This window comes from Methylobacterium aquaticum (assembly GCF_016804325.1).
Lineage (GTDB): Bacteria > Pseudomonadota > Alphaproteobacteria > Rhizobiales > Beijerinckiaceae > Methylobacterium > Methylobacterium aquaticum_C.
Genome location: NZ_CP043627.1, coordinates 5005001 through 5235080, shown reverse-complemented (window position 1 = coordinate 5235080; position 230080 = coordinate 5005001). Strand labels below are relative to the sequence as shown.

At 69.8% G+C, this 230080-nt stretch carries 204 protein-coding genes, 6 tRNA genes and 8 pseudogenes (2 of these 218 cut by a window edge); 113 read left to right on the top strand and 105 right to left on the bottom strand.

Annotated features, from left to right (window positions below):
* On the bottom strand, positions 1-1324 hold the 5' portion of the coding sequence (locus tag F1D61_RS23905; protein WP_203154561.1) for a peptidylprolyl isomerase. It extends 581 nt beyond the left edge of the window; 1324 of the gene's 1905 nt are visible here — the first part of the coding sequence; the start codon lies at positions 1322-1324; the stop codon falls past the left edge of the window.
* Positions 1325-1490: 166 nt separating this feature from the next.
* On the opposite strand from F1D61_RS23905, the gene tpiA reads away from it, so the two are divergent.
* A complete protein-coding gene (gene tpiA / locus F1D61_RS23900; protein ID WP_203154560.1) occupies positions 1491-2252 on the top strand; it encodes a triose-phosphate isomerase in 762 nt (253 codons plus the stop codon).
* 404 nt (positions 2253-2656) lie between these two features.
* Here the strand turns inward: tpiA and F1D61_RS23895 are convergent, their stop codons facing one another.
* Positions 2657-2929, bottom strand: a complete 273-nt coding sequence (locus tag F1D61_RS23895) for a hypothetical protein (protein ID WP_203154559.1) — start codon at positions 2927-2929, stop codon at positions 2657-2659.
* A 2112-nt stretch (positions 2930-5041) separates the two neighbouring features.
* Between F1D61_RS23895 and F1D61_RS34415 the strand changes: the two genes are divergently transcribed.
* The 4 genes from F1D61_RS34415 (at position 5042) to F1D61_RS23875 (ending at position 7422) form a co-directional block, all read left to right on the top strand.
* Positions 5042-5998 carry a calcium-binding protein gene (locus F1D61_RS34415; RefSeq protein WP_281437020.1) on the top strand — a complete coding sequence of 319 codons (957 nt, stop codon included), beginning with the start codon at positions 5042-5044 and terminating at the stop codon, positions 5996-5998.
* Positions 5999-6089: 91 nt separating this feature from the next.
* The gene (locus F1D61_RS23885; protein WP_246775496.1) at positions 6090-6410 is read left to right on the top strand and encodes a hypothetical protein; all 321 of its coding nucleotides are present in this window, start codon (positions 6090-6092) and stop codon (positions 6408-6410) included.
* A 294-nt stretch (positions 6411-6704) separates the two neighbouring features.
* Complete coding sequence (locus F1D61_RS23880; protein WP_203154557.1) at positions 6705-6908, top strand: hypothetical protein; 204 nt, start codon at positions 6705-6707, stop codon at positions 6906-6908.
* Positions 6909-7017: 109 nt separating this feature from the next.
* The gene (locus F1D61_RS23875) at positions 7018-7422 is read left to right on the top strand and encodes a hypothetical protein (RefSeq protein ID WP_203154556.1); all 405 of its coding nucleotides are present in this window, start codon (positions 7018-7020) and stop codon (positions 7420-7422) included.
* Here the strand turns inward: F1D61_RS23875 and F1D61_RS23870 are convergent.
* Positions 7360-8706 (bottom strand): calcium-binding protein, encoded by a 1347-nt coding sequence (locus F1D61_RS23870; RefSeq protein ID WP_203154555.1) that lies wholly within the window; start codon positions 8704-8706, stop codon positions 7360-7362. The genes F1D61_RS23875 and F1D61_RS23870 overlap by 63 nt on opposite strands.
* Positions 8707-9014: 308 nt before the next feature.
* On the opposite strand from F1D61_RS23870, the pseudogene tnpC reads away from it, so the two are divergent.
* Positions 9015-10370, top strand: a pseudogene (tnpC, locus tag F1D61_RS23865) (IS66 family transposase).
* 155 nt (positions 10371-10525) lie between these two features.
* On the opposite strand, the gene F1D61_RS23860 reads toward tnpC, so the two are convergent.
* The 13 genes from F1D61_RS23860 to F1D61_RS23800 all read right to left on the bottom strand — a co-directional run bounded on the left by F1D61_RS23860 (position 10526) and on the right by F1D61_RS23800 (position 23782).
* A complete protein-coding gene (locus F1D61_RS23860) occupies positions 10526-10879 on the bottom strand; it encodes a hypothetical protein (protein WP_203154554.1) in 354 nt (117 codons plus the stop codon).
* Position 10880: 1 nt separating this feature from the next.
* Positions 10881-11387: a hypothetical protein gene (locus F1D61_RS23855; RefSeq protein ID WP_203154553.1), complete on the bottom strand. Its 507-nt coding sequence runs from the start codon at positions 11385-11387 to the stop codon at positions 10881-10883.
* A gap of 6 nt (positions 11388-11393) precedes the next feature.
* The gene (locus tag F1D61_RS23850) at positions 11394-11906 is read right to left on the bottom strand and encodes a hypothetical protein (protein WP_203154552.1); all 513 of its coding nucleotides are present in this window, start codon (positions 11904-11906) and stop codon (positions 11394-11396) included.
* A 480-nt stretch (positions 11907-12386) separates the two neighbouring features.
* Positions 12387-12968: a glycoside hydrolase family 108 protein gene (locus F1D61_RS23845; protein WP_203154551.1), complete on the bottom strand. Its 582-nt coding sequence runs from the start codon at positions 12966-12968 to the stop codon at positions 12387-12389.
* A gap of 40 nt (positions 12969-13008) precedes the next feature.
* Positions 13009-14445: a hypothetical protein gene (locus F1D61_RS23840; protein ID WP_203154550.1), complete on the bottom strand. Its 1437-nt coding sequence runs from the start codon at positions 14443-14445 to the stop codon at positions 13009-13011.
* A gap of 61 nt (positions 14446-14506) precedes the next feature.
* The gene (locus tag F1D61_RS23835) at positions 14507-15046 is read right to left on the bottom strand and encodes a hypothetical protein (protein ID WP_203154549.1); all 540 of its coding nucleotides are present in this window, start codon (positions 15044-15046) and stop codon (positions 14507-14509) included.
* Between the two features lie 2 nt (positions 15047-15048).
* Positions 15049-17331, bottom strand: coding sequence for an SGNH/GDSL hydrolase family protein (locus F1D61_RS23830; RefSeq protein WP_203154548.1), 2283 nt, complete (start codon positions 17329-17331; stop codon positions 15049-15051).
* A gap of 87 nt (positions 17332-17418) precedes the next feature.
* Positions 17419-19911: a TipJ family phage tail tip protein gene (gene gpJ, locus F1D61_RS23825; protein WP_203154547.1), complete on the bottom strand. Its 2493-nt coding sequence runs from the start codon at positions 19909-19911 to the stop codon at positions 17419-17421.
* Entirely contained in the window at positions 19835-21481 is a 1647-nt protein-coding gene (locus F1D61_RS23820) for a phage tail length tape measure family protein (RefSeq protein WP_246775495.1), read from the bottom strand. Before F1D61_RS23820 ends, gpJ begins: the two co-directional genes overlap by 77 nt.
* Before the next feature lie 213 nt (positions 21482-21694).
* A complete protein-coding gene (locus tag F1D61_RS23815) occupies positions 21695-21844 on the bottom strand; it encodes a DUF7697 family protein (RefSeq protein WP_203154546.1) in 150 nt (49 codons plus the stop codon).
* 101 nt (positions 21845-21945) lie between these two features.
* Positions 21946-22362, bottom strand: a complete 417-nt coding sequence (locus tag F1D61_RS23810) for a hypothetical protein (RefSeq protein WP_203154545.1) — start codon at positions 22360-22362, stop codon at positions 21946-21948.
* A gap of 242 nt (positions 22363-22604) precedes the next feature.
* The gene (locus F1D61_RS23805; protein ID WP_203154544.1) at positions 22605-23546 is read right to left on the bottom strand and encodes a phage tail tube protein; all 942 of its coding nucleotides are present in this window, start codon (positions 23544-23546) and stop codon (positions 22605-22607) included.
* A gap of 17 nt (positions 23547-23563) precedes the next feature.
* The gene (locus tag F1D61_RS23800) at positions 23564-23782 is read right to left on the bottom strand and encodes a hypothetical protein (RefSeq protein WP_203159386.1); all 219 of its coding nucleotides are present in this window, start codon (positions 23780-23782) and stop codon (positions 23564-23566) included.
* A 237-nt stretch (positions 23783-24019) separates the two neighbouring features.
* Here F1D61_RS23800 and F1D61_RS23795 point away from each other — a divergent pair, with 237 nt between their 5' ends.
* The 3 genes from F1D61_RS23795 (at position 24020) to F1D61_RS23785 (ending at position 26511) form a co-directional block, all read left to right on the top strand.
* Positions 24020-24286 (top strand): hypothetical protein, encoded by a 267-nt coding sequence (locus F1D61_RS23795; protein WP_203154543.1) that lies wholly within the window; start codon positions 24020-24022, stop codon positions 24284-24286.
* Positions 24283-24996 (top strand): hypothetical protein, encoded by a 714-nt coding sequence (locus tag F1D61_RS23790; RefSeq protein WP_203154542.1) that lies wholly within the window; start codon positions 24283-24285, stop codon positions 24994-24996. Before F1D61_RS23795 ends, F1D61_RS23790 begins: the two co-directional genes overlap by 4 nt.
* Before the next feature lie 360 nt (positions 24997-25356).
* The gene (locus F1D61_RS23785) at positions 25357-26511 is read left to right on the top strand and encodes a site-specific integrase (RefSeq protein ID WP_203154541.1); all 1155 of its coding nucleotides are present in this window, start codon (positions 25357-25359) and stop codon (positions 26509-26511) included.
* Positions 26512-26958: 447 nt separating this feature from the next.
* Here the strand turns inward: F1D61_RS23785 and F1D61_RS23780 are convergent.
* A tRNA-Val gene (locus tag F1D61_RS23780) sits at positions 26959-27034 on the bottom strand.
* A gap of 229 nt (positions 27035-27263) precedes the next feature.
* Here F1D61_RS23780 and F1D61_RS23775 point away from each other — a divergent pair.
* The 29 genes and pseudogenes from F1D61_RS23775 (at position 27264) to F1D61_RS23635 (ending at position 59673) form a co-directional block, all read left to right on the top strand.
* Positions 27264-27340 (top strand) — tRNA-Asp (locus tag F1D61_RS23775).
* A gap of 46 nt (positions 27341-27386) precedes the next feature.
* Positions 27387-27463, top strand: a tRNA-Asp gene (locus tag F1D61_RS23770).
* A 53-nt stretch (positions 27464-27516) separates the two neighbouring features.
* A tRNA-Asp gene (locus F1D61_RS23765) sits at positions 27517-27593 on the top strand.
* 173 nt (positions 27594-27766) lie between these two features.
* Positions 27767-29407, top strand: coding sequence for a methyl-accepting chemotaxis protein (locus F1D61_RS23760; protein ID WP_203154540.1), 1641 nt, complete (start codon positions 27767-27769; stop codon positions 29405-29407).
* Positions 29408-29497: 90 nt separating this feature from the next.
* Positions 29498-30052 (top strand): CAP domain-containing protein, encoded by a 555-nt coding sequence (locus F1D61_RS23755; RefSeq protein WP_203154539.1) that lies wholly within the window; start codon positions 29498-29500, stop codon positions 30050-30052.
* Positions 30053-30370: 318 nt separating this feature from the next.
* A complete protein-coding gene (locus F1D61_RS23750; protein WP_048453080.1) occupies positions 30371-30736 on the top strand; it encodes an NADH-quinone oxidoreductase subunit A in 366 nt (121 codons plus the stop codon).
* 51 nt (positions 30737-30787) lie between these two features.
* Complete coding sequence (locus F1D61_RS23745) at positions 30788-31369, top strand: NuoB/complex I 20 kDa subunit family protein (protein ID WP_203154538.1); 582 nt, start codon at positions 30788-30790, stop codon at positions 31367-31369.
* Between the two features lie 12 nt (positions 31370-31381).
* Entirely contained in the window at positions 31382-32044 is a 663-nt protein-coding gene (locus F1D61_RS23740; RefSeq protein WP_203154537.1) for an NADH-quinone oxidoreductase subunit C, read from the top strand.
* Positions 32045-32050: 6 nt separating this feature from the next.
* Positions 32051-33241, top strand: a complete 1191-nt coding sequence (locus tag F1D61_RS23735; protein WP_203154536.1) for an NADH-quinone oxidoreductase subunit D — start codon at positions 32051-32053, stop codon at positions 33239-33241.
* A 38-nt stretch (positions 33242-33279) separates the two neighbouring features.
* A pseudogene (nuoE, locus tag F1D61_RS23730) lies at positions 33280-34128 on the top strand (NADH-quinone oxidoreductase subunit NuoE); the annotation flags it as partial.
* 51 nt (positions 34129-34179) lie between these two features.
* A complete protein-coding gene (nuoF, locus tag F1D61_RS23725; protein ID WP_048425441.1) occupies positions 34180-35481 on the top strand; it encodes an NADH-quinone oxidoreductase subunit NuoF in 1302 nt (433 codons plus the stop codon).
* A gap of 99 nt (positions 35482-35580) precedes the next feature.
* The gene (gene nuoG / locus F1D61_RS23720) at positions 35581-37662 is read left to right on the top strand and encodes an NADH-quinone oxidoreductase subunit NuoG (protein ID WP_203154535.1); all 2082 of its coding nucleotides are present in this window, start codon (positions 35581-35583) and stop codon (positions 37660-37662) included.
* A gap of 13 nt (positions 37663-37675) precedes the next feature.
* A complete protein-coding gene (gene nuoH, locus F1D61_RS23715; RefSeq protein WP_203154534.1) occupies positions 37676-38698 on the top strand; it encodes an NADH-quinone oxidoreductase subunit NuoH in 1023 nt (340 codons plus the stop codon).
* A gap of 23 nt (positions 38699-38721) precedes the next feature.
* Positions 38722-39210 (top strand): NADH-quinone oxidoreductase subunit NuoI, encoded by a 489-nt coding sequence (nuoI, locus tag F1D61_RS23710; protein ID WP_048425444.1) that lies wholly within the window; start codon positions 38722-38724, stop codon positions 39208-39210.
* Positions 39211-39397: 187 nt separating this feature from the next.
* Positions 39398-40018, top strand: a complete 621-nt coding sequence (locus F1D61_RS23705) for an NADH-quinone oxidoreductase subunit J (RefSeq protein ID WP_203154533.1) — start codon at positions 39398-39400, stop codon at positions 40016-40018.
* A 139-nt stretch (positions 40019-40157) separates the two neighbouring features.
* On the top strand, positions 40158-40463 hold the full coding sequence (nuoK, locus tag F1D61_RS23700) for an NADH-quinone oxidoreductase subunit NuoK (protein WP_048425446.1): 306 nt from the start codon (positions 40158-40160) through the stop codon (positions 40461-40463).
* Between the two features lie 79 nt (positions 40464-40542).
* Entirely contained in the window at positions 40543-42663 is a 2121-nt protein-coding gene (gene nuoL / locus F1D61_RS23695; protein ID WP_203154532.1) for an NADH-quinone oxidoreductase subunit L, read from the top strand.
* 22 nt (positions 42664-42685) lie between these two features.
* Complete coding sequence (locus tag F1D61_RS23690) at positions 42686-44206, top strand: NADH-quinone oxidoreductase subunit M (protein ID WP_203154531.1); 1521 nt, start codon at positions 42686-42688, stop codon at positions 44204-44206.
* Positions 44207-44216: 10 nt separating this feature from the next.
* Positions 44217-45662, top strand: a complete 1446-nt coding sequence (gene nuoN / locus F1D61_RS23685) for an NADH-quinone oxidoreductase subunit NuoN (RefSeq protein WP_203154530.1) — start codon at positions 44217-44219, stop codon at positions 45660-45662.
* Between the two features lie 4 nt (positions 45663-45666).
* Positions 45667-46466, top strand: a pseudogene (locus F1D61_RS23680) (biotin--[acetyl-CoA-carboxylase] ligase).
* Positions 46467-46670: 204 nt separating this feature from the next.
* A complete protein-coding gene (locus F1D61_RS23675) occupies positions 46671-48344 on the top strand; it encodes a ribonuclease J (RefSeq protein WP_203154529.1) in 1674 nt (557 codons plus the stop codon).
* 321 nt (positions 48345-48665) lie between these two features.
* Positions 48666-49070: a methylmalonyl-CoA epimerase gene (gene mce / locus F1D61_RS23670; RefSeq protein WP_203154528.1), complete on the top strand. Its 405-nt coding sequence runs from the start codon at positions 48666-48668 to the stop codon at positions 49068-49070.
* Positions 49067-49405, top strand: a complete 339-nt coding sequence (locus F1D61_RS23665) for a DUF1467 family protein (protein ID WP_246775494.1) — start codon at positions 49067-49069, stop codon at positions 49403-49405. Before mce ends, F1D61_RS23665 begins: the two co-directional genes overlap by 4 nt.
* A gap of 493 nt (positions 49406-49898) precedes the next feature.
* Positions 49899-51233 carry a proline--tRNA ligase gene (gene proS / locus F1D61_RS23660; RefSeq protein ID WP_203154527.1) on the top strand — a complete coding sequence of 445 codons (1335 nt, stop codon included), beginning with the start codon at positions 49899-49901 and terminating at the stop codon, positions 51231-51233.
* A gap of 4 nt (positions 51234-51237) precedes the next feature.
* Positions 51238-52542, top strand: a complete 1305-nt coding sequence (locus F1D61_RS23655) for a lipoprotein-releasing ABC transporter permease subunit (protein ID WP_203154526.1) — start codon at positions 51238-51240, stop codon at positions 52540-52542.
* A gap of 240 nt (positions 52543-52782) precedes the next feature.
* Entirely contained in the window at positions 52783-53484 is a 702-nt protein-coding gene (locus F1D61_RS23650; protein ID WP_203154525.1) for an ABC transporter ATP-binding protein, read from the top strand.
* A 212-nt stretch (positions 53485-53696) separates the two neighbouring features.
* Positions 53697-56375 carry a pyruvate, phosphate dikinase gene (gene ppdK, locus F1D61_RS23645; protein WP_203154524.1) on the top strand — a complete coding sequence of 893 codons (2679 nt, stop codon included), beginning with the start codon at positions 53697-53699 and terminating at the stop codon, positions 56373-56375.
* Between the two features lie 205 nt (positions 56376-56580).
* Positions 56581-58317, top strand: a complete 1737-nt coding sequence (locus F1D61_RS23640; protein ID WP_203154523.1) for an adenylate/guanylate cyclase domain-containing protein — start codon at positions 56581-56583, stop codon at positions 58315-58317.
* A gap of 144 nt (positions 58318-58461) precedes the next feature.
* Positions 58462-59673, top strand: coding sequence for a cell wall hydrolase (locus F1D61_RS23635; protein WP_203159237.1), 1212 nt, complete (start codon positions 58462-58464; stop codon positions 59671-59673).
* Between the two features lie 160 nt (positions 59674-59833).
* On the opposite strand, the gene F1D61_RS23630 is transcribed toward F1D61_RS23635, so the two are convergent.
* The 12 genes and pseudogenes from F1D61_RS23630 to istA form a co-directional block, all read right to left on the bottom strand.
* The gene (locus F1D61_RS23630; RefSeq protein WP_203154522.1) at positions 59834-60280 is read right to left on the bottom strand and encodes a hypothetical protein; all 447 of its coding nucleotides are present in this window, start codon (positions 60278-60280) and stop codon (positions 59834-59836) included.
* Positions 60281-60297: 17 nt separating this feature from the next.
* Positions 60298-61263 carry a hypothetical protein gene (locus F1D61_RS23625; RefSeq protein WP_203154521.1) on the bottom strand — a complete coding sequence of 322 codons (966 nt, stop codon included), beginning with the start codon at positions 61261-61263 and terminating at the stop codon, positions 60298-60300.
* A gap of 179 nt (positions 61264-61442) precedes the next feature.
* On the bottom strand, positions 61443-63083 hold the full coding sequence (locus tag F1D61_RS23620; protein ID WP_203154520.1) for a hypothetical protein: 1641 nt from the start codon (positions 63081-63083) through the stop codon (positions 61443-61445).
* Positions 63084-63092: 9 nt separating this feature from the next.
* Complete coding sequence (locus tag F1D61_RS23615) at positions 63093-63749, bottom strand: hypothetical protein (RefSeq protein ID WP_203154519.1); 657 nt, start codon at positions 63747-63749, stop codon at positions 63093-63095.
* 2 nt (positions 63750-63751) lie between these two features.
* Positions 63752-63964: a tail protein X gene (locus tag F1D61_RS23610; RefSeq protein ID WP_203154518.1), complete on the bottom strand. Its 213-nt coding sequence runs from the start codon at positions 63962-63964 to the stop codon at positions 63752-63754.
* Positions 63964-64353: a hypothetical protein gene (locus F1D61_RS23605; RefSeq protein ID WP_203154517.1), complete on the bottom strand. Its 390-nt coding sequence runs from the start codon at positions 64351-64353 to the stop codon at positions 63964-63966. The genes F1D61_RS23610 and F1D61_RS23605 overlap by 1 nt, the downstream gene beginning before the upstream one ends.
* Before the next feature lie 7 nt (positions 64354-64360).
* A complete protein-coding gene (locus F1D61_RS23600; protein WP_203154516.1) occupies positions 64361-64849 on the bottom strand; it encodes a hypothetical protein in 489 nt (162 codons plus the stop codon).
* Positions 64819-65868 carry an integrase catalytic domain-containing protein gene (locus F1D61_RS23595; protein ID WP_203154515.1) on the bottom strand — a complete coding sequence of 350 codons (1050 nt, stop codon included), beginning with the start codon at positions 65866-65868 and terminating at the stop codon, positions 64819-64821. Before F1D61_RS23595 ends, F1D61_RS23600 begins: the two co-directional genes overlap by 31 nt.
* A 39-nt stretch (positions 65869-65907) precedes the next feature.
* A complete protein-coding gene (locus F1D61_RS23590) occupies positions 65908-66099 on the bottom strand; it encodes a DNA-binding protein (RefSeq protein WP_203154514.1) in 192 nt (63 codons plus the stop codon).
* Complete coding sequence (locus F1D61_RS23585; RefSeq protein ID WP_203154513.1) at positions 66096-66293, bottom strand: hypothetical protein; 198 nt, start codon at positions 66291-66293, stop codon at positions 66096-66098. The genes F1D61_RS23590 and F1D61_RS23585 overlap by 4 nt, the downstream gene beginning before the upstream one ends.
* A gap of 172 nt (positions 66294-66465) precedes the next feature.
* On the bottom strand, positions 66466-67197 hold the full coding sequence (gene istB, locus F1D61_RS23580) for an IS21-like element helper ATPase IstB (RefSeq protein ID WP_203159236.1): 732 nt from the start codon (positions 67195-67197) through the stop codon (positions 66466-66468).
* A 5-nt stretch (positions 67198-67202) separates the two neighbouring features.
* Positions 67203-68696: pseudogene (gene istA, locus F1D61_RS23575) on the bottom strand (IS21 family transposase); the annotation flags it as partial.
* 123 nt (positions 68697-68819) lie between these two features.
* Here istA and F1D61_RS35440 point away from each other — a divergent pair.
* Positions 68820-69008 (top strand): ribbon-helix-helix protein, CopG family, encoded by a 189-nt coding sequence (locus tag F1D61_RS35440; protein ID WP_432443172.1) that lies wholly within the window; start codon positions 68820-68822, stop codon positions 69006-69008.
* 46 nt (positions 69009-69054) lie between these two features.
* Positions 69055-69591, top strand: coding sequence for a hypothetical protein (locus F1D61_RS23570; RefSeq protein WP_203154511.1), 537 nt, complete (start codon positions 69055-69057; stop codon positions 69589-69591).
* 22 nt (positions 69592-69613) lie between these two features.
* Here F1D61_RS23570 and F1D61_RS23565 read toward each other — a convergent pair whose 3' ends face one another.
* The 4 genes and pseudogenes from F1D61_RS23565 to F1D61_RS23550 form a co-directional block, all read right to left on the bottom strand.
* Positions 69614-70159, bottom strand: coding sequence for a recombinase family protein (locus tag F1D61_RS23565; protein ID WP_203154510.1), 546 nt, complete (start codon positions 70157-70159; stop codon positions 69614-69616).
* A gap of 516 nt (positions 70160-70675) precedes the next feature.
* Positions 70676-71302 (bottom strand): diaminopimelate epimerase, encoded by a 627-nt coding sequence (gene dapF, locus F1D61_RS23560; RefSeq protein ID WP_203154509.1) that lies wholly within the window; start codon positions 71300-71302, stop codon positions 70676-70678.
* A 31-nt stretch (positions 71303-71333) separates the two neighbouring features.
* Positions 71334-71846, bottom strand: a complete 513-nt coding sequence (locus tag F1D61_RS23555; RefSeq protein WP_203154508.1) for a GNAT family N-acetyltransferase — start codon at positions 71844-71846, stop codon at positions 71334-71336.
* A 145-nt stretch (positions 71847-71991) separates the two neighbouring features.
* Positions 71992-72306 (bottom strand): annotated as a pseudogene (locus F1D61_RS23550) (VOC family protein); the annotation flags it as partial.
* Between the two features lie 850 nt (positions 72307-73156).
* On the opposite strand from F1D61_RS23550, the gene F1D61_RS23545 reads away from it, so the two are divergent.
* The 3 genes from F1D61_RS23545 to F1D61_RS23535 all read left to right on the top strand — a co-directional run bounded on the left by F1D61_RS23545 (position 73157) and on the right by F1D61_RS23535 (position 74643).
* Positions 73157-73516 (top strand): type II toxin-antitoxin system RelE/ParE family toxin, encoded by a 360-nt coding sequence (locus F1D61_RS23545; protein WP_203154506.1) that lies wholly within the window; start codon positions 73157-73159, stop codon positions 73514-73516.
* A gap of 31 nt (positions 73517-73547) precedes the next feature.
* Complete coding sequence (locus F1D61_RS23540; protein ID WP_203154505.1) at positions 73548-73844, top strand: helix-turn-helix domain-containing protein; 297 nt, start codon at positions 73548-73550, stop codon at positions 73842-73844.
* 304 nt (positions 73845-74148) lie between these two features.
* A complete protein-coding gene (locus tag F1D61_RS23535) occupies positions 74149-74643 on the top strand; it encodes a ParA family protein (protein WP_203154504.1) in 495 nt (164 codons plus the stop codon).
* Here F1D61_RS23535 and F1D61_RS23530 read toward each other — a convergent pair.
* Together F1D61_RS23530 and F1D61_RS23525 are read right to left on the bottom strand one after the other, a co-directional pair.
* On the bottom strand, positions 74598-75578 hold the full coding sequence (locus F1D61_RS23530) for an IS110 family transposase (RefSeq protein WP_203153548.1): 981 nt from the start codon (positions 75576-75578) through the stop codon (positions 74598-74600). The genes F1D61_RS23535 and F1D61_RS23530 overlap by 46 nt on opposite strands.
* A gap of 402 nt (positions 75579-75980) precedes the next feature.
* Complete coding sequence (locus tag F1D61_RS23525; protein WP_203154503.1) at positions 75981-77084, bottom strand: asparaginase; 1104 nt, start codon at positions 77082-77084, stop codon at positions 75981-75983.
* Positions 77085-77284: 200 nt separating this feature from the next.
* On the opposite strand from F1D61_RS23525, the gene F1D61_RS23520 reads away from it, so the two are divergent.
* Entirely contained in the window at positions 77285-77470 is a 186-nt protein-coding gene (locus tag F1D61_RS23520) for a DUF3606 domain-containing protein (RefSeq protein WP_203154502.1), read from the top strand.
* Positions 77471-77913: 443 nt separating this feature from the next.
* Here the strand turns inward: F1D61_RS23520 and F1D61_RS23515 are convergent, their stop codons facing one another.
* The 4 genes and pseudogenes from F1D61_RS23515 to F1D61_RS23500 all read right to left on the bottom strand — a co-directional run bounded on the left by F1D61_RS23515 (position 77914) and on the right by F1D61_RS23500 (position 82426).
* Positions 77914-79203 (bottom strand): amidase, encoded by a 1290-nt coding sequence (locus F1D61_RS23515; protein ID WP_203154501.1) that lies wholly within the window; start codon positions 79201-79203, stop codon positions 77914-77916.
* 3 nt (positions 79204-79206) lie between these two features.
* The gene (locus F1D61_RS23510) at positions 79207-80043 is read right to left on the bottom strand and encodes a hypothetical protein (RefSeq protein ID WP_246775493.1); all 837 of its coding nucleotides are present in this window, start codon (positions 80041-80043) and stop codon (positions 79207-79209) included.
* A gap of 16 nt (positions 80044-80059) precedes the next feature.
* Positions 80060-80739: pseudogene (locus tag F1D61_RS23505) on the bottom strand (DUF2848 domain-containing protein).
* A gap of 352 nt (positions 80740-81091) precedes the next feature.
* Entirely contained in the window at positions 81092-82426 is a 1335-nt protein-coding gene (locus F1D61_RS23500) for an MFS transporter (RefSeq protein WP_203154500.1), read from the bottom strand.
* Positions 82427-82563: 137 nt separating this feature from the next.
* Here F1D61_RS23500 and F1D61_RS23495 point away from each other — a divergent pair, with 137 nt between their 5' ends.
* The 5 genes from F1D61_RS23495 to F1D61_RS23475 all read left to right on the top strand — a co-directional run bounded on the left by F1D61_RS23495 (position 82564) and on the right by F1D61_RS23475 (position 86331).
* Complete coding sequence (locus F1D61_RS23495) at positions 82564-83211, top strand: GntR family transcriptional regulator (protein ID WP_203154499.1); 648 nt, start codon at positions 82564-82566, stop codon at positions 83209-83211.
* Between the two features lie 55 nt (positions 83212-83266).
* Positions 83267-84142, top strand: a complete 876-nt coding sequence (locus tag F1D61_RS23490) for an aldolase/citrate lyase family protein (RefSeq protein ID WP_203154498.1) — start codon at positions 83267-83269, stop codon at positions 84140-84142.
* Positions 84139-84618, top strand: coding sequence for a dUTP diphosphatase (dut, locus tag F1D61_RS23485; protein ID WP_203154497.1), 480 nt, complete (start codon positions 84139-84141; stop codon positions 84616-84618). The genes F1D61_RS23490 and dut overlap by 4 nt, the downstream gene beginning before the upstream one ends.
* An 8-nt stretch (positions 84619-84626) precedes the next feature.
* The gene (locus F1D61_RS23480) at positions 84627-85109 is read left to right on the top strand and encodes an RrF2 family transcriptional regulator (RefSeq protein ID WP_432443171.1); all 483 of its coding nucleotides are present in this window, start codon (positions 84627-84629) and stop codon (positions 85107-85109) included.
* Between the two features lie 172 nt (positions 85110-85281).
* Positions 85282-86331 carry an HD-GYP domain-containing protein gene (locus F1D61_RS23475; protein WP_203154496.1) on the top strand — a complete coding sequence of 350 codons (1050 nt, stop codon included), beginning with the start codon at positions 85282-85284 and terminating at the stop codon, positions 86329-86331.
* A 253-nt stretch (positions 86332-86584) separates the two neighbouring features.
* On the opposite strand, the gene F1D61_RS23470 is transcribed toward F1D61_RS23475, so the two are convergent.
* From F1D61_RS23470 to fabA, 6 genes are all read right to left on the bottom strand, one after another.
* Positions 86585-87088 (bottom strand): DUF427 domain-containing protein, encoded by a 504-nt coding sequence (locus F1D61_RS23470; RefSeq protein ID WP_203154495.1) that lies wholly within the window; start codon positions 87086-87088, stop codon positions 86585-86587.
* A 49-nt stretch (positions 87089-87137) separates the two neighbouring features.
* Positions 87138-87488, bottom strand: a complete 351-nt coding sequence (locus F1D61_RS23465) for a pYEATS domain-containing protein (RefSeq protein WP_203154494.1) — start codon at positions 87486-87488, stop codon at positions 87138-87140.
* Entirely contained in the window at positions 87485-88180 is a 696-nt protein-coding gene (locus F1D61_RS23460; protein WP_203154493.1) for an FRG domain-containing protein, read from the bottom strand. The genes F1D61_RS23465 and F1D61_RS23460 overlap by 4 nt, the downstream gene beginning before the upstream one ends.
* A 638-nt stretch (positions 88181-88818) precedes the next feature.
* The gene (gene fabI, locus F1D61_RS23455; protein ID WP_281437019.1) at positions 88819-89646 is read right to left on the bottom strand and encodes an enoyl-ACP reductase FabI; all 828 of its coding nucleotides are present in this window, start codon (positions 89644-89646) and stop codon (positions 88819-88821) included.
* Between the two features lie 73 nt (positions 89647-89719).
* Positions 89720-90946, bottom strand: coding sequence for a beta-ketoacyl-ACP synthase I (gene fabB / locus F1D61_RS23450; RefSeq protein ID WP_203154492.1), 1227 nt, complete (start codon positions 90944-90946; stop codon positions 89720-89722).
* A gap of 169 nt (positions 90947-91115) precedes the next feature.
* A complete protein-coding gene (gene fabA / locus F1D61_RS23445; RefSeq protein ID WP_203154491.1) occupies positions 91116-91673 on the bottom strand; it encodes a 3-hydroxyacyl-[acyl-carrier-protein] dehydratase FabA in 558 nt (185 codons plus the stop codon).
* Positions 91674-91931: 258 nt separating this feature from the next.
* Between fabA and irrA the strand changes: the two genes are divergently transcribed.
* From irrA to F1D61_RS23415, 6 genes are all read left to right on the top strand, one after another.
* On the top strand, positions 91932-92432 hold the full coding sequence (irrA, locus tag F1D61_RS23440; protein WP_165086928.1) for an iron response transcriptional regulator IrrA: 501 nt from the start codon (positions 91932-91934) through the stop codon (positions 92430-92432).
* Between the two features lie 640 nt (positions 92433-93072).
* A complete protein-coding gene (locus F1D61_RS23435; RefSeq protein ID WP_246775492.1) occupies positions 93073-93663 on the top strand; it encodes a PilZ domain-containing protein in 591 nt (196 codons plus the stop codon).
* A 124-nt stretch (positions 93664-93787) separates the two neighbouring features.
* On the top strand, positions 93788-94147 hold the full coding sequence (locus tag F1D61_RS23430) for a hypothetical protein (protein ID WP_203154490.1): 360 nt from the start codon (positions 93788-93790) through the stop codon (positions 94145-94147).
* A 160-nt stretch (positions 94148-94307) separates the two neighbouring features.
* Complete coding sequence (locus F1D61_RS23425; RefSeq protein ID WP_203154489.1) at positions 94308-95741, top strand: NAD-dependent succinate-semialdehyde dehydrogenase; 1434 nt, start codon at positions 94308-94310, stop codon at positions 95739-95741.
* Positions 95742-95884: 143 nt separating this feature from the next.
* A tRNA-Arg gene (locus tag F1D61_RS23420) sits at positions 95885-95961 on the top strand.
* Between the two features lie 80 nt (positions 95962-96041).
* A tRNA-Arg gene (locus F1D61_RS23415) sits at positions 96042-96118 on the top strand.
* A 500-nt stretch (positions 96119-96618) separates the two neighbouring features.
* Here the strand turns inward: F1D61_RS23415 and F1D61_RS23410 are convergent.
* The 10 genes from F1D61_RS23410 to F1D61_RS23365 form a co-directional block, all read right to left on the bottom strand.
* Entirely contained in the window at positions 96619-97407 is a 789-nt protein-coding gene (locus F1D61_RS23410) for a crotonase/enoyl-CoA hydratase family protein (RefSeq protein WP_203154488.1), read from the bottom strand.
* A 13-nt stretch (positions 97408-97420) separates the two neighbouring features.
* Positions 97421-98572, bottom strand: coding sequence for an acyl-CoA dehydrogenase family protein (locus F1D61_RS23405; RefSeq protein WP_203154487.1), 1152 nt, complete (start codon positions 98570-98572; stop codon positions 97421-97423).
* An 11-nt stretch (positions 98573-98583) separates the two neighbouring features.
* A complete protein-coding gene (locus F1D61_RS23400; RefSeq protein ID WP_203154486.1) occupies positions 98584-99651 on the bottom strand; it encodes an acyl-CoA dehydrogenase family protein in 1068 nt (355 codons plus the stop codon).
* 1 nt (position 99652) lies between these two features.
* Positions 99653-100438: an enoyl-CoA hydratase/isomerase family protein gene (locus F1D61_RS23395; protein ID WP_203154485.1), complete on the bottom strand. Its 786-nt coding sequence runs from the start codon at positions 100436-100438 to the stop codon at positions 99653-99655.
* A gap of 106 nt (positions 100439-100544) precedes the next feature.
* Positions 100545-101819, bottom strand: coding sequence for a CaiB/BaiF CoA transferase family protein (locus F1D61_RS23390; RefSeq protein WP_246775491.1), 1275 nt, complete (start codon positions 101817-101819; stop codon positions 100545-100547).
* Between the two features lie 447 nt (positions 101820-102266).
* Entirely contained in the window at positions 102267-103328 is a 1062-nt protein-coding gene (locus F1D61_RS23385) for an alcohol dehydrogenase (RefSeq protein ID WP_203154483.1), read from the bottom strand.
* Between the two features lie 58 nt (positions 103329-103386).
* Positions 103387-104607 carry an ABC transporter substrate-binding protein gene (locus tag F1D61_RS23380; RefSeq protein WP_203154482.1) on the bottom strand — a complete coding sequence of 407 codons (1221 nt, stop codon included), beginning with the start codon at positions 104605-104607 and terminating at the stop codon, positions 103387-103389.
* 65 nt (positions 104608-104672) lie between these two features.
* Positions 104673-105908 carry a CaiB/BaiF CoA transferase family protein gene (locus tag F1D61_RS23375; RefSeq protein ID WP_203154481.1) on the bottom strand — a complete coding sequence of 412 codons (1236 nt, stop codon included), beginning with the start codon at positions 105906-105908 and terminating at the stop codon, positions 104673-104675.
* Positions 105905-106774 carry an FAS1-like dehydratase domain-containing protein gene (locus tag F1D61_RS23370; RefSeq protein ID WP_203154480.1) on the bottom strand — a complete coding sequence of 290 codons (870 nt, stop codon included), beginning with the start codon at positions 106772-106774 and terminating at the stop codon, positions 105905-105907. The genes F1D61_RS23375 and F1D61_RS23370 overlap by 4 nt, the downstream gene beginning before the upstream one ends.
* Complete coding sequence (locus F1D61_RS23365; RefSeq protein ID WP_203154479.1) at positions 106771-107601, bottom strand: IclR family transcriptional regulator; 831 nt, start codon at positions 107599-107601, stop codon at positions 106771-106773. Before F1D61_RS23365 ends, F1D61_RS23370 begins: the two co-directional genes overlap by 4 nt.
* Positions 107602-107878: 277 nt before the next feature.
* On the opposite strand from F1D61_RS23365, the gene F1D61_RS23360 reads away from it, so the two are divergent.
* From F1D61_RS23360 to F1D61_RS23330, 7 genes are all read left to right on the top strand, one after another.
* Positions 107879-109108 (top strand): ABC transporter substrate-binding protein, encoded by a 1230-nt coding sequence (locus F1D61_RS23360; protein WP_246775490.1) that lies wholly within the window; start codon positions 107879-107881, stop codon positions 109106-109108.
* Complete coding sequence (locus tag F1D61_RS23355; RefSeq protein WP_203154477.1) at positions 109095-111191, top strand: acetate--CoA ligase family protein; 2097 nt, start codon at positions 109095-109097, stop codon at positions 111189-111191. Before F1D61_RS23360 ends, F1D61_RS23355 begins: the two co-directional genes overlap by 14 nt.
* Positions 111188-112711: an acetyl-CoA acetyltransferase gene (locus F1D61_RS23350; RefSeq protein ID WP_203154476.1), complete on the top strand. Its 1524-nt coding sequence runs from the start codon at positions 111188-111190 to the stop codon at positions 112709-112711. The genes F1D61_RS23355 and F1D61_RS23350 overlap by 4 nt, the downstream gene beginning before the upstream one ends.
* Positions 112711-113490, top strand: a complete 780-nt coding sequence (locus F1D61_RS23345) for an enoyl-CoA hydratase-related protein (RefSeq protein WP_203154475.1) — start codon at positions 112711-112713, stop codon at positions 113488-113490. The genes F1D61_RS23350 and F1D61_RS23345 overlap by 1 nt, the downstream gene beginning before the upstream one ends.
* Before the next feature lie 85 nt (positions 113491-113575).
* A complete protein-coding gene (locus F1D61_RS23340; protein ID WP_246775489.1) occupies positions 113576-114484 on the top strand; it encodes an SDR family NAD(P)-dependent oxidoreductase in 909 nt (302 codons plus the stop codon).
* Between the two features lie 2 nt (positions 114485-114486).
* The gene (locus F1D61_RS23335) at positions 114487-115653 is read left to right on the top strand and encodes a thiolase domain-containing protein (RefSeq protein ID WP_203154473.1); all 1167 of its coding nucleotides are present in this window, start codon (positions 114487-114489) and stop codon (positions 115651-115653) included.
* 2 nt (positions 115654-115655) lie between these two features.
* Complete coding sequence (locus F1D61_RS23330) at positions 115656-116057, top strand: Zn-ribbon domain-containing OB-fold protein (protein WP_203154472.1); 402 nt, start codon at positions 115656-115658, stop codon at positions 116055-116057.
* Positions 116058-116237: 180 nt separating this feature from the next.
* Here F1D61_RS23330 and F1D61_RS23325 read toward each other — a convergent pair whose 3' ends face one another.
* From F1D61_RS23325 to F1D61_RS23300, 6 genes are all read right to left on the bottom strand, one after another.
* The gene (locus tag F1D61_RS23325; protein WP_203154471.1) at positions 116238-117101 is read right to left on the bottom strand and encodes a MurR/RpiR family transcriptional regulator; all 864 of its coding nucleotides are present in this window, start codon (positions 117099-117101) and stop codon (positions 116238-116240) included.
* Between the two features lie 188 nt (positions 117102-117289).
* Complete coding sequence (locus F1D61_RS23320; protein WP_203154470.1) at positions 117290-117730, bottom strand: RbsD/FucU family protein; 441 nt, start codon at positions 117728-117730, stop codon at positions 117290-117292.
* A 25-nt stretch (positions 117731-117755) separates the two neighbouring features.
* Positions 117756-118787, bottom strand: coding sequence for an ABC transporter permease (locus F1D61_RS23315; protein ID WP_203154469.1), 1032 nt, complete (start codon positions 118785-118787; stop codon positions 117756-117758).
* The gene (locus F1D61_RS23310) at positions 118787-119782 is read right to left on the bottom strand and encodes an ABC transporter permease (protein ID WP_203154468.1); all 996 of its coding nucleotides are present in this window, start codon (positions 119780-119782) and stop codon (positions 118787-118789) included. Before F1D61_RS23310 ends, F1D61_RS23315 begins: the two co-directional genes overlap by 1 nt.
* The gene (locus F1D61_RS23305; RefSeq protein ID WP_246775488.1) at positions 119775-121256 is read right to left on the bottom strand and encodes a sugar ABC transporter ATP-binding protein; all 1482 of its coding nucleotides are present in this window, start codon (positions 121254-121256) and stop codon (positions 119775-119777) included. The genes F1D61_RS23310 and F1D61_RS23305 overlap by 8 nt, the downstream gene beginning before the upstream one ends.
* Before the next feature lie 351 nt (positions 121257-121607).
* Positions 121608-122606, bottom strand: a complete 999-nt coding sequence (locus F1D61_RS23300) for a substrate-binding domain-containing protein (protein ID WP_203154467.1) — start codon at positions 122604-122606, stop codon at positions 121608-121610.
* A 250-nt stretch (positions 122607-122856) separates the two neighbouring features.
* Here F1D61_RS23300 and F1D61_RS23295 point away from each other — a divergent pair, with 250 nt between their 5' ends.
* The 6 genes from F1D61_RS23295 to F1D61_RS23270 all read left to right on the top strand — a co-directional run bounded on the left by F1D61_RS23295 (position 122857) and on the right by F1D61_RS23270 (position 129717).
* On the top strand, positions 122857-123831 hold the full coding sequence (locus F1D61_RS23295; RefSeq protein ID WP_246775997.1) for a sugar phosphate isomerase/epimerase family protein: 975 nt from the start codon (positions 122857-122859) through the stop codon (positions 123829-123831).
* Between the two features lie 50 nt (positions 123832-123881).
* Complete coding sequence (locus F1D61_RS23290) at positions 123882-124952, top strand: sugar ABC transporter substrate-binding protein (protein ID WP_203154465.1); 1071 nt, start codon at positions 123882-123884, stop codon at positions 124950-124952.
* A 427-nt stretch (positions 124953-125379) separates the two neighbouring features.
* The gene (locus tag F1D61_RS23285) at positions 125380-126888 is read left to right on the top strand and encodes a sugar ABC transporter ATP-binding protein (protein ID WP_203154464.1); all 1509 of its coding nucleotides are present in this window, start codon (positions 125380-125382) and stop codon (positions 126886-126888) included.
* Between the two features lie 34 nt (positions 126889-126922).
* Complete coding sequence (locus F1D61_RS23280) at positions 126923-127900, top strand: ABC transporter permease (protein ID WP_203154463.1); 978 nt, start codon at positions 126923-126925, stop codon at positions 127898-127900.
* Positions 127897-128817 (top strand): PfkB family carbohydrate kinase, encoded by a 921-nt coding sequence (locus F1D61_RS23275; protein WP_203154462.1) that lies wholly within the window; start codon positions 127897-127899, stop codon positions 128815-128817. The genes F1D61_RS23280 and F1D61_RS23275 overlap by 4 nt, the downstream gene beginning before the upstream one ends.
* Before the next feature lie 219 nt (positions 128818-129036).
* Complete coding sequence (locus F1D61_RS23270; protein WP_203154461.1) at positions 129037-129717, top strand: nitroreductase; 681 nt, start codon at positions 129037-129039, stop codon at positions 129715-129717.
* Positions 129718-130055: 338 nt separating this feature from the next.
* On the opposite strand, the gene F1D61_RS23265 is transcribed toward F1D61_RS23270, so the two are convergent.
* The 4 genes from F1D61_RS23265 to F1D61_RS23250 are packed head-to-tail and all read right to left on the bottom strand — an operon-like array spanning position 130056 to position 133967.
* Positions 130056-131258 (bottom strand): FAD-dependent monooxygenase, encoded by a 1203-nt coding sequence (locus F1D61_RS23265; protein ID WP_203154460.1) that lies wholly within the window; start codon positions 131256-131258, stop codon positions 130056-130058.
* A gap of 3 nt (positions 131259-131261) precedes the next feature.
* On the bottom strand, positions 131262-132137 hold the full coding sequence (locus F1D61_RS23260) for an SMP-30/gluconolactonase/LRE family protein (protein WP_203154459.1): 876 nt from the start codon (positions 132135-132137) through the stop codon (positions 131262-131264).
* Positions 132134-133144 (bottom strand): aldose epimerase family protein, encoded by a 1011-nt coding sequence (locus F1D61_RS23255; protein ID WP_203154458.1) that lies wholly within the window; start codon positions 133142-133144, stop codon positions 132134-132136. The genes F1D61_RS23260 and F1D61_RS23255 overlap by 4 nt, the downstream gene beginning before the upstream one ends.
* A gap of 10 nt (positions 133145-133154) precedes the next feature.
* Positions 133155-133967, bottom strand: a complete 813-nt coding sequence (locus tag F1D61_RS23250; protein ID WP_348649387.1) for a FadR/GntR family transcriptional regulator — start codon at positions 133965-133967, stop codon at positions 133155-133157.
* A 135-nt stretch (positions 133968-134102) separates the two neighbouring features.
* Here F1D61_RS23250 and F1D61_RS23245 point away from each other — a divergent pair, with 135 nt between their 5' ends.
* From F1D61_RS23245 to mmsB, 4 genes are all read left to right on the top strand, one after another.
* On the top strand, positions 134103-134861 hold the full coding sequence (locus F1D61_RS23245; protein ID WP_203154456.1) for an SDR family NAD(P)-dependent oxidoreductase: 759 nt from the start codon (positions 134103-134105) through the stop codon (positions 134859-134861).
* A gap of 386 nt (positions 134862-135247) precedes the next feature.
* Entirely contained in the window at positions 135248-136312 is a 1065-nt protein-coding gene (chvE, locus tag F1D61_RS23240) for a multiple monosaccharide ABC transporter substrate-binding protein (RefSeq protein WP_203154455.1), read from the top strand.
* The gene (gene mmsA / locus F1D61_RS23235) at positions 136312-137895 is read left to right on the top strand and encodes a multiple monosaccharide ABC transporter ATP-binding protein (RefSeq protein ID WP_246775487.1); all 1584 of its coding nucleotides are present in this window, start codon (positions 136312-136314) and stop codon (positions 137893-137895) included. Before chvE ends, mmsA begins: the two co-directional genes overlap by 1 nt.
* Before the next feature lie 4 nt (positions 137896-137899).
* Positions 137900-139120: a multiple monosaccharide ABC transporter permease gene (gene mmsB, locus F1D61_RS23230; protein WP_203154454.1), complete on the top strand. Its 1221-nt coding sequence runs from the start codon at positions 137900-137902 to the stop codon at positions 139118-139120.
* A 105-nt stretch (positions 139121-139225) separates the two neighbouring features.
* Here mmsB and F1D61_RS23225 read toward each other — a convergent pair whose 3' ends face one another.
* Both F1D61_RS23225 and F1D61_RS23220 read right to left on the bottom strand, forming a co-directional pair.
* Positions 139226-140158, bottom strand: coding sequence for a LysR family transcriptional regulator (locus tag F1D61_RS23225; RefSeq protein WP_203154453.1), 933 nt, complete (start codon positions 140156-140158; stop codon positions 139226-139228).
* A gap of 100 nt (positions 140159-140258) precedes the next feature.
* The gene (locus F1D61_RS23220) at positions 140259-140516 is read right to left on the bottom strand and encodes a hypothetical protein (protein ID WP_203154452.1); all 258 of its coding nucleotides are present in this window, start codon (positions 140514-140516) and stop codon (positions 140259-140261) included.
* Between the two features lie 190 nt (positions 140517-140706).
* Here F1D61_RS23220 and aroQ point away from each other — a divergent pair, with 190 nt between their 5' ends.
* Positions 140707-141153 carry a type II 3-dehydroquinate dehydratase gene (gene aroQ / locus F1D61_RS23215; protein ID WP_203154451.1) on the top strand — a complete coding sequence of 149 codons (447 nt, stop codon included), beginning with the start codon at positions 140707-140709 and terminating at the stop codon, positions 141151-141153.
* Positions 141154-141286: 133 nt separating this feature from the next.
* A complete protein-coding gene (locus F1D61_RS23210; protein WP_203154450.1) occupies positions 141287-141568 on the top strand; it encodes a CsbD family protein in 282 nt (93 codons plus the stop codon).
* A 194-nt stretch (positions 141569-141762) separates the two neighbouring features.
* On the opposite strand, the gene F1D61_RS23205 is transcribed toward F1D61_RS23210, so the two are convergent.
* The 3 genes from F1D61_RS23205 to F1D61_RS23195 form a co-directional block, all read right to left on the bottom strand.
* Positions 141763-142521: an outer membrane protein gene (locus tag F1D61_RS23205; protein WP_203154449.1), complete on the bottom strand. Its 759-nt coding sequence runs from the start codon at positions 142519-142521 to the stop codon at positions 141763-141765.
* A 106-nt stretch (positions 142522-142627) separates the two neighbouring features.
* Positions 142628-142843 carry a hypothetical protein gene (locus F1D61_RS23200; RefSeq protein WP_203154448.1) on the bottom strand — a complete coding sequence of 72 codons (216 nt, stop codon included), beginning with the start codon at positions 142841-142843 and terminating at the stop codon, positions 142628-142630.
* A gap of 53 nt (positions 142844-142896) precedes the next feature.
* Positions 142897-143100, bottom strand: coding sequence for a hypothetical protein (locus F1D61_RS23195; RefSeq protein ID WP_203154447.1), 204 nt, complete (start codon positions 143098-143100; stop codon positions 142897-142899).
* Between the two features lie 147 nt (positions 143101-143247).
* Between F1D61_RS23195 and F1D61_RS23190 the strand changes: the two genes are divergently transcribed.
* The 3 genes from F1D61_RS23190 to F1D61_RS23180 all read left to right on the top strand — a co-directional run bounded on the left by F1D61_RS23190 (position 143248) and on the right by F1D61_RS23180 (position 146765).
* A complete protein-coding gene (locus F1D61_RS23190; protein ID WP_203154446.1) occupies positions 143248-144096 on the top strand; it encodes a DUF6502 family protein in 849 nt (282 codons plus the stop codon).
* Positions 144097-144107: 11 nt separating this feature from the next.
* Positions 144108-145475 carry a DUF5666 domain-containing protein gene (locus F1D61_RS23185; RefSeq protein WP_203154445.1) on the top strand — a complete coding sequence of 456 codons (1368 nt, stop codon included), beginning with the start codon at positions 144108-144110 and terminating at the stop codon, positions 145473-145475.
* 234 nt (positions 145476-145709) lie between these two features.
* Positions 145710-146765, top strand: a complete 1056-nt coding sequence (locus F1D61_RS23180; RefSeq protein ID WP_203154444.1) for a transglycosylase SLT domain-containing protein — start codon at positions 145710-145712, stop codon at positions 146763-146765.
* 133 nt (positions 146766-146898) lie between these two features.
* On the opposite strand, the gene F1D61_RS23175 is transcribed toward F1D61_RS23180, so the two are convergent.
* Together F1D61_RS23175 and F1D61_RS23170 are read right to left on the bottom strand one after the other, a co-directional pair.
* On the bottom strand, positions 146899-147786 hold the full coding sequence (locus tag F1D61_RS23175; protein WP_203154443.1) for a 4-(cytidine 5'-diphospho)-2-C-methyl-D-erythritol kinase: 888 nt from the start codon (positions 147784-147786) through the stop codon (positions 146899-146901).
* A 90-nt stretch (positions 147787-147876) separates the two neighbouring features.
* The gene (locus F1D61_RS23170) at positions 147877-149745 is read right to left on the bottom strand and encodes a tetratricopeptide repeat protein (RefSeq protein ID WP_432443169.1); all 1869 of its coding nucleotides are present in this window, start codon (positions 149743-149745) and stop codon (positions 147877-147879) included.
* Between the two features lie 368 nt (positions 149746-150113).
* Between F1D61_RS23170 and F1D61_RS23165 the strand changes: the two genes are divergently transcribed.
* Positions 150114-152066, top strand: a complete 1953-nt coding sequence (locus tag F1D61_RS23165; RefSeq protein ID WP_203154442.1) for a methyl-accepting chemotaxis protein — start codon at positions 150114-150116, stop codon at positions 152064-152066.
* A 222-nt stretch (positions 152067-152288) separates the two neighbouring features.
* Here the strand turns inward: F1D61_RS23165 and F1D61_RS23160 are convergent, their stop codons facing one another.
* Positions 152289-153953: an electron transfer flavoprotein-ubiquinone oxidoreductase gene (locus F1D61_RS23160; RefSeq protein WP_203154441.1), complete on the bottom strand. Its 1665-nt coding sequence runs from the start codon at positions 153951-153953 to the stop codon at positions 152289-152291.
* A gap of 193 nt (positions 153954-154146) precedes the next feature.
* Between F1D61_RS23160 and F1D61_RS23155 the strand changes: the two genes are divergently transcribed.
* The 3 genes from F1D61_RS23155 (at position 154147) to moaB (ending at position 156720) form a co-directional block, all read left to right on the top strand.
* Entirely contained in the window at positions 154147-155124 is a 978-nt protein-coding gene (locus F1D61_RS23155) for a uracil-DNA glycosylase (RefSeq protein ID WP_203154440.1), read from the top strand.
* 115 nt (positions 155125-155239) lie between these two features.
* Positions 155240-156142, top strand: coding sequence for a KPN_02809 family neutral zinc metallopeptidase (ypfJ, locus tag F1D61_RS23150; protein ID WP_203154439.1), 903 nt, complete (start codon positions 155240-155242; stop codon positions 156140-156142).
* On the top strand, positions 156142-156720 hold the full coding sequence (moaB, locus tag F1D61_RS23145) for a molybdenum cofactor biosynthesis protein B (protein WP_203154438.1): 579 nt from the start codon (positions 156142-156144) through the stop codon (positions 156718-156720). Before ypfJ ends, moaB begins: the two co-directional genes overlap by 1 nt.
* Here moaB and F1D61_RS23140 read toward each other — a convergent pair.
* Entirely contained in the window at positions 156686-157201 is a 516-nt protein-coding gene (locus F1D61_RS23140; RefSeq protein ID WP_203154437.1) for a hypothetical protein, read from the bottom strand. The genes moaB and F1D61_RS23140 overlap by 35 nt on opposite strands.
* 119 nt (positions 157202-157320) lie before the next feature.
* Between F1D61_RS23140 and F1D61_RS23135 the strand changes: the two genes are divergently transcribed.
* Entirely contained in the window at positions 157321-158433 is a 1113-nt protein-coding gene (locus tag F1D61_RS23135; protein WP_203154436.1) for a PA0069 family radical SAM protein, read from the top strand.
* Between the two features lie 156 nt (positions 158434-158589).
* Positions 158590-159141: a GNAT family N-acetyltransferase gene (locus F1D61_RS23130; RefSeq protein ID WP_203154435.1), complete on the top strand. Its 552-nt coding sequence runs from the start codon at positions 158590-158592 to the stop codon at positions 159139-159141.
* Here the strand turns inward: F1D61_RS23130 and F1D61_RS23125 are convergent.
* From F1D61_RS23125 to cdd, 8 genes are all read right to left on the bottom strand, one after another.
* Positions 159128-159982 carry a PCC domain-containing protein gene (locus F1D61_RS23125; RefSeq protein WP_203154434.1) on the bottom strand — a complete coding sequence of 285 codons (855 nt, stop codon included), beginning with the start codon at positions 159980-159982 and terminating at the stop codon, positions 159128-159130. The two genes, F1D61_RS23130 and F1D61_RS23125, sit on opposite strands and share 14 nt — an antisense overlap.
* Positions 159979-161577: an acyl-CoA synthetase gene (locus tag F1D61_RS23120; protein ID WP_203159227.1), complete on the bottom strand. Its 1599-nt coding sequence runs from the start codon at positions 161575-161577 to the stop codon at positions 159979-159981. The genes F1D61_RS23125 and F1D61_RS23120 overlap by 4 nt, the downstream gene beginning before the upstream one ends.
* A gap of 409 nt (positions 161578-161986) precedes the next feature.
* A complete protein-coding gene (locus F1D61_RS23115) occupies positions 161987-162592 on the bottom strand; it encodes a GNAT family N-acetyltransferase (protein WP_203154433.1) in 606 nt (201 codons plus the stop codon).
* The gene (locus F1D61_RS23110) at positions 162592-164937 is read right to left on the bottom strand and encodes an Orn/Lys/Arg decarboxylase N-terminal domain-containing protein (protein WP_203154432.1); all 2346 of its coding nucleotides are present in this window, start codon (positions 164935-164937) and stop codon (positions 162592-162594) included. Before F1D61_RS23110 ends, F1D61_RS23115 begins: the two co-directional genes overlap by 1 nt.
* Before the next feature lie 86 nt (positions 164938-165023).
* Entirely contained in the window at positions 165024-165638 is a 615-nt protein-coding gene (locus tag F1D61_RS23105) for an SGNH/GDSL hydrolase family protein (protein ID WP_246775486.1), read from the bottom strand.
* 250 nt (positions 165639-165888) lie between these two features.
* Positions 165889-167202 (bottom strand): thymidine phosphorylase, encoded by a 1314-nt coding sequence (deoA, locus tag F1D61_RS23100; RefSeq protein ID WP_203154431.1) that lies wholly within the window; start codon positions 167200-167202, stop codon positions 165889-165891.
* A 232-nt stretch (positions 167203-167434) separates the two neighbouring features.
* Complete coding sequence (locus F1D61_RS23095; protein WP_203159225.1) at positions 167435-168244, bottom strand: purine-nucleoside phosphorylase; 810 nt, start codon at positions 168242-168244, stop codon at positions 167435-167437.
* A gap of 23 nt (positions 168245-168267) precedes the next feature.
* Entirely contained in the window at positions 168268-168666 is a 399-nt protein-coding gene (gene cdd, locus F1D61_RS23090; protein ID WP_203154430.1) for a cytidine deaminase, read from the bottom strand.
* Between the two features lie 122 nt (positions 168667-168788).
* On the opposite strand from cdd, the gene F1D61_RS23085 reads away from it, so the two are divergent.
* Positions 168789-169025 (top strand): DUF2093 domain-containing protein, encoded by a 237-nt coding sequence (locus F1D61_RS23085; protein ID WP_203154429.1) that lies wholly within the window; start codon positions 168789-168791, stop codon positions 169023-169025.
* On the opposite strand, the gene lpxK is transcribed toward F1D61_RS23085, so the two are convergent.
* The 4 genes from lpxK to F1D61_RS23065 form a co-directional block, all read right to left on the bottom strand.
* A complete protein-coding gene (gene lpxK / locus F1D61_RS23080) occupies positions 169011-169982 on the bottom strand; it encodes a tetraacyldisaccharide 4'-kinase (protein WP_203159224.1) in 972 nt (323 codons plus the stop codon). The two genes, F1D61_RS23085 and lpxK, sit on opposite strands and share 15 nt — an antisense overlap.
* Positions 169982-171286, bottom strand: coding sequence for a 3-deoxy-D-manno-octulosonic acid transferase (locus tag F1D61_RS23075; protein ID WP_203154428.1), 1305 nt, complete (start codon positions 171284-171286; stop codon positions 169982-169984). The genes lpxK and F1D61_RS23075 overlap by 1 nt, the downstream gene beginning before the upstream one ends.
* A complete protein-coding gene (locus tag F1D61_RS23070) occupies positions 171283-172014 on the bottom strand; it encodes a lysophospholipid acyltransferase family protein (RefSeq protein ID WP_203154427.1) in 732 nt (243 codons plus the stop codon). The genes F1D61_RS23075 and F1D61_RS23070 overlap by 4 nt, the downstream gene beginning before the upstream one ends.
* A 265-nt stretch (positions 172015-172279) precedes the next feature.
* Positions 172280-172504 (bottom strand): hypothetical protein, encoded by a 225-nt coding sequence (locus F1D61_RS23065; RefSeq protein ID WP_203154426.1) that lies wholly within the window; start codon positions 172502-172504, stop codon positions 172280-172282.
* Between the two features lie 193 nt (positions 172505-172697).
* On the opposite strand from F1D61_RS23065, the gene mbfA reads away from it, so the two are divergent.
* Positions 172698-173666: an iron exporter MbfA gene (gene mbfA, locus F1D61_RS23060; RefSeq protein WP_203154425.1), complete on the top strand. Its 969-nt coding sequence runs from the start codon at positions 172698-172700 to the stop codon at positions 173664-173666.
* 128 nt (positions 173667-173794) lie between these two features.
* A complete protein-coding gene (glcF, locus tag F1D61_RS23055) occupies positions 173795-175138 on the top strand; it encodes a glycolate oxidase subunit GlcF (RefSeq protein WP_203154424.1) in 1344 nt (447 codons plus the stop codon).
* Positions 175139-175315: 177 nt separating this feature from the next.
* Here glcF and F1D61_RS23050 read toward each other — a convergent pair whose 3' ends face one another.
* Together F1D61_RS23050 and F1D61_RS23045 are read right to left on the bottom strand one after the other, a co-directional pair.
* The gene (locus tag F1D61_RS23050) at positions 175316-176065 is read right to left on the bottom strand and encodes an SDR family oxidoreductase (RefSeq protein WP_203154423.1); all 750 of its coding nucleotides are present in this window, start codon (positions 176063-176065) and stop codon (positions 175316-175318) included.
* Between the two features lie 5 nt (positions 176066-176070).
* Positions 176071-176928, bottom strand: coding sequence for a fumarylacetoacetate hydrolase family protein (locus F1D61_RS23045; protein WP_203154422.1), 858 nt, complete (start codon positions 176926-176928; stop codon positions 176071-176073).
* Between the two features lie 172 nt (positions 176929-177100).
* On the opposite strand from F1D61_RS23045, the gene F1D61_RS23040 reads away from it, so the two are divergent.
* The 6 genes from F1D61_RS23040 to F1D61_RS23015 all read left to right on the top strand — a co-directional run bounded on the left by F1D61_RS23040 (position 177101) and on the right by F1D61_RS23015 (position 184487).
* The gene (locus tag F1D61_RS23040; RefSeq protein ID WP_246775485.1) at positions 177101-177877 is read left to right on the top strand and encodes an IclR family transcriptional regulator; all 777 of its coding nucleotides are present in this window, start codon (positions 177101-177103) and stop codon (positions 177875-177877) included.
* 191 nt (positions 177878-178068) lie between these two features.
* Positions 178069-178353 (top strand): hypothetical protein, encoded by a 285-nt coding sequence (locus F1D61_RS23035; protein WP_203154420.1) that lies wholly within the window; start codon positions 178069-178071, stop codon positions 178351-178353.
* Positions 178354-178549: 196 nt separating this feature from the next.
* Positions 178550-179098 carry a protein phosphatase CheZ gene (locus F1D61_RS23030; RefSeq protein WP_203154419.1) on the top strand — a complete coding sequence of 183 codons (549 nt, stop codon included), beginning with the start codon at positions 178550-178552 and terminating at the stop codon, positions 179096-179098.
* 123 nt (positions 179099-179221) lie between these two features.
* The gene (locus F1D61_RS23025) at positions 179222-181129 is read left to right on the top strand and encodes a sigma-54-dependent Fis family transcriptional regulator (RefSeq protein ID WP_203154418.1); all 1908 of its coding nucleotides are present in this window, start codon (positions 179222-179224) and stop codon (positions 181127-181129) included.
* A gap of 401 nt (positions 181130-181530) precedes the next feature.
* Positions 181531-183348, top strand: a complete 1818-nt coding sequence (locus tag F1D61_RS23020; protein ID WP_203154417.1) for an NAD(P)/FAD-dependent oxidoreductase — start codon at positions 181531-181533, stop codon at positions 183346-183348.
* Between the two features lie 65 nt (positions 183349-183413).
* Complete coding sequence (locus F1D61_RS23015; RefSeq protein ID WP_203154416.1) at positions 183414-184487, top strand: 2,3-butanediol dehydrogenase; 1074 nt, start codon at positions 183414-183416, stop codon at positions 184485-184487.
* Between the two features lie 235 nt (positions 184488-184722).
* Here the strand turns inward: F1D61_RS23015 and F1D61_RS23010 are convergent, their stop codons facing one another.
* From F1D61_RS23010 to coxB, 10 genes and pseudogenes are all read right to left on the bottom strand, one after another.
* Complete coding sequence (locus tag F1D61_RS23010; RefSeq protein WP_246775484.1) at positions 184723-185772, bottom strand: hypothetical protein; 1050 nt, start codon at positions 185770-185772, stop codon at positions 184723-184725.
* Positions 185773-185796: 24 nt separating this feature from the next.
* Positions 185797-188779, bottom strand: a pseudogene (locus tag F1D61_RS23005) (transglycosylase domain-containing protein).
* Positions 188780-188868: 89 nt separating this feature from the next.
* Positions 188869-189660 carry an SURF1 family protein gene (locus F1D61_RS23000; RefSeq protein WP_203154415.1) on the bottom strand — a complete coding sequence of 264 codons (792 nt, stop codon included), beginning with the start codon at positions 189658-189660 and terminating at the stop codon, positions 188869-188871.
* A gap of 5 nt (positions 189661-189665) precedes the next feature.
* Positions 189666-190034 carry a DUF983 domain-containing protein gene (locus F1D61_RS22995; protein WP_203154414.1) on the bottom strand — a complete coding sequence of 123 codons (369 nt, stop codon included), beginning with the start codon at positions 190032-190034 and terminating at the stop codon, positions 189666-189668.
* Positions 190035-190146: 112 nt separating this feature from the next.
* Complete coding sequence (locus tag F1D61_RS22990; protein ID WP_203154413.1) at positions 190147-191007, bottom strand: cytochrome c oxidase subunit 3; 861 nt, start codon at positions 191005-191007, stop codon at positions 190147-190149.
* A 160-nt stretch (positions 191008-191167) separates the two neighbouring features.
* The gene (locus F1D61_RS22985) at positions 191168-191800 is read right to left on the bottom strand and encodes a cytochrome c oxidase assembly protein (RefSeq protein WP_203154412.1); all 633 of its coding nucleotides are present in this window, start codon (positions 191798-191800) and stop codon (positions 191168-191170) included.
* Positions 191801-191822: 22 nt separating this feature from the next.
* Positions 191823-191978 (bottom strand): hypothetical protein, encoded by a 156-nt coding sequence (locus F1D61_RS22980; protein WP_203154411.1) that lies wholly within the window; start codon positions 191976-191978, stop codon positions 191823-191825.
* A gap of 28 nt (positions 191979-192006) precedes the next feature.
* Positions 192007-192957 (bottom strand): heme o synthase, encoded by a 951-nt coding sequence (locus F1D61_RS22975; protein WP_203159222.1) that lies wholly within the window; start codon positions 192955-192957, stop codon positions 192007-192009.
* Between the two features lie 138 nt (positions 192958-193095).
* Positions 193096-194724, bottom strand: a complete 1629-nt coding sequence (gene ctaD / locus F1D61_RS22970) for a cytochrome c oxidase subunit I (RefSeq protein WP_203154410.1) — start codon at positions 194722-194724, stop codon at positions 193096-193098.
* Between the two features lie 106 nt (positions 194725-194830).
* Positions 194831-195703 carry a cytochrome c oxidase subunit II gene (gene coxB / locus F1D61_RS22965; RefSeq protein ID WP_246775483.1) on the bottom strand — a complete coding sequence of 291 codons (873 nt, stop codon included), beginning with the start codon at positions 195701-195703 and terminating at the stop codon, positions 194831-194833.
* Between the two features lie 301 nt (positions 195704-196004).
* Here coxB and F1D61_RS22960 point away from each other — a divergent pair, with 301 nt between their 5' ends.
* The 6 genes from F1D61_RS22960 (at position 196005) to F1D61_RS22935 (ending at position 203384) form a co-directional block, all read left to right on the top strand.
* Positions 196005-196913, top strand: coding sequence for a LysR family transcriptional regulator (locus F1D61_RS22960; protein ID WP_203154409.1), 909 nt, complete (start codon positions 196005-196007; stop codon positions 196911-196913).
* 432 nt (positions 196914-197345) lie between these two features.
* Entirely contained in the window at positions 197346-197843 is a 498-nt protein-coding gene (locus tag F1D61_RS22955) for a formate dehydrogenase subunit gamma (RefSeq protein ID WP_432443168.1), read from the top strand.
* Positions 197840-199402, top strand: coding sequence for a formate dehydrogenase beta subunit (locus tag F1D61_RS22950; RefSeq protein WP_203154407.1), 1563 nt, complete (start codon positions 197840-197842; stop codon positions 199400-199402). Before F1D61_RS22955 ends, F1D61_RS22950 begins: the two co-directional genes overlap by 4 nt.
* Positions 199403-199413: 11 nt before the next feature.
* The gene (gene fdhF, locus F1D61_RS22945) at positions 199414-202275 is read left to right on the top strand and encodes a formate dehydrogenase subunit alpha (RefSeq protein ID WP_203154406.1); all 2862 of its coding nucleotides are present in this window, start codon (positions 199414-199416) and stop codon (positions 202273-202275) included.
* Positions 202262-203083: a formate dehydrogenase accessory sulfurtransferase FdhD gene (gene fdhD / locus F1D61_RS22940; protein ID WP_246775482.1), complete on the top strand. Its 822-nt coding sequence runs from the start codon at positions 202262-202264 to the stop codon at positions 203081-203083. Before fdhF ends, fdhD begins: the two co-directional genes overlap by 14 nt.
* A gap of 10 nt (positions 203084-203093) precedes the next feature.
* The gene (locus F1D61_RS22935) at positions 203094-203384 is read left to right on the top strand and encodes a formate dehydrogenase subunit delta (RefSeq protein WP_203154404.1); all 291 of its coding nucleotides are present in this window, start codon (positions 203094-203096) and stop codon (positions 203382-203384) included.
* A 24-nt stretch (positions 203385-203408) separates the two neighbouring features.
* Here F1D61_RS22935 and F1D61_RS22930 read toward each other — a convergent pair whose 3' ends face one another.
* The 3 genes from F1D61_RS22930 to F1D61_RS22920 all read right to left on the bottom strand — a co-directional run bounded on the left by F1D61_RS22930 (position 203409) and on the right by F1D61_RS22920 (position 207615).
* Complete coding sequence (locus F1D61_RS22930; RefSeq protein ID WP_203154403.1) at positions 203409-205037, bottom strand: pilus assembly protein TadG-related protein; 1629 nt, start codon at positions 205035-205037, stop codon at positions 203409-203411.
* Positions 205034-205591, bottom strand: a complete 558-nt coding sequence (locus F1D61_RS22925) for a TadE/TadG family type IV pilus assembly protein (RefSeq protein WP_203154402.1) — start codon at positions 205589-205591, stop codon at positions 205034-205036. Before F1D61_RS22925 ends, F1D61_RS22930 begins: the two co-directional genes overlap by 4 nt.
* Positions 205592-205869: 278 nt before the next feature.
* Positions 205870-207615 (bottom strand): ATP-binding response regulator, encoded by a 1746-nt coding sequence (locus F1D61_RS22920; protein ID WP_203154401.1) that lies wholly within the window; start codon positions 207613-207615, stop codon positions 205870-205872.
* A gap of 290 nt (positions 207616-207905) precedes the next feature.
* On the opposite strand from F1D61_RS22920, the gene F1D61_RS22915 reads away from it, so the two are divergent.
* The 4 genes from F1D61_RS22915 (at position 207906) to F1D61_RS22900 (ending at position 210579) form a co-directional block, all read left to right on the top strand.
* Positions 207906-208133 carry a hypothetical protein gene (locus F1D61_RS22915; protein ID WP_203154400.1) on the top strand — a complete coding sequence of 76 codons (228 nt, stop codon included), beginning with the start codon at positions 207906-207908 and terminating at the stop codon, positions 208131-208133.
* A 252-nt stretch (positions 208134-208385) separates the two neighbouring features.
* Positions 208386-209138, top strand: a complete 753-nt coding sequence (locus F1D61_RS22910; protein WP_203154399.1) for a response regulator — start codon at positions 208386-208388, stop codon at positions 209136-209138.
* Between the two features lie 135 nt (positions 209139-209273).
* A complete protein-coding gene (cysE, locus tag F1D61_RS22905; protein WP_203154398.1) occupies positions 209274-210113 on the top strand; it encodes a serine O-acetyltransferase in 840 nt (279 codons plus the stop codon).
* Positions 210114-210381: 268 nt separating this feature from the next.
* Complete coding sequence (locus F1D61_RS22900; protein WP_206289771.1) at positions 210382-210579, top strand: DUF3126 family protein; 198 nt, start codon at positions 210382-210384, stop codon at positions 210577-210579.
* Between the two features lie 136 nt (positions 210580-210715).
* Here the strand turns inward: F1D61_RS22900 and F1D61_RS22895 are convergent, their stop codons facing one another.
* Positions 210716-211423, bottom strand: coding sequence for a hypothetical protein (locus F1D61_RS22895; RefSeq protein ID WP_246775481.1), 708 nt, complete (start codon positions 211421-211423; stop codon positions 210716-210718).
* A 253-nt stretch (positions 211424-211676) separates the two neighbouring features.
* Between F1D61_RS22895 and F1D61_RS22890 the strand changes: the two genes are divergently transcribed.
* The gene (locus F1D61_RS22890) at positions 211677-212006 is read left to right on the top strand and encodes a DUF6949 family protein (protein WP_203154397.1); all 330 of its coding nucleotides are present in this window, start codon (positions 211677-211679) and stop codon (positions 212004-212006) included.
* A gap of 239 nt (positions 212007-212245) precedes the next feature.
* Here the strand turns inward: F1D61_RS22890 and F1D61_RS22885 are convergent, their stop codons facing one another.
* The 3 genes from F1D61_RS22885 to rpoZ form a co-directional block, all read right to left on the bottom strand.
* The gene (locus F1D61_RS22885; protein ID WP_203154396.1) at positions 212246-214858 is read right to left on the bottom strand and encodes a DNA translocase FtsK; all 2613 of its coding nucleotides are present in this window, start codon (positions 214856-214858) and stop codon (positions 212246-212248) included.
* A gap of 439 nt (positions 214859-215297) precedes the next feature.
* The gene (locus F1D61_RS22880) at positions 215298-217541 is read right to left on the bottom strand and encodes a RelA/SpoT family protein (protein WP_203154395.1); all 2244 of its coding nucleotides are present in this window, start codon (positions 217539-217541) and stop codon (positions 215298-215300) included.
* Positions 217542-217810: 269 nt separating this feature from the next.
* The gene (gene rpoZ / locus F1D61_RS22875) at positions 217811-218221 is read right to left on the bottom strand and encodes a DNA-directed RNA polymerase subunit omega (protein ID WP_203154394.1); all 411 of its coding nucleotides are present in this window, start codon (positions 218219-218221) and stop codon (positions 217811-217813) included.
* Positions 218222-218738: 517 nt separating this feature from the next.
* Here rpoZ and fabD point away from each other — a divergent pair.
* From fabD to F1D61_RS22825, 10 genes and pseudogenes are all read left to right on the top strand, one after another.
* Positions 218739-219674, top strand: coding sequence for an ACP S-malonyltransferase (fabD, locus tag F1D61_RS22870; RefSeq protein WP_203154393.1), 936 nt, complete (start codon positions 218739-218741; stop codon positions 219672-219674).
* Between the two features lie 14 nt (positions 219675-219688).
* Positions 219689-220426 carry a 3-oxoacyl-[acyl-carrier-protein] reductase gene (gene fabG / locus F1D61_RS22865; protein ID WP_109970857.1) on the top strand — a complete coding sequence of 246 codons (738 nt, stop codon included), beginning with the start codon at positions 219689-219691 and terminating at the stop codon, positions 220424-220426.
* 247 nt (positions 220427-220673) lie between these two features.
* Positions 220674-220910 carry an acyl carrier protein gene (locus tag F1D61_RS22860; protein ID WP_048430877.1) on the top strand — a complete coding sequence of 79 codons (237 nt, stop codon included), beginning with the start codon at positions 220674-220676 and terminating at the stop codon, positions 220908-220910.
* Positions 220911-220973: 63 nt separating this feature from the next.
* Positions 220974-222230 (top strand): beta-ketoacyl-ACP synthase II, encoded by a 1257-nt coding sequence (gene fabF / locus F1D61_RS22855; protein WP_203154392.1) that lies wholly within the window; start codon positions 220974-220976, stop codon positions 222228-222230.
* A gap of 418 nt (positions 222231-222648) precedes the next feature.
* Positions 222649-224058 (top strand): endolytic transglycosylase MltG, encoded by a 1410-nt coding sequence (mltG, locus tag F1D61_RS22850; protein ID WP_203154391.1) that lies wholly within the window; start codon positions 222649-222651, stop codon positions 224056-224058.
* Between the two features lie 112 nt (positions 224059-224170).
* A complete protein-coding gene (locus F1D61_RS22845) occupies positions 224171-225046 on the top strand; it encodes a YicC/YloC family endoribonuclease (RefSeq protein WP_203154390.1) in 876 nt (291 codons plus the stop codon).
* A gap of 178 nt (positions 225047-225224) precedes the next feature.
* Positions 225225-225862, top strand: a pseudogene (gene gmk, locus F1D61_RS22840) (guanylate kinase).
* Between the two features lie 96 nt (positions 225863-225958).
* The gene (locus tag F1D61_RS22835) at positions 225959-227350 is read left to right on the top strand and encodes a dihydrolipoyl dehydrogenase (protein ID WP_203154389.1); all 1392 of its coding nucleotides are present in this window, start codon (positions 225959-225961) and stop codon (positions 227348-227350) included.
* 125 nt (positions 227351-227475) lie between these two features.
* The gene (locus tag F1D61_RS22830; protein WP_432443167.1) at positions 227476-230070 is read left to right on the top strand and encodes a histidine kinase dimerization/phosphoacceptor domain -containing protein; all 2595 of its coding nucleotides are present in this window, start codon (positions 227476-227478) and stop codon (positions 230068-230070) included.
* A protein-coding gene (locus tag F1D61_RS22825) for a biliverdin-producing heme oxygenase (protein ID WP_203154388.1) crosses the window boundary here: on the top strand, positions 230067-230080 show its 5' end (the start). Its footprint extends 610 nt past the window's final position; 14 of the gene's 624 nt are visible here — the first part of the coding sequence; the start codon lies at positions 230067-230069; its stop codon lies off the right edge, out of view. The genes F1D61_RS22830 and F1D61_RS22825 overlap by 4 nt, the downstream gene beginning before the upstream one ends.

The following is a 230080-nucleotide window of genomic DNA, read 5'->3' as shown; positions in this document are numbered from 1 at the left end:
TCGTGTCCTTGTCGGGGATCGCGTCGACCGCCTTGCCCTGGGGATCGCGCCCCTGCGCATCCACCGCCGGGACGGCGACGAGGGGCAGGCCCTGCTCGCGGGCGATGTCGGCCAGCGGCTTGGCGCCCGCGCGCTGGTCCTCGATCGCGTCGTGGACCTTTTCCAGCCCATCCCGGGCCTTGTCGAGGGCGACCTCCTGGCGGACCTCGCCGGCCACCTCGTCGAAGGGCTTGCGGGCCTCGGGCTGGACCGCGGTGACCCGCAGCAGCACCGTGCCGAAGCGGCCCTTGACCGGCTCGCTGACGGCGTTCGGCTCGGCCGCGAAGGCGGCATCCGCCACCGCCGGATCGAACAGCTCGGACTTGGTGAAGGTGCCGAGATCCAGCGCCTTGGCGTCGAGCCCGCGCTCGGTCGCGATCTGGTCGAAGGTGGCAGCATTGCTGCGGATGCGGGCCAGCGCCGCCGCCGCGTCGGCATCGTTCGGGAACACGATCTGCTGGATCGCGCGCTTCTCGGGGGTGCCGAAGCGGGTCTTCTCGGAATCGTAGCGGGCGCGGGCTTCCGCGTCGGTCACGGCGTCGGGCTTGGCCAGCGTCGCCGGATCGAGGACGAGCAGGTTCACGCTGCGGACTTCCGGCGCCCGGAACGCGCTCTTGCGGTCGTTGTAGAAGGTCTTCACCTCCTCCTCGGTCGGCGCCGGGATCTCGCCCGCGGCCGAATCCGGCAGGGTGAAGTAGGCGGCGGCGCGGCGCTCGGCGGTGTAGCGATGGATCGCCTCGCGGGCGGCCAGCGGCACCGGCAGCTCGGCGGTGATCGCGTCGGCGAGCTGGAGGCGGGCGGCGACCGCGCGCTGCTCCTGCACGAAGCCCTGCTCGGTCAGGCCGGCCTGGCGCAGGGTATCCCGGAAGGTGTTGACGTCGAAGGCGCCGTTCGGGCCCTTGAAGGCCGGCTCCTCCTGGATCAGCCGCACCACCGCGGCATCGGGGATGCGCAGCCCCAGATCCTTGGTCTTCTGGTCGAGGGAGGCCTCGGTGATGAGCTGGGACAGGACCTGCCGGTCGAGGCCGAGCGCCCGCGCCTGGTCCGGCGTGATCGGCCGCCGGGTCTGGCGCGACAGGCGCTGGATCTGGTTCTGGTAGGCGGTGCGCAGGGCCTCGGCGGGAATCTGCGTGCTGCCGACCGTGGCGACCGCGTTGCTGCCGCCACCCCGGAAGATGTCGCCGATGCCGAAGATGGCGAGGCCCGCGATCAGGAGGCCGAACACCACCGTCACCACGATCTTGCCGAGCCAGCTCTGGCTGGCGGCGCGGAACCCCTGGAGCATCGCGATCCTCGAAAGCATGGGGGCGCCTGCCGCGAGGGGACGCCCGGATCGGGCCGCGATACCGCATAAGCGCCGCAAGGCAAAGAGCGGGCCTGCCCCGGACGTTTGCCGCCCGGCGGCGGACCTGTTACCCGGCGACGCTTGATCGAGGATCGGGGGAGACACGATGACGACCGAACGGCCGCGCCCGCTGGTGGCGGGAAACTGGAAGATGAACGGCCTCACGGCCTCGCTGAAGGTGGCCGAGGCGGTCCGCGACGGCCTCGATGCCGGCCTGGCGCAGCGGATCGACGTGCTGGTCTGCCCGCCCGCGACGCTGGTCGGCGCGACGGCCGCCGCCCTGAAGGGCTCGCCCGTCGGGGTCGGCGGGCAGGACGTGCATGCGGAGGTAAGCGGCGCCTATACCGGCAACGTCTCGGCCGAGATGCTGGCGGATCTCGGCGCCACCGCGACCATCGTCGGTCATTCCGAGCGCCGGGCCTACCACCACGAGAGCGACGCCGACATCCGCGCCAAGGCGCTCGCCGCCCGCCGGGCCGGGCTCGTCGCAATCATCTGCGTCGGCGAGACCCGCGAGGAGCGCGAGGCCGGCCGGACCCTCGAGATCGTGCGCGGCCAGCTCGCCGGCTCCCTCCCCGACGGCGCCACGGCGGCCGACACGGTGATCGCCTACGAGCCGGTCTGGGCGATCGGCACCGGGCTCACCCCGACGGTGGACGACGTGGCGGAGGTCCATGCGCTGATCCGCAAGGAACTGGAAGCCCGCCTCGGCGCCGAGGGGGCGACGGTGCGGATCCTCTACGGCGGCTCGGTCAAGCCGTCGAACGCCGCCGAGCTGATGGGCGTCGCCAATGTCGACGGCGCGCTCGTGGGTGGGGCGAGCCTGAAGGCGGAGGACTTCTTGGGGATCGCGGCGGCGTATCGCTGAAGCGCGCGCCTTGATCTGTCGTCCCGGGGCCGTGCGTCGGAGTCCCGGGCCGCCTGACCGCGTGACGGTCACCTGCTCAGAGCCGTCAGGGGCGGTCTGACCTGAGAGCCTGTTTGAGCAGGATTTTCTATCCAACACTTGAGGCAGGCGGGATCATCCTACCCTCTAACCTCATCCTGAGGTGTCAGCCGATTGAAAATCGGCTGACCTCGAAGGAGGGCTCCAGAAGTCTCCGCGATCCCTGGAGCCCTCCTTCGAGGTCAGTTCATCAATGATGAACTGACACCTCAGGATGAGGTGGAGGGTAGGATGATCCCTCTCGGTTTTTGTCGAATCCCTCTGCTCAAACAGGCTCCGAAGCGGCCTCCCAGCCAGCATCGTCGCCACCTCGGCCGGAGCCGTGGTCACGGCCTTCGGCAAGGCTCGCATTCCTCTCGGTCATCCTCGTCGAACAGATGCTCGACGACACCGTAGGGCGGCCCGTCGAACCATCCCATCGCGTCGGCCTCTTCCCCCGAGATCGTTCGCGTCGTCACCGGCCCGCCGTCGATTTGCGTGGAGATCTGCGCCTCGTCCACGCGGATCGCGACGACCGTGCGTGTGCCGATATCCGTGCAGCGCCAGCGGGCACCTTGGGCCAGGAACTCGGCGCCGATCGCGAATTCCGGCAGGTCCATTCGAGGCTCCTCGCATTGATGCGGTGGTGGCAGTGGCTGCTCCGCCGCGTGGGCGGGCCCGCCCCGAAGGGCGCGAAGGCTCCACAGCCCGGTCATTCCGGTGAATGCCGCTCAAGGTCGACCGCCGCTCCGCGGCGCGGATCATCTGTCAGGACGTGGTGTGGATGCGCCCGACCAACTGCGCGGCGTCGTCGAGGACGTTTCGGGCCGGCGGCACGGCTGACACCCCATGGTGCGATGCACGGCATCGAGGTGTTCGGGGACGATGCCCATGCAGTCTCTGCGCCTGCACGACATCATCGAAGCTCCTGGTGGGCGGTGACGGGCTCGAACCGCCGACCCTCTCGGTGTAAACGGGTGGTGCGCCCAGAGCTTCCCCGTGCAGCCCTCGGCGTGCGATGGCTCTCGCCCACCTTTGTTCTCGTTTGGTCCCCGGGTTTCTGGGGGATTTCCGGGGGCTCCCCCGGTTTGAGGGAGGGCAGCCCGTTCAGGTCTAACGCATGTCCGTGTTCGATATCCCTTCCATCCCCGACACCGTCCTCTCCTGGTCCCGCGGCCTCGCCAGCCTTTATCCTATGCCAACGCCTTTTCAGCAGCGAAATTTGTGCATGAATTGAGCGCTTCATATTTCTAGCTCTCGGGCGTTTAATTCAATAAAATCATCTTAAACACATTTAGATATAAAAACTTTGCACACGATTGGGATTATTGCTCCTTACTTCGTGTTCAAAAAATGCAATTACAAGTGCATTCCAGTATATAAAATCCTATTTTATTGATTTATGTTTCATGTATTATACACAAATGCTCTTATAATGACAAAATATCGCAGTAATATCTAATCAAACATTTATATATATATTAATGTATGCAATGTTGCTATTCATAAAATGTTATTTATAAGCAAAATCTTGGATAAATGAAGTATAATATGTGTACGATTATTTATATAACAAATTCATCTATACAGAAAACAATCATAACTAGCGACAACTCAAAATATTTTTTTTGTCCCTAAATAATTCATGGACCAAGAGTTTTTTTCCGCCAGTCGATTTCCATTGATTTACACCGCACATCAAGGTATAGACGCTGGCAGATCTTCTCGAGCCGTGTCGACTATGAGACGGCAAGCGTTGTTATCAATATAAAACAATAGGGTGATGGGAGAAGTTCAATATGACAAGCTATGGCACAATTACAATCAAGGGAACATACACCAGCCCGACCGTTACTATTGGAGGTGTTACTGGAAATGTGTCCGGTGCTAATATTCTTTTTTATAACTCGCTTAACAGTACGTCTTTTGGAAATTATTTAGGCACAACGACTTCATCATTTATCTTAGGCAGTAGCTCAACAAATCAATTCTCTTTCACCACTTCGGTACCCGTAGGAACTTATAGCGGATCGACAAGCATTGTTGCTTACGTGTTACAGCCGAACACGGCACAGTCTTGGTCTACTAGCCTATTTACCAGCGATCAATCAAACGATCAGATCTTCGCTCAAGATGGCGCAACATCAACTCAGGGTCTTATTGCGGTTACAACAGGTACATATGCTGGAAGTGGAGTGTCATCGGGAACTGCTAACGCTTCGACGCCATATTACAAGTTGCAGTACAATGCTGTTACGGTTTCCGCAGGCAGTGCAGGAGCCACTGGGCCCGCGGGACCGACCGGGGCAACGGGTGCCCAAGGGGTGGCAGGAGCCACTGGGTCACAGGGCGCGACAGGCGCACAAGGAGCTACGGGCGCAACCGGAGCCCAGGGCGCGACAGGTGCCACTGGAGCAGTCGGCGCTACAGGTGCAACGGGTGCTACGGGGGCAGCTGGAGTTCAAGGAGCGACGGGTGCCACAGGAGATACGGGTCTGCAAGGCGCGACCGGCGCGACAGGCGCTCAGGGAGCTGCCGGCGCGACCGGACAGGCCGGCGCTACGGGTGCAACTGGTTCGATTGGTGCAACCGGGGCTACGGGCGCACAAGGAGCGACAGGCGCAACCGGAGCCCAGGGGTCAACCGGCGCGACGGGAGCCATAGGAGCAACAGGAGCTGTTGGCGCAACGGGCGCGACCGGACTCCAGGGGGCGACTGGTGAAACCGGCGCCATGGGTGAAACAGGTGCCACCGGCGCGCAGGGCATCCCAGGCGCCACCGGACCTCAAGGTGTGACCGGCGACACGGGAGCGGTCGGTGCGACCGGTGCTCAAGGTGCAACTGGTCCTATCACCTCAGTGTTCTACGGTACGCCCGGCAACGACACCATTATCGGTGACAGCAACCTCGAGAACATCTTCTATGGCAACGGTGGCATCGACACCTTAATCGGTGGTGCCGGCAACGACTTCTACGTGCTTAACTCGATCGACGATCGTATCATCGAGCGTCCCGGCGAGGGCACCGACACGGCTTACGTCAACTTCAGCTACTATACGCTTCCGGACAACGTTGAACAGCTCGTCATGACCGGCAATGCCGATCTCGCAGCTTACGGCAACGCCAGCAACAACATGTTCTACGGCAATGCCGGCAACAACACCTTCATCGGCGGCGGTGGCGTCGACACCTTCGTCGGCGGAGCCGGCGATGACTACTACGTGCTAAGCAGTGTCAACGACACCGTCGTTGAGAATACTAACGAGGGACGTGACACCGTCTACGCAGCGTTCGACTACGTCTTAGGTGCGAACATCGAGCAACTCGTCTTGACTGGGGCGGGCAACACGCAAGGCACCGGCAACGACGGAGACAACGCGCTGTTCGGCAACGATCAGGTCAACACGCTGAACGGTGCGGGTGGTAACGACTACCTCTGGGGCGGCGGTGGGCGCGACGTGTTCGTGTTTACCGGCAACTTCGGCCAGGACACCGTGGGCGATTTCGTGAGCGGCACGGACACGATAGCCGTGGATCAGGCGGCCTTTGCGGACTTCAACGCCGTGCTGGCAAGCAGCCGTCAGGACGGAATGGATACTGTCATCACGTCGGATGCTGGCAACAGCATCCGGCTTCAGAGCGTAAGCGCATCTAGCCTGCGCAGCAGCGACTTCTTTTTCGCCGCGTAGCGCCCCGACAAGCGGCCGGCGCGGGGGGGACCCTGTGCCGGCAGTTCACCGCCTCGACCCCTCCCTCGTATTCGTCTCCGAGCGGTAGTATGTGGCGTACGTCACCGCGACGAGCTTGAGCGTCGCTGGAGACGTCCGCGATGATCCCGATCTGGGGGACGAAGCGATGATTGGCGGCGAGGCCTACCGAGCAAAGCTCCTGACCGACGACGCGCTCGACACAGCGATCTCGGCCTATCTCGCGGACCCATCGAAGCCGGTAGTGGTCGAGGTCGGCAAGGGCCGCCTCGACGTCGCCGCGACCGTCCTGGCGAACGCCTACAGCACGGAGGTTCTGGCCCGGGAGGGTGCGACCGGGCCGCAGCAGCGGAACGCGGTCAAGACGGCGGTGCTTCTGGCGCCGGTGGGGTGAGCGGCCTCAGCTAAACCCTGTGACAGTATGCGCAAGTATCGCGTGCGCAACCCGCTCACCTCCGATAGGCTTATGTCGCCTACCTCAAGATGAGGGGTGCGCCCACGCCATTCATCTCCACCACGGTCACAACCTAGGCGTGGGCGCCTTCTTTTTCCAGCCTTTAACGGCTACCCGATCCGTCCCGATGAATTTCGACGCTTGTGCTGCTATCATCTCTAGTAGGGTGACGGCGTGTACCTGGGGTCTGGTAACGTGTTCGAGCCGAGTGGCAACGCGGCTGGATGAGCGGATGTGCCGGTGACCCACCCTCTCGCCAACCCCGAACTCATCGATGTGATCGCCGAATGGCTCCACGAGCGCGCCAAGGAGCGGGTGACGTGGTGGCCGGCATGGGAAGACCTCGACATGACGGACCCGTTCAAGGCGGGTCTGATCCGGTCGGCCTATGATCGGGCTCGGGCCTTCGTGGAGATGAACGGCGGCGGCGAGGAATGAGCGCGGATCCGATCGCCTGGGTCCACACTTGGCCCGAGCGCGGCCCGGATTTGGCCTCGTAATCACTGGCGGCTCGTTCGGGCGGATCTATCGGACCTACGATGACGGCATGCGGCAGGGCGATTGGGTGTCGAACCTGACTTACCCAGCGGCGACACGCCTGACGAAGCAGGGACGGGCGACGGACAAGCAAGGCGCAGCCGAGGCCGTGCGCACCGGCTTGGAAGCTGCCCTGCACTGGCACATCGAGCGCGACCAGCCGCTCCGGCTATGTCGGCACGATGCGCCGGACCGGGCGACCGACTGGCGCCAGCGATTGCCTCTGTTCCTCGTCGCCGGTCGGGACGTACCGTGGCCGAAGGGGTGGGGCCAGACGCAGAAAGCCCGCCGTGGGGTGACCCGGGCGGGCATTCTGGTGTTGATGCGCTTGTCCGATCAGGCGCTTGCTAAATCAAACGAAGAGGAAGTCACTTTCCCTAAGGGAGCTTGCAACCACATTGCTCAATGTTATTGAATTGCTCTGGTTTAGCTGTATCAGGGTGTCTGAGCCTACCTGTGATATGCGCCCTTGTATGGCAGCAAAATCTCCGTAAGATCGTTGATCTATCGCCAGCTTATCTTCGCCGCGAAGAAAGTCGGCGACAGTATCTCGCCCTCCGTTGTTCAAAAATACGAAGTAGTCGGCTCCCTTGCCGCCAACAAGATAATCGTTACCTCCCGCCCCATTGAATGTATTAACCCCATCATTTCCGTAAAACACATTATCTAGATCGTTGCCAGTCAAGCTAACAACACTTCCACTTGATACTACAGCTTGTTCGATATTGGCACCGAGAGCATAGTCAGACGATACATATACTGTATCTCTCCCCTCCCCTGCAAATTCGATAATAACATCAGCGAAGCTATTGACTACATAATAATCATCTCCGATCCCTCCCAGGAGGGTATTTGAACCCTCTTCTCCATACAAGATATCACTGCCAGCGCCGCCAGAGATGTAATCATCACCTTTTCCGCCGTGAAAAATATCATTGCCATCGCCGCCATATAGCGCATTATCGAGACCGTTTCCATTGATCGATACGCCAATATTTCCCAGAACAACAGCTTGTTCGACATTTTGACTCAAGTTGTAATCAAATGAAACATAAACTGTATCTCTGCCCTGATTTTCTAATTCTACCACGGTATCTGCGGCAGAATTAAGCACATAAAAATCGTCATCCATACCGCCACTCAAAATATTAACGCCTCCCTCGCCGTATAGTATATCATTGCCGGAATCGCCAAAAATCGTATCGTCGCCAGATCCTCCGTAAAGGACATCGTTACCGCCATTTCCTATCAAGCGCTCGGAGGCACTATTGCCATATATAGTATCAGAGCGACTATAGGCTCCTTCAAAATTATAATATACTGTATTTCCAATCCTATATTGAAATCCGGAAAACAATTGATATGGTGAAATAGTAAATGAGTCACTGCGAGGGACAGAGGATCCGATGTTGTCAATAGTCTGGTACAGCTCTGTAGCGCTTGAATTAAGCAATTCTATTCTATTTATGATGCCGCCATTGATGTTTGAGCCTCTGTAACTAAGATCCACGCCTGATACTCGCATGACATAGGAGTCAGACCCAACTGTTAATCTGTAATATATCTCGGTTGAGGTTGCTGGAATGGTTGTAATTTGACTATAGCTACCGCGGGTATTTGCCCATCCATCTTGATCTAGCGGACCCGCGAAATGACGATAAACAGCCATCTTTGCCACCTTGTTAATGATCGTTTCCATGGTGACACAGTGGCACATCATAGGTCAAGGCAAATGCTATATAGCGTCGAAATGCTGATTTATGCCAAAATACTATAGTAATCATTCTTATAAACTAAATATCATATTGACAGCCTGGTATCAAATACAACATGATAAGATATGCTTATGTAACTTGGCACCTAATAATTATGAAAAGTAAGAGTTTATCTTGCAATATAGCTTGTTGGGTAATTACCCAAGGGGTGCTGCGACGGGCGGCTCGGTCGCGGCTTAGGTGTCATGTCACCCCCCTTGCCGTCTGATGGTTTGGCTGATTCCCTGTCGGGATGAGCCGCGGCGATCTGGAGCGCCTGAGCAAGGAGGAACTGATCGAGCTGGTGCTGCGCTTGCACCGGCCGGAGAATACCTCGCGCACCTCGTCCAAGCCGCCGGCCACGGATCGCAAGGAGCGGCGCGAGAAGTCCCGTCCCGGCGGGGCCAAAACCGGGCATGAGGGCCACAAGCGGGCGCTGACGCCGGATCCGGATCAGGTGGTGGAGCATCGGCCCTACGTCTGCTCGTCGGGCAGCGAACCACTGCCGGCCGACCTTACGGCCGAGGTCGTCAGCGTGCATGAGCGGATCGACCTGCCACTGGTTCGTCCGGGCGTGGAGCAGCACCGGCGCCTGTGCGTGACCTGCCCGACCTGCCGGACCCGGGTCGCCGCCCCACGCCCTGCGGGAGCCGACGCAACACCTTCGGGCCGCGGCTGCACGCGGTGGCGACCTACCTGAAGACCTTCCAGGTGCTGTCCTACGAACCGTTGCAGGCGGCGTTGTCGGACCTGTTCGGGCTGAAGCTCAGCCAGGTCGGGCTGATGAACGTGCTGCGGCGCGCCCAAGGCTGCTTTGCCGGGGGGGCCGGGACGCGGCGCGGGCGCGGTTGCGGCAGGCCCCTGTCGTGGCATCGGACGAGACCGGGGTGCGGATCGAGGGCACCAACAGCTGGCACTGGGCGTTCCGCTGCGAGGAGGTGGTGGTGCACCACGCCGCCCCGAGCCGGTCTGCCGCTGTCGTCGGCGAGGTGCTGGCCGCGGGCACCAGCCTTTGGTGCAGCTTTCCGATCGGTACTCGGCCCAGCAGGGACATGGCGAGCACCAGCAAACCTGCCTGGCGCACCTCGCCCGCGACATGGCCTACGCGGTCGAAGCCAGCGACGACCTGCTCGCCCTGCGGCTCCAGTAGTGGCTCGACAACGCCTTCGAGCTCGCCCGCCGGCTGACCGCGTTGGCCACCTCGACCCTGGCGCGCAAGCGGCGCGAGTTGGGACAGGACCTCGACGCCCTCCTGAAGGCGCCCACCACCTGCGACCTCACCCGAGCGCTCCAGACCCGGATGCAGCGGGCGCGCGACCAGCTCCTGACCTTCGTGGCCTTCTTGGGGAAGGTGGACGTGACCAACAACGCCTGCTAGCGCGGCCTGCGACCGGCCGTGGTCCAGCGCAATGTGACAAACGGCTATAGGGCGATGTGGGCGGCCAAGGGCGAAGCAGACGTGCGCACCGTCGTCGCCACCGCCGCCCTCCAGACCAAGGCCACGCCCTTCACCACCCTGCTCGCGACTATCACCGCCAGATCAAGACCCCGCCTCCAAGTGCAAGAGGCAAGGTGGAAAACGCGCCTGTCGAAAAATACTCCTTGGTAATTACCTTGTTATTTCAAGACTTGAAAGCACACAAACAAACTGCCTTCAAAGCAAAGGAGCCCCGCTCGGCGGCTGCCGGCGGGGCTGAAAGCGGGGTCTCGGGTCCACTGAAGATCCACTTGGCCAACGGGTAGGCGGCGGGACCGGTTCCGAGGTCAGTCGTGGCCGTGGTGGCGAACCTGCTCCCGGTCGATGCTGCGCAGGAGATCGGTCTGCGCCGTCAGCTGTTCTCGCGCGGCTCGCTGGCATTCAGCTATCCGGGCCAGGTGCTCGACCTGCTGACGGCCGATTTCCCGCAGGTCGCGCAGGATGGTCAGCACCTCGGCCGGCCCTTGCAGGTGCACCATGGCGTCCCCCACCGTGCCGGGCGCCGGTGGCGGAACCTCGTGTTTGTCCTTGTTCGCCCGCAGCACCATGGCGACGCACGTCACGGCCACGGCGCCACCGACGAAGACCTGGAGCGCCGGCATCGACGACAGAAGGGGGAGCAGTGCGATCAGGTGCTCCATGCTATTTCATCCGCTCCAGCGCCGCGAGGGCCTGGCCCAGCCGGGTTCGGCGATCGACCGCATCGAGGCGTGCCACGTAGCACGAGATCGCCTCGAACACGGTCAGGGTCCCGAAGACCGGGATGACGAAGGACGGTGCCTCGGCGGTGAAGGCGTCGACCGCCAGGGCGAGGGTTAGCTGCCCCATCACCAGGGCGCCGAGCGCCGAGCACACGGCCCGGACGTTGGCACCGTTCGGCTTGGTGATGCCGTTGTTGATGTGGCCGTTGAGCCAGAGGGCGGTGACCCGCAGCACGCCCACGGCCCCGAAGAAGAACGCCATGTTGCCCTCGTTGAAGCCGATTTCAGCGATCGGCTTCAGCGCGGCGCGCTCCATCGTGTCGCCCGGCATCGCGAGCGTCACGGCGATCAGCAGCATCATAACTGCCATGGCCCATTCGAATAGGCGGTTGAAGCTGTAGGCGCCCGCCGGGTGGGCGGGCGTGCTCGGGCCGGCGGGGAACAGCATGGCGCCCTACCGCGCCGTCGCTGGCAGGGAGGCGATGACCGGCGCGAGGGTGTTGTGCTCGTTGGCGTCATCCTCGAGATTGAGCTTGCGGAACACGATCTCGGCGAGACCGGCCTGCCCACCGGCCGCTTCGATCGCCTTGGCCGGCGCCGCGTCAACCGCCCGCTGCACCGCCTTAGCGATGACCTGCGAGCCGACGTTGATCGACAGCTTGCCCTCCTTCACCGCGCCCGGCACCGCGTTGATGGCGTACTCGGTCACGGCGTTCGCCATCTGCTCGACCCGGCTCTGGGTGAGGAAGAGCGCGGCCCAGGGGTAGACCTTGCGGATGGCCTGGATCGCGTAGGCGGCAACCGCCGGGATGACGGCGGTGATGACGATCTCCTGAAGCAGAGCGATCCAGGGCGCGGCCGATAGGGTCACGCTAGTGGTGTCGGCGGGTGCGGTGGCCACGGCCTGGGCCACGGCGGGAAAGCAGACGCAGGCGAGCGCCAGCGCCGCGAGGAAGATGCGGGGCATGAGGGTGTCCTTGATGAGGAGCTTAGGAGGTAAGCTCGGGGGCAAAAGAGGGGAGCTCGCCGCGTAATGAGGGGAGCTCTGCTCGGCTGGCCCGGCCGGCGCGGGATGTGGTAAGCCAAACGCGGAGGCGCACTCCGTGTCCGGGCGTCGTTATGTGTCGGGATGGCTACCCGGCTCGCTTTCGCGACTACGCCAGTCGAGCCGCGCCGCTGGGCGGAGGCGCCTCCACCTCATTTTACCCGCCACCCACCGAGCGCCTGGCACCGGTCCAGCGCCTCGCTGATCGCCGCAGCGACGAGGATCTGGATGCGGGCCGCGCGAACGGCGCCGGGCTGGAGCGTGCAGAGGTCGCCGATCTCCCGCGCGGCTGCGAGCGCAGGGCGTCCACCGGCGGGTCCTGCGCGTCGCCGAGCGGCATCCGGCCAGAGACCCGGGCCGGCAGGACCGGCTCGTTCGGCGCAGTGAGGCGGCGGGCGCGCATCATGCCGCCAGCGGCTTGCCGCAGGTCGGGCACTTCGCCGGATCGACCGCATGCGCCATCATCGCCTGCGCCATTATCTCAAGCGCATCATTCCGCACCCCGGCGACGCGGCTCGACCAGCCCTTGCCGAAGGTCGGCCAGTTCGACAGCGCCTTGAGGAAGCCCATCCGGGCGTCGCAGAGCGAGCCGATCAGTTGCTGCCGGTCGTGGCCTGCCACCGCCTGCAGGGTGACCGGGCCGATGTGGCCGTCATCCGCCACGCCGACGAGGCGCTGCAGGGCGATGGCGGCCCGCGCCGGCCCGCTGTTCACGGCCCAGTCGAACACCGCATAGTCGAGGCCTGCGGGCAGGTCGTCAGCCTCGACCGCGTCCCAGTACCGCTGCCGGTAGACGGGGGCGACCTTAGCGGGCGTCAGCGCCTTCACGTCGGCCTTCGTCGCCGGCCGACCTAGAACGGCCGACAGCGTGCCGATCGTGACGCCCAGGTTGGTCGGCCCGCCAGGATCCTGCGGATGGTCCGACCACCCCCCTTCATGTTTGAGGACGAGTGAAAGCGCCCGCTCGAATGTGTTCGCGGTCATCAGGGTCTCCAGATTGCTGCGAAAAGATGCGCGCGAGGCGCTAAAGCGGTGAGAGCGAGGCCGCCGCGCCGCCGGTGCAGCGCGCCTGCGCGTCGAAACTCGTGCCGGAGCTGCCCGATCCCGACGGGAACACCGTGTTGACCGTCACGACGCTGCCGCTCGCGCTTGCAGAGACATCAAATCCGGTCGACGGTAGCCGCTCGGGCGTGCCGACTGTGGCCGAGACCGTGCCACCCGCGTTGAACAGGGCGACCGTTGCCCGGGTGACGCTCGGGCCTACGTTGGGGATTACGCCGGTTGCCACCACCTCACAAAATAGACTCGCGAAGTTGAGCCCGTCCATTGCCTTGCCGACGCTGATCCTGAATACCGGCACAGCGAGATTAGGCGAGGCCGAAACCTGTTTGAAAATGCCGTCACGCAAATCGTTGGCGAGCACGCCCGTGACAGTCGAGGCAATCATCTGGGCGTTGTTCTTGTTGACGACGATGCCGTTTGCGATGTTGGTGCCGATCAGCCGGACCCCGAAATACGGCACCCCATCGGGGGAGAAGTCGAACACCGCCCCCATGCCGCTATCCATCTGCGAATTCACGACGCTGATGGAGCTGCGATAGACGGTCCCCGGGCCGATCGAGATCAGCGAGGCGCCGACGGCGTTGGTGTTGCCGGCGCAGTGGCACTGATTGATCAGGATGTCGCCGACGACGGCACCTGTCCCTTCGTAGCGGAAGATGGCCGAGTCTGCGTCCGACATCCCGGTCTTGATATTGGTGTAGGTGTTGCCCGTGCCCGAGCCGGCCGGGTAGTACCAGCCGTAATGCGCGCCCCGCGCGCCGGACAGGATCGTGATGCGATCCCATGATGTCCAGGCGGTGAGATTTTCCTGGCCGTAATCCGTCGTCTGCGTTCCCGTGGCTACCTCGAACGCGGCGTAGAAGCCTTGCGTCGTGAGATTGGAGAACCTGGCGTAAGAGACGTAGTTGCCACCGGTGATCTTGATTGCGCGTGTAGCGTTGTAGGCAGCCGGAGCCGCGCTCTGGTGCCGGAACGTGCAGCCCGAGACCTCGACCTGCGAGGGCGCCGCGGCATTCGCGGCGATCTGGAGGATCGGGCCGTTGTGGAGACCGACCAGCGTGCAGACCGCCTCGCCGTCGCCGCGCAGCGGGATCGGCTTCGAGAGCGTGACCGGTGCGGTGGTGATGCACAGACCCGCCCCACCGAGATGCAGGGCGCGGCCGAACAGCACCGCGACGTTGGCCGCGGCCTGGTATGCGGCCGTGTCGTTCGAGCCGCCCGCGCCCCCGTTGCAGACCGCGCCGAACGATTGCGGGTAGACCGGGAGATCACGAAACACCGCCGCGAGCGAGCGCCGCAGGGCGCCGCTGTCGGTCGGCGCCAGGGTCAGATCGTCCGCCGGTCCAGTGCTCCCCTTAGGGAGCCGGATCGGAGCAGGGGCGCCTTGAGCGAGCGCCAAGGACGGCGCGAGCGCCAGCAGCGCCGCGATGAGCAGACGGGGGTACGCAAGAGAGACCTCATCACTGCGCGATGACGACCGGCCCGCCAGGGCCGAGTTTGTAGAACTGGCCGGTTGGGACCGGAGCAGGATCGTCGGGATTGCTGGACGCGACAGGCAGGCTGTTCATCCAAGCAAGATAGCTCGACGTGAATGCCGCGCTGTCGCCCACGGTCATGACCACGGTGCGGTCTACCGCCAGCCCGTCCGGGGCCTGCTTAAGGCCGCCGGTTGACGACAGGGGCACGCTGGTTGGATCGCCCGTATCAGGAAACCGCCCGAGGATGGCGGCGATCCGCTGGCCTGCGCGACCGCGGTACTCGACGGGCTGTCCAGGTCCCACGATCATCGCATCAGGCGATGCATCCGGGGCCGGTGATGCCGCCATATCGACCCGGGCCCAGACATCCGAGCGGATCGATGTGACCAGGAGCCCGGAAGGCGACGGCGCGACCGGCTGAGATCCGGTTGGGGTGGGGACCGAAGTGACCGCTAGGACGGTGCCGCCCAGGGGGGTGGCGACCCCAGACGGCGCCAGGGAGACATACGTGATTTCGAGCATCGTCAGAGCCCCCGCACGACACTGGCGAGCAGATTGCCGTACTGACGAAGCATGTACGGGCCGTCGTGGTTGATGCCGTTGGTGGTGCTGACCGCGCGCCGCGACATCCCGCCGAGCGGGACCGGGCTGTCGGGATCGACGTAGGCGGCGACCGGGATGTAGGCGGCATCCTCGTCGAGGGCTGCCTGCTCGACTTGGCGATTGGTCTCGCGCCACTCGTCGACCGAGTTGACGCTGTTCGAGGTCGCGATCAGCGGGACGCCCATCACGATCACCTCGGCGCCTCCTGCTCGGAGGGTCTGGATCATGGCCCGGATGCGCAAGTAGGTGAAAACACCGCCCAGCTCATTCATGCCGAAGCAGATGACCACGACATCCGGATTGCTGGCGATCAGGGCGTTGATACGTGGCGGGTAGTTGCCGTTCGGCTCGGTCTGGCTGGCGTCCGTCCCGCCGACACCCCAGTTATCGTGGATGACGGTACAGGCAGATGCCGCCTCGATCGCCTCCTTGAGGCGCCACCCCCACCCAACCCGGATGTGCCGGGAATTGCCGTCGCCCTGGTCGTAGGCCGGCAAGGCATTGACCACGTCGGCGCCGATGCGGCCGGTCCAGTAATAGCCGCCCTGGCTCTGGAGTGCCGTGTCCCGGTAGGTACCGTTGGGCACGGTGTAATAGCTCGGTCCCGACCCGCCGCCGCCCTGCTCCGTGATGCTGTCGCCGTAGACGGCCAGACGGATTGTGCGACCGGTCCGCATGGCCTGGATCAGTCCGGGAAGGCGCTGCCGGCTGTATTCGCGCCACGGCAGTCCCTTGAGCCGGACATCAACCTTACTCTGGAGCGGAACGAGATCGACGCCGTCGCTCCGGGTCACGAAGGCGCCGTAGAGCGGGACCAGACCAAGCGGGACATCTGGTACGAATTCTCCGGCATCCGCGGGCCTTTGCGTGCCGGCCGCCACTGAAACGGCGCCTGATTTTGGATCGACGCAGACGATGTCGAAGCGCGTGGCGCGTCCAGTGTAGGACACATTGCAGAATACAACGCCGCTTTTGAGGCCGAGGATCGACGCGCGACGATAGTTGATGGTGTAATCTACGCCATCGACTAGGAGGGCGTTGTTATCCTGTCGGCGCACCTGCACCCCGGAGACGTACTGGTGGCTGAGAGGGATCTCGAACGGCTGCACGCCAATGGTGTCGGTAACAGGCCCCTCCGCCGGCCGGGCAAATACGACGAGCTGCCGCGAGATGTGGGCCGTCTGCCCAGCGTGCTCGATCACGCTTTCCGGGATCACGACCTGGGCTACGGGGGTGCCGGTATAGGGCCAGAAGCGCTGCAATTGCTCGGCGGGCGTCGTCGTGAGCACCAAGGGCCGAGCGGCTTCGTCCGGCTCGGCGCCGACCGCCTCGTGCATCACGAAGGGCCAAGCATTGGGATCGCCCAACGGGAACCAGGCGCCTCCAGGCTGGCGGGCCCAGCCACGGTACCGGGCCGTGGCATTGGCCGGTGGCACTTGACCGCGGGCGATGCCGAGATAGGCGGGTCCATCGCCCGATGTGCGACCCTCGAGGGTCACCATGTAGCCGTAAGCAGGATAGGCCGCCGGCATGTCGGGCACGCCTGCGATGCCTCGCAGCGGCATCGTGGCGATCTGGGCATGGGCCAGCAGCGGGTCGGCCAACAGGTCGCCGATCGCGTAGAACGTCTGGAACACGACCGCGTCGTCCGTAGCCGTGCCCGGCGCGGTGTTATCGAGGCTCGCCCCGACCGCGCGACGGTAGACCGTGAGCCGCACAGTCGCGACGTTGGGAGCGGCGAGGAGATAGGTCTGGATCGCGGCCGGGTGGAGCACGGCCCGCTCGGGAACCCAGACCAGGGTAAGGCCATCGAAGGTGTCGGCCCCAAACCAGTCGCCGTTAGAGGACAACCGCGGGCGGCTGAACACGGATCGCGGACGCGTGAAGCGGCCAATGATCGGGGTTTCTGCCGCCATGGCCCGCACGCGCTCGGCGACGAGATCCGCGTCGGCTTGGGTCAGGTGAAGATTGCCGTCGGCGCCAAGGGTGAACCCCCGCGCCAAGAGAACGGCGAGAACCGCGGGTGCGCTTGGAGTGCCAGCACCCGCCAACGCCAGGATCTGCGCGACGAAGATACCGAGCGTCTGCCGCCTCAGCAGTCGCTGCCCACCCACGTCAGCGTGAATGAGCACCTCGACGGCCGGGTTGGCATCGTCCAGCGAAAGGTTCGTCGAGCGGATGCCAGAGGTGATGCCACCAGCCATTCAGGGATTTCCCAGCACTGGAGAGGGCGCCGGCAACGGCACCCTGTCGGGATGGATCGGAAGAGAGACGGCCCGGCGGGCCGCGGATCAGGAGAGCGTGACGGAGACCGGCCCGAACGGGATGCTCTCGACAGGCGGACTGTTGCCGTCGAGCGCCGTCGCCCAGAGGCGATAGGTGCCGGCAGCGAGCGCCGTACCGTTCGGCAGAGTGGTCAGGTCGCGGGGAGGAAGAGTCGTATTCGGGCCGCTCGCCTGGTCAGCGGTGTAGGCGGTCGCCGCTGAGAATGGAGTGCTGGCGCCGGCAGCGATGTAGAGGCGGGTGGCGGTGCTGTTCGGGTCGGCGCTTGAGGTGGCGGTCGCGCGGATGGTGAGCGAAGGGGCGCCGGCGACTTGCACCGCCGTGAGGGACTGGGGCGCCGAGGGCGCGGCCGGATCTGTAGCGGCAACCTGATGCGTCAGGCTCGGGGTTGACCAGTCGCCGGGCGTGCCGAGGGTCGAGATCGCCCGGGCCTGCAACTCGATACTGTCGCCACGTTGGTAGCCGGGCAGGACCACCGCTCCGGCAGCCGCTGCGCCTGGCGCCGACATCCATGTGCCGGACCCGATCTTGCGGTGGCGCATCTCGAACGACGCGATGGTGAGCGTCTCGAGCGGGGGCGACCGGACCAGCACAACCACAGGGACCGGATTCGTCGGGGTCGCTGCATCGGAGGCGAGCACGCCCGAGACCACGTTATCAATGATCGGCGCCAGGGGCGTTCCGGCCTGCTGTTGCGCCGGGCCGCCGGCTCGACCGCTCCACGGCGGCGGCACCTCGGCGTCCACCAGCGCCTCGATCTCCGCGGCGTGGTCGATCAGGGTCAAGCGGGCGGCGAAGTCCTCCATCGCCTCGAATCCCTTCACCGTCACCGGGAAGCTCTCGCGCAGGGCTGGTCCGAACATCGCGAGTTCGCCCGACGGATCATCCTCGCTTGGCCCTGACGGCACATCGCCAACGCCGGTCAGCATCACCGCGTGGGTCGCGCCTGGCACTGTGGCGATGGTCCTCAGCAGCGTCGCCCCGTCGGCGCGCCGGAAGCGGACGGCATAGGCCTGCCCCGCCTCCATAGTCACAGGCTCGTCGAGGTAGACCATGACGCTGCTGCCCACCGACGTGACCGCCGTCACGCGGCCGGAGATCATCGTGCTCTCCAGCACGTCGTGGCTCAGCTGCGCGCGGTCGCCACGGCGGATGGTCAGCGCCTCCCAGTCGAGGTTGGTCGTGTGGGTGTCCGGTCGGTGGATCAGCTCGTACTGGCGCTTGCGCGCCTCACGCCACACCATGTCCGGGTTAGTGACACCCGGCATCTCCAGTTTCTCGGTAACGCGGATGTCGCCGCTATGCCCCGGCCAGGGCACCAGTCTCTCGGCCTTCGCGAACCTGTTGGTTTCGTCCAAGAATGACACCCGGAAGGCGTCCGGGAACACGGCGTAGGGCCGCTTCCCCTGGTAGCTCCAGGAGTTGCGCGGGCTGATGTGGGCCGAGACCACCGACAGCGCCCGGTCAATCACGACCTGCCACACCTCGCCGGTGTCGTGCGGGCTGGCCCGGCCGGCGGCGGCGATGTCGCCCAGAACCTCGAGGACGCTGGCTTCGTAGTCGTGGACCCGGTTGTAGGTCAGGCCCTTGGCGACACAGAACCGGTGCCACTCCTCCAGGGCGCCGACCTCAGCGAGGGTCAGCGGATAGGCGATAGCCGGGCCGGTCAGCACGTAGCGGAACAGGCTGGCCGGATTGTTGGTCTCGCGCCCGATCCAGGTGCCGCTCGCCTCGTCCCAGTCCGGGCAGATAGAGGCCATGTCGGCGTTCAGCGCGTCGAGCGTGCCGTTGAGCTGCCCGGTCGCACGGATCCGGCATGCGGCCAGCGCCAAAGGCTGGGGGAAGTCGATCGGGTACTCGGGGCGGAATGAGCGCAGCACGGACCAGACCGTCGTGCCGTGGCGCTGGATCGTCTTCGAGGACTGGTCCGCCTCGTCCCAATCCGTCGTGGTGCGGGTCAACTCAATGTCGTAGCGACCGCGCTCCGGGAAGGTGATCGGCGTCGTGCGCGTAAGCGCTTTCGCCTTGTTCGACGTGATGCTGATAAGCGGGCCGGGCTGCCAGTCGTTCGTGCCGGACTTGCAGTAACGGACGCCGATATTGACCGTGAAATTCTGGTAGGCCCCATCCTTGTTGACTTGATAGATGCCTGTGCTGGTGATGTCGATCTCGCAACCGGTGCAGTCCGAGGCGGTGGTGCGGATCTGCGGGCCGCCGGTCGGAAGCTGCGCGGTCTTGAGCGCGACGGACAGCGCCTCCTCGAGCACCTGCTGCGGGTAGAGCGTCAACCGCTCGTCGTCCGCTCCGCCGAGGCGCGTTTCGAGGGTGATGTCGCTGTACCGCTCGATGGGTGTCTCGCCGATGCGCCAGTTGCGCACCGCGACCGGGCCGTAGCCGATCAGGAACGCGGCGACCACGTAGCGCTCATCGCCCACCGCCTGGGTGTAGGGCGTGGCCGCGTAGGGCGGCGCGAACCGGATCTTGCCCAGGATCAGCGGCACCGGGGCGTCGGGCGTCAGCTGGTTCTGGAGGCCCTGGATGGAATAGCTGGGTTTCTCCTTGGCGTCGGCGCGGGGTGGGATCAGCGCGTTGATGAGCAGCGTCCCGGCGAGCAGCGTCGTGCCCGTGATGCCGGCGGAGATGAGCGAGGCGATCCTTGATCCGCTCGTCCAGCGAGCCGCCGGTCAGCGCCTTGTCCAGCTTCTCGCCGACCATGTCCCAGACGTTGCCGAACACGCGGCCGAACGCCGAGGTCTTGTCGCCGAAGGCCCCGGTCAGCTCGATCGCCTTGGTCAGGGCCGCCGCGTAGGCGTCGAACCCCACCCGCTGGGCGGCGAGCCGGTCGCCGTGCTCGGCGAGCCGACGGACCGTCTCGCGGGTGCGATCGTCGAGGAAGCCTAGCTTCTCGTTCAGGGCATCGAGCCCGCGGACGAGGTCCGGGTTGCCGAAGGCCTTGGCGAGATCGCCGTTGGCGTCGGCTACGTCCTGGTTGGTACTGGCGGCGTAGTCCCGCACGGTCCGGGCGAGGCTGGCGTACATCTCGACGCCGACACGTCCGGTGCTGGCATATTCGGCCGAGAACTGCCGCGCCTGCCGGACCGACACCTCGCCCGAAGCCGCTGCCGCCTGGGCTGCCACATTGATCAGCACCGCGTTGGCGCCCGACGCGCGACCGGCACCGGCCAATGCGCGCTCGGTCTCGCGCATCGAGTTCTGGTAGGACAGCACCGCGGCGGTGCCGGCAACCGCGGCGGTCGTCACCACGCCGATCGCGCCACCCACCAGGCCGATGCGGGACACGAAGCCGGTCACCGCCTCGGTGGCCTGGCCGACTGCACCCTTGATGCTCGCCGAGCCGGGCCCGGCGAAGACGGGCGCGATCTGGCCGCCCTGCTGCAACAGGATAGTGAGCGGGGACATGCCGCTCGCCGCCGAGGCGACGATGTCGGTGCCCTGATAGAGCAAGTTCTGCGCCTGGCTGCCGGTGAGCCGGCCATCGCCGCGGGCGCGCTGATCAACCACCTGCCGTGCGAAGGCGTCCTTGGTGGCCTGGATCGCCGCCGCACCCTCGGCCTGCGTCAGGGCACCGGTCCGCACCGCCTGCCGGATCTCGGCGAGCTGCCCCAGGTACTCGCGCTGGGCGGCGAACAACGGGCTGTACTTGGCCCGCAGCCGGTCGAGCTCGTCGCCATAGGCCGCGACGTCCGCGCCCCGGTTCGGCACGATCAGCTGGCCGTTGACCGCTGCCTGCACACTGGCCTTCTGAGCGAGGCCGGCGCGCTCCAGGCGCTGGGTGCTGTCCTCGAACGAGCGCACCGCTGCGAGGCGCGCCGCCGCCGCCTTGTTGGCCGATAGGGCACCGATCTCCTCCGCCCGGGCGATGTCCGCCAGCGCGGCCGAGTAGCGGGCGCCGGCCGCCGCCATCGGGTCGAACCGGCTCTGCAGCGTCGCGACCTCGCGCGACAGCACCTCGGTCCGGAGCGCCGCCTCCTCGGCCGCCCGCGCCTGCAGCTCGAATACGGAGGCCGAATCGCGCGCGGCCCCGCTCGAACCCTGGCTGACGCCGAGCACGGCGTTGATGTTGGCCTGCGCCCGGGCCTGCGTCTCCGCCTCGCGAGCCGCTGCCGCCAGCCGCTGGAACTTGGCGGTCTGCCGATCGACAGCCGCGCCGGCCGCGTCGCTGGCGGCGGCGATCTTCTGGAAGGCGGCTTGGCCATCCTGACCGGTCTCGGTAAGGACGCGCTTGACCTCGGCCCCCCCTCGACGCCGAGGCGGATGGCGACGCTAGTCGGCATTCTCGCTCTGCTCCTGGTAGGCCTTCACGATGACGGGCTCGACGTGCGGCAGGACGTCGGCGAGGAGCGCGGAGGTCGCGCCCATGGCGTCGGCCAGCGCCAGCACGGCGCCGAAGTCGAGGGCGTAGGGGGCGCCCATGCCGGCCCGAACCTGCCCACCGCAACGCCGGATGACCGCCCAGGCGGTCAGGCCGTCATCCGTGGCGGGTGCGTGCTCGCGGTACGGGCAGGCCTCGCACTCTACGCCGCAGGCGTCGCAGTATCCGGCGCCGCCACCGAAGTGCCAGCGGACGAGCTCGACGATGCGTTTTTTTCCGCGTCCCTCGCGAGGGCCGGCGCGACGTATAGGTTGTCGATTGCGTCGTAGGCCGGCCAGTTCTCCATCAGTAGATCGACGGCCTCGCGCGTGACCGGAATCGGCCGCCCCTCGGTATCGCCGATGCCCTCCCACTCCACGATGCCGCGGCGGGCGAGCTCGCGCACGAGGGCGATGTTGGCGCGCGCGCCGACGTCGTCCTGGTCCTCGCCGCGGAACACCTTGCCGACCGCCTCCCGGGCGACCAGCATCGAGGCGACGGTGATCGGCCGGAAGCGGACACGGACGCCGGGCAGGACGTCGAGCCAGAACGGCTCGCCGGGCTGAGAAAGCTTGAGCATTATTCCTCGCGGAGAAAGAAATGATCGGGCGCCGCCCTGCGATCATCTTGCCTGTCGGCAATCTCGCCACGATCCCCAGGCCCGCGGGGGATTTCGCTCAGCGTAGCGAGCAAAGCTAACGCACGGCAGGTGCGGACACCTTCCATGCTCTCATCCCCGCAATCGCGGAGGCATGCCGTTCTACCGAGGGCCGACCCCGGAGGGCAAGGGATTTGCTACCCGAGGCGCGGCCCGTACCGCGCTCAGTATGTCGCGACGTTGTTGATGAGCGTGGCGGTGACGGTCTTGTTGAGCGTCATGTCCTTCGCCGCCTGCCACGCGAAGGTGGCCTGCACCCCGTTCGGGCCAGTCACCGGCGTCTTGGCGCGCGGCAGGTAGACGGCGTGTGCCGTGAACACGAGCGAGCGCGCCGCGTCGGTGACCCAACCGAAGGTGAGTTCCACCGGCGTGCCGGCGGTGGCCTGGTCGAGGAGGACGGTGTTGGCAAACCGGACTGTCACGTTGCCGGACATCATGACCATGCCGGGGTCGGCATCCTCGATGCGGCCATCGCCCCGGATCACCTCGACCTTGTCGAGATTGTTCGAGTAGGTGAAGTCGGCTGAGACGACGGATCCGAGCGGCTGGCCGCCCCGGGTGATGGCGCCCTGGAACGGGCTGAACCGCTCCACGCTGGCCTCCGCCAGCGTGCCGGCGGCCGACGCCCCCAGCTTGTTCTCGCCCTGGGCGATCAGGCCGAGCGTCGCGGTGAGCAGGCCGGAGCGCTGCATCTGCACCCGCATGGTGTTGCCGCGCACGCCGAAGTTCTGACCGTAGCTCGGCACCTCCGGCAGGCCGACCTCCACCGTCATCGACGGCAGCGCAACGGCGCCGGAGGTGAAGACGTGAGTTCGCACGCCGGTGGCATCGGTGCTCGACGGCGCGCCCATGAACAGCTTCAGCCAGTTGCCGAAATTGCGCAGGTCGATCGGCACGACCACGTCGCCGTCGTTGTTGACGACGTCGCGGGTCGGTGGCAGCGGCTCCCGGCCGTAGCCGAGCAGATCGCTGGCGATCAGGCCCTGCTCCTCGCCGAGGTTCGACGAGACGAAGGGCAGCTTTCGGAAGCCGCTGACCGGCGGGACGCCATAGGTGGTCTCGAAGGCAGCCGCCATGATGGCGTTCGCTCCGCGGGCGCGAGCCATGGTTCTCTCCTCAGGGTTCAGTTCAGGGGGTCGGTGGTGCCGTAGACGGCGACGATCTCTACGAGCGCCAGGCGCGAGACGGCCGCGCCCTCTGCCGTCAGCGGCTCGGTGGTGGCGGCCCGAACCATCAGGTAGTCGCAGAGGCCACCGAGGGTCGAGGACCAACTGTCCGCCGCCGATCTGCGCGGCGCAGACCCGGAGTGGCGCCGACGCGCCACCACCGCGCACAAGCGCAAGCGCCGGATCCGCCCTCGGCTGCAAGAGCGGATCGGCATCCTCCGCCGGGCCGAGCGGGACCAGGCGCACGCGGCCGACACCCTGGCCGCCACCTCCGCCAAGGACGGCCGGCGGCGAGCTTTCATCCTCGCCGCCCAGCAACTGCTCGGCCACGAGGTCGTAACGGAAGTCTGGGCCCGTGCGGCCGAGCTGAAGCCCGAGGTGTTCACCACCGGCATTCCGGATGGAGGGCTGGCGTGACCACGGCCATGGACTGCCTCGGCCGGCAATGGCAGCTCGCGAAGCTGGACGCCCTGCTGGCGGATCCTGAGGTTCGGACGACCGTCCTGGCTGCCGCGAGCCACGGGTTGCGCCCTGACCACACTTGGCGCCCCGGCGCCGTCCTTGCCCTCGCTCGCTCGCATTACGGCCGCAAGACCACGGCCGCGCTGCTCCTGCTGCTGGTCGCTCGCTACTTCGACACGGCCGGTGCCCACTACCTCAACCGCAGGAGCGTGGCATGACGGCGCCCGATCCCATCCTCGCGGCGATCACCACCCACCGCGCCGCCTACGATGCCTTCCAGGTCGCCGAGGAGGGTGAGGCCGCCATCCTCGCCGAAGAGGCCTATCGCGAGGCCGGCGATGCCCTGGTGTCGACGGCCTGCACCACGCCCGCCGGTGCGGTGAAGCTCCTCGAGCATCTGCGCTGGTGGCTCGCCGAGGAGGCCGCGTTCGCCGAGGCCCATCAGCCGACCTACGGCGCCGCCCAGGTCCGCGTCGCCGATCTCACGGTGCTGGCGTGCACCTGCTGGCCGGTCGAGGCGTTCGAGGCGGACCCGGTCTTCCCGGCCATCGCCGCGGCGGAGGGCGCCGAGGCGGCTCACTCTGCAGCGCTCTCGGGCCTCGACGAGGACGACGATGCGCAGGTGCGCCGTGCCAACGCCGCTGCCGACGCGAGTTCGGCAGCCTTCCAGGCGCTGACCACGGTCACGCCCACCACTCGGGCGGGGCTTTTCGCTCTGGCTGAGTTCTACGCCCGGGAAAGCGAGGAATTCGAGCTGATGTGCGCAGGTGGTCAGTACCTCCAGCACCTCGCGGCCGCCTTGAAGGGGAGTGATTCCACAGGCCTGATTTCAGGCCTCTCTCTGGCAAAAGCTGCGTCAGATCAGCGATTTGTCTGCATGATTCCGCGATCCGCTGCACACGCCTCTTCATTGGCGAGAGCACAGTGACGAACCGCCGCCTGATCGCCGCTCTGATCCTCGCCCAGGTCCATCCAGGCCACCCGATGGCGCGCGGCCACAGGCGTGTGCCGCTCGGGATACCGCTGGTCGAGTGGCGGGCGGCTCGCGGCCCGGTCTCTGCTGCTGAAAGGGAGAGGTGAGGATGCCGCGCCCCGTCCGCACCGAACCCGAGATCACCGACGATACCCCGCTGCGCCTCGACATCGCGGCGGCCCAGTGCTTCCCGGCCAGTTCGGGGATCACCGCGGCCAGCTTGCGCCGGGAGAGCGCCCGTGGTCGGCTCCGAGTCTTCAAAATCGCCGGCAAGCAGTTCACCACGCGGGCCGATATCAGGCGGATGATCGACGCATGCCTCGTCCCAGCAAGGGTGCCCGCCTCTACTACCGCAAGCGAGAGGACCGCTGGTGCATCCGCGACGGCTCCGACGAGCACAGCACGGGCTGCGGCTATGGAGAGCGTGAAGCGGCTGAAAGAGCGCTGCAAGAATACCTCGCCCGGAAGCACAAGCCTGATTTCGGGGGAGGTGATCCCGCTCGCGTCCTCATCACGGACATCCTGAGCCTCTACGCCGACGAGCGCGCGGCCGACACGAAGCGGCCTGACGTGGTCTGGAGCGCGCTGCCCCACCTCATCAACTTCTTCGACGGGAAGATGGTCGCGCACGCGACGCCGAACGTCTGCTCGGCGTATGTCCGCTGGCGGATCGCCATGCCCCAGGCCCGCTACAAGGACCCGGAGACGGCACCGCGGGTCGGGACCCAGACCGCCAGGCGCGAGCTTGAGGTCATGAGCGCTGCGTTCGGCTACGCGCACAAGGAGCACAAGCTCCTCTACCCGGTGGTGGTGAAGCTGCCGGACAAGGCGCCGCCGCGCGACCGCTGGCTGACCCGGTCCGAGGCCGCGCGCCTGCTATGGGCTGCGCTCGGCTTCCGTTTGGTCGATCGCCACCCGGTCACCGGTCGCGAGATCTGGCGGCGGACCGGCGAGGCGCAGGGCAAGACCCGGCACGTCGCTCGGTTCGTCCTGGTAGGACTCTACACCGGCACCCGGCACGACGCGATCCTGCAGCTGAAGTGGCTGCCGAGCCCGTCGGCGGGTTGGGTCGACCTGCGCGCTGGCATCCTCTACCGGCGCGGCACGGGGGAGGGGGAGAGCTCGAAACGGAGGACGCCGATCCCGCTATCGCGGCGGCTACAGGCCCATCTGAGGCGGTGGCAGCGCGAGAGCGTCGCGAACGTCGTCGAGTTCGAGGGGCTGCCAATCGACCGCATGCGGCGGTCCTGGCACACGGCTCGGGAGGCGGCCGGGCTCGGCCCGGAGGTCACGCCGCACATCCTGCGCCATACCTTCGCGACCTGGGCGGTGCAGTCCGGGGCGCGGTTCAGCCTGATCGCGGGCGCGCTTGGGACAACGGAGAAGATTGTCGAGGGGGTCTATGGCCACCACGCTCCCGAGCATCTTCGCGGCGTGGTCGAGGGGGTGTCAGGCCGGCGGAGGATTTGATGACAGCGCAACGCTTCGATGAGGTGGTTCCGGTCACGCCTGGTGAGGCCAGCAGGTTCTGGCGGCGCGTCAGGAACCGGGGCGCAGGGGGCGAGTGCTGGCCTTGGTCTGGCGCTACGTACGGTGATAGCTACGGTCGGATGAGGATCGGCGGGCGCCTCGAAGGGACGCACAGGATCGCCTTCTCCCTTGCGAGCGGAAGCGTGGTGGTGCGTGGCGCCCTCCGCCTGGTCCTTCACTCCTGCGACAATCCAATTTGCTGCAACCCGGCACATCTGCGGCTCGGCAGCTTCATGCAGAACAACGCTGACATGCTCGCTCGCGGGCGATATCGCACCTTTGTGCGCCGCACAAAATAGGTCAATCTGGGGGATATCTGGGGGAAGACCAGATAATGGCCTTCCTTCACGGCGTCGAAAAACGCCAAAAAAATGAAGCGAATCAATATGGTGGGCGGTGACGGGCTCGAACCGCCGACCCTCTCGGTGTAAACGAGATGCTCTACCAACTGAGCTAACCGCCCGGGTGTCGGCATCGTTAAGGGGCCTGAGGCGCGAGTGCAAGACTGCGCAGCGAGGCTTCGCATGCAGGGTGTCTCCTGCGCGACGCAGGCGCAGGGGATGGGCAGGGGCGGGGGCAGATGCCTCGCCCGAGGCGTCGGCCGACCCCCTTCCGACTTTCCTGAGCCGGCGGCTTGACAGGGTAGGGGGCTCCCCATAAACCGCAGCCATCGCAGCACTGCGAGACGCCGGGCGGACGTAGCTCAGTCGGTTAGAGTGCCGGCCTGTCACGCCGGAGGTCGCGGGTTCGAGCCCCGTCGTCCGCGCCAATTCTCTTCAAGGGAAAAGGCGTTTCTGTAGTGCAAAGCGCCATGTGCGGACGTAGCTCAGTCGGTTAGAGTGCCGGCCTGTCACGCCGGAGGTCGCGGGTTCGAGCCCCGTCGTCCGCGCCATTCTCTTCGTTGAGAATGTCAGCGCAAGCTGCATGGTGAAGCGAGCACGCCGCGCGGGCGTAGCTCAGTTGGTTAGAGTGCCGGCCTGTCACGCCGGAGGTCGCGGGTTCGAGCCCCGTCGCCCGCGCCACTCACCACACGGGCCGTTCCGGTTTCCAATCAGCCGCTGACACCTGACTTTGTGCTGCGGTGCGGAACTGACGCTAAGGCAATATCAAGCATCGCTGCCCCAAGGTCCCCCCGAAAGGTCGGGGATCGACGATGTCTTGGTCGAACATGAGCGTAAGCCGGAAATTCGCCGTCATGATGATGGCAGCGGTGATCGGCTTCGGTGCGGTGGTGGCCTATGCCCTGCGGGCCAACCACGACAGCCTGATGGCCGAGCGGGTGGCGAAGATGCGCGCCCTCTCCGACGTGGCGCTCGCGGCGGCCACGAGCCTCGAGGCGCAGGTGAAGGCCGGCACGCTGACGCGGGACGCGGCGATGGCGCAGTTCTCCGCCCGCGCCAACGACATGCGCTACGAGGGCGACAACTACCTCGCGGTCTACGACTTTTCCGGCACCGCCCTGGTGATGCCGCCGAAGCCCGACTGGATCGGCAAGGACATGAGCGGCCTGAAGGACGCGGGCGGCATGCTCCTCGTCAAGGCCATCACCGACATCGCCCGGTCCGGCACGCCCGGCACCCTGCGCTACCTGTTCACCCGCCCGGGCGGCACCGCCCACGTCGCGAAGCTGAGCTACATCCAGGGCTTCGCGCCGTGGAAGCTCGCGATCTTCACCGGCGTCTACATCGACGACATCGACGCGGCGTTCTGGCGCCACGCCCTGTGGCTCTGCGCCATCGCGGGCGCCGCCCTCGTCGGCGTCGGCCTGTTCGGCGTGCTCGGCTGGCGCTCGATCGTCGGCGGGCTCGAAGGCCTGACCGGGGCGACTGCGGCGCTCGCCGCGTCCCGCTACGACGTCGCGGTGCCCGGCACCGCGCGGCGCGACGAGATCGGGCGAATCGCCCGCGCCATCGACGGCTTCCGGGTCGTGCTGAGGGAGCGCGAGGCGCTCGCGGCCGAGCGTGACGCCAGCGAGGCGCAGGCCCGCCGCGCCGCGCAGATGAGCCAGGAGGTCCGGGCGTTCGAGACCGCGGTGGCGGACGTGCTGGCGCAGGTCGACGATGCGGCCCGCGACCTCGACGCGACCGCTCGCGCCATGTCCGGCACCGCCGCCGAGGCCGCCGCCCGGGCCGGCACCGCCGCGGCGTCCGCCGCCGCCGCCTCCCGCGAGGCCGGAGGACTGGCGGAGGCCGCCGAAGGCCTCGGCCGGTCGATCGCGGAGGTCGGCGCCGGAATGCGCGAGGCCGCCGCGATGGCAAAGGACGCGGTGACCGGGACCGACCGCACGGCGCTCGTGATGCAGAGCCTCGGCGAGGCCGCGTCGCGCATCGGCGACGTGGTCTCCGTCATCGCCGGGGTCGCCGCGCAGACGAACCTGCTGGCGTTGAACGCGACGATCGAGGCGGCCCGGGCGGGCGAGGCCGGCCGCGGCTTCGCGGTCGTCGCGGCGGAGGTCAAGCAGCTCGCCGGCCAGACCGACCGGGCGACGCAGGAGATCTCGGCCCAGGTCGCGGCGATCCAGGACACCACCCGCCGGGCGAGTGCCGCCATGGGCGACGTGGCGGCGCAGGCCCGCGCCATCAGCGGCGTCTCGGCCCGGGTCGCCACGGCGGTCGAGGCGCAGGTCGGGGCGACGCAGGCGATCGTGTCGAGCGTGGCGCAGGCCGCCGCCGGCACCGCCGAGGTGAGCGGATCGGTCGAGGGCTTGGCCCTTGACGCCGAGGCCACCGGCGAGGCCGCCCGGCACGTGCTGGAAGCCGCCGACACCGTCGCGCGGCAATCGGCCAGCATCGGCGCCGAGGTCCACCGCTTCCTCGCGACTTTACGGGCGGCGTGAGGCTGGCCCTCGCCCCGAAAATCTCCACAATCGCCCGACAGGTGGCGCCGTCGCGCAGGGCGCCGCTTGTCCAGGGCTTGAGTGAAGACGATGTCGCATCCGTTCCGTTCGACGGTTCCCGCCTCTCACGTGGCAGGTGTCCCGCGGCGCGGCCTCGCGACGACGTTCCTCGCCGGGGGCCTGGCCGCCGGAGCCCTGGCGCTCGCCGGATGCAGCGGCACGGCGATCCTGCCGGCGCCCGACCTGCCGACCACGCCGGTGATCCTCGACGAGGCCGCCGCCGCCGCCGCGATCTCGCGCTACCGCGCCAGCCACGGCCTCGGGCCGGTGGTGGTCGATTCCTCGCTGATCCGCGCCGCCTCCTACCAGGCCGGGGCCAATGCCCGGGCGGGCCAGCTCTCGCACGAGGTCGGCGGCACCTTCGATGCGCGCCTCAAGCGCGCCGGCTTCGGCGGCCGCTACGCCGCAGAGAATCTCAGCGCCGGCTCGGCCACCTTCGACGAGGTGCTGAAGCGCTGGCAGGTCTCGCCCGAGCACAACCGCAACATGCTGATGCCGCAGGTCAAGCGCGTCGGCATCGCCCGCGTCGATGCGCCCGGGAGCCGCTACAAGCGGTTCTGGGCCTTGATCCTCTCCGACGGCTGACGTCCCATACTGCACCGCAGCACGGCCACCGCATCCGGAAAACCGCCCGGGCGGCGGCAAACGCCCCGGAAGGGGAGGGGCCTGCGACGATACTCCCCGGCGGACCCGGGCTTCCCGGCGTTGTGCGCTCGGGACGCCACCCTATGTGTCGGATTGACGTTCGCGCTTTGTGCGGTGCGAACGCCCCTTGTTTCGTCATACTCGCTCGTTTAAGCCTCGCGCACCTTCCGGGCTTTGGAACCGTTCCGAGAACGGCCCCGGCGGCCCCCGCGGCGCGGGCCCGCACCAAGGCCTCGCGCCAACCCTTGAGGATGCTCGATGAACGGCCTCCTGTCGGATTACCTGCCGCTGGTGATCTTCATCGGCGTCTCCCTCTTCATCGCGGCGGCGCTCCTCGTGGCCCCGTTCCTGGTGGCCTACAACAGCCCGGACCCGGAGAAGCTCTCGGCCTACGAGTGCGGGTTCAACGCCTTCGACGACGCGCGCATGAAGTTCGACGTGCGCTTCTACCTCGTCGCCATCCTGTTCATCATCTTCGATCTCGAAGTGGCCTTCCTGTTCCCGTGGGCGATCACGTTCGGGGATCTCGGCTGGTTCGGCTTCTGGTCGATGATGCTCTTCCTCGGCGTGCTGACCGTCGGCTTCGTCTACGAGTGGCGCAAGGGCGCCCTCGAGTGGGACTAGAAGCCTAGACCGTCGCAGCCGCCCCCGAGACGAGAAGCACCGGACCCCGCCATGTCCCTCACCACCGTCCGCGCCCCCGCGATCGCGCCGCAGCCGAAGGGCATCCTCGATCCCGCCACCGGCAAGCCGATCGGCGCCAACGACCCGACCTTCCTGACGATCAGCGACGAGCTCGCCGATCGCGGCTTCCTCCTGACCACCACCGACGACCTCATCACCTGGGCCCGCACCGGCTCGCTGATGTGGATGACCTTCGGTCTGGCCTGCTGCGCCGTCGAGATGATGCAGATGTCGATGCCGCGCTACGATTGCGAGCGCTTCGGCTTCGCTCCCCGCGGCTCGCCGCGCCAGTCCGACGTGATGATCGTCGCCGGCACGCTGACCAACAAGATGGCGCCCGCGCTGCGCAAGGTCTACGACCAGATGCCGGAGCCGCGCTACGTCATCTCGATGGGGTCCTGCGCCAACGGCGGCGGCTACTACCACTATTCCTACTCGGTGGTCCGCGGCTGCGACCGGGTGGTGCCGGTTGACATCTACGTCCCGGGCTGCCCGCCGACCGCCGAGGCCCTGCTCTACGGCGTTCTGCTGCTGCAGAAGAAGATCCGCCGCACCGGCACCATCGAGCGCTGAGGCGGGGATCCCATGAGCAACGGCATCACCATCCGCGCCCATACCCAGAGCGAGCAGGGCGACGCGGCCCTCCAGGCCCTGTCCGACACGCTTGCCGCCACCTTGGGCGCCGCCATCACCGACCGGGCGATCGCCTTCGGCGAGCTGACCCTGATCGTCGAGGGATCCGAGATCCTGCGGGTGCTCACGCATCTGCGGGACGATCCCGCTTGCGCCTTCTCGACCTTCATCGACATCTGCGGCGCCGACTACCCGGCGCGGGCCAAGCGCTTCGACGTCGTCTACCACCTGCTGTCGATGCGCCATAACCGGCGCATCCGCGTGAAGGTGCAGACCGACGAGCGCACGCCGGTCCCGTCCGCGATCCCGGTCTTCCCGGCCGCGAACTGGTTCGAGCGCGAGACCTACGACCTCTACGGCATCCTGTTCTCGGGCCATCCGGACCTGCGCCGGCTGCTCACCGATTACGGCTTCGAGGGCCACCCCCTCCGCAAGGACTTCCCGCTCACCGGCTTCGTCGAGGTCCGCTACGACCAGGACGAGGCGCGGGTCGTCTACGAGCCCGTGCGACTGACGCAGGAATTCCGCAACTTCGACTTCCTGTCCCCGTGGGAGGGCACCGACTACGTGCTCCCGGGCGACGAGAAGGCCGACAAGGCACCGGCGAAAGGCTGAGCCGACATGGGCGAGCACAGCATCCGCAACTTCTCGATCAATTTCGGCCCGCAACACCCGGCGGCGCACGGCGTGCTGCGCCTCGTGCTGGAGCTGGACGGCGAGGTGGTCGAGCGCGTCGATCCGCATATCGGCCTGCTCCACCGCGGCACCGAGAAGCTGATCGAGGTCAAGACCTACCTCCAGGCGACGCCCTATTTCGACCGGCTCGACTACGTCGCGCCGATGAACCAGGAGCACGCCTTCTGCCTCGGCATCGAGCGCCTGCTCGGCATCCAGGTGCCGCGCCGCGCCCAGCTGATCCGCACGCTCTACTGCGAGATCGGCCGGCTGCTGTCGCACCTCCTCAACGTCACCACGCAGGCGATGGATGTCGGCGCCCTCACGCCCCCGCTCTGGGGCTTCGAGGAGCGCGAGAAGCTGATGATCTTCTACGAGCGTGCCTCGGGCGCTCGTCTCCACGCCAACTACTTCCGGCCGGGCGGCGTCCACCAGGACCTGCCGCCGAGCCTGATCGACGACATCGAGGCCTTCTGCGAGACCTTCCCGCAGATCGTCGACGACCTCGACGACCTCGTGATGGCCAACCGCATCTTCAAGCAGCGCAACGTCGATATCGGCATCGTGTCGGTCGAGGAGGCGCTGGCCTGGGGCTTCTCGGGCGTGATGGTGCGCGGCTCCGGCATCCCGTGGGACCTGCGCAAGTCGCAGCCCTACGAGGCCTATGCCGAGATGGAGTTCGACATCCCGGTGGGGAAGAACGGCGACACCTACGATCGCCAGGTCATCCGCATGGAGGAGATGCGCCAGTCGGTGCGCATCATGAAGCAGTGCATCGCCAAGCTGCGCGAGCCGGCCGGCCAGGGGCCGATCGCCACGCAGGACGGCAAGGTCGCGCCGCCGCCGCGGCGCGAGATGAAGCGCTCGATGGAAGCGCTCATCCACCACTTCAAGCTCTACACCGAGGGCTTCCACGTCCCGGCCGGCGAGGTCTACGCCGCGGTCGAGGCGCCCAAGGGCGAGTTCGGCGTCTACCTGGTCGCCGACGGCACCAACAAGCCGTATCGCTGCAAGATCCGCGCTCCGGGCTTCGCCCACCTCCAGGCGATGGACTGGATGTGCCGCGGCCACATGCTGGCGGACGTGTCGTGCATCCTCGGCACGCTCGACATCGTGTTCGGTGAGGTGGACCGGTGAGGGGGCTCGCGCCCGCGCCAGTCGGAGACGTTTGAGATATGGCCAACCGCAGACTCGCCCCCGTATCCGAGCAGCCCGAGAGCTTCGCGTTCACGCCTGAGAACGCCGAGTGGGCCAAGGGGCAGATCGCCAAGTACCCGGAGGGGCGCCAGGCCTCGGCCGTGATCCCGCTCCTGTGGAAGGCGCAGGAGCAGAATGGCGGCTGGCTGCCGCAGAAGGCGATCGAGGCGGTGGCCGACCAGCTCGGCATGCCGCATATCCGGGTGCTGGAGGTCGCGACCTTCTACACCATGTTCGCCCTCGAGCCGGTCGGCCGCTACTGGATCCAGGTCTGCGGCACGGCTCCCTGCGATGTCTGCGGCGCCCGCGAGCTGAAGCAGTACCTGCACGAGCGGCTCGGCCCCTCGGGCCATGTCAGCCCGGACGGCAACTTCTCCTGGCTCGAGGTCGAGTGCCTGGGCGCGTGCTGCAACGCCCCGATGGCGCAGATCAACCACGACTATTTCGAGGATCTCACGCCTGAGTCCCTCGGCAAGCTGATGGACGACCTCGCGGCCGGCCGCCCGGTGAAGATCGGGTCGCAGATCGGCCGGACCTCCTCCGAGCCCAAGGACGCGGTCACGACGCTCCAGGACGAGACGCTGTTCGACGGCTCGCGCGTCGGCGCCTGGCGCAAGCGCTTCGAGGAAGAGGGGCTGAAGGAGCAGGGCGCCGACACGACCGGCGAGAAGACCCGCACCGAGGCCGCGGCGGCCACGAACCCGAAGGCGGCCCGCCCGGACGCCGGCCGCGCCACCGAGAGCAAGGCCGCCGCGGCGCCCGCGCAGGCTGCCGCGGACGGCAAGCCCACCGACGGCAAGGATGCGCCGGCGCCGACGGCGAAGTCCTGACAATGATGACGTACTTTCCCTTCACAGCAGGCCTGTAGGACGATCGCCATGCTCGCCGATCAGGATCGGATCTTCACCAACCTCTATGGTCTCCACTCTCCCGGTCTCGAGGCCGCGAAGAAACGCGGCGCGTGGGACGGGACCAAGTTCCTGCTCCAGCAGGGCCGGGACTGGATCATCGAGGAGATGAAGAAATCGGGCCTGCGCGGCCGCGGCGGCGCCGGCTTCCCCACCGGCCTGAAGTGGTCCTTCATGCCGAAGAAGTCGGATGGCCGGCCCCACTACCTCGTGGTCAACGCCGACGAGTCCGAGCCGGGCACCTGCAAGGACCGGGAGATCATGCGGCACGACCCGCATCTCCTGATCGAGGGTTGCATGCTGGCCTGCTTCGCCATGGGTGCGCATGCCTGCTACATCTACATCCGCGGCGAGTACGTCGCCGAGAAGCACGCACTCCAGCGCGCGGTGGACGAGGCCTATGCCGCCCGCCTCGTCGGCGAGAGCAACGTCCACGACTACCCCTTCGACATCTACGTCCACCACGGCGCCGGTGCCTACATCTGCGGCGAGGAGACGGCGCTGATCGAGAGCCTGGAGGGCAAGAAGGGGATGCCGCGGCTCAAGCCGCCGTTCCCGGCCAATATGGGCCTCTATGGCTGCCCGACGACGGTGAACAACGTCGAGTCGATCGCGGTGGCGGGCACCATCCTGCGCCGCGGCGGCGCCTGGTTCGCGGGCCTCGGCCGCCCGGGCAACACCGGCACCAAGCTGTTCTGCGTCTCGGGCCACGTCAACAAGCCGTGCAACGTCGAGGAAGAGCTCGGCATCACCTTCCGCGAACTGATCGACCGGCATTGCGGCGGCATGCGCGGCGGCTGGGACAACCTGCTCTGCTCGATCCCCGGCGGCTCCTCGGTGCCGCTGGTGCCGGCCGCCGAGATCATCGACGCGCCGATGGACTTCGACACGCTGAAGAACCTGAAGTCGGGTCTCGGCACCGCCGCCGTGATGGTGTTCGACAAGTCGACCGACATGGTCGCGACGATCGCCCGCATCGCGTACTTCTACAAGCACGAGTCCTGCGGCCAGTGCACCCCGTGCCGCGAGGGTACCGGCTGGATGTGGCGCGTGATGCTGCGCATGGCCGAGGGCCGGGCGCAGAAGCGCGAGATCGACATGCTGCTCGACGTGACGAAGCAGATCGAGGGCCACACGATCTGCGCGCTCGGCGACGCCGCCGCCTGGCCGATCCAGGGCCTGATCCGGCATTTCCGCCCCGAGATCGAGAAGCGCATCGACCGCTACACCGCCAACCCGCACCCGACCCCGGTGCCGATGGCGGCGGAGTGAGGCGGTGCCCCGTCTCGCCCACCCTCCCTCGCATCCCCGGTTCGCCGGCCTGACGCGCGGACACGCGCGCGCCGCGGGCCTCGCCCGAGAGTTGACCGCATGACCAAGATCCTCGTCGACGGCATCGAGGTCGATGTCCCGCCGGACTACACCCTGCTCCAGGCCTGCGAGGTCGCGGGCGCCGAGATCCCGCGCTTCTGCTTCCACGAGCGCCTGTCGATCGCCGGCAATTGCCGCATGTGCCTGGTCGAGCTGAAGGGCGCGCCCAAGCCCGTCGCCTCCTGCGCCTGGGCCGTGCGCGATTGCCGCCCGGGCCCGAACGGCGAGCCGCCGGCGGTGTCGACCAAGTCGGCCCTGACCAAGAAGGCCCGCGAGGGGGTGATGGAGTTCCTCCTCATCAACCACCCGCTCGATTGCCCGATCTGCGACCAGGGCGGCCATTGCGACCTGCAGGACCAGGCGATGGCCTACGGCGTCGACTCGACCCGCTACGGCGAGAACAAGCGCGCCGTCGAGGAGAAGTATATCGGCCCGCTGGTGCGGACCGCGATGAACCGCTGCATCCACTGCACCCGCTGCGTCCGCTTCCTGGCGGAAGTCGCCGGCGTGCCGGATCTCGGCGCCATCGGCCGCGGCGAGGACATGGAGATCACTTCCTACCTCGAGCGCGCGATGGAATCGGAGCTGCAGGGCAACGTCGCCGACCTGTGCCCGGTCGGCGCGCTGGTCCACAAGCCGCAATCCTACAACGTCCGCCCCTGGGAGCTGAACAAGACCGAATCCGTCGACGTGATGGATGCGGTCGGCTCGGCGATCCGCGTCGACACCCGCGGCCGCGAGGTGATGCAGATCGAGCCGCGGGTGAACGAGGCGATCAACGAGGAGTGGATCTCCGACAAGACCCGCCACGTCGTCGACGGCCTGCGCCTCCAGCGCCTCGACCGGCCGTACCTGCGCGAGAACGGCCGCCTGCGCCCGGCCTCCTGGGCCGAGGCCTTCGGGGCGATTGCCGCGAAGCTGAAGGGCGCCGATCCGAAGCGCGTCGGCGCGATCGTGGGTGACCTCGCCGGCGTGGAGGAGATCTTCGCGCTCAAGACCCTGATGGGCGCGCTCAAGGTCCAGAACCTCGATTGCCGCCAGGACGGCGCGATGATCGATCCGGCCTGGGGCCGGGCCGCCTACACCTTCGGTCCCGGCATCGCCGGCATCGAGCAGGCGGACGCCATCCTGATCGTCGGCGCCAACCCGCGCACCGAGGCCTCGCTCCTCAACGCCCGCATCCGCAAGCGCTGGCGGATGTCGCCGATCCAGATCGGCGTGATCGGCGAGGATGCGGACCTGACCTATCCCCACACCTATCTCGGTGCCGGCCCCGAGACCCTGGCCGAGATCGCCTCCGGTCGTCACAGCTTCGCCGAGGCGCTGAAGGGCGCCGAGCGTCCGCTGGTCATCGTCGGTCAGGCGGCGCTCACCCGTCCGGATGGGGCGGCCCTCCTCGCTGCGGTCGCCAAGCTGGTCCAGGGCCTGGGTGCGAAGGCCGAGGGCTGGAACGGCCTCGGCGTGCTCCAGAACGCCGCCGCCCGCGTCGGGGCCTTCGATCTCGGCTTCGTGCCGGGGGAGGGCGGCCTGACCTTCGCCGAGATGGTGCAGGGCGGCGCGCTCGACGTGCTGTTCAACCTCGGTGCCGACGAGGTCGAGGTCGGTCCGGGCGCCTTCGTGGTGTACCAGGGCACCCACGGCGACAAGGGCGCCCACCGCGCCGACGTGATCCTGCCGGGCGCGGCCTACACCGAGAAGTCGGCGACCTACGTCAACCTCGAAGGCCGGGTCCAGCTCGCCAACCGCGCCGCCTTCCCGCCGGGCGATGCCCGCGAGGACTGGGCGATCCTGCGCGCCCTGTCGGATGTGCTCGGTCAGCGCCTGCCGTTCGACTCGCTCACCGCTCTGCGCAAGGCGCTCTACACCGCGCATCCGCACTTCGCCGGCATCGACCAGGTCGCCCCGAGCGACGGCGTCGCCGTGCTGACGACGCTGGCGGGTCTCTCGGGCGAGCCCGGCCGCGAGCCGTTCCGCCCGGCGGTGGCGGACTTCTATCTCACCAACCCGATCGCCCGCGCCTCGCGGGTGCTCGCCGAGTGCTCGGGTCTCGCCCGCGGGCGGGCCCTCGAAGCGGCGGAATGAGGAGCACCGACCGATGACCGTCTGGGAGGTGCTGGGCACCGTCCTCCTCGTGGCCCTGAAGAGCGTGGCGCTGTTGGTCGCGCTGCTCGTCTTCATCGCCTACGCGCTCTTGGCCGACCGCAAGATCTGGGCGGCGGTGCAGCTGCGCCGCGGCCCGAACGTGGTCGGGCCCTGGGGCCTGTTCCAATCCTTCGCCGACCTGCTGAAGTTCGTGCTGAAGGAGCCGGTGATCCCGGCGGGCGCCAACAAGAGCCTGTTCCTCCTGGCGCCGCTGATCTTCGCCACCCTGGCGCTCGCCGCCTGGGCGGTGATCCCGCTCGCCGACGGCTGGCCGATCGCCGACATCAATGTCGGCATCATCTACATCTTCGCGATCTCGTCGCTCGGCGTCTACGGCGTCATCATGGGCGGCTGGGCTTCGAACTCGAAATACGCCTTCCTCGGCGCGCTCCGCTCGGCTGCCCAGATGGTGTCCTACGAGGTCTCGCTCGGCTTCGTGATCGTGACGGTGCTGATGTGCGCCGGCTCGCTCAACCTGTCGCAGATCGTGCGGGCGCAGGACACCTCGCTCGGCATCCTCGGCTGGTACTGGCTCTGGCTCTTCCCGATGTTCGTGGTGTTCTTCATCTCGGCGCTCGCCGAGACGAACCGCCCGCCCTTCGACCTGCCCGAGGCTGAGTCCGAGCTCGTCGCCGGCTACATGGTAGAATACTCCTCCACCCCGTACCTGCTGTTTATGCTCGGCGAGTACGTCGCCATCGTCACGATGTGCGCGCTCGGCACGATCCTGTTCCTCGGCGGCTGGCTCTCGCCGATCCCGTTCGCGCCCTTCACCTGGGTGCCCGGCCTGATCTGGTTCGCCCTCAAGGCCAGCTTCCTGTTCTTCATGATCGCCATGGTGAAGGCCATGGTGCCGCGCTACCGCTACGACCAGCTCATGCGGCTGGGCTGGAAGGTCTTCCTTCCGCTCTCGCTGGTCATGGTCTTCGTCGTCGCCTTCGTCCTGAAGCTGACCGGCCTCGCGCCGGTCTCCTGAACCCAACCGTCGGAGAACGAGCCATGAAGCTCGACCAGGTCGCCCGCGGCCTGCTGTTGAAGGAGTTCGTCACCGGGTTCGCCCTGGCGATGCGCTACTTCTTCAAGCCCAAGGCGACGATCAACTACCCCTTCGAGATGGGCCATCGCGGCCCGCGCTTCCGCGGCGAGCACGCCCTGCGGCGCTACCCCAACGGGGAAGAGCGCTGCATCGCCTGCAAGCTGTGCGAGGCGGTGTGCCCGGCCCAGGCCATCACCATCGAGGCGGGTCCGCGCCGCAACGACGGCACGCGGCGCACGACGCGCTACGACATCGACATGGTGAAGTGCATCTATTGTGGCATGTGCCAGGAGGCCTGCCCGGTGGACGCCATCGTCGAGGGGCCGAACTTCGAGTTCTCGGTCGAGACCCGCGAGGAGCTGCTCTACGACAAGGAGAAGCTGCTCGCGAACGGCGACCGCTGGGAGCGCGAGATCGCCCGCAACATCGCGGCTGACGCGCCCTACCGCTGATCGCCTGCGGGGGAGGGCGGTTCCTCCCTCGGTTCGAAAACAGGGGAGGGCGGTGATCCTCCCCACATCGACGACACATTCGCCGCTCCCCCGGTTGTGCGCCGCGGGAGCGGGTTCTATAGACGGGCCGCCGGGACGCTCCGGGGGTCGGGCAGGAGGCCGCCGCCAGGCGGCATGAATTCAGCGCATGACCGCAGCCGCCGCCTTCTTCTATCTATTCGCCGCGATCACCGTCGCCTCCGGCTTCATGGTGATCGCCTCGCGCAACCCCGTCACCTCGGTGCTCTTCCTCATCCTCGCCTTCGTGAACGCCTCCGGGCTGTTCATGCTGATGGGGGCGGAGTTCCTGGCCATGATCCTGGTCGTGGTCTATGTCGGCGCCGTCGCGGTGCTGTTCCTGTTCGTCGTGATGATGCTCGACGTCGACTTCGCCGAGCTGCGCCAGGGCTTCCAGGACTACCTGCCGGTCGGCGGCCTGATCGGTGCGGTGTTCCTGATCGAGCTGCTCCTCGTGGTCGGCTCCTGGGCGATCGATCCCGGCCTGGTGCATGGGCCGCTGGCGGTCTCGCCCGGATCCGAGACGGTGACCAACACGCAGGCCCTGGGTCTCGTTCTCTACACCAACTACTTTTTGTTCTTCCAGGTCGCCGGCCTGATCCTGCTGGTCGCGATGATCGGCGCGATCGTGCTCACCCTGCGCGACCGGCCCGGCGTCAAGCGCCAGGACATCGCGATCCAGAACGCCCGCACCCAGGCCGATGCGGTCGAGGTGCGCCACGTCCCGACCGGGCAGGGCGTCGAGGTCTGATCGGCGTCGAGGTCTGATCCTCGCGGCGGTTCGAAGAAGTCGTGCGGGGCCGGACGGGCCCCGCGATGCTGATGGCACGAGCGGCGGGGCGGGATGCGCCTCGCGACACGAAGGCGGCCGCCCGCGGTCGAGAGGCACGATGATCGGTTTGAGCCATTACCTGACGGTCGCGGCGATCCTGTTCACCCTCGGGGTGCTCGGCATCTTCATCAACCGCAAGAACATCATCGTCATCCTGATGTCGGTCGAGCTGATCCTGCTTGCCGTGAACATCAACCTGGTGGCGTTCTCGACCCATCTCGGCGACATCGTCGGCCAGGTCTTCGCCCTGTTCGTGCTGACGGTCGCCGCCGCCGAGGCCGCCATCGGCCTTGCCATCCTGGTGGTGTTCTTCCGCAACCGCGGGTCGATCGCCGTCGAGGACGTCAACATGATGAAGGGCTGACGAAGGCCTCCCGCCCTCAGTCCTTTACCCCTGAACCAGTGCCGCAGCGGCAAGAGCCACGCGAGGCCGGACCCCGAGCATGTACCACGCGATCGTCTTCCTGCCCCTGATCGGCTTCCTCATCGCCGGTCTGTTCGGGCGCCGCATCGGCCCGCGGGCCAGCGAGGTGGTGACCACCGGCATCCTCGTCTTCGTGGCGCTCCTGTCCTGGGTCGCCTTCTTCGAGGTGACCGGCGGCCACGGCCACGGCGCCACCACGCATCACGTCGCGACGTGGTTCACCGCCGGCGGCCTGACGGTCGACTGGGCGTTCCGGGCCGACACGCTCACCGCGGTGATGCTGGTGGTGGTCAACAGCGTCTCGGCGCTCGTCCACCTCTACTCGATGGGCTACATGCACGAGGACCCGCACCGGCCGCGGTTCTTCGCCTACCTGTCGCTCTTCACCTTCGCCATGCTGATGCTGGTGACGTCCGACAACCTCGTCCAGATGTTCTTCGGCTGGGAGGGCGTCGGCCTCGCCTCGTACCTGCTGATCGGCTTCTGGTACGAGAAGCCCTCGGCCAACGCCGCGGCGATGAAGGCGTTCATCGTCAACCGCGTCGGCGATTTCGGCTTCTCGCTGGGCATCTTCCTCTGCTTCGTGCTGTTCGGCGCGGTCTCCTACGACGCCATCTTCGCCAAGGTGCCGGAGCTCAAGGACGCGACGTTCCACCTGCTCGGCTACGACTGGAACGCGCTGACCATCTGCTGCCTGCTGCTGTTCATGGGCGCCATGGGCAAGTCGGCGCAGTTCCTGCTGCACACCTGGCTGCCGGACGCGATGGAGGGCCCGACCCCGGTCTCGGCGCTGATCCACGCCGCCACCATGGTGACCGCCGGCGTGTTCATGGTCGCCCGCCTGTCGCCGCTCTTCGATGCCGCGCCCAACGCGCTGATCGTCGTGACGGTGATCGGCGGCATCACCGCCTTCTTCGCCGCCACCGTCGGCCTCGTCCAGAACGACATCAAGCGGGTCATTGCCTACTCGACCTGCTCGCAGCTCGGCTACATGTTCGTCGCGCTCGGCGTCGGCGCCTACGCGGCGGGCGTGTTCCACCTCTTCACCCACGCCTTCTTCAAGGCGCTGCTGTTCCTCGGCGCCGGCTCGGTCATCCACGCGATGCACCACGAGCAGGACATGCGGAACATGGGCGCCCTGCGCCGCTACATCCCCTTCACCACCGCCATGATGGCGATCGGGACCCTGGCGCTGATCGGCTTCCCGTTCACCGCGGGCTTCTACTCGAAGGACGCGATCATCGAGGCGGCCTACATGTCGACCCGGCCGGGTCACGTGCTGGCCTTCCTGGCGACCGTCATCGCGGCCTTCATGACGTCGTTCTACTCCTGGCGCCTGTTCTTCATGACCTTCGAGGGGCCTGCCCGCTGGCAGAACGCCCATGCTCACGGTCACGAAGACCACCATGCCGACGCGCACGGCCATCACGCGGTCGCCCACGCCTCGGCGCAGGCGGATGGTGCCCCGGGCCACCACGAGGGCGTCGCCCACGACGACAAGGGCCACGACATCGAGCCCGCCTCGCACTCGGCGATCGAGCACCACGACCACCACGCCCATACCCCGCACGAGAGCCCGCGGGTGATGACGATCCCGCTCGCGGTCCTGGCGCTCGGCGCGCTCTTCGCCGGCCTGGTGTTCAAGAACCGCTTCATCGGCGAGGGCATGGACGAGTTCTGGAAGGGCGCGCTCGCGCACGGCCCCGACAACCACATCATGCACGACATCCACAATTCGCCGGCCTGGGTGCAGCACTCGCCCTTCGTGATGCTGGTACTCGGCTTCCTGCTCGCCTACTGGATGTATATCCGCCGGCCCGGCACGGCCCACCGGCTCGCCGAGAGCCAGCCGCTGCTGTACCGCTTCCTGCTCAACAAGTGGTACGTCGACGAGATCTACGACCGGGTCTTCGTCCGCCCGGCCAAGGGCTTCGGCGAGTTCCTGTGGAAGGTCGGCGACGGCCGCATCATCGATGGCATGGGCCCCAACGGCATCGCCGCCCGCGTCGTCGACATCACCCGCGGCGTGGTCCGTTTCCAGACCGGCTACGTCTACCATTACGCCTTCGTGATGCTGGTCGGCGTCGCGGCCCTGGTGAGCTGGTACCTGATCACCGGCGTCTCCGCGGCCACCCACTGACCTGACCGGAGAACAGAGAATCATGCTCGGCCTCGGGATCCTCTCCGGCCTCATCATCCTGCCGCTCGTCGGCGCCGCGTTCATCCTCACGCTCCGCGGCGACGACGAATCGGTCCGGCGCAACGCCCGCTGGGCGGCGCTCATCGCGACGCTCGCCACCTTCCTGCTGTCCCTGGTCGCCTGGGGCCGCTACGACACCTCGACGGCGCAGTTCCAGCTCGTCGAGAGCCATGCCTGGCTGACGGAGACGATCCGGTTCAAGCTCGGCGTCGACGGCTTCTCGATGCCGCTCGTCCTGCTCACCACCTTCCTGATGCCGTTCTGCGTCGGCGCCTCCTGGCTGTCGATCGAGCACCGGGTGAAGGAGTACTTCGTCGCGTTCCTGGTCCTCGAGGCCACGATGATCGGCGTGTTCTGCGCCCTCGACCTGGTGCTCTTCTACCTGTTCTTCGAGGCCGGCCTGATCCCGATGTTCCTCATCATCGGCATCTGGGGCGGCAAGCGCCGGATCTATGCGTCGTTCAAGTTCTTCCTCTACACCCTGCTCGGCTCGGTGCTGATGCTGCTCGCCATCATGGCGATGTACTGGCAGGCCGGCACGACCGACATCCCGACCCTGCTGCAGACCCGCTTCCCGGCGAACATGCAGATCTGGCTCTGGCTCGCCTTCTTCGCCTCCTTCGCGGTGAAGATGCCGATGTGGCCGGTCCATACCTGGCTCCCCGACGCCCACGTCGAGGCGCCGACCGCCGGCTCGGTCATCCTGGCGGGCATCCTGCTGAAGATGGGCGGCTACGGCTTCATTCGGGTCTCGCTGCCGATGTTCCCGGACGCGTCCCACTACTTCGCCCCGATGGTCTACACGCTGTCGGTGGTGGCGATCATCTACACGTCGCTGGTCGCGTTGGTGCAGACCGACATCAAGAAGCTGATCGCCTATTCGTCGGTGGCCCATATGGGCTTCGTGACGCTCGGCCTGTTCACGCTCAACGAGCAGGGCATCCAGGGCGCCCTGTTCCTGATGATCTCGCACGGCATCGTGTCGGGCGCGCTCTTCCTCTGCGTCGGGGTGATCTACGACCGGATGCATACCCGCGAGATCTCGGCCTATGGCGGCCTGGTGAAGCGGATGCCGCTCTACGCCGTCGCCATGATGGTGTTCACCATGGCCAATGTCGGCCTGCCGGGCACCTCGGGCTTCGTCGGCGAGTTCCTGGCGATGATGGGCGCCTTCCGGGCCAACCCGATGGTGTCGTTCTTCTCGGTCTTCGGTATCATCCTGTCGGCGGCCTACGCCCTGTGGCTGTTCGCCCGGGTGGTCTACGGCAAGCTCGAGAAGCCGAGCCTGCAGGGGATCACCGACCTCGACCGCCGCGAGATGCTGATCCTCGCCCCGCTCGTGGTGCTGACGATCTATTACGGCGTCCATCCCGGCCCGATCCTCGACGTCTTCGCGCCCTCGACCGACGCGCTGATGCAAGGCATGCGCGCCGCCCTCTCCACGACCCAGACCGCTGCCGCGGCGCTGCCGGTCCCGCACTGAGTTCTTCGCGATGAACGCCGCTCAGATCGTCATGCCCGCCATCGGGCCCGCCTTGCCGGAGCTGATCCTCTCGGTCGGCGTCCTGGTGCTCATCCTCTACGGCGCCTTCAAGGGCGAGCGCTCCACCGAGGGCGTCAGCGTCGGCGCCCTCATGCTGCTGATCCTCGCCCTGTTCGCGGTGGTCAGCCAGCCCTTCGGCACCAAGGTCACCACCTTCAACGGCTCCTTCATCGTCGACGGGTTCGCCCGGGTGATGAAGGCCCTGACCCTGATCGGGTCGGCCGCCGCCATCCTGCTCGCCAAGGAGCATTTCGAGCGCGAGCGCATCGCCCGCTTCGAGTACCCGATCCTGGTCGTCCTCGCGACGATCGGCATGATGATCATGGCCTCGGCCAACGATCTGATCGCGCTCTACATGGGCCTGGAGCTGCAGAGCCTGGCGGCCTACGTCATCGCCTCGTTCCACCGCGACGACGTGCGCTCGACCGAGGCCGGCCTGAAGTACTTCGTGCTCGGCGCGCTCTCCTCGGGCATGCTGCTCTACGGCGCCTCGCTGGTCTACGGCTTCACCGGCACCGTGTCGTTCCCGCACATCGTCACCGCGCTCCGCGAGGGCTCGGGCCTCGGCGTCGTGCTGGGCGTGGTGTTCGTCGCCGCCGGCGTGTCGTTCAAGCTCGCCGCCGTGCCGTTCCACATGTGGACGCCGGACGTCTACGAGGGCGCCCCGACCCCGGTCACCGCCTTCTTCGCGTCGGCTCCCAAGATGGCCGCGATGGCGATGGCCGTGCGCGTCTTCATCGGCGCCTTCCCGGTCATCACGCCGGAATGGCAGCAGATCATCGTCTTCGTGTCGATCGCCTCGATGGCGCTCGGCTCCTTCGCGGCGATCGGCCAGCGCAGCCTCAAGCGCCTGATGGCCTATTCCTCGATCGCGAATGTCGGCTACGCGCTCATCGGGCTCGCCGCCGGCACGCAGGAGGGGGTGCGCGGCGTCGTGATCTACATGGCGATCTACCTCGCCATGACGCTGGGCGCCTTCGCGGTGATCCTGTCGCTGCGCCGCGGCCGCAAGATGTACGAGACCATCGACGACCTGTCGGGCCTGTCGCGCACCCATCCCCTGGTGGCGTTCCTGCTCGCCATGATGATGTTCTCGCTTGCCGGCATCCCGCCGCTCGCCGGGTTCTTCGCCAAGTTCTACGTCTTCGCCGCCGCCATCAAGGCGAACCTCGTGACCCTGGCGGTGATCGGCGTGGTGACCAGCGTGGTCGGCGCCTATTACTACCTGCGCCTCGTCAAGGTGATGTATTTCGACGAGCCGGCCGAGGCCTACGAGCCGATGGGCCCAGGGCTCCGTATCGTGCTCGGCCTGTCGAGCGTGGTGGTGCTGCTGTTCTGGCTCATGCCGGCCCCGCTGGTCGGCATTGCCGGGGCTGCCGCGAAGTCGCTGTTCTAGCCGCATGACCTTCGTGCTCGACCCCGCGGCCAAGGCCGCGGGATACCGTCTCGAGGTCCATGACAGCCTCGGCTCGACGAGCACGCAGGCCATGGAGATGGCGCGGGCCGGCGAGACGGGACCGCTCTGGGTCGTCGCCCGCGAGCAGACCGGCGGCCGCGGCCGGCGCGGCAAGGGCTGGGGCTGGATCGACGGCAACCACGCCGCGAGCCTGCTCTGGCCGGTGCCCGCAGGGCTAGCCCCCGACCGGGTCGCGACCCTCGGCTTCGTCGCCGGCCTCGCCGTGGAGCGGGCCTTGCGCCGGGCCTGCGGCCGGGGCCGGACCGGCGAACCCCCGATTTCCGGCTGAAATGGCCGAACGACGTTCTCCTCGACGGCGCCAAGCTCGTCGGCATCCTGCTCGAGATGGAAACCCTGCCCGAGCGCGGTGCCGTCGTGACGATCGGCATCGGCATCAACGTGACCGGCGCGCCCGAGGGATTGCCCTACGCGGCGACATCCCTGGCCCAGGCCGGTTGCGCCGTCGATGCGCCGGGCTTGTTTCGCCTGCTCAGCGGCGCCTGGATCGAGGTCGCGCGGCTGTGGGACGAGGGCCGGGGCTTCTCGCGCATCCGCGACCAGTGGCTCGGCCTCGCGATGGGACTCGGCGGCCCCGTGACCGCACAGGTCGGCGGGGGCGCGGTGTCCGGGACCTTCGAGACCATCGACGAGAGCGGCCGGCTGATCGTGCGGCAGGCGGGCGGGACGCGCGTCCCGGTCTCCGCCGGCGAGGTGCATTTCGGAGCGGCCGCCAGCGCGGCCTGACGGGGAGGCGGCCCGGCGCCCGCGCGGCGACGACGCTCTCCCCCGATACGTTCGAAGTCTTTTCGGCGGGGCGCCTTACGGCGCCGCCGCCGCGCGGCCGTTCCAGGCCGCACACGCAACATGACGGCGCCGTGACCGTGACGGCAGACGAGGCCGTTCCTCGAGTGGGACCGCGACGGCGGTTCGTTCAGTGGTAGGTTGGACATGTCGAACAAGGGAGATGAGCTGATCTTCGTGCCCCTCGGCGGGGTGGGCGAGATCGGCATGAATGCCGCGCTCTACGGCTTCGGGCCTCCGAAGCACCGCAAGTGGATCATGGTCGATCTCGGCATGGGCTTTGCCAGCGAGGAGCACATGCCGGGCGTCGACCTGATGTACCCGGATCTCAGCTTCGCCGAGGAGAACCGCGAGAACCTGCTCGGCATCCTGATCACCCACGGCCACGAGGACCATATCGGGGCGATCGGCGAGCTGTGGCCCAAGCTCAAGGTGCCGATCTACGCCACCCGCTTCACCAAGAACCTGATCGAGGCCCGGCGCCTCGGCGAGCCGGGCGCGCCCAAGGTCGACATGCGCCAGGTCCCGGACGACGGTCGCCTCCAGCTCGGGCCGTTCTCGATCGAGTACGTGCCGGTGGCCCACTCGATCCCGGAGGCCAACGCGCTCGCCATCCGCACGCCGCTCGGCATGGTGCTGCATACCGGCGACTGGAAGCTCGACGACACGCCGGTGGCCGGCAACTCGACCTCCGAGGAGACCTTCACCCGTCTCGGCGAAGAGGGCGTGCTGGCGCTGGTCTGCGATTCGACCAACGTCACCCGCGAGGGCCGCTCGCCGAGTGAGTCCGAGGTCGCCGACCATCTCGCCGAGCTGATCCGCAACTCGCCGCATCGCGTCGCTGTCACGACCTTCGCGTCGAACGTCGCCCGCATGCGTGCCGTGTGCCTGGCCGCGCAGGCCTGCGGGCGCGACGTGGTGGCGGTGGGCCGTGCCATGGACCGGGTGATCGACGTCGCCCGCGAATGCGGCTACCTCGACGGGCTGCCCGAGATCCGCGGCGCCGAGGCCTATGGCTACCTGCCGCGCGAGAAGGTGGTGGCGCTGCTCACCGGCTCCCAGGGCGAAGCGCGGGCGGCCTTGGCCCGCGTCTCGCGCGAGGAGCATCCCGAGATCTCGCTGGCCCCCGGCGACCGGGTGATCTTCTCCTCGCGCGCCATCCCCGGCAACGAGCGGGCGGTCGGCGCGATCATCAACGACCTGATCGAGGCCGGCATCCAGGTCATCACCGACCGCACCGAGCTCGTCCACGTCTCGGGCCACCCGCGCCGCGACGAGATGGCGGCGATGTATCGCTGGACCAAGCCCCGCATCGCGGTACCGGTCCACGGCGAGGCGCTGCATCTCGCCGAGCATGCCACCTTCGCCCGCAAGCAGGGCGTCGAGCAGGTGGTCAAGGCCCGCAACGGCACCCTGATCCGCCTCGCTCCCGGCGAGCCCGAGATCGTCACCCACGTCAAGAGCGGGCGGATCTACAAGGACGGCAACGTGCTCGTCGATTCCAACGACCGCGCGATCCCGGAGCGGCGCAAGCTCGCCTTCACGGGCATCGTCTCGGTGGCGATCGCCCTCGACAAGAACGGCGAGGTCAAGGGCGAGCCCTCGATCGACCTGATGGGCCTGCCGAGCTACGGCCGCAAGGGCGAGGTCATCATCGACATCATCGGCGATGCGGTCGAGCGGACGGTCAACGGGCTGTCGCGGGTGAAGCGGCGGGATTCGGAAGCCGTCGAGAACGCCGTCGACCGGGCGATCCGCTCCGCCGTCAACGAGGTGTGGGGCAAGAAGCCGGCCTGCCACGTGATGGTGGTGGAGGTCTGAGGGCAGGGGGCGTCGGCGGAAGCCGACGTTCTTCCAGGATGGCGCGAGAAACCCTCCCCCCTCTGCGGGGGAGGGTGCCCGGCGGAGCCGGGGCAGCGGGACGAAGTCCCGCCGAGAGGGGCAGCGCGACGCTGCTCCAGGTGGCGCCCGTCAGAACGGTTCCGCCCAATCCGGAAGCGTGGTTCCCCTCTCCCGGCCTGCTCCGCAGGCCACCCTCCCCCGCAGAGGGGGGAGGGTTGAGTGCGGATCCTGAAGTATCTTCTTGGATGCGGACCTCGTCACAACGAATATCCCTCAACGACCCACCGGAGGAACACCCCCATGATCGGCCGGCTCAACCACGTCGCCATCGCGGTGAAGGATCTCGACGCCGCGGCGAAGGTTTATCGCGATACCCTCGGCGCGACGCTGTCGGCGCCGCTGCCGCAGCCGGAGCACGGCGTGACGGTGATCTTCGTCGAATTGCCCAACAGCAAGATCGAGCTGCTCGAGCCGCTGGGCGCGGATTCGCCGATCAACGCCTTCCTGGAGCGCAACCCGGGCGGCGGCATCCATCACGTCTGCTACGAGGTCGACGACATCCTGGCGGCCCGCGACAAGATGAAGGCGCAGGGTGCGCGCATCCTCGGCACCGGCGAGCCGAAGATCGGCGCCCACGGCAAGCCGGTGCTGTTCCTGCACCCGAAGGATTTCCTCGGCACCCTGGTCGAGCTGGAGCAGGCGTGAGCGTGGACGCCCTCCTCGACCGTGCCACCGCCACCATCCCCCGCACCCTCGCGGTCTGCATCGGGCTGATGCTGCCGGTGCTGGCGCTGGCGGTCTGGGGCTTTCGCCTCAGCGGCTTCGGGGCGGGCGCCCTCTATTTCGTGGTGTGGTGGATCGCGCTGTTCGGGGTGCTGCCGTTCCGGACCGCACCCGACGGCACCGAGGTGGTCGTGCCGGGTCAGGATCTCGGCGCGCCGCACAAGCCGCAGATGCGCCGCAAGGCGGTGTGGACCACGCTGGTGTCGGACGTGGTGTTCATCCTGGCCGTCGCGGCCTTCCCGCTCGCCGGATTGTAACCGGTCGCGACCTTTCACGGTCGCGATCGACCCCCGTGCTATCAAAACCCGTATCGCCAGGGCCCAAAATAAAAAAGCAAGGCTCGGAAGCCTTGCTTGTAAGCTTTCTGAATGTTTTTGCCAGCCTGATTTCTGTTATTCACCCCGATGGGCGTTGAGGCTGGCTTTTCCTCCCGAGACTCGGACCTTGCGCGGCGCCGTTCGGCCTGCCTGCGCATCATCGCGAGGCCGCTTATAGGAAGAAGAATTCGCATTGTCACCTACCCCGCAGCAGGTTGATGCGTTTTTTTGCATGGGCTGCGCATTTTTCTCCTCCGCCCCGCGCCGGACGCGTACCGCCCGGGGCCAAGCAGAGTGACGAGGGCGCCCGGGACCGCGTTTCATGTTTTGCGAACGGCGCCGGAAGCGTGCAAAAGGGCGTGCCCCGGGGAGAGACTCCCGGGCGGGGCTTTGCCCCGCGACACGCCACCCGCCTGCCACGCCAAGGTCCGACATGCGTCTCAGCCGCTACTTCCTGCCCATCCTGCGCGAGACGCCCAAGGAAGCGGAGATCGTCTCGCACCGGCTGATGCTGCGCGCCGGCATGATCCGCCAGGAATCGGCCGGCATCTATGCCTGGCTGCCGCTGGGCCTGCGGGTACTCAACCGCGTCGCCGACATCATCCGGGCCGAGCAGGACCGCTCCGGCGCGGTCGAGCTGCTGATGCCGGTGATCCAGTCGGCCGATCTGTGGCGCGAGTCGGGCCGTTACGATGCGTACGGCAAGGAGATGCTGCGGATCAAGGACCGGCACGAGCGCGACATGCTGTTCGGGCCGACCAACGAGGAGATGATCACCGCGATCTTCCGCTCGGCGGTGCGCTCCTACAAGGACCTGCCGAAGAACCTCTACCACATCCAGTGGAAGTTCCGCGACGAGGTGCGGCCGCGCTTCGGCACGATGCGCTCGCGCGAGTTCCTGATGAAGGACGCCTACTCGTTCGACCTCGACCAGGCGAGCGCGCGGCACTCGTACAACAAGATGTTCGTCGCCTACCTGCGCACCTTCGCGCGGCTCGGCCTCAAGGCGATCCCGATGCGGGCCGAGACCGGGCCGATCGGCGGCGACCTGTCCCACGAATTCATCATCCTGGCTCAGACCGGCGAGAGCGAGGTCTTCTGCGACCGCGCCTATCTCGACTTCCCGACCCCCGACGCGACGATCGACTTCGACGACGTCGCCGGGCTCCAGGCCACCGTCGACCACTGGACCTCGCGCTACGCCGCGACCTCCGAGATGCACGATGCCGACGCCTTCGCACAGGTGCCGGCGCCCGAGCAGATGGCTGCCCGCGGCATCGAGGTCGGCCACATCTTCTATTTCGGCACCAAGTACTCGGAGCCGATGGGCGCCAAGGTGACCGGTCCGGACGGGCAGGAGCGTCCGGTCCATATGGGCTCCTACGGCATCGGCCCGAGCCGGCTGGTGGCGGCGATCATCGAGGCGGGTCACGACGAATCCGGCATCGTGTGGCCGGATGCCGTGGCGCCGTTCGACGTCGCGCTGCTCAACCTCAAGGTCGGGGATGCCGGCACGGATGCCGCCTGCGCTAAGCTCCAGGGCGAGCTGGAGGCCGCCGGCCTCACCGTGCTCTACGACGACCGCGACGAGCGCCCGGGCGGAAAGTTCGCCACCGCCGACCTGATCGGCCTGCCCTGGCAGGTCATCGTCGGACCGAAGGGGCTGGCCGAGGGCAAGGTCGAGGTGAAGCGTCGCGCCACCGGCGCCCGCGAGACCGTGGCCCCCGACGCCGTGCCGGCCTTCCTGCGCCAGAACCGGACGGTCTGACCCGATGCCTCTCGCCGCCATCCGCGCGCGCCTGCCGAAATTCGGCGGGCTACGCCCGAGCGGGGGCGGCACCCTGCCGTTCGCGCCGTTCGAATGGACGATCGCCGGGCGCTACCTGCGCACCCGGCGGAAAGAAGGCTTCGTCTCGGTCATCGCCCTGTTCTCGTTCCTCGGGATCATGCTGGGCGTGGCCACCCTCATCATCGTGCTCTCGGTGATGAACGGCTTCCGCAAGGAGCTGTTGAGCAAGATCGTCGGCATCAACGGCCACATCTTCGTGGCGCCGATCGACCGGCCGCTGACCGACTTCGCCGACCTGTCGGACCGGCTCGGCAAGGTGGCGGGCGTCCATCTCGCCCTGCCGATGGTCGAGGGCCAGGCCTTCGCCTCGTCGCAATTCGGCGGCTCGGGCGTGCTGGTGCGCGGGGTGCGGGCCGACGACCTGAAGAAGATCCCCTCCGTCGCGGGCACCATCCGGGGCGGGACGCTGGAGAATTTCGACGCCGGCGGCGGCGTCGCCATCGGCAAGAGGCTCGCCGAATCCCTCGGGCTGCAAGCCGGCGACACCATCACCCTGGCGACTCCGAAGGGGGCTACGACGCCGTTCGGGACCGCGCCGCGGATCAAGAGCTACAACGTCGCGGCGGTGTTCGAGGTCGGCATGTCCGAGTTCGACGGCACCTTCGTGTACATGCCGCTCACCGAGGCCCAGGCCTTCTTCAACCGCGACGGCGACGTCTCGGTGATCGAGGTCTTCCTCGACAACGCCGATTCGGTCGGCGAGGCGCGGAGCGAACTGGAGCTCGCCGCCGAGCGGCCAGTGCTGATCACCGACTGGCGCCAGCGCAACCGCACCTTCTTCTCCGCCCTCGAGGTGGAGCGCAACGTGATGTTCATCATCCTCACGCTGATCGTGCTGGTGGCGGCGCTCAACATCGTCTCGGGCCTCATCATGCTGGTGAAGGACAAGTCGAGCGACATCGCGATCCTGCGCACCATGGGGGCGACGCGGGGCGCGATCATGCGGGTGTTCCTCATCACCGGCGCCTCGATCGGCATCCTCGGCACGCTGGCCGGCTTCGTGCTCGGCCTCGTCTTCTCGGCCAACCTCACGGTGATCCAGCGCACGCTCTTCCCCGGCGCCTGGGACCCGACGGTGCGGTTCCTGTCCGAGATCCCGTCCGAGACCAATGCCAGCGAGGTCGTGGCGGTGGTGGCGATGTCGATGGTGCTGTCCCTGCTCGCCACGCTGTACCCGTCCTGGCGCGCCGCCCGGCTCGACCCGGTGCAGGCCCTGCGCTACGGCTGATGCGAATGCCGGACGCTTGCTTCCGGAATTCGCATCAGCAGACTGCGCGGCGCTTGAGCGAAGCCGACTTCCGCCTTGCGAAAGCGATTGCGCAGCAATCGCCGAGCAATCAATCGGACGTCGTATGAGCCTTTCCGGCCCGCGCCCCCCGATCCTGTTCCCGAGTACCCACCGGATGCCGCGACCCGTCGATTCCCCGATCCCCGCCCCGCGCCCCAGAGCGAGGGGCGCCTGACGCCGATGGACGACACCCCGCATCAGCCGGTCCCGGCGCTCTTCCTCGCCCAGGTCGAGCGCCGCTACACCCAAGGCGACGGCCATCTGGAGATCCTGCGCGGCGCCGATCTCGCGATCTGGCCCGGCGAGATCGTGGCGCTGGTCGCGCCCTCCGGCACCGGCAAGTCGACCCTGCTCCACGTCGCCGGCCTGCTCGAGCGGCCCGATGCCGGCGAGGTCTATATCGGCGGCCAGCCGAGCGCCCGGATGGACGATGCCGCCCGCACCCGGATGCGGCGCGAGGAGATGGGCTTCGTCTACCAGTCGCATCACCTGCTGCCGGAATTCTCGGCGCTGGAGAACGTCGTGCTGCCGCAGCTGATCCGCGGCCTCTCGGCCGGCGAGGCGCGATCCCGCGCGTCGGAACTCCTGTCGTTCCTCGGCCTCAAGGAGCGCCTGAGCCACCGCCCGGCGGAACTGTCGGGCGGCGAGCAGCAGCGCGTCGCCATCGCCCGGGCGCTCGCCAACGGCCCGCGGCTGCTGCTCGCCGACGAGCCGACCGGCAACCTCGACCCGCAGACCGCCGGCCACGTCTTCGCGATCCTGGTCTCGCTGGTGCGGGCCTCGGGCGTCGCGGCGCTGATCGCGACCCACAACCTGGAGCTCGCCGCCCGGATGGACCGGCGGGTGACGATCCAGAACGGGCTCATCGTCCAGCTCGCCTGACCCGCCGCCGGCTCGCCGGGCGCTAGATCTGGTATCGGGATCGGGCCCGGCCGGGCGAGGCACGCAAGTCCTCCCCGTCCGGTACGGCCCGCACCTAAGACTTTTGGATGACCCTGCCGTTCAGCTTGCGTTGGGCCGGGGAATGGTCCAACCCGGCGGGAACGTCAGGCGGCAGCCGCTACGAACGGACAAGTGACATGGCCGGAAGTGACATGGCAAAGTGGGTCTACACCTTCGGCGACGGCAAGGCCGAGGGCAAGTCGGCGATGCGCGACCTGCTCGGGGGCAAGGGCGCGAACCTCGCCGAGATGTCGAATCTCGGTCTCCCGGTGCCGCCGGGCTTCACCATCACCACCGAGGTCTGCACCTACTATTACGACCACGGCCGGCAATACCCGCCGGAACTGGAGGGTCAGGTCGCGGGTGCGCTTGAGGCCGTCGGCAAGCTGACCGGCCGCCGCTTCGGCGATGCCGAGTCGCCGCTCCTCGTGTCGGTGCGCTCCGGCGCCCGGGCCTCGATGCCCGGCATGATGGACACGGTGCTCAATCTCGGCCTCAACGACACCACCGTCGAGGCGCTGGCCCGCGGCGCCGGCGACGAGCGCTTCGCCTATGACAGCTACCGCCGCTTCATCACCATGTACTCGAACGTGGTGCTCGGCGTGGAGCACCATTCCTTCGAGGAGGTGCTGGAGCGCTACAAGGACGAGAAGGGCCTGACCCTCGATACCGAGCTGGGTGCCGCCGACTGGAAGCACCTGATCGGCGAGTACAAGGCGCTGGTGAAGCGCGAGCTCGGCCAGGACTTCCCGCAGGATCCGCAGGCCCAGCTCTGGGGCGCGATCGGCGCGGTGTTCGGCTCGTGGATGAACCCGCGCGCCAACAAGTACCGCGAGCTGCATAGCATCCCGGCGAGCTGGGGCACCGCGGTCAACGTCCAGGCCATGGTCTTCGGCAACATGGGCGAGACCTCGGCCACCGGTGTGGCCTTCACCCGCAACCCCTCCACCGGCGAGAAGGCGCTCTACGGCGAGTTCCTGATCAACGCCCAGGGCGAGGACGTGGTGGCGGGCATCCGCACGCCGCAGGACATCACCGAGGTCGCCCGCATCGAATCCGGCTCCGACAAGCCGTCGATGGAGCGGGCGATGCCGGAGGCCTATGCCGAGCTGGTGCGCATCTACGGGATGCTCGAGCACCATTACCGCGACATGCAGGACCTGGAATTCACGGTCGAGACCGGGAAGCTCTGGATGCTGCAGACCCGCAACGGCAAGCGCACGGCGAAGGCCGCGCTCCGCATCGCCGTTGAACTGGCGGCCGAAGGCCTGATCACCCACCAGGAGGCGGTCGGCCGCGTCGAGCCGGCCTCCCTCGACCAGCTGCTGCACCCGACCATCGACCCGAAGGCCGAGCGCAAGGTCATCGCCACCGGCCTGCCGGCCTCGCCGGGCGCCGCCTCGGGCGAGATCGTGTTCAATTCCGAGGAGGCCGAGGCGGCCAAGAAGGCCGAGCGCAAGGTCATCCTGGTCCGCATCGAGACCTCGCCGGAGGACATCCACGGCATGCATGCCGCGGAAGGGATTCTCACCACCCGCGGCGGCATGACCTCGCACGCGGCGGTGGTCGCCCGCGGCATGGGCAAGCCCTGCGTGTCGGGTGCCGGCCAGATCCGGGTCGATTACGCCGCCCGCACCCTGTCGGTCGGCGGCGTGACGCTGAAGGCCGGCGACCGCATCACCATCGACGGCTCGAACGGCCAGGTGATGCAGGGTTCGGTCGAGATGATCGAGCCCGAGCTGTCCGGCGACTTCGCGGCGCTGATGGAATGGGCCGATGCCGTGCGCACCATGAAGGTCCGGACCAACGCCGAGACCCCGCTCGATGCCCGCACCGCCCGCAAGTACGGCGCGGAAGGGATCGGCCTGTGCCGCACCGAGCACATGTTCTTCCAGGAGGAGCGCATCGTGGCGATGCGCGAGATGATCCTGGCCGACGACGCGGAAGGCCGGCGCACGGCGCTCGCCAAGCTCCTGCCGTACCAGCGCCAGGACTTCGTCGAGCTGTTCACCATCATGTCGGGCCTGCCGGTCACCATCCGGCTCCTCGACCCGCCGCTGCACGAGTTCCTGCCGCACTCCGACAAGGAAATCGGCGAGGTCGCCGCCGCCACCGGCGTCCAGGAGGACAAGGTGCGGCGCCGGATGAACGAGCTGCACGAGTTCAACCCGATGCTCGGCTTCCGCGGCTGCCGTCTGGCGATCCTCTATCCGGAGATCGCCGAGATGCAGGCCCGCGCCATTTTCGAGGCCGCCGTCGAGGCCGCCAAGCAAACCGGCACGCCGATCATCGCCGAGGTGATGGTGCCGCTGGTCTTCACTCGCACCGAGTTCGACCTGGTGAAGGCCCGCATCGACGCCATGGCCGAGGCCGTGGCCTCCGAGACCGGCACCAAGGTCGAGTACCAGGTCGGCACGATGATCGAGCTGCCGCGCGCCGCTCTGCGGGCCGGCGACATCGCCCAGACCGCGGAGTTCTTCTCCTTCGGCACCAACGACCTGACCCAGACCACGCTCGGCATCAGCCGCGACGATGCGGGCCGCTTCCTCGGCCCGTATACGCAGCGCGGCATCCTGGCCTCCGACCCCTTCGTGTCGATCGACCAGGAGGGCGTGGGCGAGCTCGTGAAGCTCGCCGCCGAGCGCGGCCGGGCGGTGCGGGACAAGCTGAAGCTCGGCATCTGCGGCGAGCATGGCGGCGACCCGGCCTCGATCGCCTTCTGCCAGGAAACCGGCCTCGACTACGTCTCCTGCTCGCCCTTCCGCGTGCCGATCGCCCGGCTCGCGGCGGCGCAGGCGGCGCTCAAGGTGAAGGGCCGCGGCGAGGCGTGAGCCAGCGCTGCGCCTCCTCATAAGAGCACTTTCCCCTCCCCCTTGTGGGGAGGGGCTAGGGGGGTGCCGGAGAGGTCTCGCGCTCTACGCGGCACCACCCCCACCCCCTTACCCCTCCCCACAAGGGGGAGGGGAGGCGCCCCAATTTATGCGCAGGCGTAAGCGGATAGCGTCGTAAGCGCCGGCTGTCCCAAGAGAGGACCCCATGCGCGAGCCGCCGCCCGCCGGCCGTCCCGATCCGCAGGCCGGCGCCCGCCTGTGGCGCGGCTCGCTCGCGCAGCGCCTGCGGCTGGTCTCGGGCCTCGTCCTGTTCGCCTTCGCGGCCACCCATTTCGCCAACCACGCCCTCGGCCTGATCGGCCTCGAGACGATGATGGAGGCGGCGCGCTGGCGGGTCGCGGTCACGCGCTCGCTGCCCGGCAGCCTGATCCTCGGCCTCGCGCTGCTGGCCCACGTCGCCTTTTCCCTGGTGCGGCTCGCCGAGCGCCGGACGCTCCGGATGCCGCCCTGGGAGGCGATGCAGACGCTGCTCGGCTTCGCGATCCCGTTCCTGCTGGTGCCGCACGTCATGGGCACGCGGATCGCCAACCTGGTGGACGGCACGCGCACCACCTACGCCTACGTGATCGCCCGCATCTGGCCCGACGGCATGGGCTTCCAGACCGCGCTGCTGGTGGTGGTCTGGCTGCATGGCTGCCTGGGCCTGCATGCCTGGCTGCGCCTGTCGCCGCTCTACCGGCGGGTGGCGCCGCTGCTCGCCGTTCCGGCCTTCGGCCTGCCCGCCGCGGCGCTCGCCGGCATCGTCACGGAAGGCCGGCTGATGGACCGCGACCTGGCGCTGGCGCGCCGCTTCGATGCGCCGGATCTCGGCGCCCGCTGGCAGGTGCCGCCCGTCGATTCCGCGGTCGGGGCCTGGGGCGACGCCGTCACCGGTGCGATCTACGCCGCCGTCGCCCTGGCCCTCGGGATCGTGCTGGTGCGGGCCGCCGCGACCCTGCGGGCGAGACGCTTCAGCGTCACCTATGTCGACGGGCCGACCGTGAGGAGCCTGGAGGGGCCGACGCTCCTCGAGATCAGCCGGGCGAACCGGGTGCCGCACGTCTCGGTCTGCGGCGGGCGCGGGCGCTGCTCGACCTGCCGGGTGCTGGTGGTCGCCGGGGAGGACCGCCTGTCGGCGCCCGGGCCCCAGGAGGCCGCGGCGCTCAGGGCGATCGGCGCCCCCGGCAACGTGCGCCTCGCCTGCCAGGCCAGGCCCGGCGGCGACGTGGCGCTGGTGCGCATCCTCGACCCGCGCCGCGAGAGCGCGGACCAGCACCTCGCGAATACGGACGTCGCCGGGATCGAGCGCGAGGTGGCGATCCTGTTCATCGACATCCGCGGCTTCACCCCGCTCGCCGAGCGCAAGCTGCCCTTCGACGTGGTGTTCATCCTCAATCACTTCTTCGAGGCGGCCGGCCGCGAGATCGAGGCGGCGGGGGGCTGGATCGGCGGCTATGCCGGCGACGGGCTGCTCGCCCTGTTCACCCATCCGGACGGGATCGGCCCCGCCTGCCGGGCCGCCTTCACCGCCGCCGGCACCGTCGACCGGGCGGTGACCGACCTCAACCGGCGTCTCGCCGCGGAGCTTCCTGCGGCCTTGCGGATGGCGATGGGCCTGCATGCCGGCCCCCTGGTGCTCGGCCGCCTCGGCTACGGCGAGAGCCGCGGCATGTCGGTGATCGGCCCGGCGGTGAACCTGGCGAGCCGGCTCGAATCCCTCGCCAAGGCCGCCGACGTGCAGCTCGTCGCCTCGGCGGAAGCCGCGGAGCGCGCAGGGCTCGCCCTCGACGGGTTGCGGGTCGAGACCGTGGCGGTGCGGGGCGTGCGGGCGGAACTGCCCGTGATCTACGCGCCACGGGCCGCCGACCTCGCCGGGCGGTTGCGTTCTCCGGCATCGGCTTAACCAACGCTCAACCATACCCCGTAACACTCCGTGTCGAGATGTCGGTCCCGCGCGGGCCGGTGGTGGAGCGGGGACGGGACTGTGGGCAGGCGGTACTTGCGCAGGCGCGACCTGCGCAGACGGCAGGTGCGACGGGCGAAGGGGATGCGCTGGCTCGCCGCGGCCGTCGCGCCCTGGGCCGTCGGCCTCGGCGTCCTGGTCTCGTTCACGGCGTCCGCGGGTTACGAAGCCTCGCTGGGATCGAGCGCGGTCGCCCGCCTCGTGCCCCGCGCCACGCCGCCGCTGCCGGAGCGCGGCCTGATCACGCCGGTCGCTCTCTCGTCCATGAGCCTGACCGGGCCGTTGCGCCTCGTCCTCGATTCCGAGTCCCTGCGCCCGGACCTGAAGGCGGATGCCCGCACCCGGCCCCTGGCGGAGCGCACGCACAAGGGCGACGCCCTGGTGCCGGCCCGGGTGACCGGCGCCGTCCGCCCGGCCTCCCTGGCGGCCGGCTGGCTCGGCAGCGACCGGCCGAGCGTCGCCTCGACCTTCACGCCGGGCTCCGCGACCTGGAACCCGGAGCTCGAGCCGCAGGACGGCTTCGTGCCCCTGCCCGAACCCGATGCCGGCGAGGCGGGCGCCAGTTCGCCTGCAGCCGGCGCCTCGGCGCCGACCCGCGGCGCCGCGGCCGGCGGGCAGACCGCCATGGGCAAGCCCCGCGATCCCGATGCGCGTGAGGCGAGCCGGGGCGGCAGCACCCCGGCGGTGCCCCGCGCCGTCGCCCTGTCCTCGACCACCCCGGCGCCTGCCGATGCGACGCCGGTCGAGATCGCCGCCGGCGGCCAGATCTCGCCCCGCCTCGACCGCGACCCGAAATCCGCCGTCACGACCGCCGCCCGCATCAATCCGGAGGTCCCGCCGAGCGAGGACGACCGGCGCCGCTACGCCGACCTGATCACCCCGGAGAATGCCGAGAAGGAGCAGCGCTGCCTCGCCGAAGCGGTGTATTTCGAGGCCCGCGGCGAGCCCGAACAGGGCCAGGCCGCAGTCGCCCAGGTGGTGCTCAACCGCGCCAAGAGCGGCCTGTATCCTGCCAACATCTGCGGCGTCGTCTACCAGAACCGCCACCGCTACATGGGCTGCCAGTTCTCCTTCGCCTGCGAGGGCAAGTCGCTGCGCATCACCGACGACGCCTCCTGGCAGACCGCCACCCGCGTCGCCCACGCGGTGGTGGAAGGCCGCACCTACCTCGCCGATGTCGGCGGGGCGACGCATTACCATGCCGACTACGTCAAGCCGCGCTGGTCGCGCCGCCTGCGCAAGATGGACGTGATCGGCCGCCACATCTTCTACCAGCTGCGGCCGGGCCAGACCTGACCAGGTGTAGCGCGCAAAATCAGATGGCACGGCGCGCAGGTTCGGATGTCACCAGTTTGCGGGCCGGGAACCCGCAAGTCGCGAAGCCCTGCCGCTCGGCGCGGCGGTCCGCCGCGCAGGCTAGGGGCCAGGGGCACACCTACAGAACCGCCCAAGACAGCTACCGCGCCCGCAGGTACTCGAGCGTCCAGCGCGGATCGCTGGCCGCCATGGCGGCACGGAACGCCTCCACGAGGGGATGCGTGAAGCTGTAGGACTTCGCCCCCGTGAGGAACCCGACCGCTTCCTTGCGCGGGGTCGGCCGTCCGGTGTCGTCGTCCGGCAGGGGGCTCACGACCGCCTGAATGGCGGCCGGGATCACGCCGGGGCCGACGAACCCGAGGAAGTTGCCGTAACCGATGAGTCCGTCTCCCCATAGCCCGCGGGCAAACTGGCGGTCCGATATGTCCGGCATCGCGACGACGGCCGGCGGCTCCCACAACGGCGACCCGTCGTCCGGCTCGCCGCGCTGGCCGGCAAACTGGTCGCCGAGATCGGCCGCGCCATCCCAGATAATGACCTGGATCTTGCGGCCCTGCGGGTCGCGGATTTGGTAGCGGTCGGTCATAGCGGAACTCCCAGGGCTCACGACGCGAAATTCCATGCGATACGAATTTCGCCCCGCCCACCATTGCCCCCCTTCCCGGAGGGGTAGCCAGTGTCTGAGGGGGCGCCCGCACCACCGCCGCCGCCGGGAATACCGCCATCCGCCCCGGCCTGTCCGGAGATGTAGGCGCCACCGCCCCCGCCCGAACCGCCAAGATGCGGTGCGGCCGTGTTCAGTCCGCCAGCAGTCGGGAGAGCGCTGGCGGTGTCGCCGGTCCCATTCTTCCTGGCAACCGGGCCGGGATTGACGTCGTAGAGGTCGATCGGGATATCGCCATTCCCGCCGTTGGCGGTGGCGGTCGAATTGGCGGCGGCCCCTCCGGACGCGCCCCCGGTGCCGGTCATCGTCGTGGATACGCCGGTTGTTCCGGTTCGCCAAAGGGAGAGGATACTGCCAAAGCTCGTGCCGCTGCCGCCGACGCCAGCCGCGCCGGCCGTGCTGTCGGTCGTGACGCTGGCGCCGCCTGCGCCGCCCGCATCAATGGTGCATGGGATCGAGGCTCCGGGGGCATAGCGCGCATAGAAATGGGCGGCGGTGATCCGCTGTTGCTTCACGAGCCCCCCGGCGCCTCCGTTTACGGCCGCCCTACTCGCCGTTGTCGCCTGACGCCCGCCGCTATTTCCGCCGGTCCCACCCTTAAATACGGTCACGTCCAGGCTCTTAAGAAACGGCGGCGCAATAATCGGACCCGACGACGTGACAACCTGAAGCCATGAAGCAATCTGGGCTTGAACGACCTGCCACGCCGAGCCGTTCGAGCGCAGCCGCACAACGTCGCCTTGCTGCGGCAGCCACACGAGCGGCACGCCGCCGGTTCCAACAACGATAACGATCCCCGCCCCCGCATCGGCCTTGGTGATGACCTGCGTTGCGCCGTCGCCGGCTGTCGAGGCGACGACGAGAGTAACGGTCGCGTTCGAGGCACCTGTCGCGACCGTGAGCACTCCCGTCGTGTCGTTCGTTGTGGTCGTATAGGCGCCTCCCGCCGGGGCGAGCGGCTGCGATGGAAGCGCCGTCGCACCTACCGGGAGCATGTCGCCCGACCCGAGTGGGCGGGGCTCCCCGTTGGGGCCAACGACGAAGGGTAGAACTACGCCCATGACTGAACCTTTCCGAGTATCGATCAGAGCGGGACGTTAGCGCCGCGGACCACTTTGAAGGCGCCATGGCGAGCGTTGATGTTTGTATCGAGCGTCGTGTCTGCGTTGCCGTCAGTCCACGTCGCCGATACGGTGACTTGGCAGCGCCCGGACACTGCGGCGACGACGGTCGAAAAGGCCGGCCACCCGGGAGGCGTGGACGAGTTGTTCGGAGCGATCTTGATTGCCGGGGATGATACGACGACCCGGCCCATGGCGTTGTAGGAGCAGGCCGCGTCCATCGTCGCAATGGTGCCGCCGCCGTCGACCCCGCCGATCAGGCCGGTCAGGGAGACTTCGAACCGCGTCATCGTGTTCGGCGCGAGAATGATCGTCCACAGCTCGACCGTGTGCGCGCCGGTGCCGGCGTACCCGACGACCCGACCCCCGGCCGTCCAGCTAGACCCACCGAGGTCCTGGATCTCGCTATGCTTGACTGGGGGCAGGCCCGCCCACGGGGCAGAGCCGCCGATCGAGCCCTTGACCTTGAGACGCGACGGCGGAGTTGCGCCGCCATCCCATTGCATAGCTTCGATAGAGCCCGCGTCCACCTGGCCGTCGAGACTGATGTTGCGGTTGTATGTGGTGCCCGGGCCGATCGAGAGGACGCGCCCCTCGCCCGACTGATAACCCGACATGACGATGTCACCGCACGCGTAGCCAACGCCCTCGCAGCGGAAGAACGACCGCGTACCGCCGCCGCGCAGGTCGGCGAAGGTGTTGCCGGTACTCGACCCCTTCGTGAACGACACGAAATCAGTCGGCCTGATACCCTGAGATCCGACGCCGCCGTAAAGCCCGGTAAAGCTGTTCCAGCCGCTATGGCTTTCGAGCCCGTCGCCTTTGTCGACGGCGACATCGGTCGCGATCCGAACGATATTCTTGATCGCGAAGCCGCCGAGGTCCTGGAACAGGCCGTAAGACCATCCGGCGGACGCGCCCACGACCTCGATCAAGGCCGTCTGATCGTAGGCCGGCGAGGCGCTCGACCATTGGCCTTGCGTGTTGAGGCCGCGGATGATCCGATTGCTGATGCTGACGCCAGCTTGGATCGTCGCGCGAATGATGGGCCCGTTGTAATCGAGGATCGACAAGACGGTTGCCGCGCCCTCGCCCTCGACGCCAGGGCACTTCGAGCCCACGCCGGTCGGAAAGTCCGACGTCTTGACGAAGCGCCAATCGCCGGCGGGGATACGCACGGGCCGCCCGGTCGTACCGCAGTCGACAAGCGCCCTCTGAAGCGCGTCGTCGGCGAGCTGTCCCGACACCACGTCGTAGGCGGTCAGGTAGAGAGGCTGATCGTGCAGGATCGCGTCCAGCGTCCGCGTGGAGGAACCGCCCCGCGCACGCACGAGCAGGTCGTCGCCGTAACCTTGCTCAACCGCGCGCCGACCGGAAGGCAGCGCCTTGAGGAGCGTGGTGACATTCTGGGATCCATCGGGATTGCACAGCGTGATGGTGCGGTCGGCCCGGTTGATCGACAGTCCGCCGGCCGACGCTCCAGCGCAAAACGCGCTCGGCGGGTTGCGGCCCGACACAGTCGTGGACTGGATCGCATCCAGGGCCCAGGCCGGACCGGGAGCAACCAGGGCAGCCAGAACGAGAGAGGTGCGGGAGCGAAGCATGGGCGGGCCTCAATAGGATCCAGGCTGGAGCAGGTCGACGAGCGCGCCGCCGTCGTTGGCCCACAGCGACAAGCGGCCCTCGATCCGGGCGACCCCCCAACGGGCGGTGGTCAGCGCGGCCAGCGCCGCCGCCTGGGTCGCGTAACTCGGGGCGGCAGCGGCGAGCGTACTGGCCTCGACCTGATCCAATCGGTCGCCGAGACCGGTGAGATCGGCCGAGAGGCCGGAAATATCCTGCGTCCGCAGGCGCACGACGGCCTGCGCCAAGCCACGCAAGGTCTCCTCGGCCGCGCCGAGGCCGTAATCCAGGCTCGCCAGGCGTTCGCCGACGGTGCCTGCCGCGACGGTCCCGAGGATCTGCTGGCGCGCCGCCTCCACGATCGGGGCGACCATCACGGCGAGCAGGTACTGCGTGAGTTCCGCGACCTGGAAATCGTAGGCCCCGCCGCCGCGCAAGGCGCTGACGAGATCGGTCGCGCTGACGAGCGCAGGCACCTGCGGCGTCGGGAGGGCCGTGCCGTCAGGGACCAAGTTGCCCTGGATCAGCTCGTAGGCAGCCGCGAAGGGCGTGAGTTCGACCGTCGAGCCGACCCCGGCGTGAAGGATGCCGGCGACGCGATCGCCCGCGAGCGCCGTCACGGTGTAGGTTTGCAGCGCGTCGGCCATGACTACTCCCAGGGACGGGTCAGCGCCGGATCCGGCGTGGTGGCAGGCTTCGCAGGGACGCGGATCTTGCGACCGCGCACGAGATAGGCCCCTTCCGCGGCGAGCCCTGGGTTGGCAGCAAGCAGCGCCTCGACCGTGCCGCCGGTGGCCGTGCCGTAGAGCCGGCCTGCAATCCGATCGATGCGCTCCCGATCGGTCTGGACCTCGTAGACCATCACCGCCGGCCTCCCACGTAGACCAGGTCCATCTCGACGCCGACGCGGCGGCCGACGCCGTCGAAGGGGTGGAGGTGCGTTTCGTCGATGTAGAGGTGCCGGATGCGCACGAGGCCCTGCATGCGGCCGAGGTAGTTGCCGCGCAGGCGGTAATAGTTCACCGCCTCCTCGCTCTCGTGATGGCGCTGGAGCCACTCGACGGCGTCGAGCCCCCCGATCACGTGCGGGAACGTCACGGCCTCGAGCCGGGTCCGCGCCTCGCCCAGACCGGTCGCCTGGTAGTCCATATCGACCCAGGTCGGCGTGCCGGGAACGCGCGCCTCGCTCTCGGTGCCGATCCGCTGCGGGTTGAGGCCGAGACGACGAGCTGCGCTCGACCGATCGCGCACAGGGTCTTCATGCCATCGCCTCCGTCTCGACGGAGGTGGTGCAGCCAACGTTCGGCACGATGTCGTGGGTGACCACGACAGCCTCCAATTTGGCCTCGTCGATCGGCGTGCCGAACCCGGTGCATTGGACGGGCGCCCCCGACACCGCAGTTGGGTCGCCCGCCTTGGTGAACAAGCCTTGCTCATTCGCTGAACTCCACTCCTGCGCCGCCGCATCGGCCAGGGCCTTGGCGGCATCCTTCGACTGCGCGGGATGCGGCAACGCATCGCCCGCCTTGCCGCTGCCGCCGCTCTTTTCCTCGCGCTCGAGGGTACCCTTGTCGTTATCGAGGTAGCTCGCCGAGACCTTCTGGTACTCGAACCGCGGCTCCAGCTCGTAGTCGAACGAGTAATTCTCTTCGAAGGGCATCTGGATCGTGGGCAGCGCCTGACCGCTCGCACTCTCGCCCGAGCCGCGCTTGAGGATCAGGATACGGCCGTCGAGCGGCTTGACCACGCCGCCGTTCTCCTCGGCGAGCTGGGTCGCGAAGTCGATGACGCTCTGGTTCCAGCGCAGCAGGTATCCGCCCGGGACCGCCCGCTTCGCGATGTCGGGATGGACCTGGACCTGCCCGTTGCCTTTGACAGCTCGCGCTCGATGGCGAGATGGGCAAGAAGGCGCTGGAATGACTTCGGCGTGAAGTCGCTAGCGTTGTCGGTCTTGGTCCGCTCCGGCACGCCCCAGGCGAGGATCGCCCGGCGCAGCATCAGGCCGACCGCCTCGGCCTGCGGGATGCGCGAGACGTAGACGACGATGCGCCGGGTGTAGATGTCGAGCGCCAGGTAGACCGAATGGCGACCGTCGACGCAGAGCGCATCCATCGGGCTGGCGTCGATCTGCCAGAGCTGGTTCGGACGGACGATGCCGTGATCGGTGTTGGAGCCCGAAGCGCGGAACCGGCTCTTGAACCCATCCGGGTTGGTGATGGCGGTGAGGTGGACCTTCTCGGTCTCCTTCCAGCGCTTCAAGGCCTCTTGAACGGTACGCATGGGCGGGAGCGGCACCCGCTCGACCACGCCGCCGGCCCGCATCACCTCGACCGTTTCGCCGAAACGGGCCAGCAGAAGGCCGCGGATGTGATCGGCGGAAAGGTGTGGTTGATGAGCGATGAGCGCGAGAGTGAACACGCGCACCTGACCGCTCTCGGCGCTGTCCATGATGCCGGTACCGCGGCGGCGGGCGCCCTGATCGACGGCGAGGCTCGCTGTCCGGCCCGCCTTGGCTTCTGCCCCCCAGCGCTGAAGCGTACGCAGGGAGAGCCGCGATGCGGATTGGCGCATCCACTCGGGCAGGTCGGCCCGCCCGGCCAGCACTTCCTCCACGAAGCGCAGATCGGCATGGCGTCGTGGCAGAGAAGCTTGACGCTGGAATTGGTCGGCAGCGGCCAGGATAGCCAGGCGGGCATCCCGCGCCTCAGCCGCGTCTGCCCGCAGGGCTGCAGCCTGGGGCTCGGCTTCGGCCGCCCGCTGCGCCAACAAAGGAACGACCTCGGCGACGAAGCGGCTGATATAGGCCTATCGCGCTTCTGGCGGCAGGAGATCGAGGTGGTATTTCACGCCGCCTCCGGCGCTGGCCCGGCGGCGGCAGAGGCCCGTGCGGGCGCTCCAGTCCTGGCTCTCGGCCAGGGCATTGATGTTGCGCTTGGTCGCCGGGAGGCCCGGCAGACCGAGATCTGCAATCTCCGCCGCGCTGAGCCAGAGCTTCATGCGCGGTCCTGCTTCTGCATGAGGCCGGCATGGTCGAGGAAGCGGCGGCGCCCCTTGGCGTCGAGCTTGCCCCAGTTCGAGACGATGCGGCGGAACAGCTCTTCCTGCGGGTCGCCCTCGCCAGTCGGAGCAACACCTGCTGCGGCGCGTGCCGCAGCAACCGTCGCAGTCCCGCGCTCCACATGGAGCTTCACCAGGGCGATCTGGCGTTCCTGTCAAACGGCATCGGAACGGGACCCCTGATCGGCGTCCAATCGGGCCCCCTTGTTGAGCATGCGCGACGCCCCTGCTCAGCCCGGCGAAGCGGGTCGGGGTGGCGCAGCCGGGCTGAGCAGGGGGCCAGGATGAGCCGCGCACAGGCCGCCCTCACGCCCGGTTCTTGAAGCGCCAGCTCTCGTTGCCGGTCTCGACGATCTCGCAGTGGTGGGTCAGCCGATCGAGCAGTGCCGTCGTCATCTTGGCGTCGCCGGCAAACACGCTCGGCCACTCCCCGAACGCCAGGTTGGTCGTCACCACGATCGAGGTGGTCTCGTAGAGCCGGCTGATCAGGTGGAACAGCAGCTGACCGCCCGACTGCGCGAACGGCAGGTAGCCGAGTTCGTCCAGCACCACCAGGTCGGGCCGGGCGAGGTGGTCGGCGATGCGGCCCTGCCGGCCGGCTCGCGCCTCGGCCTCGAGCCGGTTGACGAGGTCGACCACGTTGTAGAACCGGGCCCGCGCCCCGTCCCGGATGCACGACCGGGCGACCGCGATGGCCAGGTGCGTCTTGCCCGTGCCGGTGCCGCCCACCAGCACGACGTTGCGCTGGTGGGCCAGGAACTCGCCGCCGCAGAGGTCGCGCACCAGACCTTCGTTGATCGGCGTCCCGGCAAAGGCGAACTCGGCGAGGTCCTTGGCCAGGGGCAGCTTGGCAATCGTCATCTGGTAGCGGATCGAGCGCGTCTGCTTCTCGCTGATCTCGGCCTGCAACAGGTCGCCGACGATCTGCTGCGGTTCGTGGCTGCGCTTGAGGGCGACCTTGATGATCTCGTCGTAGGCCGCCTTCATCCCGAACAGCTTCAGCTCGCCCATGGTGGCGAGGATCTGCTGACGTTCCATCATGGGGCTCTCCTCAGGCTGTCGTAGCGGGCACAGTCGGCGACCGGCTCGTGGCGCAGCCGCAGGCTCTCGGGCGTCAGCAGCGAGACGGGCGCGGGCGGCTCCCGCTGGCGGGCCAGGATGTTGAGCACCACGTCGGCCGAGTGCACGCCCTCGCGCAGCGCCTCGGCGCTGGCCGCTTCGACCGCGGAGAGGCCGTCGCCGAGCACGGCGGTGAGGATCTCGACCATCTGGCGGTCGCCGTCGGCGCTGCCGGCGAGCTTGCGGCGGATCCGTTCGAGGGCGGCGGGCAGGACCCAGTCCTTGAACGGTGCGCCGTTGCGCAGCGCGCCGGGCTTGCGGGCGAGCACGGGGACGTAGTGCCAGGGGTCGAACACCGTCTGGCCGCGTCCGAAGGCCCGCGGGTGCTCGGCGACGACGCGTCCGTCCTGGCGGATCTCGATGCGCTCGGCATAGGCGCGCACCTCGACCGGGCGACCGATGGCCGAGGCCATGACCGAGTACTTGTTGTTGTCGAAGCGCACCAGGCAGGTCGAGGACACGGCCGCCGGGACGGCGTGGAAGCCGTCGAAGCGTCCGGCGTAGGGGACCAGGGCTCCCCGTTCGGCTTCGAAGGCCTGCCAGATCGTCAGTTCGCGCTGCTCGGGATGCGGGTGGGCCTTGGCGTAGGCGACGACCCCGTCGAGCAGCAGGGCGTTGAGCTCGTCGTAGCTTCTCACCCGGACGCGCGGGGTGAACAGGCGCTCGCGCACCAGCCCGACCTGGTTCTCGACCTGCCCCTTCTCCCAGCCTGACGCGGGCGTGCAGGCCACGGGCTCGACGAGGTAGTGCGAGCACATCTGCAGGAAGCGGCGGTTGTAGGCGCGCTCGCGCCCGACGAAGATCGTCTCGACCGCGGTCTTCATGTTGTCGTAGATGCCCCGCTGGCAGGTGCCGCGGAAGAAGGCGAACGCCCGGTCGTGGGCGTCGAAGACCATCTCCTGGCTCTCGCGCGGATAGGCCCGCACGAACAGCATGCGCGAGTGGCAGAGCCGGACGTGGGCGACCTTGACCGTCGTGGTGACGCCGGCGATCAGCACGATCTCGTGGCTCCAGTCGAACTGGTAGGCCTCACCCGGGGCGAAGGCGAGTGGCACGAAGGCGGGAGCCGTCACGCTGGCCTGCTGGCGCTTCCACGTCTTGGCGTAGCGGCGGACGGCATCATAGCCGCCCTCGTAGCCGAGCCCCCGCAGCGCCTCGAAGATACGGGTCAGCGTCAGCCGCTCCCGCGCCGGCTTCCCCGTATTGGCCGCCAGCATCCGGTCGAGCTCGTCGCGCCAGGGCCAGAGCTTGGGTGCAGGCTGGACGCTGCGGGTGTAGCGGAAGGCAGTTGCCTCCGAGCGGATCACCTTCCTGACGACCTTGCGGGAGAGCTTCAGCTCCCGGCAGATCTGCTTGATCGGCTTATGCTGCACGAAGTACGCGCGGCGGATCTTCGCGACCGTCTCCACGACCAACATCCTCCGCGAGCCTCCCGTTCCGAATGCGGGAGGCAGTCTGGATGAAGTATCCTGGGGGTCCCGTTTGGACGCCGATCACCCCGGAAACGGGGTCCTTATTCCACGCCTAATCACAATCCTGAATTGGCCGAGGAACGGCAGGGGGCGACGTTGCAGCTCATCACCCCGCGGGCGCGGACGGGCGAGCGGGTACGGATCAACATCACGATAGACAAGGGGCTCTTGCGGCAAGCCGACGAGGTCGCAGAGGCGCGGGGCGTAACACGCTCCGGCCTGATCGAGGCCGCGCTCACGGCTACCATCCCAGCTTGAGACCGTCCCGATTATTCGAGCCCTAACCGCGATCGGAGATTTATCAATGAGACATTTCAGAATTCATACCGCAACTGGTTATATTTTTGTAGATGCTCCGTTCAAAAATGCGGCAGCCTTGAAATATCTTGATGAAGAGGGGATCGGCAACCTCACATCTCTTGCTTCTTTAGAAGAGCTTGAAGAAGCTTGCAATAGCACAATAGACGAAATCGTTATTATCAAGCTTTCATTGCGGATCCGTTATTATGTAGGCTCTGGCTTACATGCTGGTGGCAGTGTCGATGTTTATGTAACGGACGGTAATCACAACCCTCTTGAGCCGGTACAGCCTGGTGGCTGGTGCATCTTGCTGAAAAATTGGCAGATGGGCTTCGATCCGGACGGCGTATATCGCGGGCATCATCTCAGTTGCGGTCTGGACCGCACTAAATGGGCGGCGTTTGAAGCGAAGCACTTAGATAAGCGGTTCGCGTCCCGTGAAAAGGCGATCGCCGCTGCCAAGCGGTGGGTCGCCGCCGTTCGCAGGGAGACGGATCTCAATGGGGATGGCGGGACCGGGCTCGTATTCCGGCTTAGATAGCCTGCAACGAGAGGAGTTCTGGCTACGGCGCGGCCTTGAGCACCCGGTAGACGCTCGCCCGACCGATCCCCAATCGCCGGGCGATCGCCGAGGCGCCAACTCCCTCTTCCGCCAGACGGCGCACGGCTTCCAGATCGACCGTGCGCGCCCGCTTGTAGACGCCGGCTGCTTTCGCCTTTGCGATCCCCTCAGCCTGGCGCTCGCGCCTGAGGTTTGTCTCGAACTCGGCAAAGACCCCGAGCATGTCGAGGAAGGCCTTACCGGCGGCGGTCGAGGTGTCGATTGGCTGCTCGGTGGCGAGCAGCCCGGCCCCCTTCCCTCTCAACTCACGCACGATGTCCTGGAGGTCGCCGATCGAGCGCGCCAAGCGGTCGACGCGGGTGACCACCAGTGTGTCACCCGCGCGCACGAAGGCCAGCACGGTACGCAGCTCGTCACGGCCGATGGTCGAGGAGCCGGACACCTTCTCGGACCGGATGATGTCGCAACCAGCCGCCTTGAGGGCGGCGAGCTGCACGGTGAGGTCCTGGTCGAGGGTGGAGACGCGGGCGTAGCCGATCCGGGCCATGGAATGTCTCGTAGGCTCTAGATGAGCCCTTGTAGCTGTCTCGCAAGCCATCCGACAACCCTTTGAGGCAGGCCGCAGGCGTCTCACCGAAGTTGCCTCGCAGGGTTGTACCCAGCGAACATGTGCGGGAAACCCCTCAGGCCGCGTTTTCGCACCTTCTATCGATCAGACAGGGTTTGTCGCGTAACCTTCACAGTCAGGCTTCCTGTGTGGAGCTGCCGGCGTCTCACTACCCGCGCGACCATGCCGGGAAAACACATGTTTTCCGTACAACCGGGCCTAGTATGCCGAAGACTGCCCTGGGTGGAAAGCAGATCGTCAACTGTCGGGTGAACGACCACGAGATTAAGACCATGTGCCGCTAAATACTTGCTCGACTGGCCCCTTTAGAAACACTCCCCCGATCCCGTCCCATCTCACTTCGAACTGGCCACCATCACATTCGACCAAAACTTGATCGTTCAGGTGGCCTCGCCGGATCCCGTTCACGACCGCGCCGCACGCACATGAGCCCGATCACAACGGAATGCCGCCACCGCGCTCCCAGATGCGCAAGCGGATGCCAGACGGGCTCAAGATCTGCACGAAGTGGACGTTAGTCTTTTGGGGAAACAGTGGATCGCTTTCGATCCTTTGTCCAACTCCAATTACGTCAGCGTTCTCGAAATCGTCGAGGAAGAGGCTACAATGCGGATTTCCCATGCTACAGGCGGCAGGCTCCCCCAGGATTGGTAGTCTCAGCGTGTCCAGCTTACGATCGATCGGGATTTCGTGCCACAAGAAGAGTGGCCGCCCCATATCGACCGTGATCAGCCCATCTGCTTCCTTGGTGCACGTGAGAAGTCCATGGTTGGTCCTGACTATAATCTTTAAGCGATCGGTCTCCCGAAACAGCTTCCATGCAACACCTCGCGTCGCACTTCCGCAGGCATCTAGTGTTGTGCCGTCAGGGTTCCAAAAGGTGAGGCGCGCATCCGCATCCTCGCAATCGACGATTACAGCAAGCTGATTGAAGCCAATCCCACGATTGCGATCACCCATTTGTTCGATCAATCGACGGTCGATGATGTTTTTGCGACCGCGCATATCAACTATGACAAAATCATCGCCGTTGGCGTGCATCTTTTCGAACGGTAGGAGCATGGCCGGCTCCGTATCTTGTGGTAGTGGCAAGCTAGAGATCTCGACGCATGACGTAGTTCAGATAGCGCTGGTCCTCTATCTCGTAGTGGGTTTCCCCCGCCTTCTGGAATGACTGCCGCTGGTAGAAGGCGATAGCATCTGTATTTTTGGCATTGACAGCAAGCCAGACACGGGAATGTCCGCTGGATCGTGCGGAGTCCAGACCTGCGTTCGGAAGCGCAAGACCCCTGCCGGTCCCCTGATGGCGCGGCTGAACGTAGAGGGTCGCGATCTCGACGTCCGAGCAATCGGCAACCGGCGCCACGGCACTCGCAACCAGTTCGATCATGCCGTCGATCCCTACGACATTCTGTGAAACCAGGATTGTGCGCTGCCGGTCCGCGATGCGACTACGAAGCCGCTCGGTTGCGAACTCGCGGAAGGCATGGTCAGCAAAGAAGCCGCTGATGCCTTCACGAATGTAAGTCCCAAGCCATACCTCGATAGACAGAGCGGCCAAACTCGACGCATCGGAGAGTTCGCCCTTCCGGATCAATACATCCACCTCCACGCTCCTCTGATATAGCGGCGTTTGTCTCGGCTAACTGAGCACGTACATGTCGGCCAAGGAAGCGATCGTTGCTAAGGGTAGCTTTCGAGAACCCAGCGGGAGCCCCTGGAGGGCCGTCAGGGGTGGAAAGCGGCCTTGCTTAGAACTCAGCGTATAGCTCGATGACGTTGTCTTCCGGATCGCGGAAAAACAGCGTTCGGTGCCGCCACTTCGGCAGATCGGTGGGCTCTCGCAGGATCGGAACGCCCTTGGCGACCAATTCCTTGTGGCACCGATCAACGGCGTCGAGAGGGACGCGAAAGGCAAGTTGAACTGCTACCGATCCTGATGGCCTCGGCCCATCGTCGCAGACCGACCACGGCCCGCGTGGGCGCAGCGTCAGAAGTGTCGAGCCGATCCTGAAGCTCACCCAATTCTCGATGTCCTCGGCCACTGTGAAGCCCATGACGGTCTCGTAGAACGCACGGGTCTACTGCATCCTGCTGCACAGGATCACGGTGTAGTCGAGGTTAGTAATGCCGCCGAGGCTCATTGCCATCTCCGCTCGTATGGCGAAGCTATCGAACTCAGCGGCAGTGAGCTAGAGACCGAAAACAGCCTCTGAAACGCCTGGCAGGGTCAAAGCCCGCATGCCTCACCGGCCATCTCGGCTGTACGGAAAACACTTGTTTGCCGTACAGCCTAACCTGACATGCCGGATGACTGCTCGGGTGGAAAGCTGCCGTTACCAGCAGGTCAACCCGTTAAGGGCAAGGTCTGCGCAGGCAAATTATAGGCAGAATGTGCATGTCACGAGTTCGGCGGACTAGGATGCTGGCTGCCATTGGCGGCCAGATTATATATTTACCGGTGCTAATATCTTCTTTCGAGAAATTGCCAGCATCGTTGGAATATGAATTTTATGCTGCGGGAACGATCTGCCTCGGCTTATTCTGGTTCCTCAGGCGCCATGAGGATGTGAAGAAACATGAAGCGATTATAGAGCACGAGGTTTCGGCATTCCGCCTTCGCTACCCGTGGCGTCCTCTCGCAACCGCTATTCTGATATTTTTTGGTATAGGCGTAGTTGTGTTCGGGGGCTAATTTGAATTAACGGCATCACAGGCGGTTGCCATTGGCATCGCACTTTGGAGTATACCGCATTTAGTTGAAGATATCATGTTCAGTGGCCGCCGCTCGTAGAAGACTGCTAAGGGTCAGACGCAGACGGCGCGCTACGACCCTGATCTGCAACGAGCGGGCCAAACTGTCCACAGCACATCATAAGCCATTGACTTACATCGTCCATTGACTTACGCCTGCTCATGTCCAAGCCGCTTCACACCGTCGTCGAGACCCCCAACTACCTCGCCGACGCGAAGCGGGCGGGCATGACCGAGGTGGAGCGCCAACGCTCGGTCAACACTTACGCCAAGACGCCGGACTACGGCGACGAAATCCAGGGCTCCGGCGGCTTTCGCAAAGGTCGGGTCGCTGGCCGCGGCAAGGGCAAGTCGGGCGGTTACCGGGTGGTCTCGATCTACCTTGACGAGACGATCCCGGTGTTCCTCGTTGCCGTCCTCAGCAAGGGGGACCGCGAAAATTTCACCGATGCGGAGGTTGCCGAGTTCAAGAAGGTGGCCACCGCAATCAAATCGGCTCGCCGGCGCAGCAAGGAGCGCTGATGAACCTGCAACCCTCCACGTGGTGTCTCCGATGACCGATAGCTTCACCCGCATCCTGAGCGGCGCCGAGAGCGCCTTGGCCTACATGGAGGGCAATCCTCCCGAGGGGACCATTGTCCACGTTCCGGACGATCTAGACGTGGCCGAGATCCGGACTAGGACCGGCCTCGCTCAGCCGGCCTTTGCGGCGACCATCGGCGTTTCGCTGCATACCCTCCGGAACTGGGAGCAGAAGCGCCGCCGCCCGGAGGGGCCTGCCCGCGTGCTCCTAGCAATGGTCCAGAAGCGGCCGCAGGTGGTGCGGGAGATCCTTGGCCAGGTGGCCTGATCGCCAGCCTCCGATGGCTATCGCCGGACGAGGCTGGCGTCACTGAAGCGGAAGATATGATGACGAAGTTCGGCGATGGATCGACGATCGAGCCGAGACCGCGCGGAAGGAGTGCCGTCAGCTCCGACCGGTAGCGCGAGGAGCAGCTTCACGCTCGTTCCGGGGCGCATCGATATGGAGCACCATGCTGTGGCAGGGTAGCACTGTAGCGCTACGGTGCCTTAGCACGGTAACATCATGCGTTCGAAGTGCTTTCATACTGTGGCATTTACCTGCTACAGCGCTACAGCATCACAGGTGAGACATGCGGACTCGGACACTCGTCACGCAGAAGGGAGGCGTCGGGAAAACGACGCTGGCAGCCTCCCTCGCCGTTGCTGCCGCACAGGCTGGCGAGAAGGTCGTCGCCCTTGACCTTGACCCGCAGGGATCGCTTGGCGCCTGGGGCGACACCCGCACAGCGGATGCGCCTGCTGTTGATCGGCTGCCCGCCGACCGGCTCGGCGAGCTGCCTGCCATCCTCAAGGCTCTGAAGGCAGAGGGCTACACCGTCGCGATCCTCGACACCGCAGGCGTATCCTCGACTGGTGGCAACCTCGCGATGCAGGCTGCGGATCTCGCCCTCGTGCCGGCTCGTCCCTCGCGCCTCGACCTACAGGCCACGATGCCGACCATTGAGACCCTGATGCGGCTCGGGATGCGGGATCGGTTCGCCTTCGCGCTGAACCAATGCCCGCCCGGACGGTCATCAACTCAGTTGGCTTCGGTTGCGAGCGCGATTTTTTGCTCCTCGGCGTAGGCATCGCGCAGGCGTGCGTTGGCGATGACGAGGAGGCGTCGCATGATGGCGACGATCGCCACGATGGGCTTTTTGCCCGCTGCGATGAGGCGCTGGTAGGTGTCTTTGAGCACGGGGTTGAAGCGGGTAGCGGTCAGGGCGGGGAGGAACAGAGCCTGCTTGATCTCGGGCCGTCCGCCCTTTGTGCGTCGGTAGCGCTCGGTGGTCCCGCTCTGGTTGGGATGCGGGGCGAGTCCGGCCAGGGACGTCGCCTGGCGCCGGTCGATACGGCCGAGCTCGGGCATCAGGGCGAGCAGGATGATGGCAGAGGTGTCGCCGATGCCCTTGATCGAGGTCAGCGCCTTCTTGGCCCGGCTGAGCGCGGCGGCCTTGCGCAGGGTCTCGGCCATCGCCTCCTCGATCGCCTCGATCTGCTCGGACAGGGCGGTGATGAGGGTTTCCAGATAAGCCTGGACGGGTCCAGATCCCGGCGCGGCCAGACGATTGCGGTTGGCGGTGCGCTGAGCCACGAAGTCGGCGCGGGTGAGCACCAGGCTCTGGAGGTTTTCCTGATCGGGATCAGGGGCTTGCCAGCGGGCCAGGGAGGTGTGGCGCTCCCGGCCGTAAGCCGCCAGGGCCTTGGCGTCGAGGGCGTCGGTCTTGGCGAGGGTGCCGTAGGAGTGGATGAACGCCTTGACCTTGCGGGCGTCGGCGCGGTGGGCGGGGCATCCGACGGCGAGGAGAGCGGCCAGCAGAGCATCCTCGTAGCCGCCGGTGGCTTCGCAGATGACGAGGCAGGTCGCATCGAGGTCCGCTTTGGCGGCGAAGGCGGCGAGGTCCTTGGGCTTGTTGGGGATGGTGTGACGAGCGTTGCCGCGGCTGTCGTGGAGGACGATCTCGGCTTTGCCGACATCGGCTCCGATGAAGCGGGTGGGTGAGGTGGCGGGTTGGGTCATCCGGGTCTATCCTGAGGCCGCTTGGGATTGTCTGCGGGCGTCGAGGAGAGGCCCAGGCAACTCATCAAGCGTGGCGAGGAATGCGGACCGGCGAGCCAGATGACGACGGGCGCGAGCCCCATCCCGGGACGCTCGACCGATCCGCGCCCGGTCCGGATGGCCATCCGGACCGGGCATCCCGCCGAGGCGGAACGGGATCACTCTACAACCGAACCAACAGACAATCCCGGGGCTCGCCGAAGGCGAGAACCCGGGATCCATAACCGCCGGCATTTGAGGACTAGGCGGAACCCGCTCCGATTCTTTCTCCAACGTCAGCGTTTATGGATCCCGGGTTCCGCTTTCGCGGCCCCGGGATGACGGTGGAGGGTTCCAGTCCGGTGACCCCGATCAAGCAGGCCCTCAATACTCCCAGAAAATCCGCTGCAGCTCCTTGCTGTCGCTGGTCTTGGTCATCGCGACCGCAGCCAGGATCTTGGCCTTCTGCGGGTTCAGGTCGTGGGCCACGACCCAGTCGTACTGGTCGTCGGGCTGCTCGGCGTTGCGCAGCACGAAGCCGTCACCGACGCGCGAGGAGCGGATGACGACCGTGCCCTTGGCGCGCAGGTCCTTGAGGGTGTCGACGGCGTAGCCCGCCACCGAGCCGTTGCCGGTTCCGGCATGCACGATCGCCTTGGCGCCGCCCTGCACGGCGGCCGTGTAGGCGGCCGGGTTCATGTTGCCCGAGCCGTAGACGATCGCGACCTCCGGCAGGGTGTCGATCGTCTCGATGTCGAACTCCGACGCCGTGCCGTGCCGCTTCACCGGAGCGCGGAACCAGTAGGTCTTGCCCTCGACCACCATGCCCAGCGGTCCCCACTGGCTGGTGAAGGCGCTCGGCTTGATGTTGACGCGCTTCGTCACGTCGCGACCGGCCTGGATCTCGTCGTTCATCGTCACCAGCACGCCCTTACCCTTCGAGGCCGGGCTCGCCGCGGTGGCGACGGCGTCGGCGAGGTTGAGGGCGCCGTCGGCCGAGATCGCCGTGGAGGGCCGCATCGAGCCGACGACCACGATCGGCTTGTCGCTCTTCACCACGAGATCGAGGAAATACGCGGTCTCCTCCAGGGTGTCGGTGCCGTGGGTGATGACCACGCCGTCGACGTCGTCCTGCTTCAGGAGGGCCGAGACGCGCTTGGCGAGCTGTACCAGCTGCGCGTTGGTGAAGCTCTCGGAGGCGATCTGGAACACCTGCTCGCCGCGCACGTTGGCCAGCCCGCTCAAGGACGGCACCGCGGCGATCAGCTTGTCCACCGGCACCTTGGCGGCCTGGTAGGTGGCGCTGTTGCTGGCATCCGCGCCCGCGCCCGCGATGGTGCCGCCGGTGGCGAGGATCACCACGTTCGCCTTGGCGGGCGCGGCCGGCGCGGTCGTCGCCGTGCCGGGCATCTCGCGGGCGAGGGCGGGGCCGGCGAGCGGCAGGCCTGCGAGCATCAGGGCCGCGAGAGCGGGACGGAGACGGCGCATGGTCTGTGTCCTTGTGACGAGGAAGCGAGGCGCGAGCGGGTAGCAGCCTCTCGTGCTTCCCGCCAGCGTTGCGCGCGATGCCGCGGCGGTCCGGAGGCCGGGCCGGCAACTTTTCGAGGAATCGAGCGTTCTTCTGATACAAGACGCGGTGCGTCCCGTGCCAGCGGCGACTGGCTCACTCGACAGTTCAGGATTCGACCATGTCCGTTTCCCAGGACGCTCTCAAGCCGCGTTTCGCGCAGCATATCGACATCCACTGCCCGGATGACCGCGCCTATTGGGCGGGGCACTTCGGTGTGAGCGGCGATGAACTGCGCAGTGCCGTGAAGCTGGTCGGGTCGCGGGTCGCGACGGTGGCGGCGCATCTGGGCCGTCAGGCGGCCTGATCTGTCGGAAGTTGGGCGCTGCGGGTCGTGATCGGTCCGCGGCGTTTTTTATTGGATTTTGTCTGAATCATCCGGCCCGTGATTGCCTCGACGGATTTTCGAGGCGATCCATTCCAGGGGTTTTCTCACGGTTTTCATACCCTCCTTGTCATTCCGGGCTCCGCTTTCGCGGCCCCGGGATGACAATGAGGGTGAGAGTCTGTTTGACTTGCGAAAATCTAGCTGCGAGGACCTGTCCTATCCCTCTCGCGACCTCATCCTGAGGTGCGAATGAAAGGAGCCTCGAAGGAGGGCTCCAGAGGTCTTCGCGATCCCTGGAGCCCTCCTTCGAGGTCAGTCGATTTTCAATCGACTGACACCTCAGGATGAGGTCGTGTGTGGGAGTAAGTGCTCGAGCCAATCCAACAGACTCTGAGAGAATCGTCGAGCGTGTAAACCAAGCCTTACTCCCGCAACGCTGCCTCGACCCCCGCCGCGATCTCCAGGAGCCGCCGGTCCTGGCCATGGCGGGCGAGCAGCATCAGGCCGACGGGCTTTGCCTGGCCCGGCAACGGCAGCGAGATGCCGGTGAGATCGAACAGGTTCCCCACCATCGTGTTGCGCAGCATCAGGAGGTTGAGCCGCGAGAATGCCGCGTCGTCCTCCGCCACCGCGGCGATGGCGGGCGCGGTGATCGCGGTCGCCGGCAGGGCCAGCACGTCGAGGGGCGTCAGCCGCTCGTCGCCGGCCGCGATCAGCGCGGCGCGGTTCCGCATCATCCGGATATAGGAAGCGGCCGTCACCGTGCGGCCGCGGGTGATGCGGGCATGGACCCGGGGATCGAAGGCGGCTTCCTCCGCGTCGAGCCAGTCGGCGTGGATCTCCGCCGCCTCCACCGCGGCGATCGGACCCGCCGCCGTCGCCTCGGCCATGCGGGCGAGGAGATCGTCGAAGTCCGTGTCGTGGATCCGGGCGCCGGCCGCGCTCAAGGCCGACAGGGCGGCCTCGAAGGCCTGCGCCACCACCGGCTCGGTCTCGGTGAACAGCAGGCCGCGGGGCACGCCGATCCGCAGGTCGCGCAGCGGCGCGGCCCGCAAGGGGTGGTACTCCTCGCCGGCCATCACGGCGTCGGCCGCCGCGCAGGCCTCGACCGAGCGGGCGAGCGGGCCGATCGAATCGAGCGAGGGTGAGAGCGGGAAGGCGCCGGCGAGCGGCACCCGGCGGGCCGTCGGCTTGAACCCGACCACGCCGTTGAGCGCCGCCGGGATGCGCACCGAGCCGCCGGTATCGGTGCCGACGGCGATGTCGGAGGTGCCGAGCGCCGCCGAGACGCCGGCCCCCGACGACGAGCCGCCCGGCACCAAGCTCGGATCGGCGGCGTTGCCCGGATTGCCCCAATGCGGGTTGAGGCCGAGGCCCGAGAAGGCGAACTCGGACATGTTGGTCTTGCCGACGATCACCGCGCCGGCCCGGCGCAGGCGGGCGACGACGGGCGCGTCCTCGAGCGCGGCTTGCGCCTTGCGTCGCAGCGAGGAGCCGGCGGTGGTCGCCTCGCCCTGCACGTCGAACAGGTCCTTGATCGACACGATGGTGCCGTCGAGGGCGCCGAGCGACAGGCCGGCCTTGCGCCGGGCATCCGCCGCGTCGGCGGCGGCGCGCGCCGCCTCCGGGTAGAGCTTGGTGAAGACGTGCCGGCTCGCCGGCGCCTCGATCAGGGCGAGGCGGCGTTCGAGGTCGTCGCGGATCGTGCTCATCGCTTAGGTCTCCAGGGAGGGCGTGGGGCGCCGGCGGCTCGCCAGCAGGATCCCGCCGTTCCAGATCAGGGTCGTCAGCAGGGCGAGCGACAGGGCCAGGGCCGGCCCCAGCCGTTCGACCGTGAGGGCGAGGGCGAACAGGGCCGCCACGAAGCCGAGGAGCCCCGGCAGGCTCAGCACCAGCACCGTCGCCACCGCCGCCCCGCCGATGCGCGGATGCAGGATCACCGCCAGGCTCACCATCACCACGGGCGCGAAGGCGAGGATGCCCGCGGCCCCCGGGCCGGCGAGCCGCCCGGCCAGCACCACGGCGACGACCAGCGCCATGACGATGCCGGCCCGCACCAGCACGTCGCTGGCTCGCCTCGGGCGCGCCGACGGCGGGCCTCCCTTGCGCCAGGGGTAGCAGGCGCCGACGCAAGCTAGGATCACCAGGATGGTGGCGAGGCCGCCGCTCGCCAGGCCATCGCCCATGAGGCGGGGGAGCAGCAGCACCGCGGCGAGCCAGATCGCCAGGGCCGCCGCGAGCGAGACCGCGACGCCGTGCCGGCGGGCGAGGCCCGCATAGGCGGCGATGAACAGGGCCGTGGCGGCGATGGCCGGCAGGCTCGCCACTGCGCTGTCGCGCAGGAACCCGGCATCGTGGTCAAGCGCCAGGAAGACGTAGGCCGGCCCGGCCGAGACCGGCAGGGTCGCGATCATCGCGCCGACGAGGGGGCCGGTCCGCTCGACCGCGAGCGAGGCGAGCACCACGATCGCGGCGCTCGCCAGCATCTTGGCCAGCAGCGCCGCCCAGAAGGCGGCACCGATCCCGCCAAGGGTTCCCGCGAGCGTCGTCACGGCCTCCATCGCGGGGTCAGGCCACCACGGGCAGGACGGCGATGTCGTAGGCGTGGGTCAGCGTGCGCGCGAGCACCGGATCCTCCAGCTCCATCTCGAACCGGTCGGCCGGGCGGATGCCGCCGATCGCCCCGAGGGTCCCGCCGAACATCACCGTGCCGGGGGAAGCTCCGGACCGCCGGGACGGCGCGCCATGAGATCGCCCGGGGTGCGGAGCGCCGTCAAGCGGCCCTCCTGGTACAGCACCCGCTCGCCGCCGATGGTGGCGTAGGCGCGCAGCACCAGCGCGTCCCAATGCGGCTCGACCTCGTCGAGGCGCCACAGGCCGGTGCCGACCGGCTTGCCGCACATCTGCTTGGACAGCGCGATGCCGACGGTCTCGGCCTTGCGGTCGGTGTGGTCGGAGCCGAGCCCGAGCCAGAGCCCGTCGGCGAGCGACACGATCACCGGCTCGGCCTCGCCGGAGGAATCCGGGCCCAGCACCTCGAGGCGGGGGGCCTGCGTCAGGGTCGCGGCGGCGGCCCGGTAATAGACCGGGACCGCGGAGGGCGGCGGCACGCCGATCGCCGCCAGCTCGTCGATGTGGTGGCGGATCGCCGCCTCGTCCCGCCCGGCCCAGCCGGCGATCACCAGGGAGTCGGGGTGAAGTGCGATCGTATCCCGGCGGCCGGCGGCCTCGCGATGGAAGGTCAGCATGGTTGTGGAATCCTCGTATGCAATCTTTGCCTGTGAGCCTATCTGACCCATCCGACAGTCCTGGCACCCTCCGCGTCATCCCGGGGCCGCGAGAGCGGAGCCCGGGATCCAGAACCGCTGATGGTTCAGAAAAAGGCGGATCGCGTTCCGCTTGGTTCTATTCCGACCGCGGTTCTGGATTCCGGGCTCCGCTGCGCGGCCCCGGAATGACGCGGTGGATGCGAGGTCTGTAGAGGGCAGTCAAAAGCGCTCTGATCTGTTCCTGAGTCGGCAAATCCTGCGATCCGCCATCCCGTAAGGGAGAAGGCGGAATCGTTTTACTTCCCTTCGACCGAATCGGGCGGAAACCGCTTCACTCCGCCGGCGCCAGATCGGCGGACGTGCCCTCGCGCCAGCGGGCGAAGCCCAGCACCAGGAGACCCGCCAGCAGCTCGAACCCGGCGACGACGTAGAGCCCGTTGCTCGACGTTCCGGTGAGCGTGTTCGACAGGCCGACCACGTAGGGGGCGACGAAGCCCGCGAGGTTGCCGATCGAGTTGATCGCCGCGATGCCGCCCGCCGCCGCGGTGCCGGCGAGGAAGGTCTGCGGCAGCGACCAGAAGACCGGGAAGGCGGCGAGGATGCCGATCGCCGCCACCGTCAGCGCCACGAAGGCGAGCACCGCGTGGCCGATGAGCGCGCCGGTGGCGGCAAGCCCCGCCGCGGCGATCAGGCTGGCGATCGCGCAGTGCAGCCGGCGCTCGCCGGTGCGGTCGGAATGCGCCCCGGTCCAGACCATCGCGATCGTGCCGGCGATGAACGGCACCGCCGCGAGGAAGCCGATGGCGATGGCGCCGGAGACGCCGATCTCCTTGATGATCGACGGGGTCCAGAACGCGATCGTGGCGTTGCCGCTGACGATGCAGAAATAGATCAGCGCGCAGAGCCAGACCCGGCCGTCGCGCAAGGCCACCTTGAAGCTCGCCTCCTTGCCGGCGGCGCGGCCCTCGTCCTCGACGATTGTCGTCATCGCGGCGGCGACCTTCGGGGACAGCCAGCGCGCGTCCTTCGGCCGGTCGGGCAGGAAGGCCAGCACCGCGGCACCCGCGATCAGCGACGGGATGCCCTCGAGGATGAACAGCCACTGCCAGTTGGCGAGCCCCGAGACCCCGCCCATCGTGCCCATGATCAGCCCGGCGAGCGGACCGCCGACCACGCCCGCGATGGCGAACGAGGTCATGAACAGGCCGTTGATGCGCGAGCGCTTCGCGCTCGGGAACCAATAGGTCAGGTAGAGCACCACGCCCGGGAAGAACCCGGCCTCGAACACCCCGAGCAGGAAGCGGATGGCGTAGAACGTCCATTCCGACTGCACGAAGGCGAGGCTCATCGAGGCGAGCCCCCACAGGATGGTGATCCGCGCCAGCGTCTTGCGGGCGCCGATGCGCTCCAGGAGCAGGTTGCTCGGCACCTCGAACAGGAAGTAGCCGATGAAGAAGATGCCGGCGCCGAAGCCGTAGACCGCCTCGCTGAACTTCAGGTCCGACAGCATCTGGAGCTTGGCGAACCCGACGTTCACCCGGTCGATCCAGGCCAGGATGAACAGGAAGACCAGGAACGGGATCAGCCGGAGCGTGGCCCGGCGATAGCCCTCCTCCAGTTCCCCCTTCTGCAATTCGTGCGCGCTCACCGCATCCACCCTCGACATCGCTCTTCTCCCGCGGTCCGCGAACCGGCCGCCCGGCGTGTGGTTCAGCAAGTACCATGCCTGTGATATTTCACAAGCAGGTCCAAGCGGACGATACCCCGTGGTAAGGGGCGGACGACTCGAGCGGAGCGGTGTCGGTGGCCAAAGCGCGTGCAGGTTCGTGCCCAACATTGTCGCAGAACGAGCGCGCCTACCGGCGGCTGAAGGACGACATCGTGTCCCTGCGGCTGAAGCCCGGCGATGCGCTGAACGAGGCGGGGCTCTGCGCCGAGCTGGGTCTCGGCCGCACGCCGGTGAACCAGGCCCTGCACCGGCTGATGCACGAGGGGCTGGTGCGGATCCTGCCCCGCAAGGGCGTGCTGGTGCAGCCGCTCTCGATGGACGAGTTCGCCCACCTGATCGAGGTGCGCCGCCTGACCGAGCCTCCTTGCGCGGCCTTGGCCGCCGGGCGGATCGGCGAGGCGGACTTGGCGCAGCTCGACGCCATCCTGGCGGCGCAACCCGACGACCTCGACGCGATCCTCGACTCGGACCGGCGCTTCCACGCCGTCATCGCCGAGGCCTCGGGCAACCGGGTGCTGGCCGAGGTGCTGGCCGGGCTGCACGGGCGCTCGGTCCGGTTCTGGGCCCTGTCGCTCGCCACCGGCCACCACCTCGTCGAGGTGGCGCAGGAGCACGCCGCGATCCTGGATGCCCTGCGCCGGCGCGACCCGGAGGACGCAGCGGCGGCGATGACCGCCCACATCGATTCCTTCGCCCGCACCCTGGCGTCGCGGCTGGGGTGACGGACGGGCCGCGGCGGGGCATAGATGCGCCGCCATCCGGGGAGTCACGCGACCGATGACCGACATCCGCCCCCGCCGCAGCGCCCTCCTGGTGCCGGCCACCGCGACCGCCCTGGCGGCGGCTCGGTCCGAGCCCGCCGACGCGCTGATCCTCGACCTCGCCGATTCCCTGCCCCCCGCCGACAAGGAGGCCGGGCGGCACCACCTCGCCGCGTCGTTGCGCGAGGGTGGCTTCGCCGCCGCCGAGCTGGTGGTGCGGGTCAACGGCCTCGACACGCCCTGGGGCGAGGCCGACCTCGCGGCGGTGGCGGTGGCGGGGGCCGGGCCCGACGCGGTGCTGGTGCCGCGGGTCGAGGAGCCGGAGGATCTGGCCGGGATCGGCAGCCGCCTGCGCCGGCTCCACGCCCCGGAGCGGGTGCGGCTCTGGGCCTGCCTCGACACGCCCCTCGGCATCCTGGCGGCGGAAGCGGTGGCGAGCGCGGTGCGCGACGTCGATGCGCGGCTCGCCTGCCTCGTCGTCGATGCCGGCGCGCTCGCCCGCGAGGGCCGGCTGCCGCCGGGCGCGCCGGAGGCCGGTCCGCTGCTCAACTGGCTCGCGACGGTGCTCGCCGCCGCCCGCGCCCACGACCTCGACGTGCTGCTCGACCCCGCCGACCGCCTCGATATCGGCCGCGCCCGCGGCCTCGGCTTCGACGGGGCGGTGGTGACGGCGCCCGCCGGCGCCCGCCGGGCCGAATCGGCCTTCGCCCCCGACCCGGAGGCGCTCGCCGCGGCAAGGGCGCTGGTCGCCGCCTTCGACGCGCCGGAGGCGCGGGGACAGGCGGGAATCGCCCATCTCGGCCGCACGGTGCTGCGGCGCGAGGCGGACGAGGCGCGCCGGCTCGTCGCCCTCGCCGAGGCGGTGGCGGCCCGCGGGACCGGCAAGGCATGAGCGGCCTCGACGTCGCGGTCCGGATCCTCGATCCGCGCCTGCCCGGCTGGGGGTTTCCGCGATGGGGCTCGGCGCTCGCCGCCGGGCTCGACCTCCATGCCTGCCTCGACGCCCCCGTCGCCCTGGAGCCGCAGGCGCCTCCCGCCCTGATCCCGGCCGGCTTCGCCCTGGCGATCCGCGATCCCGACTGGTGCGCGATGATCCATCCGCGCTCCGGCCTCGGCCATCGCGACGGGCTGGTCCTCGGCAACACCGTCGGGGTGATCGACGCCGATTACGAGGGCCCGCTGATGATCTCGGCCTGGAACCGCAACCCGCCGGGCGGCGCCCCCCTCACGGTGCAGCCGGGCGAGCGCATCGCGCAACTCGTCTTCACCCGGGTGGTGCGGCCCACCCTGACGGTGGTCGAGGTTTTTCCGGAGACCGAGGCCGGCGCCCGCGGCGCCGGGGGCTTCGGCTCCACCGGCCGCGGCTGAGGCCGTTCTTGGACGCGGTCGTCCCCTCGTCCCGGCCGGTCACGGGCGCGGCCCTGGCGCCGCCGCGCCTCGGCCTGGCGCTCGCCGCGATGGTCGACATCGCGCTCCATGCCCGGCCGCAGCCGGTGAGCGCCAAGGCGCTGGCGGCGCGCCACGCCCTGCCGCCCCGGCACCTGGAGGCGGTGCTGCAGGCCCTGGTGCATCATGGTCTGCTCAAGGGCCTGCGCGGGCCGCATGGCGGCTACGAGCTCGCCCGCGAACGCCGCCGCATCAGCGCCGGCGACATCGCCCGGGCGGTGCTCGGTCCGGAGGCCGCGGACCCGTCGCCGGGAGGCCGCGACGTGACCGGCCTCGTCGTCGCCCCCCTGGTGGCGGAGGCGGCCGGGGCGTACCTTGCGGTACTCGATTCGGTGACCGTGGAGGATCTCTGTGGCCGGGCCGAGGCCGCCAAGGTCGCCGGCCCGCGGGCGGGGGCGGATTTCACCATCTAAGCAGTTTTCGCCCCGCCCGAGATGACGACGGGGAAGCGATGCCGGATCAAGGTCTTGCGTCAGTTCGGCCCCGGCCTTCCTCATGCCGGCGGGATGCGGAAGCTTAAAGAACGCTTTATCAAGTCGTGCCAGTTTGAGCGCTCATCCGGTGCGGAAAGGATTCTCCGGGGCCATGACCAACGCAGCCGATCCCGCCGTCGTGATCGTCACGGCCCGGCCCGATCCCGGTGGGCTGACACGGCTGTTCGCGGCGGGCGTCCCGACCCTCGTGGTTCCCGAGCCCGGCGCGGCCCTCGCCGCGCTGGCGACCGGGACCGCCGACCTCGTGCTGGTCGAGGCCTCGCCCGCATTCGACGCCCTCGGCCTGATTCGCGGTCTGCGCCTGAAGCCGCATCTCGCCCATACCTCGATCCTGCTCATCGCCGAGGGGGACCCGGCCGAGACCCGCCGCCGCGGCCTGGAGGCCGGCGCCACCGACGTGGTGCTGCCGCCCCTCGACGCCTCGGACCTGGCGCTCCGCGGCCGCAACCTGATCGCGCTCGCCCGCGCGCAGGGCGCGGTCGAGAGCCAGGCCATCGCGCTCTCCCGCGAGGTCGAGCGGGCGGCGGCCGAGAGCCAGGAGCGCGAGCGCGAGATCATCCGCCGCCTGATGCTCGCCGCCGAGTTCCGCGACGACCAGGCCGGCGACCACCTGACCCGCGTCGCCGGCTGCGTGCTCGCCATCGCCGACGGGCTCGGCCTGTCGGAGGAGGAGGGCAACGACATCGCGCTGGCCTCCACCATGCACGACATCGGCAAGATCGGCGTCGCCGATTCGATCCTGCGCAAGCCTGGCCCGCTGACCGAGCCGGAGCGCTGCGAGATGATGCAGCATGCCCTGCGCGGCTACCGCATGCTGCACGACAGCCCGTCCCGCCTCCTGCGCCTCGCCGCCGAGATCGCGCTCACCCACCACGAGCGCTGGGACGGCGCCGGCTACCCGCAGGGCCTCAAGGGCACCGAGATCCCGCTGCCCGGCCGCATCACCGCGGTGGCCGACGTGTTCGACGCCCTGATCTCGGCCCGGGTCTACAAGCCCGGCTGGCCGCTGGAGCGGGCGCGGCGCTTCCTCGAGGAGCAGTCGGGCGCGCATTTCGATCCGGATTGCGTCGCGGCCTTCCTGTCGCGGTGGGAGGACGTGGTGGCGTTGGTCGAGGAGCGGCCGGCGGATCGGGCGGCGTGAGACCCGGTGTGAACCGTCAGGCCGAAGGTCTGATGCAGACGCTGCCGTCTCTCCCCGTCATCCTGGGGCTTGCCGCAGGCGAGAACCCGGGATCCATCACCGCCGACGATGCCGGACGAAGCGGGACGCCGGTCGCCCTATCCTGAAGCGCCGGCGGTTCTGGATCCCGGGTTCCGCTGCGCGGCCCCAGGATGACGAAGAGGGTTTCAGTTCGGTCAGCTCACGCAAACAGGCACTGAGGGGAGGGGGGCGCTCACCACCCCATCGTGCCGGGCTCGCCCTTGAACGGACCGACGATCTTCTGGGTGATCCACCCGCCGTAGAACCCGCCCGGTTGCGGCGTGACCCGCTCGTCGCCGACGAAGCACCCGTCCATCGGCCCGGCATAGAACGCGACGTGCCCGGCGAGCGCCGCGAAGGCCGCGGTCGGGTTCGGGTAGGCCCAGGCCACGCGCTCCGCCCGCCTGTGCGGGCCGACCACGTCGAAATACAGGGCTCGGCCCTTCCACTCGCAGACGGAGCCGCCCCCGGCCGGGACCAGTGCGCCTGGGCGGATGTCGTCGGGATGCAGGTAGTAGGTCGGCGGGTGGGAGGTCTCCAGCACCCGCCAGCCGCGCAGGGTGTCGGCGATGGTGGTGCCGTCGAAGATCACGCGCAGGCGCTCGGGCACGGGTTCCAGGCGGGGTGGGCGGGGGTAGTTCCAGACGCTTTCCTGGTCCGGGCCGAGTGGATCGGGATCGGGATGGCCGCGCCGCATTTGGATTTTCCTCGCGTGTTGTATCGATCGCCGCCGCGTGGCCGCGGCTTTACTGCTCCCGGAACCGCTTGGGCGCATCTTCGAGTTCGGCTAGATCGAGTTCCAGGGTCGTTCCATCTTGTTCGACTACCGCCCCTACGGTGAAAGCTCCGTATGACCAGGTTTTCAGTTCAGCTTTCCGATTTCTCGGCGATATTTTCCTAATAGGATTTTTGAAACTGTCATGAAGATAGAAGAGCACTTTGCCGCTCAGTTCTTTCTCCGGTTCCGATGTGAGCAGGAGATTGGTCTGGTACCAGTCTGATTCGATTTGTTTGACCTTCGCAGTTAGCCACCATCCGTTGCGGCGCGACAGCAGGCCCCATTGGCCCTTCTGGGGATCACGAGGGTTTATCTTCAACTTGGGCAGTTCTTGTACAGCCTGCGCACGCTGTCCCGAGGGAGGCGCCCCGCCCCCTCTAGCGGGGCCGAGATTTGCGGACGCGTCAACAGCCGAAAGCCCTGTACGGCAACGAGGCGACGGGACAAACCGTCAAGATCAGGAAAAATGGCAGCGTGGTGAAATCCCAAGGTGTCAAGCTTTTGACGAAAGTCGAATTTTATTTTTTTATCAATAATAATTTGCTTGATTCCGTCGGGGCGATAAATAGCTTCCGGATTGGGATGAATGGTGAAGAGTCCGCGTTGCGAAACGAGGCGGGGTGTCACATATCCCGGATAAAAGAACGCAACGTCAGTGACCGCAAATGGATCTGTGCCAAGGTCGTGAACCTCAAGCGGCCTCGGGGCGATATAGATTCCTGCATCTTCATCATCGTTGCCCCAAACGGCGAAAAATAATGAAACATAAGGAGACTCTGACCAGTCTAATAATCTTGTAGGTATCCCATAATGCTGCGCCAGAGCCAGCCATTCCCAAGTATCGACAGGCCTGCTCGACAGGAGTGGGATCGACTCTCGCCTGAACTGCGCGAAGATCTCTCGCTCCTGGGGCAAGAAGCTGGTACCGCTGCGGGTTCGGCCGATTGTCGGCACGAGCCCGTAGCGCGCCGAGGTTACGCCTCGAAACAACCAAGCGCCGTCAAGATGCATCTCTATTGCGTTCTGCAACTCAGACCACTTCTCGACCCGGACTCTAGGCCAAATAGGTATGTCTTCTTCGCCTTTGGTTAACATCTATTACTCCATATTGCCTTAAGTGGTGGAACGAAGATGCAGAAAGGCAAGGATGTGTGACGACAATTCTTCGGAGCGGAGCCATGACGGTATGGCCGGATCGACAGCGCTGCCGATGCCGACAGTTTGATCTGGGAGATCATCACTGATAGTAGCGCCGCTTTCCAGCGGCATAATGGCCGAATGCTCCACAACTCATCCGACGTTCGGTTTCAGCAGATCGCGTCGATCAGGTGCCGATTTAGCCTGACGGCCTCGTGTATAACGTCAAATAAAAATATGCATAGATCAACACTAAATATAGATCATTTCGTTTTTATATGAGTAAAATTTCATATGAGAATAATATCACAATAAATTAAAATACTAATTGTCGAAATATGAATTTAGTTTAATTTTACATTCCCGATTGCGACAGATGTTTTGCGACCGGCAGCCTGAGAGAGGCTGTCATTTGCTGGCCACCACATAGTCCGACGACCATTGGGCCATCACCCTTCCAAGGTCCGCAATCGTGAGGACCGGGGCGCTGGGGCCCCGGCCTGACGCAACTTTCATGCGTCCGTCACACCCGCCGCATCCTGCGCCTTCAGCACATCCGGCCGCGGCATCGAGATGATGTTGTAGCCCGAATCGACGTAGTGCACCTCACCGGTGACGCTGCCCGAGAGCGGCGACAGCAGGTACAGCCCTGACCCACCGATATCCTCCAACGTCGCGGTGCGCCGCAGGGGAGCATGCGCCGCCTGGTGGTTGAACATCAGGCGGGCATCGGCGATGCCGGCGCCGGCCAAGGTCCGCACCGGACCGGCCGAGAGGGCGTTGACCCGGATGCCTTGCGGCCCGAGATCGGCGGCCAGATAGCGTACCGACGCTTCCAGGGCCGCCTTGGCGACGCCCATCACGTTGTAGTTCGGCATCACCCGGGTCGAGCCGCCATAGGTGAGCGTGAGGAGCGAGCCGCCGGGGCGCATGCGCTTCGCCGCCCGCTGGGCCACTTCCGTGAAAGAGAAGCACGAGATCACCATCGTGCGGGAAAAGTTCTCCCGGGTGGTGACGTCGACGTAGCGGCCCTTGAGCTGCGCCTTGTCGGAGAAGCCGATGGCGTGGACGACGAAGTCGAAGCCCTCGGGCCAGGCCTCGTCGAGGGCGGCGAAGGTCGCATCGACGGTGCCCAGATCCTCGACGTCGCAGGGGAAGACCAGGGAGGAGCCGAGCGTCCCGGCCAGCGGGCCGACCCGGCGGCCCAGGGCCTCGCCCTGGTAGGTGAAGGCCAGTTCGGCGCCTTGGGCCCCGAGGGCCCGGGCGATGCCCCAGGCGATGGAGTGGTCGTTCGCGACGCCCATCACGAGCCCGCGCTTGCCTGCCATCAAACCCGTCACGCCCGATCCTCCGCTGTTGTAGATGGATCGGGCTTACGCGGCGGGCGGGCTCCTGTCCACGCCGTGCGGGAGATCAGGCGTCGACGTGCTTCAGGACCAGGGTGGCGTTGGTGCCGCCGAAGCCGAAGGAGTTGCTGATCACGTGGCCGAGCTGCGCGTCGTCCTTGCGGGCGCGCAGGATCGGCATGTCGGCGAAGGCCGGGTCGATCTCGTCGATATGGGCGCTCTCGCAGATGAAGCCGTTGTTCATCATCAGGAGCGAGTAGATCGCCTCCTGCACGCCGGTGGCGCCGAGCGAGTGGCCGGTCAGCGACTTCGTCGCGGAGATCGGCGGGCATTGGTCGCCGGTGCCGAACACCTCGCGGATCGCCTCGATCTCCTTGTCGTCGCCGACGGGGGTCGAGGTGGCGTGGGGGTTGATGTAGTCGATTCTGGCGCCCTTCAGGCCCTCGATCGCCTGGCGCATGCAGCGCACCGCGCCCTCGCCGGACGGGGCGACCATGTCGTGCCCGTCCGAGGTGGCGCCGTAGCCCGCAACCTCGCCGTAGATGCGCGCGCCGCGGGCGCGGGCATGCTCCAACTCCTCCAGCACCAGCACGCCGGCGCCGCCCGCGATGACGAAGCCGTCGCGGTTCCTGTCATAGGCGCGGGAGGCCCGGGACGGAGTGTCGTTGTACTTGGAGGACATCGCCCCCATGGCGTCGAACAGGACCGAGAGGGTCCAGTCCAGCTCCTCGCAGCCGCCGGCGAAGATGATGTCCTGGCGACCACCCTGGATGATCTCGGCGGCGTTGCCGATGCAGTGGTTCGAGGTCGCGCAGGCCGACGAGATCGAGTAGTTCACGCCCCGGATCTTGAACCAGGTCGCGAGGGTCGCCGACGCCGTCGAGGACATGGCTTTCGGCACCGCGAAGGGCCCGACGCGCTTCGGCCCCTTGGCGCGGGCGATGTCGGCGGCTTCCACCAGGGCGCGGGTCGAGGGACCGCCGGAGCCCATGATGATGCCGGTGCGCTCGTGCGAGACCTCGGCCTGCTCCAGGCCCGCGTCGCGGATCGCCTGCTCCATCGCGACGTGGTTCCAGGCGGTGCCGCCGCCGTGGAAACGCATCGCGCGGCGGTCGACCACCGCCTCGGCGTCGAGGGTCGGCGCGCCCTGGACCTGGCTGCGGAAGCCGTGGGCGGAGAAATCCTCGGCGCGGGAAATGCCCGAACGCGCCTCGCGGAGGGACGCCAGGACCTCCTGGGTGGAATTGCCGATGGACGAGACGATGCCCATCCCGGTGATTGCCACGCGCCTCATGATCGTCGGAACCCTCCGGAGCGGCGCTGGTCGCGCCCGCGGGCTGTCTTCGCCCCGCGGACGTCACCTAGGCGCCCGATGCCGTAATCTCAACCGCCCGTCGCGGGGAAAGGGTCCCGGCGGGCGCGATTGGGAGGCCCGCTTTTCGCGCGGGCCCTCGTGCGATGGCTCAGCCGCCGGCGGCCGGGGCGGCGGCCTGGAACAGGCCGACGCGCAGGTCCGTCGCCTCGTAGATGCGGCGGCCGTCGGCCTCGAGCCAGCCGTCGGCGATGCCGAGCACCAGGCGGCCCTGGCGGACCCGCTTCAGGTCGACGCCGTAGACCACCTTCTTGACGGTCGGCAGCACCTGGTCGCTGAACTTGACCTCGCCGACGCCGAGCGCCCGGCCGCGGCCCGGCGAGCCGAGCCAGCCGAGGTGGAAGCCCACCAGCTGCCACAGGGCGTCGAGGCCCAGGCAGCCCGGCATGACGGGGTCGCCCTGGAAGTGGCAGGGGAAGAACCAGAGGTCGGGCCGCACGTCGAGCTCGGCGAGCACGTGGCCCTTGCCGTGGGCGCCGCCGTCCCGGCCGATCGAGGTGATGCGGTCGAACATCAGCATCGGCGGCAGCGGCAGCTGGGCGTTGCCGACGCCGAACATCTCGCCGCGGCCGCAGGCCAGGAGGTCCTCGTAGGAGAAGTGCGAGGGCCGGCTCGGGGCGTCGGGAGCGGAGGTCTGGTCGGCGGACATGGGCGGGGCGAATTCCTCGTCAGGGGCCGCTGACGCTCCGGCAAGGCCGGGGCAAGGGTGCCGGGGCAAAGGCCGGAGGCGCGGCGGGTGGCGCCTCGTTAACACAGGGTCCGGGACTGTTCAAAGCCGGTCGAAGGCCCTAGTCTGTAACGCTTCTGATCTGCGCCGCCACGGCCGTGGTCGGGTTGCGGCGGGGGGTTGGGCGGCCTATAACGTTCGGTATCATTGTCGCCGCCCAACGAGTCGATAGTTCCGCTGATGAACGACCTGTCGCCCCTGCGCGCCGTCCTCGGCGCCCGCGTCCCGGCCCTCGAGACCGGCGCCGCCGGCCAGCGGCGCGGTTGCCCGCTTTCGGACCTTCGCGACCGCCTGCGCCGCGCCGGCCTGCGCCCGACCCGGCAGCGCCTCTCCCTCGGCTGGCTGCTGTTCGGCAAGGGCGACCGGCACCTCACCGCGGAAATGCTCTACGACGAGGCGATGCGGGCCAAGGTTCCGGTGTCGCTCGCGACCGTCTACAACACCCTGCACCAGTTCACCGAGGCCGGCCTGCTGCGCCAGCTCGCGCTGGACGGGTCCAAGGCCTATTTCGACACCAACCCGAGCGAGCATCACCACTTCTTCCTCGAGGAGGAGGGCCAGGTGCTCGACATGCCCGATTGCGGCATCACCGTCGATTCGCTGCCCCAGGCCCCCGAAGGCATGGAGATCGCCGGCGTCGAGGTGATCGTGCGCCTGCGGCGGCGGACCGGCCGGGCCTGAGCCCGCTCGCATCACCGGATTTTCGAGAAGGGCCGCGCTCCCGGGACGGAGCGCGGCCCTTTTCACGTCGAGCGGCAAGGTCGGTTTTTTCCCGGCCGGCGCCCTCATCCTGAAACGGCCGGCGACCGGCTCAGGGCGCCCCTGTTCCGACATGGCGAGGCGCCGACGCGGAGCTCCCGGAGGCGTTCGATCGTCGCCGGTTCGTTCCCCATCGGATCCAGGCTTTCGCAAAGGAAGGCAGGCCGGCCCGCATCGGCCCGCGCGACTTCGATGAACGACCAGATTCCGGAACGGAAATGGCCGGCGGAGCGCGGGTTCGGCGAGCCCTGGATCATCGACGGCGATCGATCTTCGGGGCGATCCGGAGGATCATCATCCGCCATCGGCCTTCACGTCTCGATCGATCGACGATCGAGCCGGTCCGCAACGGCCGCCGTGACTGCCGGCGGCCCGAACGGTGCTACGCCTCGACCTGTCGAGCACGGCCGCCGCCGACACCGGAACCATCGATCCCGTCCATCCCATGCACCGTGCATTAAGCCTTGTGAGGGATGGTGGCGAGGATGCGGCGGGCGGCCTTGCGGCGGGCCCGGCCTCGCACGAGACTGCCTTCGTGTGTGGACAGGACGTGGCGGGCACCTTGAAGTTGCATTCCCCATCCCAGCCGGAACCGGGCGCCCTGCCGATCCAGATCCGGGTCAACGGCCGCTACCTGCTGCCGGGTGGGACCGAGCATGTCTGCGAGACCCGCAGCCTCTCCCTCGCGGCGATCGAGGTGCTGGCGCCGCGCAGCGGCATGCTGGGCGATCCCGTCACGCTCTATCTCGACGATGTCGGCCCGGTGACGGGGGCGATCCAGACGATCGCGGCGGACGGGTTCACCCTCGCGGTGGAGGTCGGGCCCGAGCGTCGCGCCCGCTTCGCCGCCCGGCTCGAGTGGCTCGCCAGCCAGGCGAACGGGAAGACCGATCAGCGCAGCGACCCGCGCATCGTGCCGAACATCCGCAGCGTCGAGGTGCGTCACGCCGACGGCCGGGTCGTGCCGGGAACCATCATCGATCTGTCGATGTCGGGCGTCGCCGTCGCGGCGACCGACGTGCCGTCGGTGGGCGAACTGGTCACGGTCGGCAAGCGCCGCGCCACCGTGGTGCGCCACCTCCAGAACGGTTTCGCCGTGACCTTCCGGCTGCCGTTCCGCCCCGAGACCTTCGGCCGTCACGTCACGCTCTGACCGTTGGCGACGGCGGGGGCACTCCGGGCAAGCCGCGTCACGGCCTCCCTGCCGGCCGAACGGCCTGGATACTCGAAATCCTGCCGCGGCGGTCCCCGCACCGGCATTCGGCTGGGGGGATGAGATGCGGGACAAGCAGAGACGCAGCGGGATCGAACGGCTCGATGGCGGTGCGCGCCCGGGCGACGGACGAGGCGACATCCGCATCGTCATCTCGGGTCCGCCCGCCGCGCCCAAGCGGGAGCGGGTCGTCTCGTACCTGCCCTGGCCGGTCCGGATGTTCCTCAAGCTCGGGCTCCCGGTCCTCGGGTTCCTCGCCGTCTTCGTGCTGCCGAACTACCTCGATTGCCGCAACCAGCAGGCGTCCGGCCTGTATTTCCACGGCATGACGGTGGCGGCCTGCACCCGCCAGTCCCTCGACGGTCAGGTCAGGGCGACACAGAAACGGTTCGAGGACCTCGCCCGCGCCGTCGGGGCGCATTGAGGCGGCGGCCTACGGGCCTGAGAGGTCGGGAACTCTGTCAGGTCATGCCCTGACAGACAAGGCGCACCGGGCACGAGCCGGTTTGCGCGACGGAGCCTGTCTCGTCGGGCGGCAGTGCCTTAGGTATGGGGCCTGTCCCCCGGAACGAGGATGAGCCCCGATGTTTCCCGACGTGAAGCTTCACATCGCCGGCGAATGGCGCAACGGCGCCTCCGGCCAGACGATGCCGATCCTCAACCCGGCCACCGGCGAGACCCTGAGCCAGCTCGCGGTCGCGACCCGCCAGGATCTCGACCAGGCCCTCGAGGCGGCCGATCGCGGCTTCAAGGCCTGGCGCAAGGTCTCGGCCTTCGAGCGCAGCAAGGTCCTGCGCAAGGCCGCCAACCTGCTGCGCGAGCGCGCCGACGAGATCGCCCGGATCATGACCCTCGAGCAGGGCAAGCCGGTGGCGGAAGCCAAGATGGAGGTGCTCGGCGGCGCCGACACCATGGACTGGTTCGCGGAAGAAGGCCGGCGTGCCTACGGCCGGGTGATCCCGCCCCGCGCCGAGGGCGTGATGCAGCTCGTGATCCGCGAGCCGGTCGGGCCCGTCGCGGCCTTCACGCCCTGGAACTTCCCGATCAACCAGGCGGTGCGCAAGGTCTCGGCCGCGCTCTGCACCGGCTGCTCGGTGATCCTGAAGGGCCCCGAGGATACGCCTGCGAGCTGCACCGCCCTGATCCAGGCCCTGCTGGATGCCGGCGTGCCGGGCGACGTGCTCGGCCTCGTCTATGGCGACCCGGCGGAGATCTCCTCGTATCTCATCCCGCATCCGGTGATCCGCAAGATCACCTTCACGGGCTCGACCGCGATCGGCAAGGAGCTCGCCGCGCTCGCCGGCAAGCACATGAAGCGGGCCACGATGGAGCTCGGCGGCCACGCCCCGGCGATCGTCTTCCGCGATGCCGACGTGCAGAAGGCCGTGAAGGTGCTCGGCGCCAACAAGTTCCGCAATGCCGGCCAGGTCTGCGTCGCGCCGACCCGCTTCCTCATCCACGATTCGGTGTTCGACGCCTTCGTCGACGGCTTCGTCGGCTTCTCCCGCGACCTCAAGGTCGGCAACGGCCTGGAGCAGGGCGTGACCATGGGCCCGCTCGCCCATGGCCGCCGCATCGAGGCGATGGAGGGCTTCGTGGCCGATGCCGAGCAGAAGGGCGCGCAGCTGCGCACCGGCGGCAAGCGCATCGGCAACCAGGGCAACTTCTTCGAGCCGACGGTCTTCACCGACGTGCCGCTCAATGCCCGGATCATGAACGAGGAGCCCTTCGGGCCGATCGCGGCGATCCAGCGCTTCTCCGACGACGAGGAGGCCTTCGCGGAAGCCAACCGCCTGCCCTACGGGCTGGCCGCCTACGCCTATACCCGCTCGGCCGAGACCGCGACCCGGCTCGCCACGCAGGTCGAGAGCGGCATGATGTCGATCAACCACCACGGCATCGCCCTGCCGGAGACGCCCTTCGGCGGCGTGAAGGATTCGGGCTACGGCAGCGAGGGCGGCTCGGAGGCGATCGAGGCCTACCTCAACACCAAGTTCGTCACCCAGGCGGGCTTCTGACCGGGGAGGGGGCCGGCGCGCCGGCCCCCTCCTCGTGACGCCGTCGCGGCGCCTTTGTCCGCCGGCGAAATAGGGGTTGCCAAGCCAGGGCGGACCCCTTAGATCGCTCCTCACCGGCGGGGCGCACCGCTCCCCCCGGTCAGGCGCCCGTAGCTCAGCTGGATAGAGCACCAGACTACGAATCTGGGGGTCAGAGGTTCGAATCCTTTCGGGCGCGCCATTTTATTCTATCGATCACGATCGGTACCGATGCAGTTCGGTATGGATCGTTACATAGTCGAAGACACGATCTTCGATCGGGCGCCCGTAGCTCAGCTGGATAGAGCACCAGACTACGAATCTGGGGGTCAGAGGTTCGAATCCTTTCGGGCGCGCCACTTCTCTTTTTTTCCATCAATACCCGATCGTGGTGGCTTGCGCGGATGAGCCGCGCCTTTGCGCCCGACCGATGAGCTGCGATCCGTCGGGCCGTTCCCCTGGGGCATGATGGGGTCGTGAACGTCCGGCTTCCCTGTCCTCCCAGCCTCGACCATCGGGACGGGTGTGCAGACGGGAACCCGCGGCTGAACCGTGAACTGCCCCCTCGTCGCTCATCGCCTCCCTCGCCGGCAAACGGGACGAATCGTGGCCCTCCCGCGTTTGGGCCCGCGAGCCGATCACGTGCCACGGCGATACGCCGTCCGGGAGATCGCTGCCGGACGTCGTATCGCCAGCCCGCGCGGCGACGCCGCAGGCTTCACCCGCCTGAGCGAAGCCGAGTTGTCGCGTCGCGACGCGAACGATCGGGAATCCCGTCAGCCGCACGCTCCCTCGGATGACCGGAGCGATGCCGGATGAAGACTCGGGACCGGGAGCGAAGCGCGCGACCGACGACGCTCTATCCCTTCGCCGTCCGCGCGAGCGCCCGGGCGAGGGCCTCCCGGTGCTCCGCGGTGGTATGGGCGATCGCCTGGGCATGGGCCGAGAGCTGGAGGAGCGAGGGAAGGGTCGCGAACCGTCCCTCGCGCAGCAGGCGCTTCGTCGCCCGCACCGCCTGGGGCGGATTGACGGCGATGCGCTCGGCGAGCCGCCGGCTCGCCGCCATCAGCTCGGCTCCCGGCACCACCTGCGAGACGAGCCCGCAGGCGAGCGCCTCCTCGGCCGAGACGACGTCGCCGGTGAGCGCCATCTCGCAGGCCTTCGACCAGCCGACGACCCGCGGCAGCAGCCAGGCGCCGCCATCGCCCGGGATGATGCCGATCTTGACGAAGCTCTCGGCGAAGCGCGCCGTATCGGCGGCGATGCGCAGGTCGCACAGGCAGGCGAGGTCCGTGCCCGCGCCGATCGCCGGCCCGTTGACGGCGGCGATCACCGGCACGTCGAGGGCCTCGAAGGCGAGCGGGATGCGCTGGATGCCCTGGGTGTAGTAGGCCATGGTGGCGCCGGGGTCCCGGGCGCGCTCCTCCAGGGCGTCCTGCATCGCCCGCAGGTCGCCGCCCGACGAGAAGGCCGAGCCGGCCCCCGTCAGGATCGCCACCCGCACGGAGGGATCGGCGCCGAGCCGGCCGAGGGCCGCGACGAGGCCGTCGACCACGTCGCGCTCGGAGATCGGGTTGCGCTTCTCCGGCCGGTTGAGCGTCAGGGTGACGATCCCGCCATCCTGCTCGTAGAGCACTGCGTCGGTCATGATGGGTCTCCGTTCACCTGAGTCCGAGGCCGCGGGCGATGATGCCGCGCAGGATCTCGCGGGTGCCGCCGCGCAGCGAGAAGGACGGCGCGTGCAGCGCCGTGTAGGCCAGCACCTGCGCGAAGGCCCGGCTCTGCGGTGTGGGCGGACCGTCGCCCACGAGATCGCGGGCGATCTCGGGGATCTCCTGCTCGACCAGCGCACCGAGATCCTTGACCATCGCGGCCTCCAGTGCCGGATCGGCGCCGGCCTGGAGCAGGCCCGCGACCGAGCGCGACATCCGCCGCAGCGTGACGAGCTGTGCGCCCAGCCGGCCCAGCGCGATCTCGGCCCGCGCGTCGGCCGCCGGCTGCAGGGCCCGGACCAGCTCGACGAGGAGCCGGAACGAGGACAGGAAGCGCTCCGGCCCGCTGCGCTCGTAGGCGAGCTCGCCGGTGACCTGGGCCCAGCCCTCGCCCTCGCGCCCGAGGAGCGCGTCCCCGGGGAGCCGCACGTCCTCGAAGACCACCTCGTTGAAATGGTGCTCGCCGAGGAGGTTGCGGACCGGCCGGATGGTGATCCCGGGCAGGCTCAGGTCGACGATGAACTGGCTCGTGCCGGCATGCCGGTGCTCGCGGTCGAGCGGCCGGGTGCGGCAGAACAGGATCATGAAGTGGCAGTGGGTGGCGTTGGTGGTCCACAGCTTGGTGCCGTCGACCCGCCAGCCATCGCCGTCCCGCACCGCCTTGGTGCGGACCGAGGCGAGGTCGGAGCCGGAATCGGGCTCGCTCATGCCGATGCAGAAGAAGCACGCGCCGGCGGCGATCCGGGGCAGGATCGCGCTCTTTTGCGCCTCGGTGCCGTAACGGAGCAGGCTCGGGCCGCTCTGGCGCTCGGCGATCCAGTGCGCGCCCACCGGCGCGCCGGCGGCGAGCAGCTCCTCGAGCAGCACGTAGCGCTCGAGGCCCGAGCGCTCCTGCCCGCCATACGCCTTCGGCCAGGTGAGCCCGAGCCAGCCCCGCTGCCCGAGCTTGCGCGAGAAGGCGGGATCGAGCCCGTTCCAGCTCTGCGCCCGGTCGAGCGGCGCGCGATGCGCGAGCTCGCTCGCCAGGAAGGCCCGGATCTCGGCCCGGAGGAGGTCCGCCCCGGGTGAGGGCGGCGGCGACGGGAAGGCGAATGGCGACATGGCGAACATCCTCAGACGGCCGTGATCGCCGGCCACAGCCCCTCGGGGCCGGCGGCGATCAGATGGCGGCCGAGCACCTGCGCCCATTCGGCTTCGCGCCCGAACGCGTCGCGCCAGGCCCGCAGCCGGCCGGTATGGTGGTGCAGAGGGTGCTCCTGCGTGAAGCCGATCGCGCCGTGGATCTGATGGGCGATGGAAGCCGCCAGGCCCGCCGCCTCGCCGGTGCGCACCTTGGCGGCGGCGACCGCGGGCAGCAACCCCGGCCCCGGCGACGCCGCCCACGCCGCCACCGCTTCCGCCGCCAGATCGGCCGCGGCGGCCGCGGCGGCCGCCTGGCCGGCGAGCACGGCGAGATTCTGCTGCACCGCCTGGAACTGGCCGATGGCGCGCCCGAACTGCCGGCGCTCGCCGGCATACTCCACCGTCATGGCGCTGACGGCGCCGAGCGCGCCGGCGATCATCAGGGCGCGGGTGGCCGCGCCCGCCGCCCGCAATTCGGCCGCCCCGAAGGGAGCCGGGGCGGCTTGCGACGGCACGGCCTCGAACCGCACGGCATCGCTCGGATCACCCGCGATGTCGGCGCCGGGCTCGATCGTGAGGGCGGCCTGCGGCAGCGCGAGGAGGACCGGCCCGCCGGGGGCGTCCGCCAGGACCACGATGGACCGGGCGTGCCGGCCCCAGGGCACGCCCCAGGCGTGCCCGGTCGCGCGCCCGGCGTGATCGAGCCTGACCTCCGACCCTTGCGCCACGGCGAGCGGCCCGGCCGGAACCTCGATCCCGGCACGCGCCAGGACGAGGCCGGCCAGCATCGTGTCGGCCAGCGGCAGCGGCAGGGCGTGGCGTCCCGCCACCGTCAGGAGCGACAGGGCGTCGGCGACCGGCACCCCGAAGCCGCCGGCCGCCTCCGGCAGGATCGCGGCCGGCAGGCCGGCCTCGTCGAGGGCCGCCCACAGGTCGTCGGGCCACCCCCCCCCGGCCGCCCGGGCGCGGACCTGCGGGGTGAGGCGGGCGGCGAGCAGGCGGTCGGCGGTCTCGCGCAGCATCGCGCCGGCATCGTCCGCCTGGACAGGCTCCATCATGTCAGCGTCCGTTGAAGGTGGGCCGGCGCTTCTCCAGGAAGGCGGTCTTGCCCTCGTGGTGGTCGGCGGTCTGGAACAGGGCGGCCTGGGCGCTGCGCTCCCAGTCGAGCACCTCGTCGATCCCGCGGGCCAGCCATTCCTTGGTCATCGCGGTCGAGAGCGGCGCCAGCCCGTCATAGGCGCGGGCGAGCGCGACCGCCCGGTCGAGGGCGGTGCCGTCCGGCACGACCTCGTCGACGAGGCCGATCTCGAGGCCGGCCCGGGCCCCGACGGGCTCCGCCTGGAGCAGGATCCGGCGGGCGCGGCCCTGGCCGACCCGGGCCGGCAGGGTGTGGAGCAGGCCGGCATCGGCCACGAGCCCGACCTTCGGGAACGAGGCTACGAAGCGCGCGCCCTCGCCGGCCACGATCGTGTCGCACAGGAGCGCGAAGCTGAATCCGGCCCCGGCGGCCCAGCCCTCGACGGCGGCGATGTAGGGCTTGCCCGACTTCACGATCGCCCGGACGATGCCGTGGAGCAGCCGGAACCGGTCGCGGCCCCCGGCCAGCCCATCGGCCCGCATCGCCGTGAGGTCGCCGCCGGCGCTGAACACCTGCGTTCCGCCGGTGATCACGACCGCCCGGATGGCGGGATCGCCCTCGATCCGGTCGATCGCCGCGGCGAGTGCCACCCGGATCGCCGGCGTCAGCGCGTTGCGCTTCCCCGGCTCGTTGAGCGTCAGGATCGCGACCGCGCCGTCGCGGCGCTCCAGCAGCACGGCCTCGTCGGAAGGGGTCGTCTCGCTCACCATTGTTCTCCGTTCTCGAGCGCCGCGGACACGCCGCGCCTGGTGTCGATCGCCGTCACGCCGGGCTCCTGCAGCGAGCGGCACCGATCCGCCGCCGGGGAGGGGATCAGCGGCCGTCACGGATGATCCCCTTCTCCCGCAGCGTCGCACGCTCCGCCTCGTCGAGTCCGAGCAAGCCCAGCACGTCGGCCGTGGCCTCGCCGAGGGTCTGCGGGGCGATCCGGTAGGTGGCGGGGGTGCGCGACAGCCGGCTCGGATAGCCGATCACCGTGACGGGGGTGCCGTCCGAGCGCTCCATGCGCTTGAGCAGGCCGCGGGCCGCCACCTGCGGGTCGGCGAGGATCTGGTCGATGCGGTTGATCGGCCCGCCGGGCACCCCGCCCGCCTCCATGGCCGCGAAGATATCGGCGGAGGTCCACTGCCGGATCGCCGCGCCCAGGGTCGCCTCGAGTTCCCGGCGGTCGCGCAGGCGTCCGACATTGTCGCGAAAGCGCGGATCGGCGGCGAGTTCGGGAAGGTTCAGGAGCCCGCACAGGCTGCGGAACTGCCCGTCATTGCCGCAGGCGACGAGCACGTGGCCGTCCGCCGTCCGGAACTCGCGGTAGGGCACCACGTTCGGATGCGAGTTGCCGAGCCGGCCGGGCGTCAGCCCGCCGACGATGTGGTTCATGCCCTGGTTGACCAGGACCGCGACCTGGCTGTCGAGAAGCGCGCAATCGATGTGCTGGCCCTCGCCGGTCGCGGTGCGGTGGTGGAGCGCGGCGAGGATCGCGGTCGCCGCGTAGAGGCCGGTGAACAGGTCGCTCACCGGCAGCCCGACCTTGATCGGACCGGCGCCCGGCTCGTCGTCGGGGCGGCCGGTGACGCTCATCAGGCCGCTCATGCCCTGGATGAGGAAGTCGTATCCGCCCCGCGCGGCGTAGGGCCCGGTCTGGCCGAACCCGGTCACCGAGCAGTAGATCAGGCCGGGATTGACCGCCGACAGGGCGGCGTAGTCGAGGCCGTGGCGGGCGAGCGCCCCGGTCTTGAAGTTCTCGACCACGATGTCGGCCCGCTCGGCCAGCCGCCGCACCAGGGCGGCGCCCTCGGGGGTGCCGAAATCGATCGCGACGCTGCGCTTGTTGCGGTTGGCGCAGAGATAGTAGGCGGCGTCCGACGGCCCGTCCGGCCCCTGCACGAAGGGCGGGCCCCACGACCGCGTGTCGTCGCCCGTCTCCGGCCGCTCGATCTTCCAGACCTCGGCACCGAGATCGCCGAGGATCTGCGACGCCCAGGGGCCGGCGAGCACGCGGGAGAGGTCCAGGACCGTCAGCCCGTGCAGCGGCCCCGGCAGGGCGTCGGGAGGCTCCGCCTCCGCTCGTGTCCGTTCCGCATCCGCCACAGCCGCGCTCCTCCCGTTGATGGTCTTTCTGAGAGCCTGTTTGATGGTCTGCTTCAGTCGATCCGGCGCAGACATCGCCACCTCACCTCGTCATCCTGGGGCCGCGAAGCGGAACCCGGGATCCATGACCGCTGACGGTGCAGGATGAGGCGGATAACGATCAGCCTTTGTCTTCGGCGTCAGCGGTCATGGATCCCGGGTTCTCGCCTTCGGCGAGCCCCAGGATGACGAGGTGAGATGGCAGCCTGTGCGCAGATCGATGGGCACGACCGCACAAATCGCCTCAGGATGAGGTTGCAGATAGGAAAAGCCTGACGATCGCGGACTTTGTGCCAGTGTCGCGTACCATGATAGTGCAATCGCTGAGCGCTCCACATTATTGATTGTCTGGATAATGTCTCCGACGAACCGGTATCCGCTCCGTCGGAAAAATGCGCCGGTTGGGGCTCACGCCCGGTGCGACAGAACCAGACGGCCGGCGACCGCGCCGGCTTCGAGCCGCTGCATCGCCGCCTCCGCCTGGTCGAGGGGCACCGTCTCCGTCTCGACGAGGGTCAGGCCGTGCCGGCGCACGAGGTCGACGAGGTCGCGCAACTCGCCGAGATTGCCGACATACGAGCCCGAGAGCGTGAGGGCGCGCAGCGGCAGGAGCGGCAGCGAGAGGGTGACCTCGCCGCCGAACATGCCGACCACGACGAAGCGGCCGCCGCGCCGCAGGCCGTCGAGGGCGAAGCGCGCCGTCTCGGTGGTGCCGACGAAGTCGATCGCCGCCGCGAGCCCGCTCTCGAGGGCCAGGAGCTCCGCCCGGGCGCCCGGATCGGCCGGATCGAGCACGCGGTCGGCGCCGAGCGCCAGGGCCCGCTCGCGCTTGGCCGGCGCCGTGTCGGCGACCACGATGCGGGCGTGGCCGAGCGCCCGCGCGAGGCGCAGCGCGCTCTGCCCGAGGCCGCCCGCCCCGATCAGCAGGAGCCAGTCCCGGGCCGGGTCGCCGCCGATCTTCCTCAGGGCCGAGTAGGCGGTGAGCCCCGAGCAGGCGAGCGTCGCGGCGGCCGAGGGATCGAGGCCTTCCACGTCGATCAGGTAGCGGGGATGGGGCACGACCACCTTCTCGGCGTAGCCGCCGGGCCGATGCACGCCGAGGCAGCGCCCGGCCGCGCAGAGGTTCTCCTCGCCCGACAGGCAGCGATGGCAGGCGCCGCAGCCGATCCACGGATAGGCCAGCACGCTGCGGCCGATGGCGCCGGCCGCCTCGCCCGCCTCCGGCCCCACGGCCGCGATGCGCCCGAGGATCTCGTGGCCAAGGGTGACCGGCAGCCCGACCCCGCGCTCGGCGAGGCTCAGGCGCTTGCCGCCGCCGAGGTCGTAATGGCCCTCCCGCAGGTGGAGGTCGGTGTGGCAGACGCCGCAACGCTGCAGGTCGAGCACCACTTCGGTGCCGTGCGGGACGGGATCGTCCTCCACCAGCGTGCAGAGCGGGCGGCTGAACTCGGTGACGGCGTAGCGTCTCATGGGATGGGCTTTCGCGCAGGGGGACGATCGGGACCGGGCGATGGCAGGGCGGGGTGGTTCATCGCACCAGCGGGCATCCGCCCTCGCCGAGCGGGCGGAACGCCTCGTTGCCCGGGATGCGGCGCACGAGCTTGTAGAGGTCCCATTCGCCGGTCGATTCCGCCGGGGTCTTGGCCTGGAACAGGTACATGTCGCGAACCACCCGCCCGTCCGGCCGCAGCACGCCGTCATGGGTCATGAAGTCGTTGATCGGCGTGCGACGCATCTGCGCCATCACCGCCTCGGGATCCTTGCTGCCGACCGCCTTCACCGCCTTCAGGTAATGGAGCGTGCCGCTATAGGCGCCGGCCTGGGTCATGCTCGGCATGCGCTTCATGCGCGCGAAGAACCGGCGCGACCACGCCCGGGTCTCCTCGTTCTGGTCCCAGTAGAAGGCCTCCGTCAGCAGCAGGCCCTGCGCCACCTTCAGGCCGAGCGAGTGGACGTCGCTGAGGAAGGCGATGAGCGCCACGAGCTGCATGCTGTCGGTGAGGCCGAATTCCCGCGCCTGCTTGATCGCATTGATGGTGTCGGTGCCGCCATTGGCGAGGCCGAGGATCTTCGCCTTCGAACTCTGCGCCTGGAGCAGGAAGGACGAGAAATCCTGCGTGTTGAGCGGATGGCGGACCGCCCCGAGGACGCGCCCGCCGCTCGCCTTGACCACCGCCGCGGTGTCCCGCTCGAGCGCCTGGCCGAACACGTAGTCGGCCGTGAGGAAGTACCAGTCGGTGCCGCCCTGCTTGACCACGCCGGCGCCGGTGCCCTTGGCCATGGCGTAGGTGTCCCAGGTCCAGTGCGCCGCGTAGGGCGAGCAGAACTTGCCGGTGATGTCGGACGACCCGGCACTGGTGACGAGGGCGAGCTTCTTCTTCTCGTTGGCGAGGTTGATGACCGCGAGCGCCATCGCGGAGGAGGGCAGGTCGGTGATCACGTCGACGCCCGAATCGTACCATTGCCGGGCGATGCTGGCGGCCACGTCGGCCTTGTTCTGCCCGCCCGCCGAGACGACCTCGATCGGCCGGCCGAGCACGCTGCCGCCCGCATCCTCGACCGCCATCCGCACGGCCTCGACGGCGCCGAGGCCGCCGATATCCGCGTAGGTGCCTTCGAGGTCGACGAGGACCCCGATGCGGACCGGCCCCTCGTCGGCGGCCTGCGCCGCCGAGAGGCCGAGACAGGCCGCCACCCACGCCGCGACCAGCCCGGACCATCCCCGGGCCCTCGTTCCCTGCCGTGCCATGTCCGTCTCCTCCCTGGTGCGCAATGGCGGCCCGCAGCGTCTTCGCCGTTGGGCCGGAGCGTCGATCAGCCCGTGTCGGTGCCGGGCTCGAAGGCGGCGCCGGACGCGATCAGCGCGTCGCACTCGGCCTCGCCGAGGCCGAGGTCGCGCAGCACGGTCCGGGTATCGAAGCCGGGCGGCGGGGCCGGGCGTCCGACGGGGGCCGGCGCGCCGTCCTGCAGGATCGTCGGCCGGATGGTGCGGACCCGGCCCTCGGTCGGGTGCTCATCCGTGCCGATGAGCCCGACGGCGGCGAGATGCGGGTCCCGCTCCAGGGTCTCGAGGGTGTGGCAGGGCATCGCCGGGACATCCGCCGCGGCGAAGACCGCGAGCCAGTCCGCGGTGGTCCGGCTCGCCAGCGCCTCCGCGCGGACCCGGAACCACAGGTCGACGTGCCGGAACCGGTCGGCGACGGTGCGCAGCCGCGGATCGTCGATCAGCTCCGGGCGCCCGACCGCCCGCAGGAAGGCGTGCACCTGCGCGTCGGTGTTGGCCGTCAGGCTGATCCAGCCATCCGCCGTGGCGAGGGGCCGGTTGTCGGGATTGAGCACGCGGGCGTCGCCCGCCGGTCCGAGGGGCGGGTCGAAGCTGCGGGGGCCGAGATGCTCCTGCAGCACGAAGGCCGCCATGGTCTCGTGCATCGGCACCTCGAGCGTCGCGCCGAGCCCGGTGCGTTCCCGCGCGACGAGGGCGGCCAGGATCGCCGAGGCGGCGATCTCGCCGGTGACGTGGTCGGCAAGGAGCAGCGGGACGTAGAGCGGGCGGCCGTCGCGGCGCTCCGCCAGCCCGGCGATGCCGGACACGCCCTGCACCACGCTGTCATAGGCCGGGCGGCCCCGATAGGGCCCACCGGGGCCGAAGCCCGTGATCGTGCAGTGAACGAGGCGCGGATAGCGGTCCCGCAGGCTGTCCGCATCGAGGCCGAGGCGGGCCAGCGCCTCCGGGCGCATGTTGGCGACGACGACGTCGCTCGACGCGACCAGCCGCTCCAGCACCGCCCGCGCGGCGGGCGTCTTGAGGTCGAGGCCGAGCGCCTGCTTGCCCCGGTTCAGGTGCAAGTAGGAGCCGGCGTGGCGTCCGCCCGGCGACGGACCGCCGAGTGAGCGCAGCACGTCGCCGGCGGGCGGCTCGACCTTGATCACCTCCGCGCCGAAATCGACCAGCCGCAGGGTGCAGGCCGGACCGACCACCACGCTCGTGAGGTCGACGACCCGGATGCCGGCGAGCGGCCGGGCGGCGGGAGAGGAGGCCGGTGCGCTCATCGGAAGGAGGCCTCGAGGGCGACCCGTCCGGCCTCGTCCTCGGCCCAGACCCGCCATGTGCCCAGCTCTTCGCCCGCCTCCTCCCGCGCCTTCAGGTGCATCGGGCGCCCGCAGGAGAGCGGGTGCAGCAGGCGATAGCCGAAGGCGGCCGGTTCCCGGCCGGCGGCCTCCCGGGCGAGTTCCAGGGCGAGGAGGGCGGTCAGGGGGCCGTTGACCACCAGGGCCGGATAGCCCTCGCGACCGGTCGCGTAGGGTGCGTCGTAGTGGATGCGGTGGGCGTTGTAGGTGACGGCGCAGAACCGGAACAGCAGCGTCTCGTCCGGCGTGAGCGTGCGCGCGATCCGTGCGGGCAGAGTTTGGGGAGTGGCTTGGGGCCGAGCCTGCGCCGGTGCGGGCGCGGCGGCGTCGGATGCGGTGGTGGCCGCCTCGCGCAGCACGTAATCCTCATGCTCGGTCACCACCGTCTCGCCGTCGACGGCGAGGGTGCTGCACACCGTCACCACGGCGATCCGGCCGCTGCGGCCGGTCCTCTCCGCCACGCGCTCGATCGTGGTGTGCCGCCGCACCGTCGCGCCGAGCGGGATGTCGCCCGCGTAGGCGGCGCGTCGTCCGCCCAGCATCACCCGGGGCAGGCCGAGATCCGGCAGCGCGAGGCCCGGCCCGGCATAGCCGTCGGGCCGCAAGTCCGATTGCGGCAGGGCGGCGGGAAACAGGCCGACATGCCAGCCCCGGGGGATCACGGCGCTCCGCGCATAGGTTCGCCAGTCCCGGTCGAGCAGGGCCGCCATCCGGCGCAGCAAGCCCGGCGTGGCGATGTCGTCCGTCCACGCCTCGGGCGGCGCGGGGGCGGTTCCGGTCGCGCTCATCGTTGGCTCCTGCGGCGCGGCGCCTCGGCCGCGGGGGGGCGGGTGGCGCCGAACAGGGCGGGTTGCGCCTCCTGCACCAGCGCCGCGAGGGCGTGGCCGAGGCGGTCGAGCCCCTCTGCGCCGAGCTGGCCCTGGAACAGGTGCGCGGCCACCACGAGGCGCGGGCGCCCGGCGCCGTCGCAGAGCGCGGCGGCGACCGAGGTCACGCCCCGGATCAACCGTCCGATGTCGACGGCGTAGCCGCGCGCCGCGCAGGCCTCGACATCCTCCAGGAAGGTCGCGAACGGGACCGGCACGTGCCAGCGGATCGCCCCGTAGCGCGCCTCGAGGCCGGCGCGCGGCGTGTGGCCGGCCGCCGCCACCGCCCGGCCGATCGCCCCGGCATAGGCCGGGATGCGGGTGGCGAGCCGGAACTCGATGTGGATGCCGTTGGCCGGCACGATGCGCCCGAGGAGCAGCGCCTTGTCGTCCGGCGCGACCTGCCAGACGCTCGCCGTCGCCTCGAACTCCGTCGCGACCTGCTGCAGACCGGGCTGGAGCAGTTCGAGGTCCGAGCGGTTGAGAAGCGGGCGCGCCACTTCGAGGAGACCGAGCCCGAGGCGGTAGGTCTTGGTGTCCGGCGCCACCGTGACGAAGCCCTCGCCCACCAGGGTGCGCAGGATGTTGAGCGTGGTCGAGGGGCTCACCCCCGCGGCACGGGCGATCGCCGTGACCCCGAGCGCCTCGCGGGCACCGGCGACCACCCGCAGGATCGCCACGGCCTGGGTCACCGCCCCGACCTCGCGGCCGACCTCCCTCACCGCCGCTCCCTCGCCGGCCTGGCTCATCTCGGCCCGTCCTCGCATCCCGTCCCGATGTCGCCCCTTGCACTCCGGAGCGTTTACGGTTGAGAATAGCATTCAGCCGACGGAATAAAAGCGGTGTTTCGCAGAGGCCCGGGAAACGGGTTCGAACGCGGAGGGAGGACACACGATGACAGGCATGCGGTGGAGTCGCGTCCTGTGGCGCGCCGGTCGGGCATTCGTCGAGACGCGGGCCGGGTCCCGGCGCCGGTCTCCGGTCCCCCCCGCGCCGGCGCGGCCTGCGTTCGGAGACCGGGAGGGCGTGGGACGAGGATCGCTCGCCGTTCCCCGCCTCGTCCTGGCCTGGACGCTGCCCCTGCTGGCCGCCCTCGGCGGCGCCAAGGTGGCCCGTGCCGACACCGACGTGCTGCGGATCGGCATCATCACCGACATGAGCGGCCAGTACAGCGAGGGCAACGGCGAGGGCTCGGTCGCCGCCGCCCAGATCGCGGTCGAGGATTTCGGCCCGACGGTGCTCGGCAAGCGCATCGAGATCATCTCGGCCGACCACCAGAACAAGCCCGACATCGCCTCGACCATCGTGCGCAACTGGATCGACACGAAGGGCGTCGACGTGGTGGCGGAGGGGGTGAACTCGGCGGTTGCGCTCGCGGTCCAGGCGGTGACCCGCGAGCGCAACAAGATCTTCCTGATCTCGGGCGCCGGCTCGTCCGATCTCACCGGCAAGTCGTGCTCGCCGACCAGCGTGCAGTGGACCTACGACACCTACGCCTCGTCGAATTCCACCGCCAAGGCGCTGGTCGCCCGCGGCGCCAAGTCCTGGTACTTCCTCACCGCCGACTACGCCTTCGGGCACGCGCTGGAGCGCGACGCGGCCCGGGCGGTCGAGGCCGCGGGCGGCAGGATCGTCGGCAAGGTCCGCCACCCGTTCAGCAATCCCGACTTCTCGTCCTTCCTGCTCCAGGCGCAGTCCTCGCCCGCGCAGGTGATCGCGCTCGCCAATGCCGGCAGCGACTTCGCCAACGCGATCAAGCAGGCGCATGAATTCGGCCTGTCCCAGTCCGACAAGATCATGGCGGCGTTGCAGGTGACGCTGACCGATTCGGCCTCGCTGGGCCTCGAGGTGGTGCAGGGCGCACTGTTCACCGACAGCTTCTACTGGGACCGCACGCCGGAGACCCGCGCCTATGCCGAGCGGTTCTACGCCCGCCGCAAGGCGATGCCGACCGCCTACCAGGCCGGCGTGACCTCGGCGCTGACCCATTACCTGAAGGCGGTGCAGGTCGCCGGCACCACCGAGTCCGCCGCCGTGATGGCGAAGATGCGCGACATGCCGGTCAACGACTTCTTCGCGCAAGGCGGCAAGGTCCGGGTCGACGGCCGCATGGTCCACGACATGTACCTGATGCGCTTCAAGAAGCCGTCCCAGTCGACGGGCAAGTGGGACCTCTACGAACTCGTCGCCACGGTCCCGGGCGACGAGGCCTTCCGACCCCTCAACGAAGGCGGATGCCCGTATGTCCGGAACTGAGCCCGCCGACCTGGCTTCCCTGGTCCGGCCCGGCGCGGTCGCGATCATCGGCGCCTCCGCCGACCCGACCCGCATCGGCGGCCGGCCGATCGCCTACATGCTGCGCGCCGGCTTCCAGGGCGCGATCCTGCCGGTGAACCCCAACCGCGCCGAGGTGCAGGGGCTCGCCAGCTACCCCTCCGTCGCGGCCTTGCCGCAGGTGCCCGACGTCGCGGTGGTCGCGGTGCCGGGACCGGCGGCGCTCCGGGCGGTCGAGGAACTGGCCGAGCGCGGCACGCGCTTTGCCGTGATGTTCACGGCGGGCTACGCCGAGGTCGGGGAGGTGGCGGCGCAAGACGCCCTCGTCGCGGCGGCGCGGCGGCACGGGATGCGGCTCTTGGGGCCCAACTGCCTCGGCCTGTTCAACGCGGCCGCCGGCTTCTACCCGATCTTCACCGCCTCGCTCGAGGGCGGCCTGCCGCTGCCGGGGCGCATCGGCATCGCCAGCCAGTCGGGCGCCTACGGCACCCACCTCTTCGCCGCCTGCCGGGCCCGGGGCATCGGCACCGGGATGCTGATCACCACCGGCAACGAGGCCGACCTGTCGGTCGCCGACGCGATCGGCTGGATGACCCGGGACGACGGCCTCGACGTCATCATGGCCTATGTCGAGGGCGTGCAGGACGGGCCGGCCTTCGCGGAGGCGCTTGCCGAGGCCCGGCGGGCGCGAAAGCCCGTCATCCTGATGAAGGTCGGCCGCAGCGCGGTCGGCAGCGCGGCGGCGCAGTCGCACACCGCCTCGATCGCCGGTAACGACGCGATCTTCTCCGCGGTTCTGGCCGAGCACGGCGCGATCCGGGCCCGCTCGACGGAGGAGCTGATCGACATCGCCTATGCGGCGACGCGGCGGATCTACCCGGTGCCGAACACTCTCGGGGTCATCACCATCTCGGGCGGGGCCGGGGTGCTGATCTCGGACGCCGCCGAGGCGGTCGGCCTGCCGATGCCGCCGATGCCGGAGGAGGCGCAGGCGCGCCTCAAGGCGATCCTGCCGATCGCCGCGCCGCGCAACCCCGTCGACTGCACCGCCCAGGCCTTCAACGACCTGTCGCTGATCGGCCGCTTCACCGAATCGATGATCGCCGATGGCGGCTATTCGTCCATTCTGGCGTTCTTCACCCAGATCGGCGGCGCCCCGAGCATGGCCCCGGCGATCCGCGCCCAGCTCAACGCCGTCAAGGCGCGCCATCCGGACCGGCTCTACGCCCTCTCGGTGCTCGCCTCGGAGGAGCGCAACCGCGAATACGAGGCCGACGGCTACCTGCTCTACGAGGACCCGGCGCGCGCCGTGGTCGCCCTCGACGCGATGGGGCGCCTCGGCGCGAGCTTTGCGGCAGCGGAGCCCGCAGCACCCGGGACGATGCCGGCGATCGCGCTGCCCGGGACGACGCCGAGCGAGGCCGAGGCCAAGCGCCTGCTCGCGGCCGCCGGCATCGCGACGGTGCCGGAGGCCGCCTGCAATGACGCCGAGGCGGCGGTCGCGGCAGCCGAGGCCCTCGGCTTCCCGGTGGTGATGAAGATCCTGTCGCCGGACATCCTGCACAAGACCGAGATCGGCGGCGTGCTCCTCGACGTCGCCGACGCCGACTCGGTCCGGCGCGCCTACGCCACGCTCCTCGATCGCGCCGCCCGCCACGCGCCGTCGGCCCGGATCGAGGGCGTGCTGGTGGCGCGCCAGATCAGGGGCGCGGTCGAATGCATCATGGGCATCCACCGCGACCCCGTCTTCGGCCCGGTGGCGATGGTCGGCCTCGGCGGCGTCTTCGTCGAGGTGATGCGCGACGTGGTGTTCCGCCGCTGCCCCTTCGGCGAGGACGTGGCCGAGGCGATGATCCGCTCGATCAAGGCCGCGCCCCTGCTGCTCGGCGCCCGCGGCCGCCCGCCCTGCGACGTGGCGGCCCTGGCCCGGATGCTGGCGCGGCTCTCGGTGCTGGCCGTGCAGGCCGGGCCGGATCTCGCCGCGATCGACCTCAACCCGGTCCTCGCGCTGCCCGACGGCGCCTACGCGGCCGACGCGGTGATCGAGATTGGAGCGGCGACGTGAGCGACCCCGCGCGCATCCCGGTCATCGTCGGTGTCGGCGAGGTCGCGGATCGGCCGGATGCGCCGGGCCGGGGACCGCTCGGTCCCGAGCCCGCCGCCCTGATGGCGGAGGCCCTGCGCCGCGCCGATGCCGATGCGGGCGGCGGCTTCCTCGGCCGCCTCGGCTCCCTCGACGTGGTCAACGCGGTGTCCTGGCCCTACGCCGACCTGCCTGGCCGCGTCGCCGACCTGATCGGCCACCGCCCCGCCCGCCTCGCCTACGGCCCGGTCGGCGGCGAGACGCCCGTGCGCTTCCTGCACGAGGCGGCGCAGCGGATCGCCCGCGGGGAGGCCGAGGTCGCGGCCCTGTGCAGCGGCGAGGCGGAGCACAGCGCCTCTGCGGCGCGCCGCGCCGGCCTCAGGCCCGAGCGGAACGCGCTCCCGCCCTGGACCGCCCCGGACCCGGCCTGGACCAACCCGCGGGTGCGCGACTACCTGCATCCCCAGGCCCTGGGTCACGGCCTGTCGCAGCCGGTCTTCGTCTACCCGCTCTACGAGACCGCCTGCCAGGCGGCCTGGGGCCAGACCCCGCGGGAGGGGCGGGCGGAATCCGCCGCCCTCTGGTCCGCGATGTCCCGGGTCGCGGCCGCCAATCCCAGCGCCTGGCTGCGCCGCCCGGTTCCCCCGGAGGAGATCGCCGAACCCTCGCCCGGCAACCGGCCGATCGCCTGGCCCTACCCGAAGCTGATGGTGGCCAATCCGGTGGTGAACCAGGGCGCGGCCGTGATCGTCGCGAGCCTCGCGCGCGCCCGCGCCGCCGGCCTGCCCGAGCACCGGCTGATCCATGTCGGTCCCGGCGCCGCGGCGAGCGAGCCGCGGGACTGGCTGTCCCGCGACGCCTTCGACCACGCCCCGGCGCAGGATGCGGTGCTCGCCGGAGCGCTCGGCCGGGCCGGCCTCGCGCCGGCGGACCTCGCGGCGATCGAGCTCTACAGCTGCTTTCCGTGCGTGCCCAAGATGGCGCGGCGCAGCCTCGGCCTGCCGCCCGAGGCGGTGCCGACGGTGGCGGGCGGGCTCACCTTCTTCGGCGCACCCCTCAACGGCTACATGGCGCACGCGGCCTGCGCGATGGTCCGGCGCCTGCGCGAGGCGCCCGGGGAGGCCGGGCTGCTCTATGGCCAGGGCGAGTTCGTCACCAAGCATCACGCCCTCGTGCTGGCGAGCCGGCCGCTGCCCTCGTGCAGCGAGCCCGCCTCGGCCCAGGGCGAGGCGGATCGGCGACGCGGGGCCGTCCCGCCGGTCACCGAGGCGCAGGCGGGCCGTGCGGTGATCGAGACCCACACGGTGCTGTTCGACCGCGACGGCGCCCCCCAGAAGGGGGTGGTGGTGCTGCGCCAGGGCGGCGCGCGGCTGCTTGCGCGGGTGCCGGCCGCCGATCGGGCCACGCTCGCGGCGCTCACCGACCTCGACCGCTCCCCCGTCGGCCTTCCCGGAACGGTGAGCCCGGCGCCGGACGGGCTCGCCGAGTGGAGGATCGCCTGATGGACGAGGCGCCCGTCCTGACCGAGCGCGTCGGCGACCACGTCGCAATCGTCACCCTGAACCGGCCGCGGGCCCGCAACGCCGTCGATCCGGCGCTCGCCCGCGGCCTCGCCGCGGCCCTGGCCGAGACGGAGGCCGACGCGGCGATCCGCGCGGTGGTGCTCGCCGGCGCGCCCTGCGGGGTGTTCTGCGCCGGCGCCGACCTCAAGGTCGTGGCGGCGGGCCGCGCGGACGACCTCTGGACGCCGGAGGGCGGCTTTGCCGGCTTCGTCTATGCCCGGCGAGCAAAGCCCTGGATCGCCGCGGTCGACGGGCCGGCGCTCGCGGGCGGCTGCGAGATCGCCCTGGCCTGCGACCTGATCGTGGCCGGCGCGGAGAGCGGCTTTGGCCTGCCGGAGGTGCGGCGCGGGCTGATCGCGGCGGCGGGCGGCCTCTACCGGCTGCCGCGGGCGCTGCCGCGCGCCGTCGCCCTGGAGATGATCCTGACCGGCGCCCCCCTCGACGCGCCGCGCGCCCATGCGCTCGGCCTCGTCAACCGGGTGGTGCCGGCAGGCCTCGCGCGGGAGGAGGCGGTCGCGCTGGCGCTGACGATCGCCGCCAATGCGCCGCTCGCGGTGCGCGAGAGCCTCGCGGTCGCCCGCCTCGCCGCGGACGCGGACGAGGCCGCGCTCAAGGCGGCGAGCGCCGCGGCGCGCGCGCGGATCCAGTCGTCCGAGGATTACCGCGAGGGCCCGCGCGCCTTCGTGGAGAAGCGCCCGCCGCGCTGGACGGGGCGTTAGGCCTTTGATTTTGCCGCATTTTCTACGACGAACCGGTATCCACTTCGTCGGAAAATGCTCCAGGGCAGGGAGGAACCCGATGGGGATGCTGGAGGGAAAGGTCGCGCTCGTCACCGGGGCGGGCGGCGGCATCGGGCGGGAGATCGCGCTGGCCATGGCGCTCGCCGGCGCCCGGGTGGTCGTCAACGACGTCGGCGCGTCCTTGAGCGGTCTCGGCGAGACCTCCGCCACGCCCGGCGAGCAGACCTGCCGGATCATCGAGCAGCGCGGGGGCGCGGCGGTCCTCAGCACCGAGACGGTGGCGGAGTGGGCGGCGGCCCAGCGCATCGTCGCCACGGCGCTCGACGCCTTCGGGCGCATCGACGTCGTGGTGAACAATGCCGGGATCCTGCGCGACCAGATCTTCCACAAGATGTCGCCGGACGAGTGGCTCTCGGTGATCAACGTCCACCTCAACGGCAGCTTCTTCGTCGCGCGGGCGGCGGCCGAGCATTTCCGGCGCCAGGAATCCGGCGCCTACATCCACATGACCTCGACCTCCGGGCTGATCGGCAATACCGGCCAGGCGAACTATGCGGCGGCCAAGCTCGGCGTCGCCGCGCTGTCGAAGTCGATCGCCCTCGACATGGGCCGCTTCGGCGTCCGCTCGAACTGTATCGCTCCCTTCGCCTGGAGCCGGATGACGAGCGCGATCCCCGCCGGGACGGACGAGCAGAAGGCCCGCGTCGCCAAGCTCCAGGCGATGGGACCGGAGAAGAACGCGCCGCTCGCGGTCTTCCTCGCCTCCGAGGCGGCGCGGGACGTCACCGGGCAGATCTTCGCCTCCCGGCACAACGAGCTCTTCGTCTTCAACCACCCGCGCCCGGTGCGCGGCGTGCACCGGGCCGAGGGCTGGACGCCGGAGACGATCGCCGCGCACGCGCTGCCGGCCCTGCGCGGTCACCTCGCGCCCCTCGACCGCAGCCCCGACGTGTTCTCCTGGGACCCGGTCTGACCATGAGCATCAACGGACGCGCCTACATCGCCGGGGCCTACGAGCACCCGACCCGCAAGGCCCCGGACAAGTCCGTGGCCCAGCTCCACGCCGAGGTCGCCGTCGGCGCCCTCGCCGATGCGGGGCTCACCAAGGACGACGTCGACGGCTATTTCTGCGCCGGGGACGCGCCCGGCCTCGGCCCGCTGGCGATGGCCGATTACCTCAACCTCGACCTGCGCCACCTCGACAGCACCGATCTGGGCGGCGCCTCCTACATCGCCCACGTGGCGCATGCCGCCCAGGCGATCGCCCTGGGAAAATGCAACGTCGCCCTGATCACGCTGGCGGGGCGGCCGCGCAGCGCCGGCCATTCCGGCACGGCGGCGCGGCCGGTCATCGCGGACGCCCCCGACAGCCCCTGGGAGGCCCCCTTCGGCCCGACCACGGTCAACCTCTACGCGCTCTGCGCCCGCCGGCACATGCACGAATTCGGCACCACGCCCGAGCAGCTCGCCTGGATCAAGGTCGCGGCCTCGCACCACGCCCGGCACAACCCGCACGCCATGCTGCGCGACGTGGTGAGCGTGGAGGACGTGCTGGCCTCGCCGGTGGTCGCCGATCCGCTCCACCGCCTCGATTGCTGCGTGGTCAGCGACGGCGGCGGCGCCCTGGTGGTGGTGCGGCCCGAGATCGCCCGCAGCCTGAAACGCCCGCCGGTGCGGGTCATGGGCGCGGGAGAATCCGCCAAGGGGCAGCGCGGCGGCGAGGTCGACCTGACCTGGTCGGCGGCGCGCCGCTCCGGCCCGGCCGCCTTCGCCGAGGCGGGGGTGACGCCCGCCGACATCAAGTACGCCTCGATCTACGACAGCTTCACCATCACGGTCTTGATGCAGATCGAGGATCTGGGCTTCTGCGAGAAGGGGCAGGGCGGCCGCTTCGTCGCCGACGGCAACCTCATCGCGGGGAGCGGGCGGCTGCCGTTCAACACCGACGGGGGCGGGCTGTGCAACAACCACCCGGCCAACCGGGGCGGGATGACCAAGGTGATCGAGGCGGTGCGCCAGCTGCGCGGCGAGGCGCATCCGGCCGTGCAGGTCGACAATTGCGACCTCGCCGTCGCGACCGGGATCGGCGGCCTGCTCGGCAGCCGCCACGGCGCCGCGACCCTGGTGCTCGGGAGGGAGTGACGATGAGGATCGACAGCCGCGACGGGCTCTGGCCGGACCCGCCCGAGAGCCCGGAGAGCGCCGCCTTCGTGGCGGCGGCGCGCGAGGGCCGCTTCCTGCTGCGACGCTGCACCGCCTGCGGCAAGGCCCACTGGTATCCGCGTGCCCTCTGCCCCCACTGCCTCGGCGAGACCGCCTGGGAGGAGGCATCCGGGCGCGGCACGGTCTACAGCTACACGGTGCTCGCCCGCGAGGCGCCCGCGCGCACGATCGCGTATGTCGCCCTCGAGGAAGGGCCGATCATGCTCACGAGCCTCGTCTCCTGCGATGCGGAATCCCTGGCGGTCGGCCAGGCCGTGACCCTGGTGTTCGAGCGCTCGCAGAACGGGACGCCCGTCCCGTGCTTCCGGCCCGCGGCGGGGTGACGGGCCAGGCGGCGCAGGCCCGGCCACCGCCCGGATGCGCCAGCCTGCGCGGCGGAGCCGGAGGGCTCGACATGCCCGGGCCGGCGCCGGCATCCAGCCCTCGGTCTGCATCGATGGACCGGCGCCTCGTTCGCGCGGAGTCTCGGTCCGACGGGGATCTTCGTGGCGTGAGGGCGCGGGTCACGCGCGGCGCTTGTCGCGCACGGCCTCCTTGGTGCGCACGAGGGCGGTCTCGGCGGATTTCATGTCGCGCTGCGCGACCAGGACGAAGATCGCGTCGAGGAGATTGAGTTGCGCGATGCGTGCCGCCGCGTTCTCGCCCAGCAGCGGCGAGCCGCGCGCGGTCGAGCACAGGACGACGTCCGCGCTCTCGGCCAGCGGCGAATGCGAGTAGTTGGTGATGGCGATCGTTCGGGCGCCGCGCCGCCGGGCGATCTGGAGCGCCTCGAGGGTCACCAGGGTGGCACCGGTATGCGAGAAGCCGATCGCCACGTCCCGCGTGCCGAGAAGCGAGGCCGACATCGCCATCATGTGGGCGTCGTCGTAGACCGAGGCGCGGATGCCGATGCGCAGGAACTTGTGGGCGACGTCGCGGGCGATCTGGGCCGATCCGCCGACGCCGTAGAGGTCGCGCTGGCGGGCCTCCGCGATGAAATCGGCCGCGCGCTCGAAGGCGGCGACGTCGGCGATGGCGAGCGTCTCCTCGAGGGCCTGGATCGAGGCGCGGAACACCTTGCTGACGATCTCGGCGCCCGAATCGTCGGGCGAGAGCTCGTCGTTCATCTCGGCATCGGAGACGCGGACGTAGTCGGCGACGTTCTGGCGGAAGTCGCGGTAGCCCGAGAAGCCCAGCTTCTTGGCGATCTTGACCACCATCGCCTCCGAGACCCCGGCGGTCTCGGCCACGTCCTTCAGGGCGGTCTCGGTGCTGAAATCGCGCCGGCCGAAGACGCTGTCGACGACCTTGGCCTCCAGGGGGGTCAGGTTGGGCCGCATCATGCGGATCCGCGGTCCGACCGACTTCGGATCCATCACGTCGCTCATCGGGTCCGTCTCCTGCACGATGCGCCACACTAGAGCATTTTCCGACGAAGCGGAGGCCGGTTCGTCGCAGAAAATGTGGCGAAATCAAAGGCCTAGATCACCTCACGATCGCCCCGTGGTCGGGAGGTGATCCAGTCCGCGAGAGCCCGGGTCGGCCGGCACCCGCCCGACCGAGGCCCGCGGACCGCTCAGACCACGCCCTTGCGCAGGATGAAGCAGCCATACGGGCCGGGATCGGCGGTGCGCACCACCGCGAAGGCCTGCCGGGCGGCGGCGTAGAAGTCGAACCGCTCCAGCGCCTCGACCAGGACCGGCCGGCCCTCGGCGCGGTCGATCACCGCCTGCATCCGCTCGTGGGCGGGCATCAGCCGGTCCGGATCGCCCACGACCTCCATCCGCTTCACCGGGGCCGGCACGAAGGTGTCGAGGGGCATCACCGACAGGATCGCCTCCGCGGCCCGGGGGAGGTCGCAGCCGGCCATGTCGATGACGCGGCCGTGGACCGTGTGGCGGGCGATGCTCGCGGCCGGATGGTTCACGTCGCAGATCAGGAGATCGTCGCCGTGCCCCATCGCCATCAGCATGCCGAGCATCTCGGCCGACAAGGCGCGGTCCAGTCCCTTCAGCATCGGTATTCTCTCGAGGGTTGCGGGGTCACGCCCGCGGGGCGGCGGGGCGGGGCACCGGCGCGCGCAGGCCGGCGAGGAGGGGGCGCAGCTGGTCGCGGACCGCCGCGATCAGGCTGACGGACAGGAGGATCCCGCCCCAGACCGCCAGCGTCAGGAACTGGCTTAGGTCCAGGAGGACGCAGGCGGTCGAGATCAGCTGAAGGACGATCAGGGCCAGGACCAGACCGCCGACCCGCCCGAAACCGCCCGTGGGGCTGATGCCGCCCAGCACGCAGGCGAGGATCGTGACGAGGAGATAGCTCTCGCCGTAGGCCGCGTTGGCGGAGTTGAAGCGCGCCATCATGACGAACCCGGCGATCGCCGCGACGAGCGAGGTCAGGACGTAGATGCGCAAGAGCGCCGCCCGCGTGTCGATGCCGGAGAAGCGCACCGCCTGCTGGTTCGAGCCCATCAGCGTCAGCACGACGCCGAACGGGGTGCGGGTGAGCAGGATGCCGAGGGCGAGTGCGACGAGCCCGAACAGCAGGAGCGGCGTCGGGACGCCGAACACCGAGCCGCTGCCGAGGAACAGAATGGCGGGCGGGAAGTCGGAGACGACGCTGCCGCGGGTGAGCCCGATCGCCAGGCCCTTGACCAGCGTCATGGTCCCGAGGGTCGCCAGGATCGGCGAGACGCGCAGGTAGCCGATCAGGGTACCGTTGAGGAGGCCGACCAGGGCGGCGGCCCCGAGCCCGGCGAGGAGCGCCCCCGCCTCGTAGGCCACGAGGAGGGCGCCGCCCGCACCCTCGGGGGCGGCCTTGAGCACCGCCGCCGCGGCGAGGGCGGCCAGGTTCGCGGTCGCGATGATCGACAGGTCGAGGCCGCCGGAGAGGAGCGTCACCATCATGGCGAGCGACAGGAGGCCGAGCTCCGGCAGCTGGTAGGCCATCGAGCGCAGGCCCGCCGGGGCGAAGAGCCGGTCGCCGACGAGCGGCGCGACGGCGAGGCACAGGACGGCGAGGAGCGCGAGGAGCCGCAGGTTGGTGCGGCCGACGGTCCGCAGGAGGATGTCCGGCATCAGGCGAGCCCCGGGGAATCGTGCCAGCGGCGGCGGGCGCGGGCCGCCATGCCAGCGACGGCGGCGACGATGACGAGGCCGGTGAAGAAGTCGGTCCAGTAGGACGACACCCCGAGCAGCGCGAGGCCGTTCTTCATGATGACGACGAGGGCGAGGCCGAGGATCGCGCCGAGGACCGAGCCGTGGCCGCCGTCGAGGCTCGCCCCGCCGAGCACGGCGGCGGCCACGACCTCGAGCTCGCGCCCGACGAGCGCGGTCGGCGACACCGACTGGGTGTACTGGGCCTGCACCAGGGAGGCGAGGCCGGCGACGAGGCCCATATAGCCGTAGACCAGGAGGTTGAGGCGGGTGGTGCCGAAGCCGACGCGCCGGGCCGCCTCCGGATTGCCGCCGAGCGCGAAGACCTGCCGGCCGAAACGGGTCCGGTTGAGCAGGAACCAGGCGCTCGCGAAGGCCAGCACCAGCCCCCAGATCTGCAGGCTGATCGCGTAGACGTTGCCCTTGGCGTCGGTGGTGACGAAGAGGTCGACCCCGTCCCCGAACCAGGCCGGCAGGGTGAAGATGTCCTGGCCCCGGGTCACGGTGAGCAGGATGCCGTAGATCACGCTCTGCGTGGCGATGGTGACGATGATGCTGGCGATGCCGAGCGTGCTCACCAGGATGCCGTTGAGGAGGCCGAGGCCGAGCCCGATGGCCCCTGCGATGGCGACGATCTCGCCCCAGCCGGCCCCGGTCGCGTTGGCGACGGTGAGGGCCGCGTATTGCGCCACCGAGGCGACCGCCGCGAACGAGATGTCGATGCCGCCGGCGATCAGGACGACGAGCAGCCCCGAGACCAGGATGCCGTTGAACGCCGTGGCGTTCATCATCTCCATGACGTTCTGGACGCTCAGGAAGTTCGGCCTGAGCGCGGTCAGCACCACCACCATGCCGAGGACGACGAGCCCGAGCCAGAGTTCCTGCGGCGCGCGCCCGCCGCGCGATGCGTTACGCATGAACCATCCTCCTCAGGTCGGGCTCGGCGACGTGGTGCGCCATGACCTCGCCGGTCAGCCGCCCCTCCCGCATCACCAGGATGCGGTCGCAATGGTAGAGGACCTCCGGGATCTCGTCGGAGATCATGATCACGGCGAGCCCCTGCGCCGCGAGATCCTTCACGAGCGCGTAGATCCCGTCCTTGCCGTGCAGGTCGACGCCGACCGTCGGGCTGTCGAGGATCAGCACGCGGGGCCTGGTGGCGAGCCACTTGGCGATCACCACCCGCTGCTGGTTGCCGCCCGAGAGCGTCCTCACCGGATCGTCCGGGGTGCCGATCTTGATCGCGAGGTCGCGGATCCAGTCGCGGATCAGGCCGGCCTCGCGGCGCCGCCGCAGGAGGCCGAGGCGGTCCTTGAGCGTGTCGAGCACCGTCACCGTGACGTTGGCGCCGATCGACTGCTCGAGGACGAGCGAGAGCGACAGCCGGTCCTCCGGCACGTAGGCGATGCCGCGCGCGATGGCGTCGCGGTTGGAGCGAAACGTCACCGCCTCGCCGTCGATCCGGATGGTGCCGGCATCCGGTGCGTTCATGCCGAAGAGCGAGAGCGCCAGCTCGGTCCGGCCTGCGCCGAGGAGCCCGGTCAGGCCGAGGATCTCGCCGGGATAGAGCTGGAAGCCGACATCCCGGTATTCGCCCGCCTTGCACAGTCCCTCGACGGCCAGCACCGGACGCGCGCGCGCGACCGCCCGGTCCCCGGTCTCGTAGGTGAAGGACCGGCCGGACATCAGCACGGCGAGGCGCTGCTCGGTCATGTCCTTGGCGTCGTAGGTGCCGAGCTTCACGCCGTCGCGGATCACCGTGACCCGCTCGGCGATCTCCAGCACCTCGTCGAAGCGGTGGCTGACGAACAGCACGCTGATGTCCCGGCGCTTCAGCTCCAGGGTCAGGGCCAGGAGCGCGTCGACCTCGTGGCGGGTGAGCGAGGCGGTCGGCTCGTCCATGATCACGAGCTTGGCATCCGCGGCGATCGCCCGGCAGATCGCCACGAGCTGCCGGTTGGCGATCGACAGGTGCGACACGCGCTCGTCGAGATCGAGCGCGACGCCGATGCGCCGCATCGCCGCCTCGGCGACCGCCCGCATCTTTTTCCGCCTCACGAGCCCGGTCAGGCCGCGATGCTGCGCGATGGCGATGTTCTCGGCGACGGTGAGGTTGGGAAACAGCGACAGGTCCTGGTAGATCACCTGGACGCCGAGCGCGCTGCTCTCGACCGGCGTGAGCCGGGCGTGCTCGCGGCTCTCGACCGTGATGCGGGCACCGGGATCGGGATCCTGCACGCCCGAGATGATCTTGATCATCGTGGACTTGCCCGAGCCGTTGCCGCCCACGAGGCAGTGAATCTCGCCGCGCGCCAGGTCGAAATCGAGGTTCGACAGGGCCTGGACCCCGCCGAAGCGCTTCGACACGCCCCGCATTTCCAGGAACATCATCGTGGCTTTCCGCATGGGCTGGGCTGGTCGGGAGAACCCCGTCACAGCAGGGGGCGGGATCGCCTCTCCCGTGTGGGCAGAACTGTCCGCGAACAGGAACAGCGCGGGTTTGTCCCTTCCCCCTCTGTGGGGGAGGGTGCCCCGCGAAAGCGGGGCGGGAGAGGGGCAGCGCGACGGCGCTCCAGGTCGCGCCTGGCATGAAGCACGCGACTTCTTCGGAGGCGGCGTCCCCTCTCCCAGCCCCCTCCGGGGGCCACCCTCCCCCGCAGAGGGGGGAGGGGGGAAACCCGCGCTAGTCCTCCCCGGACAGGTCTGCCGTGTGGGAGAAAGAGAGAGGTGAGGACCCCCGTCTCAGAGTCCCTGCTTCACCAGGTCGCCCACCGTCGTCTTGTTGATCGTGAGCACGCGGTCGACCTGGATCACCCGGTTCGCCTCGTCGACCGTGGCCGGCCCGAGCGTCGGGATCTCCGTCCCGGTCTTGATCGGGGTGCCGTCGAGGACCATGCGGGCGATGGCGACCATGCCGTAGCCGGCATCCTTAGGGTTCCACAGGAAGCCCTCGCGGATCGCGCCGCTCATCAGCAGGGCCTGGGCCTGCGCCGGGATGATCGTGCCGACGACGGCGATCTTCTTCTCCAGGCGGCGCTGCTTGATCACGTTGCCGGCGCCGATCGGGCCGTTCGAGCCCATCGAGAGGATGCCGCGCACGTCCGGGTAGGTCTGCAGCACCTGCTGGGTGACGCGGGAGGATTCGTCGATGAGATCGGCGCCGGGGAAGCGGTCGGCGACCATCCGCATCTTGGGGTAGTGCGCCTTCTGGTAGGCGATGGCGGCATCGGCCCACGAGTTGTGGCCCGGGGTCGTCAGCGTGCCGACATAGACGACGTAGTCGCCCTCCTCGCCCATCTCGCGGGCGAGCGCCTTCATCTGCATCTCGCCGTAATTCTTGGCGCTGATCAGCTCCAGGTCCCAGGTCTTGCCGTCCTGGTTCTCGCCCTCCTGCGTGATGACGACGATGCCGGCGTCCCGGGCGCGCTTCACGGCCTGGGCGGTCACCTTCACGTCGAGGGGCACGAGGCCGATCACGTCGACCTTCTTGGCGATCAGGTCGTCGATCAGCTTGACCTGCTGGGCCGGATCGACCTGGGCCGGGCCGACCATCGTGGTGGTGATGTCGAACTGCTTGCCGGCGGCCTCGAGGCCCTGGTTGAGGATGTTGAACCAGGGAACGCTGGCGGCCTTCACCACCGTCGCCATCGTCTTGGGCGCCGCCGCGAAGGCCCGGGTGGCGTGGAGCGGCCCCGCGACGGCCAAGCCGCCGAGCATCTTGAGAGTGGTGCGTCGATCCATGGTGCGTTCCCCGACCCCGTCGCGAGCGATCGTGACCGACCCGCGTTATTTACTGCAACACAGATATGCGTGAAGCAAAGGGCGTGTCAAGCCGGGAACGGCCGCAGCGTCAGGGGCGACCCTGCTGCACTGCGGTATAGGGAGGGGGCCGGGAAGCGGATGAGGGCGGGCGATTCCGCACTTTACAAATTTATTGTGATCCGTGATGTTGCGGCCAGACACAGGAGACCCGCCGGTGACATCCGCCCCCGTGCGCTTCGCGACGCGCCTGAACTCGTTCGCCTCGCAGCCCGACGCCTTCTGGCCGAAGGGCCACGGCAAGCCGAGCCCGCTGGAGATGGCGGCCCGCGCCGCGACGGCCCGCGGCCTCACCGATGTCGACCTGAACTTCCCCGACCATCTCGGACCCGACCCGCGGGCGACCGGCCACGCGATCCGCGACCTCGGCCTGACCGTGAACGGCCTGGCGATGCGGTACTACTCGAACCCGGCCTTCAAGATCGGCGCCTTCACCAACCCCGATCCGGCGGTGCGGCGCGAGGCGATCGACCTGACGAAGCGCGGCATCGACGCCGCCCGCGAGGCCGGCTGCAACCTGATGACCCTGTGGCTCGGCCAGGACGGCTTCGACTACGCCTTCCAGGCCGACTACGCCAAGCTCTGGGCCGACGAGATCGACGGCATCCGCGAGGTCGCGCTGCACGATCCCGACTGCCTGATCAGCATCGAGTACAAGCCGAACGAGCCGCGCTCCTACAGCCTGCTGCCCGACTGCGCCACGACGCTGCTGGCGCTGCGTGAGATCGACCTGCCGAATCTCGGCGTCACGCTCGACTTCGCGCATGTCCTCTACGCCGACGAGCAGCCCGCCTTCGTGGCGGCGCTGATCGGCCGCCACAGCCGCATCCTCGGCCTGCACCTCAACGACGGCTACGCCAAGCGCGACGACGGGCTGATGGTCGGCGCGGTCCACCCGGTCCAGACGATCGAGCTCCTGCGGCAGGTCCGCAAGGACGGCTTCCACGGGCCGATCTACTTCGACACCTTCCCGGACCTGACCGGCCTCGACCCGGTGGCCGAGTGCGAGGCCAACATCGCCACGGTCACGGCGATGCTCGGCGTCGTCGACACGCTCGAGGGCGACAACGCGCTGAGCACGGCGATCGCCCGCCAGGACGCCGTCGCGAGCCAGAACCTCGTCCGCAAGGCGATGCTCGGCCGCTGAGAGCCGGCCCGTCCCCGGTCGCACCCGTCAAGAACACGAGGAGGAACGCCATGAAGTCACTGCTGCTGTCCGGGTTCATGCTGCTCGCCGCGGGCTTCGCGCTCGCCTCAAGCGCCGCTCAGGCGCAGGACCTGAAGCCCCTGAACCCGGACACCGAGACCGACCGGATCGACTGGAGCCAGCTCGCCACCAGGCTCGGCCCGCTGCCGAAGCCGGCGGCCGGCACCCGCGTCGGGGCGGTGTCGAAGACCCTGACCAACGAGTACTGGCGCCTCCTCGGCGAGGGCTACCAGTCCCTGGGCAAGACGCTCGGCGTGAAGGTCGCCTACCAGGCGGCCCAGAACGAGGGCGACCAGGTCGGCCAGCTCTCGATCGCCGAGACGATGATCGCGCAAGGGGTCAACCTGCTCCTGGTCTCGCCGCAGACCAACGCCAACCTCGAGCCGATCCTCGGCGAGGCCAAGCAGGCCGGCATCCCGGTCGTCAACGTCAACGACGCGGTGATCCCGCTGGCGCCGCACTATGTCGGCAACGTGCAGCGCGACAACGGCGTGCGCGTCGCCCGCTGGTTCGTCGCCAACCGGCCGGATGGCGGCAAGCTCGCGGTCATCGAGGGCCAGGCCGGCGTCTACGCGGCGACCCAGCGCACCGCCGGCTTCAAGGCGACGATCGCGGCGGAGGGCGGCAAGTTCAAGGTCGTGGCGAGCGTGCCGGGCAACTGGGACCGCCAGCTCTCCTACGACGCCGCCACGACGATCCTGCAGCAGCACCCCGACCTCGTCGGCTTCTACTGCAACAACGACACGATGGCGCTCGGCGTCGTCGAGGCGGTGAAGAATGCCGGCCTGCTCGGCAAGGTCGCGGTGTTCGGCACCGACGGCATCACCGATGCCCACGCGTCGATCCGCGCCGGCGAGCTGACCGGCACCGTCGACAGCTTCCCGGTGCTGACCGGCGAGGTCGCCCTGGAGGCGGCCCTGCGCGTCCTCGCCAAGGAGCCGGTCCCGCGGGTCGTGGCCACGCCTCAGGCCCTGATCACCAGGGACAACATCGAGCGCTACAAGGGCAAGGGCGCCCACCTGCGGGCGGTGCTCGAAGAGGACGTCCGGTCGGGGAAGTAACCGGGGGCCCGGCCCACCGACCGATGGGTTCGCCCTCAGGAGGGCCGATCGAACAGACCGGGAGCCGGTGTGACCGATCGCATATTCTTCGTGCGATACGGTCCATCCCGCCCCCAACCTCATCCTGAGGTGCGACCATCGGGAGCCTCGAAGGAGGGCTCCAGGGATCGCACAGATTTCTGGAGCCCTCCTTCGAGGTTAGTCGATCCTCAATCGACTAACACCTCAGGATGAGGTGAGTGGGTAGGATATCTCAAGTTAGATTTCAGTTTTGAGAAGATCAATCTGCTCGAGCAGCCCCCCAGGATGAGGCCACAGTCGGGAGACCCTCGTGGCTTCGGTCGAACAGGCGCTCCGACCGTCCGACGTCCACCAGAGAACAGTCCCGCCCCGGCCTCCGCCCATCCCCTCCAACCCCGGTCACGCCATGGCATCCGACGCCCCCTTGCGCCTCCACATCCAGGGCCTCACCAAGCGCTTCCCGGGCGTGGTCGCGCTCGGCGAGATGTCGCTGCGGGTCCGGCCGGGGGAGGTCCACGCGCTGCTCGGCGAGAACGGCGCCGGCAAGTCGACCCTGATGCGGACGCTGTCGGGCGTGCTCAGGCCCGACGAGGGCACCATCGCGGTGGACGGGGAGGAGCTGACCCTGCGCTCGCCGCTCGCCGCGCGCCGCGCCGGCATCGCGATGATCCACCAGGAGTTGCAGCAGGTCCCCGAGCTGACCGTGGCGCAGAACATGTTCCTGGGCCGCGCCTTGCGCCGGGGCGGGCTCTTCGTCGACCGCGCCCGGCAGGAGGCGCTGGCGGCTGAGGCCCTGGCGCCGCTCGATTCATCGATCCGCCCGGACGCGCCGATCCGCAGCCTCCGGGTGGCGCAGCGCCAGATCGTCGAGATCGCCCGCGCGCTCCTCGACAAGGCCCGCATCATCGCCATGGACGAGCCGACCTCGAGCCTGACGCCGAGCGAGTTCGAGCGCCTGGCGGCGGTCATCGCCGGGCTCGCCGCCCGGGGCGTCTCGATCATCTACGTCTCGCACAAGATGGACGAGGTGTTCCGGATCTGCAGCCGCGCGACGATCATGCGCGACGGGCGGTTCGTCGCCGATCTCGACCTCGCCGGCACCACCGAGGGCGCCGTCGTCGCCCAGATGGTCGGCCGCGAGCTCGCGGTGGCGGAGCACCGCTCGTCGGTGCAGCCCGAGACCGTTCTGTCGGTGCGCGGCCTGACCTCCGGCACGAAGGTGGTCGATGCGAGCCTCGATCTGCGGCGCGGCGAGGTCCTGGGCATCGCCGGGCTGATCGGCGCCGGCCGCACCGAGTTGCTGCGCCTCCTCGCCGGGGCCGATCCGCGCAGCGGCGGCACCGTCACGGTCAACGGCCGGCCGCTCGCGCGGCCCGGCACCCGCGCGGCGATCGCGGCCGGCATCGGGCTGGTGCCCGAGGAGCGCAAGCGCGACGGCATCGTGCCCCAGCGCTCGATGGTCGCCAACGTGGCCCTGCCGTCGATGCCCCGGTTCGCCCCCCGGGGCCTCGTCCGCCGGCGCCGCCTGCGCGCCGAGGCCGCGCGTCTCCTCGCCGAGGTCGCCTTGCGGCCGATGCAGATCGACCGGCCGATCCGCCTGTTCAGCGGCGGCAACCAGCAGAAGGGAATCATCGCCCGCTGGATCGCCGCCGGCACCCAGATCCTGCTCTTCGACGAGCCGACCCGCGGCATCGACATCGGCGCCAAGGCGGAGATCTACGGGCTGATCGAGCGGCTCGCCGCCGAGGGCAAGTCGGTCATCGTCGTGTCCTCGGAGCTGCCCGAATTGCTGCGCCTATCCGACCGGGTGCTCGTCATGCGCCAGGGCCGGATCGCCGCCGAGCTTTCACGCGACCAGCTGAGCGAGCAGGCGATCGTCGCCCACGCGGTTCCGCAATCCGGCCGCGCCGCCTGATCCTCCGATCCTCCTGCGCCTTCGAGGCCCGCCCATGCTCACCCTGACGGACAAAGCCGTTCCCCCGCCCGGCGCGTCGACGAAGGTCCGCGTGCCCCTGCGCGATTTCGGCACCCTGCTCGGCCTCGTGCTCATCGTCCTGGTCTTCGCGGTCGCGGCGCCGGGCTTCCTGACCGAGCGCAACCTGCTCAACATCCTGCAGCAATCGAGCATTAACGCCTGCGTGGCGCTCGGCATGACGCTGGTGATCGTGTCGGGCGGCATCGACCTCTCGGTCGGCCCGGTCGCGGCGCTCTCGGCGGTGCTGTCGGCAAGCCTGATGGTCGCCGGCGTGCCGCCGCTGCTCGCGGTGCTCGCCGGGCTGGCCCTCGGGGCGCTGTGCGGCGCCGTCAACGGGGCGCTGATCTGCTTTGGCGGACTCCAGCCCTTCATCGTCACGCTGGGCACGCTCAGCACCTACCGGGCTCTGGCGCTCATCGCCACGGACGGCAACCCGGTCTTCGGCGTGCCGCAGAGCTTCCGGGCCCTGGTGAACGGCACCGTCGCCGGACTCCCCATGGCGGTGGTCGTGGTGCTGGTCGTGGCGCTCCTGGCCGGGCTGATCCTGCGCAAGACGCCGTTCGGCGAGTACCTCCTGGCGGTCGGCGGCAACGAGGAGGCCGCCCACATCGCCGGCGTGCCGATCGCGCTCACCAAGATCGGCGCCTACATGCTGTCGGGCATGCTGGCGGCGCTCGCCGCGACGATCCTCGTCGGCCGCCTCGGCGCCGCGGAGCCGATCCTCGGCAACCTGTGGGAGCTCGACGCCATCGCGGCGGCGGCCATCGGCGGGGCCTCGCTGATGGGCGGCAAGGGCAGCATCCTGGGCACGCTGCTCGGCGCAGTGATCCTGGGCGCCATGCGCAACGGCCTGACGCTGATGAACGTCCAGGCCTTCTACCAGCTGCTCGCGACCGGCCTCATCATCCTGCTCGCCATGCTGGTCGACCGCTTCGCCCGGGGACGCTCATGAACACCGTCGACGACGCTCCGGGCCGTGCCGGGCCCGGTCCTTCACCCGTCATCGTCGTGGTGGGGAGCCTGCACTACGACATCACGGTCGATGCGCCGGACCGCCCCCGCAAGGGCGAGACGGTGACCGGGCGGCGCTGGTCCCCGCGATTCGGGGGCAAGGGCGGCAACCAGGCCGCGGCCGCGCAGCGGCAGGGCGCCGCGACCGCCATGGTGAGCGCGGTCGGCGACGACGATTTCGGTCGCGGGCTGCTGGCCGGGCTCGACCGCGCCGGGGTGGACCGCTCCGCCGTGGCGGTCCTGCCGGGCCGGAATTCCGGGATGAGCGTGGCGATCTTCGACGATGACGGCGATTACGGCGCCGTCATCGTCTCGGGATCGAACCTCGCGATCGAGGCGGAGCAGATTCCGGATGCGCGCCTCGGGCGGGCGCGCGTGCTGATCCTGCAGAACGAGATCCCCGAGCCCGTCAACGCCGCGGTGGCGCGCCGCGCCAAGCGGCTCGGCCTCACGACGATCCTCAATGCCGCGCCGGCCCGTCCCTTCACCACCGATCTCGCGGATCACATCGACATCCTGGTCGTCAACGCGATCGAAGCCGAGATGCTCGGCGCAGGACCGGTGGCGTCGCTCGAGGATGCCGCATCGGCCGCCCGCGCCCTCGCGGGGTCTCGCGGGGTCGTCGTGGTGACGGCCGGCGGCGACGGCGTCGCGATGGCGGGCGGCACCGTCGCCCCGGTGGCGCTGCCCGGCCTCGACGTCGAGGTCGTCAGCACGCACGGCGCGGGCGACATGTTCGTCGGCACCTTCGCGGCCCGCCTGGCCCAGGGCGCTTCCTGCGAGGACGCCCTGCGCGCCGCCAACGACGCCGCCGCGCGCCTGGTGTCGATGCCGGACGAGAAGCGCATGACGGTGTGATCGCGGAATCGCCGGGCGCGCCCCTCTCCCCTGGCAGGGGCGCCGTCGCGCCCTCATTGGGTCGCTCCCGACCGAACCACCGCGGGTTTCCCGGGGCCTCCCTCTTTCGCAGAGGAGGGAGCCATGACGAACGCGACTGGCGCACTGCCCCTTGAATCCACCGGCGGTTCGCTCCAACGCTTCCGGCCGCGCCGGCGGGTTCCGAGCGGGGGAGCGATCATGACCGAGCGCAACGCGGTCGACGCGGCGATCATGAGCCGGCGCAGCGTCCGGGGGTTCCGGCCCGATCCGGTGCCCGAGGCGACGATCCGCGAGCTGATCGCGCTCGCCGGCCGGGCGCCGAGCGGCAGCAACATCCAGCCCTGGAAGGTCCACGTCGTCACGGGGAGCGCGCTCACGCGCCTCACCTCCGCCCTCTCGGCCGCGCATGAGAGCGACACACCGGAGGCCCGCGAATACGAGTATTATCCGGTCGACTGGCGCGAGCCGTATCTCGGCCGGCGCCGGGCGCTCGGCTGGCAGCTCTACGGGCTCGCCGGGATCGAGAAGGGCGACAAGGCGGGCGCCAAGCGCCAGATGGGCCGCAACTTCACCTTCTTCGGCGCCCCCGTCGGCCTCGTCTTCACCATCGACCGCGACCTGGAACAGGGCAGCTGGCTCGATACCGGCATGTTCCTCCAGACCCTGATGCTCGCCGCCCGCGGCCGCGGCCTCGATACCTGCCCGCAGGCGGCGATCGCCAGCTACCCGGCGGTGGTGCGGGGAGAGCTCGGGATTCCGGAGAGCGAGATGGTGGTGTGCGGGATGGCGCTGGGATTCGCCGACCCGGAGGAGCCGGTGAACGCGTTGCGGGCGGAGCGGGAGCCGGTGGAGGCGTATACGGTGTTTCACGCACGCTGAGCCGCTCGTCTCGCGACGAGACCTTGAAGCCCATCTGAGCGGAACGACCCCCTGAAGACCTGCGAGCGAGCACGAGGCATCCTATCCTCCCACCTCATCCTGAGGTGTCAGTCGATCGCAGATCGACTGACCTCGAAGGAGGGCTCCAGGATCTCAGAGGTTTCTGGAGCCCTCCTTCGAGGCTCCCGTTGGTCGCACCTCAGGATGAGGTGGGAGGATAGGACAAGTCAAATTATCTCAGGTATTTATGATAAATTATTACTTGAATAGGGAGTGACGCCTGGCGTTATACAGGACGAAACAGCGACCATGAATTTGCTCGACCGGAAATTCGGTGCTTATTCGACCGCCACCCCGATTGTCGTCTCTGGGTAGCGCGACAGGTCCGGCTCGTCCCGCGATCCGCCGAACAGCTTTCCCGCTACGCCGCGCAAGGCCGGCAGGCTCGCCGCCCACAGGCCCGCATGCAGCATGCGGATGCCGGCCTGGCTGCGCGGATGCATCAGCCGCGGTGCGATCTTCGGCACGCCCTGCGCCTGCTCGACCATCGGGCGCATCGCCCGCTCGTAGGCCGCGAGCGCCCCCGGCACGTCGTCGCCGCGCGCCAGTTCCCCGGCGAGCACCCTCGCCCCGGTGATCGCCAGGGTGGCGCCGATGCCGGCGAGCGGCGTGACGCACCAGGCCGCATCCCCGGTGAGGGCGATGCGGCCGCGCGACCACCGGGGCATCCGCACCTGGCGCAGCACGTCGAAGTAGAAGTCGTCGGTCTCGTCCAGGCCGGCGAGCACGCGCCGCGCCTCCCAGCCGGCATCCCGGAAGCGCTCGCGCAGGAAGGCCTTCTGCCGCGCGGCGTCCCAGTTCTGCGCCTCGGGCAGCGGACCGTGGACCGACAGCATCGCCCGGGTTGTGCCGTAGGGATCGGGGCGCAGCGAGATGCTGCGGCTGCCCGGCGCGTTGTACCAGCGCCAGAGCCGGTCGTCGTCCGGCGTGCGGGGAATCGTGAAATATGCGATCGTCAGGTCCATCCAGCGCGGCTCGTTCTCGCGCGCAAATACCTGCTCGCGGGTCGCGGAGCCGACGCCCTCGGCGACGATCACGGCATCGTAGCGCTCGGTCGTGCCGCTCGCGAAGGCGATCGCTCCATTCTCCTCAGCGCGGGCGATGCCGTCGCCGAACCGGAACGCGGCGTGCCTCTCGCTCGCCTCGTAGAGCAGGCGGGCGAGGTCGCCGCGCAGGATCTCCATCTCGGCGGTCGGCCCCTCGCCCTCCGCGTCGCCGGCCATGAAGCGGGCCTTGGGCCGGCCCGCGGCATCGACCCAGGCGGTGCCCTCCTCGCCGGTGCCCCGGGCGAGCGCCGCCCGCTCCAGCCCCATCTCGCGCAGGATGGTTCGGCCGATCCCGCGCACGTCGACGTTCTGGCCGCCGTCGCGGAAGGCAGGGGCACGCTCGACCACGGTGACGTCGAACCCGGCGCGGCCGAGCCACCAGGCCGCGGTGGTGCCGGCGATGCTGGCACCGGTGATCAGGATGCGGCGGGTCATGGGCTAGTCCACCCGCACCACCGGCTCGAACCGCCCCTTCACCTTCACCGGCACCGTAAACGTCCGCCCGGCGAAGCGGTCGTCGCTGCGGTCCGGGTCGAGGCCCTCCGTCGCCGAGGTGACCACCATCGTGTCGGCGTCGGGCCCGATGAAGGCCGGGCAGGTCACCTGGCGGGCCGGCATGGCGATGCTGCGCACCCGCGTGCCGTCGGGGGCGTAGGCGTCGAGGCTGGCCCCACCCCAGCGGGCGTTCCAGACCAGGCCCTCCTCGTCGATCACCGCGCCGTCCGGCGCCCCCTCGGAGGCCGGGATCTGGACGAAGACCCGGCGGTCGCCGACCGGCAGCCCGGTCGCCGGATCGGTGGCGACGCGCCAGATCGTGCCGGCCTCCGAATCGGCGAAGATCGCGCTCGCGCCGTCGGCCGCAAACGCGATGGCGTTCGGGATGGTGAGGCCGGAAAACAGCGTCCGGACCTCGCCGCGGAAGAACCAGTAGATCGCCCCAAGGCCCGTCTGCGCTTGCTTGCCCATGGTGCCGAGCCAGAGCGCGCCGCAGGGGTGCACCCGTCCGTCGTTGGAGCGGGTCTCGGGCCGGTCGGCCTCGAGCGGGGTGAGAAGCCGCATCCGCCCGCTGGCGATGTCGCGCAGGTAGAGGCCGTCCTCGGCGCCGAGCAGCAGGGTGGCGTCGTCGACCCGCGCCACCATCGAGGCCATCACCGGCAGGTCGTGCAGGGTGGTGGTGCCGCCCGAGAACGGCCGCTCGCACAGGTGCCGGCCGAGGATGTCGAGCCAGTACAGCCGGCCGAGGCCGGGATGTGCCGCCGGCCCCTCGCCGAGGATGCAGGCGCGGTCGCAGAAGATCCCGGCCCAGCCGCTCATCGGGTCGTCTCCCGGGTGAAGCGGTATTCGATGATCTGGCGATAGGTCTCGCCGGGGCGCAAGGTCGCGCTCGGGAAGTCCGGGTGGTTCGGTGCGTCCGGATAGGCCTCCGGTTCGAGGCACAAGGCGGTGCGGGCGGCGTAGCCCAGGCCGGCCTTGGGGAGCTGGGTGCCGTCGTAGAACTGGACCGCCGGCGCCGTGGCGAGCACCGTCAGCGCCACGGCGCTGCCCGGCGCGGTGACCCGGGCGACCGGCCGCGGCTCGGACAGCGTCTCGCGCCCGAGCACGAAGGCATGGTCGAAGGCCTGCGCGCCGATCCGCGTCGGCCGGCGCAGGTCGAAGCGCGTGCCGGCGACCGGGGCGACCGTGCCGGTCGGGATCAGGGCCTCGTCGACCGGCAGGTAGGACTCGGCCGGGATCTCAATCACGTGGTCGTCGATCGGCGGGGCCGGAAAACCCCCCGGCGGCAACAGCAGGTTGAAGTAGCTGTGGTTCGTCAGGTTGACGATCGTCGGCTTGTCGGTCCGCGCCGTCAGGGTGGCGCGCAGGGTGCCGGGGCCGGTGATGGCATAGGTACAGGTGACGTCGAGGGCGCCCGGATAGCCCTCCTCGCCGTCAGCAGACTGGTAGGCCAGCGTCAGGCTGCGCGCCTCCACCTCCGCGAAGGTCCAGTTGCGGCGCGAGAATCCGCGCGTGCCGCCATGCAGGTGGGTGCGGCCGGCCTCGTTGCGGGAGAGATCGTAGGCGATGCCGTCGAGGGTGAAGCGCCCGCCCGCGATACGGTTGGCGAAGCGTCCGACGGTCGCGCCGAATTGCGGGGTCTTCTCGATGTAGTCGTGCGGATCGTCGCGGCCGAGCACCATCGGATGCCCGTGGACGTCGAGCCGGCGGAGCACCGCCCCGAGGCTCAGGACCGCCACCGAGAGCCCGTCGCCCTCCAGCCGCGCTTCGAGGATCGGGCTGCCATCCGGCATCGTGCCGACGGGGAGGGGATCGTGGTCGCTCATGGCTGAGTCCTCAACGGCTGCTTCCTCGACGAACCGGGCAGGCCGGCACAAGGGTAGGGCGCGGTGCCCCGGCCTCCACCGCGGCGGCGCCGTTTCGAAGCCCGTCGCGCACCACCACCTCGGTCGCCCGGGCCGCCGCCGCCGGGTCGCCGGCGCGGATCGCCGCCGCGATCGCCGCATGGGCGCGCCAGGAGGTCTCGTGCGCCTGCGGATCGGTGGGCCGGCTCATCCGGAACACCACGTCGAGGGCGGCCTCGGTCACGGCGCCGACGGAATGCATGAAGAGGTTGCCGGAGGCATCCGCCAGGACGAGGTGGAAGGCGAGGTCGGCGCTGGCGAAGGCCGGATCGAGGCCGGGTGCCGCGCGCATCGCGGCGACGCAGGACTCGAGGGCCGCGATGTCCGCATCGGTCCGGCGCTCGGCGGCGAGCGCCGCCGCCGCCGGCTCGATCGCCAGGCGGATCTCGGCGAGGTCGCGCAGGAAGCGCCGGTCGATGCTCGCATCGAGGGTCCAGGCCAGCACGTCGCGGTCGAACAGGTTCCAGGCCGCGCGCTCGCGCACCCGGGTGCCGACCCGGGTCCGGGCCTCCAGCAGCCCCTTGCCCGACAGGGTCTTGACCGCCTCGCGCAGGAGCGTCCGCGACACCCCGAAGCGCGCGAGCAGCACCGGCTCGGCCGGGAGCACGGCACCTTCGGGAAACTCCCCGGCGACGATGCCGGTGCCGAGCGCTCGGGCCACCCGGGCATGGCCCGGACCCGCCTGGCTCGGGCAGGGCCGCAACACGGTCTCCCGCGGCACGATCCCGGCGCCGATCTCATCCACGGTTGCATCCTCCCCGTGATTTTCGCCTCTTGCCCGGGCGGCAGGATTCCGCGATAAAGGCCGGGCCACTGGAATAGTCATATTAAATGATTTTCAGTGCGTCGAGCGATCCGACGGGCTTCGAGGGAGGAAGCGTTGGCGGCAATCTATCCGGACCTGGCGGACAAGGTCGTGGTGGTGACGGGCGGCGGCTCCGGGATCGGGGCGGAGCTGGTCCGGCATTTCGCCCGGCAGAAGGCGCGGGTCGGTTTCCTGGACATCGCGGCCGAGCCCTCGCGGGCGCTCGCCTCCGAGCTGGAGGGGCAGGGTTTCGCGGTCGCCTTCGAGCAGGCCGACGTCACCGACATTCCGGCCCTGAAGGCCGCGATCGGCCGCATCCGCGACCGGTTCGGCCCGGTCGACGTGCTGATGAACAACGCCGCCCACGACGAGCGCCACGCCACCGAGGAGGTGACGGAGGCCTATTGGGACGGCCGCATCGCCGTGAACCTCAAGCACCAGTTCTTCGCCGCCCAAGCGGTCCTGCCCGACATGAAGGCGAAGGGCGGCGGGGCGATCGTGAATTTCGGCTCGGTCTCGTGGATGATCGGCCAGGGCGGCATGGCAGCCTACACCGCCTGCAAGTCGGGGGTGATCGGGCTCACCCGGTCGCTCGCCCGGGATTTCGGCCCCTTCAACATCCGGGTCAACGCGCTGGCGCCGGGCTGGATCATGACCGAGCGCCAGCTCGCCCTCTGGGTGACGCCGGAATCGGATGCCGAGATCAATGCCCGCCAGTGCCTCAAGCGCAAGCTGGTGCCGGCGGATGTCGCGCGCTTTGCCGTGTTCCTCGCCTCGGAGGAGGCGGGGGCGTGTACCAACCAGCATTACGTCGTGGATGGCGGGTGGGTGTGAGGATTTTCGTTGCCGGTCATGGCGCGGGTCCCCCTCTCCCGTGTGGGAGAGGGGCCGGGGGTGAGGGTGACACGCTTCAGTGTGATGCGCTGAGCGTCGTGCTGGCAGCGAGCCGGCCAGAGCCTAACTCAGGACCGTATCACCCTCGCGCGATCTTCGATCGCCCCTACCCCTCTCCCACACGGGAGAGGGGATCCCGCGCCTAGCATTCGAAGGGCGTGATTTCGGACGGCACCGAACCTCCCCCTGCGGAAGTATCAGGCCGCTCCCGCCCGCCAGCCACAATACGGAAACACCGACCCCGGCAGATGAGCAGGCCGCAATCCTGCCGGGCACCACTCACCGGCAGCCCCGCGCACCCAAGATGCGGGGATTTGGGAGGACACATGACATCGTTCGTCGCCCTCGTCGGCGGAGCCCTGATGGCTGCCGCGATGCTCGCAACCCCGGCCGCCGCCCAGCAGAAGGGCAAGATCGGCGTCTCGATGCCGACGAAGTCGTCGGCGCGCTGGATCGCCGACGGCCAGGGCCTGGTCCAGGCGCTCAAGGCCAAGGGCTACACCCCCGACCTGCAATATGCCGAGGACGAGATCCCCAACCAGCTGTCGCAGATCGAGAACATGATCGCCACCGGCGCCAAGGTGCTGGTGATCGCGGCGATCGACGGCACCACCCTGTCGGACGTGCTGCAGCAGGCGAGCGACCGCGGCATCAAGGTCATCGCCTATGACCGCCTGATCCGCGGCTCGAAGACCATCGATTACTACGCCACCTTCGACAACTTCCAGGTCGGCGTGCTGCAGGGCAGCTACATCGTCGACAAGCTCGGGCTGAAGGACGGCAAGGGACCGTTCACCGTCGAGCTGTTCGGCGGCTCGCCCGACGACAACAATGCCTATTTCTTCTACGACGGTGCGATGTCGGTGCTCAAGCCCTACATCGATTCGGGCAAGCTGACCGTGCCGAGCAAGCAGCTCGGGATGGACAAGGTCTCGACCCTGCGCTGGGACGGCGCGGCGGCCCAGGCCCGCATGGACAACCTCCTGTCGGCCTTCTACGGCAACAAGCGCCTCGACGCGGTTTTGTCGCCCTATGACGGCATCTCGATCGGCATCATCTCGTCGCTCAAAGGCGTCGGCTACGGCTCGTCCGACCAGCCGATGCCGGTGATCACCGGCCAGGATGCCGAGATCCCCTCGGTCAAGGCGATCATCCGCGGCGACCAGAGCATGACGGTGTTCAAGGACACCCGCGAGCTCGCCAAGGTGACGAGCGACATGGTCGACGCGATCTCGACCGGGGCCCAGGTCCAGGTCAACGATACCAAGACCTACAACAACGGCGTCAAGGTGGTGCCGTCCTACCTCCTGAAGCCCGTGACGGTCGACAAGTCGAACTGGGAGAAGGTCCTGGTCGAGAGCGGCTACTACAAGGCCCAGCAGGTCAAGTGATGGCGGCGTCCCCGGCCCTCGGGGTGGTGCCGAAGGTGTCTCCGATCCTGGAGATGCGCGGCATCACCAAGGCGTTCCCGGGCGTGAAGGCGCTCGACAACGTCACCCTCGCCGTCCGCGCCGGCGAGATCCACGCCGTCTGCGGCGAGAACGGGGCCGGGAAGTCGACCCTGATGAAGGTGCTGAGCGGGGTCTACCCCGCCGGCTCCTATGACGGCCACATCCTGTTCGACGGCGAGGAGCGCCGCTTCTCGGGCATCCCCGACAGCGAGGCGCTCGGCATCATCATCATCCACCAGGAGCTCGCCCTGGTGCCGCTCCTGTCGATCGCCGAGAACATCTTTCTGGGCAACGAGGCGGCGTCGCGCTTCGGGGTGATCGACTGGCCGCTCGCCATGGCGCGCACCCGCGACCTCTTGGCCCGCGTCGGCCTGAACGAGGCGCCCGAGACGCTGGTGACCGATCTCGGAATCGGCAAGCAGCAGCTCGTCGAGATCGCCAAGGCACTCTCGAAGAAGGTGCGGCTCCTGATCCTCGACGAGCCGACCGCCTCGCTCAACGAGAGCGACAGCGCGGCGCTCCTCACCCTCCTGGAGGCGTTCCGCGAGCAGGGCATCACCTCGATCCTGATCTCGCACAAGCTCAACGAGATCGCCCGGGTCGCCGACAGCGTCACGATCCTGCGCGACGGCGCCAGCGTCGAGACGCTGCCGCGGGAGGCGATGCTGGGTCCGGATGGCAGGCTCAACGAGGACCGGATCATCAAGGGCATGGTCGGGCGCGACCTCGCCCACCGCTATCCGCCCCGGGAGGGCGTGGCGATCGGCGAGCCGCTGCTGGAGGTGAGGGGGTGGAGCGTGCGCCATCCGCTCCACCCCGATCGCCTCGCGGTCGAGGATGTGAGTCTCACCGTTCGCCGCGGCGAGGTCGTCGGTATGGCCGGTCTCCTCGGTGCCGGGCGGACCGAGTTCGCCATGAGCCTGTTCGGCGGCGCCTACGGCACGCGCGTCGCCGGCGAGGCGCGGCTCAAGGGCGAGCCCGCCGATCTCGGCAGCGTCGAGAAGGCGATCCGCGCCGGCCTCGCCTACGCCACCGAGGACCGCAAGGGCTACGGGCTGGTGCTGCACGAGGACATCCGCACCAACGTCTCGCTGGCGAACCTCGCAGGCGTCGCGGCGAAAGGCGTGATCGACGAGGACCGGGAGCGGGCGGTGGCGGAACGCTACCGCGAGCGCCTGCGCATCCGCTCGTCGGGCATCGACCAGGCCACGGTGAACCTGTCGGGCGGCAACCAGCAGAAGGTCGTCCTGAGCAAGTGGCTCTTCGCCGATCCGGACGTGCTGATCCTGGACGAGCCGACCCGCGGCATCGATGTCGGCGCCAAGTACGAGATCTACGCGATCATCAACGACCTCGCCCGACAGGGCAAAGGCGTGCTGATCGTCTCGTCCGAGATGCCGGAGCTCCTGGGGATGTGCGACCGCATCCTCGTCATGAACCGCGGCCGCATCGTCGGCGAGTTTCCCGCCGCGGAGGCCTCGCAGGAGGCGATCATGCGGGCCATCGTCACCTCGGGTGGATAACGACATGAGCGACACCGCCACTCCCGTCGAGGCCCCGCGCCCGCCGGCGATTCCCGGCCTCGCTGGCAAAGGATCCTTGGCGAAGGCCTTGTCCGGCTCGCTGCGCGACTACGGCATGATCCTGTGCCTCGTCGGCATCGTGCTCTTCTTCCAGTTCTTCACCGACGGGGCGCTGCTGCGCCCGCTCAACCTCACTAACCTCGTGCTGCAGAACAGCTACATCGTGGTGATGGCGCTCGGCATGCTGCTGGTCATCGTGGCCGGCCACATCGACCTGTCGGTCGGCTCGACCGCCGGCTTCATCGGCGCGCTCGCCGCGGTGCTGATGGTGCAGATGGGCCTGCACCCGCTCCCCGCGACCCTGCTCTGCCTCGTCGCCGGCGGGATCATCGGCGCGGCGCAGGGGTGGTGGGTGGCGTATTTGCGCATCCCGTCCTTCATCGTGACGCTCGCCGGCATGCTGGTGTTCAAGGGCCTGACCCTGGCTCTGCTCGCCGGCCAGTCGGTCGGGCCGTTCCCGTCCGAGTTCCAGAAGCTCAGCTCCGGCTTCATCCCGGACATCGTCACCGGCGGTTCGCTGCGCATCACCTCGGTCCTCGTCGGCGTCGCCCTGGCGCTGATCCTCGTCGGCTCGAACCTGCGCCGGCGCATGGGCCAGCAGCGCCAGGGCTTCACGCCCGAGCCGGTCGCCGCCTTCGCGCTCAAGAACGCGCTGGTCGCCGCCGTCATCGTCGCCTTCAGCACCTGGCTTGCCACCTATCGCGGCCTGCCGAACGTCCTGATCGTGATGTTCGCGCTGATCCTGCTCTACCGCTTCGTCACCAGCCGCACGGTGATCGGCCGGCGGGTCTACGCGCTCGGCGGCAACGAGAAGGCGGCCAAGCTGTCGGGCATCAACACCGAGCGGCTGACCTTCCTCACCTTCGTCAACATGGGCGTGCTGGCGGCGCTCGCCGGCCTGATCTTCGCGGCGCGGCTCAACACCGCGACCCCGAAGGCGGGCCTCGGCTTCGAGCTCGACGTGATCGCCGCCTGCTTCATCGGCGGCGCCTCGGCCTCGGGCGGCGTCGGCAAGGTGACGGGTGCGGTGGTCGGCGCGCTGATCATGGGGGTGATGAACAACGGCATGTCGATCCTCGGGATCGGTATCGACTACCAGCAGGTCATCAAGGGGCTGGTGCTGCTGGGGGCGGTGAGCATCGACCAGTATTATCGGAAGCGGTAATCAAGGAAGATCGTGTGCAGCAGGCGCTGCTCACAGACACAGTGTCATCCCGGGTTCCGCTTTCGCGGCCTCGGGATGACAGTGAGCGTGTCAGGTCCGGCGGCCTCAACCCTCGCCGTCCCGCGCCCGCTCGCGCTCGGTCGCGAGCGCCGGCGCGCCGAACCACTCCGCCCGCATCGCCTCGCGCAGGAGCGCGCCGACCGCCGGGGCGTGCGGCCGGCCGCGGACGGTGACGAGGTTGACCTCGCGCCAGAATTCCGGCTCGACCAGCGGGCGGGCGACCACGCCGGGATGGGTGACGCAGGAGCGCGGCATGAAGCCGAAGCCGAGCCCGGAGGCGATCATCGCCAGGATCCAGTCGTCGCGCTCGCTCCGGTAGATCGTCTCGCAGTCGCTGCACCCTTGCGCCTCCCAGATCGGGCCGGCGACGCCGCGGAACTCGCAGTTGAGGCGATGCACGTAGTGCTGGCCGCCGAGATCCCGCGGGCGGACCGAATCGAGCGCGGCGAGCGGGTGCCCGGCCGCCACCGCGATCACCATCGGCTCGCGGAACAGCGCGAGGTGGTGGAGCCGCGGATCGGGCTCGCGGCCCGGCAGGCAATAGAGCGCGACCTCGAGCGACCCCGCCAGCAGGCGTTCCTCGAGGGCCCCGGCACTGGCATCGACGATGTCGAGCTCGAGGTCCGGGTGCCGCGACCGTAAGCCCCCGATGAGCCCGACGAGGGCATCGGGCTGGATGGTGCACATCACCCCCAGCGTCAGGCGGGCGCGCCGCTGCCGGCCGAAGGCGCGGGCCTCCTCCTGGGCCGCCTGCGCCTTGGCAAACACCTCCTCCAGGTAGGGCCGCACGGTGCGGCCGAGCTCGGAGAGCCGCGTTCCGGTGCGCTCGCGGTGGAACAGGGCCCCGCCCAGCTCCTCTTCGAGGAAGTGGATCGCCCGGGTGAGGGAGGGCTGGGTGACGTGGCAGGCCTGGGCCGCCCGGGTGAAGTTGTGCTCCTCGCAGAGCGCCAGGAAGTAGCGGATCTGGTGCATCTCCATCGTCGCCCTCCGCAGCATCGGCCTCGCACCGAAGGGCCCCGACGGTCGGGGACGGTCTGGAGGCTAACACCGCGGAGGCCGGCCGGGAACGACGCCCTCGTCAGCACCACGGGCAGGAGGGCCAGGCCGGCGGGTCGGAGGGCCGCACCGGCGCGACCGTGGCGCGGACCGGCGGCGGCACCCGGCGCGCTGCCCGGATGCCGGGCTCGTCGTAACGGGTATAGTGCGGGGGGGCCGGCATCGCGGCGACGATGGCCGCGCCTCGGCTTTCGGGATGCAGGAGCGACTGGGTCCAGGCCTGGGCGGGAACGGTCGAGACGGCGGCGAGCACGGCGCCGGCGAAGAGAAGGCTGCGCATCGGAGGCGATCCTCGTGGGGAGCGGGGCCGGATGTCCCGCTTCGTCGAGGAGGATCATCGCCGCCGCAGACCCCCGCGGGCCAATGCCGTTCGCCTATCGTGGCGATGCCGTCCGGCTCTGGCGGCAGTTGACGCAAGGCCGCGGACGGGCGCCTAACGCGCTTCTCCGTACCCCGCCAAGGAGCCCCTCATGAGCCGCCTCGTCTACGTGCTGAACGGCCCGAACCTGAACCTGCTCGGCAAGCGCCAGCCGCACATCTACGGCAGCGAGACGCTCGCCGACGTCGAGGCCGCGTGCCGGATGCTCGCCGCCGAGCTTAACCTGGAGATCCGCTTCCACCAGTCGAACCGCGAATACGAGATCATCGACTGGATCCACGAGGCGCGCGAGACGGCCGGCGGCCTCGTCATCAACCCGGCGGCCTTCACCCATACCTCGGTGGCGATCCTCGACGCGCTCAACACCGTCGAGGCGCCGGTGATCGAGGTGCACATCTCGAACGTCCACAAGCGCGAGGCCTTCCGCCATCACTCCTACGTCTCGCTGCGCGCCGACGGGGTGATCGCGGGGCTCGGCACGCAGGGATATCTCCTGGCGTTGCGCCGGGTCGCGCAGCTGATCGATACGAAGGCGTAGCCGTCCAACCGGGCCGCCGCGGCAGTCGGCCCCGTACCGGTATCCGGCGCCCCGATCTGGTAGGGGCGCATCATTGCCCCGACGGTATCGGCCGGTATGACCGCGCTCCCCTGAAACTGTCGGGATTTCCCGCATGAGTACCATCCGCATCGCGGCGCTTCGTGGCGCCGTTCTGGGCCTCGCCCTCGCTTCCGTGGGGCCCGCCCTCGCCGACGACACGCCGACGACGGCGGGCGCGGTCGACCGGCTCAAGGGCCTCGCCAACGAGGCGGTCGGCAGCGCCAAGCGCGGCGTCGGCAACCTGACGGAGGACGAGTCGCTGAAGGCCGAGGGGCGCGAGCAGAAGCTGCGGGGCCAGGCGCAGCAGGAGCGTGGCAAGGCCAAGGACGTCATCGAGAACGCCCTCGACAAGTAGTCGGACCGCCCGCCTGGAGCGCTTCACGATCATGCTGTCACCGTGAAGCGCGCTGATTCGTGGCTCTTGACGAATTTTCTTCGGCGAACCGGTATCCACGCCGTCGAAACATGCTCGAGGGCGGTCCGTCGAAGAAAACCGGAGGCGATGCTCCCGCATCGCCTCCGGCTCCTTCCCGACGCGGCCTGCTGGGGTCAGTCCGTCGAGAACCGGTAGTTCAGTCCGGCGCGCACCACGCCGAACTCCGCCTTGGGCTTGCCGAGGCCGTAATAGGCGGCTGTCGCCGTGTCGTAGACGAGGCCGCCGCTGCCGCCGTTGCGGTCGAGGCTGACATAGAGCGCCTCGATCCGGGCTCTCAGGCGCTCGGTGAAGGCGTATTCGACGCCGCCGCCGGCGGTCCAGCCGGTGCGGAAGGTCCCGGGCAGGGTGCCGGTATAGGTGGAGGCGTTCGCCGGATTGCTGCCGCCGCCATAGGCGAAGCCGCCGGTGCCGTAGACCAGGAAGCGGTCGAAGGCGTAGCCGATCCGGCCGCGCACCGTGCCGAACCAGTCGAGGCTCGGGCCGACGTCGTAGAAGGTCGTGGTGCCGACGAGACCGCTGCGGGACCGCCCGAAGGTGGTGCCCTGAATGTCGGCCTCGGCGCCGATCACGAAGCCGGAGCCCGGCGTGACCTGATAATTGTAGCCGATCTGGCCGCCGCCCACGAAGGCGGCGTCCCGGCTGCCCGGGGTCACGATGCCGTAGGTGGCGTCCGTGAAGCTGCCGCCGCCGCCGAACCCGGCGCCCGCGTTCACGCCGGCATAAAAGCCGGTCCAGGTGAAGACCGGGACGGGGGTGAAGGCCGGCGGCGGGGCGGCCCGGCGCGGCAGGTCGGCGGCGGCGGCCGGCGACGCGAGGACAGCCGTGAGGGCGAGCGCGCCGGCAAGGCCAAGCGCTTCGGTGGGTCTGATCATCGGGGATGCCGTCTGTGCGGGTCCAAAGGTCCCGGGAAGAAGCCCGGGAAGACGGGGGCCGGGGCGGCAGACCGTCCGGGCCGTCAGGTATCGGGTCCGAACCGGGTCAGAGGTTCTGGACGATGCAGATCGCCTGGAGGGCGACCAGCAGGATCGCGCCGCCGATGACGAGGCAGAGGGCGGCGACGATCAGGGTGTCTCCGCCATCGGCCGGTTCGCGCCGGGAGCGGAGGGCGGAGCGGGACGCGTCGATCTCCGGGGCCGGGAAGGCCCGGCCGAGGGGAGCGGGGCGGGGCCGGTCGCTGCGCAGGGCTTCGAGCATCGGGACGAATTCCTCTCTCGGCGGGCAGGCAAGTCTCACTGGGCAGGCAAGCCTCAGCGGCCAGGCGAGACGGCCGTGGCGGGATGGGCGAGGTCGGCCAGGGTCGCCGCCGCCACCGGCAGTCCCAGTCCGGCGATGACCGCGAGGCCGCGCACCAGCATCGCGACCGGCCGCAGCGAGACCGGCGGGGAGCGGCGGGGCGTCGGGAGCGTGAGCGGCTCGGCGGCGCGGCAGACGAGGGGGAGGGCACTGGCCATCGGGGATCTCTGTGGCATCGAGCGGCGTGGGAAATCTGACCACGGCCAATCATCTATGTGGGTAAAATTCCCACGTCAATCGGAAATCGCGCTGTGCCGCGCTTTCGTGGGATTGTGTCCCACGGCGCCTGGGCTACAACGACCGTGATGTCAGAGCCGAACCCGAGATCGCCGCCCGATGCCGGCGCGCTGCAGGCCCCGCTCGCCCGGCTGCTGCGCCCGCTCGTGCGCCTGTTCGTGCGCAGCGGGATCACCTTCCCGGCGCTGACCGACCTGCTGCGCGAGCTGTACGTGAACGTCGCCGAGTACGACTTCGCCCTGCCCGGCAAGGACCAGACCGACAGCCGGGTGAGCCTGCTCACCGGGATCCACCGCAAGGAGGTGCGGCGCCTGCGCGGGGCCGGCGCGCCGGTGAGCGCGGTGCCGGCCGCGATCTCGCGCACCAGCCGCATCATCGCCCGCTGGGTCGCCGCACCCGACTTCACCGAGGCCGACGGCCGGCCCAAGCCCCTGAAGCGGGCGGCCGAGAGCGGCCCGTCCTTCGAGAGCCTGGTCGCCTCCGTGACCAAGGACCTGCGCCCGCGGGCGGTGCTGGACGAATGGCTCGACCGCGGGATCGTCACCCTCGACGAGGAGGAGCGCATCGTGCTGGCCGAGGCCGCCTTCGTGCCGAGCGGCGGCGGCAGCCAGCAGCTCTATTATTTCGGCCGCAACCTGCACGACCACATCGCCGCCGCGGTCGCCAACGTCCTGGAGGAGAAGCCGCGCTTCCTGGAGCGCGCCGTGCATTACGACGGGCTGTCGCCCGCGCTGGCGCGGCGGTTGGAGGAGCGGGCGCGGGAGATCGCCATGGAGGCGTTGCAGCAGGCCAACCGCGAGGCGCATGCGGCCTGCGAGACCGATCCGGGCGGCGAGGCGCGCTGGAATTTCGGCATCTACATCTTCGCCGAGGATGCCCGGGCGGACGACGCGCCCCTTCCCGAGCCCAAGGCGTAAGGGGGCGGCCCGTGCGACGCGCTCCCTCCGTCACCCGGCGCGGCCTCCTGCGCCTCCTCTCGGGCGCGAGCTGGCTCGCGGTCGCCGGGCCCGGGCAGGCCGCCGGGGACAAGATCCTCGACCAGGGGATCGGCGGCACCGGCCTCCGGCCGGGGCCCGACGAGGAGGGCGACCGCGGCATCGGCGGCACCGGCGTCGTCGGCACCATCCGGGGCTTCGGCAGCATCATCGTCAACGACCTGCGCATCGCCTACCCGCCCGACGTGCTGGTGACGATCGACGGGCGTCCGGCCCGGGTCGGCGACCTGCGCGTCGGCCACGTGGTCCAAAGTCTGGTGCGCAGCCGGGCGCAGCCGGGAGAGGGCGGCCTCTCCACCGCCGGCATCGCGGTGATCCACGAGGTGGTCGGCCCGGTGCAGCGCGTCGGCGCCGACACGCTGACCGTGCTCGGCCAGACCGTCGCCACCGCCGGGCTGCCGCCCGAGATGCCGCGGCCGGCGCTCGGTGCGCGAGTCGCGGTGAGCGGGCTGCGCCGTCCGGACGGCAGCATCGCGGCGAGCCGGATCGACCCGGCCGGCGACGCGCCGGACCTCGTCGCCGGCCCGGTGCGGCGCGGGCCCGGAGGCGCCCTGCGCATCGGCAACCTGCCGCTCTCTGGCCTCGATACGGCCCTCGCCGGCGGCCGGGCCGTGGCGTCCGGCAGCCTCGCGGGCGGCCGCTTCGCGGTGACGCGGGCGGTCTCGGCAAGCGAGCCGTTCGGCGACGAGGTCCGGCGCCTCTCGATCGAGGCCTACGTGACCCGCGAGGGCGGCGCGCTCCGCACCGGGGCCGGCTACGCGGTGACCGGCCGCGGCGGTGTCGTCCCGGCCGGCGGCGGGCTCGCGATCCTCGATGGACGGGCCGGGCGCGGCGGCCGGCTCGACCTCGACGGCTTGCGCCTGCGGCCGGATCCGGCCGGGCGGGAGACCGGTCGCGGGCCGGGCGAGCCCGGCCGTCCGGGTCGGGACGGCGTCCGGAGCGGCCCGGGCAGCGCACGGGGCGGTCCGCATGGTGGCGCCCCCGGCGCGCAGGGCGGCGCGCGCGGCGAGCCCGGCGGGCGCTCCGGTGACTTCGGCCGCTCCCCCGACTTCCGCGGCGAGAGGCCGTTCGGCGGCGAGGGGGGACGCTTCGGCGGCCCGGGCCGCGGCGAGATCGATCCGCGCCTGCCGGGTGCGGAGGGGACGGGCCACTTCGGCGGACCCGGCGGGTTCGGCGGCCCTGGGGGCCAGGGCTTCGGCGGTCCGAGCGGCGTCGCTCCCCAGGGCGGACCGGGCGGGTTCGGCCGGCCGGGCGGCGAGGGTTTCGGGGGCGGCGGATTCGGCGGCGGGGGCCGGCGCTGAGACGAATCGGCCGAATCACGAGACGCCGCGACCCTGCCGCCGGGCGCGAAAAAGCTTGGCCGTTGTGTCCGCCGCGCCACACCGCACTGCGAAACCTGGGCATCCGACGGCTCAGTTAACGGCCAAGTCGGGGGGTGGAACGGCCAAGTCTCTTTACCGCCGCATTTGGACCGGAGCAGGGTGGGCCTTCCCGTCGGTGCGGCAGCGCACCGGCTCCCTCCAGCAGGTTGTTGCATGCGCAAGCGCCTCCTCATCGCCGTCGTCGTCGCGGCGCCGCTCCCCGCCACGGCGCAGGTGAGCCCCGCTCGCGACAACATCGACGCGCTGATCGAGGCGCATGCCAAGGCCAACGGCGTCCCGGCGAGCTTCATCCACCGGGTGGTGAAGCGGGAGAGCGGCTACAATCCCCGCGCCGTCGGCCGCGGCGGCGCGATGGGCCTGATGCAGATCAAGCACGGCACCGCCCGTGCGCTGGGCTATAGCGGCCCGGCCGCCGGCCTCCTCGACGCCAAGATCAACCTGACCTACGGCGTCGCCTACCTCGCCGGTGCCTACAAGACCGCGCACGGCAACGAGGCCCAGGCCTACAGCTACTACGCCCGCGGCTACTACTACGCCGCCAAGCGGGCGGGCATCCGCACCGACGTGGCCGAGCTCGAGGCGCCGCCGGTCCGGGAGCTTCCCACCAACCCGCTCAACCGGTTCCTCGGCAACGTGTTCGGGGCCCGCCAGCCGGCCACGACCGCCACGGCCTCCGCCGATCCGTCGGTCGCCGCCCTGTCGAGCGCCGTCGCCCAGCCCGGCGCGGCACCCCAATACACGCTGCCGCCGCCGGCGGCCCCGCAGGCCCTCGCCGCCTACCAACCCGCCGCCGCACAGGTCCAGGCGCCCGAGGCTGCGGCGCAAGCCGCTGCCGATCCGGTCGTCACCGTGCCGCTGCCGCCGGTCCGCCCGGCTTCCCTGGCCTTCCACGCCGCCCCGGCTCCGGCCCCCGGCGCGGTCCTGGCCTATGCGGGTCATTCCGCCGTCGCCGGCCTGCCGTTCCCGACCTCCGGCCAGACGGTCAGCCTCGCGGCGACTCCCGCGCCGGCCGCCCCGGCCGCCGCCACCACGACGGTCGCGTCCCTCGATCCCGCCGCCGCCCTGCCCGAGCCCGAGGCCGGTCCCAAGGTGCCGCTGCCGCCGCGGCGCCCGGTGGAGTTCCGCCACTTCGTCCTGCGCAAGCCCGCGCCCCCGGTGCCCCAGACCGCCGCCGCGACGCCCGAGCCGGCCGTCGCCGCCGGCCAGTAGGCGCCGGGGCCTCGCGATCCCGTCGATCCGTCACGGGGCGGATGAGGGGTCGGCCGACAGCGTGACGCCGTCACCCTGCCGGCAGGGCATGGCGGGTCCGCACGCGCCGGCCTCCGGTGGTGGGCCCCGCCGCTCAGCGCAGCAGCGTCGCCCGCACCCACCAGCCCGCCTGCGCCGCCGCGATCGCCCGGGCGGCGGCCACCGCCGCCGAGCGATGGCCGAACAGCCCGAACACCGTGGCGCCCGAGCCCGACATCCGGGCGAGCCGGCAGCCCGGCTGGTCGCGCAGGGCCGCGAGCGTGTCGCCGATCACCGGCGCCACCGTGAGGGCCGGGGCCTCGAGATCGTTGCGGGCCGGCAGGATGCGGGCGATCAGCGCGTCGCGCTCCTCCACGCCGTCGAGCGCCGGATGGGCCTGCGCGGCGAGCGGATGCGCCTCGCCGACCGTGAGCCCCAGTGCCCGGAACACCGGCGCCGTCTCGACCGGCACGCCGGGATTGATCAGCACCGCCGGCAGGGGCGCCAGGGTCAGCGCCGGACCGAGCGCCTCGCCGGCGCCGCGCATCATCCGGGCCCGCGGATCGAGGCAGACCGGCACGTCGGCGCCGGTGCGCCGCGCCGCCGCCATCAGGGCCGGGTGATCCGGGGACAGGCCGTTGAGGCGGCCGAGCAGCCGCAGCGCGCCCGCCGCGTCCGACGAACCGCCGCCGATCCCCGCCGCCACCGGCAGGCGCTTCACCAGGCGAAACCGCCCGACCTTCAGGTTCGGGATCTCGGCGGCGAGGTGGCGGGCCGCCCGCATCACCAGGTTGTCGTCGGTCGGGCCGGCGGGGCCGGCGGTCGGGCCGGTGACAGTGAGATCCAGCACCGGCCCCGGCTCCAGGGCGAGCAGGTCGCCCGCATTCGAGCCGGCGAAGACCACCAGGCTCTCCAGGGCGTGGTAGCCGTCGCCGGGGCGCCGGCCGAGCACGTGCAGGGTCAGGTTGATCTTGGCGGGGGCGCGGGTAGCGAAGGCAGGCACGTGGGCGTCTCTCTCAACGGGCAGAGGGCGCGGCACCCTCCGGCACCGCGCCCACAGTCTCATCTCGGCTTGCGGAAGGGAGTGGGGGCGTCAGCCCCCGCTCTTCGTCTCCGTGCCCATCGCCGGCGGCTCGGTCGGGGCCGGGGCGCCCTTCGGCATCTCGGGCTGCGGCGCCGCCGGGGCGGGCTGGGTCTCGGCGGTGGCGGCGGGCTTCTCCAGCTCCGGCAGCCCGTCCTTCAGCTTGGCCTCGATCTTCGCCAGGTCCTCCGGCTCGGGGTTCAGGTCCTTGGCGTGCTGCCACTGGAACTTGCCCTCGAGCCGCCGGCCAGAGCGCCAGTAGGCGTCGCCGAGGTGGTCGTTGATGGTCGGGTCGCCGGGCTTCAACTCGATGGCCTTTTCCAGCTCGCGCACCGCGTCGTCCCAGCGCCCGAGGCGGTAATAGGCCCAGCCGAGGCTGTCGATGATCATGCCGTCGCGCGGCTGGAGGTCGACCGCCTGCTTCAGCATGCGGAAGGCCTCGTCGATGTTCATGTTCTGGTCGACCCAGGAATAGGCCAGGTAGTTGAGCACCTGGGCCCGGCCGTTGGGCTGCGTCGTCGGCACCAGCTCCAGAGCCTTCTTCAGGTCGGCCTCGGCCTTCGGCCATTCCTTGGCCCGCTCGTAGGACGTGCCGCGGAAGTAGTACAGGGTCCAGTAGTTGCGCGCCGGCTGGTCGCCGATCAGGTCGATCGCCTTGGTGTAGGTCTGGGCCGACTCGGCGTATTTCTTGCGCGAGCGCTGGACGTTGCCGAGCGCCGAGATCACGTCGATGTCGTTGGGATAGGTCTTGGCGACCTGATCGAGATGCGCGATCGCCTCCTCGCCCTTGCCCATCTGCTCGAGGTTGAGGCCGATCTGGATGTCGGCGTTGAGCTTGAGCGGCGAGTTCGCCGGCATCCGGGCGAAGACCTCGTTCGCCCGGTCGGGCGCCTTCATCCGCTCGAGCGTGTCGGCCAGCGTCAGCAGGGCCAGCGAATGCTCGGGGGCGAGGTAGAGCGCGAGGCGCAGGTAAACCACCGCCGGCAGTTCGTCGCCCTGCGAGGTTCCGGCCGAGCCGAGGCCGTAGAGCACCTCCGCGGCGCCCTCCTGGGCCGAGGTGATGAGCGGCGTGAGCGGCTTGCCGGCCTTCAGCTTGTCGAGGGCGTCGCGCACGATCGGATGGCGCGGCAGGACGTTGTCGAATTCCTGGTAGGCCGCCACCGCGAGGTCGGGCCGGCCGGAATCCGCCTCGAAGCGGCCATAGGCATCGACGATGCGAAGCGTGTTGCGGTCGGCGTCGTAGGCCGATTTCAGCCGGCGCTCCGCCTCGACCTTGTCGCCGACGAGCGCGGCGATCAGGCCCGCGTGGTAGTCGCGGAAGACGTTGTAGTAGCGCTCGCCCTTGAGCTTGTTGATGGTCTCGAGCGCCTTCTTGCCTTCGCCGGCCCCGGCATAGGACCATGCGGTCAGCAGGGTCGAGGTCAGGTCGGCCGCCGCGCCCTTGCCGCCGCGCTGGAGGTTCTGGCGCGCCGCGGCGTATTGCTTGGCCTTGATCTTCTGCACGCCGAGCGCGAGCTGGGCCAGGCCGTTGGCCCCGTCCCGCGCCGTCAGCCGCTCGGCGGCCCGGAACGCTTCCGGCAGCGAGCCGTCGGCGAGCAGGGCGACGAAGGAGCGTTCGAGGAGTTCGGCGTTGCGGGGGTCGCCCTTCACCGCCTCGCGGTAGAACGTGGCGGCAGCGGCCGTGTCGCGAGAGGCGCCGGCGATGTAGGCGGCGAGGAAGTTGCCTTCCAGCGAATCCGCCGGCTCGTAGGCCTGCGGGGCCGCGATCTCCCGCGCCGGCAGCCGCGCCGCGAGGGCCGGCGCCGTCGAGGCGGCGAGGAGGAGGGCCAGCGCGACGCGCGCAGATCCGCGGCGGGGGGCGGGGATTCGGGTCTTGAGCACCAAACTCGTGGCTCCGTGATCGCGCCGGCCGCGGAGCCGGCACGCGAAATCGGCGCGACATTGGACCCTGCGCGGGGCAGCGGCAAGACCAAACGGCGGCGGCGATGTGTCGGGGGCGGCCGGCCGCACGGCCCGGCCGGCGCGCGGCTCCGCGCGACAGCTTACGGTGATATGGCCCTGGTATTCGGTTGTAAGAGCTATCTTAAGCAATCACCGCGATAGGTAGCCTGGAACTCGCAAGTCGATTTCCAGAGTCGCCGAACATGTCGCTACGTAGACAAATATTCCTGATCCTGAGTTTGATCGGCTGCCTCTTTCTTGGGCTGACTGCCTTACAAGTCATCGAAGCCTGGAACCGGGCCGACATCATGCGACGTGCAGCCGAGGCCAACCGGGTGACTGACGGGCTCGCCGCCGCTGCGGCGTCCCTGGCGGCCGAGCGGGGCCTGACCAATGGCTGGCTCGTCAAGCCGCCGGCGGCCTCGGAGCACCCGACCCTGGCGCGGCTGCGCAAGGAGGGGGATCGCCGGCTCGCCGCCGCCCTGGACGGCCTGCGGCGGGGCGAGGCGGTGGCGACGGCGTCGGCGGCCCTCGACGAGGCGCGACGCAGCCTCGCCTCCTTGCGCGCGCGGGTCGACCGCGTGCTCGCCGGCACGCCCGATGCCGAGCTCGCGGCGTCCTGGTTTCCGGCGGCGACCGGCATGATCGCCCGCGAGCAGGCCCTGTTCGACGCGGTGCGGGCCGACATCGCCGGCTCGGTGCCGGGGACGCTGCATCACGGCCTCGACATCAAGCGGGCGCTCTGGGACGCGGGCGAGTTCGCCGGCCGCGAGCGCGGGCGGCTCAACGCGGCGATCGCCGGGCGCCAGGGGCTGGCGGTGGAGCAGGTCCGCGCCTTCGCGAGCCTCGCCGGGCGCGTCGAGGCGGCGCTCGCCCAGGCCCACGCCTCCGCATCCGCCCTCTCTGCGGAGTTCCGGGACGCCCTGGCGGCGGCGCGTCGCCGGGTCGAGGCGTTCGAGGCGACCCGGGCGGCGGTGCTCAAGGCCGGCGCCGCCCGCGAGCCCTATCCCGTGACCGCCGAGGACTGGTTCGCCCAGGCCACCGACGTCATCGCCGGCATCGCCCGGGCCCGGGAGGCGGCCACCGTCTCGCTCGGCGCGATCGTCGCGGCGGAGAGCCGGGCGAGCGAGGCCTGGTTCATGGCCTCGCTCGCCATCCTGGCCGGGGCCTGCGCGGCTCTGGGCGGCGGGGCGTTCCTGCTGGTGCGCGGCGTGACCGGGCCGCTCGCCCGGATGATCGAGGCGATGCGCCGCCTCACCGCCGGCGACCTCGCCGTCCCGGTGCCGGCGGCCTCGTCGCGCAGCGAGATCGGCGCGATGGCCGCCGCGATGGTGCAGCTGCGCGACGGCCTCGCCCGCGCCGCCGCCCTGGAAGAGGAGGCGGCCCTCGCCCGCGCAGGGGCCGAGGCGCAGCGCACCGCGGCCCTGCGCGAGCTGGCCGACCGGTTCGAGGGCGCTGTCGGCGGCGTCCTCGCGGCGGTGACCGCGGCGGCCTCCGAGATGGAGGCGACCGCCCGCGGCATGAGCGAGATCGCCGGCCGCACGGCGGACCAGAGCAGCAGCGTCGCCGCCGCCGCCGAGGAGGCGTCGTCGACCGTCGCGACGGTCGCGGCGGCGGCCGCGCAGCTCGGGACCTCGGTGCATGAGATCGGCGCCCGGGTCGGGTCGTCCGCCGAGATGGCCCGGAGCGCGGCGGCGGCGGCGGGCGAGACCGCCCGCCTCGTCCACGATCTACGTCACGGCGCGGCGAGAATCGGCGACGTGCTGGCGCTGATCTCGTCGATCGCCGACCAGACCAACCTGCTCGCGCTCAACGCGACGATCGAGGCGGCGCGGGCCGGGGCGGCGGGCCGCGGCTTCGCGGTCGTCGCCGCCGAGGTCAAGGAACTGGCCGGCCAGACCGCCCGGGCGACCTCGGAGATCGCCGGCCAGATCGCCCGCATCCAGGGCTCGACCGAGCAGGCGGTGGCGGCGATCGGCGGCATCGCCGGGCAGATCGGCGAGATCAGCCTGGCCTCGACCGCCATCGCGGCGGCGGTGGAGGAGCAGGGCGCGGCGACCCAGGAGATCGTCCGCAACGTGGCGCAAGCCGCCGCGGGCACCGGCGAGGTGACGGGCAGCGTCGTCCAGGTCGCGGGCGCGGCCGACGAGACCGGGGCCGCGGCGAGCCAGGTCCTGTCGGCGGCGAGCGAGCTGTCGCGTCAGTCCGAGCACCTGCGCGGGGAGGTGGGGCGGTTCCTCGCGACGGTCCGGGCGGCGTGAGGCTCGATCGCGACCCGGTTCGTTACACCCTCCGAGTCATCCCGGGGCCGCGCAGCGGAGCCCGGGATCCAGAACCGCGGATGGTGCAGGATGAGGCGGTGACCGTTGCGTCGTCGTCGGAAAACACCGCGCATCTGGATTCCGGGCTCCGCTGCGCGGCCCCGGAACGACCCTGTGAGATGGAAGAGGGTCAGGCCCGCGAAGCAAGCCTGACCCTTTCTCTCACATATTCACGTAGTTCGGACCGCCCGGACCTTCCGGCGTCACCCAGTTGATGTTCTGGTTCGGGTCCTTGATGTCGCAGGTCTTGCAGTGGACGCAGTTCTGCGCGTTGATCTGGTAGCGCGGTGCACCGCCCTCCTCGACCCACTCATAGACGCCGGCCGGGCAATAGCGGCCGGACGGCCCGCCGAACACGTCGTGCTCGGAGGATTTCTGCAGGCCCATGTCCTTGACCTGGAGGTGGACCGGCTGGTCCTCCTCGTGGTTGGTGTTGGACAGGTAGACCGACGACAGGCGATCGAAGGTCAGCACCCCGTCGGGCCGGGGATACTTGATCGGTGTCACGTCCTTGAGCGGCTTGGTGCAGGCGTAATCCGGCTTGCCGTGGCTGAGCGTGCCGAACAGCGACAGGCCGGCGAGCTCGTTGAGCCACATGTCGAGGCCCCCTAAGCCCACGCCCACCACCGTGCCGTACTTCGACCAGAGCGGCTTGACGTTGCGCACCCGCTTCAGGTCGTAGCCGATCGGGCTCGAGCGCCAGCCCTCCTCGTAGGAGGTCAGCTCGTCCTGGGCGCGGCCGGCGGCGAGCGCCTCGTGGATCGCGCCCGCGGCCTGCATGCCCGACAGCACCGCGTTGTGCGAGCCCTTGATGCGGGGCACGTTGACGAAGCCGGCCGAGTCGCCGACGAGGCAGCCGCCCGGGAAGACGAGCTTGGGCACCGACTGCCAGCCGCCCTCCATGATGGCCCGCGCGCCGTAGCCGATGCGCTTGGCGCCCTCGAACACGTCCCGGATCATCGGGTGGGTCTTGAAGCGCTGGAACTCCTCGAACGGCGACAGGGTCGGGTTCTCGTAGTTCAGGTGCGTGACGAACCCGACCGAGACCAGGTGGTCGTCGAAATGGTAGAGCCAGGAGCCACCGCCGGCCTTGTTCGGCAAGGGCCAGCCCATCGAGTGCCGCACCAGACCGGGCTGGAACTTCTCCGGCTTGACCTGCCACAGCTCCTTGACGCCGAGTCCGTACTTCTGGTGGTCGGAATGCTGGTTGAGACGGTAGCGGTCGATCAGCTTCTTCGTCAGCGAGCCGCGGGCGCCCTCGCCGAACACCGTGTACTTGGCGCGCAGCTCCATGCCGCGGGTGAAGTCGTCCCGCGCCTCGCCCGAGCGGGCGATGCCGAGATCGCCGGTGGCGATGCCGACCACCGCGCCGGCCTCGTCATAGAGGATCTCGGCGGCCGGGAAGCCCGGATAGATCTCGACGCCCAGTTCCTCCGCCTTGCGGCCGAGATACTTGGTCACGTTGGAGAGCGAGCCCACGAAGTTGCCGTGGTTGCTCATCAGCTTCGGGAAGGCGATGTTCGGCAGCGACACGCCGCCCGCCGGCCCGAGGAACAGGAACTCGTCCTTCACCACCTCGGTCTTGAGGGGGCGGTCCGGGTCCTCGCGCCAGCCGGGGGCCAGGGAATCGAGGCCGCTCGGGTCGATCACCGCGCCCGACAGGATGTGGGCGCCGACCTCGCTGCCCTTCTCGACCACCACCACCGACACCTCGGTGCCGGCCTCGGCGGCGAGTTGCTTCAGCTGGATGGCGGCAGCCAGCCCGGCCGGGCCCGCTCCGACGATCACCACGTCGAAGTCCATCGCCTCGCGTTCCGGCAGCTCCATCCTGGTCCTCCCTGGTCTCTGATTAGTTCACATATAAACGATCTCGGCCCGCCTCAAGCGGTTCCGTCGGCCGGACCGTGCGACGGCGTGTCCCCCGGCGCAAGCATCGGCGACGGGTCTCCCGCGCGAGAATGCCTGTGCGCGTCCTGTCGCGCCTGTTGTCCACAGCCGCGCGGCACGCCACATCATCCCCATGACCCCTGACGCTCCCGACAGCCGCGACCTGCTCTCCTTCCTCGACTTCCACGTCGCGGCGGGCGTCGATGCCGCGCTGGACGAGACGCCGCACGACCGCTTTGCCGAGCCGGAGGCGCCGCGCCGCGCCGCCCGGAACGAGGACGCGGCCTCCGAGGCGCCCCTGCGCCGGGCTTCACCCGTCGATGACGGGGCGGACTGGGCGGCGCCCGCGGGGCAGGAGCCCTCCAGGCAGGAGGCTCCCGGCCGGGAACTCCCCCGCCGGGAGATCCCTCGCCAGGAAAGCCCTCGCCAGGAAAGCCCTCACCAGGGGGCGCCGCGCGTGGAAGCGCAGAGCACCTATGGCCGCTCGGCCGCCGCGGCCCCCGGCGAGGCGGCGGGCGATGCCCGCGAACTCGCCGCCACCGCCGCGAGCCTGGAGGAGCTGGAAGGCCTGCTGGCCCGGTTCGAGAGCTGCGCGCTCCGCTTCACCGCAAAGAATCTCGTCTTCGCCGACGGCAACCCGCAGGCGCGGGTGATGTTCGTCGGCGAGGCGCCGGGGGCCGACGAGGACCGGATCGGAAAACCGTTCATGGGCCGCTCGGGCCAACTCCTCGACCGGATGATGGCGGCGGTCGGGCTCGACCGGACCAACGCCTATGTCGGCAACGTCGTCCCCTGGCGCCCGCCGGGCAACCGCAACCCGACCCCGCAGGAACTCGCGACTTGCAGGCCGTTCATCGAGCGGCAGATCGCGCTCGCCGATCCCGACATCCTGGTCTGCCTCGGCGGCGTCGCCACCCAGGCGCTGGCCGGCACCAAGGACGGCATCCTGAAATCCCGCGGCCGCTGGTTTCCCTACCGCACCGACAGGCGCGAGATCCGGCTGCTCGCCACCCTGCATCCGGCCTACCTGCTGCGCCAGCCGCTCCAGAAGCGCCTCGCCTGGCGCGACTTCCGGGCCCTGCGGGCGGCCCTCGACGAGGGTGGGCGCTGACGGCCGCGCGTGCGACGAAGCGGAACCGTGCCGGCGCTGGTCGATTACTCTTGAGCCTTTCGCCTGCGCCGCGTAGCCGTCGCGGCCAAGGTTCACGGGCCGACGGGACGCTGACATGCGCTGGGAAGATTTTCGCACCTCCGACAACGTCGAAGACCGCCGTGGCGAGGGTGGCGGCGGCGGCGGATTCGGGTTTCCGGGCGGCGGCGCCGGTGGCCTGGGCATCGGCACCGTCGTGATCCTGTGCATCATCGGCTGGGTCACCGGCATCAACCCGGCGATCCTGATCGGCGGGGCCGAGCAGATGTCCCGCCCGCGCGCACCGCAGGAGCAGCAGGGCCAGCAGCCGGACCGGCGCACCGGCGCCCCCGCCGACCAGACCGGCAAGTTCGCCGCCGCGATCCTCGGCAACACCGAGGACGTGTGGAAGACGGTGCTGCCGAACCAGACCGGGCGCCAGTACACCCCGACCACGATGGTGCTCTATACCGGCGGCACCCGCAGCGGCTGCGGCCAGGCCCGGGCCGCGATGGGGCCGTTCTACTGCCCGCTCGACAAGAAGGTCTATCTCGACACCTCCTTCTTCAAGGAGATGGAGCAGAAATTCCACGTCAAGGGCGACTTCGCCTATGCCTACGTGATCGCCCACGAGGTCGGCCACCACGTCCAGGACGTGCTCGGCATCCTGCCCAAGGTGCAGCAGAAGCAGCAGCAAGTCGGCGAGCGCGAGTCGAACGCCCTCTCGGTCCGCGTCGAACTGATGGCCGATTGCCTCGCCGGCGTCTGGGCCAAGAACTCGAACGACCGCTTTAACGCCCTCGAGCCGGGCGACATCGAGGAGGCGATGCAGGCGGCGAGTGCCATCGGCGACGACAAGCTCCAGAAGCAGAGCCAGGGCTACGTGGTGCCGGATTCCTTCACCCACGGCTCCTCGGCCCAGCGCATGCGCTGGTTCCAGACCGGCTACCGCAGCGGTCAGACCCAGTCCTGCGACACCTTCCGGGCCTCGCAGCTCTGATGGCGGGTCTCGACCTCGCCCGGGACTTCGTGCCGCTGTCGATCGCGGTGCTCACCGTCTCGGATACCCGCACGGAGGCCGACGACCGCTCCGGCGACACGCTCGCCGAGCGCCTGGCGGGCGCGGGCCACCGCCTGGCCGCCCGGGCGATCGTGCCGGACGAGGTCGAGGCGATCCGCTCCCAGGTGAAGGCCTGGGCGGCGGACCCGGCAGTCGATGTCGTCATCACCACCGGCGGCACCGGCTTCACCGGCCGCGACGTGACGCCCGAGGCGCTGGAGCCCCTGTTCGAGAAGCGGATGGACGGCTTCTCCGCCATCTTCCACCGCATCTCCTACGACAAGATCGGCACCTCGACGCTGCAATCGCGCGCCACCGCCGGGGTCGTTGCCGCCACCTACGTGTTCGTGCTGCCGGGCTCGCCCGGCGCCTGCCGGGACGCCTGGGACGGCATCCTGGCAGCCCAGCTCGATTACCGGCACCGGCCGTGCAACTTCGTCGAGATCATGCCGCGCCTCGACGAGCACCTGAAGCGCGGCGCCGTCAGCTCCGGAGCAGCGACCCCCGCAGGGGCCTGACCGGCAGGCGGGCGCGGAAGGGAAGCCCCGCCCGCAGCGCGTCGACCCGCACGAGGTCGCCGGCCCGCACCTGGCGGGTGCCGGTCAGTGCCTCGCGCCGTCCGGCGATCCGCTCGAACAGGGCGGCATGCGGCCGGCGCAGGCGGCCGACCGCCTCGGGGTTCGCCGTGGCGCCGAACCGGTCGAGCACCCGGATCCAGCCCTCCGCCGGCACGTCCCCGGCCTCCAGGCACAGCATCCAGGGCCGGCGCGCCAATCCGGCCGCCGCCATCCAGGGGCTCCGCCCCCGCGCTGCCAGGGCCGCGCCGGTGCTCTCCGCCATGGTGGCGACCTCCGGATCGTCCGGGTGTTCGGCGGCGATCACCGCATCGCCCACCACGCCCGCCGCGACGCCGGCCACGAGGGCCGCCAGGGTATCGGCGAGGGCGTCGATGCGCTCCGGATCGATCGCGCCGGGGAAATGGATGGCAGCCGTGAACATGAGGGCGCCATAGCGGATCGCAGGCGGCGCGTCCTGCCTCGATCGTTGGCAATTGTTTCGGCTCTTGCGTTTGTTCCTGTTTTGTTCAAATCTCGGCCGCGATCGTGCGGGAGGCCGGGATGGAATCGGGATGCGGGCATGGGGCGCGCCGGCTCGCCGGGTCGACCCCGGCGGCGGAATCGCGTCGCGGGCGCGGCGCCACCGCCAACCCGGCCGGTCGGTTCGAGCCCGCCGCCCGCGAGGCCTTCGCCGACGGCTGGGAGATCGAGGAGGAGCTGCCGCCGTTCCGCACCGAGGTCACGCTGGAGCGGGCGCGCACCATCATCACCCGCAACGACTCGCCCGATATCGGCTTCGACCGCTCGATCAACCCGTATCGCGGCTGCGAGCATGGCTGCGTCTACTGCTTCGCCCGGCCCAACCATGCCTATGCGGGACTGTCGCCGGGGCTCGACTTCGAGACCAAGCTCTTTGCCAAGCCCGACGCGGCGGCCTTGCTCGAACGCGAGCTCTCGGCCCGGGGCTACGCGCCCCGTACCATCGCGCTCGGCACCGCCACCGATCCCTACCAGCCGATCGAGCGGCGCTACCGCCTGACCCGCGCCGTGCTCGAGGTGCTGGCGCGCTTCCGCCACCCGGTCGGCCTCGTCACCAAATCGGACCTCGTGCTGCGCGACCTCGACATCCTGGCGCCGATGGCGGCGGAGGGGCTGGTGAAGGTCGCGCTCTCGGTCACGACGCTCGATCCCGATCTCGCCCGCCGGATGGAGCCCCGGGCGCCGCGGCCCGACAAGCGCCTTCGGGCGATCCGGATGCTGGCGGAGGCCGGGGTGCCCGTGATGGTGCTGGTGGCGCCGCTGATCCCGGGCCTCAACGACCACGAGATCGAGGCCGTCCTGACCCGGGCCCGCGAGGCGGGGGCAACTGAGGCCGGCGGCGTGCTGCTGCGCCTGCCGCACGAACTCGCCGACCTGATGCGCGACTGGTTTTCCGAGCATTTTCCCGATCGGGCCGGGCGGACCTTCTCGCTCCTCGCGCAGAGCCGCGGCGGCAAGGTCTACGATGCGACGTATGGGCGGCGGTTCACCGGAACGGGGCCTTACGCGGACCTGCTGGACCAGCGCATGCGGGTGGCGATGACGCGGCTCGGGTATCCGGCCGAGCGGCTGCGGCTGCGGACGGATCTGTTTCGGGTTCCCGTGCAGAAGGGTGGGCAGTACAGCCTGTTCTGAGCGGCGGAGGCCGTCGCGGGCGGGGCGCGGGTTTCCCCTCTCCCCGCGGGCGGGGAGAGGGGGGTTCCTGTGCCCTCCTTGTCCCCGGGCCGCCCACCTGCCACGCCGTGCAGCGCGATCTGTTTCCTCAAGGGAAATCTCTGCTACGCTGCTGCGATGAAAGGTGTTCCGCCCACCCTCGACACCCCCCGCCTCCACCTGCGCCTCGTCGCCCCCGGGGACGCCGAGGCGACCAGCGCCCTGATGACCCCGGCGGTGAGCCGTTGGCTCGCGATGTGGCCGCTGCCCTTCACCGTCGCGATGGCGCGGGAGCGGATCGCCCTGTCGCGTTCCCTGGCCGAGGCGGGACAGGGGCTCTCCCTCGCGGTGACCGCCCGCGGCACCGGCGACCTCCTCGGCTGGATCATGCTGCACCGGACCCGCGACGATCCGCGAAAAGCCACCCTCGGCTACTGGCTCGGCGAGGCGCATCAGCGCCGCGGCACCTTGCGGGAGGCGGCCGTGGCCCTGCTCCCGGTCGCCGCCGCGTGGCTCGACGTCGACCGGATCGAGGCCAGCGCCCAGCCGGAGAATGCCGGCTCCTTCGCGGTGATGCGGGCCTGCGGCCTGACCTTCCGGCGCGAGGAGATCATCCACGCGCCGTCCCGCAACCGCGACGAACTGGTGCATGTCTACGCCGTCGAGCGGGACGACTTCACTCCGGCGTGAGGGTCAGCTCGAAGGTGATGCAGGCCGGGTTGGCCCCGCGCTTCAAGACACCCTCGTGGATGTCCCCCGCCACATCCACCACCGCGATGTCGAGATGCACGACCGGGCCGCCGTCCGGCCCCGGCCGCACGAAGCCATCGCGGATCAGCACCTCGCTGGCGATCGTCGGGATCACCCGCCCGTCGGCGAAGGCCGGCCGCACGATGCTGCCGATGCCGCGCACCCGCGCCGCCGCCAGATGATGCGCCCGTGCCGCCGCCTCGATGGCGGCGTGGATCTCCTCGTTCGGCTGGATCTTGAGGAGCAGGCAGCCGGTCTCCGCGCCCGGGAGCGGCGCCGGGGTGAACAGCGAGAAGTTGGTCTCGGCATCCGGCTCGACCCGCCAGGCCGCGCCCGCCGTGACCCAGGCCTCGGCCCGGATGGGTTGCGCCACTACCACCTCCGCGGGCAGCAGGTGGCCGGCCCGGCGGCGTCCGTCGGGCTCGATCCAGGTGCCGTGGACGTGCAGGAAGGGCGCGCCGTCGCGCTCGCCGAAGGTGGCGCTCGCCCGCTCCAGCCGCGTCTCGCCCGCCGGCCGGTAGGTCTCGCTGTAATAGGCGGCGAAACGCGGGTCGGCGGAGAGGGCCGGCATCACGTAGTGGAAGGGAGAAAAGCTCCCGCCCGAGAGATGCACCACGCCGCCCCGCATCCCGGTAAGCGGCCCGGCGACGGCGTCGAGCAGTGTGCGCCCCGGTGCCAGGTCGAAGGCCTGGTGAAGGAGGGCGCCGCCCGCAGCCAGCCAGCGCTCCGGCCGCGCGGGGCCGGGCTGGGCGAGGGTGGTGAAGGCCGGCGTCGCGCTCACCCTTGCACCTTCTCGCCGAGGAGGCCCGCCGCCTCCAGCTCTTCCCGCACCATCTTCTTGGTGATCTTGCCGTAGCCGGATTTCGGCAGCGATTCGCGCAGGATGACCCGCCGCGGCAGCTTGTAGCGGGCGACCTTGTCGAACAGGAACGTCATCACTTCGTCCTCGGAGAGCGCCATGCCCTCCCGCGGCACGCAGACCGCGATGCCGATCTCGCCCCAGGTCGGGTCGGGTATGCCGAGCACCGCCGTCTCGGCCACCGCCGGATGGGCCAGGATCTTCTCCTCGATCTCCCGCGGATAGATGTTCGAGCCGCCGGAGATGTACATGTCGGAGGCGCGGCCCGTGATATACAGGAAGCGATCCGCGTCGAGAGTGCCGAGATCGCCGGTGCGGAACCAGCCGTCGCGAAACGCCTCCGCATTGGCCTTCGGGTTCTCCCAGTAGCCGGCGAAGACCGCCGGGCCGCAGACGCAGATCTCGCCGGTCTCGCCCGGACCGACCTCGCGTCCCTCCGGGTCCTGGATCTGCACCTGCATCCCGGTGCGCTCGAAGCCGCAGGTGCCGATCTTCACGCCCGGGCCGTCCTCGGCCTCGTGGAGCGCGGGGGGCAGCACGGTGATGTTGCCGGTGACCTCGCCGAGGCCGAAATACTGTACGATGACCTTGCCGAGCGTGCGCAACGCCCGCTTCTGGTCCTCGCGGTACATCGGCGCGCCGGCATAGATGATGTATCGCAGCGAGGAATGGTCGTTGGACTCGACCGCCGGGTGCTCGACCATCATCTTCAGGATCGTCGGCACGGTGAACATGTTGGTGATCCGGTGGCGCGCCACCAGGCCCCAGACCTCTGCTGCATCGAAGCGGTCGGAGCCCGGCAGCACCGAGGTCACCGCCCGGGCGATCTGCGTCACCGCATGCACCCCGGCCCCATGTGAGAGCGGCGCCACCACCAGGGAGGCGTCGGTCTCCGCGCTCGTGCCCGGCATCAGGTCGCAGAGGTGGTTGGTGATGACGAAGGCCATCTGGCCGTGGGTCAGCACCGCGGCCTTCGGCTTGCCGGTGGTGCCGGAGGTGTAGAAGAACCAGCACGGATCGTCGTGCTCGACCGAGACGTTCGCCACATGCCGGCTGGCGCCTGCGGACAGAAGGTCCTCGTAGGCCTCGCCCTCGGCCGGGCCCTCGCCGATCACGACGATGCGGGAGAGGTCCGGGCGGGCCTCCCGCACGGCGGCGACGTGCTCGGGATAATCGGCATGGCACAGGAAGGCGGCGGCGCCCGATTGCTGCGCCATGTAGGCGACGTCGCCCGGCATCAGCCGGAAGTTCGTCGGCACGAACACCGCGCCGAGCCGGAACGCCGCGACCATGATTTCCAGGATCGCGTTGCCGTTGCGGGCATGGACCAGCAGGCGGTCGCCCTTGGCGATCCCGCGCTCCTCGAGCGAAGCGGCCAGCGCCGACACCCGGGCGTCGAACTCAGCCCAGGTCCAGCTCCGCTCGCCCCAGACGATGGCCGGCCGATCGCGAAAGCGCGCGGCGGCCTGGGTGAGGGAATGGGCGAGGTTCATCACCCGGCGCGACATCGGGGTCATCATCGGGCCGCCCTCCGGCTCTCGGTGCTCACGTCGGTGTCCTCCCTGGCGGCGGCCGTTCGGCCTGCACGTGGGAGGAGCTTACGACGCCCGGAGGGGGAAGCGGAAGCGCGGCGGGCGCAGGGCTCGGGCTGATGCAGCTCGCTATCCGGCCAACAGGAATGACGGTCTTCGACCGACAGCAGTGACACCCTCCGCGTCATTCCGGGGCCGCGCAGCGGAGCCCGGAATCCAGAGCCGCCGATGGTTCAGGAGCAAGCTGAGAGCGCTCCGCTTCGTTCTGTACCACCTGAGTGTCTGGATTCCGGGCTCCGCTGCGCGGCCCCGGAATGACGCGGAGGGTTTCAATCGTGTTGCGGGTCTATCAAATCTTTCGTGACGTCTCGGAAACTTGCGCTGAATGCTTCGATCAAGCCTCCGGCAACGGCGCCCGCGCCTCTTGCGCCACCGCCTCCTGCCGCCAGGTCGAGGGCTGGTCCGACGACCCCGTGCCCAGCGGGCACTGCACCATCACGCTGTCGGCCCAGCGGCCGTGGCGGTAGGCCACCGCCGGCAGGTGTCCGACACGCGTGAAGCCGCAGGCCTCGTGCAGCCGTAACGACGCCTCGTTCTCGGCGTCGATGTAGCCGATCATCTGGCGGTAGCCGCCCGCCGCGCAGGCCTCGATCAGCGCCGGCAGCAGGCGCCGGCCGATGCCGGCATGGAGATGGCCGGCATGGACGTAGATCGAGTGCTTGAGGGTGTAGCGGTAGGCCGGCCGCTTGCGGAACGGCACCGCGTAGGCGTAGCCCGCCACCATCCCGTGGCGCTCGGCCACGAGGTGGGGCAGGCGCTTCGAGCGCATGTTCTTGCGCCGGCGCTTGAGGTCGTCCGGCCGGAGCCGGTCTTCCTCGAAGTCGCCGGTATCGCCGACGCCGTGGCGGATATGGTGCTCGTAGATCTCGATCATCGCCGCCACGTCGGCATCCGTCGACGGGCGGATCACGATCCCGGGCTGGGTCGGCGCCGAGTCCATCAGCGGCTCTCCCGCAGCACGTAGGTGTAGAAGCGGATGCGCCCGTCCGGCTCGACCTGGCGGTAGACGCCCTGGATCTCGGCCTCGAAGCCCGGGAACAGGTTGGCGGCGGCCTCGAACATCTTGAAGTAGTCGAGCATGGGCTTCGCCCGCTCGTCCAGCCGCTCGCCCGGCAGCACGGTGCCGATGCCGGGCGGGTAGACCAGCATCAGCGTCGTGGCGACCCGCCCCTCGGCCTCGGCGATCGGCACGAAGTCGACGTTGTTGCGGGTCAGCATCTGCGCCGCGGCCTTGGGCGGCATCACCATCTCGGGCAGGTGCTCGGGCATGAACTGCTTGCGCTGGAGGCCCGAGGTGCCGGCCTGCCGGTGGAAATTATGGTAATCGGCGCAGAGGTCGCGCAGGCGCACGCCGCCATAGCGCTGCGGCCGGCGCCGGACGAATTCCGGCATCGCCTCTTCGAGCAGCACGTTGTCGTCGTGCAGGCGCTTGAAGGCGACCAACCCCGAGATCAGCGTGCCGGCTTTTGATGATTCGACGCCGGGCGTCAGCAGGAAGAGCAGCGAGTTGAGGTCGTTCTTCTCCGGGACGATGCGGTTCTCGCGCAGGTACTGGGCGACGATCGGGGCCGGCACGCCGTGCTCGGTATACTCGCCCGTCCGCCGGTCGAAGCCGGGGGTGAGCACGGTCAGCTTGTTCGGATCGGTGATGGCGTAGCCCGGCGCGACATGGGTGAAGCCGTGCCAGCCGGCCCCGGGCTTCAGCTCCCAGTGGCGCGCGTCGGAGGCCAGCTCGTCGGTCGGCAGGCTCTCCCACGGCACTTCCGCGCCGCCGGCCCCCGTCGCCATGTCGGGCACGAAGGGATCGAAGAACCAGCGGCGCTTGGGGTCGCGCTCGTTCTCCTCGAACTCCTTGCGGATCGCCCGCACCTTCTTGCGCCACTCGATGCCGAGCCGGATCGTGTCGTCCCACAGGATCATGCCGGAGCGCCCCTTCATCATCTGGGCGCCGACGTCGAGGGAGGCGAAGAGGGGGTAGAACGGCGAGGTCGAGGCGTGGACGAGGAAGCTCTCGTTCAGGCGCCGGTGCTCCACCCGCCGGGTCTGGCCGCGGATATGGCCGTCCTTGGTGTGGATCTGCGAGGCCTGGGAGAAGCTCGCGAGCTGCTTGTGGGTCGATTGCGTGGCGATGATGCCGGGCGAGGTCTCGTCCAACCCGGTCAGCCCCATGGCGTAGCGGCCCTGGAACAGGGGATGGAACTTCATGAAGCCGGCCCAGGCCTCGTCGAACAGGATGTAGTCGCAGAGATGGCCGATCCTGGCGACGATCTCGCGGGCGTCGTAGATCGTGCCGTCATAGGTGCATTGCTCGATCACCGCCACGCGGAACGGGCGCTCGCGGCGCCACGCCTCCTTGTCCTTGACCAGCGGGTTGTCGCGGATCTTCCGGCGGATCTTGTCCTCGTCGAGCGCCTCGTGGAAGATCGGGCCGATCAGCCCGTAGGCGTTGCGGTCGGTCTCGAGGAAGATCGGGATGCCGCCGCCGAGGAACAGCGCGCCGTGATGCGCCGCCTTGTGGTTGTTGCGGTCGAACAGCACCAGGTCGTCCTCGGCCACCAGCGAGGACAGCACGATCTTGTTCGAGGCCGAGGTGCCGTTGAGCACGAAGTAGGTCTTTTCCGCCCCGAAGATCTGGGCCGCCTCCTTTTGCGCCTTGAGCGCCGGGCCCTCGTGGGTCAGGAGGTCGCCGAGATCGAGGACCGAATTGTCGAGGTCGTCGCGAAAGATCGCCTCGCCGAGATGCTCGACGAAGATGCGGCCGATCGGCGAGCGGTTGTAGAAGATGCCGCCGTTGTGGCCCGGGCAGGTCCAGAGCTGGTTGCCCTTCTCGGCGTAGTCGACCAGCGCCCCGAAGAACGGGGTCTTCAGGGTCTCGGCATATTGCGTCACCCGGCTGACGAGGCCGCGGGCGATGAATTCGGGGGTCTCTTCGGCGAGGAAGATGTAGCCGTCGATGAAGTCGAGCAGCTCGACCGGGATGTCCTCCAGGCGCTTGCGGCGGACCATGATGACGATCGGCATCTCGAGGCCGCGCTTGCGCATCATGTCGATGAGCGCCGCCGCCTTGCCGTCGAGGCCGCGCTTGCCCCAATCCACCACCAGGCAGCCGACCGCCGCGTCGGTCTGGACCGCGATCGCCGCGTCCTCGACGCGCCTTGCCCGCACCACCTCGAAGCCGCGATGCTCGACCGCCGCCACGATCTGGTTGACGCGCACGCCCTCCAGGTCGTCCGGATCGAAGGCCGGCGTGCACATCAGCACGGTGAAGCGGCGGTGGAAATCCATCGGGCTTGGTCCTGTCCTTTGGGAATGGCCAGCGTGTCGGCTGCGCTCGTGACGATCCGATGACAGTCGCGGGTCCGGCGACCGAATTAGCCGGGACGCGGCAGCGAGGCGAGGGCTGCGCCGAGCGCGGCATAGCCGCTCGCGGTGAGATGGAGCCGGTCGGGCTCCAGGCCAGGGGCCGGATCGGGACCAAGCGCCGCGTCGCAGGCGAGGAGGGCGAGCGATTCGGTTCGGGCCAGCTCATGGATCGCGGCGTTGAGAGCGAGCCGGTCGGCCTCGCTCCGCCCGGAGGGGCTCTCGCGCCACGGCACGGTGGCGAGCACGATCACCGGCGGCGCCCAGGCGGCGCGCAGAAGCGCCACCAGGGCACCGAGCCCGGCGGTGACGGTCTGAGGGGAATCGCCATCCGCGAAGCTGTTGGTGCCGACCATCACGATGGCGAGGCAGGGCCTGATGGCGAAGGCCGCCATCGCGGCGAGGCGCCAGCGGGTGGTCTGCACCCGGTCTCCCGGCAGGCCGAGATTGAGCGTGGACAGGCCTGTGGCCCGGTCGAGATCCGGCCCGGGCCAGCCGGCGGCGAGCGAATCGCCGAGGATCACCGCCTCCGGCGCCGGCCCGGCGGCGAGGCGGGCCATCAGGGCGCGGTGGCGGCGCAGGCCGGAGGCCTTGGCCGGCGGGGCAGGGGGGCGGGCGTCGCTCACCGCGTCTTCGGAGGAAAAATTGGCGCGGGTCTCCCCTCTCCCGAGTGGGAGAGGGGGTGGGGGTGAGGGTGGCTTCGGTTCCGCAATGACCCTGGACCGCCGAGCTGTGCAGCTCGATGCTCGGCGGCATATCCTGAAGCCGAGCCACCCTCACCCCTACCCCTCTCCCACTCGGGAGAGGGGATCCCGCGCTTGATTTTACCGACGATGTCCCTGGACAGCCCCGCGGCGCTTCCAATAGAGCATTCCGTCACCCGATCCGCCCCAGGATCACCTCCCGCTCCGCCACCGCCTCCGGGCCGATCCGGTAGGCCGCCACGATGTCGGCCGCCGCCCGCTCGGCCTCCGCCTCGCTGCGGGCATGGACCACCGCGAGCGGCCGGTCCGGTCCGACCTCGGCATTGATCGGGGCGAGGTCGGAGATGCCGACGGCGTGGTCGATCCGGTCCTCCGGGCGGGTGCGGCCGCCGCCGAGGCCGATCACCGCGACGCCGACCGCCCTCGTGGCGATGGCGGCGACCCGGCCTGCCTGCGGCGCGAGAACCGGGCGGATCACGGGGGCCGCCGGCAGGTGGCGCTCCGGCTGCGCCACGAGGTCGGAGGGGCCGCCGAGGGCCGCCACCATCCGCGAAAAGGTTTCGGCGGCGCGGCCGGAGGCCAGGGTTTCTTCCAGGCGCGCCGTGGCCTCGGTCGTGTCGGGGCTCAGGCCCCCGAGGACCAGCATCTCGGCGCCGAGCGCCAGGGTGATCGCGTGGAAGCGCGGCTCGCGCCGGCGCCCGGTCAGGTAGTCGATGGCGTAGAGCACCTCCCCGGCATTGCCGGCGACGGAGGCGAGGGGCTGGTCCATGTCGGTGAGGAGGGCGCGGGTCGGCAGGCCGGCGCCGTTCGCCACCGTGACCAGGCTCTCGGCGAGGCCTCGCGCCTCCTCGGTGCGCGCCATGAAGGCGCCGGAGCCCGCCTTCACGTCCATGACGAGGCCCTGGAGCCCGGCGGCGAGCTTCTTCGCCAGGATCGAGGCGGTGATCAGGTCGAGGGATTCGACCGTGCCGGTGACGTCGCGGATGGCGTAGAGCCGCCGGTCGGCGGGGGCGAGATCGGGCGTCTGGCCGATCACCGCGCAGCCGACCTCGCGGGTGACCCGCCGGAACAGATCGACATCCGGCTGCGAGACGTAGCCCGGGATGCTGTCGAGCTTGTCGAGGGTGCCGCCGGTATGGCCGAGGCCGCGGCCCGCGATCATCGGCACGAAGCCGCCGCAGGCGGCGATCATCGGGGCAAGGGGAAGGCTCACCGTGTCGCCGACGCCGCCGGTCGAGTGTTTGTCGACCACGGGGCCGGGCAGGTCCCAGGTCAGCACCGTGCCCGAGCGCATCATTGCCCGGGTCAGCGCCACCCGCTCCGGCAGCGACAGGCCGCGGAAGAACACCGCCATCGCGAAGGCGGCCGCCTGCCCCTCGGTGACCCGGTTCGCGGTCAGCCCGGCGATGAAGGCCTCGATGGCCTCGGGCGGCAGCGCGTGGCCGTCGCGCTTGAGGCGGATCAGTTCCTGCGGCAGCAGCGTCATGGGGCGGTCCCGGGGAGAGAGAGCAGAGCGTGTCCGGTCGGCGGAGACAGTGGTGTGGGCATCTTTCTGTCCCACCCTCTCACCTCATCCTGAGGTGCGACCGTAAGGGAGCCTCGAAGGAGGGCTCCAGAAGTCTCCGAGCGAACTGGAGCCCTCCTTCGAGGTCAGCCGATCTTTGATCGGCTAACACCTCAGGATGAGGTCGTGGGTGGGAAGGGATTCTTCATCGGCGTCAGGTCGACCTCAGGAAGTCGCCGGAGAGCAGCGCCGTCACCAGACGCCCGACATCGTCCGCGGCGTCCGCCGCCACCCGCTTCGTCTCGTCGTGATGCGGGGCGCCGGCCGCGAATCCCGCGCCGTAGTTCGTGACGAGCGACAGCGCCGCGACCCGCAGGCCGAAGAAGCGGGCGAGGATCACCTCCGGCACCGTCGACATGCCGACGAGGTCGGCGCCGAGGGTTTTTGCCATCCGAATCTCCGCCGGGGTCTCGAAGCTCGGACCCGAGAACCAGGCATAGACGCCCTCGTGCAGGGGCACGCTGCTCAGCCCGGCGGCGTCCTTCAGCGCCGCCCGGAGCCCGGGATCGTAGGCATCGACCATCGGCACGAAGCGGGCATCGGAGGGCTCGCCGATGAGCGGGTTCATCCCCGACAGGTTGATGTGGTCGGTGATCAGCGCGAGGCGGCCGGGGCCGGCCTCCGCCAGGAGCGAGCCGGCCGCGTTGGTGAGGAGGAGGGGCGGGCCCCCGAGGGCCGCCACCACGCCGACCGGCACCCGCATGACCGCCGCGTCGCCATGCTCGTAAGCGTGGGCGCGGCCCTGGAACAGCAGCACAGGCTTCCCACCGAGCCGCCCCGCCACCAGCCGCCCGGCATGGCCCGAGACGCCGGAGGCCGGGAAATGCGGGATCTCGCCGTAAGCGACGGCGACCGGATCCTCGACCCTGTCCGCCAGGGGCCCGAGCCCGGTGCCGGTGACGAGGGCGAGCGCGAAGGGACCGTCGACGCCGCGCATCCGCAGGAAGGCCGCGGCCTCGGCCACTCGGGGATCGTCGGGCGGCGCGCTCACGCGAGGTTGTCCGGCCCGAACGAGGCGGGCAGCAGCTCGTCCAGGGTGAAGGTCTTGCGCACTCCCTGCGGCCCGGCGACGTGGATCGGCGTGTCGGGGGCGGCGAATTCACGGATGCGCTGCCGGCAGGCGCCGCAGGGCGTGACCAGCGCCTCGCCGTCGCCGAGCACCAGGATCGCGGCGATGCGCCGGCCGCCGCCCGCGATCATCGCCGCGATGGCGCCGGCCTCGGCGCAGGTGCCGACCGGGTAGGCGGCGTTCTCGACGTTGCAGCCGGCATGGACCGCGCCGGCCTCGTCGCGGATCGCGGCGCCGACGCGGAAGCGCGAATAAGGCGCGTGGGCCCGGGCCTGGGCCGCGCGGGCTGCGGAGAACAGGGTGTCGGTCGGGTCCATCCCGGCTCCGGGGATTGCGGTGGTGACCGATCATGACGGCCTCGGCGCCCGCCGTCGAGCCCGTCGACAAGCCGCGCCGCGCGCCCTACACCCGCGGTGTTTCAGGCGAGAAGGAAGTTTCGATGCTCGGACGGTTCGAGCGCGGCGGGTCCGGCGAGGCCGTCGTGGAATATGGCGACAGCAACCTGCGGGTGGTGAAGCCCGGCCGGTTCGTCCGCTGCGCGGTGACCGGGGTCGAGATCCCCCTCGACGCCCTGCGCTACTGGAGCGTCGAGCGCCAGGAGGCCTATGCCGATCCCGACGCCGTGATGGTGCGGCTGCGCCAGAGCCCCCAGCACCAGGGCTCAAAGACCGCGTAGCAGGTCGCCCAGGGCCTCGGGCTCGTCGAGAGCGAGCACCACCGGCAGGCTCGCCACCGGCAGCCCGGCCGGCCAGCGCATCCGGTCCTTCTCGGTCGTCACCAGCACGAGGTCTTTGGCTTCGGCTTCCGCCGCCAGGGCCCCGGCCTCGGCGGCCGTGAAGGCGTGATGGTCCGGGAAGGACCGGGTCGCGCGCAGGTCGGCCCCGATCTCGCGCAAGCTCGCGAAGAACTTCTCGGGGCGGCCGATGCCCGCGAAGGCCAGGACCGGGCGCCCACGCAAGGCCGCGGCCGCCGTGGGGTCCGGCACGAGCCGGCCGCGCAGGCCCGGCAGGCCGCGCGCCTTCGCCGCCGCCAGCACCCGCGCCCCGGGTGCGCCGTCGCCGATCACCAGGGCGGCCTGGACCCGGCCCCACTGTGCCGCGGCCGGCGCCCGCAGGGGCCCGGCCGGAAACACCCGCCCGTTGCCCAGGCCCACCGCGCCGTCGAACACCGCGATCGCCAGGGTCTTGGCGAGGCTCGGGTTCTGCAACCCGTCATCCATCACGATGATGTCGGCGCCGGCCGCCACGCAGGCTTGCGCCCCCGCCACCCGGTCGCGGGCGACGATCGCCGGGGCGGCGCGGGCGAGCAGCAGCGGCTCGTCGCCGACCTCCGCCGCGCCGTGGCGCGCAGGCTCGACCCGCACCGGGCCCGCGAGGCGCCCGCCATAGCCCCGGCTCAGGAAGACCGGCCGCCGGCCGAGATCGTGGAGCAGGCCCGCCACCGCCAAAGCCGTCGGCGTCTTGCCGGCGCCGCCGAGGGTGAAGTTGCCGATGCAGACCACCGGGCAGGGGGCCGCGACGCCCGCCCGCCCCATCCGGCGGGCGGCGAGCGCGCCGTAGACGGCACCGATCGGCGCGAGCAGCCGGGCGACCGGGGCCGGCTCCTCCCGCCACCAGAAGTCCGGCGCCCGGATCACGAGGCGAACCGGCCGGCGATCTTCAGCTGGCAGATGAAGGGCTCGATCGCCGCCATCGCCCGGTCGGTGGCGCCGCCGGCGGCCTCGATCGCGGTGGCCCCGGCCCGGGCCATGGCCTGGCGGGCGACCGGGTCGGCGAGGAGCTGGTCGATGGCGGCGGTCAGCTCCTGCCCGTCGCGCACGATCCGGGCGCCGCCGGCCCGGTCGAGCGCGCCGTAGACCTGGGCGAAGTTGCGCACATGCGGCCCGTACAGGATCGCGGCGCCGAGGCGGGCCGGCTCGATCGGGTTCTGGCCGCCGTGGCGGGCGAGCGAGCCGCCGACGAAGACCAGCGGGCAGAGCCGGTAGAACAGGCCGAGCTCGCCGACCGTGTCGGCGACGTAGAACTCGACCTTGTCGTGCGGCTGCCCCCCGGTCGCGCGGCGCCCGACCCGCAGGCCCGCCGCCGCCGCGTCGGCGGCCACCGCCGCGCCGCGCTCGGGGTGGCGCGGCACCACGATGGTGAGGAGGTCGGGATGGCGGCGCCTGAGCGACCTGTGGGCCGCGGTGGCGGCGGCCTCCTCGCCCGGATGGGTCGAGGCGGCGAGCCAGACCGGCCGGCCGGTCATCACGTCGGCGAGCTGGCGCAGCGGCTCGGGATCGGCGGGCGGGGGCGCTGCGTCGAATTTCAGGTTGCCGCCGAGCTCGACCCGGGGGGCGCCGAGCCGCGCGAAGCGCTCGGCCTCGTCCTGGGTCTGCGCGAGGCAGAGCGCGATGCGCGACAGGAGCGCCCGGGACAGTTTCGGGGTGCGCGACCAGCCCCGCGCCGAGCGCTCGGACATCCGTCCGTTGACCAGGATCAGCGGCACCTCGCGCTCGTGCAAGGCCAGGATGGTGTTCGGCCACAATTCCGATTCGGCGACGAGCGCCAGGTCCGGCCGCCAATGGTCGAGGAAGCGGGCGAGGTAGCGCGGCGCATCGAGGGGCGCGAACTGGTGCAGGGCGCCGCGGGGCAGCCGCCGGGCGAGCAGGGCCGCCGAGGTCCGGGTGCCGGAGGTGACGAGCACCGTGAAGCCGCGCCGGGTCAGGCGCTCGACGAGGCCGATGAGCGACAGGGCCTCGCCGATGCTGGCGCCATGGGCCCAGACCAGGGGGCCGGCGGGCCGCGGCTTGCCGGGCCGCCCGGTGCGCTCGGGCAGGCGCACCGGATCCTCCTTGCCGCGCCGGCGCCGCCAGGCGAGCAGCCCCGCGAGCGCCGGCTCGCCGGCGATCAGCCCGTAATGGTAGACGCGCAGCAGAGCAGGCACATCCTGGCGGCTCATCGGGCCGGCGCCCCGTTTCGGGTATGCACCGGATCGACCCGGCCGACCTGCGCGAAGGCGCGGGCATGGACGGCGTTGAGGTCTGTCTCGATGCGCAGGCGCGCCGCCTCGATGCCCGCCGGATCGAGGTCGCGGGCGACGGTGATCGGCTTGCCGAAGGCCATCACGCCGCGGCCGAAGGGCAGGCCGAGGCTCGCCCGGTCCCAGCTGTCGAACTGGATGTAACGGCTCGTCACCACGGCGGTCGGCACGACGGGGCGGCCGGAGAGGCGCGCCAGCAGCACGATGCCCTCGCCGCAGCGCCGCGACACCTTCGGCACGTCGGCGCTGAAGGCGACCGATTCGCCGTCCTCCAGCGCCTTGAGGCAGCCGCGCAGGGCCGACACGCCGCCCTTGGCCCACATGTCGCTCGCGCGTCGCGCGCCCGAGCCGCGCATCACCCGCACGCCCATCCGCTCCAGCACGGCGGTGTTCACCCCGCCATCGACCGAGCGCGACACCATGGTGGCGGCCCGGTCCTGCGGCCGGCGCACAAACGGCACCATCAGGTGCTGGCCGTGCCACATCGCGATGATGAACGGCCGCAGCGGCGTCAGCCAGTCATAGGCGTCGGGCGGATCGAGGCTGAAGCGGTTCGTGCCCCGCACCAGCTTCAGGTAGCTCGCGCCGAGAAAGCCGAGGCTCTCCTGGGCCGCCCGGCTGCGGGCGATGCGGGTGACGACGCTCATGCGGGCACTTCTGGAGGGAACGCTTCGGCGGGGACGCGGCGAACCCGCGGGGCGGGCGGGCCCTGCGCGAATCCGGGCGCCGTCATGCTCCGTTCGGGGCGGCGAGGCAACCGGCGGTCAGGGGCCACCGCTTGACGATGGGTGCGCCACCGCACGCGCCATGGGATTGGCGTCGATCCCTGCTCAAGTGCGAGAGTCGGGACGTACTAGGATTGCGGGTCGGGATCGGCCGAACTCGCGAGTTGCTCCCGAAGTCGGCCAGGCTTCAAGGAAGGAAGAGCTTCACGACTGCGACGGTGCCACCGATGAGCGCCGCTGTTGCCGCGGCAGTGGCGGCAACGATCTGCCAGGGAGCGAGCACCCGGTCACGCTCCAGCTTCGCCGCCTCGGCGATCAGCTTGCGCTGCTCGGCGATGAACTTCTGCGTTTCCTCGTTCGAGCGGATGACGCGGGCAACCTGCTCGGCGATGTCGAGAGAGGCGTCGGCCATCAGGAATGATCCCTCCATCCAGGCTGGGGCGACCCTCGGTCACCCCCGCAAGGTGCGGACGTCCAGAGCAGCGGTCAAGGGCGCCGACCGCCTCCGACGGTGATGTGACCGGCGCTCCGCCCTGGCCGCAAAACCGCTTGTTTGGAATGGCTCCAATCTATAGATTGGAGCCATTCCAAACAGGAGCGCGCGCATGAAGGCCCTGACCGATCTCACCGAACGCGAGGTCCTGGCGCTGGCCATCGCCAGCGAGGAGGAGGATTCCCGCATCTATCGCAGCTTCGCCGAGAGCCTGCGGGCCGACCTGCCGGGTTCCGCCGGGCTGTTCGAGGCGATGGCCGACGAGGAGAGGGGCCACCGCGACGACCTCTACGCGGCCTATCGCCAGCGTTTCGGCGAGCATCTGCCGCCCCTGCGGCGTGAGGACGTGCGGGGCTTTCCCCACCGCCGGGCGTTCTGGTGGCAGGGGCTCGATGCCGGGCGGATGCGGCGGGAGGCGGAGGCCATGGAGGCGCAGGCCGCCGGCTTCTACGAGCGGGCGGCGGAACTCTCCCGCGATCTCGGCGTGCGCCAGCTCTTCACCCGTCTCGCCGAGATCGAGCGCGGCCATGGCCGCCGGGCCGAGGCGCTGAGCCTCGAGCAGGAGAGCGGCGACGCCGCCGCCGAGGAGGCCCGGGCCGCCCACCGCTTGTTCGTGCTGCGCTACGTGCAGCCGGGCCTCGCCGGGCTGATCGACGGCTCGGTCTCGACCCTGGCGCCGCTCTTCGCCGCCGCCTTCGCCACCCACAACAACTGGCAGACCTTCCTCGTTGGCCTCGCCGCCTCGATCGGCGCCGGGATCAGCATGGGCTTCACCGAGGCCCTGTCGGATGACGGCAGCATCACCGGGCGCGGGTCGCCCTGGCTGCGGGGCCTGGTCTGCGGGGTGATGACGGCGGTCGGGGGCCTGGGCCACACGCTGCCCTATCTGGTGCCGGATACCTGGTCGAACGCCTTCGCCATCGCGACTTTGCTCGCCGCCCTGGTGGTGGCGGTGGAGCTGCTGGTCATCTCCGGCATCCGCACCCGCTACATGGAGACGCCCTTCTGGCGCGCCGCCCTCCAGGTGGTGCTCGGCGGGGTGCTGGTGCTGCTCGCCGGCGTCGCCATCGGCAGTGCCTGAGGCCCCATGCGGCACCATGCATGGGGGGCGGCCCCGAAAGCCGCTCCCGCTACCTTGAAAATGGTCTAGAAACGGCGGGTGAAGGCGCTGAAGAAACGCCCCCCGAGGATCGACCCCGAGGAAACCCCGTGCAGACCAGCTTCACCCCCGCGCAGCTCGCCGACCCGGCCATGGCGGCCTCGGAGAAGATCCTGCGCACCTGCGTGCATTGCGGCTTCTGCACCGCCACCTGCCCGACCTACCTGCTGCTCGGCGACGAGCTCGATTCGCCGCGCGGGCGCATCTACCTGATCAAGGACATGCTGGAGGGGGGCAAGCCCGCGAGCCCCGAGGTGGTCAAGCATGTCGACCGCTGCCTGTCCTGCCTGTCCTGCATGACCACCTGCCCGTCGGGGGTGCATTACATGCACCTCGTCGACCATGCCCGCGCCCATATCGAGAAGACCTATGCCCGCCCGGCGGAGGATCGCTTCCTGAGGGCGGTACTGGCGCGCGTGCTGCCCTATCCGAACCGCTTCCGCCTGGCGCTGCTCGGCGCCACCCTCGGCCGGCCGTTCCGGGGCATCGCTGCGAAGATGCCGAAGGTCGGCAACCGGCTTGCCGCGATGCTCGATCTCGCCCCCGGCACGCTGCCGACCCGCTCGGCCCATGACAGGCCCGGCCGCTTTCCGGCGCCCGGCCCGCGCCGGGGCCGGGTGGCCCTCCTGCGCGGCTGCGCCCAGAGCGTGCTGCGGCCGGATTTCAACGAGGCGGCGATCCGGCTCCTGAACCGCCACGGCGTCGAGGTGGTGCAGGCGAAGGGCGAGGGCTGCTGCGGCGCGCTCACCCACCATATGGGCCAGGAGGACTCGTCGCACGCGCTCGCCAGGCGCACGATCGACGCCTGGATCGCCGAGATGGACGGCGAGGGGTTGGATGCCATCGTGGTCACCGCCTCGGGCTGCGGCACCACGATCAAGGATTACGGCTTCATGTTCCGGGACGACCCGGCCTATGCGGACAAGGCCGCCCGGGTGTCGGCCATCGCCCGCGACGTGACGGAATACGTGACCGCCCTCGGCCTGTCCGAGCCGGTGGTCGAGACCGACCTCGTCGTCGCCTACCACTCCGCCTGCTCGATGCAGCACGGGCAGGGCCTGCGCACGGAGCCGAAGGCGCTGCTCGCCCGCGCCGGCTTCACCGTGAAGGACGTGCCGGAGGGCCACATCTGCTGCGGCTCGGCGGGCACCTACAACATCCTGCAACCGGAACTCGCCGCGCACCTGCGCGCCCGCAAGGTCGCCAACATCGAGCGGGTGCGGCCCGACGTGATCGCCACCGGCAACATCGGCTGCGCCACCCAGATCGGGAAGGGCACGGCGATCCCGATCGTCCACACGGTGGAACTCCTCGACTGGGCCACCGGCGGCCCGCGCCCGGCGGCGCTCGACGGGGTGGCGGACCGGCGGCCGGCGATGGCGGCAGCGGAATAGGGCCGCGGGGGCCGTCCGGGGAACGACGAGGTGCGGGGGCTCTCCCGCGGGCAAAAGGGGGGCGGCGAAGAGCGAGGCGCCGGTTCCCTCTCCCCCCGGGCGGCCCTGCCGCCCGCGGGGAAACGCGAGAACCCGCGCCTTACCGGGACGAGGGCGGGCGGGCCGAGCCGCGCAGGCTCAATACGTCGCCCGGCCGCCCGATACGTCGAACACCGCGCCGGTCGAGAACGACGCCTCCTCGCTCGCCAGGAAGCAGATCAGCGAGGTCACCTCGTCGATCGCGCCGAAGCGGCCGATCGGGATCTTCGACAGCATGAAGTCGATGTGCTGTTGCGTCATCTGGTCGAAGATCGCGGTGCGCACCGCCGCCGGGGTGATGCAGTTCACCCGGATCTCCGACTTCGCCAGCTCCTTGCCCAGCGACTTCGTCAGCCCGATCACCCCGGCCTTGGAGGCCGAGTAGGCCGAGGCGTTGGGGTTGCCCTCCTTGCCGGCGATCGACGCGACGTTGACGATGCGGCCGTAGCCGCCCGCCTCCATCGCCGGCACGGCGGCACGGTTGCAGTAGAACAGGCCGTTCAGGTTGACGTCGATCACCCGCTGCCACGCGTCGACGGGATAGTCGCGCAGCACGGTGTTCGGCCCGGTGATGCCGGCGCTGCACACCAGCACGTCGAGGCGGCCGCCGAGCGCCGCCACGGTCTCGCGCATCGCCGCCTCGACGGCCGCGGCATCGGCGATGTCGAGGGCGCGGCTGTCGGCGGCGCCGGTCTCGGCCTTGGCCTTGGCCAGCGCGTCCTCGTTCAGATCCCAGATCGAGACCGCGGCGCCCTCGGCCTTGAGGCGGGCGGCGACGGCGAGCCCGATGCCGGAGGCGCCGCCGGTGACGAGGGCGGTGCGGCCCTCGAAGCGGTGGGGGAAGGTCATCCGTGTCAGTCCCGGCGCTGCCAGGCGGTCACGTCCTGGCGCTGCTCACCGAGCTTCTCGATGCCGAGCGTCATCACGTCCCCGGCCTTCAGGAAGACCGGCTCGGGCTTCATGCCCATGCCGACGCCGGGGGGCGTGCCGGTGGTGATGATGTCGCCGGGCATCAGGGTCATGAAGCGGCTGACATACGAGACGATCTGCGCGCAGGTGAAGATCATCGTCCGGGTGTTGCCGGTCTGCATGCGCGTCCCGTTCAGGTCGAGCCACATGTCGAGGCTCTGTGGGTCGCCGACCTCGTCCGAGGTGACGAGCCAGGGCCCGACCGGCCCGAAGGTGTCGCAGCCCTTGCCCTTGTCCCAGGTGCCGCCGCGCTCGATCTGGTACTCGCGCTCCGACACGTCGTTGATCAGGCAATAGCCGGCCACGTGATCGAGGGCCTGCGCCTCCTCGACATACGACGCGCGGGTGCCGATCACGATGCCGAGCTCGACCTCCCAGTCGCTCTTCACCGAATCCTTCGGCAGCATCACCGGGTCGTTCGGGCCGGACAGCGAGGTGATCGCCTTGGTGAAGACGATCGGCTCCTTGGGCACCGGCAGGTTCGACTCGGCCGCGTGGTCGGCGAAGTTGAGCCCGATGGCGATGAACTTGCCGACATTGGCCACCGGCGTGCCGAGGCGCGGCGATCCGTCGACCACCGGCAGGCCGGCGGCATCGAGGCTGGCGAGGCGGGCGAGCGCGTCCCGGCCGAGCGCGTCAGGACCGAGATCGGCCAGGTGGCCGGACAGGTCGCGGATGCGGCCCTCGGCATCGAGCAGGCCGGGCTTCTCCTGGCCCACGGGGCCGTAGCGCAACAGCTTCATCGGGTCGAACCTCCTTGGAATCCGGGCGCGCCCTCGCGGCGCGCGGGTCTTTTCCGGCGCCGAGCCGGGGCGTGACGGAGGTCGTCGGCGGTTTCCTCCGGCACGGCCCTGGCGCCGCACCATTCGATCCCATATAATGGGATCCTATTCTTGTATGTGGGACGATACGCCCGTGGCATCGAAGCCGTCAACCGGGGAGGCGGGTGCCGCGCCCGGGAGCCAGACGCTGCTGCGCGGCCTCGCCATCCTCGAGGCGGTGGCGGGCGGCGCCCGCGATCTCGCGGGCCTGTCGGCGGCGCTCGGCACCACCCGCAGCACCACCCACCGCCTCGCCGCGGCTCTGGTCGAGCAGCGCTACCTCACCTTCGCGCCGCGGGACGGCTACGGTCTCGGCCCCAAGCTCCTCGAACTCGGGTTTCGCGCCCAGCAGGCGGCGCCGGTGACCCGGGTGGCGCGGCCGCATCTCGAGCGGCTGTCGGCGGAATGCGGCGACACCATCCATCTCGGCGTGCTCGAGGGCGACTGGGCGCTCTACCTCGACAAGCTGCCCGGGCGCCGGCGCATCGAGATCAGCTCGCGGGTCGGCGAGCGCCAGCCGGTCTGGTCGACGGGCCTCGGCAAGGCGCTGATCCTCGACCTCGACGAGGCGCGCTGGCGCGCCTTCTACCGGCTGGGCGATGCGAGAGGCGGCCACAGCCCGGACCTGGACACATGGCTCGAGCGGATGCGGACCTACGCGGCCGGCGGCATCGCCTATGACCGCGAGGAGAACGAACCGGAGGTGCGCTGCGTCGCCGGCCCGATCCGGGACGCCGGCGGGGCGATCGTCGCGGCCTTCAGCGTGACGAGCACGGTGCAGTACATGGACGAGGCCCGCATGGCGGCGCTGGCCGCGACGGTGCGGGAGGTCGCAGGCGCGATCAGCCGGGACCTGGGATGGGCGGGGTAGGGGGCACCGGTCGTCCATCCGATGGGCGGCACGGGCCCGGCAGCGGAGATGTCTGCGCGACGCCGAACAATCGAGCATCTCCTTCACTCTGACGACGCGATCGAGGTCGAAGTCACCGATAGAGGAGCATCGGCGCGCGGGACGCGCCGCGCCGTCTTCGTCGACAAGAACTCGATCATCGGGAGGAAGAGATGCGCCTGCTCGTTGCGCCGCTGGCGGCTTTGTCGCTGCTCGCCGGACTCGGCCCGGCGCTCGCGCGCTGCCCGCTCTATCTGCCGATGCGGGTCGGGCCGATGACGGGGAACCCCGAGAAGGACACGGTCGGGCTGTTCTGCGTGCAGCCCGACGCCGCCCTGCCGCCGGCCTCGCCGGCGAGTCGCTCGTCCGTGCTTCAGGTCGGCGCGACCACCGGCGATGCGGAGAAGGACAGCCTGGGCTTTGCGCCGTCGCCCGTCGCGGCGCAAGCCGCGCGGTAACGGGGATGGCGGTCCCGTGCGGGCGCACGGGTTCGGCTCCCTCTGCACACCTGCCGTCAACCGAGGCTCTCGCAGCCGGCTATCGGGTAACGCCGAATAACCACCGTGTCGGAACGGTTTCGACGATGTTCGGAAACGCTTAATCCCGGCCGGCTATCGTCGCGGGACTGGCAGTCTCGTACAGCGTTCCGGGATCATGAACAGCGGCACGGCGAAACTCGGATCTCTCGAAGACAGCACCGCCCTCCTGCAGCATCATCTGCTGGCGATCTCCGAAGCGATCGCGCGGACGCGGCAGGAGATCGCCGAGCTGCGCGACGAGCAGGAGGCGGGCCGCACCCGCGACGAGCTCCAGGCCGTCGTCCGGGGCACCGAGCAGGCCACCGACACGATCCTGACCGCCTCCGAGACGGTCGACGCGCTCGCCGGCGGAATCGCCAAGCGGGCCGGGGACGGGGCGACCCGGGACGATGCCCTCGCGATCCAGGCCCAGATGCAGACCATCTTCGAGGCCTGCAACTTCCAGGACCTGACCGGCCAGCGCATCTCGAAGGTCGTCAAGACCATCGTCCTCGTCGAGGAGCGGGTGGACGAGATGCTGCGCGTCTGGTCGAGCCCGGCCGGCACCGCCGCACCGAAGCCGGCCACCGGGCGGCGCCAGGGCGAGGATTCCCTGCTCAACGGCCCGGCGCTGCCCGGCGAGGCCGCCGTCTCGCAGGACGCGGTCGACGCGATGTTCCCGTAGGGCGGACGGCCCGGCCGATCCCCCCTCCTTCGTCCGGCGACCCGACGGGCGGCGCATCCCCGCACCGGTCTTTCCCTGACTGCCATTCGCGCGCAGTATGGGAAAAAGATCGGGGAGGAGGCGATGCGGTCCGCCGTGATGGCCCATATCGACGAGCTGGTCCGGGCCGCGCGCGACGAGGGTGGCGCGCGCGATCCGCTCATCAGCCAGTCGTGGCGCCGGTGCATCGCAGAGTACCGCCTCGATCCGGCGGCACCCCGGCGCGCCTACATCCACACTCAGGCTCGCCTGCGCGAGCACCGCGACGCCCTCGACGACCTGATCCGGGTGGCGCGCTTCGGCGTCGAGGCCCTGTACCGGCAGGTCTCCGGCCTGGGCTACGTGCTGATCCTGGCCGATGCCCGCGGCGTCGCCGTCGACTTCATCGGCGATTCCAGCCGCGACGAGGACCTGCGCCGCGCCGGCCTCTATCGCGGCTCGGACTGGAACGAGCACCTGGCCGGCACCTGCGCCGTCGGCACCTGCATCGCCACCGGCAAGGCCCTGTCGGTGCATCTCGACGACCATTTCGCCGGCGACCATATCGGCCTCACCTGCACGGCGGCGCCGGTCTACGCCGCCGACGGGACGCTCGCGGCGGTGCTCGACATCTCGGCGCTCCAGGCGCCGGGCCCGAAGGCGAGCCAGCACCTCGCGCTCCAGCTCGTCACCTCGTTCGCCCACCGCATCGAGACCGCGAGCCTGCATAACGGCTTTCGGCGCGAGTGGATGCTGCACCTGTCGCGCTCGCCGGAATTCGCCGACATCGAGCCGGAACTCGCCCTGGCGGTGGATGGGGGCGGCCACATCCTCGGCTTCAACAGCCGGGCGCGGGCGCTGATCGACCGGGTCCTGCACCGCCCGCGGGGAGCGCCGGACCTGCGTCACGCCGGCTTGGGCCTGCGCCTCGACGCGCTGTTCGAGGCCACGGTCGACGACCTGCCGCGGTTCACCCGGGCGGTGCCGGTCGAGCGCCGGGTCCTGCGCCTGCGCGGGGGCGAGCGGTTCTATGCGCTGGCGCTCGAACCCGCCGAGATCCCCGCCCGGGCGGTCGCCCGGACCGCTCCGCCCGCGCCGCCCGATTTCGCCGGCGGCGATCCGGTCCTCGCCCGGATGGCGGCCCGAGCCTCGCGCCTGTACGCCGCGGGGGTGAGCCTCCTCGTCGGCGGCGAGACCGGCACCGGCAAGGAGTTCTTCGCCAAGGCGCTGCACCGCGCCTCGGGCCGCGCAGACAAGCCCTTCGTGGCGGTCAATTGCGCCGCCTTGCCCGAGACCCTGATCGAGTCCGAACTGTTCGGCCACGTGGCGGGGGCCTTCACGGGCGCGGCGGCCAAGGGCAGGACCGGCCTGGTGCAGCAGGCCGAGGGCGGAACCCTGTTCCTCGACGAGATCGGCGACATGCCGCTCAGCGCACAGACGCGGCTCCTGCGGGTTCTCGCCGAGCGCGAGGTGACGGCGCTCGGCAGCACGACGCCGCAGACCGTCGACATCCGGGTCATCGCCGCGACGCATCGCGACCTCGCCGCCCTGGTGCGCGAGGGCCGCTTTCGCGAGGACCTGCTGTACCGCCTCGGCGGCGCCCGCTTCGTCCTGCCGCCCCTGCGCGAGCGCGACGACCTGCCCGCCCTCGTCGCGCGGCTGCTGGCGGCCCGGCCCGGGGCGCCGCGCCTCTCGCCCGAGGCGGCCGCGGCGCTCATGCGCCATGCATGGCCCGGCAACGTCCGCGAGCTGGTCGGCGCGCTCGATCATGCCTGCGCGCTAGCCGAGGGGCCGGAGATCGGCCTCGACGACCTGCCTTCGACGGTGACGGCGGCGCAGGCGCACATCCCTGCGCCCGAGACGGCCGCGACGGGCGACGCGTCGCTGGAAGAGGCCCTGCGCCGCCGCGCCTGGAACGTCTCGGCGGTGGCGCGCGACCTCGGCCTCGATCGCTCCACCATCCACCGGCGCATGCGCCGCCTCGGCCTCGTCTCGCCCAATCACGCCGGGTGAGGGCGCGCGCCACTTGTGGCGGGGCCGGTGTGGTGCCACAGGTGTGGCGCGTCGGGTGTGGCGGCGGGGCTTGGTCGTCAGGCGCCTGTCGGCGCCCTTGCGACACTCCAATCCAATTCATGTCGATCGATCTCAGATCAAGTCGGATCCCATACTCGACCTCATCCTGAGGTGCGAACGCAGTGAGCCTCGAAGGAGGGCTCCAGAGTTCTCAGAGATTTCTGGAGCCCTCCTTCGAGGTCAGCCGATCTGCGATCGGCCGACACCTCAGGATGAGGTCGAGGATGAGAAGTTCTTTTCTATGACACGGGATGACTGTCGAGACGGCTGGCCTTCCCGCTCATCCACCCCTGGCACACCCCTTGCGCAATCCCTCCCGCACAACAAGGGGAGGAAACCCAATGGACGCCATCGCTCGCAAACTGGAGCGCCTGTCGCCCGCCGACACCCGGGTGATCGCGTGGCTCGACCGCTTCGAGGGAGCCCTGCGGGCCGGCGATGCCGCCGGCGCGGCGGAGCTGTTCGCCGAGACCTGCTTCTGGCGCGACCTCGTCGCCTTCACCTGGAACATCACCACGCTGGAGGGCCGCGGGGCGATCCGCGCCATGCTCCAGGCGCAGCTCCCCGCGGTGTCGCCCGGGAGCTTCACCCTGGAGGAGCCGGCGACCGAGGCCGACGGCGTCACCGAGGCCTGGATCGCCTTCGAGACCGCGACCTTGCGCGGGCGCGGCTATCTCCGCCTGAAGGGGGACGAGGCCTGGACCCTGCTCACCGCGGCGCGGGAACTCAAGGGCTTCGAGGAGCCGGGCGGTCCGCGGCGCGAGCGGGGCGTGCATCACGGCGTCGAGCCCGGGCGGCGCTCGTGGTCCGAGCGGCGCCGCGACGAGGAGGCGGAACTCGGCCGCACCCGCCAGCCCTACGCCCTGGTGGTCGGCGGCGGCCAGGGCGGCATCGCGCTCGGCGCCCGGCTCAAGCGCCTCGGCGTCCCGGCCCTGGTCGTCGACAAGCACGACCGGCCGGGCGACCAGTGGCGCAGCCGCTACAAGTCGCTGCACCTGCACGACCCGGTCTGGTACGACCACCTGCCGTACCTGCCCTTCCCCGATCACTGGCCGGTTTTCGCCGCCAAGGACAAGGTCGGCGACTGGCTGGAGATGTATACCAAGGTCATGGAGCTGAACTACTGGTCGAAGACCGAGGTGAGTTCGGCGCGCTATGACGAAGCGGCAAGGGAGTGGGTGGTCGAACTGACCCGCGACGGCGAGAGCCTGACCTTGCGCCCCAAGCAACTGGTCCTCGCCACCGGCATGTCGGGGGTGCCCAACCTGCCGAATTATCCGGGCATGGAGCGCTTCGGGGGCGAGAGCCACCATTCCAGCCGGCATCCGGGCGGCGAGGCCTATCGCGGCAAGCGCGCGGTGGTGATCGGCTCCAACAACTCGGCCCACGACATCTGCGCCGATTTCTACGAGAACGGCGCCGACGTCACCATGGTGCAGCGCTCCTCGACCCACATCGTCAAGTCCGACACGCTGATGGAGCTGGCGCTGGGCGGCCTCTACTCGGAGGAGGCCCTGGCCAAGGGCATCACCACCGACAAGGCCGACATGCTGTTCGCCTCGGTGCCCTACCGCATCATGCACGAGTTCCACATCCCGGTGTACGAGCAGGCGAAGATCCGCGACGCCGAGTTCTACGGCCGGCTCGAGAAGGCCGGCTTCCAGCTCGATTTCGGCGATGACGGCTCGGGCCTGTTCATGAAGTACCTGCGACGCGGCTCCGGCTACTACATCGATGTCGGCGCCTCCGACCTGATCGCCGACGGCAAGATCAAGCTCGCTCATGGAAGGGTCAAGGAGATCACCGAGGATGCGGTGGTGCTGGAGGACGGCACGCAGCTTCCCGCCGACGTGATCGTCTACGCCACCGGCTACGGATCGATGAACGGCTGGGCGGCCAAGCTCATCAGCCAGGACGTCGCCGACCGGGTCGGAAAGTGCTGGGGCCTCGGCTCGGACACCACCAAGGATCCGGGGCCTTGGGAGGGCGAGTTGCGCAACATGTGGAAGCCGACCCGGCAGGAGGCCCTGTGGTTCCACGGCGGCAACCTGCACCAGTCGCGCCACTATTCGCTCTACCTCGCCCTCCAGCTCAAGGCCCGGATGGAGGGGCTGGAGACGCCGGTCTACGCGCTGGCCGAGACGCATCACGCGGCCTGATCTCCTCGGGCTCGACCGGGACCGGCCCCGCCGGTCCCCATCCATCAGCGATCAAGGAGGAACCAGTGAAAGCACTCCGCTTCCACGCGGCCAAGGACCTGCGCCTCGACGCCATCGACGCCCCGCCCGACCGGCCGCCCCCCGGCCAGGTCCGGATCCGCAACCGCTTCGCCGGCATCTGCGGAACCGACCTGCACGAATACGCCTACGGGCCGATCTTCGTGCCGACCGAGCCTCACCCCTTCACCGGAGCCCACGGCCCGCAGGTGCTCGGGCACGAATATGGCGGCGTCGTCGAAGCGGTCGGCGACGGGGTGACCCATGTGAAGCCGGGCGACCGGGTGTCGGTGCAGCCGCTCATCATGCCGCGCAGCGGGAACTACTATAGCGACCGCGGGCTGTTCCATCTCAGCAGCGACCTCGCCCTGGCGGGCTTGAGCTGGGCCTGGGGCGGGATGGCGGAGGCGTCGATCCTCAACGACTACAACGTCCACCCGATCCCGGATGCGATGAGCGACGAGGAGGCGGCCTTGGTCGAGCCGGCCGCCGTCGCGGTCTATAGCTGCGACCGTGGCGGCGTGCAGTCCGGCGACAGCGTGCTGGTCGCGGGCGCGGGACCGATCGGCCTCCTCACCCTGCTGGCGGCGCGGGCGGCCGGCGCCACGCAGCTCTTCGTGTCCGATCCCAACCCGTCCCGGGTCGCCTTCGCGGTCGACCTGCTCCCGGGGGTGACCGGCATCGACCCGCGCCGCGAGCAAGTCGGCGAGGTCGTCCGCGCGGCGACCGAGGGACGGGTCGGCTGCGACGTCGCGATCGAGTGCGTGGGCAACGAGCACGCCCTCCAAGCCTGCGCGGATGCCGTGCGCAAGCAGGGCGTCGTGGTGCAGACGGGGCTGCATCCGAAGCCCAATCCGCTCGACTGGTTCCAGGTCACGGTGAAGGACATCGAGATCCGCGGCGCCTGGGCCTACCCGACCCAGCTCTGGCCGCGGGTGATCCGCCTGATCGCGTCCGGGCAGCTGCCCGCGCGAAAGATCGTCACCCGCACGATCGGCCTCGACGAGGCCGTCGGCGGCTTCGACGCCCTGCTCGATCCGGCCGGAAGCCAGCTCAAGATCCTGATCGACCTGGCCCGCTGAAGCCGTCGCGCGGGGGGGGCGCGGTCGCCCGACGGATCATGCCGGGTGAAGCGATCTCGACGGGTCGGCGCGGTCTCCGCGCCGGCCTGCGCTCCAGCGCGTGTTCGCGGTTGGTCTCCACGGATCTCGACATCCTCTTCGTCATCCCCGGCTCCGCTTTCGCGGCTCCGGAATGACGAAGAGGCTGTCGAGGCTGTCGAGACAGTCAGACGGCCTCTGTGAAGCGGGTCATCTCTTATTCCTTCGCCAGCGCATCCGCGAACGCGGCGATCCGGTTGCGCGCATAGGTCGGCAGGCCGGCGCTGATCGAGGTGCCGGTGTTGAACGAGGAATTGCCCATCAGCACCTGGGCCGGCAGCAGGTTGCGCAGCACCGGGACGCGCTCGTATTCCTTCTTGCGGTCGAGCACGTCGGCCTTGATGCCGAGCGTCATGTAGGCGGTGACGACCGTCTTGTTCGGGTCGCCCGCCACCGGCTGCATCACCGCCAGGAACTTGCCGAAGCGCAGGATCTGGTTGACCCAGAAGATGTTCTGCTCCATCGCGCCCGCCACCGGCGCCTCGATCTTGGTGAGCTGCACGAGCTTCCCCGCCTCGTCCGGCGGCAGCACCCGCAACTCGCTCTGGAACGAGACGAACTCGGCGATCTTCTTGCCCCCGTCCTCCAGCTTGTTGGCGAGCTTGACCCCGAGCGGCAGCTTGCCCTCGAGGTCGTAGCGCGACTCGATGCAGGTCGTGTCGGGGGCCTCGCACCACGGCCGGTCGGGCCGGCGGGCGAAGGCGGCGGCCGGGTCCTTGGTCGGGGTGGCGTCCGCGGGGCTCAAGGGCTTGTGCTTGATCGCCGGGTCCATCCGCGACAGGAACGGGATCGTGGCGAAGCGCTTCAGGTTGATGCGGTCGGCGGCCCGCGGCACGATGAACCGCGCCTCGGCGACGTAGACCTTCAGCGCCTCGTGCCGGGGCTTCGACACCCCGTTCACCGTCTGGACGTAGTCCGGTTCGGCATAGGCCGGATGCGGCGCGAGCAGCGCCTTCTGGGCCGGGCTGCGCTTGCCCCATTCGGTGAACGGAACGAGCCCGCTTTCCGGGCTCGCCGGATTGTCGCGGTGATCGGTGAACGCGATGGTGTTCGGCGCGATCCCCGCCGGATCGAGGCCGGTCACCGCCGGCACGTCCTTGGTGCGGTACTCGGCGAGGGCAGGGGAGACCGCGAGCGTCGACGCCGCGAGCGTCGCGGCACGAACGAGCGGAAAGAGGCGCGGGCGCGCCGTCAGGCTGTCACGCACAGGGTTCGTCCTGGTTGGTTCGGGTCAGTAGGTCGGGTCTTCGCCGAACGGGTAGTCGGGGTCGCGCCGGCGCGGCCGGCGGACGACCTCGTCGTCGTCGCCGAAGGGCGAGCGGCTGCGGGCTCCGGGCCAGTACGGCTCGGGTGCCGGAACCGGCTGGGCCCGGCGGGCGTAAGGTTGCGGCTCGGGTCGGCCGAAGAGGGAGCCGAACGGGTCGTAGCGGTCGGAATCCGGCGCCTCGTCGGCCGGGGCGCGGCCGGGATTCTCACCGTCCATGGCATCGCCGTCCTGCTCGCTGTCCGGCCGCATCGCGTAGATCTGCTCCTGCGGCACCAGCTTGAAGCGGGTCTCGGCGAGGCGCCCATCCACCGAGAGGCGGAAATGCTCCATGAAGCCGCCGCCGGCGACGCGCTGGCCCGAGCGCAGGTCGATGGCGGCATCGGCGATCAGGGGCTTGGCCGCCGCGCTCGGGCCGGACAACGGCGTCTTCGCCACCCCGTTGGCCCAGGCGGCCTGGAGCACCTGGGAAAAGATCGGCACGCCGAGATGGCCGCCGGTCTGGCCGCGGCCCAGCGTCCGGCGCTTGCCGTCGGCATTGTCGTAGCCGACCCAGACCACGATGCTGACCTCGTTGGTGAAGCCGGAGAACCAGGCGTCGTTCTCGTCCTCCGACGTGCCGGTCTTGCCGGCGACGTAGGGCGAGAACCGGGCGAGCGCGGCGGCCGTGCCGCGCTGGGTGACGCCCTGGAGGATGCTTTTGAGTTGGTAGAACGCCACCCGGTCGGCCGAGCCGATGCGGGCGAGCGGCCGATCGGCGTGCTGGTAGAGCACCTTGTCGCCCTGCGTCACGCTCTCCAGGCCGTAGGGCGAGGGCCGCTCGCCCTCGTTGGCGATGGCCGCGTAGAAGGCCGCGAGGTCGATCATCCGCACCGGCTGGGCGCCGAGCACGAACGGATAGTAGCGCTCGCACTCGGCATAGAGCTGGGCTTCGAGCGCGATGTCGCAGACCTTCTGCAGGCTCGCCGGCGCCTTCTCGGCGATGCCGCCGCGCAGGAGCTGGGCGGTGACGAGGTTCTTCGAATGCTCCAGGCCGCGGCGCAGGGTAGTCGGGCCGGAGCCGCCGCCCTCGTAGTTCTTCGGCGACCAGGAATCGCCGACCCCGCCGATCGGCGGCAGGGTGACGCGGGCATCCATCACCAGGGTGTTGGGCTGGAGGCCGGCATTGAGGGCGGCGAGATAGGTGAGGGGCTTCAGCGTCGAGCCGGGCTGGCGCACGCTCTGCGTCACCCGGTTGAGCTGGCTCAACGGATACGAGAAGCCGCCTGCCATGGCGAGGATGCGCCCGGTGCGGTTCTCCAGCACCAGGACCGCGCCCTGGACCTGCGGACGGATGCGCAGCTCGGCCCGGGGGGCGCCCTTGCCCTCCCACAGCTTCACCCGCACCACGTCGTAGGGGAGAGCCGGCCGCGGGCGGCGCCCGGGTTCAGGCTCGCGACCCGCCCGTCGGCGAGGCCAACGCGGGCGCCGTCCCGGCCGCCGGTGGAGAGCACGATCGCGGCCGGCCAATGCACGTCGTAGAGCGGCAGGCGCGCGGTCTCCAGCGCCCGCTGCCAGGCGGGCTTGGGCCCGGCGGGCTTTGCGACCTTGGGCGGCTTCTGGCCCTTCCTGCCCTTCGGGCGGGCTCCGGCGCCGGGGTGGGGGCCGGCTCGGGGGCGGGCGCGGCGGCCTCGATCCGGCGCACGGCATCGGACAGGTTCGCCTCCGGCCCCTCGTAGCGGGCGCGGCCCGTCGAGGCCTCGTAGCGCGACAGGCTTTCCTGGAGGATGCTTTCGGTCGCCTCCTGAAGCCCGGCATTGAGGGTCGAGCGCACCGTGTAGGCGCCGGCGGTCAGCGAATCGAGGCCGGCGAGCGTCCGCGCCTCGCGGGTGAGGTGATCGACGAAGTGGAAGCCCGCATCCTGGCGAAGCCGCTCCAGGGGCGCGAGGCCCAAGGGGGCGGCCAGGGCCGTGGTCATCTCGGCTTCCGTGATCGCGCCCTCCTCCTTCATGCGGGTAAGGACGTAGGCGCGCCGCTCCCGCGCCCGCTCGGGATAGCGGTCGGGATTGTAGAAGTTCGGGCCCTTCGGCATCCCGCCGAGCAGCCCCGCCTCGGCGACGGTCAGGTCCTTGACGGATTTGCCGAAATAGCTGCGCGAGGCCATCTCGATGCCGTAGGCGCCGCGGCCGAGATAGATCCCGTTGAGGTAGAGGCCGAGGATCTCGGGCTTCGTCATCACCCGCTCGGCCCGGGCCGCGACGATCATCTCGCGGATCTTGCGCTCGTAGGTGACGTCGTCGCCGACCGACAGGTTCTTCACCACCTGCTGGGTGATGGTCGAGCCGCCCTGCGGCCGCCCCGGCGATGCGAGGTTGCCGATGAAGGCGCGGATCACCCCGCGCTCGTCGATGCCGTGATGGGTGAGGAAGCGCTTGTCCTCGGCCGCGATGAAGGCCTTCTGGACCAGCGGCGGAATCTCGCCGATCGGCACCGCGATCCGCCGCCCGTTGGGCTCGAAGGTCTCCGAGAAGCGGTTGCCGCGGCCGTCGAGGATCGTGGTCGCGCCGGGCAGGCGCAGGGTCTTGAGGGCGTTGGCGTCCGGCAGGTCGGTGACCGCCTTGTTGTAGAACTCGATCACGTCCCGCGCCACGAAGGGCGAGTTCGCCGGGTTCTCGCCCTTGCAGAACTGCTTGTAGCTCGTGTTGAGCTCACCGATGTCGAGGCCGTGCAGCAGCTTCGACTCGCCGGCGACCGCCTTGGGATCCTCCATGGCCGTCGAGATCAGGTCGTCGAGGTTGATGTCCTCGATGTCGAAGGCCTTGCGCATGTGGGCGCAGCCGTCGCGCAGGAGCTGCACCACCTGCGGCCCGTCCTTGGCCGGATCGAACTGGGTCCGGATCGCGTCGGGACGGGTGGTGACCTGACTGAGCGTCAGGGCCGTGGCGAACAGCTTGATGAGGATCGCGTTCATCGATGACCAGAAGGCCGGGGGCGCCGGCACGGGAAGCCCGGCGAGTACGCGCCCGGCGGGATGAACCGAGCCTGGACAACGCGGCTGTTTTAAGGACGCGGCGGGGACGCGGCCGATGCCGGGGCACTCTCCACAGCCTCGCCCCGCAGGCGCCGCAGGGTGAAGGCAACGAAGACGCCGACGAGGCAGAGCGCGAGGCCGAACCACGTGAAGGCGTATTGCAGGTGGTTGTTCGGCAGGTCGGCCCGCAACTGCCCGCCCTTCGGCCAGCCGCCGGGATTGGGCGTCGCATCGGCCTCGATGAGGTAGGGGGCGACGCCGGCCAGGCCCTTCGCCGCCGCGATCCCCGCGACGTCGCGGTTGAACCACTCGCCGGTCTGCGGGTTCGGCGCCGGCACGAACAGGGCCCTCGCCTCGCTCTGGCGCAGCATGCCGGTCACGGTGGTCTCACCCTCGACCTGGCCCGCGGCGCGGCGGGCGACATCCTTCAGCTCGGTCGGCACGAAGCCGCGATTGACCAGCACCACCCGGCCGTCGTCGAGGCGCAGCGGGGTGACCACGTAATAGCCCTGGAGCGCGCGGCCGGGCGTGTCGCCTGGCGCCAGCCCGTGGACCAGCGTCTCCTTGTCGTTGAGGAGGCGGCCGGTGGCGCGCACCCGCTCGAACTCGTCCCGCGCCGGGTCGAACCGGTCGGAGGCCGGAAGCGGCGCCGGCGGCTCGATGCGCGAGCGGGCGACGATCCGGTCGATCAGCGCCTCCTTCCAGGCCTTGCGCTCGAGCTGCCAGACGCCGAGGCCGATCAGGATGACGAGGCACGCGAGACTGGCGAGGGCCGGGGCGATGAGGTCGCGGAGGGCGGCGCGCCGTTCCGCCGGGCTCATCGCCGTCACCGGAAGCGGCCCTGCGCGGCCTTGTTGGAATATTGCAGCGCCGCCATCATGCCCTTGAGCGGGCGGACGAGCAGCAGGCTCAGGACGATCGAGAGTGGCGCCCAGAGCAGGGCGTGGACCCACATCGGCGGCTCGTAGGCGAACTCCACCCACATCGCCAGCGCCACCACGACGATGCCGACGATCGACATCACGAAGAAGGCCGGGCCGTCGGCGGAATCGATGAAGCGGAAATCGAGGCCGCAGACCTCGCAGGACGGGCGGAAGCTGAGGAAGCCCTTGAACAGGTGCCCCTCGCCGCAGCGCGGGCAGCGGCCGCGCAGGCCCACGGTCGCCGGTGAATCGACGGTGCGGTTGTGCTCCATGGGGCCTGCTCCTGGACGTATTCGTGCGGTGAACCCGATCTGGTCCCTGCACGCCATAAGAAAAAGGGCGGCTCGCGCCGCCCTCTCATGTTCCTGACGCAGCGGGCCGCGGTCAGTGCGCGGCGGCGTGGCCGACGCCCGAGCCCCAGACGTAGATGGCGGCGAAGAGGAACAGCCACACCACGTCGACGAAGTGCCAGTACCAGGCGGCGAATTCGAAGCCGAGGTGCTGCCTCGGCGTGAACTGGCCGAGATAGAGCCGGTACAGGCAGACCGCGAGGAAGATCGTGCCGATGATGACGTGGGCGCCGTGGAAGCCGGTCGCCATGAAGAAGGTGGCCGAGTAGATGCTGCCCGAGAAGCCGAAATGGGCGTGACCGTACTCGTAGGCCTGGACGAAGGAGAACAGCACGCCGAGGGCGATGGTCAGCCACAGGCCGTACTTCATCCCCTTGCGGTCGCCGTTCAGGAGAGCGTGGTGGGCCCAGGTGATCGTGGTGCCCGAGGTGAGCAGGATCAGGGTGTTGAGCAGCGGCAGGTGCCAGGGGTCGAAGGCCTCGACGCCCTTCGGCGGCCACAGGCCTCCGGTGAACTCGACCCGCGAGGCCTGGATCGGGTCGGCGGTGTAGAGCGCCGCCTCGAAATAGGCCCAGAACCAGGCGACGAAGAACATCACCTCGGAGGCGATGAACATGATCATGCCGTAGCGGTGCGACAGCTGCACCACCCGGGTGTGGTCGCCCGTGTTGGCCTCGTGGGCGACGTCCCGCCACCAGCTGAGCATGGTGTAGAGCACGCCGAGCAGGCCTGCGAAGAACACGTAGGGACCGAGCGCCATGTTGGCGACGGTCAGGCTCTTCATCCACAGGACGGCGCCCGTCGTCATCACGAAGCCGCTCATCGAGCCGATGAGCGGCCACGGGCTCGGATTGACGAGGTGGTAGTCGTGGTGCTTCCCGTGCGCCTCGGCCATCGTGTCGGGTCTCCTGCCTGGTCTCGAACCGGTCGCGCCCCGCGCCGGCCGTGGATCTTGGTGTTCGGGAGGCGGCTCGTTCCCCCGGCGCCGCGGCGTCCCCCGCCATCGGCCTTCCACGGTCACGCTTTAATGCCGCCCGAGCGGGGTTGTCACCTCGTCAATTGGCCTTGGTCCCCACCGGCGTCGCGAGCGCCGCCTGCGGCTGGCCGTTCTTCGACGCGAAATAGGTGTAGGACAGGGTCATCTCGGTGAGGTCGCGGGTGTTCGAATCGGCCTTGATGCCGGGCTCGACGTAGAACACCACCGGGAAGTCCATGGTCTCGCCGGGCTGCAGCGTCTGCTCGTTGAAGCAGAAGCACTGCACCTTGACGAAATAGCCTCCGGTCAGCCCGGGCTGGAGGTTGAAGGTCGCGATGCCGGTGCTCGGCACCGTTCCGGTGTTCGTCACCCGGAAGAACACCGTCTGGGTCGCGCCGAGCTGGGCCTCGACCTGCGGCGTCTCCGCCACGAAGCGCCAGGGAAGGCCGGGCGCGACGTTGGTGTCGAAATGCACCACCATCCTGTCCTGGCTCGCCGGACCGGAGGCGGCGGCGCCCCGGAGCGGCGTGCCGTCATAGCCGGTCGCCTTGCAGAACAGGTCGTAGAGCGGCACGAAGGCGAAGGCGAGCGCCGTCATCCCGATCACGAGCCCGAGGCAGGCGAGCGCCGTGTTGCGGGCCTTCTTCTGCAACGCCTTCTGCGTCTCTTGCTGCGTCGTCTCTTGCTGCGTCTCTTGGCGGGACACGGTCATGACGGGTTCGCCTCGCGGATCGTCACAGCGGCCGGTTGAGGACCTGGGGGCCGAGCTTGGCGATCGTCAGCACGTAGAAGATCAGGACCAGGGCGGCGAGCACCATCGCGATCGCGATGGAGCGCTTGCGCCGGCGCTGGACCTCGTCGGGGGTGAGTTGCTGGGGCACCGGACTCATCACTGCGTCGACCTGAGGGGAGGGTGTTTCAGCCGAAGACCGGCCGGAACAGCCCGAGGCCCTGTTCCGCCAGCAGGGCGGAGAAGAGCAGGAACAGGTAGAGGATCGAGAAGGCGAACAGGCTCATCGCCGCCTTGTTGGCCGCCTCGCCCTCGCGCCGGCGCAGCACCTGGACGCTCAGGCCCACCATGGCCAGCCCACCGACGAGGCCGACGAGGCCGTAGAGCAGGCCGCCGAAGCCGAGGAAGACCGGGGCGAGGCCGAGCGGGGCCAGCAGCACCGAATAGGCGAGGATCTGGCGGCGGGTGGAATCGGGACCGGCGGTGTTCGGCATCATCGGGATGCCGGCGCGGGCGTATTCGCCGGCCTTGACCAGGGCCAGCGCCCAGAAATGCGGCGGGGTCCAGATGAAGATGATCAGGAACAGGACCGTGCCCTCGATCCCGATCGAGCCGGTGACCACCGCCTGGCCGATCATCGGCGGCAGGGCGCCGGCGGCCCCGCCGATCACGATGTTCTGCGCCGTCGAGCGCTTCAGCCACATCGAGTAGATCACGGCGTAGAACACGATGGTGAAGGCGAGCAGCCCCGCCGACAGCCAGTTCGCCGCCAGGCCCAGCACCAGCACCGAGCCGACCGACAGGGTGAGCCCGAAGGACAGGGCCTCGTTCGGCTGGATCCGCCCGGCCGGGATCGGCCGGGTGCGGGTGCGGGTCATCACCGCGTCGATGTCGGCGTCCCACCACATGTTGAGGCAGCCCGAGGCGCCGGCCCCGACGGCGATCATCAGGAGCGAGATCGCGCCGATCACCGGGTTCACGTGCGACGGCGTCACCGTCATGCCGACGAGGGCGGTGAAGATCACCAGCGCCATCACCCGGGGCTTCAGGAGCGCGAAGTAATCCGCGACCTCGCCGCCGGAGGTGGACGCCTCGACGAAGGGACGGTCGGAGATCGCAGAGTTCGACAGGGTGGTCATGCTGGGTGTCGCGGCCATCGTGGGAAGGTTTCGCGGGTGAAGGGCTCAGGCTTTCGCGCTCCTCGCCGGAGCGCCCACGTCGGGGCGCTCGGGGAAGGAGCAGGGGGCCGCCGCGCGGGCGGCCCCCTGTCGATCCGGTCAGTGGGCGTGGGACGGCTCGTCCACGATCACCGGCAGGGTCTCGTACTGGTGGAAGGGCGGGGGCGAGGTCAGGGTCCACTCGAGCGTGGTGGCACCCTCACCCCACGGGTTGTCCGCGGCCCGCTCCTTGGAGCGGAAGGCGAGCACCACGCCGATGATGAACACGACCATGCCCAGCGCGAAGATGTGACCGCCCATGGTGGCCACCCAGTGCCAGCCCGCGAAGGCCTCCGGATAGTCGGCATAGCGACGCGGCATGCCGGCGAGGCCGAGGAAGTGCATCGGGAAGAACAGCACGTTGGCGCCGATGAAGGCGAGCCAGAAGTGCAGCTTGCCGGCCCATTCGGGGATGATGCGGCCGGTCATCTTCGGGAACCAGTAGTAGATGCCGGCGAAGATGATGAACACCGCGCCGAGCGACAGCACGTAGTGGAAGTGCGCGACGACGTAGTAGGTGTCGTGCAGGTAGCGGTCGACGGCGGCGTTGGCCAGGATCACGCCGGTGACGCCGCCGACGGTGAACAGGAACACGAAGCCGACGGCCCAGTGCATGGCGGCGGTGAAGCGGATCGAGCCGCCCCACATCGTGGCGATCCAGGAGAAGATCTTCACGCCGGTGGGCACCGCGATCACCATGGTGGCGAACACGAAGTAGGATTGAGTCTGGAGCGTGAGGCCGACCGTGTACATGTGGTGGGCCCACACCACGAAGCCGACGACGCCGATCGCCACCATCGCGTAGGCCATCGCCAGGTAGCCGAACACGGGCTTCCGCGAGAAGGTCGAGATGATGTGCGAGACGATGCCGAAGGCCGGCAGGATCATGATGTAGACTTCGGGGTGGCCGAAGAACCAGAACAGGTGCTGGTACAGGATCGGGTCACCGCCGCCGGCCGGGTCGAAGAAGGTCGTGCCGAAGTTGCGGTCGGTCAGCAGCATGGTGATCGCGCCGGCCAGAACGGGCAACGACAGCAGCAGCAGGAAGGCGGTCACCAGCATCGACCAGGCGAACAGCGGCATCTTGTGCAGGGTCATGCCCGGCGCGCGCATGTTCAGGATGGTGGTGATGAAGTTGATGGCGCCGAGGATCGAGCCCGCGCCCGACAGGTGCAGGGCGAAGATCGCGAAGTCGACGGCCGGGCCGGGATGGCCGGCGGTGGAGAGCGGCGGGTAGACGGTCCAGCCGGTGCCGGCGCCGACCGCGCCGGGCGCGCCCTCGACGAACAGCGAGCAGACGAGGCTCATGAAGCCCGCGACCGTCAGCCAGAACGAGATGTTGTTCATGCGCGGGAACGCCATGTCCGGCGCGCCGATCATCAGCGGCACGAACCAGTTGCCGAACCCGCCGATGAGGGCCGGCATCACCATGAAGAACACCATGATGAGGCCGTGCCCGGTCACGAACACGTTGTAGGTCTGCGGGTTGGAGAAGTACTGCAGGCCGGGGGCCTCCATCTCCATCCGGATGCCGAAGGACAGGAACGCGCCGACGATGCCCGCCGAGAAGGCGAACAGCAGGTAGAGCGTGCCGATGTCCTTGTGGTTGGTCGAGTTGAACCAGCGCGTGAAGAACGGTGGCGTATGGTCGTGGGCGTGGTCGTGCCCTGCCGTGACGGCTTGAGCCATGGGGTCAGCCTCTTCGAGGAATGTCTCGGTCGGTCTGTCGAAAGGGGCGGGGCGCGCCGGCGGCGGCGCCCCGCATCATGAAATCAGTCGGCGTTCGCGAAGCGGGTTACTTCGCTTCGGCAAACTTAGGCCCGCCGTCGGTGCGGGCGAACTTGGTCTTGGCCTCGGCGGTCCAGGCCTGGAAGGCCTGCTCGCTCACCACCTTCACGGTGATCGGCATGTAGGCGTGGCGCTGGCCGCACAGCTCGGAGCACTGGCCGTGATAGACGCCCTCGCGGTCGGCCTTGAACCAGAACTGGTTGAGGCGGCCGGGGATCGCGTCGATCTTGAAGCCGAAGGACGGCATCGCCCAGGAATGCATCACGTCGGCGGCGGTGACCTGGATCTTCACGATCTTGTTCACCGGCACCACCATCTCGTTGTCGGTGGCGAGCAGCTTGGGCTGGCCGGACTTCACCTGGTCGTCGCCCTCGAGGAGGTTGGCGTCGAACTTGAAGCCGCCGACGGCCTCCGGGTACTCGTAGGACCAGTACCAGGCGTGACCGATGACCTTGACCATCAGGTCGGCCTTCGGGTCGGAGAGCTGCGTGCGCAGCACCCGGAAGGACGGGATCGCGATCGCCACCAGGATCAGCACCGGAACGATCGTCCAGGCGACCTCGAGCATCGTGTTGTGCGTCGTGCGCGACGGGGTCGGGTTCTTCTTTTCGTTGAACTTGACCACCACCGCGATCAGCAGGGCGAGCACGAACAGGACGACGACCAGCATGATCCAGTTCAGGAGGTGGTGGAAATTGTAGATCTCCGTCGCCACCTCGGTCACGGGCTTCTGCAGGTCCATCTGCCACGGCACCGGCTGGCCGATGCCCGCCGCCGACACGGTCGTGGCGGTGCCGAGGAACCCGGTCGTCGCCAGCGCCGCTGCGCCTCCCCAGAAGCCCCGGCTCAACCGCCGTCCTTGCGCCCTCGCCATCCGCATGGTGCCCTCAATGCTCCCCAACAGGCTGTCTGCCGGCAACGGCTGCCCGCGCGGCGGGAGCGCCGTCCTGTCTCGGCCTTCAGGTACCGGCCTGCCGCCCTGCGGCCGGAAACCGGCCCAGACCCGGTCAGGCGTCTCTCACCACAATGCCGCCGCAAGCGCAACGGCGTTGGCGTCGCATCGGTGTCGGGAATTCGCTTGTGGGCACTGGACATTCGTCGTGATGCTCGAATGATTCCGCAAAACCGCGCCCCGCGATCCGGGGCCATTTCGGATCGCCGGATGTGACCTTGCCCCTTCGATGATCGACCGTCTCGAGTTCATCCTGGCGCTCGCCCGCGAGCAGCATTTCGGCCGCGCCGCCCAGGCCTGCGGGGTGTCGCAGCAGACCCTGTCGGCGGGGGTGAAGCAGCTCGAGGAACGGCTGGGTGTGCTTCTCGTGCAACGCGGGTCGCGCTTCCAGGGCTTCACCCCGGAGGGCGAGCGGGTGCTCGACTGGGCCCGGCGCATCGTCGGCGATACCCGCGCCATGCGCCAGGAGGTGGCGGCCCTGCGCCGCGGCCTCTCGGGCACGCTCCGGATGGCGGCGGTGCCGACCGCGACCCCGATGGTGGCGGCGCTCACCACCCCGTTCCGCGCCCGCCACCCGGCGGTACGCTTCTCGGTGCAATCCGCGACCTCGCACGAGATCATCCGCCAGATCGCGAATCTCGAGCTCGATGCCGGGCTGACCTACATCGAGGACGAGCCCCTGGGCCGCGTCACGGCGCTCCCGCTCTACCGCGAGCATTACCGCCTGCTGACCGCCGCCGACGGGATCTATGGCGGGCGCCAGAGCGTGACCTGGGCCGAGGTCGGGCGCATCCCGCTCTGCCTCCTGACGCCGGCGATGCAGAACCGCCGCATCATCGACCGCCATCTGCGCGCCGCCGGCGCCGAGCCGGCACCGCTGCTCGAATCGAACTCGATGATCGTGCTCGTCACCCACGTGCGCACCGCCAAATGGGCCAGCATCATGCCGGCGGCGCTCGCCGAGACCTTCCGGCTCACCGAGCGGGTGCGGGCGGTGCCGATCACCGAGCCGGATGTCAGCCACATGATCGGCCTCGTGGTCCCCGAGCGCGATCCGATGACCCCGCTCGTCGCCGCCTTCCTGGCCGAGGCGCGGGCGATCGCGCCGGACCTGGCCGCCGAGGTGGCGGCGCTCTGAGGCCGCCCGGTCCCCCCCATTGGATCGGGAAAAGCGAACCAAATTGCTTTCTCGTCCAAGGGGGAGCTGCGGAACGACGACAGCGCCTCGCGTCCCGCCGGATAGTCGATCGCGCCCCGGTGCATCGAAGCGAGTGCGTCCACGGCAAGGACGGGCCTTCGCCTTCGCTGCGTCAGCCGCAAGCATCCAGCGGAAATACGCCAGGATTCATCGCCGCTTGCCCGGTGTCGTGCGTTCCCGTCCCGCCGGTCGACGGTGAGGCGGCGCCGCGAAGTCTCTCGACCTCCGGGCGGCGCTCGTTCGTCCTTTCTCGTTCGTGAATGCCGGGTTTGACAAAAATTCCTTGTCGTCCCACCGAACCGTGCGCTTGATCCGATGGCCTCGACCGACCAGGCTGCACCCTAGAACGACAACGATCTGGGTTGGAAACCGATGTCGGGCCGAGACCTTGGCCGAGTGAGCGGATACGAGTCCTGGGACGCCGAGCGGGCGGCCGGGATCATCGCCGGCCATGCGCACCGCGAGGGTGCGACCCTGCCGATCCTGCACGCCTTGCAGGAGACCTTCGGCTACGTCGATACCGCGGCGGTGCCGCTGATCGCCGAGGCGCTGAACCTGTCGCGGGCGGAAGTCCACGGCTGCCTCACCTTCTACCACGACTTCCGCAAGGAGCCGGCGGGCCGCCACACCGTGAAGCTGTGCCGGGCCGAGGCCTGCCAGGCGGTGGGGGCCGACGCGCTCCACGAGGACGTGCTGCGCCGCTACGACGTCGCCTGGCACGGCACCACCCGGGACGGGCAGGTGACGGTGGAGCCGGTCTTCTGCCTCGGGCTCTGCGCCTGCGGCCCGGCCGCGCTCGTCGACGGCGAGCCGGTCGGCCGCCTCGATCTCGACACCCTGGCGGATGCGCTGACGGAGCGGGCCGCGTGAGCATCAGATTCTATCTTCCGAAGGACGCCGCGAGCCTCGCTCTCGGCGCCGACCGCGTCGCCAGGGCGCTGACCCGCGCCGCCGCCGCCCGCGGCCTCGACGCGACGCTGGTCCGTACCGGCTCGCGCGGCATGCTGTGGCTGGAGCCGATGCTCGAGGTCGAGACGCCGGAGGGGCGCATCGCCTACGGGCCGGTGCGCCCGGGCGACATCGAATCCCTGCTCGATGCCGGTCTGGCCGAGGGCGGCGCGCACCGCCTGCGCATCGGCCGGCCCGAGGACCAGTCCTATTTCGCCCGCCAGCAGCGCCTGACCTTCGGCCGCTGCGGCGTGATCGATCCGGCCTCGGTCGAGGATTACCGCGCCCATGGCGGCTATCGCGGGCTCGAAGCGGCGCTGGCGGCCGGGCCTGCCGGCACCGTCGAGGCGGTAAAAGCGTCGGGGCTTCGCGGCCGCGGCGGTGCCGGCTTCCCGACCGGCATCAAGTGGAACACGGTGATGCTGGCGCAAGCCGAGCAGAAATACGTGGTCTGCAACGCCGACGAGGGCGACTCGGGCACCTTTGCCGACCGGATGCTGATGGAGGGCGATCCCCTCACGCTCATCGAGGGCATGACCATTGCCGCCGTCGCGGTGGGGGCCACCCGCGGCTACATCTATTGCCGCTCGGAATATCCGCACGCCTTCGCGGCGCTGGAGATCGCCATCGCGGCGGCCGAGCGGGCCGGGTATCTCGGCGCGAACGTGATGGGGTCGGGCCACGCCTTCCACCTGGAAGTGCGGTTGGGCGCCGGCGCCTATATCTGCGGCGAGGAGACCTCGCTATTGGAGAGCCTGGAGGGCAAGCGCGGCCTCGTGCGGGCCAAGCCCCCGATCCCGGCCCTCAAGGGCCTGTTCGGCCAGCCGACGCTGGTCAACAACGTGCTCTCCTTCGCCGCCGTGCCGTGGATCATGGAGCATGGCGGTCCGGCCTATGCCGCCTACGGCATGGGCCGCTCGCTCGGCACCCTGCCGATCCAGCTTGCCGGCAACGTCAAGCGCGGCGGCCTGATCGAGACCGCCTTCGGGCTGACGCTCCGCGAAGTCATCGAGGATTTCGGCGGCGGCACCGCCTCGGGGAGGCCGTTGCGCGCGGTGCAGGTCGGCGGGCCGCTCGGGGCCTACTTTCCGGAGTCGCTCCTCGATACGCCGCTCGACTACGAGGCCTTTGCGGCCAAGAAGGGCCTCTTGGGCCACGGCGGCATCGTGGTGTTCGACGACACCGTCGATCTCGCCCGCCAGGCCCGCTTCGCCTTCGAGTTCTGCGTCGCGGAATCCTGCGGCAAGTGTACGCCGTGCCGGATCGGCGCGGTGCGCGGGCTGGAGACGATCGACAAGGTGCTCGCCGGCGAGTCGCCGCGCGAAAACCTCGCCCTCGTCACCGACCTCTGCGAAGTCATGACCGACGGTTCGCTCTGCGCCATGGGCGGGCTCACGCCCGTCCCGGTGATGAGCGCGCTCACCCATTTCCCGGAAGATTTTTCCGGCCGCGGCGCCAAGCTGCCGCTGGCCGCCGAGTGAGGATGCACGCAATGGCCCTCATCAAGGAAATCGACTACGGCACCCCGATCCGCGTCTCCGACCAGTCGGTGACGCTGACGATCGATGGCCAATCCGTGACGGTGCCCGCCGGCACCTCGGTGATGGCCGCGGCGATGCATGCCGGCACGCAGATCCCGAAGCTCTGCGCCACCGATTCGCTCGAGCCGTTCGGCTCGTGCCGCCTCTGCCTCGTCGAGATCGACGGGCGCCGCGGTACCCCGGCCTCCTGCACGACGCCGGCCGAGAACGGCATGGTGGTGCATACGCAGAGCGACAAGCTCGCGCGCCTGCGCAAGGGGGTGATGGAGCTCTACATCTCCGATCACCCGCTCGACTGCCTGACCTGCTCGGCCAACGGCGATTGCGAGCTGCAGACCCAGGCCGGCACAGTGGGCCTGCGCGAGGTGCGCTACGGCTATGACGGGGCGAACCACGTCTCGAAGAATTCCGAGCTGTACCTGCCGAAGGACGAGTCGAACCCGTACTTCGCCTACGACCCGTCGAAGTGCATCGTCTGCAACCGCTGCGTCCGGGCCTGCGAGGAGGTGCAGGGCACCTTCGCGCTGACCATCGCCGGCCGCGGCTTCGATTCGCGGGTGGCCGCCGGCCCGACCGACTTCTTCAACTCCGAGTGCGTCTCCTGCGGTGCCTGCGTGCAGGCCTGCCCGACGGCGACGCTCCAAGAGAAGTCCGTCATCGCGATGGGCCAGCCGGAGCATTCCAAGGTCACGACCTGCGCCTATTGCGGCGTCGGCTGCGCCTTCAAGGCCGAGATGCAGGGCGACCGGATCGTCCGCATGGTGCCCTACAAGGACGGCAAGGCCAACGAGGGCCATTCCTGCGTCAAGGGCCGCTTCGCCTACGGCTACGCCACCCACAAGGACCGCATCACCAAGCCGATGGTGCGTGACAAGATCACCGATCCCTGGCGCGAGGTGTCCTGGGAGGAGGCGATCCAGCACGCGGCCTCCGCGTTCAAGCGCATCCAGGCGCAGTACGGGCGCGATTCGATCGGCGGCATCACCTCGTCGCGCTGCACCAACGAGGAAGCCTACCTCGTCCAGAAGCTGGTCCGCGCCGGCTTCGGCAACAACAACGTCGATACCTGCGCCCGGGTCTGCCACTCGCCGACCGGCTACGGCCTGATGTCGACGCTCGGCACCTCGGCCGGCACCCAGGACTTCAAGTCGGTCGAAGATTCCGACGTGATCCTGGTGATCGGCGCCAACCCGACCGACGGCCACCCGGTCTTCGGCTCGCGGATGAAGAAGCGCCTTCGCCAGGGCGCCAAGCTGATCGTCATCGATCCGCGCCGGATCGACCTGGTCAAGTCGCCCCACATCAAGGCGACGCACCATCTCCCGGTCAAGCCCGGCGCCAACGTGGCGATGGTCAATGCGCTCGCCCATGTCATCGTGACGGAGGGCCTGATCGACGAGGCTTACGTCCGCGAGCGCTGCGATCTCAAGGATTTCGAGATCTGGGCCCGCTTCATCGCCGACGAGCGCCACGCGCCGGAAGCGGTGCAGGAACTCACCGGCTGCGATCCGGCCGAGGTGCGGGCGGCCGCCCGGCTCTACGCGACCGGCGGCGCGGCGGGCATCTACTATGGCCTCGGCGTCACCGAGCACAGCCAGGGCTCGACCATGGTGATGGGCATGGCGAACCTCGCCATGGCCACCGGCAACATCGGCAAGCCAGGCGCGGGCGTGAACCCGCTGCGGGGCCAGAACAACGTCCAGGGCTCCTGCGACATGGGCTCGTTCCCGCACGAGCTGACCGGCTACCGCCACGTCTCGGACGACGCCACCCGCGAGACCTTCGAGGCCCTGTGGGGCGCCTCGCTGTCGCCCAATCCGGGCCTGCGCATCACCAACATGCTGGACGAGGCCGTCACGGGCACGTTCAAGGGCCTCTACATCCAGGGCGAGGACATCGCCCAGTCCGACCCCGACACGCACCACGTCACCGCCGGCCTGCGCGCCATGGAGTGCATCGTCGTCCAGGACCTGTTCCTGAACGAGACGGCGAAATACGCCCACGTCTTCCTGCCCGGCGCCTCGTTCCTGGAGAAGGACGGCACCTTCACCAATGCCGAGCGGCGGATCAGCCGGGTGCGCCAGGTCATGCCGCCGATGGGCGGCTACGGCGACTGGGAGGGCACGGTGCTGCTCTCCAACGCGCTCGGCTACCCGATGAACTACACCCATCCGTCGCAGATCATGGACGAGATCGCGTCCCTGACCCCGAGCTTCGCCGGCGTGTCCTACGCCAAGCTCGAGGAACTGGGCTCGATCCAGTGGCCCTGCAACGACAAGGCGCCGCAGGGCACGCCGATGATGCATGTCGACCGCTTCGTGCGGGGCCTCGGCCGCTTCATGCTCACCGAGTTCGTGCCGACCGACGAGCGGACGACCCGCAAGTTCCCGCTGGTGCTCACCACCGGCCGGATCCTGTCGCAGTACAATGTCGGGGCGCAGACGCGGCGGACCGCCAACTCGCTGTGGCATCCGGAGGACGTGCTGGAGATCCATCCCTTCGACGCCGAGACCCGCGGCATCGTCGACGGCGACCTCGTCAGCCTGGAGAGCCGGTCCGGCGACATCGCCCTGAAGGCGCGCGTCACCGAGCGGATGCAGCCGGGGGTGGTCTACACCACCTTCCACCACGCCAAGACCGGCGCCAACGTCATCACCACCGACTACTCGGACTGGGCGACCAACTGCCCCGAGTACAAGGTGACGGCGGTGCAGGTTCGGCGTACCAACCGGCCCTCCGATTGGCAGGCCCGGTTCTATGAGGAAGACATCTCCCTCACCCGCATCGCCCAGACCCTCGATGCCGCCGAATAACGGTCTCGCGACCTGTCATCCCGTCCCGATCCGCACCGTCGCCTATGGCCGCGGCGAGGATCGCGACGGGGAGCGGTCGCTCGCCGTCGAGATGCCGGTGAACGTGATCTATGGCGACGTGCCCTACGCCGTCATGATGACGACGCCGGCGGACCTCGCCGACTTCGCCTACGGCTTCAGCCTGACCGAGGGGATCGTGGCGGGAGCCGACGAGATCCGCGGCGCCCGGGTCGAGAACGGGGAAGGGGGCCTGCGCCTCGTCGTCGACCTCGTCCCGGGCCGCCTGCGCGAGCACCTCGCCCGCAAGCGGGCGCTCTCGGGCCGCACCGGCTGCGGCGTCTGCGGCATCGACGATCTGAAGGACATCCCGAAGGCCGACCGCAAGGCGGCGCAGGGTGTCATGGTCTCCCTCTCGGCGGTCGAGCGTGCGGTTCAAGCCCTCGACGACCTCCAGGTGCTCGGCCGCGAGACCCGGGCGGTCCATGCTGCCGCCTGGGCGACCTGCGAGGGTCGCGTCGCGATGGTGCGCGAGGATGTCGGGCGCCACAACGCCCTCGACAAGCTGATCGGCGCGCTCATGCGGGCCGGCACCCGGCCCGAGGACGGTTTCCTCGTCATCACCAGCCGGTGCTCGTTCGAGATGGTCGAGAAGGCCGCGAGCTTCGGCGCGGCCGTGCTGGTGGCGATCTCGGCTCCGACCTCGCTCGCCGTGGAGCGCGCCGCCAAGCACGGCCTGACCCTGGCGGCGATCGCGCGGCGCGACACCGTCACCCTGTTCACCGCGCCCGAGCGCCTGACCGTTCCGTGAGTTGTTTGCAATGAGCGCCGTCGATCCCAGCGAGAAGCTCGTCCGCATGGCGAACCAGATCGCCACCTTCTTCCGTTCCTACCCGGAGGACGAGGCGGTGGCGGGCATCCACAAGCACATCGTGGCCTTCTGGACCCCGCGCATGCGCGAGCAGCTCGCCGCCTATTGCGGCGAGGCCGATCACGGCCTCGATCCCCTGGCGCTGACCGCCCTCCACATCACGCCGAAGGCCCGCAGCCCGATCCCGGACGCCGTGACCGACCCGCACGAGCAGGGCCTGGGGGCGAGCGACGCCGGCTGACGCCGGCATCGCGTCGGCGCGGGGCTACTGAACCAGGACCGCGCCGCCGCACCGGGTGCCCGTGACGGCGACGTCGGCGGAGCCGAGGGTCACGCCCGCAGTTTTCAGGATCGCGAACAGCACGGCATCGATCGGCGCCGCCGCCGCGCCCAGGGTCGCGGAGACCGCACCGCCCAGGTCGAGGATCGTCGGCAGCGCGAGCCCGTTGACCTGCAGGTCGAGATTCGAGAGCAGCGGCCCCGCCAATGACGAGGCGATCGCGTTCGTCGACACCGTCCTGACCCGCCCGGCCCGGATGTCGGCGTCGGAGAAGGTCACGGATTGCGCCGAGGCGCCGAGCGGCACGGCCGCCCGCCCCGTGACCGAGACGAGGGGCGCCTGCAGGATCGTGGCCGGGGCGAGAAGCGGGCGGGACGAGCCGAGGTCGAGCGCGCCGGCCGGAACCTGGCCGATCGCCAGGAAGGCGGCGCCGGTCGTGACGTCGAGCCCGACGCTCCGCTCGCCGGCCGCGTTCCACGGGCAGGCGACCTTCTTGAGAACGGCCCGGGCCGGAGCGAGCTCGACATAGATCGGCAGATAGAGGCTGGTGAGGGCGAGCGGCCCTGGGATCCAGATCTCGACGAGGAGCCGCTCCTGGGCGGTGCTCAGGCTGCCGCCGACGCCCGTGAATCCGGAGGTGCGCCACGCCTCGCCGACGCGTAGCGTGAGCCGGGTGCGCAAGAGGCCCGGGATCGCGGTGCCGAGATCGAGGCTCACCTGGTTCGTCGCATTGGCCAGGAAGGCGGCCCCGGTGATCATCCCGAGGGCGTCGACCCACAGCGCCTCGCCGGCCTGCGCGACGGGAGACGGGCCGAGTTCGCCGGCCGTCAGCAATCCTGCCAGCCGCACCGATGCGCCCGCACCGCTCAGGGCGGCCGTCAGGGTGTTGAGGGCGGCTCGGGAGGCCGCGCTTCCCGGCTCGGAGGCCTGGCCGATCAGCGCCATGACGTCGGCGATCCGCAAGTTGGTCTTCAGGACGTCGTCGTAGGTGGCGGCCTGAAGGCCCAGCCGGGGCGCGGCCCCGCGCAGGAAGGCGAGCGCATCGACCCTCAGATTCGCGAGCGCGCGGTAATCCAGGATCGAGAAGGAAACGGTCGTCCCGAGCAGGCGCGACAGCAGGGCGTTCGCGATCCCGGCATCGACGTCGACGAGGCGCGAGCCGAGGCCGAACGCGGCGAGATCGGCCCGCAGCGCGGTGGCATCGCCCGAGACCGTGAAGCTCTCCGGCCCGCCGACGATCCGGGTGAACGCCGTCCTCACGGTGCTGGCGACGCGGACCCGCGTCGCGTTGGGCGCGGGCCCGGCCGGCGTGAACCGGTCGGCGGCGGGAATCGTGCGATCCGCGACGTAGGTGCCGGTGGCGACGAGCAGGGTTTCCGGGATGCGGTAGCCGTTGTCGGACAGCGAGCGCGAGGCGACGGCGGCGCTGTTGCCGGCCCGGGCCGCCGCGAGGGCGGCGAGATCGACGGCGGACTGGACGCGGCGCTTCTCGAGGTAGACCTGACCGAGATCGATCCCGAGACCGGCAAAGCCGCACAGGAGCGCCATCACGACGCCCACCAGGGGGGCGATCGATCCCGCCTCGTCGGCGCGAAGGCGCCTGGACCCCGTCATAGCCCGCCCCTCCTGATGCTGGCGGAGCGCGACAATGTCTGGGGCATCGGCACGACCTGGGACGGCAGGTTGAGCAAGGTCGTCCTGAGGTCGTACCGCAAGGTCACGGTGAAGAGATCGGGATCGTCGGGATCGGGCTTGGCGTCGACGACGACGGCCGACGGCTGGAGCAGCTGGCTCGACGCAACGCTTCGTTGTGCGGCCAGGGTCGCGAGCGTCGTTCGCTCGGCAGGATCGAGCCCCGCGATGGCGGCCCGCGCCGCATCGCTGGCGGCAGCCTGTAGACTGTGCGAGGCGCCCAGAAAGCTTCCGAATACCATGATGCCGAGCATGATCATCAGGAGAGTGGGGGCGACGATCGCGAACTCGACCGCCGCCGACCCCGATCGATCAGGCGCGAACCTCGCCGGCGAACAGCGCGCGATACGCATGAGCAACCCCGGGTTGATCAACCTGAGATTGATCTGACAGCAAGATCGTTTCTCACATGTTAAATCCAACGCGGAAAACGCGGTGACGACGCCAAAGCCGAAGATCACGGCGCGAAGCGGCAACAGCGACCCTCACAGGGATGCTCGGTGCTGAACATCGGTTACGTCGAACGTGCTAAAACCGATAAACTCGCACTTTGTCGACGAGTTGTCGGATCTGTTCGGATGGCGTGATTGGCCGTATCAATCTTGCAGCCGGCCGTAACCGCGGAACCGCACGGCACGTGGCCGCCTCTGCATGGATCGACTGTGGAGTCTTGCTCCGTCGTCCACGTCAACTCGGCGGTACCGGCGAGAGGTTCAGCCGGCTCGTCGGCCGACCGGGCGCGACACCGATCCGGTCACGATACCTCCCCGACGCCGCTCGGCAGCCGGATCGCGAAGGTGGAGCCCGGCGCGTCCCCGTGGGTCTCGGCGGTGGCCCGCCCGCCATGCAGTTCGGCGATGCGCCTGACGATCGACAGCCCCAGGCCGGTCGAGCCCTCGCCGGCGGTGGGCTTGGCGGAGAGCCGCTGGAAGCGGCCAAACAGGCGGCCGATATCCTCCGGCGACAGGCCCGGCCCGTGGTCGCGCACGGCGTAGACCGTCTCGTCCCCGTCCCGCGTCACCGTGACGACGATCTCGGCCCCGGTCGGCGAGTACTTGATGGCGTTCGAGATCAGGTTGTCCATCGCCTCGCGCAGGCGCTCGGCGTCGCCGTGGAGCGTGAGGCCCGCGGGAATCGCCGAGCGCAGGGTCTGGCCCTTGGTCTCGGCCAAGGGCGCGTTGGCCTGGGAGACCTCGCGGGCGAGGCCGGCGAAATCCACCGGCTCGTGCCGGACCGTGATGTCGAGGGCGTCGTTCATCGCGTCGGCGATCAGGGTCTCGATCATGCCGGTGAGGCGGCGCGCGGTCTCGCGGATGTGGCCGATCTGCGCGTGCATCGCCTCGGCCGGCGGCGGCCGGACCTCGATCATGTCGCCCAGCATCTCGGTCCGGCCGAGGATGACGGCGAGCGGGTTCTTCAGGTCGTGGGCGACCGTGCCCAGGATCTCGGTCTTGAGCTGGTTGGCGCGGCGCAGGTCCGAGCGCTGCATGGCGAGCCGGCGGTTGGCGCGCATCAATTCGCCGGTGCGCTCCACCACCCGCTGCTCCAGGCGGATATTGGCCCGCTGCAATTGCTCGTAGAGGATCACGTTGTCGAAGGCGACGGACAGGCGCGAGGTGAACAGGCCGATGAGCGCCCGGTCGGTCTCCGAGAGCGAGCGGTCGGCCTTCAGGAGCGCGACGATCTCGCTGCCGCTCGCGGTGTGGACGTAGAGGGTCGACCAGCGGTCGCCGAAGGTGTGGCGCCGCTCGGTGAAGGCGCGGGCGACGATCTCGCGCACGTCGTCGTCGAGGGGCCGCTGCCCGTCGCCGGCGAGGTGCTGGTAGCAGCCCGAGCCCGCGAGCACGCTTACCGCATCCTGCGGGCCGGATTGCTCGCGCAGGACCAGGATGCCCTCGCAGGCGACGTTGAGGAGCGAGGAGACCTGGGTCAGCACGCCCTCGGCCAGCCGCTGCATCGACTTGTAGTCGAGCAGCATCGGGGCGGCGTCGATGATGATCTCTAGTCCGCGCCGGGTCTCCTGCAGGCGCTTGAGCTGCTGGTAGGCGCGCAGCGCCGCGGTGAGGCTGGTGAACAGCTTGTCGGCGGTGAGCTCGGTCTTCGCCTTGTAGTCGTTGATGTCGTAGTCGACGATCACGCGCCGCTCCGGCGCCTGGCCGGGCTGGCCGGTGCGCAGGATGATGCGCACCGTGTCGTCCTTGAGTTCGCGTCGGACGAAGTCGACGAGCCTCAGGCCGGCATCGTCGGTCTCCATCACCACGTCGAGCAGGATCACCGCCATGCCGCGCCGCGCCGACAGCAGGGTCCGGGCTTCGGCCGCCGAGTAGGCGGAGATGAGTTCGAGCCCCGCCCCGTCGAGGCCGTAGCCGGACAAAGCGAAGCGGGTGCCCTCGTGCACGGCGGGATCGTCGTCCACCACCATCACCGGCCAGGGAGCGGCCTGCATGGCCTCGCCGGGCTCGTCGTCGGGCAGGAGGAAGAGGATGTCGTCGTCGCTCATCGACCGTCCGCCGGGGTCTTCGCGGACCGATTCGCAAGGCGCCGCGCGTCATCCTGGCCGGGACGGGCCGTCGGGACAAGATCGCGCCGGTCGATCCGCGCCGGTGCCGGTCGGGTGAACTCACGATTCGACAGCCTATCGGGGATGGAAGCGGCGACGGGCGAGGCGTGAGGTCTTGTGCGGGAGAGCACATCCCGCGCGGCGAACATGGCCAAGTATCAGCTGGAAGTAATGCTTCTGCAACAGAGCCCGCCTACGAGCATCACGCTTGAAGACGAGGGAGGCACGCCATGCTTCACGTGGTTCCGGGACATGCCGGCGCAACCGCCACTCCGCTACCGGAGGATGCACCCTGGCAGCAGGATCTCGATGCGTTGAATGCGCTTCTGCAGGATTCCCGCGCACGGAGCCCGAGCCCGGCGCAGATCGCCGCCGCGATCGAGGCCGAGGCACCCGGCGCCCTCTCGGCCGCCGCCCGCGCCAGGCTCGCCGAGCGGCTGGCAAGAATTCTCGGCTGAACCGATCCGCAGCCCGTACCGCATCCTCGGTCGAGCCGGCGGATTGGTCGCGGCTTGCGATGAATCGAGGATAAGATTTATGCCCCGCCCCGGCTTCCGGTGCGGCACGTGGACGGAAAGCGCCCGGCACGGCATTGTCGGCGAGGGCACCCCGGGCAGGTGGGGTGCTCCGGCGGGAGCGCTTGCGGCACGGGGGCGCGGGATGGCGGCGAGGCGGGGACGCGGGCGGACGACCTGCCCGGGGGCGACGGCATGACGGGCCTCGCCCCGCACGTCGTCGTGGTCGACGACGAGCCCGATGCCCGCGCGATGGTGGGCGACTACCTGCGGATGCACGGTTTCGAGGTCAGCCTGTGCGACGGCGGCCGCGCGCTGCGGCGGCGCCTCGCCGAGGTCGCCCCGGACCTGATCGTCCTCGACCTCAACATGCCGGAGGAGGACGGCCTGTCGATCGTGCGCGACCTCAAGGCCCGCTCGACGATCCCCATCATCATGCTCACCGCTACCGCGAGCCCGATCGACCGGGTGGTCGGCCTCGAGCTCGGGGCCGACGACTACCTGCCGAAACCCTGCGAGCTGCGCGAACTGGTCGCCCGCATCCGCTCGGTGCTGCGCCGGGCGGCGCAGGCCCGCAACGCCCCGGCGGGAGAGGGCGGGCGCGAGATCAGGCCGGAGAAGGCGAACGGCCAGGAGGGCGGCGTCCGCTTCGGCCGGATGATCGTCGACATCGAGACCCTGCGCCTGCGCGACGCGGCCGGCACCGAGCACATCCTGACCCGCTCGGAATACGCCCTGCTCAAGGCCTTCCTGGACAATCCCAAGCGCGTGCTGACCCGCGAGCGCCTGCTCGACCTCGCCGATGCCCGCGACCCCGAGGCCTTCGACCGGGCGATCGACGTGCGGATCAACCGCATCCGCAAGAAGGTCGAGCCCGACCCGGCTAACCCTCGTTTCATCAAGACCGTCCGTGGCATGGGCTACGTGTTCCGGCCCGACGGCGATTGAGGGCGGGTCTGCCCCGCGGGGCGGGGGCTTGATGAATCGCCGATGCCTCTCCAGGCTATTCCGGATGAACGCCGTCGCGCTATGTGCGGTGGAGAGAGTTTCGTTCGCCCGCCGCCGTTGCCGAGGAGAAGGCCGTTGTCGTCCAGCCCCGCTCCCACCCTGTCCGGCGCCGATCCGGTCGCCGGCGTCGTCGATCCGGTCTGGCGGCGGCTGCGCCAAGAGGCCGAGGCCGTGATGCGCGACGAGCCGCGCCTGGCGTCGTTCCTGTTCGCCAGCGTGCTCAACCACGCCACCCTCGAATCGGCGGTGTCCCACCGCGTCGCCTCGCGCCTCGGCCACCCGGCCCTGACCGCCGACCTGATCGCGCAGAGCTTCGCGGAGGCGGTGGCGGACGATCCCGGCATCGGGCAGGCCTTCCGGGCCGATATCGGCGCGGTGATCGACCGCGATCCGGCCGCCGGCCGGGCGATCGAGCCGGTCCTGTACTTCAAGGGCTTCCACGCCATCCAGGCCCATCGCCTGAGCCACTGGCTCTGGACCCGCGGCCGGCGCGACCTCGCGCTCTACCTCCAGAGCCGCTCTTCCGAGGTCTTCCAGACCGACATCCATCCGGCGGCGCGGATCGGCCGCGGCATCTTCCTCGACCATGCCACCGGCCTCGTCGTCGGCTCGACGGCGGTGATCGAGGACGAGGTGTCGATGCTGCACGACGTCACCCTCGGCGGCACCGGCAAGCACGGCGGCGACCGCCACCCGAAGATCCGCCACGGCGTAATGATCGGCGCCGGCGCCAAGATCCTCGGCAACATCGAGGTCGGGGCCTGCGCCCGGGTCGCCGCCGGCTCGGTCGTGCTCCAGGCGGTACCGCCCTGCACCACGGTTGTGGGCGTGCCGGCCCGGGTGGTCGGCTCGGCCGGCTGCTCGGACCCGGCCCGCGCGATGGACCAGTTCATCAACGCGATGGACGGAATCTGACGGCCGGGGCGCCTTGCCCGCCCGGCCCCGCCGTGGCAAGGCGGGGGCCTGCCGCCCCGACACTCTCCCGCGGCGCAGGTTCCCGAGGCGCGGCATGCGGCGAGGGAACTGCCCGCGGACGGCCCCCGGTCCGCCCGGCGGGGAGGGGGCGTCATCCCGTGCCGGCGCGGCGCGGGATCCTCGTTGACGGCGGCAGTGCCTGCGCCCGGTCCGGGCGCGGTCGCTGCCACGCCCAGCACGTGAAGAGGCCAGCGTGAACAAGACCGAGATGACGAAGGTGGAAGGCTATCTCCGCCGCACTTTCGCCAACCACAACATCCGGCTCGTCGCCCGTCCCAAGAAGACGGATTCGGCCGAGGTCTATATCGGCGAGGAATTCCTCGGCGTTCTGTCGGTGGATGACGAGGACGGCGATCGCTCGTTCAACTTCTCGATGGCGATCCTCGACACCGACCTGGACGAGTAGTCCTCCGTCCCCAGCGCCTGGCCCGGTCGATCCGGAGCAGACGCAGACATCTTTCCTCGTGATTCCGGGGCTCGGCGCAGCCGGGAACCCGGACCCGAGGGGCTCCCAGGTCGGCCTTCTCCGGCCGGACGGGCTCCTACGGAGTGGCCCCGAACAGCCGCTCCAGCCCGGCCAGCCCGGCGCTCCAGGAGGGCAGCCGGTCGGCCGAGAAGCGCAGCCGCACGCTCAAGGATCCGATCCGGATCTCGCTGAGGCAGGCGGCGTCGGGGTCCGGGACCGCTCCGGTGGCGCAGCGCGCCGCGAAGCGGCTGCCCTCGCCCTGCGCGAGATACAGATCCTCGCCCTCGAACGGCGTGCCGGCCCGGAAACGCCGGCGCATGAGACCTTCGGCGACCGGCTGCGCCTCCGCGGTCAGGAACCGGGCGTAGCGCCGGGCCGGGCTCAGCGGTGCCTCGGTCTCGGGCGCCCGCGTGGCGGTGACCCGCATCAGGCCGGGCAGGACGCTGCCGGTCAATTCGGTCCACGGGATCGCGAGGTCGATCCGCTCCGGCGTCGCCTCGGTGGCGGGCCCCGGCCGCACGAACCAGGCGGCGGGCAAGACCAGGGGCCGGGGCGCGAGGTTGCTGACCACCACCGGACCGGCCGGGGCGGATGGGCGCGCGAGCCAGGCCGCCACGACGCCCGTGAGGGCGAGCGAGCCGGCGAGGCCGAGGGCCGCCGACAGGATCAGGCGCCGGTCGGCCGGATGGTGGAGGACGGGCGGCGAAGCGGGCCGGCCAGCCCGCGCCGCGCGCATCACATCCCGTTCGAGTTGCGCGACAGTGGCGCTCAGTGCAGGCCCCATGACGCCCGCCTCCGATTCGTTCGATTCGATGCCCGGACCGGGCCTTTCCATGAACGTTCGGCTTTGAGCGTTAACGACCCCTTACCGGAACCTGGGTGCGGGGCGGATTTCTGTGACTGGGCTGCGTCATGCCCAGGAGAATCCCGCAACGGGACCGGCCGCAAAGACCTGTGGATAACGGAAAATTAACCATAACCGAAAATCGCGTCTGGCGCAGGGTGGGACGAACGCGCCTTCCGGAGTTTAACCTCCCATGAACCTTTCGCCCTCCGCCCTCGAGAACCTGCAGACCCTGGTTCTCGGCCTCGCCTTCGCCGGTCTCCTGGCGAGCGCCTTCGAATGGGCGACGGCACGGCGGGCGAGTTTCGGTCTCCTGTCCGGCGGCGGCCTGGTGGCGCTCGCCTCCCTGCCGATCCTGGCTTTCGGGGCGCCGTTCATCATCCTGCGCAACACCGTGCGCGGCCGGCGGATCGAGCGGCGGCCGGTGCCGTTCGTGATGCTGGCGACGATGCTGGCCTGCGGCTGGAGCCTGGTTTCGGGCCGGGTGGTGCTCGATCTCGCCCATCTGGTTTCGGGCGCCTGAGCATCGGTTCGAGCCACCCGGCTCCATCCGAACCCTCCGCCGTCGTCCTGGGGCTCGGCGAAGCCGGGAACCCGGTGGCCATGGCCGCCGGGGATGCTCAGGAGGAGGCGGACAGCGTTCCGGACCCTGCGGCGCTCTTCGACGGTCATGGATCCCGGGTTCCGCCACGCGGCTCCCGGGAAACGTCCGTGTCGTGGTCGAGTGCGATGCGCTCTCGATGGCCCGAATGCGGGACGGCCTCAGCCCTCCTGCTCCTCCAGCAGGATCTCGCGCTTGCCGGCATGGTTGGCGGGGCCGACGATGCCCTCGCGCTCCATCCGCTCCATCAGCGAGGCGGCCCGGTTGTAGCCGATCTGCAGCCGACGCTGGATGTAGCTGGTCGAGGCCTTCTTGTCGCGCAGGACCACCGCCACCGCCTGGTCGTAGACGTCGCCCGCAGGGTCGCCGAACCCGCCCTGGTCCATGACCGGGGCGTCGGCCTCTTCCTCGCCCTCCTCGGCGGTGACCGCCTCGAGATAGGACGGACGGCCCTGGCGCTTGAGGTGGGCCACCACCTGCTCGACCTCGTCGTCCGAGCAGAACGGCCCGTGGACCCGGGTCGTCCGGCCGCCGCCGGCCATGAACAGCATGTCGCCCTGGCCCAGCAGCTGCTCGGCGCCCATCTCGCCGAGGATCGTCCGCGAATCGATCTTCGAGGTCACCTGGAACGAGATCCGGGTCGGGAAATTCGCCTTGATCGTGCCGGTGATCACGTCCACCGACGGGCGCTGCGTCGCCATGATGAGGTGCAGGCCGGCGGCCCGCGCCATCTGGGCCAGGCGCTGGATCGCGCCTTCGATGTCCTTGCCCGCCACCATCATCAGGTCGGCCATCTCGTCGACCACGATCACGATGTAGGGGAGCGGGGCGAGATCCATCATCTCGTCCTCGTAGATCGCCTCGCCGGTCTCGCGGTCGAAGCCGGTCTGGACCGTGCGGGTGATCACCTCGCCGCGCGCCCGCGCCTCCGCCACCCGGGCGTTGAAGCCGTCGATGTTGCGGACGCCCAGCTTCGACATCTTCTTGTAGCGCTCCTCCATCTCGCGCACCGCCCATTTGAGGGCGACGACCGCCTTCTTCGGGTCGGTGACGACGGGAGTAAGCAGGTGCGGGATGCCGTCATAGACGGAGAGTTCCAGCATCTTGGGGTCGACCATGATCAGGCGGCACTCTTCCGGAGTCATCCGGTAGAGCAGCGACAGGATCATGGTATTGATGGCGACCGACTTGCCCGAGCCGGTGGTGCCGGCGACCAGCAGGTGCGGCATGCGGGCGAGATCGGCGATGATCGCCTCACCGCCGATGTTTTTCCCTAAGCAGAGCGCGAGCTTCTGCTTGGTCTCGGCGAAGGCCGGGGAGGCGAGCAGCTCGCGCAGGTAGACCGTCTCGCGCTTGGCGTTCGGCAGCTCGATGCCGATGGCGTTGCGGCCCTGCACCACCGCGACGCGGGCGGAGATCGCCGACATCGAGCGGGCGATGTCGTCGGCAAGCGAGATGACCCGGCTCGATTTGGTGCCGGGTGCCGGTTCCAGTTCGTAGAGCGTGACGACGGGGCCCGGGCGCACGGCCAGGATCTCGCCGCGCACGCCGAAATCCTCCAGCGTCGATTCGAGCAGGGTCGCGTTCTGCTCCAGGGCGTCGGTCGAGACGGCGGCGCTCGGCGCCGGGTGGCGCGGCTCGGCGAGCAGCGTCAGCGCCGGCAACTCGTAGGAATCGGGCGAGGCCGGGCCGGGCGGCGGCGCGCGGCGGGTCTGGATCGGCGGGGCAGGGGGCGCGACGCGGCCGCGCGGGGCGTCCATCGCGTCGTCGTCCTCGTCTCCCGGCTCGTCATCCATCGCGGTATCCGCCCGGCGCGGGGCGGCCTCGACCCGGCGCGGTGCGCCCTCCGCGAAGACCGGCTCGCGGCGGCCCGGCTTGGCAGGACGCTCGGCGGCGCGCTCGACCGGAGCCTCGGGCTCGTCCCAGGCCTCGCCGGGCTCGGCGAAGGCGCGGCGGGCGGCGAGCGCCGGCGAGTTGCCGGCATAGGGATCGGCGGCGCCGTGGCGCCATGAGCCGTCGCGGACGGACTCGATCTTCTGTGCCACCGCGCTCCGGGCGCTGATCGCCAGGTGGGCGAGCGCGCCGAGCGAGGCGAGGCCGAGACCGGGCGATTCGTCGTCATGGGCCGGGCCGGCGCCGCGGCGAGGCTGGCGCTCGTCGTAGCGGCTGACCACGGGGGCGTAGGAGTCCGCCTCGTCGTCGCCCTCCTCGTCCTCGATCAGGCCGAAGCCGCAGGCGCCGGTCAGGCTGACCACCGCGATGGCCGCGTAGAGGAAGCCCGCGAAGGCCCCGGCCGGGCCGGCGATCGCCTTGGCGGCACCCAGCAGCGCGTCTCCGGCCACGCCGCCGAGGCCGGTCGGCAGCGGCCAGCGGGCGGTCGGAGGCAGCGCGCTCGCCATGCCGCTCGCCGCGCCGAAGCCGATGACCCAGAGCACCAGCCGCAACTGCAGCCGGGCCAGCCGGTGGGTGCGCAGCAGGCGCATGCCCCATACCGCCGGCGGCAGCGCGAAGGCGAGCGCCCCGAGGCCGAGGAGCTGCATGCCGAGATCCGACACCACCGCGCCGCCGAAGCCGAGGAGGTTGCGGGCCGCGCGCGAGGTGGCGTGGTTGAGGCTCGGGTCGTCGATCGACCAGGTCGCCAGGGCGACCGTGAAGCAGGCCGCCCCGACGAGCAGGGCGAGGCCGGTGACCTCCGTCGCCCGCCGCGTCAGGAACGCGCGGAACGTGTCGATGAGGCCATCGTAGGGCGATGCCGAGCGACGAAGCGAACGCATGCGGACAAAAACCGGGAACGCGGAACTGGACGGTGAGGATGGGGCGCGGCGGTTAATGGCCGTTTAAGGCTAACGGCGCTTTGCCGCGATGCGGGAGCGCGGCGCGAAAGCACCGGTCCCGCAACGATTTCTTCACGCACCGATACCCGGCCCGCATGGCCGTCCGGGGCAGAGAAGGGGCGCGGGTTTCTCCTCTCCCCGCGGGCGGGGAGAGGCTTTCGTCCCCCTCGTCGGGGACGAAAGAAGCGGAGGCGAAAGCCGCAGCGAGGGTGAGGGGGCGTATCCGGATGAGACTCCTTCGGAAACACCCCCTCACCCTCGCCCTGCGGGCTTGCCGCGCCCTCTGAACGAGGGCTCGGCCCTCTCCCCGCCCGCGGGGAGAGGGGAAAACCAGCGCCACTTCTTTTCCGGGACAGACCTGCTTCGGGCAGGCACCCGCTTACCCGTTCACCCGGTCGACCCGGCTCACCACGCGCTTGGCCCTCAATTCCGACACGATGGCGTTGAGGTGCTTCAGGTCCCAGACCGCGAGATCGATCGTCACGTCGGTGAAGTCCTGGGTCCGGCGCTTCATCGAGATGTTGTCGATGTTGCCGTCGTGGTCGGCGATCACCTGGGCGATCTGGGCGAAGCTGCCGGGTTCGTTGATCGATTGGAGCGCCAGCCGCGCCGGGAAGCGCTGGTTGGAGGCGCCGTCCACGTCCCAGCGCACGTCGAGCCAGCGGTCGGGCTCGTTGTCGAAGGCGGCAAGCGCCGGGGACTGGATCGGGTAGATCGTCACGCCCTCGCCGGGCGTGAGGATGCCGACGATCCGGTCGCCCGGCACCGCGCCGCCCTCGGGGGCGAAGCGGACCAGCACGTCGCGGTCGAGGCCGCGGATCGGGATCGCGCCCTCGTCGGGCTCGCCCTCCTTGCCGGATCCGTCCTTGCCCGGCGCCTTGCCCGGCCAGGTCAGCCGCACGGTCTGATCCTTGTCGAGGGACAGGCGGCCGGCCCCGTTGACGTGCGGGCGGGGCTGGCCCGGCGTGGGCTGGCTCGCGGCGCGGCGCTCGTCTTTGTAGTCGGGATAGACCGCCTTCACCACGTCCCCGGAGAACATCTCGCCCCGTCCCACCGCGGCGAACACGTCCTCGGTCGATTGGCGGGCGAGCCGGGGCAGGGCGCCGCGCAGCTTCTCGTCGGAAAAATTCTTGCCGGCGCGCTCGAAGGCGCGATCCAGGATCTGGCGCCCGAGGCCCGCATATTGCCGCCGCACCGCCGAGCGGGTGGCGCGCCGGATCGCGGCGCGCGCCTTGCCGGTGACGACGAGGGATTCCCAGGCCGCCGGCGGAATCTGGCCGTCGGCCCGGGCGATCTCGACCTCGTCGCCGTTCTGCAACTCGGTCAGCAGGGGGGCGATGCGGCCGTTGATCTTGGCCCCCACCGCGGTGTTGCCGACATCGGTATGGACCGCGTAGGCGAAATCAATCGGCGTCGCGCCGCGCGGCAGCGCGATCAGCCGGCCCTTCGGGGTGAAGCAGAAGACCTGGTCCTGGAACAGCTCGAGCTTGGTGTGCTCCAGGAACTCTTCGGGGCTGTCGCCCTCGGCCAAGAGTTCAATGGTGCGGCGCAGCCATTGGTAGGCGCCGCTCTCGGTGGCGAGGTGCGGCGCGCCGTCCTTGTACAGGGCATGCGCGGCGATGCCGTACTCGCCGATCTCGTCCATCTCGGTGGTGCGGATCTGAAGCTCGACGCGCTGGCTCTTCGGCCCGATCACCGTGGTGTGGATCGAGCGGTAATCGTTCTGCTTCGGCGTCGAGATGTAGTCCTTGTAGCGTCCCGGCACCATCGGCCAGGTGGTGTGGACCACGCCGAGCGCCCGGTAGCAGGTATCGACCTCGTCGACGATGACCCGGAAGCCGAAGATGTCGGAGAGCTGCTCGAAGGCGACCGACTTGCGCTCCATCTTGCTCCAGATCGAGTAGGGGCGCTTCTGCCGTCCCTTGACGGTGGCGGTGATGCCGGCATGGGCGAGCTTGGCGATCAGGTCGCGCTCGATGCTCTCGACCAGCCGCTCGGACTTCGCCGAGAGGTCGGAGAGGCGCTTACTGATCGTCGCGTAGACGTCGGGCTTCAGGTTGACGAAGGAGAGGTCTTCCAGCTCCTCGCGCAGCTCCTGCATGCCCATGCGGCTGGCGAGCGGCGCGTAGATGTCGAGGGTTTCCTGGGCGATGCGGGCGCGCTTCTCCGCCGGCATGTGCTGGAGCGTGCGCATGTTGTGCAGCCGGTCGGCGAGCTTGACCAGCAGGACCCTGACGTCGACCGCGATGGCGAGCAGGAGCTTGCGGAAGTTCTCGCCCTGCGCCGCGCGCTTCGAGACGAGATCCAGGCGCTTGATCTTGGTCAGCCCGTCGACCAGCCGGCCGATCTCCGGTGTGAAGACCCGGTTGATCTCCTCTAGCGTCGCGGCGGTGTCCTCGACGGTGTCGTGCAGCACCGCCGCCACGATGGTGGCGTCGTCGAGCCGCAGGTCGGTGAGGATGGCCGCCACCTCGAGCGGGTGAGCGAAGAACGGATCCCCCGAGGCGCGCTTCTGGGTGCCGTGCGCCCGCATCGCGTAGATGTAGGCCCGGTTCAGCAGCGCCTCGTCGGCGCCGGGATTGTAGGCCTTGACCCGCTCGACGAGCTCGTACTGGCGCATCATCCGCCGATGGTCTCCTTGGGCGCGTAAGAGCCGTCGGCACGCGGCCGGCGGAGGCGTCGCGGCGTGCCGGATCGGGGCCGGTTGCGCTGAACGCCGACGACGCTGGTGGAGGTCCAGGATTAAATATCGAGCCGAACGGGCGGCCGCGCCAGCCCCCAAACGTCGCGGCAGCCCCGCTTTGCACGGGGCGGGCACGAAAAAACCGGTGGTCCATGAAAAAACCCGGCCTCTCGGCCGGGTTCGGGTTGTTGTCGGACCGAGAGGGCGACTCAGTCGCCCTCCTCCTCGGTCTCGGTCGGCGGCGCGAGGTTCTCGAGGCCGCGCAGCAGGTCGTCCTCGCTCATGCGGTCGAACTGGATGTCGTCGCCGTCGCCCGAGTTCTGCGGCGCCACGGCGGCGGCGGCCGGCGAGCTGGAGAGCAGCGGCACGGTCTCGGCCTCCGGCTCGTCGACCTCGACGTATTTCTGCAGTGAGTGGATCAGCTGCTCCTTGAGGTCGTCCGGCGTGATGGTCTCCTCGGCGATCTCGCGCAGCGACACGACCGGGTTCTTGTCGCGGTCGCGATCGACGGTGAGCGGGGCGCCAGAGGAGAGCAGCCGCGCCCGGTGGCCGGCGAGCAGCACCAGCTCGAAGCGGTTCTCGACCTTGTCGATGCAGTCCTCAACGGTGACGCGAGCCATGCGCGACCCCTTCCTTGGTCAAACGAAAATCTCGGAGTAGCGGCCTCCCTACACGAGATGCCGTTTTGCAACAAGCGTCGGCGGGGATGGGGATGTGGGGAGGTTTTGTGGGTTGGCCGGTTACAATCAATGACGCGGATGACCCTCCCCCCTCTGCGGGGGAGGGTGCCCCGCGGATGCGGGGCGGGAGAGGGGCAGAGCGACGATACCAAGTATGACGCCCATCATCACGGTCGCGACCTCTCCGGAAGCGTCGCCCCCCCGCCCGGCTGCGCCGGGCACCCTCCCCCGCAGAGGGGGGAGGGGGAAACCCTGCGCCACTTCTTCTTGCCGAAACGCGCGCCCTTCGCAGAGATCCGCCGAGGCGACGATGTCCGGTCGCCGGGATTCCCCCGCACCGGCCGACACATTTTTACCGTCCAGCCACGCTTGACTACCGCCTGCCGCTCTGCGACTGGCGCCGCCCAATCGCTGCGTCTCGCAGCCGCATCAACCCAGGGCAGGAAGCACCCCGCACGTGTCGCGCGCCTTCATCTTTCCGGGCCAGGGCAGCCAGGCCGTCGGCATGGGCTCCGCCCTGGCCCAGGACCACGCCGCCGCTCGCGCCGTTTTCGCCGAGGTGGACGAGGCCCTGGGCCAGAACCTGTCCCGCCTGATGTTCGAGGGCCCGGCCGAGGAGCTGACCCTCACGGCCAATGCCCAGCCGGCCCTGATGGCCTCCAGCATCGCGGTGCTGCGGGTGTTGGAAGCCGAGCGCGGCTTGGATCTGGCCCGGGACGTGGCCTACGTCGCCGGCCACTCGCTCGGCGAGTACAGCGCGCTCGCCGCCGCCGGCAGCCTGTCGCTGGCCGATACGGCGCGGCTCCTGCGCCTGCGCGGCGAGGCGATGCAGAAGGCGGTGCCGGTGGGCTCCGGCGCCATGGCGGCGCTGCTCGGCCTCGACGTCGAGGCGGCGGCCGAGGTCGCCGCGGAAGCCCGCCAGGGCGACGTCTGCGATGTCGCCAACGACAACGGCGCCGGCCAGGTCGTGGTGTCGGGAGACCGTGCGGCGGTCGAGCGGGCGGTCGCCCTGGCGCAGGGCCGCGGCGCCAAGCGCGCGGTGATGCTCAACGTCTCCGCGCCCTTCCATTGCAGCCTGATGGCGCCCGCGGCGGAAGCGATGCGCGAGGCGCTTGGCGCCGTCGCCCTTCACCCCGCCAAGGTGCCGGTGATGGCGAACGTCCTCGCCGCCCCGATCACCGATCCGGCGGCGATCCGCACCGCCCTCGTCGAGCAGGTCACCGGCACCGTGCGCTGGCGCGAATGCGTCGCCGCCATGGCCGCCGCCGGCGTCGACACCTTCCATGAGATCGGCACCGGCAAGGTGCTGTCGGGCCTCGTCAAGCGCATCGCGGCGGGGACCAGCGCCACGCCGGTCGGCACCTCGGCCGAGGTCGCGGCCTTCACGCTCTGAGAAAGAGTTTTCGCATGTTCGATCTCAGCGGCCGCAAGGCCCTCGTCACCGGCGCCACCGGCGGCCTCGGCGGCGCCATCGCCCGGGCGCTCCACGCTCAGGGCGCCCACGTGGCGGTCTCCGGCACGCGGCGCGAGGCCCTGGAGGCGCTGGCCGCCGAGCTCGGCGAGCGCGTCCACGTCCTGGAGGCCAACCTGTCCGACACCGCGGCGGTCGAGGCCCTGGTGCCGGCGGCGGAAGCGGCGCTCGGCGGGCTCGACGTGCTGGTCAACAATGCCGGCATCACCCGCGACAACCTCTTCCTGCGCATGAAGGACGAGGAGTGGGACAGCGTGATCGCCGTGAACCTGACGGCGGCCTTCCGGCTGTCGCGGGCGGCGGTGAAGGGCATGATGAAGCGGCGCTACGGCCGCATCGTCAATGTCGGCTCGGTGGTCGGCGCGACCGGCAATGCCGGCCAGGGCAACTACGCGGCGGCCAAGGCCGGCCTCGTCGGCCTCACCAAGGCGCTCGCCGCCGAGGTGGCGAGCCGCAAGATCACCGTGAACTGCATCGCGCCGGGCTTCATCACCTCGCCGATGACCGACGTGCTCAACGACAAGCAGCGCGAGGGCATCCTCGCCACGGTGCCGATGGGTCGCCTCGGCGAAGGAGCCGAGATCGCCGCGGCGGCGGTGTATCTGGCCTCCGACGAGGCGGCCTACGTCACCGGGCACACCCTGCACGTCAACGGCGGCATGGCGATGTTCTAGGCCTCCATGGACATTCCCCAGGCAGGAGGCACGGTTTCTTAACCGGGGGTGAAGCGGCCCTCGCCAGGGCTAAATCCCTGTGTTAAGCACCCGCCGGCCGTGCGAGGGGATTGACGGATCGGCCGCCCGCGGCTTTTCCACGACATGCGCGACCGGTGCGCCGGCCGCATCACGACTCTCCCCGGGGCTCCGCCCGCACGCGGCGGCTCCGGACAGTGCCACGAGCAGTAACTCAAGGATCTACACGATGAGCGATATCGCGGACCGGGTGAAGAAGATCGTCGTCGATCACCTGGGCGTCGAGCCCGAGAAGGTGACCCCGAACGCGAACTTCATCGACGATCTGGGCGCCGACAGCCTCGACACCGTCGAGCTGGTGATGGCGTTCGAGGAAGAGTTCAACGTCGAGATCCCGGACGACGCCGCCGAGACGATCCAGACGGTCGGTGACGCGATCAAGTTCCTCGAGAAGAACGCCGGCTGATCGCCGCGTTCCTCAGCCACTAGGGTAAACGCTTCCGTCATGGGATCGGGTCGGGATAACGCGATGCGTCGAGTCGTCGTCACGGGCCTCGGAATGGTGTCGCCGCTGGGCAGCAGCGTCGACGTCACGTGGAGCCGCCTCATCGAGGGGCAAAGCGGTGCCGCCCGCGTCGAGGCCTTCGACGTGTCGGATCTGGCGTGCAAGATCGCCTGCTCGATCCCGCTTGGCGACGGCAGCGACGGCACCTTCAATCCCGATACGTGGATGGAAGCCAAGGAGCAGCGCAAGGTCGACCCCTTCATCGTCTACGCGATGGCGGCGGCCGGCCAGGCGCTCGACGACGCCGACTGGCACCCGTCCTCGCACGAGGACCAATGTGCCACCGGCGTCCTCATCGGCTCCGGCATCGGCGGCATCGGCGGCATCTACGATGCCTCGGTGACGCTGTTCGAGAAGGGGCCGCGGCGGATCTCGCCGTTCTTCATCCCGGGCCGGATCATCAACCTGGCCTCCGGCCAGGTCTCGATCGCCCACGGCCTGAAGGGCCCGAACCACTCCGTGGTGACGGCCTGCTCCACCGGCGCCCACGCGATCGGTGACGCCGCGCGCCTCGTCGCGCTCGGCGACGCCGACGTGATGCTGGCCGGTGGTGCCGAATCGCCGATCAACCGTCTCTCGCTCGCGGGCTTCGCCGCCTGCCGGGCGCTCTCCACCGGATTCAACGACGAGCCGCAGCGCGCCTCCCGCCCCTACGACCGCGACCGCGACGGGTTCGTGATGGGCGAGGGCGCCGGCGTGGTGGTGCTCGAGGAATACGAGCACGCCAAGGCCCGCGGCGCCAAGATCTACGCCGAGGTGATCGGTTACGGCCTCTCGGGCGACGCCTACCACATCACCTCGCCCTCGCCGGACGGCGACGGCGCCTTCCGCTGCATGAGCGCGGCGGTGAAGCGCGCCGGCATCACGCCCTCCGAGATCGACTACATCAACGCCCACGGCACCTCGACCCCGCTCGGCGACGAGCTGGAGCTGAAGGCGGTCGAGCGCCTGCTCGGCAACGCCACCGACGTGGCGATGTCTTCGACCAAGTCCGCCACCGGCCACCTGCTGGGTGCGGCGGGCGCCATCGAGGCGATTTTTTCCGTGCTCGCCATCCGCGACGGTGTCGTCCCGCCGACCCTCAACCTCGACAACCCGTCGGTCGAGACCGCGATCGACCTCGTGCCGCACAAGGCGCAGAAGCGGAAGGTCGACATCGCCCTGTCGAACTCCTTCGGCTTCGGCGGCACCAACGCGTCGCTGATCCTGCGGCGGGTGTGAACGATCACTTGTGGGCCTGGCGAAATCGGCTGTCCGGTCTGACACCCTCCGCGTCATCCCGGGGCCGCGGAGCGGAGCCCGGGATCCAGAACCGCTGATGGTTCAGGATCAAACGAGGAGCGTCCTCTCTTTCCGCACTACCTGAGCGTCTGGATTCCGGGCTCCGCTCCGCGGCCCCGGAATGACTCGGAGGGTGCCAGTGACGGCTGGCCGAACCGGACGCTGGCTCCGAAGCGCATCGCAAATTCGATTGAAGCCCCTCTCGCCCGCGCGGAGGGGCTTATCCGTCTGTGGCCTCCGGCCCGCACCGGCTCCATTTCGCCATAAAACTTGCTAGGGTCTCGGTCGCTTTCCGCCCCATCGGGCCGGCACGCGCGTCCACCGGCCGGCTCCCCGGACGCGCCACGACAGGACCGCCATGTTTCGCAGATCGAAGACGCAGGATCCGGCGCCGAGCGCGCCGGAGCCGGTCAGCCCGCCGAACCGGCTCGCCCCGCGCAGCCCGAGCGAGGCCATCAAGCCGACGGCCGCCCCGCCGCCGCCCGAGAAGCCGGTGCGCGAGCGCGGCGGCCTGCTCTCGGCGGTGAGCGGCTTCCTCACCCTGTTCGTCATCCTCGGCCTCGGCGCCATCCTGGGCATCGTGGTGCTGGAGCGCCAGACCAACGAGGCCGGACCGTTGGCCGCCGACAAGGTCGTGGTGGTGCCCCGCTCCAGCGTCGGCGAGATGGCGGAACTCCTCAAGCGCGAGGGCGTGATCGCCCACCCCATGCTGTTCGAGCTGACCGCCCGCTTCGGCCGCAAGGCGGCGCTGAAGGCCGGCGAGTACAACTTCAAGGCCCAGGCCAGCATCGACGACGTCGTCGACGTTCTGGTCCAGGGACGGCCGGTGCAGCACGCCATCACCTTTCCCGAGGGCCTGACGAGCGAGCAGATCGTCGCCCGCCTCAACGACAACGACATCCTCACCGGCGACATCAACGAGACCCCGCCGGAAGGCTCGCTGCTCCCCGACACCTACAAGTTCGAGCGCGGCGATTCGCGCCAGAAGATCCTCAACCTGATGCGCACCAAGCAGCGCGAGGTGCTCAACCAGATCTGGGCCCGCCGCTCGCCCGACGTGCCGGTGCGCACGCCCCAGGAGATGGTCACCCTGGCCTCGATCGTCGAGAAGGAGACCGGCCGGGCCGACGAGCGCCCGCGGGTCGCCGGGGTGTTCGTCAACCGGCTGCAGAAGCGGATGCGGCTGCAATCCGATCCGACCATCGTCTACGGCCTCGTCGGCGGGCGCGGCACCCTTGGGCGCGGCATCCTGCGCTCCGAGATCGACCGGGTGACGCCCTACAACACCTACGCGATCGAGGGCCTGCCGCCGGGACCGATCGCCAATCCGGGCCGCGCGGCGCTCGAGGCGGTGGCGAACCCCTCGCGCACCAAGGACCTGTTCTTCGTCGCCGACGGGACTGGCGGCCACGTCTTCGCCGAGACGCTGGACGCGCATAACCGCAACGTCGCCCGCTGGCGCCAGGTCGAGAAGGCGAAGGCCGCTGCCGATCCGGCCTCGACGGTCGGCGTCGACAAGGTCGAGCCGCCGCCGCAGGCCGATCCCTCGGCCTTGCCCTCAGGCTTGCCGCCGCGCACCGGCCTGCCCGGCGCTCCGCTTGCCTATGACGGCAGCGACGCGAATCCGGGTGCCCGCTCGCGTGCGTTCGACGCCTCGGAGGGGACTGCCCGCGATCCCCTGCGCAACAAGACGTTCGACCTGAACTCGCCCAAGACCGTGCCGGTCCTGTCGCAGCCCGGGGCCACGCCCGGGTCGCGCAATCGGTGAGCCGACGACGCGTCGGCGCACCGGCGCCGGCGCCCCCGGATTCCTGTCGTGCCGCGGGTCTTCATCGCGAAAACCCGGCGGTCACCATGATGAAACCTGCTTAGAGCGCCCGATGTCCATCGCCAGCATGACCGGCTTCGCCCGCGAAGCCGGAACCACCGGACCCGCGCACTGGGCCTGGGAGCTCAAGAGCGTCAACGGCCGCGGGCTGGAGGTCCGCGTCCGGGTCCCCACCGGCCTCGACGCCGTCGGCGAGGAAGCCCGTGCCCTGGTGCAGAAGCGGATCAGTCGCGGCACCTGCCACCTGACCCTCACCCTGTTGCGGACCGAATCGGCACCGCGGGTGCGGATCAACGAGGCGCTGCTCGCCTCCCTCGCCGAGGCGGTCACCCGGGTGCCGATGCCGCTCGGCATCACGCTTCCCTCCGTCGACGGTCTCCTGGGCCTGCGCGGCGTGGTCGAGGTCGAGGAGGAGGCTGCCGACGACGAGGCGTTGCGCCGCGACCTCGCGGCGGCCGCCCTGCGGCTGGTCGAGGCCCTGGTCGAGGTCCGCCGCGCGGAGGGGCGGGCCCTCGACGAGATCGTCGGCGGCCAGCTCGCGACCATGGCCGACCTCGTCGAGGCGGCGGAGGCCTGCCCGGCCCGGCGGCCCGAGGCGGTGAAGGCTCGTCTCGCCGCGCAGGTCGCCAGCCTGATGGAGGTCGCCGGCTTCGATCCGGCTCGCCTGCACCAGGAGGCGGTCCTGCTCGCCACCCGGGCCGACGTGCGCGAGGAGATCGACCGCCTGCGCGCCCATCTCGCCGCGGCGCGCGACCTCCTCGCCACCGGTGGTGCCGTCGGGCGTCGCCTCGATTTCCTGGCCCAGGAACTCGGCCGCGAGGCCAACACGCTCTGCGCCAAGGCCAACGACGTGTCGCTCTCCCGCATCGGCCTCGACCTCAAGGCGGTGGTCGAGCAGTTCCGCGAGCAGGTCCAGAACGTCGAATAGGGGATATCTGTCCCCGTCCCGTCACGATCTCCCCGGTTGCGCGCCCGCCGGGAGGACGGCATGGGAACGCAGAGACTGGCAAGCCGGCCGCGCAAGCCGCGCCGGCGAGAGGACGACGCAACGCGATGGTGGCGACGATGGGCTCCGAACTCCTGACCACACCGGTGGCGCGCCGGGCCTGGTGCTGATCCTCTCCTCGCCCTCGGGGCAGGCAAGACCACCCTGACCCGGGCGCTGGCCCAGCGGCCCGAATGGGGCCTCGAACTCTCGGTCTCGGTCACCACCCGGGCCCGCCGCCCGTCCGAGATCGACGGCCAGCATTACCGCTTCATCGACCGGGACGCCTTCGAGCATTTGCGCGAGCGCGACGACCTGCTCGAATGGGCCGAGGTCCACGGCAATTATTACGGCACGCCGCGCAGCCCGGTGGAGCGGGCGCTCGCCGCCGGCCGCGACATGATCTTCGACATCGACTACCAGGGCACCCGGCAGGTGCGGGGCAAGCTGCGCGACGACGTCGTCACCATCTTCATCCTGCCGCCGAGCATGGCCGAATTGCGCCGCCGCCTGGAGCGCCGGGCCGAGGATTCCGCCGAGACGATCGAGCGCCGCCTGCTCAATGCCCGCACCGAGATCGAGCGCTGGTCGGAATACGATTACGTGCTGGTGAACGACGACCTCGACCGCTCGTTCAAGACCCTGGAAGCCATCCTCGCCGCCGAGCACCTGCGCCGCGAGCGCCAGACCGGTCTCGCCGGCTTCGTGAGCGGCCTTCTCGCCGAGGGCCAGGGGTCGTCCGAGGCGCCGAAAACCTGACGCGCGGGAACGAATCGCCCGCGATGCAAGTTGCCCCCGCGTCGAATCCGCTACGTCGCCGCTCCTGCCGCGCCGAACAGCCCGAAGGGACGAGTCATGCGTGAACTGGCCTGCGACGTGGCGATCATCGGTGCCGGAACCGCCGGGATCGCCGCCCACGCCGCGGCCACCAAGGCCGGTGCCCGCGCCGTGCTGATCGAGCGCGGCCCCGGAGGCACGACCTGCGCCCGGGTCGGCTGCATGCCCTCGAAGCTCCTGATCGAGGCCGGTCGCGCCGCCCACGACGCCCGCGGAACCGGGCCGTTCGGCGTCACGACGGGCGAGGTGCGGGTCGACGGCCGGGCGGTGATGAACCGCGTGCGGGCGTTGCGCGACGATTTCGTCGCCTCGGTCTTCGAGGGGCTCGATCGCATCCCCGCCGACTTGCGCATCGCCGGGACCGCCCGCTTCTCCGATCCCACTACACTTGTTGTCGACGACCACACCCGGATCGCGGCCGGCGCGGTGGTGATCGCCACCGGCTCGACCCCGAGCCTCCCGCCCCCTTTGCGGGCAGTCGCCGACCTTGTCCTCACCACCGACACCCTGTTCGAGATCGAGACCCCGCCCGAGTCCCTCGCGGTCCTCGGCGCCGGACCGGTCGGTCTCGAACTGGCGCAAGCCATGGCCCGCCTCGGCGTCCAGGTGACGCTGCTCGATCCGGCCGACGCCGTCGGCGGTGCCCGCGACCCGAAGATCGCTTCCTGTGCCGCCGCGCTGATCGGCGCCGACGTCACGCTGCATCTCGGCGCGACCGTCGAGACGGCCGAGGCGGTGGGCGACGGGATACGGCTGACCTGGCGCCGCGATTCCGGCGAGACGACGAGCGCCACCTTCGCGCACGTGCTCGCCGCCGCCGGCCGGCCGCCCAACCTCTCCGATCTCGGCCTCGACGCCGCCGGGCTCGCCCTCGACGAGGACGGCCTGCCGGACTTCAACCCGCGCACGCTCCAGTGCGGCACCGCCCCGATCTTCATCGCCGGCGACGCCAATCAGGAGCATCCGGTCCTGCACGAGGCCCAGCGCCAGGGCTGGATCGCCGGCGGCAACGCCGCCCGCTTCCCCCAGGTCGAGGCGCCGCCGCCCTGGCCGGCCTTCGCCCTGGTCTTCACCGATCCGCAGATCGCGGCGATCGGCCGGGCCTTCGACGCGGAGGAGGCCCGCGACTGGGTGATCGGCGAGACATCGTTCGCCGACCAGGGCCGCGCCCGGGCGATGGACCGGGCCGCCGGCCTGATCCGGGTCTATGCCGAGCCCGACGGCCGAATCACCGGCGCCGCGATGATCGGGCCGGGTGTCGAGCACCTCGCGCATCTCACGGCGATCGCCGTGCAGGAGGGCTGGGATGCCGCGACCTTCCTCGACCGGCCCTTCTATCACCCGACCCTGGAGGAGGGCCTCCAGAGCGCGGTCAAGGCGGTGGCCGAGCGCACCGGCGGTACCCGGTGACATTGCGGCGCGGAACGGCCGGGCCATCACCCGTTGCGGTTCCGTTCAGGCTGGGAGTTCTCTAAAGTGCCGGATCAGCCGCCGAAGGCGCAACTCTCCCGGGCCATCGATTCGTTGGAAACGCCGTGACCCTGCCCGACCCGACCACGGCTCCGACGATCGACCTCGACGCCCTCGCGCCGCACGACCTCGACCGCCTGCGCCAGGGCGTGATTCAGATCGACGGGCGCGGCATCATCCATCTCTACAACCGGGCCGAGAGCGCGTTCTCCGGGCGCGCGCCCGAGCGGGTGATCGGCCGCAACTTCTTCACCGACGTCGCCCCCTGCACCCACCTGCCGCATTTCTACGGCCGGTTCCGGGAGGGCGTGCGCCGGGGCCGGCTCGATCACACCTTCTCCTTCGTCTACGGCTTCGATCCTCGGCCGATGCAGGTGCGGATCACCCTGCGCCAGGCCGCCTTGCCCGACCGCTACTGGATCGTCACCGAGCCGGTGGAGACGCTGGAGCACGGCCACAGCCGCGAGGCGGTGCAGGCGGCGGTGAGCCAGCGGGTGCGGGCCGAGCCGGTGGATCCGAGCCTGTGCGAGCGGGAGCCGATCCACATCCCGGGGGCGATCCAGCCCCACGCCGTCCTGGTCGCCGCCGACCTCGACACCCTGACGGTGGTGGCCTGCAGCGGCAACGTCCGCGATGCCCTCGACCGGGACCCCCTCGGGCTCGACCTCGCGGCGCTCCTCGGGACCGACCTCGCCGACCGGATCCGCGAAACCCTGCAGGGTGACGGCGTCGATCCCGGCCGAACCTTGCGCCAGCGCCTCGTGCTGCCCGCCACCGACGGCCTGCCGGTGGAACTCGTGGCCCATCGCAACGGCGACCGCATCATCGTCGAGCTGGAACTGGCGCCGGCCCATCCGGAGGATTTCCGCTCCGCGAGCCAGCTCGACACCGAACTCGCCATCAGCCGCCTGCGCGGCGCCGCGACCCTGGAGGAGGCCGCCGCGGTGGCGGCGCGCGAGACCCGGGCACTCACCGGCTTCGACTGCATCCTGGTCTACCGCTTCGATCCGGACTGGAACGGCGCGGCCATCGCCGAGGACAAGGATCCGGCCTGGAGCCGCAGCCTGCTCGGCCTGCACTTCCCGGCCTCCGACATCCCGGCGCAGGCCCGGGCCCTCTACACCCGGTCGAAGAGCCGCTTCGTCATCGACCGCGACTACGTGCCGGTGCCCCTGGTGGCGACGCCGTCGACCGCGAACGTCCCCGTCGACCTCACCTTCGCCCAGGCGCGCAGCCTGTCGCCGATCCACCTCGAATATCAGCGCAATCTCGGCGTGAACGGCTCGATGTCGATCTCGATCCTGGTCGAGGGGCGGCTCTGGGGGTTGATGATCGGCCATCACCGCCGGCCGCATTACGTCGCGCCCGAAACCCGTGCCGCCGCCACCGTCCTTGCCGACGCCTTCGCGATGCGGGTCTACGAACTCGAGAGCCGGCGCCTGTGGCAGGAACAGCAGGCCCACCTCGCGCTGGAGAGCGAGCTGGTGCGCGAGCTCGCCCGCTCCGACGACTTCGTCAGCGCGCTGACCGAGAACGCCCATACCCTGCTCGACCTGTTCGAGGCCGGTGGCGCGGCCACCGTTTCGGATGATGCCGTGCGCTGCCTCGGCCGGACCCCGCCGTCCGGGGCGGTCCTGGCGATCGCCGCCTGGCTGCGAATTACCCTGCCGGCGGACCGCACCAGCTACGCCACGGCGGAATTCGCCGCCGCCCATCCGCCGAGCGCGCCGTTCGCCGAATGCGCGAGCGGGCTGCTCGCGGTCTTCGTCGATTCGGAGCGACGCCACCTGCTGCTGTGGTTCCGGCCCGAGATGCCGAGCACGGTCACCTGGGGCGGCGATCCGCGAAAGCCCGTCCTCGCCGGCAGCGGGCCAGTGGCGGTGCTGCCGCGGCGCTCGTTCGAGCGCTGGGTCGAGGAGCGCCGCGGCGTGTCCGAGCCCTTCGCCGCCTGGCAGGTCGGCATCGCCGAGGCCCTGGCCCAGGCGGTGGAGGGCGTGGTGTTTCGCCAGCAGCGCAAGATCACCGAGTTGACCGGGCTGCTCGCCGACAAGGAGCGCCTCCTGACCCAGAAGGATCTGCTCACCCGCGAGATCGACCACCGGGTCAAGAACTCGCTCCAGATCGTCTCGGCCTTCCTGCAGATGCAGCGCCGCCAGGTGACCGACCCGGCCTCGCAGGCGGCCTTCGCCGAGACCGCAGCCCGGGTGATGAGCGTGGCGCGGGTCCATGACAGCCTGTACCAGGCCGAGAGCGTCGAGGAGGTCGATCTCGGCCAGACCATCGAGAATCTCTGTGCCGATCTCGCCGGCATGGCCGGGGAGGGGCATGCGGTCGACCTCGATGCCGAGCCCGGCCTGATGGTGCCCTACCGCAAGGCGGTGGCGCTCTCGCTGATCGCCACCGAGTTGATCACGAACGCCTTGAAATACGCCTTCGCGGAAGCCGGCGGCCGCATCGCCGTGCGGGTCGCGGGCGAGGCGGAGGGGCGGGTGCGGCTCTCGGTCTGCGACGACGGCAAGGGCCTGCCGGTCGACTGGCAGAACGTCCCCGCCCGCGGTACCGGCCTCGGCATGAAGCTGGTTCGCGCCATGCTCGACCAGATCAACGCCCGGCTGGAAGTCGAGAATTGCCCCGGCGCCTGCTTCACGGTCACCGCGTGAGCGACATTCT

Bases quoted from the DNA above. Each gene is read 5' to 3' on its own strand.
- tpiA (WP_203154560.1), top strand. From the start codon at position 1,491: ATGACGACCGAACGGCCGCGCCCGCTGGTGGCGGGAAACTGGAAGATG.
- F1D61_RS23895 (WP_203154559.1), bottom strand. From the start codon at position 2,929: ATGGACCTGCCGGAATTCGCGATCGGCGCCGAGTTCCTGGCCCAAGGT.
- F1D61_RS34415 (WP_281437020.1), top strand. From the start codon at position 5,042: ATGGGTGAAACAGGTGCCACCGGCGCGCAGGGCATCCCAGGCGCCACC.
- F1D61_RS23875 (WP_203154556.1), top strand. From the start codon at position 7,018: ATGCGGCAGGGCGATTGGGTGTCGAACCTGACTTACCCAGCGGCGACA.
- F1D61_RS23870 (WP_203154555.1), bottom strand. From the start codon at position 8,706: ATGGAAACGATCATTAACAAGGTGGCAAAGATGGCTGTTTATCGTCAT.
- F1D61_RS23860 (WP_203154554.1), bottom strand. From the start codon at position 10,879: ATGGAGCACCTGATCGCACTGCTCCCCCTTCTGTCGTCGATGCCGGCG.
- F1D61_RS23855 (WP_203154553.1), bottom strand. From the start codon at position 11,387: ATGCTGTTCCCCGCCGGCCCGAGCACGCCCGCCCACCCGGCGGGCGCC.
- F1D61_RS23850 (WP_203154552.1), bottom strand. From the start codon at position 11,906: ATGCCCCGCATCTTCCTCGCGGCGCTGGCGCTCGCCTGCGTCTGCTTT.
- F1D61_RS23845 (WP_203154551.1), bottom strand. From the start codon at position 12,968: ATGACCGCGAACACATTCGAGCGGGCGCTTTCACTCGTCCTCAAACAT.
- F1D61_RS23835 (WP_203154549.1), bottom strand. From the start codon at position 15,046: ATGCTCGAAATCACGTATGTCTCCCTGGCGCCGTCTGGGGTCGCCACC.
- F1D61_RS23830 (WP_203154548.1), bottom strand. From the start codon at position 17,331: ATGGCTGGTGGCATCACCTCTGGCATCCGCTCGACGAACCTTTCGCTG.
- F1D61_RS23815 (WP_203154546.1), bottom strand. From the start codon at position 21,844: ATGGGCGCCCCCTACGCCCTCGACTTCGGCGCCGTGCTGGCGCTGGCC.
- F1D61_RS23810 (WP_203154545.1), bottom strand. From the start codon at position 22,362: ATGCTCAAGCTTTCTCAGCCCGGCGAGCCGTTCTGGCTCGACGTCCTG.
- F1D61_RS23805 (WP_203154544.1), bottom strand. From the start codon at position 23,546: ATGGCTCGCGCCCGCGGAGCGAACGCCATCATGGCGGCTGCCTTCGAG.
- F1D61_RS23790 (WP_203154542.1), top strand. From the start codon at position 24,283: ATGACGGCGCCCGATCCCATCCTCGCGGCGATCACCACCCACCGCGCC.
- F1D61_RS23785 (WP_203154541.1), top strand. From the start codon at position 25,357: ATGCCTCGTCCCAGCAAGGGTGCCCGCCTCTACTACCGCAAGCGAGAG.
- F1D61_RS23760 (WP_203154540.1), top strand. From the start codon at position 27,767: ATGATGATGGCAGCGGTGATCGGCTTCGGTGCGGTGGTGGCCTATGCC.
- F1D61_RS23755 (WP_203154539.1), top strand. From the start codon at position 29,498: ATGTCGCATCCGTTCCGTTCGACGGTTCCCGCCTCTCACGTGGCAGGT.
- F1D61_RS23750 (WP_048453080.1), top strand. From the start codon at position 30,371: ATGAACGGCCTCCTGTCGGATTACCTGCCGCTGGTGATCTTCATCGGC.
- F1D61_RS23745 (WP_203154538.1), top strand. From the start codon at position 30,788: ATGTCCCTCACCACCGTCCGCGCCCCCGCGATCGCGCCGCAGCCGAAG.
- F1D61_RS23740 (WP_203154537.1), top strand. From the start codon at position 31,382: ATGAGCAACGGCATCACCATCCGCGCCCATACCCAGAGCGAGCAGGGC.
- F1D61_RS23735 (WP_203154536.1), top strand. From the start codon at position 32,051: ATGGGCGAGCACAGCATCCGCAACTTCTCGATCAATTTCGGCCCGCAA.
- nuoF (WP_048425441.1), top strand. From the start codon at position 34,180: ATGCTCGCCGATCAGGATCGGATCTTCACCAACCTCTATGGTCTCCAC.
- nuoG (WP_203154535.1), top strand. From the start codon at position 35,581: ATGACCAAGATCCTCGTCGACGGCATCGAGGTCGATGTCCCGCCGGAC.
- nuoH (WP_203154534.1), top strand. From the start codon at position 37,676: ATGACCGTCTGGGAGGTGCTGGGCACCGTCCTCCTCGTGGCCCTGAAG.
- nuoI (WP_048425444.1), top strand. From the start codon at position 38,722: ATGAAGCTCGACCAGGTCGCCCGCGGCCTGCTGTTGAAGGAGTTCGTC.
- F1D61_RS23705 (WP_203154533.1), top strand. From the start codon at position 39,398: ATGACCGCAGCCGCCGCCTTCTTCTATCTATTCGCCGCGATCACCGTC.
- nuoK (WP_048425446.1), top strand. From the start codon at position 40,158: ATGATCGGTTTGAGCCATTACCTGACGGTCGCGGCGATCCTGTTCACC.
- nuoL (WP_203154532.1), top strand. From the start codon at position 40,543: ATGTACCACGCGATCGTCTTCCTGCCCCTGATCGGCTTCCTCATCGCC.
- F1D61_RS23690 (WP_203154531.1), top strand. From the start codon at position 42,686: ATGCTCGGCCTCGGGATCCTCTCCGGCCTCATCATCCTGCCGCTCGTC.
- nuoN (WP_203154530.1), top strand. From the start codon at position 44,217: ATGAACGCCGCTCAGATCGTCATGCCCGCCATCGGGCCCGCCTTGCCG.
- F1D61_RS23675 (WP_203154529.1), top strand. From the start codon at position 46,671: ATGTCGAACAAGGGAGATGAGCTGATCTTCGTGCCCCTCGGCGGGGTG.
- mce (WP_203154528.1), top strand. From the start codon at position 48,666: ATGATCGGCCGGCTCAACCACGTCGCCATCGCGGTGAAGGATCTCGAC.
- proS (WP_203154527.1), top strand. From the start codon at position 49,899: ATGCGTCTCAGCCGCTACTTCCTGCCCATCCTGCGCGAGACGCCCAAG.
- F1D61_RS23655 (WP_203154526.1), top strand. From the start codon at position 51,238: ATGCCTCTCGCCGCCATCCGCGCGCGCCTGCCGAAATTCGGCGGGCTA.
- F1D61_RS23650 (WP_203154525.1), top strand. From the start codon at position 52,783: ATGGACGACACCCCGCATCAGCCGGTCCCGGCGCTCTTCCTCGCCCAG.
- ppdK (WP_203154524.1), top strand. From the start codon at position 53,697: ATGGCAAAGTGGGTCTACACCTTCGGCGACGGCAAGGCCGAGGGCAAG.
- F1D61_RS23640 (WP_203154523.1), top strand. From the start codon at position 56,581: ATGCGCGAGCCGCCGCCCGCCGGCCGTCCCGATCCGCAGGCCGGCGCC.
- F1D61_RS23635 (WP_203159237.1), top strand. From the start codon at position 58,462: ATGCGCTGGCTCGCCGCGGCCGTCGCGCCCTGGGCCGTCGGCCTCGGC.
- F1D61_RS23630 (WP_203154522.1), bottom strand. From the start codon at position 60,280: ATGACCGACCGCTACCAAATCCGCGACCCGCAGGGCCGCAAGATCCAG.
- F1D61_RS23620 (WP_203154520.1), bottom strand. From the start codon at position 63,083: ATGCTTCGCTCCCGCACCTCTCTCGTTCTGGCTGCCCTGGTTGCTCCC.
- F1D61_RS23615 (WP_203154519.1), bottom strand. From the start codon at position 63,749: ATGGCCGACGCGCTGCAAACCTACACCGTGACGGCGCTCGCGGGCGAT.
- F1D61_RS23610 (WP_203154518.1), bottom strand. From the start codon at position 63,964: ATGGTCTACGAGGTCCAGACCGATCGGGAGCGCATCGATCGGATTGCA.
- F1D61_RS23590 (WP_203154514.1), bottom strand. From the start codon at position 66,099: ATGAAGCTCTGGCTCAGCGCGGCGGAGATTGCAGATCTCGGTCTGCCG.
- istB (WP_203159236.1), bottom strand. From the start codon at position 67,197: ATGGAACGTCAGCAGATCCTCGCCACCATGGGCGAGCTGAAGCTGTTC.
- F1D61_RS23570 (WP_203154511.1), top strand. From the start codon at position 69,055: ATGAGACATTTCAGAATTCATACCGCAACTGGTTATATTTTTGTAGAT.
- F1D61_RS23565 (WP_203154510.1), bottom strand. From the start codon at position 70,159: ATGGCCCGGATCGGCTACGCCCGCGTCTCCACCCTCGACCAGGACCTC.
- dapF (WP_203154509.1), bottom strand. From the start codon at position 71,302: ATGCTCCTACCGTTCGAAAAGATGCACGCCAACGGCGATGATTTTGTC.
- F1D61_RS23545 (WP_203154506.1), top strand. From the start codon at position 73,157: ATGTCCAAGCCGCTTCACACCGTCGTCGAGACCCCCAACTACCTCGCC.
- F1D61_RS23540 (WP_203154505.1), top strand. From the start codon at position 73,548: ATGACCGATAGCTTCACCCGCATCCTGAGCGGCGCCGAGAGCGCCTTG.
- F1D61_RS23535 (WP_203154504.1), top strand. From the start codon at position 74,149: ATGCGGACTCGGACACTCGTCACGCAGAAGGGAGGCGTCGGGAAAACG.
- F1D61_RS23530 (WP_203153548.1), bottom strand. From the start codon at position 75,578: ATGACCCAACCCGCCACCTCACCCACCCGCTTCATCGGAGCCGATGTC.
- F1D61_RS23525 (WP_203154503.1), bottom strand. From the start codon at position 77,084: ATGCGCCGTCTCCGTCCCGCTCTCGCGGCCCTGATGCTCGCAGGCCTG.
- F1D61_RS23520 (WP_203154502.1), top strand. From the start codon at position 77,285: ATGTCCGTTTCCCAGGACGCTCTCAAGCCGCGTTTCGCGCAGCATATC.
- F1D61_RS23515 (WP_203154501.1), bottom strand. From the start codon at position 79,203: ATGAGCACGATCCGCGACGACCTCGAACGCCGCCTCGCCCTGATCGAG.
- F1D61_RS23500 (WP_203154500.1), bottom strand. From the start codon at position 82,426: ATGTCGAGGGTGGATGCGGTGAGCGCGCACGAATTGCAGAAGGGGGAA.
- F1D61_RS23490 (WP_203154498.1), top strand. From the start codon at position 83,267: ATGACCGACATCCGCCCCCGCCGCAGCGCCCTCCTGGTGCCGGCCACC.
- dut (WP_203154497.1), top strand. From the start codon at position 84,139: ATGAGCGGCCTCGACGTCGCGGTCCGGATCCTCGATCCGCGCCTGCCC.
- F1D61_RS23475 (WP_203154496.1), top strand. From the start codon at position 85,282: ATGACCAACGCAGCCGATCCCGCCGTCGTGATCGTCACGGCCCGGCCC.
- F1D61_RS23470 (WP_203154495.1), bottom strand. From the start codon at position 87,088: ATGCGGCGCGGCCATCCCGATCCCGATCCACTCGGCCCGGACCAGGAA.
- F1D61_RS23460 (WP_203154493.1), bottom strand. From the start codon at position 88,180: ATGCATCTTGACGGCGCTTGGTTGTTTCGAGGCGTAACCTCGGCGCGC.
- fabB (WP_203154492.1), bottom strand. From the start codon at position 90,946: ATGAGGCGCGTGGCAATCACCGGGATGGGCATCGTCTCGTCCATCGGC.
- fabA (WP_203154491.1), bottom strand. From the start codon at position 91,673: ATGTCCGCCGACCAGACCTCCGCTCCCGACGCCCCGAGCCGGCCCTCG.
- irrA (WP_165086928.1), top strand. From the start codon at position 91,932: ATGAACGACCTGTCGCCCCTGCGCGCCGTCCTCGGCGCCCGCGTCCCG.
- F1D61_RS23430 (WP_203154490.1), top strand. From the start codon at position 93,788: ATGCGGGACAAGCAGAGACGCAGCGGGATCGAACGGCTCGATGGCGGT.
- F1D61_RS23425 (WP_203154489.1), top strand. From the start codon at position 94,308: ATGTTTCCCGACGTGAAGCTTCACATCGCCGGCGAATGGCGCAACGGC.
- F1D61_RS23410 (WP_203154488.1), bottom strand. From the start codon at position 97,407: ATGACCGACGCAGTGCTCTACGAGCAGGATGGCGGGATCGTCACCCTG.
- F1D61_RS23405 (WP_203154487.1), bottom strand. From the start codon at position 98,572: ATGTCGCCATTCGCCTTCCCGTCGCCGCCGCCCTCACCCGGGGCGGAC.
- F1D61_RS23400 (WP_203154486.1), bottom strand. From the start codon at position 99,651: ATGATGGAGCCTGTCCAGGCGGACGATGCCGGCGCGATGCTGCGCGAG.
- F1D61_RS23385 (WP_203154483.1), bottom strand. From the start codon at position 103,328: ATGAGACGCTACGCCGTCACCGAGTTCAGCCGCCCGCTCTGCACGCTG.
- F1D61_RS23380 (WP_203154482.1), bottom strand. From the start codon at position 104,607: ATGGCACGGCAGGGAACGAGGGCCCGGGGATGGTCCGGGCTGGTCGCG.
- F1D61_RS23375 (WP_203154481.1), bottom strand. From the start codon at position 105,908: ATGAGCGCACCGGCCTCCTCTCCCGCCGCCCGGCCGCTCGCCGGCATC.
- F1D61_RS23370 (WP_203154480.1), bottom strand. From the start codon at position 106,774: ATGAGCGCGACCGGAACCGCCCCCGCGCCGCCCGAGGCGTGGACGGAC.
- F1D61_RS23365 (WP_203154479.1), bottom strand. From the start codon at position 107,601: ATGAGCCAGGCCGGCGAGGGAGCGGCGGTGAGGGAGGTCGGCCGCGAG.
- F1D61_RS23355 (WP_203154477.1), top strand. From the start codon at position 109,095: ATGTCCGGAACTGAGCCCGCCGACCTGGCTTCCCTGGTCCGGCCCGGC.
- F1D61_RS23345 (WP_203154475.1), top strand. From the start codon at position 112,711: ATGGACGAGGCGCCCGTCCTGACCGAGCGCGTCGGCGACCACGTCGCA.
- F1D61_RS23340 (WP_246775489.1), top strand. From the start codon at position 113,576: ATGCTGGAGGGAAAGGTCGCGCTCGTCACCGGGGCGGGCGGCGGCATC.
- F1D61_RS23335 (WP_203154473.1), top strand. From the start codon at position 114,487: ATGAGCATCAACGGACGCGCCTACATCGCCGGGGCCTACGAGCACCCG.
- F1D61_RS23330 (WP_203154472.1), top strand. From the start codon at position 115,656: ATGAGGATCGACAGCCGCGACGGGCTCTGGCCGGACCCGCCCGAGAGC.
- F1D61_RS23325 (WP_203154471.1), bottom strand. From the start codon at position 117,101: ATGAGCGACGTGATGGATCCGAAGTCGGTCGGACCGCGGATCCGCATG.
- F1D61_RS23320 (WP_203154470.1), bottom strand. From the start codon at position 117,730: ATGCTGAAGGGACTGGACCGCGCCTTGTCGGCCGAGATGCTCGGCATG.
- F1D61_RS23315 (WP_203154469.1), bottom strand. From the start codon at position 118,787: ATGCCGGACATCCTCCTGCGGACCGTCGGCCGCACCAACCTGCGGCTC.
- F1D61_RS23310 (WP_203154468.1), bottom strand. From the start codon at position 119,782: ATGCGTAACGCATCGCGCGGCGGGCGCGCGCCGCAGGAACTCTGGCTC.
- F1D61_RS23305 (WP_246775488.1), bottom strand. From the start codon at position 121,256: ATGATGTTCCTGGAAATGCGGGGCGTGTCGAAGCGCTTCGGCGGGGTC.
- F1D61_RS23300 (WP_203154467.1), bottom strand. From the start codon at position 122,606: ATGGATCGACGCACCACTCTCAAGATGCTCGGCGGCTTGGCCGTCGCG.
- F1D61_RS23290 (WP_203154465.1), top strand. From the start codon at position 123,882: ATGAAGTCACTGCTGCTGTCCGGGTTCATGCTGCTCGCCGCGGGCTTC.
- F1D61_RS23285 (WP_203154464.1), top strand. From the start codon at position 125,380: ATGGCATCCGACGCCCCCTTGCGCCTCCACATCCAGGGCCTCACCAAG.
- F1D61_RS23280 (WP_203154463.1), top strand. From the start codon at position 126,923: ATGCTCACCCTGACGGACAAAGCCGTTCCCCCGCCCGGCGCGTCGACG.
- F1D61_RS23275 (WP_203154462.1), top strand. From the start codon at position 127,897: ATGAACACCGTCGACGACGCTCCGGGCCGTGCCGGGCCCGGTCCTTCA.
- F1D61_RS23270 (WP_203154461.1), top strand. From the start codon at position 129,037: ATGACCGAGCGCAACGCGGTCGACGCGGCGATCATGAGCCGGCGCAGC.
- F1D61_RS23265 (WP_203154460.1), bottom strand. From the start codon at position 131,258: ATGACCCGCCGCATCCTGATCACCGGTGCCAGCATCGCCGGCACCACC.
- F1D61_RS23260 (WP_203154459.1), bottom strand. From the start codon at position 132,137: ATGAGCGGCTGGGCCGGGATCTTCTGCGACCGCGCCTGCATCCTCGGC.
- F1D61_RS23255 (WP_203154458.1), bottom strand. From the start codon at position 133,144: ATGAGCGACCACGATCCCCTCCCCGTCGGCACGATGCCGGATGGCAGC.
- chvE (WP_203154455.1), top strand. From the start codon at position 135,248: ATGACATCGTTCGTCGCCCTCGTCGGCGGAGCCCTGATGGCTGCCGCG.
- mmsA (WP_246775487.1), top strand. From the start codon at position 136,312: ATGGCGGCGTCCCCGGCCCTCGGGGTGGTGCCGAAGGTGTCTCCGATC.
- mmsB (WP_203154454.1), top strand. From the start codon at position 137,900: ATGAGCGACACCGCCACTCCCGTCGAGGCCCCGCGCCCGCCGGCGATT.
- F1D61_RS23225 (WP_203154453.1), bottom strand. From the start codon at position 140,158: ATGGAGATGCACCAGATCCGCTACTTCCTGGCGCTCTGCGAGGAGCAC.
- F1D61_RS23220 (WP_203154452.1), bottom strand. From the start codon at position 140,516: ATGCGCAGCCTTCTCTTCGCCGGCGCCGTGCTCGCCGCCGTCTCGACC.
- aroQ (WP_203154451.1), top strand. From the start codon at position 140,707: ATGAGCCGCCTCGTCTACGTGCTGAACGGCCCGAACCTGAACCTGCTC.
- F1D61_RS23210 (WP_203154450.1), top strand. From the start codon at position 141,287: ATGAGTACCATCCGCATCGCGGCGCTTCGTGGCGCCGTTCTGGGCCTC.
- F1D61_RS23205 (WP_203154449.1), bottom strand. From the start codon at position 142,521: ATGATCAGACCCACCGAAGCGCTTGGCCTTGCCGGCGCGCTCGCCCTC.
- F1D61_RS23200 (WP_203154448.1), bottom strand. From the start codon at position 142,843: ATGCTCGAAGCCCTGCGCAGCGACCGGCCCCGCCCCGCTCCCCTCGGC.
- F1D61_RS23195 (WP_203154447.1), bottom strand. From the start codon at position 143,100: ATGGCCAGTGCCCTCCCCCTCGTCTGCCGCGCCGCCGAGCCGCTCACG.
- F1D61_RS23190 (WP_203154446.1), top strand. From the start codon at position 143,248: ATGTCAGAGCCGAACCCGAGATCGCCGCCCGATGCCGGCGCGCTGCAG.
- F1D61_RS23180 (WP_203154444.1), top strand. From the start codon at position 145,710: ATGCGCAAGCGCCTCCTCATCGCCGTCGTCGTCGCGGCGCCGCTCCCC.
- F1D61_RS23165 (WP_203154442.1), top strand. From the start codon at position 150,114: ATGCGACGTGCAGCCGAGGCCAACCGGGTGACTGACGGGCTCGCCGCC.
- F1D61_RS23160 (WP_203154441.1), bottom strand. From the start codon at position 153,953: ATGGAGCTGCCGGAACGCGAGGCGATGGACTTCGACGTGGTGATCGTC.
- F1D61_RS23155 (WP_203154440.1), top strand. From the start codon at position 154,147: ATGACCCCTGACGCTCCCGACAGCCGCGACCTGCTCTCCTTCCTCGAC.
- ypfJ (WP_203154439.1), top strand. From the start codon at position 155,240: ATGCGCTGGGAAGATTTTCGCACCTCCGACAACGTCGAAGACCGCCGT.
- moaB (WP_203154438.1), top strand. From the start codon at position 156,142: ATGGCGGGTCTCGACCTCGCCCGGGACTTCGTGCCGCTGTCGATCGCG.
- F1D61_RS23140 (WP_203154437.1), bottom strand. From the start codon at position 157,201: ATGTTCACGGCTGCCATCCATTTCCCCGGCGCGATCGATCCGGAGCGC.
- F1D61_RS23135 (WP_203154436.1), top strand. From the start codon at position 157,321: ATGGAATCGGGATGCGGGCATGGGGCGCGCCGGCTCGCCGGGTCGACC.
- F1D61_RS23130 (WP_203154435.1), top strand. From the start codon at position 158,590: ATGAAAGGTGTTCCGCCCACCCTCGACACCCCCCGCCTCCACCTGCGC.
- F1D61_RS23120 (WP_203159227.1), bottom strand. From the start codon at position 161,577: ATGACCCCGATGTCGCGCCGGGTGATGAACCTCGCCCATTCCCTCACC.
- F1D61_RS23115 (WP_203154433.1), bottom strand. From the start codon at position 162,592: ATGGACTCGGCGCCGACCCAGCCCGGGATCGTGATCCGCCCGTCGACG.
- F1D61_RS23110 (WP_203154432.1), bottom strand. From the start codon at position 164,937: ATGGATTTCCACCGCCGCTTCACCGTGCTGATGTGCACGCCGGCCTTC.
- deoA (WP_203154431.1), bottom strand. From the start codon at position 167,202: ATGACGCTGCTGCCGCAGGAACTGATCCGCCTCAAGCGCGACGGCCAC.
- cdd (WP_203154430.1), bottom strand. From the start codon at position 168,666: ATGGACCCGACCGACACCCTGTTCTCCGCAGCCCGCGCGGCCCAGGCC.
- F1D61_RS23085 (WP_203154429.1), top strand. From the start codon at position 168,789: ATGCTCGGACGGTTCGAGCGCGGCGGGTCCGGCGAGGCCGTCGTGGAA.
- F1D61_RS23075 (WP_203154428.1), bottom strand. From the start codon at position 171,286: ATGAGCCGCCAGGATGTGCCTGCTCTGCTGCGCGTCTACCATTACGGG.
- F1D61_RS23070 (WP_203154427.1), bottom strand. From the start codon at position 172,014: ATGAGCGTCGTCACCCGCATCGCCCGCAGCCGGGCGGCCCAGGAGAGC.
- F1D61_RS23065 (WP_203154426.1), bottom strand. From the start codon at position 172,504: ATGGCCGACGCCTCTCTCGACATCGCCGAGCAGGTTGCCCGCGTCATC.
- mbfA (WP_203154425.1), top strand. From the start codon at position 172,698: ATGAAGGCCCTGACCGATCTCACCGAACGCGAGGTCCTGGCGCTGGCC.
- F1D61_RS23050 (WP_203154423.1), bottom strand. From the start codon at position 176,065: ATGACCTTCCCCCACCGCTTCGAGGGCCGCACCGCCCTCGTCACCGGC.
- F1D61_RS23045 (WP_203154422.1), bottom strand. From the start codon at position 176,928: ATGAAGCTGTTGCGCTACGGCCCCGTGGGCCAGGAGAAGCCCGGCCTG.
- F1D61_RS23035 (WP_203154420.1), top strand. From the start codon at position 178,069: ATGCGCCTGCTCGTTGCGCCGCTGGCGGCTTTGTCGCTGCTCGCCGGA.
- F1D61_RS23030 (WP_203154419.1), top strand. From the start codon at position 178,550: ATGAACAGCGGCACGGCGAAACTCGGATCTCTCGAAGACAGCACCGCC.
- F1D61_RS23025 (WP_203154418.1), top strand. From the start codon at position 179,222: ATGCGGTCCGCCGTGATGGCCCATATCGACGAGCTGGTCCGGGCCGCG.
- F1D61_RS23020 (WP_203154417.1), top strand. From the start codon at position 181,531: ATGGACGCCATCGCTCGCAAACTGGAGCGCCTGTCGCCCGCCGACACC.
- F1D61_RS23000 (WP_203154415.1), bottom strand. From the start codon at position 189,660: ATGAGCCCGGCGGAACGGCGCGCCGCCCTCCGCGACCTCATCGCCCCG.
- F1D61_RS22995 (WP_203154414.1), bottom strand. From the start codon at position 190,034: ATGGAGCACAACCGCACCGTCGATTCACCGGCGACCGTGGGCCTGCGC.
- F1D61_RS22990 (WP_203154413.1), bottom strand. From the start codon at position 191,007: ATGGCCGAGGCGCACGGGAAGCACCACGACTACCACCTCGTCAATCCG.
- F1D61_RS22985 (WP_203154412.1), bottom strand. From the start codon at position 191,800: ATGACCGTGTCCCGCCAAGAGACGCAGCAAGAGACGACGCAGCAAGAG.
- F1D61_RS22980 (WP_203154411.1), bottom strand. From the start codon at position 191,978: ATGAGTCCGGTGCCCCAGCAACTCACCCCCGACGAGGTCCAGCGCCGG.
- F1D61_RS22975 (WP_203159222.1), bottom strand. From the start codon at position 192,957: ATGACCACCCTGTCGAACTCTGCGATCTCCGACCGTCCCTTCGTCGAG.
- ctaD (WP_203154410.1), bottom strand. From the start codon at position 194,724: ATGGCTCAAGCCGTCACGGCAGGGCACGACCACGCCCACGACCATACG.
- coxB (WP_246775483.1), bottom strand. From the start codon at position 195,703: ATGCGGATGGCGAGGGCGCAAGGACGGCGGTTGAGCCGGGGCTTCTGG.
- F1D61_RS22960 (WP_203154409.1), top strand. From the start codon at position 196,005: ATGATCGACCGTCTCGAGTTCATCCTGGCGCTCGCCCGCGAGCAGCAT.
- F1D61_RS22955 (WP_432443168.1), top strand. From the start codon at position 197,346: ATGTCGGGCCGAGACCTTGGCCGAGTGAGCGGATACGAGTCCTGGGAC.
- fdhF (WP_203154406.1), top strand. From the start codon at position 199,414: ATGGCCCTCATCAAGGAAATCGACTACGGCACCCCGATCCGCGTCTCC.
- fdhD (WP_246775482.1), top strand. From the start codon at position 202,262: ATGCCGCCGAATAACGGTCTCGCGACCTGTCATCCCGTCCCGATCCGC.
- F1D61_RS22935 (WP_203154404.1), top strand. From the start codon at position 203,094: ATGAGCGCCGTCGATCCCAGCGAGAAGCTCGTCCGCATGGCGAACCAG.
- F1D61_RS22930 (WP_203154403.1), bottom strand. From the start codon at position 205,037: ATGACGGGGTCCAGGCGCCTTCGCGCCGACGAGGCGGGATCGATCGCC.
- F1D61_RS22920 (WP_203154401.1), bottom strand. From the start codon at position 207,615: ATGAGCGACGACGACATCCTCTTCCTCCTGCCCGACGACGAGCCCGGC.
- F1D61_RS22915 (WP_203154400.1), top strand. From the start codon at position 207,906: ATGCTTCACGTGGTTCCGGGACATGCCGGCGCAACCGCCACTCCGCTA.
- F1D61_RS22910 (WP_203154399.1), top strand. From the start codon at position 208,386: ATGACGGGCCTCGCCCCGCACGTCGTCGTGGTCGACGACGAGCCCGAT.
- F1D61_RS22900 (WP_206289771.1), top strand. From the start codon at position 210,382: ATGACGAAGGTGGAAGGCTATCTCCGCCGCACTTTCGCCAACCACAAC.
- F1D61_RS22895 (WP_246775481.1), bottom strand. From the start codon at position 211,423: ATGGGGCCTGCACTGAGCGCCACTGTCGCGCAACTCGAACGGGATGTG.
- F1D61_RS22890 (WP_203154397.1), top strand. From the start codon at position 211,677: ATGAACCTTTCGCCCTCCGCCCTCGAGAACCTGCAGACCCTGGTTCTC.
- F1D61_RS22885 (WP_203154396.1), bottom strand. From the start codon at position 214,858: ATGCGTTCGCTTCGTCGCTCGGCATCGCCCTACGATGGCCTCATCGAC.
- F1D61_RS22880 (WP_203154395.1), bottom strand. From the start codon at position 217,541: ATGATGCGCCAGTACGAGCTCGTCGAGCGGGTCAAGGCCTACAATCCC.
- rpoZ (WP_203154394.1), bottom strand. From the start codon at position 218,221: ATGGCTCGCGTCACCGTTGAGGACTGCATCGACAAGGTCGAGAACCGC.
- fabG (WP_109970857.1), top strand. From the start codon at position 219,689: ATGTTCGATCTCAGCGGCCGCAAGGCCCTCGTCACCGGCGCCACCGGC.
- F1D61_RS22860 (WP_048430877.1), top strand. From the start codon at position 220,674: ATGAGCGATATCGCGGACCGGGTGAAGAAGATCGTCGTCGATCACCTG.
- fabF (WP_203154392.1), top strand. From the start codon at position 220,974: ATGCGTCGAGTCGTCGTCACGGGCCTCGGAATGGTGTCGCCGCTGGGC.
- mltG (WP_203154391.1), top strand. From the start codon at position 222,649: ATGTTTCGCAGATCGAAGACGCAGGATCCGGCGCCGAGCGCGCCGGAG.
- F1D61_RS22845 (WP_203154390.1), top strand. From the start codon at position 224,171: ATGTCCATCGCCAGCATGACCGGCTTCGCCCGCGAAGCCGGAACCACC.
- F1D61_RS22835 (WP_203154389.1), top strand. From the start codon at position 225,959: ATGCGTGAACTGGCCTGCGACGTGGCGATCATCGGTGCCGGAACCGCC.